Origin of the sequence: Haloprofundus marisrubri, from assembly GCF_001469955.1 — an archaeon.
GTDB lineage: Archaea > Halobacteriota > Halobacteria > Halobacteriales > Haloferacaceae > Haloprofundus > Haloprofundus marisrubri.
In genome coordinates, this window is the sequence record NZ_LOPU01000029.1 from 613151 (window position 1) to 839919 (window position 226769).

Sequence of the window (226769 nt, forward strand, 5' to 3'; positions counted from 1 at the left end):
GCCGTCCCGTTCCGTCAGCGCGGGAGCGAACGACTCGGCGAGGGCGAGTTCGTGGTCGTGCTGTCGCTGGACCGTGGGTGGTTCTCGCCGGACCAAGCGAAGCGACTCGTCGACGTCGCGGTCGGCCGCGGCCTCCTCGACCGCGACGACGACAGCGGTGACCTCGTCCCCACGTTCGACCCCGAAGCCGTCGAGATTCCTCGCGAGTTCGTCCCCGACGAATCCATCCTCCGCGAGCAGTCGACGTTCGAGCGGGTTCTCGACGCGTTGGTCGCCGAGGGCATCGACAAACAGCGTGCGGTGGCGGCGGCCAACGAACGCCAGCACCGTCTCGGCGTGACCTTGGAGACGGCGGCGGTGCTCACCGCCCGCAGCGAAGGCGTCGACGTCGACGACGTCGCCGGTTCCGTCCGTACTGAACTAATCGAAACCGAAGCCGAGTAACCCACGACGCGCCTTCGGTCGGTATGGCCGACGACCATCTCGCCGACGGAAAGCGTATCGCCCAACTCCTCGCATCCGAACTGGAAGGCGGCGGTTCCTCGGACCGCCTCCGCGTCGCTGACGCCGACCCGGACGTCGAGGCGACGGCAGACGGCGCGTTCGCCTACGCGGTCGACGCACTCGCGTCCGATGCCGAGAGTGACGCCGACGGCGGCGACACAGACGGCGACCACGACGACCACGACGACGCAGAAACCGAGACTCGTCTCGCCGAAGTGTTCGTTCAGTCCGACCGTGCGCGCGTGGAGTTTCTCGTCGACCCGGCGGTTGCCGTCGATGCCGCCGAGAACGCGAACCTCCGGGTTCGCCCGAAGGCGGTCCGTCCACCACGGACGCTCGTCTTCGTCGAAGACGGCGCGCAGGTGAAGTGGATTCTCCCCGTGTTCGAGGCGGTGCTCGCCCACGAGAACTGAGTCCGGCCACGACACTCGGTGTCAAATCGAACGCTCACGATTGTATTTACTCGATAATGAGTAAGTCTTTTCAGCAGCAGTCGGCTCTCTCTACTCGATGATTCAGTGTACCTCCAAACCCTCTGCAGGAGTGTTCGTACGATGATGTGGCAGGACTTCATCTTCCTCGCCGGCAGCGTCTTCTCGCTCGTCGTTCTCGTTCCGACGCTGCGCGACTCGATGGCGAACGTCCCCCTCGGAACGACGCTCCCGTCGGCGACTATCGGCATCATCTACGGAACCACCTTCTTCACACTCGGCATGACGCTCTCGGCTGTCGGGTCGCTTCTGACTGGCGTCATGTGGAGTCTCATCGCGCTGCTTCGCTCGCCGCATCGCTTCAGCGACCGGTTCGGTGCGGACCAGAATCAATCGCCGTCGCCGCGTTCGACTCCGCAAAACGCCGACTGAACGTCGGTCCGACCGGTCCACGACGGCGAACTCCGCATCGCCGCCCGCACTACCCGTACCACCCGCACCGAACCCCGCTGACTCCCTTCGTTTCTCGATTCCGTTGGGCAACCCGCCGAGCGACCGTTCCGCGTAGAAATCAGGTTTTTCTCCACCGAAGGCGAATGTGATGGCATGCTGCCCACGATACGGGGCGTCATCGACCGTCGTATCCTCGTCAACTTCCGGGTGGACCCGGAAGCACTGGACGGCGTCCTCCCCGACCCCTTCAGCCCTCAGACCGTCGACGGGTACGGAATCGCCGGCATCTGCCTCATCCGGTTCCGGGACCTTCGCCCGCGAGGATTCCCCGCTCAGTTCGGCGTCGGGTCGGAGAACGCCGCCCACCGAATCGCAGTCGAGTGGACCGAGGAGGGCGAACGTCGAACCGGCGTGTACGTCCCGCGTCGGGACACGAACTCCACGTTCAACACGCTCTTGGGCGGGAGGCTGTTCTCGGGCGTCTACCACCACGCCTCCTTCGAGACACGTGAATCGGACAGTCGCTACGAAGTGGAGATGACCAGCGACGACGGCGAGGCGTACGTTCAGGTCGCTGGCGACAGGGCCGACGCGTTGCCGGCAGACAGCGTGTTCGACTCGCTTTCGGCGTCGTCTCGGTTCTTCGAGCAGGGGTCGCTCGGACACTCACCGACGAAGCGGGGAGAGTCGTACGACGCGATGGAACTCGACGCCTTCGAGTGGGAGGTGACGCCGCTCGACGTCGACTCGGTCGGGTCGAGTTACTTCGAGAACTCTTCGGAGTTCGACGACGACGCCGTCGAGTTCGACCACGCGTTGCTGATGGAGGATATCGACCACGAGTGGCACGAACGCGAATCGGTCTGTTCGGCACCGGCATCGAACTGACCGGCGCTTCGACGAGCGACCGACTGAGTCTCACAGACCGTCGCACGACAATCGAGAACGCAGTCCGAGTGAAACAGGCCCGACGGACTCGTACTCACAAGCTGTGCTTCGAATTCAGCGAATCAGCCGGCAGGCTCTTCGAGTGAGCGTCTCTCGTGGAGTCGAGTCGCTATCCACCCGCCGATACCACCACCGATGGCTCCGACGAGCGCTCCGACGCCGACGATGAACAGCAACATCGTCGGTACGGCAATCAGCACGGTCACGAGTGCCTCCTCCGCAATCCAGACAGCGAACGTACGAGATGCAGCAAAGAGCAAGAACACACCTCCCGGTACTATGCCAACGACTCCCGCAACGATACCTGCCCGAGACGGTTTCGACTCGTTACGTTCGGCGAGATAGCCGGCTAACAACCCGCCGACCACCACGAGGTTCGCCGAGAAACCCCCGGAACCCAGCGGCCAGTTCTGTCCGAGCGTCAGTGCTATTGCGACGACGCCACCGACGAGGCCGAATCTCCAGACGGAGGATGTTTTGTTTTCAATTGTTTCGAGTTCAGACATAATACCTGTCGTTGTGCGTACACCATCACAGACCGGCTGAACATATATAACGATAGCTCCGCTCTCTCGCCACCCGACTCTCGTGTCCAACCCGCTGACCGACCGCGTGGCTTTTTATCGGATGCGACACCCACTGCGGGTATGACCCTCGACCCCGTCCACGTCGACGGTATCGCGGCGTTGGCCCGCGAACTCGCCGAGAACGTCGACGACACCGACCACACGGACCTCGCGCGGACGGTGTGGGACGAGTGGCTCGACCCGCTGCGGTACGACGGCCGGACGGTGGTCGAACCGCTCGGCGAGCAGTCGCTCCGTGCCGCCGACATCGACGACATCGCCCTCGCCGACCGGCCGTTCGAGACGGTCCACGGCCTCGACTCCGGCACCATCAACCCGACCACCTTCGAGAACGGTCTGGTGTTGGACATGGCGCACGCGGCGATGGCGAGCGTTCCCTCCGACCTCGAACTGCATCGGTCGCGCAGCATCGTCCTCACGACGCACACGAACGACCGCTACGCGAAACTCGGCACCGAGTGGCAGAGCCACGACGACGAGTACAGTCGCCTCCGCGTGCTCCAAGCGCCCAACGTGAACCGCTACGCCGAGGGCGTCGTCCACGCGCTGTCTCTGTACCTCGCCGAGAGCGAACACGCGCTTCGACACGCCGACGACGTCTCGGACCTCCTGATTCTCGACGGCCCCATCTACCCGAAAGAACTGTTCAACTGGCGGGACCGCGACGCCGAACTCCGCGAACTCGCCGCGGAGGCGAAACCGAAGCATATCGTCGAGAACTACGTCCGCCTCGTCGAGCGATTCGTCGACCGCGACGTGCCGCTTGTCGGCTTCGTGAAGAATCCGATTTCGAGGCTCGTCACCCGAACCCTCCAGACGAAAGGCGTCGACGCCCCGTGGGCCGACGACACGGCGCTGTTCTCCCGACTTCTCGAACGACGCACGCGGCCGGACGCCGGAGGCGAACCCGAGCGGCTGACCGACGACCTCACTTTTACCTCGTGGTTCGTCTCCCGCGGTGGCTCCGACCGGACGCTCGCCGCCGACGGCGATGCGCTCGGCGTCGACCGGGAACTCGACCCCGAACTGTACGAAGTGACCTTTTTCGTCGTCTACGACCCGCGACACGGCGTCCTCTACAAGGTCGAAGCGCCGTACGCGTTCACTCGTGACGACGACCGCCGCGCGAAACTCACCCGACAGATACTGCACGACGTCGCGGGTGCGCGCGGGCCGCCGCCTGCGGTGACGAAAGCCGACGAACTCGCCCGCATCAGCGCCCACGAGAAAGGCTCGTTGCGACGAAAACTGGCCGAGGACGTCGGCTCCGACTACGTCCGGACGTACAACGGCCTCCGCTGGGGCGACCTCTACTGAGAACGAGCGCTACAGCGACGACGCCTACCGACGCCCGGGTTCGGTCTTCTCCACTGCTATCTCGACGTCGTCTTCGGCGACGCCGACGCGCGCGAACTGCGTCCGAATGTGGGCTTTCGCCGCCGTCAGCGCTTGGTCGCGGGTGTCGAATCCCCGTGGCATCGGCGATTCGAAGGCGACCCGAATCGTCTCGCCGTCGATTTCGGTCGGCGACCCGCCGCTTTCGACCTCGTAGAACTCGTCGCAGACCCAGACGTACGGCGCGTCCTCGTCGGGCGCGCCTTTGAACGACGGCGCGACTTCGCCACGCTCGAAAATCGTCCCGGTGAGCGCCGTCCCGCCGCCAGAGCCGCGAACCAGAAGCATACCCGACGTACGTACGCGAGCCTAAAAAGCGATGGTCCAACGGTCTGCGCTCTCGTCTGCCGTCGTCCGTTCTCGCCCATCGCCGTCCGCCGGAGGGAAAGGTCCATCAAGGGGGCCGTCGTGTGCCGAGATATGTCTAACCTCGGTGACTTCACCGAATTCGACCCCGACGACGACAGCGGTGACTCCGCCGAGTCCGCCGAATCCGCCGAGTCGCGGACCGATGCCGATGCCGCGGACCCTACCTCCGCCACCGCGTCCAACGGCGACGCCGGCGATGCTCAGACGCCCGACACCGACGCCGGCGAGCAGTCCTTCGACCGCCTCGACGTGGAACCGGCTACCTCCGACCGCGGCATCGGCGCGCTCTCGGTGTCGCAGGGACTCTGCGTCGCCGAGGACGAACGCGACACCGCTCTGCGCGCGTTCGTCACGACCGGAAATCGCGACACCGTCCGCCTCGGCAAGTACCTGCTCGTCCCGTATCCGGACGCGGAGACGCTGTTCTGTCGTATCACGGGCCTCGAATACGCCCAGGAGTTCCAAGCCGACGACGCCACCGAGATTCACGCCCGCCGGGCGATGCGCCGGACCGAATTCCCCGAACGCGACTACAAGTTCGTCGCGGCGCTGGACCCTGTCGCCGTGCTCTACGACGACGGAGACGAACTGAAACGGCGGATGACCGACCGCGTCCCCAAACCCGGCGCGACGGTGATGGAGGCGACGGACGCCGACGAAATCAAAACGGGCCTAAAGATTCCCGGCGAGGGCGTCTTCTTGGGTCATCTCTCCGTCGGCGGCGAGAAGGTCCGCACCGCCGCGGACCCGCCGACCATCGACTACCGAGTCAAGGACGACTACACCGAGGGCGACCCGCTCGTCTTCCGGCACACCCTCGTCGCGGGTGGGACGGGGTCGGGGAAGACCCACGCCTCGAAGAACGTGCTGCGGCAGTATCTCGCCGACGAACGCGCCTACGAGATGGGCGACGGCCGAACCACGCAACCGGCGGTCGTCCAGTTCGACCCGCAGGACGAGTACGCGCAGATGCACGACGACAACGACGAACTCGATTCGGAGTTCGCCCGTCGCCTCGAACGTGAGGGTGTCGCCTACGGCGGCCACGACGACACCCTCGCGTTCGTCCCGCAGGTCGGCGATGCCTCCTACCCCGGCGAGGGCCACCGCGCCGAGCGTGTCCGCTTCACCATCCCCTTCTCGATGGTCCGGCGCTGGCCGTGGCTGGTCGCGGGCGCGGCGCTCAACGACAATCAGTACAACGCGCTGACGCTGCTGTTGGACCGCTACTTCCGGCAGAACCCCTCGGGCACCTACAAGGGATTCCAGAACTTCCTCGACGACCCGGCGTTGCGCGAGGAACTCAACGAGTCCGGACACGTCCACGAGGCGACGTTCGACGCGGTCAAACGGAAAACGCGGACCAAAGCGGCCAACGACGTGTTCGACGGCGACGCCGAGCCAATCACCGAGTTGGTCCACCAACTCGTCCGCCCCGGTGGCCTCACCGTCGTGCCGACGTATCACGTCTCGAACAGCCGTGCGGCGGAGATGGTCGTTCTCGCGGTGTCGAGTCTACTCATCGACGAGAAGCTCTCGAACGACCCCGAGTACGACCGTATCGACGACACGCCGGTCGTTCTCGGCATGGACGAGGCGCACAACTTCCTCGCCGACGCCGACAGCGTCCAAGCGAGAAACGTCATCGGGAAGTTCACCGAGGCGGCCAAGCAGGGCCGAAAGGAGCGACTGGGACTGTTCCTCATCACGCAGGACCCCCAGGATATCGCCGAGTCGGTGTTCAAACAGGTAAACACGAAAGTCGTCCTCAACCTCGGCGACGAAGACGCGATAAAGTCGGTGAACATCCCGCCGAACCTCGAAAGCAAGGTGCCGTACATGGAGAAAGGCCAGATGGTCGTCTACTCGCCGGACAACTCCGAACCGGTCGAACTCATCGGCCTGCCGAAGTGTGTGACCCGCCACGGGCGGTAGTCGGCCGCGACCCGCGCTGGGTTCTTGGTAACTTCCAATACATCGCCAGTAACGCCATCCGCCGAAACGCACTTTACTTCTAGCAGAGCGTATGTCATGGTATGACAAAACATATCCTCGTTCCGGTGGACGGGTCGCCGCAGTCGACGGCGGCGCTGTCGTTCGTCGCCGAGGAGTGGCCGGAGGCGACGGTGACGCTCCTGCACGTCATCAACCCCGCCGACGCCGGTGGCAACCCCAGCGCGGGTATCCCGAGCGGTGCGGAGGAGTGGTACGAGAGCGAGAAATCCCGGTCAGCGTCGCTGTTGGCCGACGCGGCGTCGATAGTCGAACCCAACGTGCGGATGCGTACGGAGGTCGGACGCCCGACACGAACGATTCTCGACGTCGTCGACTCCGGCGAGTTCGACCACGTCGTGATGGGAAGTCACGGCCGAAGCGGCGTCTCGCGGATTCTCCTCGGCAGCGTCACCGAAGCAGTCGTCCGCGGGTCGCCGGTGCCGGTGACTATCGTCCGGTAGTTCCCGACGAAGTCGCCGGAGGGTCGCCTTCGCAGAGTCCCGACGAACGTGTCATACAGATACCGGAATAATCGACGGGCACCGCCCGGTTTAGTCCGCTGTCGCTCCAACTCGGGGTCGATGGAGTTCGAAGAAGTCATCGAGACACGGCGCTCCGTGCACGAGTACACCGACGAAGACATCGACGACGAGACGCTCGAAGCCATCTTCGAGCAGGCTCGGTACGCTCCCTCCGGCTACAATCTTCAGCCGTGGGAGTTCCTCGTCCTCCGCGACGAGGAGTCGAAGGCGAAACTGCAGGAGGTCGCCGGCGGACAGGAACACGTCGGCAGCGCGGCGGCGAGCGTCGTCGTTCTCGGGTCGAAAGACCCCGAAGCGCACGCCGACCGAGTGCTCGACGACTGGCTCGACAAGGGGTATCTTCCGAACGAGGACGTCCGCGACGCCATCCGCGAAAACGTCGAAGGGATGGCGGAGATGCCCGAGTCCGAGCGCCGCGTCTGGACGACCCGAAGTACGTCGCTGGTAGCGATGTCTTTGATGTACGCCGCGTGGAACCAAGGCGTCGCTTCCTGTCCGCTCGAAGGGTTCGACGCCGAGGCGCTCACCGAGACGTTCGACATCGACGACGAGTACGAACCGGTGATGCTGGTGACGCTCGGCTACGCACCCGAAGAAACCGACGACATCGAAAACGACCGAAAGCTACGGCGCTCGGTCGACGAAATCGTCCACTACGAGTCGTTCGCACCGTGAGCAGCTAACGAACTGATTTTCGAGCAGAAGAGGGAGGTGCGGCCGAACGGGGTTCGTTTCGAGTGGTCGTCCGTCTCGTTCAAGCGCCGGGGATTCCCAGCGCGCTCAAGCCGACGACGCCCAAGACGCCGAGAACGTACAGCACGGCGACGGCGGCTAACCACGCGACGACGCCGATTGCAGTCGCACTGCCCCACCCGCCGGGATACCGCCAGTTGATGACGCCAATCCACGCCAAGAGCGTCAGTATCGGTCCGATTATCGGAATCCCGCCGACGAAGAAACTGAACAGCCCCCAGACGAGCGCCCCGATAGCGGCCGTCACGACGGCGTAGCCGAAACTCGCCTGCTTGTCGATGAGCAGTCTCACACCGAGGTAGAGTCCGAGACCCCCGACGAGGAGGTTGACGAAGACGATGAGGATACTGTCGACGAGTGCCATCTCACTTCACCTTCCATTCGGCGGTGATTTCGACCGTCTCCTTGTCACCACGAAGCTTCGAAGAGCGCTCTGTCACCGACACTTCCGTGTCGAACGATTCGGGAGGATGGACGGTGACTTCCTTGTTCCCGATACTCAACCGGACGTCGCCACCGGAGTCGAATTCGTCCGCGATTCGGCGTAGATAGCCCGCGAACTCCGGTCCTGTTCGTTCCTGTTTGCTCTGTGTTTTGTCGGCCATACCCGTCGTTTTGTACAACGCAAAAGGAGATAAAGGTCGGCCGACTGTCAGGTTTGCGAGAACGTCACGGGTGTCGACAGTCACTCCACCCGTTCAGAAGATGTTCGCCTGTCGGTAGACGCTGATGCCGCTTTGGGTGATTTCGTACGGTTTCGTCTCCCGGGAGTGGTTGGCGTCGCGTATCTTCTGAATCTCGATGGCGAGTCGGGTCTCACGGAAGTTCGACGGGCGGACGTACTGGAGAACGAACACCGCGTCGGTGAGATACTCGACGATGCCGTGCTTGGAGGTGTAGGGGCTGTCCTCTCTCGCCTCTGAGGTGAGCATCGTCGTCACGCCGACTTCCTTGAGCGAACGAGCGAAGTCGAACACCTCGCTGCGGCGTTTCGAGGGGTGGTCGTACATCATCTCCAGAAGCGACACCGAATCGAGGACGAGTCTGTCCGCGCCGAACTCCTCGATGAGTTCGGGCAGGTCGTTACGGATGCTCGCCAAACTGTTCGCCATCTCGACGGGGTCGAGTTCGACGACTGCCAGTCGGTCTTCCTCGACGTAGCGCCGGAACGGCCAGCCTTTCTCCTCGGCGGTGGACAACACCGCCTCACGGCTCTGTTCGAGCGTGATGAACACCGCTCGGCCGTCGTCTCGAAGCGCCTCGTCGAGAAACTGCAGGCCGAACGTGGTCTTGCCTGTCCCGGCGCTCCCGATAGCGACCATGAGCGACCGTTTCGGGATACCGCCGAGAATCATCTCGTCGAGGCCGTCGATTCCGATTTTGACGCGGTCGATGTCGGAGTCGAGCGACTCCTCGTCGAAGTCGTCGCCGCCCGGACCGAACCCATCGTCGCCCGCGCCAAACCCGTCGCCGCCGCCGAACCCGAACTCGTCGCCTCCGGACCCGGTGTCACCGAAGTCGCCGAATCCGAACTCGTCCTCGTCAGTCTCCGACCCTCCAAAGCCGAAATCCCCCCCGCCAGCCCCCGAGTCACCGAAGCCGAAGTCTCCCCCACCGGAGTCGGACGCTCCGAAGCCGAAATCGTCCCCACCGGAGGCGGAGTCACCGAATCCGAAGTCGTCGCCACCAGCATCTCCGACGTCGTCGTTTCGCGTGTTTTCGACATCCAACTCTCTGTCGGAAGTACCCGACGACGTGGATTGCGTGCTGCTCGGGTCGCTGGGGCCGTCCGGGCGTTCTTCGCCGCCGACATCGGCGGACCACTCTCCTGCTTGCGTTTCTTCGGTTGGCTTGGACTCCTCGGTCGCCGTCTCCTCGGCGTCTTCGGCGTCTCCGACGCTCTCGGCATCCTCGGGGTCGTCCGCCTCGTCGTCTCGCAGTGCTCGCTCGAACCAGTCGTCGTCGCTCATCGGTTCTCCGTCGTGTCCGCGCCGCGGCCGAGTTCGACGGTACTCCCCCCTGCCGGTCGACTACTCATCGTCCGTCTGTCGAATCCCGCCGGTATCAATGTTGCCCGTACGGTGCGCTTTTGACGGCCGCGGGCGAAGCCGTGCCATGAACGTCGGCATCGTCGCTCAGAAGGGAAACTCCAGAGCGACTGCGCTCGCTGAAGAACTCAGAGAGCAACTCTCGACCGTAGACGCCTCCGTGACGCTCGACGAAGCGACGGGCGAGTCGCTCGGCCTCGACGGGCGACCCGTCGAGACGCTCGGCGACTGCGACCTCATCGTCAGCATCGGCGGCGACGGAACGTTTCTCTTCGCGGCCAGCGGCGCGGACGGCACGCCGATTCTCGGCGTCAACCTCGGCGAGGTCGGCTTTCTGAACGCAGTCGGCCCCGACGAGGCCGTCGAGGCGGTGCTCGCGGAAGTCGAAGCCGTCCGCAGCGGCGACCAGCGCGTCCGCGTCGTCCCCCGCCTCGTCGCCGTCGGCGACGGCTGGCGAAGCGACCCGGCGACGAACGAAATCGTCGTTCAGGGCGGCCGTCGCGGCCGCGGCGGCGGTATCGACTTGGAGGTGCGAATCGACGGGTCGCTGTACTCGTCGGGCCACGCCGACGGACTCCTCGTGTCGACGCCGACCGGCAGCACGGCGTACAATCTGAGCGAACGCGGACCGCTCGTCCACCCGAGCGTCGGCGGCCTCGTCGTCAACGAGATGTGTCCCGACGAGGGGATGCCACCGCTTCTGGTCGCCCCCGACGCGACGGTGACCGTGACGGTGAAGACGACACTGAGCGACGAGACCGGTGGACAGTCTTCCGGACCCGCAGAATCGGGCGACGAGGCCGTCGTCGTCAGCGACGGCAAACACTCCTATCCGCTGTCGCCGCCGACGACCGTCGAGGTTCGCCGTGCGGAGACTCCGCTACGAATTGCGGGGCCGTCTTCGGACTTCTTCGAGGCGCTCAACAAACTCGACTGAGACGCGTCGCTCGGGAGATAACAATCAGGAGCGACCGCCGCGGGCACGCGAGTTTCGGTCGGTGACCAGGTCACCAATCCCCGTGCAGCGGTCGCCCCTGTATCGATGTTTAGGACTTCGGAGCGGATAACCACTTTCACACGAACAGCGGACAGTCCACGTTTCGAACGTGGATAGGGCGACGTGCGACCGCCCCAGAACCCGGTCACACGGGCGACAGTTCGGGTGTCCGGTACACCCGTGTGGTCGGCCGACCCTCGGCGATTACTCGCGGCCCCACTCGGCGGTCCGGCGCGGGCGGTCCGAGACGGCCATCACGTCGAGCGGTTCGTCGCTGACATCGAGCGCCGACAGCGCCGCGTTCGTACTCGCTTCCGTCGAGAAGTACGGCACTTCCTCGGTGACACACGTTTCGAGCAGCTCGCGGTTGTCGGAGACGACGAGGTCGACTTCGCCGCGGCGAATCGCGTCGACCATGTCGTCGAACTCGCCGAGGTCGTAGTACGCGGCCAGTTCGCCGCGGAGGTTCTCCGCTGCTGCCGTCTCCGGGGCGGGGAACGAGTCGCCCTCGAAGGCGACGACGAGGGTTCCGCTCTCGGGAATCGCCGACCCGGCCGCCGATTGCGCCTTGCCGTAGGCCTTGGCGAACGTCCGGGCGGTGCCCATCACCTCACCCGTGGACTTCATCTCCGGACCGAGGCGCGGGTCGCTGCCCGGAAGACGGTCGAACGGTAACACGACCTCTTTGACGCTCGCGTGCTCGGGAATCTGTTCTTCCACACTGAGTTCGGCGAGTGACGCGCCCGCCATCGCCTTCGCCGCGAGTTTGGCGATTGGGACACCGGCGGCCTTCGAGACGAACGGCACCGTCCGCGAGGAACGCGGGTTCGCTTCGAGCACGAACACGTCGCCGTCTTTCACGGCCAACTGGACGTTCAACAGACCGACCGTCGAGAGCGCGCGGGCGATGTCTTCGGTGACTTCGCGGACGCGACTCATCGTTTCGGCGTCGAGCGACTGCGGCGGGATAACGCAGGCCGAGTCGCCGGAGTGGACGCCCGCGGATTCGACGTGTTCCATCACGCCGCCGATTATCACGTCTTCGCCGTCGGAGACGGCGTCCACGTCGAGTTCGATTGCGCCGTCGAGGAACTCGTCGACGAGGATGGGTTTGTCGGGGCTGACGCGGACGGCTTCCTCGATGTAGGTCTCCAGTTCGTCGTCGTCGTCGACGACGCGCATCGCGCGGCCACCGAGCACGTAACTCGGGCGGACGAGCACCGGGTAGCCGATATCGTTGGCGAGTTCGAGCGCCTCTCCCTCGGTTGTCGCCGTCCCGCCGCGCGGTTGGGCGACGCCCATCTCGTCCATCAGTGCGTTGAACCGGTCGCGGTCCTCCGCGAGGTCCATCGCTTCGACGGTGGTGCCGAGAATCTCGCAGTCGAGTCCTCTGCGCTCCAACTCGTCTTCCAGCGGTTCGCCCACGTTCACGGAGGTTTGGCCGCCGAACTGCACCATCACGCCGTCGGCACCCGTCGCTTCGATTACGTCGGCGACTTCCTCGGCGGTGACTGGCTCGAAGAACAGTCCATCCGACGTGTCGTAGTCCGTCGACACGGTCTCGGGGTTGTTGTTGACGACGTGGGCGTCGATACCCATCTCGCGGAGCGCACGGACCGCGTGGACCGCGCAGTAGTCGAACTCGACGCCTTGGCCGATGCGGATGGGGCCGCCGCCGACGACGACGACGCTCGTCGCGTCGCGGTCGACCTGCACCTCGTCGAGCGGGTCGCCGTTGAGGTATTCGGGTTGGCGCGCCGAGTAGTAGTACGGCGTCGACGCCTCGAACTCGCCGGCACAGGTGTCGACCTGCTTGAACGAGCGGTCCGGCACGCTCATCTCGACTTCCTCGACCCCGACGCCCGCCGTCGCGGCGACGTCGGCGTTCGTGAGGCCTCTCGACGCTGCGGCGCTGAAGTCGCCCTCCGCGGCGGCGACGGTCGATTCGACGACGCGGCCGTAGCGCTCGACGTACCACGACTCGATTCCCGTGAGTTCTGCGACCTCGGTGGCCGAGTAGCCGCGCTCGAACGCCTCGAACATCGCGTACGGACGGTCCGGCGAGGGTTTTTCGAGGTATTCGGTCTCCAGTTCGTCGTCGCTCACGTCGGCCCAGTCGACGGCCGGGTCGTACTCCGAGGAGCGAAGCGCCTTCAAAAGCGACTCCTCGAACGTCCGACCGATAGCCATCGCCTCGCCTGTCGACTTCATCGCCGTGCTGAGCGTGAAGTCCACGTCCTCGAACTTGTCCTTGGGCCACCGTGGCACCTTCGTCACGATGTAGTCGATTGCTGGCTCGAACGCCGCCGTCGTTTCACCAGTGATTTCGTTTTCTATCTCGTGGAGGCGTTTACCGAGCGCGACTTTCGCCGTCACGCGGGCGATTGGGTAACCGGTCGCCTTCGACGCCAGTGCCGAAGACCGGGAGACGCGCGGGTTCACTTCCACCACGCGGTACTCGCCGCCGGGCGTGCCGTCGTCGCGCCACGCGAACTGAATGTTACAGCCACCCTGAATTCCTAACTCCCTAATGACTTCGAGCGCTGCGTCGCGCATCTCCTGGTGACCCTCGTCGGGAATCACCTGCGATGGGGTCACGACGACGGACTCGCCGGTGTGGATGCCCATCGGGTCGAGGTTCTCCATGTTGCAGATGATGATACAGGAGTTGTCGGCGTCGCGCATCACCTCGTACTCCAGTTCGACCCATCCGGCGATGGACTCGGTGATGAGTACTTCGCTGTTGCGCGAGAGGCGAAGCCCCTTGCGGACGCGTTCGATGAGTTCGTCCATCTCGTCGACGACGCCGGAGCCGGACCCACCGAGCGTGTACGTCGTCCGCGCGATGACGGGCAGGCCGCCGACTTCGTCGACGGCTTCGTCGACGCGTTCTTCCAAGTCGTCCTCGGTGATGTTCGCCACCTTCTCGCCCTCGTCGAGCGAGATTGTCGTCGATTTCGGCATCGGTTGGCCGATTTTCTCCATCCGCTGGCGGAACAGGTCGCGGTCCTCCGTCGCGTAGATGGTGTCCAGCGGCGTCCCCATGATTTCGACGTCGTGTTCTTCGAGGACGCCCTCCTCTGCGAGTTCGGCGGTGACGTTCAGACCCGTCTGCCCGCCCAGTCCGGCGATGACGCCGTCGGGTTTCTCCTTTGCGATTATCTCCGAGATGGCCTCGGTCGTGATGGGTTCGATGTAGACGCGGTCGGCCATCTCCGGGTCCGTCATGATGGTCGCCGGGTTCGAGTTGACGAGGACGACTCGCGCCCCTTCCTCTCGAAGCGCCCGGCACGCTTGCGCACCAGAGTAGTCGAACTCCGCCGCCTGTCCGATTTGGATGGGGCCGCTGCCGATGAGCAGAATGGTCCGGTCGTCGGACGTCGCCTGCTGGTCTGTCGAGAGTGCCTCGTCGGTCATCGTTCCACGAAAGTTCGTACATCGTAATAAGCCCGGCGAATCAATGCGATATCCGCAGACTCTTTTCGAATATCGCAGCCAGTGATTCGTCGACCGTCGCTGACCGACTCGGGCCGAATCACAGGAGTTACCACTGGCAAGTGTTGTCGTCTCGGTGGGAGCCACGACCTCACGCGGCCAAAGCGTACGAGACTGCGACGTGTGGGGGCACGTCGCCGGTGGCTCCCGGTTTTACTACCGATTCGAGCGCGGTCGCTCGTGAGAAGTAGCGACAAAGTGACGACGAAACAGCGACGATACCGACGAGACGACAGCTAAGTTAGAACGTTCTCGGTCAGGCGTACACGTCGTCCGAGTCGAGGTCGCGTTCGGCACGGTACTGCTCGACGAACTCGCTCACGTCGAACTGCAGCATCTCCGTCTCGAACTGCGAGAGGGCGTCGTCGTCCTCGGCGTGGCTCACGGCGTGTTCCATCAGTTCGACGACGAGTTCGACGATTATCTCGTGGAGGCGACGCGAGTCGAAGTCGGTCACCCACAGCATCGCGTAGCCCAGTTGCTGGTCCTCGCTCACGTCCTCGCTGACGACGCGTTTCGGGAACTCTTCGAGGACGATGCCCATCAGATGCGGCGTGCCGAACTCGGGCATCTCCTCGCTCGTCGTCTCGATAGCTTCACGCAGGACTTCGACGAGGAACTCGGGGACGAACCGCTCGGGCGGGTGCGAGTCGGTGACGACGGCGTGCGTCTCACCGCACGCGCAATCGAACTCGCGCATCCCCAAATCGAGGTCTCTGACGCGCTTGGTCTCGCCGCAGGGAAGGTCGAGTTCGTCGCCCCCGCCTCCGGGGACGCGCGGTTGTGCCATACTCCCGTTTGCAGTCTCGAAGGTTTAAAAAACGCGCTTATCGTCGCCGTCGAACCGATTGCTACTCTTCTTCGTCGTCTTCGTCGTCTTCCTTTTCACCCTCTTCTTGCTCTGTCTCCTCGTCGCTCTCGCCGTCCATCTCTTCGTCTTCACTCTCGTCGGACTCCGTCTGCTCCTCTTCGAACTCGCTCAGTTCGGTCTCCTCCTCGTCGGGTTCGAGACCCTCGATTTCGAGTTCGACTTCGATGGAGACGCCGTCGACCTCCAGTTCCGCTTCGGCGCTGCGCGTCTCGCCGACTTCGATTTCGAGTTCCTGCCGGTCGACTTCGACTTCCACTTCGACGTCCACGTCTACGTCTGGTTGGTCTGCCATACCGGTCGTACGTCCGAGAGAACCAAATATCTCAGTGGTCGTAGGGTCGAAGTCGGTCCATCATCGAGTCGGAGTTACTCCGTCATTGGGTCGAAGTCGACCCATCGTTGCGCCGACACCGGACCGTTGTCGGGTGATAATCTCCACCTACCGACTCGAACCAGCCACAAGCGACTTACCTCGATACGCTGCAGTACTGGGTATGATAAGCGTCGTCGGCGGCGGCATCGCCGGACTCGCGTGTGCGTATCGCCTCCAACAGCACGGCCACGACGTGCGCGTGTTCGAGGCGACGGGCGACGTGGGCGGCCTCGCGGCCGTCTACGAGACGAAAGGCGACCCCATCGAGAAGTTCTACCACCACCTCTCGAAATCCGAGGAGACCATCGTCGAACTGGCCGAGGAACTCGGCGTCGGCGACGAACTGGAGTGGCTCATCGGCAAGAACGGCTACTACTTCAACGGCGCGGTGTACCCGATGGACACGCCGTGGGAGATTCTCGCCTTCCCACATCTGAGCGTCTACGACAAGTTCCGTCTCACGATGCTCACCCAGGAGATAGACGTACGCGACGGGAGACCGAAGTTCGACACCTACGAGAACCTCGAAGACTTCGAGCACGTCCCGCTCAAGGAGTTCATCGTCGACCACACGACCCAAGGAGTGTACGACAACTTCTTCGAGCCACTGTTGGACGCGAAGTTCGGCAGTCGAAAGGACGACGTGAGCGCGGCGTGGCTGCTCGGGCGCGTGAAGTTCCGCGGCGAGCGTGACCTGCTGCGCGGCGAGATTCTCGGCTACTTTCAGGGCGGCTTTGCTCCGTTTATCGACGCACTCGTCGACGCCGTCGGCCGCGAGAACATCGTCACGAACGCCCGCGTGACCGAACTGGCGATGGGCGACGACGGCGTCGAGTCGATAACGGTCGAGACGGACGAGGCCGCCGCCGACGGCGGCGTAGCTGGAACCGTCGCACAGTCGACGGACACCGACACCGACGCGGAGACGACGGCGACAGCGACGACGTACGAAACCGACGCCGTCGTCTGCGCGACGATGCCTAATGTGTTAGAAGACCTCACCGGCTACCGGTGCGACATCGACTTTCAGGGGGCGGTCTGTGCCGTCGTGACGATGGAGGAGCAACTGACCGATACCTACTGGCTCAACGTCGCCCACGACGCGCCGTTCGGCGCACTCATCGAACACACGAACTTCGTCCCGCCGGAGCGCTACGGCGGCGACCATCTCCTGTACATCGCCAGCTACATCCAAGACTACGAGGAGGACCTCTGGCAGATGTCCGACGCCGAAGTCGAAGAGACGTGGCTCTCGGAGTTGGAGACGATGTTCCCGAACTTCCACCGGCGTCTCGTCAGTGAGTTCCGTCTCGCGCGCAACCCCCGCGCCGCGCCCGTCTACGAACGCGGCTACCGCGACATGATCGTCCCGTACGACCTTGCAGACGACATCGGCGAGGGAATCTACTACGCGGGGATGGCCAGCGGCGCACAGTACCCCGAACGCAGTCTCAACGGCGGCATCGTCGCGGGCTACGAGTGCGCCGACCGCATCGACGAAAAAGGTCGCGTCGACTGATTCGGCGACGACACGCCACCGAACTCGCTGACTACTCGGTCTTCTTCCTCACTCGTTCGCCGCGTCCCACTCGCTGCGGAGCAACCCGTACTGAACCGTATCGACGTACCCGCCGTCGGCGAAGAAACCCATCCGCGTGCAACCTTCTTCGACGAATCCAAGCGACTCCAGCAGTCCCCGAGAGGCGTCGTTGCTCTCGTACGCGCACGCGCCGACTGCCGGGTGCGCGTAGGTTCGGAAGGTGTAGTCGATAGCCAGCGACACCGCCTCCGTTCCGTAGCCGTCACCGTGGCGCTCGGGAACCAGCCAGTAGGTGAGTTCCGGGCGACGCCAGTCGGCGTCTTCGACGGTGACGACCCCGATGGGCGTGACGTGAGCGTCGTCGGCGTCGCCGGGCGATGCGGCCTCGTCGTCGAGGCAGACGACGAACCGGTCTGTCGCGTCGTCGGTCCAGCTTTCGAGTTCCGCTCGGTTCTTCAGCGGTTTTCCCATCTGGTACCGAATCTCGGGGTTGGCGTGTGCGCGCTGGAGAAACGGGATATCCTCCCGCTCGAACGTTCGCAAGGTGACTCGTTCGTCGCGGGCGACGACTGCGCCGGGCATACGTGACCGACTGCGACTACCAGAATACGTCTTCCGGTCGACAGTTCCGTTCGTACCCAGCCACGAACCGGTGTTCCGCGCCGTTAGCTAGCGACCTTGAACACCATCGTCCCGCGGTTCTCGTAGACGAGTTCGTACCGACCCGAGTCGACGAGTTCCTGTCGCATCTCCGGAGATTGGACGTTCTCCATCCCCCGTACGGAGTACTCACCCTTCGGGACGTACAGATAGTCGGGCGTCGTCCCCGACTCGGTCAGATACTTCGTGAGACACGCTTCGCTCCGACAGGTCGAAAAGCGGTTGAACAGCCCTAGCTGTTGCTCGTACTGGGCGTTGCCGCGCCACTCCACCCCCCACGGCCCGACCAGAATGGTTCGGTCGGTGTACAGCGGGAACCACTCGGCGGCGTCGCCGACGACGACGAACTCGGAGTCGGCTTCGGTGTTGGCGTCGACCCACTCCATCGCCTCGACGTCGGAGCCGTTGATGAACGCCGGTTGTGAGGCGCTCCCGGCGTGTGAGTCGAGGTGCCCGCCCGCGTAGAACACCGAGACGCTCATCCCGAGAATCGCCACGACGAATATCGTCGCCAGCTCCGCCCGTCTGCGACGCTGCGGCGAAATCGAGAGCCGACGATACGTCAACCGGAGTACGTCGAAGATGACGATGGCGGCCATCAACGGCCCGAGCGTGAAGACGAACCGCGGCTTCGAGACGAAGATGATACACAGCGCGAACCACCCCGGGAGGAAGAACTCGCGCCGCCACGCGAGATAGACCCCCGAGAAGATGTACAGCACGAAGAACACGGAGATGACAATCATCCCGAACGATTGGAGGTTGAACAGCCCCGGCCGGATGGAGAACAGCACCGCCGGTGGGTTGAACGACGCAGAGCCAGGAACGAACGTCGGCACCAACTGGAACAGTTGCTTGCCGATGCCGCCGTGGGTTCCCGCCGCACCGGCGAAGATGCTGACTCCGTGGTGAGAGATGACGGTGAGCCACCACGGCGAGGCGAGTGCGAGACCGCCGAGTGCAACGGCCGCCCCTTCGAGCAAGCCGGTGAGACTCCGGTCGAAGTAGACGAACATCCAGAGGTACGAGAGGCCGAAGAAGGCCGTATACACCGGGTGGGTGAGTATCGTCAGCGCAAACAGCAGCAGCGACGGCCACACCCAGCGTCGGTCCCGCGTCGCAAACAGTTTCATCCCGGTGTAGAGACCGCTGTAGAGCCACACCGCGCCGAGCGAGCGGACGAACCCGCCGCCGGAGAGGTGCCACTGGAGAATCGGCGGCCCGACGGCGACGAAGATGGCGGCGAGGCCAGCCTGTCGCTCCGAGCGCAGCAACTCGCGCGCCAAGAGGTAGAACGGCACCAAGTAGACGACGGTCAGAAAGCCGGGGACGTAGCGGCTGATAGCCAGATACGAGAAGCCGAACACGTCGTGAAGCACCGCCGCGAGGTAAAAGCCCAGCGGCGGGTAGGCGAACGGGATACCCTCCGGCGTGTAGTGGGGGATGACCGCCGGCAGCGCGTACCCCTCCCGGACGATGTGCTCGGCCATGTACAGAAAGAGGCCGGCACCGAACGCCGGATACGGATGTGTGACGACGTACGCAGTGTACGTCGCTAACGCGACGATAATCGCGGGTGCGAGCCAGACGAACTCGCTGGCGACGGCTTCGAGGCGACCGAGCGTCGATGCCTGTCGTCGTCGTACGCCGTCGGTGTTCGTCAGTTTGCGTGGGTCCATCATAGTGTATCACTTCCTCCGGAGTCGCGCAGGTGTTCGTAAATCGAGACGGTACGGAGACCACCGCAGTTCGAGAACCGCCCATCCGGTGCCGACGGCGACGAACGCGAGCAGTGCGACCGCTTCGAGCGGCCCCATCCACCCCGGAACGAGGTAGACGATACCGTTGAGAAGCGACCCCGGGACGACGCCTCTGACGACCAGCCACACCCGGGTCAGAATCGTCTCCTCGCCGGCGGCGGCGTCATCGACGGTCTGCGACGGGAGGCCGAGACTCGCGGCGCTCTCGCCACCTTCGGACTCGTCGCCGGTTTCGAGCCGTTCGGCTTCGTAGGGGAACGCCACGTCGATCTGCCAGACGACCTCGCCCGCCCGATTTATCTCGAACACCCGGTTACCGTTCGAGTCGGAGATGAGCGTGTGACCGTTCGGTAGGCGGTCGGCGTCACGCGGCCACTGCATCCGCGAGTCCTGCCACACCCACGTCTGGTTCCACTCGTCGCCCTCGCGCTGGTACTCGACGACACGGTTGTTCTCGGAGTCGCCGACCAACACGGCCGGACCGCCGTGGGATTCGGGGATGTAATCGGGGTTGTGCTGTTCGTACAGCGTCTCGTAGTCGTCCTCCTCGCCGAGCGTCCAGTTGGCTTGTAGCCCAGTCTTCCGGTCCAAGAAGACGACGCGGTCCTGATTGCGGGCGCTGACCATCAGACGACCGTCGTCGAGTACCTCCACGTCGTTGATATGGGTCCAGTCACGGGGGTACTCACCGCCGGAGTCGAGCGAAAACGCCTGTTGGGCGTCCCACTCCCAGGTCGTCAAGCCAGTTTCCGAATCGAAGACGAACACTCGGTCGCGGTAGATGTCGGCGACGGCGTACCGCGTCTCGTTGACGCGGTCCACGTCGTGCCAGCGTGTCGAGTGTTTGTGCGGCGTGATGCGCGAGTAGAGCCGTTCGCTCTCGCCCGTCGAGAGGTTCACCCGTTCGACGACGTTTCGCGTGCAGACGGTCGTCGCCGAGCACTCCTCGCCGCTGAGATGCATCGACGCGGTGTACAGTACCGTGTACTCGCCTTCGGGACTCGGGTCGACGTCCCAGTACCGATTGTAGGTGTCGTTGTAGTACAGCGTCGACCCGTCGGGGTTGAACGCGACCAACTCGGATTTCGTCCGCGGGGTGTCGCCCTCGTCGGCGAGAACCGCGCTCGAATCGGTTGCGATGACGGTCGTCCCGTTCGCCGGCGGAACGTCGGTACTCGCGCCGTCGAGAAACACCGCCGAGGCGTCGCCGCTCGTCGCACCGGCGGTCTGTTGGCCGACGACGAGCGTCAACGCCGAGAGAACGACGACGGCTGCCAACACCAGACGGGAGACCGTTCGAGAAGCCATCTCAGACTCCGGCCCGGCCCGACCGAATGCGTTCGAGACGACAAGGACACCTCGTCCGCGCTCCGTCGAGGCGAGTGGCGAGCCGCTGCGGACGGACGACGATTGGAGGGGTCCGCCGCGACCGGGACACGACGGGAGAGGCTCCCGCCGGTCGAAGACGTGCACTCATTCACTCCCCGTTTCGCGTTTCGGCATAATAATCGACGCTATCGTTGCCGTGAGTTTTCTCAGGTTTTACTGGGCCTTCGACCCGCGGCCGGGACCGGAAACGTCCAATTGAGACCCGCGGCTGCCCGCCCGTGCGCGACGGGTCCACTCCGTCGGTGTCGGGTGTCCCGTAGGGAACACCTACACGCGGGCCACGACGGCGTGAGGTGGTTTCGGTGCCCACCTGTTCAGTGCGGAGAGCGACGTTCAGACCCCAGTGTGTGCTCGCCCTCGGGTTCGTCGATGCACGGTCCCGCTACACTGTCGACGTTCTCATGCTGTGACCTGTTTTCCTCCGACTTCGCCGAGGAAACGACTCGTTGAAATCGCTTACTCGTGTCTGAGTGCATCTATCGGGTCGACAGTCGAGGCGCTCCAGGCAGGATACAGTCCCGCGAACACGCCGACGAGCGGACCCACGACGACGGCGACGACGAACCACAACGGTCGAATCCGAAGCGGGAGGTCGATGAGTACCGTCGCGGCGTAGCCGCCGCTGATGCCGACGAGCGCGCCGAACACCGACCCGAACAACCCGAGCAGTATCGCTTCGAGGAGGAACAACTGCATGATATCGCGGCGCTTCGCGCCGACGGCTTTCATGATGCCTATCTCTCTGGTCCGCTCGGTGACGCTGACGAGCATGATGTTCGCAATCCCGATGGCACCGACGACCAGCGAAATGACCGCGATGCCCGTGATGTAGGCGGTGAAGGTGCTACTGACCTGTCGAATCTGGTCGACGAGTTGGTCGTACGTCGTCACCTCGAACTGGTAGCCCTCGGCTTTGAGCACGCGCGCGTCGGAGCGGTCGGTGAGATACGAGATGATTCGGCCCTGTGTCGGCTCGATTTCTTGGATGCTGACGGCGCTGACGAGTATCTGTGAGTAGACGCGCTGCTGTTCGTCGGTGTTGGGGCTGATGACCGTCCGCTCGTAGAAGGGGTCCGTCGGCGCGTAGATGCTCGGTTGCGCGCCGTTCGTGAGCGCGCCCGCACCGTCCTGGGAAGCTTCCGCGATGCCGACGACGGTGGCGTTTATCGGCTGGCCGTTCGCCGCTTTGACGAGCGTGATGTTCTCGCCGACGGTGACGTTTTCGGCGAACATCCGGGCCGCCGGTCGGTTTAGCACAACCTCCCGCTGGCCGGGTCGGTACGACCGCCCCTCGACGATTCGTTGGCCCTTCAACTGGAAGTACTGCGGCCTGGAGACGGTCACCCACTGCCTGCCCACCGAGTCGTTTCGATACTGCACCTGTGCGGTGGCGATGCCGCCGACGGGAACCGCGGCTTGGACGCCCTGAATCTGGCGAATCTGGGCCGTGTCGTACTGCGTGAACACCGCCTGTCCACCCTGGCCGAGTTGCGGGATGTCGCCTTGGGTCTGCGAGGACGCCGAGACGTACATCACGTCTTGGTTGTTGCCGGCGATGGTGTTGACGATGTCCGCCTGTAGACTGGCTCCGAGCGTGACGAACGCGATGACGGCGGCGACGCCGATGATGACACCGAGCGTCGTCAGCGTCGAGCGGAGTTTGTGGCCGACGATGCTCCGCCAACTCATCCGGAGGCTCTCTAAGATGTCCACGCTTCACCTTCCGGCGCGTCTTCGCCCGCGCTCGCGGCGTCTTCGTCGACGGAGGGAGTCCGACGGCTCTCGCCGAGTTGTTCGATGCGCTCGATTTCGCCGTCGAGCACGTGGACGATTCGCTCGCCGTGTTCGGCGATGTCGCGTTCGTGTGTCACCATCAGTATCGTGTTGCCGCGCTGGTACAGGGCTTCGAGCAGTCGCATTATCTGGCGACTCGTCTCGCTGTCGAGGCTCCCGGTCGGTTCGTCCGCCAGAATAATCGCCGGGTCGTTGACCAGCGCGCGAGCGACGGCGACCCGTTGACGCTGCCCGCCGGAGAGTTCCGTCGGTTTGTGGTCGACGCGGTCGGCCAGTCCGACGTCGGCCAGAAGCGACTTCGCCCGCTTCGTCCGTTCTTCTCGCGGAACGTTACGAAACGACAGCGGCATGGCGACGTTCTCCAGTGCTGTCAGCCGTGGCATCAAGTTGAACGTCTGAAAAACGAAGCCGATTTTCTCGCCTCGAACCATCGCTCGCTCGGCGTCCGAGAGCTTCGTCACGTTCGTTCCGTCGATGTAAATTTCGCCCGCCGTGGGGGTGTCCAGACAGCCGATGAGGTTCAAAAGCGTACTCTTTCCGGAGCCACTCGGCCCCATGATGCTCGTGTACGACCCTCGCGGAACGTCCAACGAAACGTCGTCGAGCACCGGAACTGGCTCGCCGAGTTCGTACACTTTGTACACCCCCGACAGTGACACGACGGCGTCCTCGGTCGAACCCTCGCCGTCGGTGTGCGCGTCCATGTGCGCTAAACGAGCGTCGGACACAAAAGGTGTAGTGGCTGTCGCAGGTCGATATCGGGTGCGTTCGCCGGTTAACGCCTCACTATTGGAGACTGTCAGTATTCGAGAGAGACAGTGGCGACCCGCTGTGACCCTTGGTGACTTTTGGGTATGCCCGTCGCCTCCCGACCGAACCGCGGCGACTATCTCCCTCGACTACGCGCGAGCGTCCTCGTCGTCGACGTCCTGCATCCCCGGCGCGGCGCTGACGTCGACGTCTTCGGGTTCTTCCTGTCCCCCGACGCGGAGTTCGCCGTCCTCGTCTTCGACGTACACGTCGTCGGCGAACCCGCCTTCTGCGTGCGGATGCTCGGGGTTATCGAGTTTCTCCGGCGTCGACGGCGCGGTCGGAATCTCTCGAGTGCGGAACTCGCCCAGCGGGTCGGCGATGGTGATATCGTAGCGTCGGAAGAACTCCTCGTAGCGCTCGTAATGGGCTTCGAGTTCGTCGGCGGGGAACTCCATCATCTCGGTCCAGCCGTGGTTGTAGAAGTCGAAGTTCGCCTGAATGTGGGTGATTTCGCGTGCCTCCGCTTCCGAAAAGCCGGCGTCGAGCGCGGCGACGTACGTGTCGAACGTACAGTCGAAAAAGGCCTCCATGTGCGGTTCGCGCTCCTCACGTCGGCCTTCTTCGGCTTTCTTCCCGAAAACGCTCACGTGCAGGTCGACGAGTTTCTGCGTGGCGATGTCACCGATGACGGGCATCGTCAGCGCCTGTTTGGCAGCGAAGTGTCGAACGTTCTGACGCAGTTTCATAGTCGGTCGTTAGGACCCACCGAACTTCAACTCCACGCGTAGTCGTGAGTGGGACTCAGTGGTGAGTCTGCAACACCGAGACGCACAAACCTGTTTTGATGCAAGCCATCTGTCACCGCGCACGAGCCGCCAACACCTTTCGAACGTGCCGCTCGGCCCTCGTTTCGGGACCTACGGCGCTGAAATCTCCATAAGTGGATAGCAACCCACATTAACCCCCGTTACGAACCTCCCTCACATGACCGAATCGTACGTGATTATCGGCGACGGTATCGCGGGGAGTTCCGCGGCGGAGACCCTCCGCGAAGAGGCACCGGACGCCGAAGTCACCGTTATCACGGACGAGGGTGAAGCCCTCTACAATCGAATTCTCATCAAAGAGTTCGCCAAAGGCAAACTGCCGGAAGCGCCCATCTCGATTCACGACGAGTCGTGGTACGACGAACGCGACATCGACCTGCGTCTCAACACGCACGTCAAGAACATCGACCCCGACGGCCACGAGATTACGACGCACGAAGACGAGACGCTCGAATACGACAAACTGCTCGTCGCCACCGGCGGCACGCCGACGCAGTTGCCGGTCGGGAACTCCGACGCCGAGGGCATCCACCACTTCTGGACGTTCCAGGACGCCCGCCGCATCCGCGAGTCCGCCGACGCGGGCGAGAACGCCGTCATCGTCGGTGCCGGTCTTCTCGGCATCGACCTCGCCGCCATCTGTGGTGCACAGGGCGTCTCCGCCAAATATCTGATGCGCGGCAACGCCTGGTGGCGCTACGCGCTCTCGGAGGAAGGCGCGGAGATTATGCACGAGGCGATGCGCGATGTCGGCGTCGAACCCGTCTTCGGCAGCGGCGTCGACCACTTCGAGGTCGACGACGACGGCCACGTCACGGGCGCAGTCGACCCGAACGGCGAACAGTACGACTGTGACTGGGCGGGCGTCGCTATCGGCCTGAACTTCAACACCGAAATCCTCCAAGGAACGGGCGTCAAACAGGACGACGGCGTCGTCGTCGACCAGTACATGCAGTCGAGCGTCGACGACATCTACGCCGCGGGCGACCTGACGCGCTTCTACGACACCATCCTCGGCGAGTACGCCCAGAACGGGTCGTGGGGCAGCGCACGTGAGCAGGGTTCCATCGCAGGCCACAACATGGTCCACGGCGAAGAAAAGGAGTTCCGCTGGGTCTCGTCGTACTCCATCACCCACTTCGACTTCCCGTTCCTCTCGTTCGGTCACCCGACCATCGGCGACGAGGAAGCAGAACGCAAATACTCCGACACCGAGTGGCGGCGCATCGCGTTCAAAGACGGCAAAGTCGTCGGCGGCGTCCTCATCGGCGACCTCTCCGCGCAGAGCGCACTGAAGAAACTGATGCGCGAAGAGCGCGTCGTCGCCGACCAGGCCGAAGTCCTCCTCGAAAAGCAGATAGACCTCGACGACCTCGCGGCGACCCAAGAGCAGTAACTGACTCCCGTATTCTCCTATCTTTCGCAACCGGTAGCGCTGCCAGAAGATTCATAATGGTCTATGCTAATTGTTGTCGTATGGCACAGTCGACGAACACGACGGTCGCCGCGACACGGACGGACACGGTCCCGGCCGGCGCACGCGTGCGACATTTCGACGAGTTAGACGAGCGTGCACAACAGATGGTCGTCGCGGCAGCGAACGGGCAGCTATCGAACACCGCGTCGGTTCCCGGCCTCCGCAGCGGCGACGTCGTGGTTTTCACCGACTACTACCGAGTTCACTGAACGAGTCACACCGCCCGACGGACCGAAGCCGTTTTCGGCCGACGACGACGACAGGAGGGTATGCAAGGCGGCGGCTCAAACGATATGACTCTCGCGTTCGAGTTGGAGGCCCTCAAGCAGTTGGCCGACCCGAACATGGTGTTCAACGACGCCCGACAGTGGACCAAATACGTCGGTGTCGTCAGCGAGAAACCGACGTACGTGGTGACGAACTTCACGCGCAAAGAGCGCATCCGACAGGATTTCTTCTCCGGTCCGCGCGGCGTCGAGGAGAGCCTCGAAAACGTCAAACGGCAGTTCGACACCGACCGGCACGTCTTCGTCGGCACCACCGACGAGGACCGCGAACTCGCCGAAGCGACCGACTGGGAGTTCCTCCCGCTCGAACAGGCCGCGGAAGCGGCGAACTGGGACCTCGCGGGCGACACGCCCGAGGAAGACCCCTTCGAGGGCGAGACGCGCGACGACTGGCCGTAGCGACCGGTGCCGACCCCGTCGTTCAGGTCGACACTCCCGCATATCGAGGGTGTGACGCTATCGAAAGCACTAATCGCGGACGGTCCTTGGATACGGACGATGAGTCACCAGTTGCCTGACGTTCAGGCAAGCCAACCCGACGTCACCGTCGGACTCAGTCAGGTCGGCGTCACCGGCGTCGAGAAGCTCGTGAAACTCGCCCGAGACGGCAAGCGACCAATCGTGCTGATGGCGGAGTTCGAGGTGTTCGTCGACCTCCCGGCGACCCGCAAAGGAGCGGACATGAGCCGGAACATGGAAGTCATCGACGAGACGCTCGAAGCGGCCGTCGAAGAACCGAGTTACCGTGTCGAAGACGTGTGTGGCGACGCCGCCGAACGCCTCCTCGAAAAACACGACTACACCTCCACCGCCGAGATTCGGATGACCGCCGAACTCGTCACCCGCGAAGAGACGCCCGCCAGCGGCAAGCAGACACAAGGAACTGCAACCATCATCGCCAGCGCCGTCGCCACCGAGGAGGGCACGCGCGAGGAAATCGGTGCCCGCGTCACCGGGATGACGGTCTGCCCCTGCTCGCAGGGAATGTCCGCCTCCCGTGCCCGCGACGAACTCGCCGACCTCGGCGTCGACGACGAGACGGTCGAGGCCTTTCTCGACGCGGTTCCGCAACCGGGTCACTCCCAGCGCGGCCACGCGACGTTCACCGTGACGAGCGAAGGTTCGCCCGACGTGGACCTCGGCGACATCATCGACGTCGCCCGTGACTCGATGAGCGCACGCATCTACAATCTCGCCAAGCGCCCCGACGAGGACCACATGACGTTCCACGCACACGCGAACGCGAAGTTCGTCGAGGACTGCGTCCGCTCGATGGCCGAAGACGCCGTCGAGATGTTCGACCAACTGCCCGAGGACGCCGTTATCCACATGAAGCAGTCGAACGACGAGTCCATCCACCAGCACAACGCCCACGCCGAGCGCGAAGTGACGATGCAGCAGTTGCGAGCAGAACTCGGTCAGTAATCCAAAAAATCGAACCCGGTTAGAACGACAGCGGTTCCGCCGACTCCCAGCGCGGGTCGAACACCGCTCGAACGTCGGCGGCGAACTCGGGGTCTTTCAGGTCTATCATCGCAAGCGCTTCTCCCGGGTCCAACGGGTTCGGCACTTCGATACACACTTCTACGTCGTCGATGAGGTTGAACGTCCCCGTCACGTTCTCGCTCGTTCGAACCTCGAACTTCGGGTGTTCGGACAGTCCCTCTGTGTAGCGTTCGCCCACGCTCGGTGGGAGCGTCGCCACGAGGTCGGGCGTCATCAGAAGCGACACCGAGACGCCGCGTTCCAGTGCGGCGGCCAGTTCGTCGACGACGGCCTCGCTCACCGTGCCGAGGTCGAACTGTGGCGAGGGCGTCGCCGCCACCATCACCACGTGGTTGTCCGCCGTCGCCAACCGCTCGACGAGGAGGTCCATCGTCTCGCCGGGGCCGACGGCGGCGGTCCAAAACTGTCCTTCGACGGGTTCGCCCGCGTCGAGTTCGTCGACCAACTCGTCGACGATGCCTTCGTACTGCTGGGCTTTCTCGTCCAGTTCGCGCCGTTTGTCTTCGAGTAGACGGTCCAAAGCTGCGTCGGGTTCGACGGCGACGTACTTCTTGGGTCGACTCGCCGCCTGACTTCGGACGAGGCTGTACTGTTCGAGGCTGTTGAGCACGTCGTAGATACGTCCCATCGGTACGTCACTAGCCCGTGACAACTCCTTGGCCGTTGTCGGCCCGGTTCGGAGGAGCGCTCGGTACGAACGCGCCTCGTACTCGGACAGTCCCAGGTCTCGAAGACTCGCCATGCGGGTGAATATCACGCCTCGGATATAAACACACCGGACGTTTACACTGAAAAATCCTCGCGCTCAGTTGTTGGTCCCGAGTCGCCGTGTCGCCGCCGACACTTGCGTCATCAGTTCGTCAGGTGTGGCCGCCGACCGCGCCGTCTCACCGACGAGAACCGTCGCCGTGCCGGACTCGAACTCGCGGTCGGTCAACACCGAACCCGCGTTCGGGACGACGACTTTCTCGTGGTCGGCGACGCGCAACGCCGCGCGGTGGAGGTCGCTTCCGGGGTCGTCGGCGACGGCGACGACGAGCGGGTCGCCGCAGAGTCGTGCCGCCACCGCACCGTAGTCGGCCGCCTGCACGCCGATGCGGTCGGCGGCCCCGGCGAACGCCTCGATGGTTTCGCGGGCGACGTCCCGATACCGAGCATCACCCGTGAGCACCGCGAGGTCACAGAGCGCACTCGCCATCTCGACGTTGTCGTCGAGCGGACGGAACGGTCTGTCGAGCAGTCCCGGTCCCTCACGCGGGCCGTCGATGAACGACTCGTCCTCGTAGAGTTCGGCTATCGCTCTGTTCGCGACCGATTCGGCCACGTCGAGACCCCATCCCAGCACTTGCTGGGCGCGCGTGAACGCGGCGACGACCCGCGCGTGGTCACCGAGCAACAGCGACTCGCCGACGTCGTCGCCGGCGCGGAAGTGGGTCACTGCACCGTCCTCGTCGACCAACTCGGCCTCGAGGAAGTCGAGAACGCGTTCGGCGTACCGTTTCGCTTGCTCGTCGTCGGTGTAACCCGCGTAGGTGAGCATCGCCTCGGCGGCGAGTGCGTTCCCGCCCGCGAACGCGGTGAGGTCGACGCGCGGTTGTCTGGTCTCGGCGCGTTCGTCGGCCGAGAGCGCGTAGTACTCTCGCCCGGCCGCCGGACCGACGCTGCCGCCGACGGCGACGCCCGTCCAGAGGTCGTCGGTGAGAAAGTCGATGGTTCGTTTCGCGGGTCGGCGGTACGCGTCGTCGCCGGTGTAGAGGTAGCCGTTGGCGAACGCACGGACCAACGCCGCGTTCGTGTCCAGCAGTTTCTCGTGGTGGACGCCGCTCCAGTCGCGGCCACTCGTGTAGCGGAAGAAGCCACCAGACACGTCGTCGAACAGGTGGTCGCGGACGGCGTCGAGCGTTCGTAGCGCTTGTTCGCGTTCCCGTTTCAGCGCGAATTCGACGGTTCTGGGAAGCGGGAACTTCGCGTCGTCTCCCCACCCGGCGTGAACCTCGTCGTACTTCTCGCCGAGTTGGCCCGCGAGATGCGCCTCGATGGCCGGCGAGAGTTCGCCGACCGGCGTGGGGTCGTCCGCCAGTGCCCGGGGGATGCGTCCGGCGTCGCCCCCGCGTTCGGCCCACGTCTCGCGGACGCTGTCGAGTACCTGTCGCATCCCCTCGGGGCCGAGATAGCCCGCCCCGGAGATGACGCCGCCGCTTGGCGTCACGAACACGGTGGAGGGAAAGCCGCCCATGTTGTATCGTTCGCGGACGCACGGGTGTCGGTCCACGTCGACGCGGACGGGGACGAAGTCGTCGTTGACGTTCGCGGCGATGCGCGGTTCGGCGTACGTCTCGGCGTCCATCTCGTGACAGCCAGCACACCACGTCGCAGAGAGCGACAGCAACAGGGGCTGTTCGGCGTCGGCCGCCTCGGCGAACGCCGCCGGTCCCCACTCACGCCATTCGATGCGTGTCTCGTCGTCCATACACGCCCTCGGAGAGCGTCCCGGGTAAGCGCTTCGAGGTGTGGTCACGCGTGCGGGGACCGCGGCGTCGTCGCCGCGGTTCTACGCGTTCGCGCGCTGTAACTGCGCGGCGGTCCGAACCCGAACGTCGACGGGTTTCTTGACGAACTCGCCGGTCGACCGTGCGATGACGTGTTCGACGCCTCGCTGGGCGGCCACGTCGAGTAGACGCTGGTCGAGTTCGTCGTCGACGACGACGGCGTACGGGACTCTGTCGGCATTGACGACGGCGTCGAACGCGTCGGCCGTCGCCACTTCCGCCAACGGGTCCAAGTCGGCGTCGAGCAGACGGGCGAGACCGCTTCCGTCGTCGATGACCTCGGCGACGTGTTCTCTCAGGCTCTTCGGTTCCGGGGGGAGCGATGCCCGGGCGGCCTCGTCTGCACCCGGCTCCGAATCGATGTTCGCTGCAGTTTCGCTGCCGTCGCTGTTACCGTCACCGTCGACTGAATCTTCGGCGCTTGCGTCGGCGTCGGTCGACTCGATGTCGGTCGATTCTGTGTCCGTCGTCTCCCCTACAGCGGGGGAGGGAGTCGCAGGAGCGTCAGTCGTCTCCAACGACTCCGTTCGAGGGTCCGAGGACGCCTCGGGAGCGGGTGTCGAACTACCGTCGGTCGCGGCGACCGACGAACGTACGTCGCCGTCGTCGTCGGCGACAGCGTCGTACGGAACCTTACCGCGCAGCGCAGACATCACCTCGTGACGCGCGAGGTCCTCGACGGAACGACCCGGCGGCGCGAAGGCGACGTAGTCGACGCTGCCGACCTGTGCGAGTTCGCGCAGGATGAGTTCGCCACCGCGGTCACCGTCGAGAAACGCCGTGACGGTCCGGTCGTCGGTCAGTTCGGCGACGGCGTCGGGCACGTTCGTCCCCTCGACGGCGACGCCGTTCTTGATACCGTAGCGAAGCAGCGTCAGAATGTCGGCGCGGCCCTCGACGACGACGATGGCGTCGGAGTCGGCGACACGCGGTCCCGCGGGCAACCCGTGGTACTCCGTGATATCCTCGACGCGGACGCTCTCGCGCACCTCTTCGAGAATCTCACGGCTGGTCATCACGCTGTCGTCGAACGCCTCCGAGAGCAGTTCCTTCGCGCGGTCGACGACCTCGCGGCGCTTGGCGCTGCGGACATCTTCGATGTCGACGACTTCCGCGTGTGCCTGACACGGTCCGACACGAGAGATACTCTCTAGCGCGGCCGCGAGAATTGCGGTCTCTACCTTGTCGAGGCTACTCGCGATAGTAATCTGACCGAACGACTGGCCGTTCTCGCTGTCGATTTCGACGTCTATGCGTCCGATTTTCGACCCCTGCTGGAGGTCACGGAGGTCTAAATCGTCGCCGAGGAGGCCTTCGGTCTGCCCGAAGACCGCACCGACTACGTCGCTTCGCTCGACCACCCCGTCTGCGGTCACCGAAGCGTGAATAAGATATTTCGCAGTGTCTTCCATGATTGAATCACCGGTGATTGATGTTGATGTGAAATGCGGGCGGCGTGACCGTCCACACCCCCGTATATAAGTTTTGCAGGCGGGATATAGCTGTCGCACTCCTCGCTCCTGCTGACTGTTTAACTCCGGATAGTCCGTACGACAGCAACCGGACATTAAGAAAAATATTCTTCAAAGAGAGATATCGAAGCCACATTAGCAGGACTTATCACCGCGTAGTTATTCACTGCTAGATGTGACACGACAGAAACGCGATTATCTTTGGGTCGTTGCGTTCGCAGTACTCGTGGTCTTCGCCGTGCCGTGGTTCCTTTGGGGAGACAGTCGCATCGTCGCGGGACTGCCGCTGTGGCTCTGGTGGCACATCGGCTGGATGGGCGTCGCAAGCGCCACGTTCTACGCGTTCACCCGCGGTGCGTGGGACCGCGGAATGGGGGTGACCCGTGGTTAGCTCGCTCGCCGTCCAAGTCGGCGTTATCTTCGCATACCTGCTGGTCGCACTCGCCGTCGGGTTGGTCGCCTATCGGTTAACCGACCGCGCGGCGGAAGATTACTACCTCGCTAGTCGTTCGCTCGGGACGGTCGTTCTCCTCTTTACGACGTTTGCGACGCTGCTCTCGGCGTTCACGTTCTTCGGTGGACCCAACCTCGCGTACTCGGCGGGCCCCGAGTGGATTCTCGTGATGGGGTTGATGGACGGCATCCTCTTCGCCATCCTCTGGTACGTGCTGGGCTACAAGCAGTGGCTCGTCGGCCGCGCCCGCGGCTACGTGACGCTCGGCGAGATGCTCGGCGACCGCTTCGGTTCGACCGGCCTCCGGGCGCTCGTCGCCGGCATCAGCCTCTTTTGGCTCTTCCCGTACATCATGCTCCAGCAGATGGGCGCAGGAACGGCTATCGTCGGCCTCACCGAGGGGGCGATACCCTACTGGGCCGGCGCAGCGCTCATCACCGTCTTCATGGTCGTCTACGTCGCCGCTGCGGGGCTTCGAGGCGTCGCGTGGACCGACACGGTGCAGGGACTGTTCATGCTCGGCATCGTCTGGGTCGCCGTTATCTGGGTCGTCTCGGCTATCGGCGGTCCGGCCGCCGCTTACACCGGTTTCGATGCCGACGCGCTCGCGCTCGGCGGCGGGTTGTACACTCCGCAGTACATCATCTCGACGGCGGTCACCATCGCCTTCGGCGTGGCGATGTTCCCGCAGATAAACCAGCGCTTCTTCGTCGCCAAATCCGACCGCGTGCTGAAGCGGTCGTTCGCGCTGTGGCCGGTTCTGGTCGTCCTCCTGTTCGTGCCCGCGTTCATGCTCGGCACGTGGGCGGCGGGCCTCGGCATCGACGTGCCCGAGGGCGCGAACGTCGTTCCCATCCTCCTCAACGAGTACACTCCGGTGTGGTTCGCGGCGCTCGTCATCGCGGGCGCGATGGCGGCGATGATGTCCTCCTCGGATTCGATGCTCCTGTCGGGGTCGTCGTATCTGACGCGTGACCTCTACCGGCCGCTCGTCGACCCCGACGCCAGCGAAGCGAAAGAAGGCTGGGTCGCTCGCGTCGGCGTCGGCGTCTTCGCCGTCGGCACGTTCGTGGCGAGTCTGTTCCAACCCGGGTCGCTCATCGAAATCGGTGACCTCGCGTTCAGCGGGTTCGCCCAACTCACGCTTCCCGTCTTGGTTTCGCTATACTGGACGAAGACGACGCGAAACGGGATGTACGCCGGTATCGTCGGCAGTCAGGCGTTCTACGTGCTTCACTCGCTCGGGCCGCTTTCGGCGACGTACTTCGGGTGGGACGCCGCGCTGTACGGAATGATTCTCGGTCTCGTGCTCACCGTCGGCGTCTCGGCGGTCACCTCGCCCGCGCCCGACGAGAAGCAGGCGACGTTTACCGACGGTCTGAGCGCGGACTGAGCGCCGATTCGACTTCGACACGGCCGAACGCGTCCGAAGCATACAATTTCTGTCGCTCCTAAGCCAAGGTATGAACGACCCCGGGCTACAGTCGCTCGTGGACCAGTCGACGCTCCGGAACCGCGTCCGCCGCGGCGACCTCCCCGACTGGGCCGTCTCGCACTACGAAACGTTCCGTGAGACGATGCTCTCGGAGCGAGACGGCGAACCGTTTCCCTGCTACTTCGGCATCGAAACCGAACGACAGGGTGACGCGCTCTACACGTTCGTCCCGTCGACGACGCACCCCGACGCACTCCTTCGATTTCGCGATACGCTGCTCGAATACATCGACGTGTTCGAGGAGTTCTCGGAGCGCGCCTCGCTCGTCGTGTTCTTCAAACCGCCCGAGGAGGAACTGACGGAGGCCGAGTACCACGAACAGCTCTGGCACATTCTGCAGTTTCTGCACGTCCACGACCCCGAACCGTGGCCCGAGGACATTCCGACGGACCCCGACGACAACCGCTGGGAGTTCTCCTTCGGCGGCGAACCGATGTTCCCGACGACTCGCGCGCCGTTCTACGAGCGGCGGATGAGTCGCTACTGCCCGCTCGGTCTCGAAATCACGTTCCAGCCCAGAAAGATATTCGAGGGCATCACCGCCGACACCGAGGCCGGCCAGCAGGCGCGCGAGGTTATCCAGCGGCGCATCGAGTCGTACGACGGCGTCTGCCCGCACGCCGACATCGGCGACTGGGGCGTCGACGGCGACCGCGAGTGGCACCAGTACATGCTGTCGGCCGATGCCGACCAAGCGCCCGACGACTGCCCGATGACCGTCAGTCGCGTCCACCCGAAAGTCGACCCCGAACTGCTGAAGCCGAGGCTGGAAGCGTGAGTTCAGCGGGCGAACTCCAGTTGCCCGACGATGCCGTCTTACTGCTCGTCGACTTCCAGACCGGATTCGACGACCCGGCGTGGGGCGAACGCAACAACCCCGACGCCGAGTCGCGCGCGGCGGACCTCTTGTCGGCGTGGCGCGAGCGGGGGATGCCCCTCGTCCACGTTCGCCACCGCTCACAGGAAGCCGACTCGCCGCTGCGGCCCGACCGACCGGGGTTCGCCTACCTCGACGAAACCGCACCCCAGGCGGGCGAACGGACGTTCGAGAAGACGGTCAACAGCGCCTTTTTCGGCACCGAACTGGAGAACTGGCTCCGCGAACGCGACTACGAAACTTTGGTCGTCGTCGGCCTCACGACCGACCACTGCGTCTCGACGACGACGCGGATGGCCGAGAACCTCGGCTTTTCTCCTCTCCTCGTCTCCGACGCGACGGCGACGTTCGACCGGGAGGGACCGGACGGCCAACAGTACGACGCCGAGACGATGCACCGAACCGCGCTGACGCATCTGAACGGGGAGTTCGCCCGCGTCGTCGACAGCGAAGCGGTGTTGGCGGCGTTCGACTGAACGGCCGAGAGGTGCGGAGATTTATGACGGATAGGAAACTACTGTGACGATATGCGCCGTCTCTTCGCCCTCCTCGGAATCGGCCTCCTGCTCGCCACCGCAGGTCTCCTCGCCTTCGGTGGAACCCCGCACGAAGCGACGACGTGGTTCTGGCTCGCCTGCCTCGGTCTGTCGGGACTCTCGTTCACGGTTTCGGCGTTCCGCGACGAGGTGACAGTCGGGTCGAACTCGCTTCGCTGGTACGTTTTCGCCGGCGTCGGCGACATCTTTCTCGCCGCCGCGACGTTCGTGCTCTCTATCGGCGACGTGCTCTCGGGCGCGCCGACTGAGGTGCTTATCGGCTCCGTCGCCGGCGCGCTCGGCGCGCTGTTCCTCGCGTTCATCGGCGTCGACTACGTCCGCGGCGGCGTCCACATGGACCTCTCCGCGTTCGCCTGACGCTCTCGGAACCGCATTCGTTTAACCGGCGTCCGTCCAAGAAACAGCCATGCAGACACACATCGTACCGGTCGGTTTCGACTACGACCGGCTCATCGCGCCCCTCATCCGGGACCAGTTAGACGTCGACCGGGTGATTCTCCTCGAGGGTGCGGTCGGCAGTGAGGCCAACGTGGAGTACTCACAACGCCTCTCGGGGAAACTCGAAAAGGACTTTCAGAACCTCCTCGGCGCGACGACGGAACGGCTGGTTCTCGCCGACGTCTACGACTACGACGCCGCCTTCGAGCAGGCGTACGACCTCATCAACGCCGAACTCGACAGAGGGACCGCCGTCGTCGACGACGAGGCCGACGGAGCCACAGGGACCACCGGGGCCAGCAGGACCGCCGCATCCGCCGACGCCGGCGAAGTGTGGGTGAACGTCAGCGCGATGCCGCGGCCCGTCTCCTTTGCGTTCGCTACCGCCGCCCACTCCATCATGGTCGAACGCCAAGACGACAGAGAGCGCATCCACACCTACTACACTGCCCCCGAGAAGTATCTGGAGACCGAGTTGGCCGAGGAACTCCGCGCCGACAGAGAACTGCTTCGGGACCTACTCGGCGACAACGACGTCGACGAGACACGCCTCCGCGAACGCCTCGATGCAGCTACAGAGTTGCTCTCGGAGTTCGACGAACGTGGCACGACTATCGGCGCGAAGCGTATCGGAAACCGACACATCGTCGAACTCCCCGTCGCCTCCTTCTCGAACGTCAAACCGTTCGAAGAACTCATTCTCTTTACGCTGGGCGAACACGGCGTCTTCGAGTCCGTCTCCGAACTCGCCGAGACGCTCGCGGGCGAACTCAACGAGGAGTACACCGACAGCTTCCGCTCGAAAGTCATCTACAACGTCGACCGACTCGGCCCCGGCGGGAAAGGCTACATCGAACGCGACGAACGCGGCAAATCCCACCGGACGCGCCTCTCACGCATCGGCGAACTGTGGGTCCGCTCGCACACCGACGACGCCGACGTCGTCGAATAGCGCCCCCACCGAGCGTCTCTGTTTCCTTCTTTTCCTCACTCCTCGATGGTTCCGAACCCCGCCGCGGGTTCGACGTCGTCGAGCGGACTCGTCGGGGCCGAGGCCGGTACCTCGGGGTCGTTGTAGTCGCCGGGGGCGACGTCGTTCGGCCCGTCCGGATAGAACAGCGAGGCGAGTTGCTGAATCTGCATCCGCCCGACGCCCAACTCGAACTGGCCGCCGCCGTACAGCGAGATGTCGCGCGCTTCGGCGTACTCGATGGTGTCGAGCAACGATTCGAGGGTTCCGAACCGCGAGGGCTTGATGTTGAGCCACTGTGGTTCGAACGGGAGCGCTTCGACGCTTTCGATACCCGTTATCGGCGCGTCCCACGAGAGTCGACTCGTCTCTTTTTCGAGCATCGACTCTGTCTCTTCGGAGACGGCTGGGTCTTCGACGACGGCGTCGGGGAAACCCGAGAAGATGCGTTCGTACAGGTCGGGGTCCGCGCCTTGGTCGACGACGGTCCCGCTGTAGTAGCCTTTCAAGTCGAGGATTCGCACCGCGCCGGTCGCTGCGAGGTCGGATACGAGTTCGTCGTCCCAGTCGCTCGTCGGGTCGAGTTTGAACTCCGAGTCGGGGTACGACGCGAGCAACTCGTCGACGCGCCGAGTCGTCGGCACCTCCTCGCCGTCCAGTCGCGTACTCACGACGAACCTGAGTGGGTCGTACGCTCGCTCTACCGCCTCGCCGAGCGTCTGTCCCGCCTGTTTGAGCGCGAGGTCCAACGCGGCGCTCTCGACGGCCCAACGTCGGTAGTGGTGGCCCGTTTCGCGTTCGGGAGTTTTCGTCGGAAAGAGGTCGATGTCGTCGAGCATCGCCGAGAACTCCGAGAGCGTGTACTCGCCGGTGAAATCGAACGGCGGCGCATCAGAGAGCGCGTCGTGGTCTTCGGTGTCGTACGTAACGTCCTCGCCGCGGCCCGTCTCGCCGTCGCCCAAGAGTGCGAAGACGGTCGTCGCGCGGTTGAACCCGCTGGACGTCGCCCGTTCGCGTCGGGAACGGGACGTGTCGTCGACGACGAGCGAGAGGTCTGCCAGTCGGTCGTAGAGACTCATGGAGGGAGTTGGGCCGCCGGTCTGTTAACTGTACGCGCAGAAACGGGTGGGTTCCGAACAGCGAGACGAATCGCTGGGAAGTCGGTGACGCGGGTCAGCGACCGCCCAACGCACCGACCTCGAACTTCTTGATGCGCGTCGACAGCGCGAGAAACGTCGCCGTCAGCGTCAGCGTCACCGCGCCCGCCGCCGCGAGTTGGAGCGCGGTCACGCCGCCGAAGATGACCTCGAAGTCGGCAAACGGCAGGTTCGTGTGATGGGGGTCGCCGACGATGGGGACGAAGTAGTCGACGATATCGTTGAAGCCGTACCAGACGACTGCGACGGCGACGGCTCCGACCGGGAACGCCGAGTACCGGTGGATGAGAAACGCCTGCACGACCATCGCCAGATGGCTGAAGAACAAGAAGAGGTACATCGGGATGGCCGTGTAGCCGAGAAAGCCGTCGGCGAAGACGACGAGCGTGAACGGCGTCCAGAAGCCGAGTTTCCAACAACCGAAGAAGGCGAGTGCGTTCAGATACTCGTTGTTGCGGCCGAGTTTCCACAGCGCGAGCGACAGCGCGATGAACAGCGTCGCCACCGGACTGTCGGGGACGAACGGCCACATAATCTGTGGGGTCTCCGAGAACTGCGGGAGGTAGTAGTAGAAGCCGAACGCCGTGCCGAGGAGGTTGATAACGACGACGAGCCACGCGAGGTTCAGACCGAAGTTCTCCAACCACCGGGGAAGGGGAGCGAGCCACCGCGGAAGCCCCTCCGCCGACGGGAGTCCGTCGCCGCCGAAGAGGCCGCCAGCGTCGTCACGCGCGAGAGACATACCCGTGGGTTGGATGCAGTTGTCAAAGACGTAGCGGTCTCTGCTCTTCGAGCGGTCGCTCCGCAACCGGCGCGACTCGCCCCAAACTACCTCGTGGTGGACCGCCAACTGGGGAGTAGATTCAGGAATGCGTGAACTCCGCAACGTGAGGGGACTGCATCCTCGCGACCTCACCGGTCGACAGCGACTGCTCGTCGTCTACGTCATCGGGTTGATATCGGTCGTCTTCGTGTTTACACTGCTGTACTCTTGGGGGATGGCCACGTTCGAGAACCGACCGCGGACACTGCTGCACTCGCTCAACAAAGTGGTCGAGACGCTAACGACGACTGGGTACGGCGCGGATTCACCGTGGCAGTCGCCGGAGATGACCGTTCTCGTAATCACGATGCAGATTAGCGGCATCGTCATCGGATTCATCACGCTTCGAGTGCTCGTTATCCCGCTGTACGAGCGGTCGCCGCTGAATCTCGACGACCGCCTCTCGATAAAGAACGACCACGTCGTCGTCGCGGAGTACCGCCGCGACACCGAAGTCCTCCTCGACGAACTCGAAGAACTCGACGTGGATTACGTCCTCGTCGAGTCCGACCGAGAGGAAGCAAAACAGCTCTCCGACGACGGGTATCAGGCGATACACGGTGACCCCGAGGACGGTGACGACCTCGAACGGGCGTCCATCGAGAAGGCGTCGACACTCATCACCGACGCCGGCGACCGGACCGCGAGCGTCGTGCTGACCGCGCTGGAAGCGAACGAGGACCTCCGAGTCATCAGCTTCACTGCATCGGTGCGTCGAAAGGCCGCGTTCGCCGAAATCGGCGTCGACCGCAGCGTCGCACCGCACGCGCTCATCGGCCGTCGCCTCGCCGAGAAAGCGACGACACCCGTCACCGTCGACAGCGACCTCGACGACACATCGGTGGCGATTCGCGAGGTGCTCGTCAGACGGGGGAGTTCGCTTCACGGCGTCCAAATCGCGGACTCGCCGCTCGTCGCGCATCCGAACCTCACGCTCGTCGCGGGGTGGTTCGACGGCGAACTCCGGGTGCCGCCGTCACCGACGGACCGCCTCACGCCCAACACCGTCCTCGTTATCGCGGGTCCGGAACACACGCTCGACGAAGCGGCGAAAGAGGTTTCCGGCGTCCGAAACCCCCGTGATTCGTCACACGACCGAATCGTCGTTGCGGGCCTCGGCGAGGGCGGCACGGCCGCCGTCGAGACATTGCCCGAACACGTCTCCGTGACGACCATCGACCAATCGGGCGGGGCTGACGTCGTCGGCGACGTGACCGAACCGGGGACGCTCGAAGCCGCCGATATCGGGCACGCCTCGGCACTCATCGTTACCGTCGACGACGACGCAACTGCGCTGTTGGCCGTTGCGATGGCCCGTTCGCTCGCTTCGGATATCGAGATACTCACACGGGTGACCGAGACCGAAAAGACCGCCCAGGCGTTCAGGGCGGGGACAGACTACGTGCTCTCGGTTCAGCAACTGTGTGCTCGACTCGTCGCGGCCGAAGTCCACGGCGAACGGGTGATGGACCCCGTCGGACAGATACGTCTCGTTCGGGCCGACGCGTCGGCGTTTTCGGGCGAAACGCTACAGGACGTCCGCCGCGAGACCGACCGAGGGTGGACGGTCGTCGGCGTCGCCCGCGACGGCGGCGTTCGAACCGACGAAGAGACCGTCATCGAGTCGGACGACGAGATGTTCGTCGCCGGCAGCGACGAGGCCATTCAGCAGTTCGAGCAGACGGTCGACACCGCCTGAACTCGGCGACTCGCCACCGTCGGCGCTCGCCTTCCGAAGAGTCGGCAGTCGTACGCGTCGTTCGACGTCAGGACGCTCTCGCGGTGCTTTTCGCCGGAAGGACACCGATAAGTGAACCCACTCCTACGTCCACGTATGGCCGAGGAGACAGACCTCAACGAACTCAAACGGGGCACCGACCTCGTCAAGCGAGGCTTCGCACAGATGCAGAAAGGCGGCGTCATCATGGACGTCGTCACGCGCGAACAGGCCCGCATCGCCGAGGACGCCGGTGCCGTCGCCGTGATGGCACTCGAAGCGGTCCCGGCCGACATCCGCAAACGCGGCGGCGTCGCCCGGATGCCCGACCCGACGAACGTCACCGAAATCATCGACGAAGTCTCCATCCCGGTGATGGGGAAAGCTCGCATCGGCCACCACACCGAAGCCCAGATTCTCGAAGCGCTCGGCGTCGACATGATAGACGAGTCCGAGGTGCTGACGCCCGCCGACGACGAGTACCACATCGACAAGCGCGAGTTCACCTCGCCGTTCGTCTGCGGCGCACGCAACCTCGGTGAAGCGCTTCGCCGCATCGACGAGGGCGCAGCGATGATTCGCACGAAAGGCGAAGCGGGAACGGGCGACGTGAACCAAGCCGTCCAGCACCAGCGTACCATCAAAGGCTCCATCCGCGAACTCGTCGGCAAGAACTTCGAAGAGCGCGAGAAGTGGGCCCGGGAACACGAAGCGCCCGCCGACCTCGTCCACGAGACGGCCGAGATGGGCCGTCTACCCGTCGTCAACTTCGCCGCCGGTGGTATCGCCACGCCCGCCGACGCGGCGCTGATGATGCACCACGGCTGTGACGGTATCTTCGTCGGTTCCGGTATCTTCGGCGCAGAGAACCCCGAGAAGATGGGCGAAGCCATCGTCGAAGCCGTCAACAACTGGGACGACCCCGAACGCCTCGCCGAAATCGCGGCCGACGTGGGCCGCGGCATGAAAGGTCAGTCGAACAGCGACATGGCCGACGAGGAGAAACTGCAAGGCCGCGGCGTCTAAACCCCCGAAAAATCTGTTTTACGACGACCCCGGTCGAGGCCGTTTTCGACGGCGACGAGGTTTGTACGCGAACGCACCGCCGACGAACGCGAGGAGAACGACAGGGTTTCGTCGGACGGGGCTGGGTCTCGGTCGTCGTCAGTCGTCGCCCAAAGAAACGGTCACCGGACCGTCGAACGACAGCAGCACTTCCTGTGTCGCGTCGCCGAACAGCGCTTTACCGGTCGGCGAGCGTCGCCTGCCAGCCAAGAAAATGTGGTCGCAGTCGAGTTCGTTGGCGATGCCGAGCACGCGGTCCGCACGGTGGCCGACCGCACCGACCGTCTCGTACTCGACGTCGATGCCCGCGAGCGCTTCGTTTGCGACGGTTTCGGCGAGGTCTTCGGCGTCGCTTCGCGCGTCGCCCAGCGAGTACGCCGACCCGGGCGCGCCGGCGTCGACGGTGGACTGACGCGTGTCGTCGTACGACGACTGCGCGGTGACGGCCAGCAAGACGAGGTCGCCGCCGACGCCGGCGGCGAGTTCACCCGCTTCGCGGACGAGTCGCTTCGAGCGCTCGGAGTCGGTGACGGCGACGAGTGCACGCTTCATTAATCGTGAATTACGCGAACTGCACAAAAGCGTTCCGGCGGGGTGTCAGGTTGGCGAGTTCACGGGCGAAGCAACGAACCGGCTCAGAGCACCGTCGCGCCACGACCGATTTCGGTCTGGTACGCCCGGGCGTCGACACCGGCGTCGCCGAACGACTCGACCATCGCAGCAGCGACGCGTCTGCGCTCGTTCTCCCGGCAGACGGCGAGAATCGAGGGGCCGGCACCGCTGACGGTGACGCCCGTCGCGCCCGCGTCGAGTGCGGCGTCGCGTACCTCGTCGTAGCCGGTGATGAGCGCCGCGCGGGCGGGGGTGACCACCGGGTCGTCCATCCCGCGGCCGACGAGTTCCGGGTCGCTCCGGCACATCCCGACGGTGAGCGTCGACGCGTTACCGACCGTCGAGACGAGTTCGCCGAGCGTCGTCGACTCCGGGAGGACGCCGCGGGCGTCGCGCGTCGAGACGGCGATGTCGGGGAGGCAAGCGACGAGCGGTACGTCGGCGTCGACGCTCGTCACGCCGTCGTCGGTGGCGACGGTGAACCCGCCGAGCAGCGAGGGCGCGACGTTGTCGGCGTGGGCTTCCCCGGAGACGACGGCCTCGCCTTTCGCGGCGACGGAGACGAGTTCCTCGCGGGTGCGTCCGCGGTCGTACAGTTCGTTGAGCGCCAGCGCCGCCGCGGCGGCGCTCGCGGCCGACGACCCGAGTCCAGAGGACGGCCGAACGCCCTTGTCGATTCGGATGTGCGCCGGAGCGTCGAGCGCCTCGGCGACGGCACCGACGGTGTTTTTCTTCGGGTTCTCCGGGATGTACTGGCTGCCGGTGCCCGTCACGTCGATGGTGGTCTCGTCGGCGCGTTCGACGCGGACGACGTCCGCCGGCCGACCGAGCGCGACGCCGAACACGTCGAAGCCGCTGCCGAGGTTCGCGCTGGTCGCGGGCGCGCGCACGGTAATCATAGCCTGCGGTATCCGGAGTTGAGAGAAAAAGGTGGCGAAGCGAGGAGCGCTGCGTCCGTCTCCGCCGGACGGACGGTGACTGGTCGGACGAGTCGCCGAGGTGGGCGGGCCGCCGGGTGTCGGTCGTCTGTCCGTCGTTCGGTCGTCTGTTCGATTCTCGGCGTTCAGTCGCTCGCGGTGACGTACAGCATCGGGCCGATGACCATCAGCGTGATGCCGAGAAACAGGTAGTGCACCGGTACGAGGTCCGTCGGGGTGAGCGCGAAGATGAGACCGAACACGACGAAGTTGATTCCGAGAATCCGGCGCGACCCCAGCGGTATCGCTCCGAGCGTCAGCACGACGAAGCCGAGCAGAAGCGCCTGCCCCACGTTGTAATTGAGCAGGAAACTGTCGATTATCTGCAGGAGCATCCTTACCCGTAAGTGGCCCGGAACCGGGCATTAAAGTTCCGTTCTACCGCTCAGTCCGCTCGCCGTCCGAACGCTCGCGTTCGGCGGGGCCGGTGATGTCGAGCGGTCGAATCCAGCCGTACCAGAGCGCGAATATCATTCCTCCGTAGCCGATGACGAAGACGACCCGCCCGATACCGTTGTATCCGAGTTCGCCGAGTAGTCGCCGGACGATGCCCGTTCCGGCGATGCCGACGAACAGAATCAGTATCAGGAGGAGGTTATCACGCGTGAGGAGTCTGCCGTCACTGTCGGCCATACTCGCGCTTGGCGCTCGGCATCCCTGAATCACTCGGTTTCGGGGGCGCGGTCGGAGGTCGTATGACTGGCGGTGACACACCACCACGAAGTCTTTGTACGCCGACTTCGACGCCTCGGCATGGATTATCGACCGTTGCCCGAGGCCCACGACGACGCCTTCCGACGGACCCTTCAGTACGCGTTCAGCCCCGAAGACGGGCCGGACCTCGACGACCCATCGGAGCATCCGGACACCTTCTCGTCGCGCGTCGTGTACGCCGACGCCGACGCGGAGACGCCCGACGAGGAACTCGCTGCCGCCGATATCCGTGCGGTCTGTGGGTGGTACGACTTTTCGATGCTGATTCGCGGGGAGACGCGGCGCGTCGGTGGTCTGTCGGCCGTCGCGTCGCCACCGGAGACGCGACGACAAGGACACATCGGCTGGATGCTCGACCGATTTCTCGCCGAACTCAGAGACGAAGATATCGCGTTTTCGGCGCTGTGGCCGTTCGAGTACGCGTTCTACGACCGATTCGGCTGGGCGACGACGAACACCTACGAACGAACGACGCTGCCACCGGGCGAACTCACGTCGGTCGTCGACGACGTCGACGACGCGGACGACGCAGCAGACACGGACGCTCCCGAGGGCCGCTTCCGCCGCATCGACGCCGACGCGTACGAACGTGTCGACGCGGTCCACCGCGAGGCGGCCACGGAGACGCTCGCGCTCAGACGGTCGGAGGGGTGGTGGCGGCACCGCGTTTTCGACCTCTGGGGAACCGAACCGTACGTTTACGGCTGGGAGAACGCCGACGGTGACTTGCGTGGCTATCTAGTCTACACCGTTGAGACGGACGACGCCGAAGAGGAGAAAACGATGGTCGTCCGCGAACTCGTCGGTGTCGACGCCGACGCCGAACGCAACCTGCTTCGCTTCTGCCGCGACCACGACTCGCAGGTCGACCACGTCAGAGTCGACGGACCGCTCGGTGAGAATCTGTTGTTCCGCCTCGCGGACCCGCGTGCGGCGACAGTCGAGCGCCGACCCGGACCGATGGTTCGCGTCGTCGACGTGGAGACGGCAGTCCGCTCGGTTTCGCCGCCCGAGGACGTACCCGGCGCGGGGGCGCTCTCCATCGTCGACGACCGTTGTGCGTGGAACGACGGAACGTTCGAGTTGTACGCCGACGAATCCGGTGTCGCGTGCGAAAAGACGGATGCGGCTCCGTCGTTGCGACTGGGTATCGGCGCGCTCTCACAGGTGCTCGTCGGTGCGCGCTCCGCGCGGCAACTGCGCGAGGACGGCCGACTCGAACGACCCGACGGCGTCACTAGCGGGGCTGTTTCGGAGGCGGTTGCGACGCTCGATGCGCTGTATCCGCCGGAGAACGTCTACCTCCGCGAGTTCTTCTGAGTTCGATTCGTCTTCTCTCTCCCGGTTTTCGGCACCTCCCCTCACTGCATAGGGGCTGGACCCGAACCCTCGCCTTGCCGAGGTGCGTCGTCCCACGTCCCCAGCGATGGCGACTGCGGGTCGACGTCGGCGACGAGACGCATCGTCGCGGCGTTGCACGCGAGACCGACCGGCGCGAGCATCAGCGCGCCGCAGAGAATGCCGACGACGCCGAGTTGTCGAACGACGGTGCTGAGCGCGAACGACAGCGGTAGTGCGGCCACGAACAACGCCAGCACGAAGCGGAAGAACCCGACAGTCGTCGTCACGCGGACGCTCTCGACCAGCGCTTCGACGAGCGAGAGGTCACGGAGGACGACGAGATACGGCGTCGCGGCGAGGAGATACCCGGCGACGAGCGAGGAGAGAAAGACCGGCACGAACAACGCGAACCCGACGGCTCCACCTTCGAGTGCGAACAGTATCGCCGGGAGGAGGGCCACGAGGGGGAGCAGTTCGTAGCCGAGCATCCGCACAGCGTATCGACGGACGTTCCGTTGGAAGTCGTATTTCTCGCTTGTGAACCCCTCGCGGATACTCCCGAAGTAGCCCGCCGCGAGCGTTGCGCGGACGACAGTGGTCACGAAAACGAGTCCGAGCGCCGTCGCCGCCGCCTCGAACGACCCGACGGGAATCCCACCGATGTCGAGGGTCATCTCACCCTGTTGGGGTGACGGAACGCTGACGAACGACCAGAGGTTGACGATTCCCGTCGGGATGAGAAACGCCACTCCACCTCCGGTTCGACTCGCCGAGAGGGTGTTGACGATGTTCTGTAAACTGGTCACCGTAACGACGGCGGGCACGAGTGCGAGCGTCGTCATCCAGCCCGCTTTCTCCCACCCGTCGGCGAGTCGAGTGGTGAACGACGCCATCAGCGATACCTCCGGAGGAACTGTCGGGGGACCATCGTCTCGGACCTCTCAGTGAGTCTGAATAAATGGCTCGGTCAAAATGGGCACTCTCTGCGAGTGGGTCGGTGGTCTGCTGTCGCTCTCGCCGCGCCCTCGGCCACGTCGAGAGCTATCGAAGATTAGGCGTCGACGGTGTATCCCTGTTCGCGCAGAATGTCCGGCACTCTGTTGGCGTGGTTGCCCTGCAACTCGATGACGCCGTCTTCGACGGTGCCGCCGCAGGCGAGTTTTCGCTTCAGCGTCGAGGCGAGTTCTTTGACGTTCGCGTCCCCTTCGAACCCCTCGACGAGCGTGACGGGTTTGCCGTAGCGCCGCGTGTCGACGGAGACGGTGAGCACCTGCTGGGTGCGCGCGAGGTCGTCGTCGATGCCGAGTTCGTCCGGGAGTCCGGAAATCGAACCGAGGTCTTTGTCCTTAGCCACAGAAGCCGTAGGGTCTCAGAGTACTTGGGTTGTCACTCTGGGTGGTTGTGTGATAAATAACGAAAACTGCTAGTTCGGTCGCGGAATTTACGGCGCAGTGGACTCGGCGATGATGGTCGTGGAACCACCGGCTGGGTTGTTCCAGACGAGCGTTACGGTGTCGCCGGGTTCGACGGTCACACCAGTTGCAAGTGCCTCGCCACTGCTAATGTCGGTACCATCTTCGGAGGCTTTCAACTCGCTACTCACGTCATCCCCACCGACTCTGAGCGACAGCGTGCTCGTGTTGACGGTTGCACCGCCTGCGTGAGTGATTGTGACCGAATCATCATTGTAACTGAAGTCAAAGCTCGCCTGCGGCGCGCTGTTTCCGACTTGGTCGCCCAGTCCGAGGACGAACGTCCCGATAACTGCCGCCAGAATGACAGTAATCGCAACCATTAATATAACACCTATGACAGGTGATACAGCTCGATTCTCCCCTTGGTTAAACATGTTCTTGATGTTCATGATTGCCTCGAACACACCATCTGAGTGGAGGCACTGTACCTCGTGTAGCGAGGGACCCGTGTGCCGCGGGCGGTAGCACCTTGCCCGGATACGTTCTGTCTCATTGGTGTGTCTTATTGGCCCGAATGAACCCATCCCATATAAATTTAGGGACTGGATACTGTCGTCATAAACACAGTCTTTAGAAGTGACTTACGGTGTCTCAGCGTTCGATGACCCGGGTTTCTCGACAACCCACCGAGTTTATTTTGTCTGACAGACCGAGGCGCACGTTCACCCAGAACGACGTTTAGGGGTCACCTTCGACGCCGACCGGTCTCCGGACTCAGTGGTCTTCGACCTGCGCGTTCGCTCGTTCGACGCCGCGCTCGACAGCGTATCGCAGTTGCGACGCGGTGAACCCGCCGAGGTAGTCGTGGTCGCGGATGAGGTGGTACTCGTAGTCGGCGGGCGTGACGCCGATGAACGCGGCGTCGCACCCACAGACTTCGCAGTCCGGAATGTGGACGTCGGAGCGAGCGTCGGCCGGGTCGTAAAACGACGGCGAGTCACTCATCGGATTTCTCCCTTTCTCCGTGCTGACGCGCCGGTTCCCCCCGTTTCCGCTCGTGCATTCCGCAGGTGTGTCATGCAGTTTCTGTCGTTCATCAGGAGGTGCCTATAGTAGGTCTTTTGCTCTGCACCGACAGTCGGCCTCGGTTATAGAAGCGTCGCGTCGGGCGGCAGCCACTCGCGTTCGGTGCGCGTGGCGACCGGACTCTCGGAGACGAGCGTCGGCGTCGAGACGGCGTCGTCGAAGCGGTCGGGGTCGACGTCGACGAGTTCCAGTCCGGACGTGAACGCCGACCCGCGGCGGCCGAAGACGCTCACGACGCCGCCGGCGGGTCGGTCGTCCGCGGACGTCTCTCTGGGGTCCGGAAACCGTTCACGAATCGCCTGTGCGCTGTCTGCGAGGTGGCTGGCCGCCTGTTTCTGCGACCAGTGACTCTCGTCGCGGTAGATTTCGGCGTACGAGTCGTCCGGACAGACCGTCGAGTGTTCGGGCGACTCGTAGGTAATGGTGTTCTCGACTACCTGTCCGCGGACGAACCGGGCGTTGATGGTACACGAGTTGGGGTATTTGAGAACGACCGGAAAAAAGGTCAAATCCGAGACGGAGTACAACTGTTGGAGCCGCCACAGCGCTTCCGAGAGGTACGCCGCGAGGGTCGCCCGGCCGTCGGTTCGGTCACCTTCGAGGTACGCGTGTGCGACCGACTCGTAGTCGCTCCCGACGAAGCGTTCGAGCGTCGTCTCGTAGCTGAGTTTGATGCGCTCGAACTGCTGGTCGCACGCGTCGTGAACCGACATCCGCGGGTCGGCGACCATCTCGGCTTTCCGTTCGACCGACTCCGCAACCCGCTGCATGTTCCGATGAAACTCCAGTTCGGCTTCGGCGCTTCGAATCGGGAGACGAATCGCTCGTCTACAAAACTGGTGGGTTCGCTCCGACGGTTCCGAGTCGACACGCCGCATCGTCGTATCTGTTCCTCTCGGCTGGGAGTATCAAGCTATCCCTTATCGAAGGATACAACGGTCACCGACGACGACGGTCACCGCCAGCGACATCCGCTGCGTTCAGCCGTCGCTGCACTCGCTCGAATTACGGCCGCACCAGCGAGTACAGAATCGAACCCAAGCCGGCAACGTAGGCTACCGAGACGCCGAGGAGGATTCGAGCGTCGCTCAACCCGGCCACCGGCGCGGCGACCGAGGAGACGACGAACGGAACCACGGTCAGACAGAACACGCCGACCGCGAGTGCGCGCATCGTTCGACTCTCGTTGCGGCGGTAGCCACGGTACGCCTGTGCAGAAACGAACAGTCCGACGGCGGCGGTGAGCGCAGCCATCGGGGTGACGAGTTCAGCGAGCATCGTAAATCACTCCGAGAACGACGAGGAGACCGGAGAGTTCGCACCCGCTCACGAGCAGCGACCGACTGACCGGCGAGATGCCCGTAAACGTGGGTAACAGGACGCGGAGCAGTATCGGGACCGTCGTCAGCAACAGCAGTCCGACCGCCAACTGGAGCATCTCCGGCGTGCGTGTGCGGCGGTATCCGGTGAGTAACTTGTACGCGACACCTATCCCGAGCAGAAGGGCGACGACGAAGCCGAGAAGCGCCACGACGACGACAGCGGTCTCGCCACCCACCGAATCGACTGCTATCATTTGAACCCCTCGTACAGCCGTGTGAACCGGTCCGCGGCGTCCTCGTTGGAGTCTCCATGCACGACTTCGCAGACGAACCCCTCCTCGCCGAGTTCGAACGTCAACCGTCGCAGCCGCGTCGAGTACACCTTGTAGTGGTGGCCCTCGGGGTCCAAGCGGAGTTCGTCGTCGAGGAGGTTCTCGGCTTGAAGGCGCTCGATACGGCGGTATATCGTCGACGGTGAGGCGTCGCACGTCTCGCTCAGCGCCTCCGCCGAGAGCGGTTCGTCGCGGGCGGCCGTCAGAATCTCGCGGGCGTACTCGTCGTCGAGCAGCGACGCTTTCGCTTCGACGCCCTCGCTCATCGCCCGCTCCCCTGTCGGACGGCGAGGAGGCGTGTTCCGATTCGACGGTCCGCTGACATCGTCCTCGTCGTTTTCGGCCGGGGCATATAAACTGCCGACACCGCTCGTCGGTCGAGCAGTCCACCAGTACGTTTATGAATGCACCTGACAAGCACGTTTCACGTATGTCCTCGAAGCTCTCGTCGCCGTACGCGTTCGGGGACGCGCGGACGCTCGCACGAACCGTCTTCGGCGTCGCGTTTCGCCCACAGACGTACCGTAACCTCTGTTATCTCACACTCGCGTTTCCGCTCGGCTTCTGCTACTTCCTGCTGTTCGCCGTCGGGGTTCCGCTCGGAGTCGTCTCCACCATCTTCGTCGTCGGCGTCCCGATTCTGCTCGGTATGCTGGCGATTGCGAGCGGACTGGCGTCCTTCGAGCGTCGACTGACGACGTGGCTACTCGACGTCGAGATACCGACCGGGGAGCGAGAGACGCCCGCTTCGCTGGTCGGACGCGTTCGTCGTCTCGTCACCGACGTGGGCACGTGGACCGCCGTGGTCTACCTCGGAACGAAACTGGTCGTCGGCGTCGTCGCCTTCGAGGTGACGATGCTGTTTCTCGTCACCGCGGTCAGTCTCTTGGCGATTCCGTTCGTCTACGACCAACCGGGCGTCTACGTCGGCGTCGTCACCGACGCGCCGGTCAGCCTCCACCCGGCGGTGTACTTCGGGTGGGACGAGATGCTCATCGGACTGGAGACGGTGATAACGGTCTCGACGTGGCAAGTCGACACGCTCGGAGAAGCGCTCGCCGTCGCCGGACTCGGCGTCTGCCTGCTCGTCTTCACGCTCCACCTGCTCAACGCGCTGGCGTGGCTCTCGGGTCGCTACACCCGACTGATGCTCCGTGACCGCCACGGCGACGTCGCCAGCGAGGGGAACGCCGTCCAGTGACACCACCGTCCAATCGACACAGTCCACCGGACACCGTCTAACGGACGCTGTCCCGTGAGCGTCGCTGCGTGAGCCTCATTCGAATCGATAGCCGACCGAGCGCTCAGTTCGGATATATAAACCCACCGCCCGATTCGCCGGGTCGGAGACTATGTCAGCCGTTATACGTCTCCCGCCGAGAAAGCTGTAATCGATGACAGAACGCATCAGTCGCCGTGGCCTCCTCCGCACGGGTGCAGTCGGCCTCTCAGTCGGACTCTCCGGATGTACCAGCGCGACGCCGTTCGTCGGCAAACGCGAAGAGTTCTCCCGCGAACTCGGTTTCGATTCGGGAACGCTCACCGTCGCAACCGGCAGCGGCGACGTAACCGTCTCGCGGACCGACGCCGACACCGTCCAACTCAGCGGCGTCAAGAAGGCGTCGTCGGTGTTTGCGGACCTCGAAACCGCGACGGTCGAAACCGACGCAGAGAACGGCCGCCTCGACATCCGAGCGCAGTCCGAAGACGACTCGTGGTTCGGCCTCCGTTCGGTGTCGGTGTCGCTCGACGTCGCCGTTCCCGAGGGCGTCGCCGTCGAGTCGGCGGCGTCCACCAACGGTGCGGTGACCGTCTCGGACGTGAGCGGCGACGCGTCGCTCAACTCGGTCAACGGCGACGTCGAAGCGAGAAACGTCGACGGGTTCGTTCTGTTGTCGACGACGAACGGGTCGGTGCGCGCTCGGAACGTGGCCGGTCTCCGCGGTGCGCGGACGACGAACGGCGACATCCGTGTCGACGTACCTGCCATCGACGGGGCGACGTCGCTGACGTCGACCAACGGTTCGATTGTCGCGTCGCTCGCCTCGACGCTCGACGCGACGGTGAACGCGAGAACGCGCAACGGTGAACTCGACGTGACGGGCCTGTCGTTCGACGACGGGAGCGCGAGCGACCACCAACTTCTGGGAACGCTCGGCGACGGGACGTACGAACTCGTCGTCGAGTCCACGAACGGCGATATCACTCTCCAGAGCGCGAACTGAATCGGTTCTCCGGCGCTGACATCCCTCTTCGGCCCTCCCCCGTTGACGCTCACTTCGGTCCCTCCCCCGTTGACGCTCGTTTCCATCCTGCCTCCCGGTCGACATTCGCATTCGGCCCTCCCCTCGCTGACTCGATTTCCGGTTCACCTCGTCGACTCCCGCTTCCGCACCCCGAAGTCCGCGAACCGGCGACGCGTTCCGGGGAACGCAGGCTTATGCGTGGTTTTGTCCTGTGTGAGCTATGAGCAAGGAGACGGTGTTCGAGTGGGTCGACGAGAACGAATCGCGTCTCGTCGACGTCGCGGAACGAATCTGGGAGACGCCCGAGTTGGGACTGCACGAAGAACAGTCGGCGGCGGCACTCATCGAACTCCTCGAAGGCGAAGGATTCGAGGTCGAAAGCGGCGTCGCGGGAATGCCAACGGCGTTCGTCGCCACGTACGGCGAGGGCGGCCCGAAGGTCGGGATTCTCGGCGAGTACGACGCGCTGCCGGGCCTCTCACAGAAAGTCGAGGCCGAACGCGACCCGGTCGAAGAGGGCGGCCCCGGTCACGGCTGTGGGCACAACCTCTTCGGTACTGCCGGCGCGGGTGCGGCCATCGCGGTGAAAGAAGCACTCGGCGAATCCGGCGACTCGGGAACCGTCGTCTTCTACGGCTGTCCGGCCGAGGAGACGCTCGTCGGCAAGACGTACATGGCTCGCGCGGGCGTCTTCGACGACTTGGACGCGGCGCTGACGTGGCACCCCGGCGACCTCAGCACGCCGCGGATGGGCTCTTCGAACGCGCTCGACTCCATCATGTTCACGTTCCACGGCGAGGCCGCACACGCCGGCGGGTCACCGGACTCCGGGCGGAGCGCGCTCGACGCCGTCGAACTGATGAACACCGGCGTCGAGTACATGCGCGAACACGTCTCCGACGACGCGCGGATGCATTACGTCATCACGAACGGCGGAGAAGCCCCGAACGTCGTCCCCGCGGAGGCGACGGTGTGGCACTACGTCCGCGCGCCCGAACGCGAAGAGGTCGAACGCAACACCGAGTGGCTCCGCGATATCGCCGAGGCGGCGGCGCTAATGACCCAGACGGAGGTCTCGGAGCGCTTCCTTACGGGCTGTTACGACTACCGCGCCAACGACGTGGTCTCCGACGTTATCTGGCAGAACATGCAGGAAGTCGGCCCGATTCCGTACGACGACGCCGACTACGAGTTCGCCGCCGACCTCAAGGCAACCGTCCCCGACGACCGTATCGAGTCGGGCCTCTCGAACGTCCCCGAGGAGTTGTACGACGAAATCAGGGAGAAATCGCTGCATCCCGACCCCGTGGAACCGTTCGACCACGACCACCAGACTCACGGGTCGACGGAAGTCGCCGACGTGAGTTGGATTACGCCGACCGCACAGTTCACCGCCGCGACGTGGCCCGTTGGCGCACCCGGGCACTCCTGGCAGGTCGTCGCCGCCAACGGCGACTTCGGACTGAAGGGCGTCGCGTTCACGGCGAAAGTTCTCGCCGGAGCGACGTACGACCTCCTGACGACCCCCAAGACGGTGGCGGCGGCGCGCGAGGAGTTCGACGAGGAGATCGGAAGCGACGCCTACGAGACGCCGCTCCCGGAAGACGCGGAACCGCCGTTTGACGTGACGACGTAACTCATCGTACGACGTTTCGGCGTAACTCGCCACACGGCGTTTCAGCGTAACTCGCCACACGGCTTTTAACTCGCTCACTCTCGTCGACCCGGTAGACGATTCCATGAAGCGCGCTACACTGACCGACACCCAGACGCTGGAACTCAGAGACGAACAGCGGCCGACTCCCGAATCGGACGAACTGCTCGTCGCGGTCAACGCCTGCGGCGTCTGTGCGACCGACGTTCACATGTACAGCGGGTCGCTCACCGTCGACTTTCCACTGGTACCGGGCCACGAGTGTGCCGGCGAGGTGGTCTCTGTCGGCGACGACGTCGACGAGTTTACCGCCGGCGACCGGGTCGCAATCAACCCCTCCGTGCCGTGTCACGAGTGTCGGATGTGCAAGTCCGGCCGGGAGAACCTCTGTGCGAACCTTACGTCGATTGGCGGCGCGGCGAAACACACCATCTCCGGCGCGTTCGCCGAGTACGTCTGCGCGCCCGCCGGCAATGTCGAAGATATCGGCGACCTCGACTACCGAACCGCGGCGTTCGCCGAGCCGTTGGGTTGTTGTATCAACGGTGTCGACCAAATCGACCTGACCAGCGGTGAGACCGTCGTCGTCGTCGGTGCGGGCGCAATCGGACTGCTGCTCGTTGGACTGCTTCGAGCGAGCGGTGCCGGAAGCATCGTCGTCTCCGAACCGGTTGCCGAGCGTCGGGAGGCGGCGCTCGAAATCGGCGCGGACCACGCTGTCGACCCGACCGAGACGGACCTCGAATCGACCGTCGACGACCTCGTGGGTCCGGTCGACGTCGCCATCGAAGCCGTCGGCATCCCGGAGCTCGTCGAACAGGCGCACGCACTCACGGGGCCGGGCGGGCGAACGCTCGTCTTCGGCGTCCCGCCCGAAGATGCGACTGTCGGACTGCCGGTGTTCGACCTGTTCTTCGAAGAACGGGAGGTCATCGGCACGTACTCGCTCACCCCGGACACGTTCGCCCGAGCGGTGAGACTGCTCCAAAACGGCCGCATCGACGTAGATACGCTCGTCACCGACGAGTTCGGGTTAGACGACCTCGAAACGGCGTTCGGGCAGATGGAAAATCGCGAGGGGCTAAAGAAGATGGTGTATCCACAGCGGTAAGCAGTATAGACATTCGACTGCGGAGGTGGTCCTGTATTGGAGACTCCGAACGAACTCCTGTTTTTCTCGCTCTCTCCGTTTTCACCTCCTCTCCATTTTCTACTGCGTCACTGTTGCGCCAGTCGCTTGTACGCGAACAGACCGGTCACCGTCACGACCTTGCCGACGAGGAACGTGAGAGCGAACCAGATGCCGTAGACGACGGTGTATAGCAGCAACGCGACGTATCCGCCGTACACGATGGCGAGCCACAGTCCCCGGTACCAGAACGTCGACGCGAGGTCGCTCAGACGCTCGTTCGTACTGTGTAACGGCGACGCGGCACCGACACAGAGACCGAAGAAGATGACGATGAGAGAGCCGACAGCCGACGCCTGCCCGGTCTGTACCGGCGGGTCGACGAGTGCGAAAAACAGCACGAACAGCACCGCGTTCAGTACCGTCATACCGAGCGATGTCAGAAACACCTTGACGCTGGAGATGTCGTTCCACTCGTCGGAAAAGCGGTCGAACCATCGGTCCGAGAACCGTCCCATACTACGTACTGTTCGTCGTTCTGAATAGTAGACCTACCGGCCAAGTAGTCGAGCGGGTCGAACCGTAGAGAAACCAGACGTCGTCGAGTACCGGAGACGACTCACACCAACGCATCGCCGCTCGTCGTCACGTTGAGTGATTCGATTGTCGTCGAGTTCACGTTGTTGCTGGAGACGATGGTCGAGTTCTGGTTCAGCGGCAGCGAGAACACGACCGACGTCTCTCCAGGGGCGCGTTCGACAGTGCTGTACTGCGACCCGTCTTCGCTGAGGATAGTGATGGTAGTTACGTTACGAGCCTCGGGTGTCGACTTGAGTTCTGCACTCACGCGGACGCCCGACCCGCTCCACTGCTCCGTCGGCGAGATGCTCTCGAAAACCGCCGAGTCGTTCGTCTCTGCGGTGACTGACGGATTGAAACCGAGACAGCCACCGGAGACGAGTGCGACAGTGACCGAGAGCGCGAGAAGACAGTGTTTCGAGCGAATCTGCATGCGTGTTAATCATCGCGGTCCGGAAAAACCGTTCTCCCTGCAGAACTGACGCCGGCAAGAAGTCGGCCTACACCCTCGTTTAACTGTCTCCTCCCTGTCTGAGGAGTATGGCCGCCGACCGACGACCGACGTGGGAGTACATGTGCATCGAACCGCCGAAGGGGTTAACGAAGCGCGAGGTCGTCGACCCGACGAGCGACCTCAACGAACTCGGTGCAGATGGGTGGGAACTGATATCGACGCTCGACTACGACAAAGGCGGAACGAAGCTGTTGATACTCAAACGTCAGGTGTACGATGAGTGATACGGAGCGTAAGACCGATTTCTCCACGGCGGACAGACTCCGACGCCGTACCGAAATGAACGCGTCTCTGTTCTGGTTACTGCTCAGCGCGAACCGTTGGGTGATAGTTATCGCTCTCGCACTGGTGGTTTTCGGGTCGTTCATGCTGTTCGGCGTTCTCAAACCGGTGTTGCTCCGGTCGGTGATGGAGACCAGCGACATGGTCGAAACCGTCTTCTCCGGTCTCGTAGGGGCGATTATCACCAGCACGACGCTCGTCGTCTCCATCAACCAACTCGTTCTCTCACAGGAAATCGGGTCGTTGGGGACCCAGCGGAGTCGGATGGACACGACGATGGATTTCTACCACAACACCGACGAGATGTTCGGCGAGATTACGCCGGCGAGTCCGGCGGTGTTTCTGCGACGACTCATCGAGACGAGCGAGGAGCGCGCGCACGCTCTGCGGGACGCCGTCGCCGACAGCAGTAACTCCGAACTGAAGTCCGAAGTCGACCTGTACGTCGAGGATTTGGAAGGCAACGCACAGACGGCGTACGACGAACTCGAAGGCTCCGACTTCGGGTCGTTCGACGTGATTTCGCCGGCGCTCGACTTCAACTACGCGCGGAAGATGTACGACATCCGCCGACTCGGAGATAAGTTCGGAGACGAACTCACCAACGCCCAGCGAACCGCAGTCCGTGAGATGCTCGAAGCCGTGACCATGTTCGGCCCGGTCCGCGAGTACATCAAGGTGCTGTACATCCAGTGGTCGCTGGTGAAGCTCTCGCGGGCGATTCTGTACGCCTCGATTCCCGCGCTCATCGTCGCCGGCGGGATGGTCGTCTTCGTCGACCAAGGGACGTTCACCGGTGCGATACTCGGATTCGACACGATGCTGTGGGTCGTGAGCGCCGCGTTCGCGCTGTCGGTGACGCCGTTTCTGGTGTTTACCGCCTACGTGCTCCGACTCGCCACTATCGCCAAACAGACGCTGACCGTCGGCCCGCTCATTCTCAGCTGAAACAGTCGCCTCTGTGTTCGTCGATAGGAGACATCGGACGAGCGCTCGGATACGCGACTCCGACTCCGGAGGTACTGGTTTCTCCGAACTGGTGTCTGCTCGCCGTCTTTGCGGGTGAGAACTGTAGCTACCGAGTGTAGGAAACGGAATTAGTTGGCTGGGGAGTTGCGGCCCTTCGTTGCCAAAGGGATGGGCCAACGCGGATTTGAACCGCGGACCTCCCGGTTATCAGCCGAGCGCTCAACCTAACTGAGCTATTGGCCCAACTTGAGCGCATCCAGTAGTTGCGCGGTGTTTTGTTTAAGGGTTTCCTTTCGCCTCGGCAGCGGTAGAGTGTGCCACTGCCGTCTGTCGATTGTCGCGGAGTATTTTGCCGCCAGTCGCCCGAAAAATCAGTTCGAGCGGTCGGCGTCCGTGTCGTCGTCGTAGCGATAGGAGTTCGAGTCGACGTCGTACACGTCGTCGTCATCGTCGGGGTACGGGAAGCCGCCCGCCCAGACGCCGCCGGAGACGAAGCCGTCGGCGCGTTTGTCGAGATACGGTTTCACGACGTATCGTTTGATGACGGTCCGAATCGGGTAGCGTGTCACCGGCACCGCCAAGAGAAACCCGATGGTGTCGGTGACGAGACCCGGGGTGAGCAGGAACGCACCCGCAGCGATGAGCAGGCCGCCGTCGAGCAGTTGGTTCGCCGGAAGTTCCCCGATTGCCAACCGCTGTTGGATACGTGCGAGCGTCGTCCGACCCTCCGCGCGGACGAGCATCATCCCCACGAGACCGGTGAGTACGACGAGTGCGACGGTAGCGAGGTAGCCAAGCTCGCCGGCAACGGGGACGAGCAACAGCGCGTCGCTCAGGGGGATGAGCAACAGTAGCGCGATTATCCAGCGAGTCCGCATACCTCCCGCTATCCGTCCCGGCCTGATAGCCTTTGTGACGTGACGCTGTCGTACGATTTCGCCTCCCAGCGGCCCACAGACCGCCTCCTACGCCCGCCGAGCGAGTATCAACGCCGCTCCATCCTCGAAATACGTCTCGTCGCGTCGCACCTGTTCGAATCCCACCGACCGGTACAGTTCTCTCGCGGCTTCGTTGTCCGGTTCGACGGCGACGGTGACGCGCGTCTCGTCGTCGAGCGACCGGAGAAGATTCGACAGCAACGCCCTCGCCCGTCCTTCGCGGCGGTGGTCGGGCTGAACCGCGAGTTCGGCGACGTGGACCTCCTCGCCGTACACCGCGAGCAGATAGCCGACGGGCGTGCCGTTCGCCGTCGAGACGAAGACGTTGCCGGCACCGACACCCCATTCGAGCAACTCCGGACTCGGTTCTGTGAGCAGGCTCTGTATCGACGCGAGCGTGCGACGCTCGGCGGGTCGGGCCGGTCGAATCACCATTAGAGAAGCAGCAGTACCGCGAAAGCGACGCTGACCACGGCCCCCGAGAGCGTCGCCAGGAAGTTCACCGCTTGGTTGCCGACGCGCTCGCCTTCGACTGTCGCCCCGAGCAGGCTGTCGACGGTCATCCCGCCGATACCGCCGAGTGCGACGATGAGTGCGCTCACGACCGTCGGGTCCAGCGGCATCGTCAGCGCGGCGACGGCAGCGACGAGCACCGCCCCGAGTACCCCGGCGAGTTCGCCCTGCCACGTCACCGCGCCGTCGGTTCCCGGTTCGACGCGTCGGAGGTTCGTAATCAGCCGCGGCGTGTCGAACAGGCCGCCGACTTCGCTCGACAGCGTGTCGCTCATCGCCGTGGCGAGCGACCCGGCGAACGCGAACAGAAACACCAACTCGACGCTCGCCTGCTCCGTCGCGGCGTAGCCGAGGACAGCCACTATCGCAACCGCGGCGTTGCCGAGAACGTTCCCGCTGCCGCGTGCACCGTCGTTGCCTTCGGCGACGCCGCGTTGGCGCTTGGATTCGTACTTGAACTTCGTCGAGAGCGCGCCGATGCCGAAGAACGTGATGAGTACCGCGAACCAGCCGAATCCACCGAGAACGATGGTGAGAACACCCAGCAGAATACCGGTGAGCATCCCGGTGACAGAAGCCGTACCGAGTGCGTACGAGACGTAGCCGAGGACGATAGTCAACGCGAGCGCCGCGGCGACTTCCAGCGGCGACACGTCGACGGGGAGTTCGTAGAACAGCCACAGGAGAAGCCCCGTCGACACCAACACCAGCGGGTCGTCGTGTTTGAGAAGTACCTCTCGGAGAAGCGCGGCGACGAACGCGCCAACGGCCGCCAGAAACGCGAGTTTCGGAACGGAAAGCGACTCGCTGGTCACCGACACCACGAGCGCCTGTCCGCCCGCCGCCGCGAGAAAGCCGGCGAGCGTAAAGCCGGCGACAGCGTGAAACGCGCCGTCGTTCCAACGGGAGACGAGTTGCTCGCCGAGGTTGCCGTAGGCGACGACGACGACGGCGGCGACGAACGCGCTGATTGGCATCCGCGTCTCGGGCACCGTCGCCAGCACCGCCAGTGCCGCTGCAGCGAGCGCAAAGCCGAGTAGTCCCGTGAGTCTGCCGTCCTGTCTGTCGCCTGGGCGAGCGAACAACTCGAAGAAGCGGCCGTCTTCGCCGACGAACGCGGCGACGGCGGCGACGACGGCGAACGGCACCGCCGCTGCGACACCGAGAACCGGTGTGGCGAACGCGAGAGACCCGACGGCGGCGAACCCCGCCGCGCGCCGGAGAGTCGAAGTCACACCACCCGGTATCCACGATGACCACTTAACCCTCCCGACATAGCGAACTTCACGACGTGTCGACCGGTAGCGACCACGGCGTCACTGCCGTTCGTCGCCACGTCTCACACGCTATGGACACCAGAGAGATGGGCTTTTGACGCCCGACGACGACTCTCCGTCGTGGCCCTGTACGACACGTATCTCGCGCTTCGCCACCGCCGCTCGACGGGAGAGTCTCCTCGACACGTCGCCGTCGTCATCACCGAGCGTGACTTGCTGGAGAAAGGCGCGTACGAGACGCTCGAACAGTTTCTCGACTGGGCGTTCGAGTACGGGGCCGAACGCGTCACCATCTCGGTGAGCGTCCTCGACCCGGCGGTCGTGTCGACGCTCGAACGGGAGTTACGCGACGTGAACGCCCCCCGGCCGCTCGTCGTTCGCGGGCCGGAGGACACCGAACGCGCCGACGCGCCCATCCAAGTGAGCATCGGCCTCGGCGGGAAACACGAGTTCGCCGAGGCGGTCCGTTCGCTCGCCCGCGAAGTCGAAGCGGGAACGCTCGACCCCGAAGACATCGACGAGGAAGATATCGAGGGCCGACTCGTCTTCCCCGACGAACCCGACTTGGTGCTCAAAACCGGCGCGGAGCGGCTCTCGGACTTCATGATTTGGCAGTCGGTGTACTCGGAACTGTACTTCACCGACGTGAACTGGCGGGATTTCCGCAAGCGCGACTACCTCCGCGCGGTGTTGGATTATCAGGACCGCAAGCGGCGGTTTGGACGCTGAGCGCGAGCGAAGCGTCCAACGGTCGTCAGAGAGCGAGCGAAGCGACGCAAATAGACGTTTGTCAGACAATTGGTAAATATGCAACTCCGTTCCTGAAGCCTGAAATTCGGTGATAATGGTACGACAACCGGACTCTCACACAAAGTGTCGGCTAAATTATCTACCTTGCCAACATCAGTTCTCGTATGCGATTGGTACAACTTCTCATTCCGGAGGGTGGACGGGCGGAGGTGCTGTCGGTGCTCGATGGGGAAGGAATCGACTACGCCGTCTGGGAGGAGACTGGACGTGGAAGCTTCGAGGCCGTCGTCTCCTTTCCGGTTCCCGAGACGGGCGTCGAGACGGTCCTCGACGCCCTGTACAATGCAGGCATCCAAGAAGACGCCTATACGATAGTGATGCCGACGGAGACGGTGGTGTCGAAGCACATCGAGGCGCTCCAAGCCCGATACAGCGGCCATCGCATCTCCCGTGACGAACTCGTCGCCCGCGCGGAGGACCTCGCGCCCGCGGCGTCGACGTTCTTCATCTTCCTCGTGGTGAGCACGCTCATCGCAACGACGGGGTTGCTGTTGGACTCGGCGGCGACGATTATCGGCGCGATGGTCATCGCTCCGCTGATGGGGCCGGCGATTTCGGCGAGCGTCGGCGCAGTGCTCGCCGAGCGGGAGATGACCTCCCGCGGCGTGAGTCTGCAGGTCACCGGACTGCTCGCCGCTATCGCCACGGGTGCGGTGTTCGGCTTTCTGCTGAAAGAAAGCGTGCTCCTCCCGCCGGTCGACATCCGGACGATTCCGCAGGTCGCAGAGCGTATCTCACCGAACTTCCTCTCGCTGTTTCTCGCACTGGGGTCCGGTATCGCGGGCGCGGTCAGTATCATGCGCAACGCCGGGTCGGCGCTGGTCGGCGTCGCCATCGCCGTCGCGCTCATCCCGCCGGCGGCCACCGCAGGACTGGGCCTCGCGTGGGGCTACCCGGGCGTGACGCTCGCCGCTGGGGTGTTAGTTCTCGTGAACCTGCTCGCTATCAACCTCTCGGCGCTCATCCTGTTTTGGGTTGCCGGATACCGGCCAGCGCTCGGTGACCGGACCACCGAGGCCAAAGCCGCCGTCAGAGCGCGCGTCGCCGTCATCGTCGTCGGTATCGCCGTGCTGTCGCTCGTACTCGGCGGCGTCACGTGGGCGTCGTTCGAAGCCGGAAACGTCAGTTACCGCGCCGACGCCGAGGTTCCGGTGATGTTCGACTCCGGTGAGTTCGGCGACCTGCAGTACGAGTCGATGTCCGTCGACTACGACATGACTGACGTGCTCCTCGGAAACCCCGCCCAGATTACCGTCGTGGCCGCCTACGAGGGTGACGAGACTATCCCACCGGACGTCGCCTCGCGCATCGACGAGCGTCTGACCGCCGAGACGGGCGAAAACATCGTCGTCGACGTCATCTTCGCGCCCGGACAGCGGTCGGGCTAACCGAGGCCGAGTCGACGACACCCGACGAGGAGAGGTGCCTCCGTCAACCGTCTCCGACTGCCTTCGGCCGCCTTCGACACTGTATGCGCGGACTACTCGCCGAACGCGCTTCTGTAGCCCATCTATTACCATATGCGTTTAGCCGTAGGCAACTGTATGGATATCTCACAGTTCGTGAAGTCCGACGATGCCGTTTCGCCGGCCATCGGAGTCGTACTGATGGCGGGCATCACCGTCCTCTTGGCGGCGACTGTCGCCGGGCCGCTTCTCCAGTTCGGTGACTCGAATCTCACCGCGCCTGTGTACGCGACGGCCGACGCCAGCGTCGACGACGACGAGAATCGCCTGAGCGTCACGTGGCTGTCGAACGAGGCGGCCGACTACCTCGACGTAACCATCGCCGTCGACGGTGAGCGTCACTCGACGGCGCTGTCGGAACCCGGCGACGCGCTCCACCTCGACGGCGACGGCATCGAGAAGACCGGGACGGAGACCTCTCACTCGAACGCGCTCGACGTCCACGACGGCGACAAGATACGAGTGACCGTCACCGCAGTCCGCGACGACAGTCGAACCGTCGTTCTCCAGCGAACCGTCTCGGTCTGAGTCGAAAAGCAGTCAGTATCTTCTGCAGGACAGCCGACAGACTCAGTCTGCCGGTTCGGTTTCGTGGTTCGCCAGCGCCTCGTCGATTTCGGCGGCCCCGGCGCTCGTGAGTTGGTCGCGCAGTCGTCTGGCGACGGTTTTCGCCTCGGCGAGTTCCGCCTCGGCGAGCGAGCGAACCAGCGCGACGGCGCGGTTGGTGCGGTGGCGTTGCCACGACGCCTCCCGTGACTCGTACGTCCGGATACCGCGGAGGAAGTCCACTTTCGAGAACTCCGGCCAGTACGGCGCACAGAAGAAGACGGCGGCTTCGTTGCCGTTTGCGTGCCACGGCAGGAAGTTCGAGGTTCGTTCGTCGCCGCCGGTCCGGATGATGAGGTCGACGTCGCGGACGGGCCGGCGGTACAGTCTGCTTTCGACGGCCCCGACGTCGATATCGTCCGACGAGAGGTCGCCGGTGTCGACGGCGCGGGCGACGTCGCGGGCCGCCTCCAGCAGTTCGGCGCGGCCGCCGTACGCCAGCGCGATGTTGAGCGTGAACCCGTCGTAGTCGCGGGTCCGATTCTCGGCGTAGTCGACGGCCTCTTTGACCCGCTCGGGGAGTCGATGTACCGCACCGATGGCGCGGATGCACACCTCGTTGTCGTGGACGCGGTCGGCGTCGGCGAACTCGTACAGTTTCGACTCGATGAGGTCGAACAGCGACTCGCGTTGCTGGGGTGGTCGGTCAAAGTTCTCCGTCGAGAACGTGTACAGCGTCAGTTCGGCGATGCCGAGTTCCTGACACCAGTCCAGTACTCGTTCGGTAGTCTCCGCGCCCGCGTGGTGACCATCGGATGCATCGTCGCCCTTCCGTCTCGCGTAGCGGCGGTTGCCGTCTTGGATGATGGCGACGTGGGTGGGTCCCGACCCGACTTCGCCGCGTAGCAACCGCTCGTACCCCGATGCGAACTCACGTCGGACCCGCCGAAACATATCCAGACGGTCACACCGGTCCCACATGTGTCTTGTGCCCTCGCTCCTGCGGAGACGGCCTATGACACGTCGACACACAGCATATCGGCCGATTCGTGCCGACGTTAGTCGACCGGGCGTCTCCGGTCGACTCGACGGTCCGCCCCGTGTGGAACCGTGAGGGGTTTATCGGGGCCGCCCGACGGTTCGTGCATGAGCGAGACGCTCGACGACGACCTCTACAAGCGGACGAAAGCGCTGTTGGAACCCGGCGAGATTCAACTCAACGGCCTCATCGTCCACACGGGCCTCTCGGGTCGAGAGGACCTGGAGATGCACGAACTCACCGTCGACCTGAACGACGTCATCGCCGACCACGCCGGGAAAGGCGAGTCGTACATCTACGCCGGCAACGACAACACCGACTTCGCCTCCAACCAGTTTCAGGGGCTGACGCTCGAGGACGACGAGTTCGTCTGGGAGTGCCAGCAACTGCTGCGAAACGGCGAGTTCAACCTCGTGTTCTACTACGAAGCCGACGCCGACCACGAGGCGATACTCGAAGACGTAGAGGAGATGGGTTACCGCGTGACCGGCGTCCGCGGCGACTGAAACGACCGAGCGACTCGGCTACTTTTCGACGTTCGTGACGACGGTGTCTGCGAGTTCGCCGAGCGGCCGCACGATGCGGTACTCGGGCGTCTCGACGACGATGGGCGACGATTCGGTCACGTCGAAGAAGTGCAGGGCGAGTTCGAAGCTGCCGTCGTCGGCGATGGGGCCGGCCTCGCGTTGCCCGGACGCTTCGTGTCGTGCCCACGCGTTCTTACCGGCGAGCGAGGCGTCGGTCTGCCCACGGATGGTGTACGACGGCGGTTTCACGTCGACCTCTGCGCCCTGCAGCGGGTAGCCGCGGTCACGCCACTCGAAAAAGCCCTCGTCGATTGCGACCACGTCGGTGTAGCCGTTGTCGATGAGCGACGCGGCGCGCATCGACGAGAGGTGGTGTGGACAGCCACAGTAGGTGACGATACGCTGGGATTTCTCCCACTCGGCGACGGGGTCGTTGGCGACGCCGTCGGGGGCCGTCGAGAGCACCGCCCCCTCGATGTGGGAGGCGTCGTACTGTCGTTGGCCGCGGGCGTCGGCGAACTTCGCCGAGCCTTCCTGAAACCACTGGTAGACGTCGTCTATCGGCGCGAGCGGGACCTGCGCGTTCGACCCGTCGACGGTCATCGTCTCGTAGTCGTAGGTCTTGTTGTCCGGCGTCCCGGAGGACGAGGAGTTCGAACAGCCCGCGAGGGCGGTGACTCCGGCGGCACCGGCGGCGGCGAGGAACGTGCGACGCTGCATTTTCAATCAGACCTAACTATCGGACGAATAAAACCATATCGACGTATCTGAGCCTGATCGGTGGTTCGAACGTCGAACGCGGCGGGCGAGTGTAGCCGACGAATCGCGGCGGCTTCGAGACGCTTATTCTCCTCCCGTTCGGAGTGTCGTCCATGAGACAGGCGGAGACGGACGTGACGCTCTCGACGCTCGACCGCGCCATCATCAATGCGTTTCAGGGCGGGTTCCCGGTCGTCGAGCGTCCGTTCGAACCGGCGGCTGCCGCGTTACGCGAACGCGGCGTCGACGTGACCGCAGAGGAACTGCTCGAACGCGTCCAGACGCTCGACGAGGAGGGCGTCCTCACACGCTTCGGCGCACTCGTCAACGCCGAGAACATCGGCGGCGCGGCGACGCTCGTCGCGATGCACGCCCCGCCGGAACGCTTCGAGGAGGTCACAGAACAGGTCAACGCCCACCGGGAAGTCGCGCACAACTACGAGCGTGAACACCCGCACCTCAACATGTGGTTCGTCGTCAGCGTCGCCGACGAGGACCGCGTCGAGGAGGTGCTGGCGGAAATCGAAGACGAGACCGGTCAAGAGACGTACAACCTCCCCAAGATAAACGAGTTCCGCGTCGAAGCCAAGTTCATGCTCGACGGGCCGATTCCCGACGGCGACGTGGACCTCTCGCATCTCGGCCCCGACGTCGAACCCTCCGACAGAGAAACACTCACACCCCAAGAGCGAGATTTGGTCGTCGAGATTCAGGGCGGCCTCCCGATTACGGCGACACCGTACGCGGACGTCGCCGACGCGATAGGCGCGGAGACCGAGTGGGTCGTCGAGACCATCAAGCGGTTCAATCAGGAGGGCAAGGTCCGAAGAGTCGGCGTCATCCCGAACCACTACGCGCTGGGCTACACCGAGAACGGGATGACGGTCTGGAACGTTCCAGACGAGGTGGTCGAAACCGTCGGCCCCGCCGTCGCCTCGCTCGACTTCGTCACCCACTGCTACCGCCGACCGCGACACGAGGGTGTCTGGCCGTACAACTTCTTTGCGATGACTCACGGCCGAAACGAGGAGGAGAGCCAGCGCCGCATCGAGGAAGTCCGCGAGACCATGGACGAACACTGGGAGGTCGGCGACGACGACTGGGACTCGCTGTTCTCGACGCGCATCCTCAAGAAGACCGGAATCAGACTGGCCGAACGCGCGGAGGCGAACACGAGTGAGTAACGGGCAGAGAGATGGATTCACTCGGTACGTGGTGTGTCGAGTGAACAGAGGGGAGTCCGACGCCGCGAGATGATTCCACTGTTCCACGATTTTACGGACGAGACAGTGCTGGTGTTCGGCGGCGGGGCCGTCGGCGCACGGAAAGCGCGCCGCTTCGCCGCGGAGGCCACCGTCGTCGTCGTCAGTCCCGAGTTCGGAGACGCCGAGTCCGCAGACCGCGAGTTCGGCGACGCGGAACTGATTCGCGCCGCACCCGCCCCAGACGAGATTCCCGAGTGGATAGCGCGATTCGACCCCGCACTCGTCGTCGCGGCGACGAACGACGAGGCGGTCAACGCCGCGGTGGAAGCGGCCGCACGCGACGCTGGACTCCTCGTCAACCGAACCGACCGTGCCGGAGAGCGTGATGTCGGCAGCGTCGTCGTGCCCGCCACCGTCGACGACGACCCGGTGATGGTGGCTATCTCGACGGGTGGACGGAGTCCGGCGCTCTCGAAGCATCTCCGCGAACGAATCGAGGCAGAACTGGAGGGTGCAGGAGCGATGGCCGAGTTGACCGGAGACCTCCGCGCAGAGATGAAAGCCGAGGGCGTTCCGCCGGCCGAACGACGCGAGGCGATTCGCGCCGTGGTCGCGGCGTCACCTGTTTGGAAGGCTTTACGTACGGGCGAATCCAACGCCCGGAAAGAGGCCCAGCGCGTGATACGGAACAGAGGTGAGTCCCCATGATGGAAGAAACCGGCGTCATCTCCGGTGTGAGCGTCTCGCACGTCAACGCGACCGTCGACGAAGTCGAGGCCGCCTGCCACGACGACGTCCGGACGACCATCTCGGCGTTGCTGGCGCGCGACGGCGTCGAAGAGGCGTACGTCATCCAGACGTGTAACCGCGCGGAGGCGTACGTCGTCACCGAGCGACCCGCTCTCGGTGCGGCGGCGCTCTCTGATTTCGCCCCCGACGTCCGCGACGGCGCGGTGGTCACGCTCGACCACGAGGCGAGTCTCCGTCACCTGATGCGCGTCGCCGCCGGCTTGGAGTCGCTCGTCCTCGGCGAGGACCAGATTCTCGGCCAACTGCGGCGCGCGGAGTCGGAAGCCCGCGCCGTCGACGGCATCGGAACGATGCTCGAAGACGCTCTCCGAAAGGCGATTCACGTCGGCGAGCGCGCACGCACGGAGACGAGGATAAACGAGGGTGCGGTGTCGCTCGGCAGCGCCGCCGTCCGCCTCGCCGACACCGAGACGACCGTCGAAGGCTCGACGGCGCTCGTCGTCGGCGCGGGTGAGATGGGCACACTGGCGGCGCGAGCGCTCGACGGCGCGAACGTCGAGCGTCTGCTCGTCGCCAACCGGACGGTGCCGCACGCCGAACATATCGCCGCCGAAGTCGAGGCCGACGCGTCGGCCGTCGCTCTCGATGCCGCTGCCGCCGCCGCCGACGAGGCCGATGTCGTCATCACGGCGACCAGCAGCACCGGCTACGTACTCGACGCCGAGACGCTCGCCGACGCCGGTGAGACGGTGCTCGTCGACATCGCCCAACCCCGCGACGTCGACCCGGCGGCGGACGACCTGCCGGGCGTCGTCGTCCGTGACATCGACGCACTCGAAACCGTCACCGCCGAGACCCGCGAGCGTCGTCGCTCCGAGACGGACGTCGTCGAGGCGATGATAGACGACGAACTCGCGCGCCTGCTCGACGCCTACAAGCGCAAACGCGCCGACGACGCCATCAGCGCGATGTACGAGAGCGCCGAAGCGGTCAAACACCGCGAGGTACAGACGGCGCTGTCGAAACTCGACGCGCAGGGCGAGATGACCGACGAACAGCGCGAGACGGTCGAAGCGCTCGCCGACGCGCTGGTCGGCCAACTGCTCGCCGCGCCGACGAAGTCGCTGCGCGACGCCGCCGCCGACGACGACTGGACGACCATCCAGACGGCGATGCAACTGTTCGACCCGGAGTTCGGAACCGGCGGTCCGGGCGGCATGCCGCCGTTCGGGACGGGCGAGGCGTCCGACGCGCCCGACGAAGAGGACGTGCCCTCGCACGTCTTCGAGCAGTACTCCGACGACTGACCGTTTTTGACCACGGACTGCGAACGCGGGCAAACGTTAACCAGCCACCGTGCGACTTTCAGCGCATGGCCGAACGACTGGACGACGACGAGATAGCGCGCCAACTACCCGACGGCTGGGAACGCGACGACGACGAAATCGTCCGCGTCTACGAGTTCGACGACTATCTCTCGGGGGTGCAGTTCGCCACGCAGGTCGCGGAAGTCGCCGACGAGGAGTTCCACCACCCGGAGATACGCATCCGCTACGACGAGGTTGAAGTCCGTCTGACCAGCCACGAGGCCGGCGGCATCACCGACCAGGACCTGCGTCTCGCCTCGTTGTTCGACGACGAGTACTGATGGACGCGGCGTACGTGTTCCGCGTCCGCTTCCGTCTCGAGACTGAGGTGGGTACCGCCGCACCCGACGAGTTCGAGACGGTGGTCCGAAAATCGGCAGCGACGCCGGGCGAGAACGGCTGGCTGTTCTTTCTGCACAACCTCTGGCGCGGCGAGGTCAACGACGACAGACACGCCCGTTCGCTCGCGGAGTCGTGGCTCTCGGTGTCCGTTCTCGACGTGCAGTTCAGCGAACTCGAAACTGACGAAGCGTACTTCGAGGCGTTGAAAGCCGAAATCGCGGCGGACCTCGGCCGGTTCAACGCCGACAGTGTGAGCGAAGTCCTGAACAAGTATCTCGGGAGTTCGATTCGGGTTCGGTGAGCGCGTCGTCGGCGTCGCTGAGCGCTTCGGAACGTTATCGGTCAGACGACTGTCGCCGGAACGGTTTTATCCGTCAGTTGGCTAGCTAGTAGTCCGATATGGTCTCCGACGTCTACGATTTCTGGCTGTTCGACCTCGACGGGACGCTCATCGACGCCGAGTGGGAGTACACCCGGCGGACGTTCGACCGGGTCGGCGACCGACTCGGCAGAGCGTTCTCGGACCGCGAGGCGGAGATTCTCTGGCACGGCCTCGGCGGCGCGCGCAACGCCCAACTCCACGAGTGGGGCATCGACCCGGCGGAGTTCTGGCCCGCCTTTCACGCCGTCGAAGACCCGGCCGCCCGCGCGGAGGCGACGTACCTCCATCCCGACGCCGCGTTCGTCGCCGACTTGGACGTTCCCGTCGGACTGGTGACGCACTGCCAGCAGTTTCTCGCCGACCCCGTGTTGGACCACCTCGACATCCGCGACTGGTTCGACACCATCGTCTGCTGTACCGACGATACGGGGTGGAAACCCGACCCCGGACCGGTGTCACACGCGATGTCGGACCTCGGGGTCGACGGCGCGGACGACGGCGTTCTCGCGGGCGACGGCGCGAACGACGTGGGTGCAGCGTGGAACGCCGGCCTCGACGGAATCCACATCGAACGACACGACCCGGAGCGTCGCGGACAGTGCGTGCTCGCCGACTACCGCATCCGCTCGTTCGAGGAGTTACTCGGAACGTAGCGTCGCGTCCGGATTACTGGGGACGGACGAGTACGCGTCCGTCACCGAACAGCGCAAAAACCAGATTCTGGTACGAGAACCGAACCGACACCGACTCGCGGTGGCTGCCGTCGGCCGTGGGGCCGAGCAGACCGGCAAGTGCGTCGGGGTCGATAGCGTGGAACAGCGGCTTGCCCTCCGTCGGGACCACGCCGCTATACCCTTCGAGCGCCGAGGCGATGGTCGTCACCAACTCCTGTGGACCCTCCCAGTCGTGGTGTGCGAGCGGTTCCCATCCGTCGTCGGACAGCAGTATCGACTCGTCGACGACGCGTTCGAGGCGCGCGAAACTCTCCGCGCCGGATTTCTGCACGTAACCGTTCGCGTCTGTTCGTCGCGCCTCGTCGAGAATCGCTCCACTGGATTTCCCCGAGAACAGCACCAGCGGCATCGACGCGTCCTTCTCGCGGACGACCGACGCGAACAGTCGGCCGTCCGAGAGCGTCACCGAGTCGCTGACCACACAGTCGTACTCGTCGTCTTCGAGCAGTTCCAGTCCTTCGTCACCGCTCGACGCGTTCGTCAGTTCGAACCGGTCTCCCTCCGGGTTGAGCAACTGATTCGTGAGTTCTGTGACGCCCGGGTCGTCGTCGACGTGGAGTACCTTCGCCCCGATTGACATAGCCCGCCCTTTCGGGAGTGGGGTAAAATACGTTTCTGCTATTCTCACAGTCTGAATAAATTACCTGTTTTGATATGAGAACGTTTGGCAGAGGAATCTACCCCGCGGAGCGTGTCGGGTTACGCCGCGTCGTAGCCGGTGAGTGTTTCGGCGTACTCCTCTGAATCGTCGAGGATGGCCCGTAACACGTCGACGCTCGGTTTTTCGGTTCGGTCGGGGTTGGCACGGACGCGAACGTCCTGACGCCCCAGCGAGACGAAGCCGAGACCGAGTCGGTCGGCGGTCGCCCGCAACCCGATACCCACGTCGGCGTCGCCGGCGAGAACGCGCCGGGCCGGACTCTCGGAGGCTTTCACCGAGCGGTCGAAGCCGTCGATTTCGGAGACGACGTCGTGACGCGAGACGCCGCGTTCGTCGGCCAACTCGGCGACGGCGTTGCCCAGACTCGTTCTAAGCCCCGAGTTCGAGTCGCGGTTGACGAACCGCAGGTCGTCGTCGACGAGCGACGCGACGCCGGCGACGCCCGCCGGGTTGCCGTCGGGGACGACGAGGCCCCACTCGCGTCGCCACCCACCCAAGTCCACGGCGTCGACGTCGCGTTCGACCGGGCCGGCGACGACGGCCACGTCCGGCACGCCGTTTCGGAGGCGACGAAGCCCTTCTCTGCTCCCGACCGGCAGGTAGCGTGGCGTGCCGAGACGGTCGAGCAAGCGGTTCAACAGCGGGTCGTCCTCGCCGACGCCGAGAAGCGACGGCGCACGCACGTCCGGCGAGAACAGCAGCACGTCCACCTCCTCGCCTTCGGCGAGATACTCGGTGTCCGGGTGGACTTCGACGATACCGTCGGCTTCGACGAGACTCGTCGTCGCACCGCTGCCTTTGTCGACGGGGTAGACGAGCGTCTCTCCGTTCTCGCGTTCTACCAATCCGACGGGCATCAGTCGCATCCGACCCTCGCTGTAGCGTTCCTGAACCGCCATCTTCCCGCTCACCGTCGCCGTCTGCGGTTCCGGAACGCCCGCCGCGCGGCGAACCGCCGGCGCGACGAACGTCCGGTAGATGGTGAGCGCCGACACCGGATAGCCCGGGAGGCCGACGTACGCCGACTCCTCCAACCGACCGACGAGCATCGGCTTTCCGGGTTTGACCGCGACGCCGTGCAGCAGCAGTTCGCCCTGTTCTTCGATGACCCGATAGATGACGTCGACCGCAGACGCGGAGGTCGACCCAGACGAGAGTACGAGGTCACATTCCTCGCTCGCTTGCACCAGCAGGCGCTCCATCTCGTCGTAGTCGTCGCCGGCGTGCGGATAGAGGACGGCTTCGCCGCCGGCCTCCTCGACGCCCGTGGCGATGGTGTAGCTGTTCACGTCGAAAATCTGGCCGCGGGCGCTGTGCAGCGTCTCGCCCGGCCGCACGAGTTCGTCGCCGGTCGAGACGATGCCGACGCGGGGGCGACCACGGACCGGTACCTCGTCGCGGCCGAGCGCCGACAGCAGGCCGATTTCTCTCGGTGTCAGGTGGGTTCCCGGACCGAGCGCTCGCGCGCCGGCGGCGATGTCCGCGCCGGCGAACATCACACTGTCGCCCGGCGCGACGGCGGTCCGGACTTCGATTTCGTTCGCACCGTGTTCATCCGTCCGCTCGACGATGACGACGGCGTCCGCACCCGGCGGCATCACCGCGCCCGTCGAAATTTCGGCGCACGTCCCGGCTTCGACGGTCACCTCCGGTTCCGCGCCCGCGTGGACTTCGCCGACGAGTTCGAGCGTCGCGGGGTCGGCTTCGTCCGCGCCGAAGGTGTCTTTCGCCTGTACGGCGTAACCGTCCATCGACGCCCGGTCGAAGCCGGGAACGTCGAGGTCGGCGTCGACTCGTTCGGCGAGCACGCGGCCGCGCGCTTTCTCCAGCGGCACGACTTCGGTGTCGGGTTCGAGGTCCAGCGACGCGATGGCGGCGTGGGCCGCCTCCGGTTCGGCGAGGTCACGGAATTCCTTTCTCTCGCTCACGCCGACCACTCCCAGTTCTCCACGGCGACGGTTGCACCCGCTTCGAGGCCTTCGCGCTCTTCGGGGACGACGACCCATCCATCCGCCAGCGCGACGCTCGACAGGATACCCGACCCGCTGGCGCGCGTCGGCGTCGCCTCCAGTTCTTCTCCGTTCTCGCTCGCTTCGGTTCGAACGCGGGCGAACGTCCGAATCCCGGGTTCGCTCGGTACCTTCCGAGTCAGCGTCGCCTCTCGCGTCGGGAACGGGTCGTCGGGGAGGTGACCCGCGCGCTTGAGCGCCGGACGCAGGAACTGGACCGCGTTGATGACGCAGGCGACGGGGTAGCCCGGCAGCATCACGACAGCCGTGTCGTCGACTTCACCGAGTGCGACGGGGTGACCCGGTTTCAACGCGACGCCGTGGACGAACACCTCGCCGAGTTCGTCGACGACTTCGTACGTCAGGTCGCGTTCGCCGACCGAGGACCCCCCCGTGGTCACCACCACGTCGTGGTCGAGGTTCGACTCGATGGCCTCTCGGAGTGCTTCCTCGTCGTCGGTCACGACGTCTCTGTAACTCGCGTCGCCGCCCCAGCGCTCGACGAGTTTCGAGACCGTCAGTCCATTAGTCTCGACGACTTCCCCGGGTTCCGGGTCTCGCTGGACGAGTTCCTCACCGGTCGGAATCACGGCGATTCGCGGTCGCTCGTACGTCTCCGCTTCGTGGACGCCGACGGACTTCAGGAGGCCGAGGTCCGACGGCCGAAGGCGGTGACCGGCGTCGTACAGCGACTGGCCATCTGCGACGTCTTCGTCGGCGTCGCCGACGTTCTCACCCTCTGCGAGCGCGTCGAACACTTCGACTTCGTCGCCGATTTCTTCGGTCTGTTCGACCATCACGACGGCGTCCGCGCCGTCGGGGAGCTCGCTTCCGGTGTGGACGCGGACGGCCTCGCCGGGGTTCACCTGGGGGGCGACGTCGCGTTCGTCGGCGCTCTCCGTTTTTTTCGCTTCGGCGAGTCGCAGCACCGACGGGGAGCGTCCGGATGCGCCGAAAGTATCCTTCGCTTGTACGGCGTAACCGTCCATCGCCGCGCGGTCGTAGCCCGGCACGTCGCGGGCGGCGGTAACCGTCTCGGCGAGCGCTCGGCCGTCGGCGGCTTCGAGCGCCACTCGTTCGGTTCGCTCGTGTGGCGTGACCGCCGCGAGAAGTCGCTCGCGGGCGTCGGCGACGCGTGTCCGGTCTTTGAATCCGGCGCGTCGCAGGTCGTCGTGGCTCATACGCCTCGTTGTAACCGCGGGGACAAAAGCGTCCACGTGGCGCCGGTGTCCGCGTTCGGGGCGCGGGTCGCGGGTCAGTCGGGCCGCTCTCGGGTCGTCTGGGTTCCTCGGGTCACCCCGACGCGTTGGCCGAAGCGAACCGGCATCTCGCCCGTCGCGTCGGGGGATTTCGACCGCCGGGTTTTTCGACCCCCAACCCGTAGTCGTGTCTATGTCAGCGCTGCGCGACGCGTTGCGGGAACTGCCCAAAGCGGTGTTCGCCGACCTGTTGGAGAGCGACGATGCGTACCTCCTCGTCGTGGACTTGCCCGGCGTCACCGCCGAGACGGCTGACGTGCGGTTCGAGGACGGCCGCCTCGTCATCGAAGCCCGACGTGAGAAGAGTCTCCCCCAAGAGTTCCGCTACCTCCGCGAGGACCGCTCGCTGTTCCTCGACGCGGAACTACCCCTCCCGCCGGACGCCTCCGGCGACGGTGCCGAGGCGTCGATGGAACGCGGCGTCCTCGAACTTCACCTCCCCAAGCGGACGGCCACTCCCGAGCGGTCGATTCCGATAACGGACGACTCCGCGGAGTAGGTGGTCACACTGGTCAATCTGCGGGCATACTGGCGGTTCCTCGTCGTCTTCCGTCGATTCCTCCCGCTCATCGTCGCCTACACCAGAGACCGGAATCGGTTCTTCCTGTTCGGTCGGTCACGGCAGGTCACAGCCGAGATGCAGGTCGACAGAGCGGAGATACTGCTCGACACGCTGTTGACGCTCGGGCCGACGTTCATCAAACTCGGGCAACTGCTGTCGACGCGCCCGGACATCCTTCCGCCGGCGTACATCGACGTGCTGTCGAGTTTGCAGGACGACGTCCCACCCGCCCCGTGGGACGAGTCGAGAGTCGTCATCGAAGACGAACTCGGCCCCGTCGACGAGAAGTTCGACGCCTTCGACCGCGACTCCATCAGCGGTGCGAGTCTCGGGCAGGTGTACCTCGCCGAGTACGAGGGCGAACGCGTCGCCGTCAAGATTCGTCGTCCCGGCATCGAGGAACTGGTCGAAGCCGACCTCCGCGTCATCAAATGGTCGATTCCGCTCGTCTCGCGGTTCGTCGGCGAAGGCCAAGCGTTCTCGCTGGACAGCCTCGCCGACGAGTTCGCCAAGACGATTCGAGAGGAGATGGACTACGGCCGCGAACGCGACATGCTCGTCCGGATTCGCTCGAACTTCGAGGAGAACCGCGACATCGTCATCCCCCGACCCATCGACGACGTCTCCGGCCCTCGCGTGCTCACGATGGAGTACGAACCGGGCGTGAAGATTAGCGACGTCGAGACGCTCGACGAGATGGACATCGACCGCCACGAACTGGCGGTCAAACTGCAGGAGATTTACCTGCAGATGATAATCGAAGACGGCGTCTTCCACGCCGACCCCCACCCCGGCAATCTAGCCGTCGACGACGACGGGTCGATTATCTTCTACGACTTCGGGATGAGCGGCACCGTCGACCCGTTCATCCAGGACAAAATCGTCGAGTTCTACATCGCCGTCGCCAACCAGAACATCGACGGCATCCTCGACTCGCTGGTCGAGATGGGGACGCTCTCGCCGGAGGCCGACCGCGAGGTGATGGCGAACGTGATGGAACTCGCCATCGCCGACGTTCGCGGCGAGGACATCGAACAGTACCGCGTCCAGCAGGTGATTCAGCAGGTCGAAGACACCATCTACGAGTTCCCCCTTCGACTGCCCCAGAACATGGCGCTCGTCCTCCGCGTCGCCACCGTCGTCGAAGGCGTCTGTGTGACGCTCGACCCGGACTTCGACTTCATCACCGTGGCGACGAACTATCTCTCGGAGACGGGATACCGCGAGGAGACGGCCAAGCAGTTGGTCGAAGACGCCGGCCGACAACTCCAGCAGACGACGGAGTCGCTCATCACCGTCCCGCCGAAACTCGACCGGACGCTCGACCAACTCGAACGCGAGAACGTCACCGTCAACGTCCGCATCGAGGACAAAAACGACGTGTTCGACCGCCTCTCGCGGCGCATCGCGTACAGTCTGCTGTTCTCGGTCGGCCTGCTCTCGGCGTCGATTCTGTACGCCTTCGGCAACGACTGGCGTTTTGCGGCCGCGATGGTCGGAATCACGCTCCCGATGGGCTTTCTGCTCTACCGGTCGCTGCGCAAGAAGCGCAAAGGCATCCGCGCGCGTCCGCAGTTCACGAGACAAAGCATGCGCGAACGACGCGGCGACTGAGCGCACTCGTCGTCTCGGCCCGTGAGGGCACTGTCGACGCACGGTCGTAGCCGCGGACGACTCGTTTCCAAACCGTTTATACCGCCGCCTCGGTAAGTCGCTGTATGGCGAAACAGCAGAAGCAGGTTCGTGAACTGCAGGAAGGCAGCTACGTCATGATGGACAGCGCCCCGTGTAAAATCGACCACTACAGCACCGCCAAACCGGGCAAGCACGGCAGTGCGAAGGCTCGTGTCGAAGGTCGCGGCGTCTTCGACAGCAAGAAGCGCAGTCTCAGCCAGCCAGTCGACGCGAAGGTCTGGGTCCCAATTATCGACCGAAAGCAGGGTCAGGTCGTCTCGGTCACCGGCGACGACGCACAGGTGATGGACCTCGACACCTACGAGACGTTCACGATGCGCATCCCCGAGGGCGAGGACTTCTCCCCGGAGAGCGAAATCGAATACCTCGAGTACGAAGGCAACCGAAAGGTCGTGTAATGTTCCCCGGGGCGACCGCCGAACGCAGTGACGCGAACTTCGTCATCGTCGGTGCGCCCCTGGACATCTCCACGAGTTTTCAGCCAGGGGCCCGTTTCGGTCCCGATAGAATCCGAAAATTCGCCGAAACGTTCGACGACTACGACCGTCGAACCGACCAGTTCTTCTCGGACCTCGCGGTCCACGACGCCGGTGACCTCCACGCGTGGAGCGACGCCGCCGAGTACGTCCGATTCCTCAGCGGCGAACTCGGCGACGCCGTCGCCGACGGTGCGGTTCCAATCACCCTCGGCGGCGAGCACACCGTTACGGCCGCGGGTGTCCGCGCCGTCGACCCGGACGTTTTCGTCTGTCTCGACGCCCACCTCGACCTCAGAAGCGAGTACGACGGCAACGAGTGGAGTCACGCCTGCGTCACTCGCCGCGTGCTCGACACCGCCGACGAGGCGATTATCCTCGGTGCCCGGACCGGTTCACCCGAAGAGTGGGAGCGCGCCGCCGAAGCCGACGTCACCGTCGTCGCGCCCGAGGACGTCTCCGACTGGACCCCCGAGTTCGACGCCGATTCCTCCGTCTACCTGAGCGTCGACATCGACGGTGCGGACCCCGGATTCGCCCCCGGGACGGGGACGATGGAACCGTTCGGGTTGACGCCGCGGGAGATGCGCGACGTGGTACGCGCCGTCGCCCCGGCGACGGACGGTTTCGACGTGGTCGAAGTGAACGACCGAGACGACGGCCAAGCCGCGTCGCTGGGCGGAAAACTGCTGAAGGAGTTCGTCTACGAGCGGGCGACGGACCAGTAGCCGTCGCTTTCTCTGCTACTTTGTAAAACGCGAGCGACGTCGCCTCTCAGCGACGAAGCACACGTCGCATCTTTCGCGTGATACTGCGCTTTGTTCGACGCGGTAGTCGACGCCAGACGCGAAGCGCGCTGCGGAACTTACTCATAGTAAGTCACCTCGTATTTCGCTCGCAACAGACTGTACGCCATCGGCATAGATAATAGCGGTGGCTGCATTCGCAAGCTTCCGTGTCTGTCGACCGAACACGACGTTCAGCAGACCGCTGTAGCAACACGCGACGACACCCCCCTCACGGAGCGCCGCCCAGACGTTCACCTCTGATTATAAGAGCCGTCGCCTGCGACGTATCGTCATGATATCCGTCGCCTTCTTCGGGAGTCACCCCCTCGGCGAAGCGTGTCTCTCGCAGTTGGACGCCCATCCCGACGTGTCGGTCGAACTCGTCGTCACCTACTCACCAGACGCCGATACGTGGTGGGAGGGTTCGGTGTACGACCTCGCCGACTCGCTCGGCTACCCCACACTCTCGCTCGCCGAAGAACGACAGGTGCTGGAACACGATATCGACTATCTCGTCAGCGTCTACTATCCGAACATTCTCGGCGGCGAACTGCTGGAGCACGCCAATGAGCTATCGCTGAACCTCCACCAAGCCGAACTCCCGCGCTACCGCGGCAGCAACGTGTTCAGCCACGCCATCATGAACGCCCGCGACGACGACCACTGGAGACACGGCACGACGCTGCACGTGATGGCTGAGCGAGTCGACGCCGGCGACATCGTCGCTCGCGCGTTCGTCCCCATCGAGGAGACCGACCGCGCCCGCGACGTGTACGACAAAGCCAACGAGGCCTCCGAAGAGCTGTTCGCCGACGTGCTCCCCGAAATCGTCTCCGGAGAGGTCCACGAGATGGCCCGCCCGCAGTCGGAGTTCGACGGGAAGCGCTACTACTACGAGAAGGACAGCTTGGACGGCGAAAAAGAGATTTCACGCGAAGACCTCGAAACCCGAGACGAACTGGCGCTGTACGACACGATTCGGGCGCTCGACTTCCCGCCGTTCGAACCGGCGTACACGACCGTCGGCGGCGAACGCGTCTACCTCACGGCTGACTACAACGACGCACCGTAGCGCCGTTTCCCTCGGTGCGACTGGTGGACAGTCGTCGTCCGGTCGCATCGGCGCGCGTGGCTACCTCCAAGAGTTCGACCGCCGCCGCGCCGACGCGCCCGTCGGCTTTCGGGTGTCGGGCGCTCTTCGTCGCGTCGAGGAAGTCGACCACTTCTGCTTTCAGCGGTTCGACCGGTTCGACGGTTATCGTCTCGGTTCCTTCCTCGGCGCCCGTCTCCGGGTCGAGGCTGAACGTCTCGTAGTGTTCGTTTTCGAGGTAGTCGATGCGGGCGGCGCGCTCGCTGCCGACGACGACGAGTTCCCGCGACTTGCCGAAGACGGGAACCTGCCACGACGCCGAGATGACGCCCGTCGTCTCGCCGTAACCGAGCGAGAGCGACGCCGTCTCGTCGATGTCGTCGCGGACGAAAGAATCGAGGCGACAGCCGATGTTGTCGGGCCACGCGTCGAGCAGGTAGCCGTAGAGGTCCACGTCGTGGACGGCCACCGAGTAGAGGACTCCGGCACCGCGTCGCGGTTCGCGGAGGGCAAAGCGGTTCGTCCACAGGTAGCGAATCTCGCCGAACTCGCCGGCGTCGATGCGGCGTTTGAGGTCGGTGACGAGCGGGTGGTGTCGGAAGATGTGGCCGACGCCGAGCGTCCGACCGTATCGTTCGGCCGTTTCGACGAGGTCCCAGGCGTTCTGGGCGTCGAGCGTCAGCGGCTTCTCGACCATGATGTCGACGCCCGACGACAGTAGGTCGGTGCCGACACCGTGGTGCGTCGGCGAGGGCGTCGCCACCGTCGCGGCGTCGACACGCCCCGGAAGCGCGCCGACGTCGGTGACGTATTCGGCGTCGAACTCGGCGGCCATCTCGGCCGCACGAGCCTCGTCGACGTCACAGACGACGAGTTCGTCTATCTCTCCGGCGTCTCTGAGTTCCGCGCCGACACGGACGTGGTTCGACCCCCAGTAGCCCGTGCCGACGACGGCGTAGTTCACGCAGGCACCCCGACGAACGACTCGATAGCGTCACAGACTCGCTCGATTTCCTCGTCGGTGATGCGCGGATGCATCGGCAGCGAGAGAATTTCCTCGCAGAGTATCTCCGTCTGGGGGAGCGTCGGCGTCTCGTCCATCTGCTCGACGACGGCCGAGTGCAGGTGTGCGGGCGTCTCGTAGTGGATGCCCGTCTGGATGTCGCGCGCCGAGAGGTGCTCGCGGAGCGCCTCGCGGTTCTCGCTTCGGACGACGTAGAGGTGGTAGACGTGAGAGCCGTCGTCGGCGACGGTGGGCGTCTCGATTCCCTGCATCTCGCCGAGTCGCTCGTCGTACTTCGCGGCGGCGGCGGCGCGTGCGGCGTTCCAGTCGTCGAGATGCGACAGTTGTTCGATGCCGACGGCGGCTTTCATCTCGTCGAGTCGGTAGTTGAGCCCGAGTTCGACGTGCGTTCCCGACTCGTCGCGGCCGTGGTTGCGGATGCGTCGCGCCGTCTCCGCGAGTTCGGCGTCGTCGGTGACGAGCATGCCGCCGTCGCCGCCGACGGTCATGTTCTTCGAGGGGTAGAAGCTGAAACAGCCGACGTCGCCGAGGCTGCCGGTTCGTTCGCCGCGGTAGGTCGCGCCGTGGGCCTGACAGGCGTCCTCGACGACGGCCATCCCGTAGCGGTCGGCGATGTCGTTGATTTCGTCCATCGGTGCGGGTTGGCCGTAGAGGTGTACCGGAGCGATAGCCGTGGGGTTCTCCGCGGTGGCAGCCTTCGCCGCGAGGTCTTCGGGGTCCATCGTGTACGTCTCGGGGTCCACGTCGACGAACACGGGGTTCGCGTCCAGCGAGAGCACGGGACTGGCGGTGGCGAAGAACGTGTGGCCCGGAACGAACACGTCGTCGCCCGCTTCGACACCCGCGCTTCGGAACGCGAGCAGTAGCGCCGCGGTTCCGCTGCTGACGCCGACGGCGTGGTCGACGCCGCAGAACTCGGCGAATTTGGCCTCGAACTCCTCGAGTACCGGCCCTTTGACGTACCGGGTACTCCGGAGTACCGACGCTGCCCGGTCGACGATGTCGTCGTCGACGTATACATCAGTAAATCGTACAGTACCGTCCATAAATATGTCTGAGGGCGTGAACACCTTCGTTATGCGGAGACTTCCGTCTCCGAGGAAGAGCGAAAGCGGTCATTTTGTCGGAGAAGAACAGACAGATTGAGCGACTATCGCTCAGAGCGATTCGTACACTGTTCGGAGTGAATCGGCGTCGTGTGCCCATCCGTACCGACCTTCGACCGCGGCGCGACCGTTCTGTCCTCGTTCTCTCGCGGTCTCCTCGTCGGCCAGTTCCAACACCGCGTCGGCGACGGAGTCGGGGTCACCCGCGCCCGACACCGCTCCCGATTCGGTCTCCGAGACGATGCGTGCGAGCGGTTTCACGTCGCTGACGAGGACCGGTCGCTCCATCGCCATGTACTGAAACAGTTTGTGCGGCACCGTCGTCTCGGTGTGCGGCGTCGACGCGTGCGTGACTGTGCAGACGTCGCTCTCGGCCATGTAGTCGGGGACACGCTCGAAGTCGACCCAACCGGTGTACGTCACCCGGTCGAGAACGCCCAACCGCGCGCAGAGTCCGTTGAACTCCTTTCCGTAGGTGGGTGTTCCCGGCGCGCCGACGACGAGCAGGCGGACGTTCGGTATCTCATCGGCGATGGCCGGAAGCGCGCGAACGACCGTGTCCAGTCCTCGGTGTGGTGCGAACTTCCCGACGTACGAGAGCGTGAACGCCTCGTCGTCGGCTTCCGGGACCGTCTCGACTTCTTTGGGGTCGAACTTCTCGACTTCGACGGTGTTGCCGACGACAGTCACCGACTCGGGCGACGCGTCGCAGTTGTCGAGATAGTGCTCTCGTCCCTCTTCGACGGGCGTCAGCACGTGGTCGGCCTCGCGGACGCAGCGCTCCTCGATTCGTTTCCAGCGCCGAACCGGCTGAAACGCGTAGTCGGCGATGCGCGCCGGACTCCTGTACACGTCGCTGGGTTCGTCCATCCGTCGCCACTGCCGAATCGCCTCGGGGTAGTTCTCGTGGAGGTCGGCGACGACGGGGACGCCCGTCTCCTCGCGGACCGACAGCGCCGTCCGAACCAGCGGCAGGTCGTGGATGTGCAGTGCGTCCGCGCCGTCGTCGACGGCCTCGCGCATTGCGTCGGCCCACAGCGGGTGGACTCGCTGGGTCAGGAATCGGAGCGTCTCGGGCCACCGTGCGGTCGACGACCGGCCGTAGACGGTGAGGCGGCGTACCTCGACGCCGTCGATGGTTTCGTGTTCTGGGAGGTGTGACTGGCCGCGACAGAGCAGTTCTACCTCGTGCCCGGCGTCGAGGAGCGCCGACGCTTCCTTTGCGACCCGTACGTCGGTCGGATACTGCTTGCGCAGTACCATACAAATCCGCATCTGATGACACGAGATGTGATTGTCGTAGATTGTTATGCGTCGCGTACCGCATCTCGAACGGGGACACGTATGCGTGCGGACCGCACGGTACGGAGGTCGTAACGAAGGCCCTCCGGCCCCGACTGCAGGCGAATGAACGGGAGTCCACGGGCCGAGAGTCCTCGCGACACGCCTCGACGCCGCTGTCGGGTGAACACGCCGTGGTAGCGCTCGAACGCGACAGCATCGCGGTGTTCGGGTCGCGCGTCTTCACCCGACTGCTGGGCTTTCTGAGCGTCATCTACTTCGCGCGCGCCCTCGGCGCGGAGTCGCTCGGCATCTACTTCACGTTCCAGACGCTCGTGAGTATCCTCACGCTCGCGGCGAGCGTCGGTCTCCCCGGCGCGACGGTCAAACGGATGAGCCAGCAGGAGACCGCCGACGAGAGAGCGCCGTATCTCACCGCCGCGTTGCTCTTGGCCGTCGGCACCTTCGGCATCGTGTCGCTCGCGGTGTTCGTCTTCGGGGCACGCGTCGACTCGTTCGTCGACCTCGAAACCGCGGCCCCGCTTCTCGTGCTCGTCGTCGGTCTCGGCGCGTGCCGGAGCATCCTCGTCAGCGCGCTTCGCGGTGAACAGAAAGTGTCGGTGTCGGGGCTTCTCGACCTGTTCGGTCAAGTCGTTCGCCTCGTCGTCTCCATCGCGCTCATCGCGGAGTTCGGCGTCGTCGGCCTCATCTACGGCTCCGCGGTGTCGCTGGCGCTGTCGGCGCTCGTCTCCTTCTGGCTGCTCGATACCTCGCTGACGCTGCCGACGCGCGGTGCAATCGAACACCTCGTCGAGTTCGCCCGCTACACGGCGGGCATGAACGTCAGCCACCTCGCGTACACGTGGGCGGACACGCTCGTCCTCGCGGCGTTGGCGTCGAAAGCCGCCGTCGGCGTCTACGAGTCGTCGTGGCGACTCACCGGCATCACGCTGCTCGGTGCGCAGGCCATCGGTATCGCACTCGCGCCGACTATCACCCGCTGGCACGAGAACGGCGACATGGACGGTATCGAACAGGCGTTCAGACAGGCGCTCACCTACGCGGTGATGTTCGTCATCCCCGCCATCGTCGGCGTTGCGCTCCTCGGCGACGACCTGCTCTCGACGCTGTATCAGTTCGAGACGGGCGCGACGGTGCTTCTCATCCTCACCGTCGGGCAACTCGCTCAAGCCGTCAAATACGTCACCCAGAACGTCCTGTTCGGCATCGACCGCCCGGACATCGTCTTCTGGACGAACATCGTCTCGCTCGTGGCGAACCTCGCGCTCAACGTCGTCCTCGTCAGCGAGTTCGGCATCTACGGCGCGGCGGTGGCGACGCTCACGACGGCGGCCGTCGCCGCAGTCGCCCAGATTTGGCTGCTCCGTCGGGAACTGACGCTCTCGGCGGACTGGGGAGCTATCGGCTGGCAGGTCGGTGCCGCCCTCGTGATGGGTGCGGCTATCTACGCGCTCGACCGAGTCGTCGCCGGTGACACCATCGTCGGCGTCGTCAGCCTCGTCGGCGCGGGGGCGGTCGTCTACGGCCTCGGCATGCTGGCGCGCGAGGACGTGCGCCTCCGACTGCGCTCGGCGCTGGAGTCGACGTGAACGTGGCGGCCGCTCCCGAAATCCGGCGCGTCGCGTAGGGGCCACATACTAAACCCCGTCTCGGCCGACGAGTCGCGTATCGAATGCCCCGAAACGTCGTCGTCCTCTGTCTCGACACCGTCCGCAAGGACTTCTTCGACCGCTTCGCGCCGCGTCTGCAGGAACGCGCCGACGTAACCTTCGAGCAGTGCCGCGCCGCCAGCGGCTGGTCGGTGCCGAGTCACGCGAGCATGCTCACCGGCGAACTTCCTTCTGAACACGGTGCGACCGCTTTCTCGCCGCGTCTCGACGCGCTCGAAACTGAAGACACGTTCGTGGGCGACCTGTCCGAACATCGCTCGCTCGGCATCAGCACCAACGTCTACGCCGGTTCCGCGTACGGCTTCGACGCGCACTTCGACGACTTCCTCGACGTGACCCGTGACCGCCGCCGACCCGAAGGTCTCGACGTCGCGGAGTTCATCGCCGACCACGACGAACCCGGCATCGACCGGTATCTCGATATCGTTCGCGCGGCGCTCGACCACGACAAACCCGCTGCGAGTCTGTACAACGCCATCGCCCTTCAACTCGACAGCGCGACCCGAAACCGTCTTCCGACGCCGTTCGACGACGGCGCGAAGACGGTTCGACGCGAACTGCGCTCACGTCTCGCCGGCCGCGACGACCCCACCGTCGCCTTCTGCAACCTGATGGAGGGCCACGAACCGCACCGCGACACGCTCGGCTACGACCGAACCATCGCCGGAACACCGCTCGGCTGGTCGACGCAGGGACTGAAACCGTGGCACGTCGTCGGCGACGTAGACGACGAAACCGAGACGAAACTACAGCGCTACCGCGGACTGTACGCCGCGAGCGTCGACTACCTCGACCAGCAGGTGGCGGCGCTCGTCGACGACCTGCTCGCGTTGGACCGCGAGACGACTGTCGTGATTACCGCCGACCACGGCGAGAATCTTGGAACCGCCGCCGACGGTGGTCTCCTCGGTCACGTCGGCAGTCTCTCGGAGGGCGTCCTCCACGTCCCGCTGCTCCTCGTCAACCCGCCCGAAGGCTACGACGACGTGGAGTCCGAACTCGTCTCACATCTCTCGCTTCGCCGCCTGATTCGCGGTCTAGGACGGGATGAGACGCCCGACGTGACGACCGACGTCGCACCCGCGGAACTGCTCGGGTTGACGCCGGGCAACGACCCGCTCGTCGACATCGATTCCGACAGATTCGACCGGTCGATTCGCTGTGCATATCGGGAGAAGGAGAAGTACGAGTGGGACAACAACGGTAGTGTCGTCCACTACGACTTAGTCGCCGAACGACCGGGATGGCAACGGGAGGTGGAGTCGGAGACCGAATCCGAACCGCCCACGTGGGCGACGGACCCGTTCGACGAGTCGGTGTCGACAGCGCGTGAACGGGCGAAAGCGGCCGCGAGTGACGACGGCCCGACCGGAAGCGTCGAGCGTCGGCTCCGGGATTTGGGATACGTCTAAACTCTCTGCGCGGCGAACGGTCGCGCGCTAAAGCCCGTCTTTTCTCCGGAGAATGCGACGCATAACTAACCCCGAATAGTCAGATTTCGTGAGCGTATGCGAGAGAAGATTCTCAACAACTGGGTAAAGCAGGCACCAGCGCCGCCGAACATCCAGTATCTCCGGGACGCCGAGCGCTACTCGGCGTGGGACCAACTGGGCTCGCAAGGCCGCGTGCTCGACATCGCCTCCGAATCCAACGTCACGGCCGGTCTCGACGCCGACCACGTCACGCGTCTCGACTTCGCGCCGGAAGCTATCGAGTACGCCGCCGAACTTCTGGGCGACGACGTCGACGAGTACGAGTCGACCGACCCCGAACACCCCGAACTCCCGTTTCCCGACGACCACTTCGACGCCGCCGTCTCCATCGGCCCGTACGACTGGAAGTTCTTGGACGTCGACGCACTCACTCGTGAAGTCCACCGCGTGCTGAAACCCGACGCTCGGTTCGTCTTTTCGGTGCCGACACCCCGTTCGCCGTACTGGAACCGCGGGCGCAACAAGTACCGCTACTTCGAACCTGACGAAGCGCTGTCGCACATGTCGCCGGACTTCCGCCTCGGCGACGTCGACCTCGTGTTCCAGTACCCGTACTACCCGCACCGCGCCATCAACCTCCTCGACGAGGAGTATCAGGAGTACTTCGTCGACGCCGCGTGGTGGGCCACCGACAAACTCACCGAACACGGCCTGTGGGACCGCGCGGCGTATCTCGTTCTCGGCGCGGAGAAACTCGACTACGACGGCTTCCTCGACGGCGGCCTCGACGCCCTCTTTCGGTCGACCGACGAGAACGGCTTCTGGGACGAAGAGGAGGAGAAGTTCGTCCGTGCGCTCGACTACGAACTCGGCGACGACGGCCCGACGTGGAGCGTCGACGACAGCATCCAGTGGCGCTACGCACCGTTCGCACTTCTGGGGTCGATGCAGTGGCGCTCTTCCTCGCTTGCAAGCGACGAGTACGACGACCAACTTCGCCAAGAACTGGAGTACTTCACCGCCCGCGTCGGCGAAGACGACACGCTCGCGGAGATGCCGAGTTACGGCATCGGTCCACTCACCGCCGCCTTCGCGCTCGCCGCGGAGACGTTCGACGACCCGAACTACGGCCGCACGGCCCGACATCTGTTCGACCACGCCGTCGACCGCTTCGACTTCACCGACGCCGAGGACAGTTTGCTCGCCTACGGCTGGTCGTATCTCTACGAGTACGAGCCGACCGACGACGTGCGCGACGCGCTCGAAGACGCGCTCTGGTCGATGAACGAACGGCTGACGATGCGCCACACGTTCCGCTTCGAGAACGTGACGACGCGTCGCCACCAGAACCAGATGTACACCGTCTGGGGTCTCGCCCGCGCCATCGAGGTGCTGGAGATGCCCGGCTACCTCGACACGCTCGAAGAAGTGCTGGATTTCGCCGTCGACGAACGAATGCGCGAGGACGGCGCGTTCATCTGGGAGGACGTCTCCTGGCGTAGACGCCGCAAAGCCGACGTGCTCGCCAAAGTCGGCTTCCGACCCGCCCACTGGAAGTTCCTCTACGAGTGCCACCAGACGTTCTTCGTCAACGCCGTCTCACACTACTACGACGCCGGCGGGCGCAAGGATTACGACCGTGACGTCGCTCGCGCGATGGCGTGGATATACGGCGAGAACGACCTCGGAACGAACCTCGTCGACGAGAGCGGCCTCGGCGTTCCGATGCGATTCCTGACGACGAGCGGCCGGATGGACGTCGACGACCAGATGTTCAAAGGCGCGTACGAGGTCGGTTCCTACGTGATGGCGCTGACGAACCTGCTCTCGGAACCGTTCCGACCGGAGGGGAGAACTGACCCGCAGACCTCCCGACGCAAGACGATGGTGCAGCGATGAGCGTCTGCGTCGTCGGCCTCGGCTACGTCGGCTTGCCCACGGCGTTGCTGTTCGCCCAGCATCACGAGGTCGTCGGCGTCGACATCGACGAATCTCGCGTCGACGCACTCAATCAGGGCACACTTCCCTTCGAGGAACCAGGCCTCCCGGAGCTGTTCGAAGAGGTGCGAGAAAACTTCAGCGCGGCGGTCGCACCCACTGAAGACGCCGACGTGTACGTCATCGTCACGCCGACGCCGCTGGACCAGACCGTTGACGTGGCCGACCTCACGGCGGTTCGCGCCGCCGCCGAAGCCATCGGCGACGTTCTTTCACCGGATGACCTCGTCGTGCTCGAATCGACCGTGCCGCCGGGAACGACAGAACGTCTCGTGGTGCCGTCGCTCGAACTCGGCGGCCTCTCCCGCGAGCAGTTCGACGTGGCTCACTGTCCGGAGCGAGCGATTCCCGGCCGAACGCTCGACGAAGTCGTCGGCAACGACCGGGTCGTCGGCGGCCTCGACGTTGACGCTGCCCTTCGCGCCCGTGAACTCTACGCCGATGTCGTGGAAGGAACGATTCGAACCACCGACGCGACGACGGCGGAGTTCGTCAAACTGATGGAGAACACCCACCGCGACGTCAACATCGCGCTGGCCAACGAGTTCGCCAAAATCGCCGAGGAGATAGGTGTCAACGTTCACGACGCCATTCCGCTGGCGAACGAACACCCGCGCGTCGACGTGCTCTCGCCGGGACCGGGCGTCGGCGGGCACTGCATCACTATCGACCCACGGTTCCTCGCGCAGCGAACCGACAGCGACCGACTCATCTCGGTCGCCCGCGACGTGAACGACTCGATGGCCGCGCACGTGCTCGGTCTCGTGACGGACCGCCTCCGCGGCGACCACCACGCGACGATTACGGTGCTCGGCGCGGCGTACAAAGCCGACGTGGGCGACACCCGCGAGACGCCCGCGCTTCCGTTCGTCAAGTTGGCCGAGAACGCCGGCTACGAAGTCCGCGTCCACGACCCGCACGTCTCGGAGTTCGCCGTAGAGCCCACAGAACTCGACGCCGCGGTACTCGAAAGCGACTGTCTCGTCGTCCTCACCGGCCACGAGGCGTTCGCCGACGTCGACCCCGAACGGATGGCCGAGTTGATGGACGGCCGCGACGTCGTCGACGCGAGAGCGACGCTCGACCGTGAATCTTGGGAGAGCGCTGGCTTCGACGTTCGAGTGCTCGGCGACGGCCGATAACGCCCGAAAAGCCACGCATCCCGCGGCTTTTAGTGGTACTCACGTGACACTGCGAGCGTGCAGAAAGACCTCCCGCTCGCCGCCCTCTGTGGAGTTGTCGTCGGAGTTGGAACCTACGCACTGCTTGTCACCGACTGGTTCGTTGCAGGAGCAGTGACGGCCGTGTACGCCGGAGCGACGTACTTTTATCTCGCGTTCGACGTCTCACTTCTCGGTCGTGCAGTACGGTTCGACGAGACCGAAGATAGAGTCGGCTACGCGGTCGGTCTGTTCGGACTGAGCGTCAGTCCGCTGGCGCTCGCAAACCAGTACGGCGGAGACGGAACGTCGACGCTCCCGCTCGTGGTGTTGTTCGTCGGGACAATCGCGTTTCTGCTCCTCGCTTCGCAGGCACAGCGACAGGGCGAACACACTTCCTGACGCCTGAGGGGAGCGAATCTTCGGGCGAATTTGACGACGCTACTCGCAGAGCCGTTCGTACATCCGACAGAGTCGTTCTCCATCGCGCTCCCAGTTGTACGTCGTCTCGACGGCCCGCCGCCCGTTTTCGCCGAGTCGGCGACACGCCTCCGGATTCCGAGCCAGTTCCGAAAGCACCACCCCCAACGACGCGCCGTCACCTGCAGCGAACGTCCGGCCCGCGTCCGTTTTCGAGACGATTCGGGCCAAGGGTGCCACGTCGCTCGTGACGACGGGTGTGCCGGTCGCCATGTACTGAAACAGTTTGTGCGGCACCGTCGTCTCGGTGTGCGGCGTCGACGCGTGCGGGACGAGACAGACGTCGCTGGCGGCGACGACACCCGGCACGCGCTCGAAGTCGACCCACCCCGTGAACGTCACTCGGTCGTCGACACCGTATTTTCGAGCCAGCGCCCGCAGGCGCTCCTCGTAGGGACCGCCGCCGGAACCGACCAAGAGGAGATGAACGTTCGTCGATTCGTCCATCGCAGCGACGGCTTCGACCGTCGCGTCCAATCCTCTGTGTGCGCCGAACCCGCCGACGTAGGTGACGACGAACGCGTCGTCCGGCAGGTCGGCGACGATTTTGGAGTCGGCTTCCGCGTCGGCGAACGCGGCGCGTTCGACGGTGTTTCCGACGACGGTGACGTGTTTAGCTATCGCCCCGCAGTCGACGAGATAATGCTCTCTGGCTTCCTCGACGACGGTCACGACGTGGTCGGCGCGGGTGACGCAGCGTTTCTCCAACCGCTTGAGGCGGCGAATCGGCCGGCAGAGTCGACCGACGAGCAACCCCGGACGCTTGAGCGTGTCGACCGTCGAGTACGGTCGTCGCCACTGGCGGACCGCCTCCGGAAAGTTCTCGTGGAGGTCGGCGACGACCCGCACACCGTGTCGGCGTCGGGCGACGAACGCCGTCCGAACCAACGGCAGGTCGTGGACGTGAAGCGCGTCGACGTCCGACTCGTCGAGCAGTTCGTCGAGTGTGCGAACCCAGCGCGGGCGTATCACGGTCAGCAAGTTACAGGCCACGTCGCCGGCACGGACGAGCGTCGACACCGGGCCGCCGTCGCTGCCGACGCGGACGATGTCGATTCCAGCGACGGTTTCGCGCGCAGGTTGGCCGTCCCGACCGCTGCAGAGCAACGTCACTCGGTGGCCGCCCGCTAAGAGCGCCTCGGCCTCCTTTCTGACGCGAATATCGTCCGGGTAGGTGTCGGCGAGAAGCATACAGACGTGGAGGCTGGCGTCTCGCTCGTCGGTTGCGTGGTTTCGTTCGACATCCGATTCCGGGCGCTCTGTCGACGCTGCCGGTCGGCCTTCGGTCTCCACGCTCATCGGTTCGGGACCGCTGGCTCCTCGCTCGGTTCTTTATCTGCCCGTTCGTCGACCCACTCACGGACGTGTGAGACGATTCGTTCTCCCGACCGACCGTCGCCGTAGAGGTCCGGGTGGCCGGTCATCGACTGTCGTTTTTCGTCGTCCGAGAGCAGTGTTTCGAGACGGGCTTGCAACGCCGCGGGCGTCACCAGTTCGTTGACGCCGGCGTCGACCGTCTCGGGTCGCTCGGTGTTCGGGCGAACGGTCAGACACGGCACTTCGAGCACCGACGACTCCTCTTGGACGCCGCCGGAGTCGGTGACGACGACGCGGGCGTTCGACAGCAGGTCGAGGAAGTCGAGGTAGTCGAGCGGTTCGACGACGCGAAGCGACCCGGACGGGTCGTAATCGAGGTCGTCAATCGCCGCCGCAGTCCGCGGATGCGCCGGGAAAACCACGGGGTCGGTCTGGTCGTCGAGGGCACGCAGAATTTCGCGGAGGCGTTCCGGGTCGTCGGCGTTTCGCGGCCGGTGAATAGTCGCCACACCGTACGACTCCTCGCGGAGGTCGAACCGGTCGCGAACGGTCGACTGCTCGGCGGCGATGGTCGAATGTTCGAGACAGGCGTCGACGACGGTGTTGCCGGTGACGAACACGTCGGCGGCGACGGACTCCGAGCGGAGTCGCGCCGCGGCGTCCTCAGTCGGTGCGAACGCGAGGTCCGTGACGTGGTCGGCGACGACGCGGTTCGTCTCCTCGGGCATCGAGCGGTCGAAACTCCGCAGGCCCGCTTCGACGTGCGCGAACGCGGACGGTCGTTTGCTCGCCGCCAGCGCCGCCGAAAGGACGGCGTTCGTATCACCCTGTGCGACGACGACGTCCGGAGCGTGCCGCTCCAGCAGTTCGTCGACGGCGACGAGGGCGCTCGCGGTCTGTTCGGCGTGGCTACCGCTGCCGATTTCGAGGTTCTCGTCGGGCGCGTCCAGCCCCAACACCTCGAAGAAGCGCTCGCTCAACGACGCGTCGTAGTGTTGGTTCGTGTGGACGAGCGTTACGTCGACGGCGTCGTCGGCCGCTGCCGCCCGCAGCACCGGCGCGACTTTCACTAACTCCGGTCGCGTGCCGACGACGACGAGTATCTCCACTGGGAAACGCTGCCCCGAAGAACCGGACATACTCGTCTCTCTCTTCGCCGATACTACACTCTTACGTGACTGTTCAGTTCCTGAGAATTGGCCGAACAGTAATGCGCGTGCCTGTAGAACACTCCGAGCAATGCGAACAGTCAGCGCGCTGATACCGACGTACGAACGGGCCGACTACGTCGGCGGGGCGATAGAGACGGTCCTCGGCCAGACCCACGAGGCGATGGAAGCCGTCGTGGTCAACGACGGGTCGACGGACGACACTCGGGACGTGCTCTCGGCGTACGAAGACGACGACCGGGTGACGGTCCTTCACAACGAGACGAACCGCGGCATCGCGTACAGTTTCAACCGTGCGGCAGCGAACGCCAGCGGCGAGTACCTCTGTATCCTCGGCGACGACGACAGATGGCATCCCGAGAAAATCGAACGCCAACTGGACGTGTTCGACTCGCTCTCCGACGAGTACGGTGTCGTCTACACCGGCGGCGTGATGACCAACGGTGACAGCGTCACCCGACGATACCGACCCGGCCGTCGTGGCCGAATCTACCCCGAGGTTCTCGTCACCTTCGGCCTCCACCCGCATTCGAGCCACATGATTCGCCGCGACTGCTTCGAGGCTATCGACGGGTTCGACGAGTCGTTCCCTCGCGGCGTCGACTGGGAGATGAACGTCCGTCTCGCCAAGCGGTACAAGTTCGAGTACATCGACGAACCGCTGGTCCGCCGGCAGATGCACGAGACGAACGTCTCGAACGAACCCGAGCAGTCGACGGTCACCGAGATGATGTGGGAGAAGTTCGGCGACGAGATGCGCGAGCGACCCGAGATTGCCCGCCGGTTCAAAGCGACGATGAGCGGCAGTCAGGCGTACACCGAACTGAAGTGGGGCAACCACCGCGACGCCGTCAAACACAGTTTCGACGCCCTCCGTCTCGCACCGAGTGCGTCGCGCGGCCTGAAGTTCCTCCTGTCGCTCACCGGCCCACGCGGGTTCGAGGCGGCGGCGACGGCGCGACAGACGGTGGCGAGACGAAACGCCGAGCAAATCGAAGACGAGTGGTGGATTTCGGCGTCGACGTCGGGGTCCACCGAAGACGACAAACCCGACTACGCTCGGGTCGAGAGTCGTCAGTAACGAGACTGTTCACTCCGTGTCGACGACGCCCGTCGCTGACTGTTCGACGATTCGTCGGCACGTCGACGGTGTAGCACGGTTCGACGATTTTCCGCGAATCTTCCACTGGGGGTTTCGAGCGACCGGCCGATAGCCGGTTGTTGCTTCCGTTCTCCGAGTACAGCAATTATCCGAGTAGGCCCCATCTACTCCACCAAATTCTGTCGAATTTGACTGTCTTCTCTACAGATACGTATCGAGGAGTCGTCGGTGTCGGTACGTAGGCCGTAACGAAGGGGGTCCCACGGTATCTCGAACTAATGTCTCCGCGTACCCGCGTACGGGTTAGTCGGTATCGCCTCGGTGGTGGTCGTGGTCTCCGTTGAGCGTGATGGTGCTGCCTTGTTCGCCGGACGGATTACGGTTCGTCTCGTTGGCTTTCTGAGCGTCATCTACTTCGCGCGAGAACTCGGAGCGGCGGCGCTGGGTATCTACTTCACGTTTCGCTCGGTCGTCTCGGTTCTCACACTCCTGTCGTATCTCGGCCTCCCGGATGCGACGGTCAAACGAGTCAGCCAAGAAGACGACGACGACGCCAGAGCGCCGTATCTCACGGCGGCACTGCTCGTCGCTGGCGGCGTGTTCACCCTCGTTACCGGCGTCGTCGTTCTCTTTGGCGACCAACTGGTGAGTTACATCGAACTCCAGGCGGCGGTGCCGCTCATCGTCCTCTTCGTCGCCCTCGGCACGTCCCGGGGCATCCTCTTCGGCGCGCTCCGCGGTGAGGACCAGATTTCGGTTACCGCCGGCTTGGAGACGCTCGGCACGCTCTCGCGCGTCGCGCTCTCGGTCGCGTTTCTTCAGTGGGGATACGGCGTCATCGGCCTCGTCTACGGCGGAGCCGTCTCGATGCTTCTGACGACGGCACTCGCGTTCTACTTCGTCGACGCCGGCTTTGCGATTCCGACGCTGGCGTCGGTCCGACGGCTCGTGGATTTCGCTCGCTACACCATCGGCATGAACATCAGCCACCTGACGTACACGTGGGCAGATACGATGGTGCTCGCGTTCTTCGTCTCGAAAGCCTCCGTCGGCATCTACGAGACGTCGTGGCGACTCACCGGTATCTCGCTCATCGGCGCGCAGGCTATCGGTCTCACGCTGATACCGGCGGTGACGCGGTGGCACGAGAAGGGTGACATCGCCGGCATCGAACGAACGTTCGCCAAAGGCGTCGGCTACGCGATTGCGTTGGTGTTGCCGGCAGTCATCGGCGTCGCCGTTCTCGGCGAGGAACTGCTGTCGGTGTTGTACGGCTTCGAAACCGGCGCGACGGTGCTTCTAGTGCTCATGGTCGGGCAACTGGCACAGGCGATAAAGTACGTCACCGAGAACGTGTTGGTCGGCATCGACCGCCCGAAGGCCGTCTTCCGAACGAACGTACTGTCGGTGCTCGCAAACGTCGGTCTCAATCTGCTACTGGTCCCTGCCATCGGGATGTACGGGGCGGCGGTTGCAACGCTGACGACGGCATCTATCGCCGTCGCAGCGCAACTGTTCTACCTCCGTCAAGACCTCTCTTTGACCGCTGAGTGGCGCTGGGTGTCGTGGCAAGTCGTCGTTGCGCTGACGATGGGTGTCACCGTCTACGCACTCGAACAGTGGCATCACATCCCACAGAACACTGTTAGCGGCGTCGTCGCACTCGTCGCTGCTGGTGCGGTTATCTACGGCTGTGGAATGCTGGCACAACGCGACATCAGGACGAGAGTGCTGGCAGTGCTTCCGTAGCGGGAGTTACAAACGGACGGCCCGCTTCGGTTCGACTATGCGCCTCTCGACGCTGACCGACCGTCTCGACGACACGCTCCGAACCGACGCGTACGCCGACATCGACGCGAGCGCGAACGGCCTCCAAGTCGGCCCCGAGGACGCGGAGATAACTCGGGCGGCCGTCGCCGTCGACGCCGCCGTCGCGACCGTCGACGCCGCCATCGAGGCCGATGCCGACCTCCTGCTGACGCACCACGGCCTCTCGTGGGGCGGCATCGAGCGCGTGACGGGCAAACAGTTCCGACGAATCGCACCGCTCGTCGACAACGACATCGCGCTGTACGTCTCACACCTGCCGCTCGATGGCCATCAGGAACTCGGGAACGCCGCTGGTGTCGCCGACGTACTCGGCCTCGTCGACAGAGAACCGTTCGGCGAACTCGGACCCGAACATATCGGCCAGCGTGGCCGGACGAGCGACCCGCTCGACGCGACCGACGTTTCGACAGCGCTCGACGCTGCGCTGGATACCGGGAGCCGCGGCGTACAGGCTCTCGAATTTGGCCCCGACGACATCGAAGAGATCGCTATCGTCACCGGTAGCGGCGTCGACTGGTTGGACGAAGCCGTCGACGCAGGTGTCGACGCGCTCGTGACGGGCGAAGGCAAGCAGAAAGCGTACCACGAGGCGCGTGAGGCGGGCATCCACGTCTTCTTGGCCGGCCACTACGCGACGGAGACGTTCGGCGTACAAGCGTTGGCGAAGCAACTCGCCGACTGGGGTGTCGAGACGACGTTCGTCGACCACCCGACCGGTCTCTGAGCGCACAGACTACCGATTACCGGCTTCTGTCGAGCCTGTGAGGTAGCGAACAGACGACAGAGTTGCGCACGCGGCCGGGTCGTCGTACACCCGCACTGCCCGGACCGCGACAACGGGTCAGGTCACGCGCCGGGGTGGCCACGTTACCGCCGATAAACGTTCGTGCGCATCGACTCGGCGCTGCGTTAGATAGGGGACTCCACGCTGTGTCAGTCGTACGTCGACGTGAGGTGCGACAGTATCTCGTCGACGAACGGCTCGTCGTAGGTCCAAAAGCCCCGGAACGCGCCGTCTTCGATTTCCTCGGCGACGAGTCCACAGGCGGCTTCCGTGTACGTGCTTCCGTCGAAGACGACGAACCACGTCCGCCCGATTTCGGCCGCGGATTCGACGTGGTACGTGACACCGTCTATTTGCGGTTCCGTATTGTCGGCGAGGTACACGTGGATATCCAACTCCGTCTCGGCGAGTCGACGGTACACCGAGCGTTGCTTTTCGAGCGGCTCGGTCGACTGAAACCCACATCTGAGCGTCCCGTGTCCGGTTCGCCACGCCCGTTCTTCGATTTCTCTGGATACGCCGACCATCTGTCGTCTGTCGAAGGAGGCGAACACCGCGTTGTCGAGAATCTCGAACAGCGGCCGGTAACTCGTCTCGGCGTCGTTCTCCCACGGCCGACGAATCGGCGGCGTCAGAAGGTGTCCGAGTTCGTCTATCCCCAGCGCACCCGAGAACCCTTCGTCGTCGCGGATGACGACGAACCCGGGTGGGCCGTCGTCCGGGAGCGTTCGTCGTTCGATGGAGACGTTTCTCGTCTCGAACTGTTGTAACGGGACCGTCGCGTCCTCGGGCGCGTAGACGATAATCTGTTTGCGCCGGTCGGCCACATCTGCAATAAACTGGTCGAGTGTCATCGATGCCTCCGTTTCGGAACGCGGAGTCGACAGTGTCGGCTGTGGACTCGCTTACGACTCCTCGCCGGCGTTCGTTCCGTCGGGTCCGGACTCGTCGGCCCCTGCACTCTTGTCGGTCTCAGTATCCCCGTCGTTCGTTCCGCTCTGGGCGTCGCTGCCGCGGTCGCCTCCCGTTTTCCCCGAACTCTCGGCGTCTCCAAACCTGTTTTCCCCCTCGTGTCGGCGCGCGTACACCACGAGGTCGTACAACGCCGCCGGAACCGTTTCGAGCGACAGTTCGTCTCGGTCGCGGTCGTACGTCACGTAGCCGGCCGCTTCGAGTTTCGGAACGTGGGTGTGGTGAAGCACGAGCCACACTTTCTCTCGTTCGTCCGCTGTGACAGCGTGCCAGTCAGCCGAATGTGTCCACCCGGCGACGACGTCGGCGAGTTCCTCGAGCGACAACTGCTCGAACTGCAAGAGCGCATAGAGCGTGAACCGCCGGTATCTGTCCGCGAGCACCGCGAACATCTCGTCGTCGACAGCCGTCGCTTCCGAGACGAGTGCGCTGTCGACGCCGACGTGTTCCTCGTTGACTCTTCCCACAGTCGTGGCTAAACGAAGCGTGTGTAAGTGCTTTTCGTACGGACGAACGGAGATTCCGGTCCGGTGACCGACGGCGGCCGGTGTCACCCCGCCTCGGTCAACCGTGGCCAACTGCCAGAGCGGTCGGCGTGGCACTCGGACGGACCGCGTGGTTGAAATCGCCCCCCGACACACCAACTGGTATGAGCGACGACGGTCACGACCACGACGGGACGGACGGCGGCGAGAGCCACGATGAAGCGGGCGACGACCACGAGTACCACCCGCCGCGCCGCGACGAGTTCGACCACGACCCGGTCGGCCACACCGACGTCCGCGGCGGCATGACCGTCTCGGAACTCGTCGACGAGTACGGCAAGGCGGGCATCGGCGCGGCGGCAGTCCACGAGGCCGTCGACGTGTACGCCGAGATGCTTGCGGACGACGACTGCACGGTCTTTCTCTCGCTCGCGGGCGCGATGGTGCCGACGGGAATGCGGAAAGTCGTCTCAGACCTCATCCGCGACGGCCACGTCGACGCGCTGGTGACGACCGGCGCGAACCTCACCCACGACGCCATCGAAGCCATCGGCGGCAAACACCACCACGGGGCCGAACACGCGGAAGGCAAGACGGCGCGCGAACACGACGAGACGCTGCGCGACGAAGAAGTCGACCGCATCTACAACGTCTACCTCCCGCAGGAACATTTCGCGCTGTTCGAGTCGCACCTCCGCGCCGAAGTGTTCCCGCCGCTCGAAGAGGAGGGAAGCGTGGGCATCGAACGCCTCTGCCGGGAACTCGGCCGCGCGAACAGCGAAGTAAACGAACGCGAAGATATCGAGGAGGACGCCGGTGTCGCCGCCGCAGCGTACGAGTCCGACGTACCAATCTACTGTCCCGCAGTGCAGGACTCCGTGTTCGGCCTACAGGCGTGGATGTACTCACAGACCTCGGAGTTCACCCTCGACGCGCTCTCGGACATGACGCCGCTGACGGACCTCGCGTACCACGCCGACAAGGCGGGTTGTCTGCTCGTCGGCGGCGGCGTCCCGAAAAACTTCACGCTGCAGACGATGCTCGTCACGCCCGGCGCGTACGACTACGCGGTCCAGATTACGATGGACCCCGCCTCGACGGGCGGCCTCTCGGGGGCGACGCTCGACGAAGCGCGGTCGTGGGGCAAGTTGACGAAGGAGGCCCGAAACGTCACCGTGCAGGGCGACGCGACGGTGTACCTGCCGCTCTTGGTCGCGGCAGCGAGAGAACGAATCGAGAACTGAACCGGTCGCAGCGGTCACCTCTCGTCACGTTACGGCAGAAACGACGACGAGACGGTCGTACAGTCGTGATACCCTTCTTGGTCGTACAACTTCGTGTGCCCGCCGGTGACGTACAGACGGCCGTCGATGACGCCGTCGACACAGCCGACCCGGGGGGTGTCTCCGTCGGGAAGTGACGTGTCGAACTCGTCGGCGACGGGGTCGTAGCGGTGACAGAACGACCGGAACGAATCGATAGAGAGCGACTCGCCGTTTTCTCGGAATAGCCCGTGTGTGAGGTACAGTTCGTTGTCGATGACCGGGTCGTTCGTCGTCGTGTAGTGGCCCGGAACCGGCGTCGGTGCGGCCTCCTCCCACTCGTCGGAAACGGGGTCGTAGCGGAAGTTCGAGTCGGTCGACCCGGCGGTACTTTTGACGCCGCCGAGGGCGTGAATCTTCGTTCGGCCGTCGACGACGACGCGGGCGACACAGGGCCAGCGCTTCGCTTCCGGTATCTGTGCGAGGCTGTCGTCGACGACTTCCTCGGCTTCCGGGTCGAACGCCCACAGTCGATGCTCGTCGAACGACCAGTGGAGCGTGCCGCCGGTGCCGTGGTTCGTCGCGGTGTCCGACTCCGTGTCGCCGGTGCCGCCGCCGACGCAGTAGATGTATCCGCTCTCGGGGTCGTAGACGCCGCCCATCGCCCACGTCGTGTACGGGCAGCGAACGCCGGACTCGGCGGTGAGGTTGCGCCAGCCGTCGCCGGGGTCGTAAACGAAGATGTCGTCAGTCGGCACGTTGTCGCCCTCCGCAGGCGTGAGGACGCCGCCGAAACTGAACACTCGGTCGCCGGTGCTGACCCCGCAGGGGCCCCACACCGCTTTCGGCATATCCTCGACGCGCGTCCACGTTCCATCGCCGCTGTTCGGGTCGAAGAGGAACGTCCGCTTTCGCGCGTTCAGTTCGACGCCGGAGTCGAATCCACCGAAGTACAGTAGTTCCCCGTCGACGACGCCGCCGCCGGCGTCGCTCTGTTCGACCGGCATCGAACTCTCGGTGCGCCACTGTGGACCCGTCTGGGTGGGAGTCTCTGTCGGTTCGGGAGTCTCTGTCGGTGTTTCAGTGGGTGTTTCGGTTGGTTCCGGCGTCTCTGTCGGTGTTTCAGTAGGTGTTTCGGTTGGTTCCGGCGTCTCGGTCGGCGTCTCTGTGGGTTCTGGCGTCTCTGTCGGAGTCTCAGTAGGCTCTGGTGTCTGCGTGGGCGTCTCGGGTGGTGTCTCAGTGGGGGTAGATGTCGTTGGAGTTTCAGTAGGAGTAGGCGTCTGCGTCGGCGTCTCTACAGGTGTCGACGTCTGCGTCGGTGTTTCGGTAGACGTCTCGGTCGTAACCGGTGTTTGCGCCGGCGTTTCTATCGGCGTCGACGTCGGGTCCGAGCTTTCGGTGGCCGACTCCGTCGTCGGTTCGCTCGTCGTCTCGGGTGGCGATGTCGTTGCAGTCGGTGACTGTTCCGTCTCGGTTACCGAGTCGCCGCCGGAACCGCCCGGAGGAAGTCCTCCGGGCGGTGACCCATCTGAACTTGAGGCACCGCCGTTCGGCGAGTCGTCCGCCTCACCGCCGTTCGTCGCTCCGGTGTTGGACGTGCCGCCGGAACCACCACTGTCGCTCGACGTATCGGACTGACCGGAGGTTTCGGTTTCGTCGCGGTCGTCCGTTCCACCAGTGTTCGTCGACTCTGCGGTCTCGGTCGGCGTCGCCGTCGCTGTCGTCGTCTCGAACAGGCCGGAACTCGTCGCCACCGTCGACGGCGGCGGTTCGGTTCCCGTCGTCCCCGGTTGAGCTCCCGTCTCCGTCGCCAACGTCTCGACGACGGTGTCCGCTTCGACTTCGTCGGTCGTGTCGCTGAGCGCCGCTGTGCCGAGACCGATACCCACGGTACCGGCCGCAAGAAGCGCTAACACACCACGACGGGACCGACTCTCGGCGGAGCGCTCGTCGCTCGCGGGAGACTCCGCTCGCTCGCCACCTCGGTCACCGTTCTCTCTCACACCTGACGGTTCGATTTCAAGAACGATATGAGTTTGTGCGACTCTCAACTGTCGCAACGAGCGAAAAATCGAACGTCGGTGGGATGAACCGGGTTCGCTCTACGGTTCGAACGACGAGGTGACAGTCGTGCAGTCGTGGTATCCGTTCTGGTCGTATCGCTTGACGTGGCCGCCCATCGTGTAGAGGCGGCCGTCGATAACGCCGTCGACGCAACCGACGCGTTCTACCTCGTCGTCCGGCAACGACGTGTCGAACTCGTCGGCGACGGGGTCGTAGCGGTGACAGAACGACCGGAACGAGTCGATAGTCGGCGCTTCGCCGTTCTCGCGGAACAACCCGTGTGAGAGATACATCTCGTTGTCGATGACGGGATTGTCCGTTGTCGCGTAGTGGCCCGGAATCGGTGTCGGCGTTGCTTCCTCCCACTCGTCGGAAACGGGGTCGTAGCGGAAGTTCGAGTCGGTCGACCCCGCAGTGCTCTTGACGCCGCCGAGGGCGTGAATCTTCGTCCGACCGTCGACGACGACGCGAGCGACACACGGCCAGCGTTTGGCCTCCGGTATCGGCGCGAGGTTCGGGTCGACGACTTCCTCGGCTTCGGGGTCGAACGTCCAGAGTCGCCGGTCGTCGAACGACCAGTGGAGCGTACCGCCGGTGCCGTGGTTCGTCGCCCACTTCGAGTCGGTGTCGCCGGTCCCACCCGTCACACAGTAGATGAGGCCACTCTCGGGGTCGTAGACGCCACCCATACCCCAGTTGGAGTACGGACACCGCACGCCCGTCTCGGCGGTGAGGTTGCGCCAGCCGTCGCCGTCCTCGTAGACGAATATCTCGTCGGTCGGCACGTTGTTACCCTGCGAAGGGGTCAGTACACCGCCGAAACTGTACACGCGGTCACCGACGGCGACACCGCAGGGCCCCCATACCGCCTTCGGCATATCCTCGACCCGGTTCCACGTGCCACTGCCGCTGTCCGGCGCGGGTTCGTACGTGAACGTGTGGGCGACTGCGCTCGTGTCAGTCCCCGAGTCGAATCCGCCGAAGTAGACCAACTTCCCGCCGACGACGCCCCCACCGGCATCGCTGTGCGCGCGCGGCAGCGACGTCTCCGCGCGCCACTGTGACTCCGGTTCTGCGGGCGTCGATGTCTCGGTCGGTGTTTCGGTTGGCGTCTCCGTTGGCGTCGGCGTCTCCGCCGGTGTGTCGGTTTCCGTCGGTGCCTCGGTTTCTGTTGCCGTGTCCGTCTCTTCCGACGGCGTCTCGGTTGGAGTTTCAGTCTGTGTTTCGGTTTCCGTGCCGCTACCGTCGGAGGCGTCACCACCTCCCGTTCCGGTGTTGCTCGAAGAGCCCGTGTTGTCCGACGACCCGGTACTGCTGGAGGACCCGGTCCCACCTCCCGACCCGGCGTCGTTCGAAGCACTCCCATCGTTCGACGAACCACTACTGTCACTACCGCCTCCCGACCCGGCGTCTCCCGAAGAACTACCGCCGTCCGACGAGCTACCGCCGTCCGACGAGCTACCGCTACCGCCGTCCGACCCGCCCTCGGAACTCGTCTCGGTCGGAGCGTCGGTCGCGGTTCCCCCTCCCGCGTCCGGCGTCGCTGTCTCGGTGAGACCGGAGGTCGTCGCCGCGGTAGACGACGGTTCGGCCGTGTCGTTGTCGGCGCTTTCCTCTTGTTCACTCCGGTCCGTTCCGGGCAGCGGTACGGGACTCTCTATCCCGCGGTCGGACATCTCGTCGTAAGCAGCCACGCCGAGTCCGCTCGCGGCAGTTCCGGCAGCGATGAGCCCCAGTACTGCTCGACGGGAGCGCCCGTCCGAGGACTGCTCGCTTTCTGACGCTGCAGTCTCCCCAAGCGGATCGGACTGGTCGTCGTTCTCTCTCACAGTGAACAGTTCCACTTCTGAGCCACCATGAGTTTATCCCTCTCGTTATTCTCATTTCTTCGGTAAATTCGTAAAAAACTGAAATTCAAAGCGAACGTAACAGCGTCGTCACGGCCGACCCGCAAGTCCGCGCACGGCCGCACGCTACACGGAACGCCTATACGTTTCTGGCTTCTCGAACGTGTATGAACTACGAGGCATCCCTAGACCGGGCGATGGACGCCACCGACTCACGAGCCACTGAAGACAAACGACTGCGATTCCCCGACCCCGTCGGCGAGACCGACGGCGCGTTCACACGCCTGACGAACCTCGGCGACATCGCCGACGCGCTCTCGCGCGACGCCGAACACCTCCACAGTGCGATTCAGCGCCAGTTCGCAACGAACGGGCAGTTCGACGGTCAGCGCGCCCGCTACAACGGGTCGTTCAGCGTCGCCGACTTCGACTCCGCCATCCGCGAGTACGCCGACGAGTTCGTCATCTGCTCGGAGTGTGGCCTGCCGGACACCGTTCTTCGAACCGAAGACGGCGTCCAGATGCTCCGCTGTGAGGCCTGCGGTGCGTTCCGACCCGTTCAGAAACGAACCTCTTCGCGTTCGCGCAACACCCCGACGCTCGAAGAAGGCAAGACGTACGAGTTCGAGATTACCGGTACCGGCCGCAAAGGCGACGGCGTCGCCGAAGTGGGCAAGTACACGGTCTTCGTCTCCGGCGCACAGGAGGGCCAGACCGTGAACGCCTCCGTCTACAACATCAGCGGGTCGCTCGCGTTCGCTCGTCCCGTCTAAGTCGGTTATTCTTCGTCCTCGTCCCGCGAGACGGCCGATATCGGTTTCCGAAGAGCTATACCACGGAGTCGTAAGCGACGTACATGGACCGAGCTGACGAGGCAGGAGACGACGCCGTCACGGATGCGACGGACACGACGAGCGCGCTCCCGGCAGACGGCCCCGTCCGCGTTCTTCACGTCGACGACGACGCGCCGTTTTCGGACCTCGTCGCGGCGTTTCTCGAACGTGACGCCGGCGGCGACGACGACGCTCCGCTCCGCGTCGAATCCGTCTCCGACCCCGGCGTCGCCGTCGACCGTCTCGAAGGTGACCACGGGTTCGACTGCATCGTCAGCGACTACGATATGCCGGAGATGAGCGGTCTCGAACTACTCGAACGCGTCCGCGAGTTCGACACCGAGATTCCCTTCATCCTCTTTACCGGCCACGGCAGCGAGGAGATTGCCAGTCGAGCGATTTCTGCGGGCGTCACCGACTACCTCCGTAAGGGAACCGGTTCCTCGAAGTTCGCCCTTCTCGGCCGTCGTATCCGTAACGCGACGGCGACGTACCGCGCCGAACGCGAACTCCGCCGGAGCGAACTCCGCCTGCGCCGCGTCATCGACCTCCTCCCACAGTGCGTGTTCGTCAAAGACGAAGATGGCCGGTATCTGCTGGTCAACGAGACGAGTGCGTCGGTGTACGACATGGACCCCGAAGAGGTCGAAGGAACGCTCGAAACCGAACTGGTCGACTCCGAGTTGGCCGCACACTTCCTCGACGAAGACCGCGAAGTCATCGAATCCGGCGAGGCGATGTTCGTCTCCGAACAGCGCGTTCACGCCGACGACGGGTCGCTGAGAGTCGAGCGAGTCCACAAGATTCCGTACAGACTCGCGCGAACGGACAAACCTGCGGTTCTGGGTGTCGTCACCGACCTGACCGACGAGGCACAGCGACACGACGAACTCGACGAACTCACCGAGCGTCTCGTCGACGCCCGCGCCGCACTCGAAGCAGGCGACGTCGAGACGGTCGCACGCGTCCACGAGGACGCCATCGAGAAACTCGAAACGTTGCGCGACGACATCAGCGTCAAAGCCAGCCGTCAGTAACCGATTTCGCGGCGTCTCGGCGCTACAGCGACCGCTCGGGGTCGCCGTGGAGCAGCATATCCGAGAACATCTGCTTGAAGCGGTCCTCGTCGATGGCTTCGACCACCCGCGTCCGCGGTTCGCCGTCGGTGATACCGAGTTCGTCGACGAGGCTGTAGCCACGGGTCATCCCTTCTCGCTCGTCGACGTCGACGAAGTACGTCTCCGCCTCCGTCACGAGTTCCGGTTCGAGCAGACAGGCGACCGCCAGCGAATCCGGTTGCGTCGTCGAGTCGACGCCGAGGCGTTCCTTCGAGAACTCGCGGGCGTGTCGCGTGATAGTCGTAAAGAAGTCCGCGTAGGGGGTGTCGGCCTCTTCGAACGGTTCGAGTTCGTCGGCGTCGAACGCTCCCTGTCGAAGCGTCAGCCCCCAGTCGACGAGGTTCACGTCGAGTTCCTCCATCACGATTTTCGCCGCGTCGGGGTCGACCCAGAAGTTGAACTCCGCGGAGGGCGTGTCGTTGCCGATGGTGTTGACCGCCCCGCCCATCACCCACACCTCGTCGAGTAGGTCGTTCAACTTCGGTTCGCGGCGGACCGCGAGCGCGACGTTCGTCAGCGGGCCGATGCAGGCGAGACTGACTTCGCCGGGCGACTCGCGGACCGTCTCGACGATTTTGTCGACGGCGTGGCCGTCGGCCGAGGGGATGTCGGTGTCGGGGTACAGTTCGCCGCCGAGGCCACCGTCGCCGTGGACGTGGTCGACGTGTTCGAACTCCTTGACCAGCGGACGACGCGACCCCTCGTAGACGGGCACGTCGTCGGCTGCGTCCGCGAGGTCGAGGGTGTACTTCGCGTTCTCGACTTCGTAGTCGAACTCGACGTTTCCGGCGACGATGGTGAGCGCCTCCAGTTCGATGGAGTCGGCTAACGCGGCCAGAAGAATGGCCTGCGTGTCGTCACCTGCGGTGTCCGTGTCGATGAGAACGCGGCGTGACATGCTTGCCACGTCACCCGGTGTGCTCTTAACAGTCCTGCCCCGACTCGCTCCGAGCGAACGCTGGGTCATCGGGGACGCCACGGTTTAACCGACGGCGGCCCCACCTCCGCTCGATGCCCGAGACACCCCCCGACAGCCTCTCCGAACGCGTCGCCACCGCCCTCGACCGCACTCCGGACGCCGTAACCGAACTGACGGAACTCGACGGCGGGATGATTGGCTCCGTGTACCGCGTCGGATTCGACGACCGAACCGTCGTGGCGAAAGTCGGCGACACGCCGCTGGATGTCGAGGCGTTCATGCTCCGGTATCTCACCGACGAGAGCGACCTCCCGGTTCCCGACGTGCTGTACGCGGACCCCGAGCTACTCGTCCTCACACACGTCGACGGCGACTCGACGTTCTCCGTTGCGACCGAACGCGACGCCGCCGACCACCTCTGTCGACTCCACGACGTGCGCGCCGATGCGTTCGGTTTCCCCCGGGACACGCTCACCGGCCCTGTCCGTCAGCCGAACCCGTGGACCGACTCGTGGCCCGAGTTCTTCGAACAGCATCGCCTCCGTCACGTCGCGGACCTCGCTGCCGACGGCGGGTCGCTGTCGCCGTCGCTGCACGCGCGCGTCGAAAGCGTCGCCGACGATGTTGACTCCTTGCTCACCGACCCCGACCGCCCATCACTGATTCACGGCGACGTGTGGACCACGAACCTCTTAGCACAGAACGACGAGATTCGGGCGTTTCTCGACCCGGCGTGTTACTACGCACATCCCGAAGTCGAACTGGCGTACGTCGACTGGACGGACACCTTCGGCGATACGTTTTTCACTCGGTATCGGGAGTCTCGCGGCATCGACTCGGGCTTTTTCGAGCGCCGCCGGTTCGTCTATCGACTGTATCCGCTGTTGGTCCACGTGCATCTGTTCGGCGGGCAGTACCCCGACGAGGTGGCCGAGACGCTGAATCGAATCGGCTACTGAACGGCGCACGCCGCAGAGGAGAACTGACTTCTACCGTGGTCGGGTACTCTCGGGCGGCCGATGACGACAGCACCGTTCCGAGTCGGGGTGGCTCCCGACGGTGACGAACCCTATGAGTGCCGAGGCCGACTCCACACGTCGCCAGCGACGCGTGTTCGATTCCTCCCGGCGACCCGATAGTCCCAGTCTCTGTCTAACGAGTATATCTCCGCGCGAGTAGTATATGATGTGCCATGTCACACGACACGATGTTCGACAGAGGCCCGACCGTAGCGACCGACAACGATGGCCAAGCACTCTGGTCCATCGGCGTTCTCGTCGTGCCGAAAGTCGACGCGACACAGACCGAGGGCGCGTTCTCGCTCATCGAACACACCGCTCCGGCAGGGTGGGAGACACCTTACCACGTCCACCACGGTGAGGACGAACTGTTCTACGTTCTGGAGGGCGCTATCGACTGTTACTACGGCGAGGACGGTGCAGAGATGCTGCACGCCGAAGCGAACGACACGGTGTTTCTTCCGAGAGATATCCCGCACGGGTTCCGAGTCGTGAGCGACGAGCAGTGCCGGATGCTGATTCAACTCACCCCCGCCGGCTTCGAGGGGTTCTTCGAGGAGGCTGGTGTCCCCGCAGAGCGGCGAGAGACCCCACCGCCGGCCGAACCGGACCCCGAAGCGCTCGCCGAAATCGGCCGGAAGTACCAACTCGACATTCTCGGCCCACTTCCCGCGTGAGACGCCGAACGCCACTGCCACAATCGAAACCTCGATTGCCCAACAGTGAGAGACGATCAGTATGGCCGGTGACTTCGCCCCGACGTCGGGGCGTGCTTCTTCAGACAACCACTCCGGACTCCTCTCGGAACTCGACTCTCACGACCTCGCGTTCACGACGACAGTCGGCGAGGCGACGAGTGAGGACCCCTTCGAGTTCGACCCGGACGCCGACCCGAACGAGACGTTTCCGCAGTCGGTCGCAAGCGGCGGTCCGACGCCGAGCGGTGTCATCCTTTGGACGCGCATCGCTCCAGAGGTGTTCGACACGGACTCGCAGTTGGCAGTTCGGGTCGCCACCGACGAAACCCTCGAACACGCCGTTTTCGACGGCGTCGTAACCGACGACGCGTCGATTCGGGCACACGACTACACGGTGAAAATCGACTTCGACGGCCGACTCGACGCCGACACCACCTACTACTACCAGTTTGTCTACGACGGCGTCGCCTCCCGTGTCGGCCGCTGCCGGACGCTTCCGGACCCGGAGACGACACCCGAATCCGTTCGGTTCGCCGTCTTGGCGTGTCAGAACTATCTCAACGGCTACTATCCGGCGTTGCACTACGTCGCCGAGGAGGACGTCGACTTTCTCGTCCACGTCGGCGACTTCATCTACGAGTCCAGCGACGGCCACTTCAAAGGGCTCGGCTCCTACGACTATTCGGACAGAGAACTGTCGTTTCCGAGCGGGAACGGCCGCGTCCACACGCTCGACGACTACCGGTATCTGTACCGAACGTACCGCTCGGACAGATTCATGCAGGAGGCGTTGGAGTCGCACACGCTCATCGCCGGTTGGGACGACCACGAACTCGTCAACGACGTCTACTGGGACCGCCGGACGGACGCGCCGTCGGGCGACCACCCGCGAAGCGACGACCCCGAGTTCATGACCGAACTGGTCGCCGACGCGATGCACGCGTGGTGGGAGTACATGCCCGCCCGCGTGACCTACGACCCGGAGGGTGAGTCGCTGCAGGAACGCTTCCGACTGTGGCGGTCGTTCGAGTTCGGTGACCTGCTCACGTTAGTGCTGACCGACGAGCGACTGTTCCGCGACCCGCCCCGGGAGGCGATACCCACCCCGGACAACGTCGGCCCGCAGTACGAACCGCCGGGGCGGACGATGCTCGGCGAACAGCAGCGTGATTGGCTCGTCGACACCATCACCGGGTCGGAGTCGACGTGGACCGTCTGGGCCGACGAGGTGCTCACGGTGCCGTTCCGTCTCGGGTCGGGGCCGCTGTCTCTCTACCCGGTTCAGGGCGGGTGGGACGGCTACACGCGCGAACGACAGCGAATCACGGAAGCCATCGGCGCGGCCGACGTCGACAACTTCGTCACGCTCACCGGCGACATGCACTGTTACATCGCCGCGTACCAGCAGACCTCGTATCCGGGTCGGGTCTCGGGGGGCGAAGGCGTCGCGCAAGGCGACCGTATCGGCGTCGAGTTCATGACGCCGGCGATAACCTCACTGAACGTCGCCGAGGCGCTTCACCTCACCCGTGGGTGGCGAGGCCGCATCACCGAGCCACTGCTCACGAAGCTTATCACGGCGATGAATCCACACATCGAGTTCTTCGACAGTCACAACTGGGGCTACTCGGTCGTGGAGTTTACACCCGAAAACTGCACGTACGTCGGACACGCCGTCGACAAGCGGACGAACGAGGAGACCGCCGACCACGACGTCGTCACCGCGTACCGCGTCCGCGAAGGCGAGGTGCAGTTAGAGGACGTGACCGACGAGTATCGCTCGCCCTCACCGTGATTGGGGAGTCGTACCGTCGGTGAACACGTTCTCGGACGCAGCTAATCGTCCGTACCGGAGATGAAGGGAGTGAGAACCGAGGATTCCTCGAAACGTTCGGCTCGATGTGTCGAAGCGACACCGTACGAGTACAGAAACGTGTACGTGGTCAAGTGTCTTGACAAATGCATCCTAAACAAAGGTTCGAACATTAATCAGAGCGTTATGAACACAGATGCCAAGTCTTATCCGTGGGCTGTGATTGGATATATTTGCAATGGCAAACGGTAAGGTTGATTTCTTCAACGACACTGGCGGCTACGGTTTCATCTCGACGGACGACTCTGACGACGACGTGTTCTTCCACATGGAAGACGTTGGCGGCGAGGACCTGACGGAAGGTACCGAAATCGAATTCGACATCGAACAGGCCCCGAAAGGCCCGCGCGCGAAGAACGTCGTTCGCACTAACTAAGTTTTCACGCAGTCGCCACACGGCGACACCGCGTAATTGCTTTTTACTACTCTACACCGCCGAGAGCGACTGCGCTTTCGACCGCACGTTCTCGCAAGACAGCCCACTCGTCGGTACGCGTCGATACGGTTCGTTATCGCTCGTCGTTCGTGTGCTCCGGTTCTACCGGTTCACACAGGACGAGGAGTTCTTCTTCTTCCAGGACCGTCTCGGCCGGTCGGATTCGGGCGATGAACTGCTGTTGACGGTACTGGTCGTGTTCTTCGTCTCCGCCGGTCTGTTCTACAGCGTCGAGTTCCAGACGACCCCGGCCGTCGACGACTTCGGGTTACAACGGCTGTGTCTTCTCGACTGCGTCACCCAATGCGTTCAACACGGCTGGGTCGTACTCCTCGTCGACGTGGTTGACGTTCCAGAGACCGGACTCTCGAATCTTCTTGCTTCGACTCGCTGTGCCGAGCCACTCGCCCGACCGCGGGTCGACAGGGTCGTGCTGGTAGTTGCTCAGAAGTGCGATGACGTTCCGTTCGATGTACGCTCGTTGGCTCTCGGCGCTCGGCTCGTCGTCGACAGCGACCCAGAGAAACGGCAGGTCGCGGAGGTAATTGCTCACCCGTCGTTCCATGTCGAGTTCGTCGAGTCGGAGCTCTCGCTTCGCCGTCGAGCCGACACCCCACTGCGGATACGTCTCTCGAAGTCCGTCTCGGTCGACGAGTGCCTCACCGACTCGTTTACGGAACACCGAGCCTCGATGGTTGCCACCGCCTTCGTACGTGCCCCGCTGCGCGCCTCGGTGAGTGCGGAGCCGGTCCCACAGCGAGGTGCTGCTCCCTTCGGAGACGGCGTGTGTGCCGACTCGCGTCGCCCGCGGCTGGTCGGTCGTCTCGCGCGTCTCCTCGGGTGCGAAGAAGAAGTAGACGCCGCGGTCCGGCCAGTCCATGTATCCCGTGCAGTCGGCCAGTGTCTGTCGCCCGCCGACGCGCGCTTCGAGGTCGTCGAACAACCGATAGAGTTCGTCGAGGTCGTCCCGTCTCGTCATTCGCTCGGCCGTTTCGTGTCCCCGTACAAATAACGCCGCCACCCTCTGTGAGTCCCCGAGTCGGCACGGACCGTTTTTGCTATCGGCGACGCTATCTGAACCCGTGACCGACGACACCGACAGTTCGGAGTTCGACCGTGTGAAACAGCGAGCAGCCGACGCCCTCGGCGATACGGACGCCGTTTCGCTCTACGTCGGCCTCGTCGCTGCCGACGGCGACAACGAGTTCTACTTCGCCAACGACGTCGACGAGGAGCGACTGCAGGAGATGGCCAGTCAACAACTCGGGATGCTGACCCGCGTGCTCGCCGAGCAGTCAGACGCGAGCATCGAACAGGTCGCAGAACACGCCGCCGAGACGGCCAAACAGATGAACGTGCGGTGAACGGCGAAGGAAACCCTCGCTCGGATTCGAGTGCTTAACTCGCCCGCGCCGGAGCGGCGAGCGGGGGCGACTGGCCCGATTGCATTCCGATTATGCTCGGCCCAGTCCCGACTGGGCCGACGAGCGAGTCCGCCGTCTCGTTCGACGACCCCGACTCGTTCGACTGCTGAATCACGTACCGCTGGCCGACCATCGGGTCCAAGAGGCTGTCGACGGGTGCGCGGTCGTCGCGCAGCACCGGCACGTCACCCGTCTCGGTCGTCCGCTGGTAGTTGCGTATCTCCGAGTCGAGGTCGATACCGATGTTCTGACGCTCGTTGCGCGCGAGCAACTGCTGTTCGGTGACGACCGACTCGTTCTTCGTGGCGATGACTTCGATGTTCTGCACCACCCCACCGCCGGCGGTCGGGAAGCTGTACACTTGCGGGAACACCTGTGACATCGTCTTGTACTCGGCGCGGTAGAACTTCGACGCCGGGCCGGTCGGCGCGGAGATGACGTTGGCGAAGAGGATGCCGTCTTCGGAGAGACGACTGTCCGCGAGTTGCATGAACTCCTCAGTGGTCAACTCGAACGGCACCTTGTCCTTCTGGTAGGCGTCGAGAACGATGAGGTCGTACGTCCGGTTCGTCTCTTGGAGGAACTGCCGGCCGTCGGTGTTGTAGATGTTCAGATTCTCGGACTCCTCGACCCGGAAGTACTCCTTCGAGACGTCGATGACTTCCGGGTCGATTTCGGCGACGTCGACGGTGACGTTGTAGTCCTCGGCGAAGCGTTTCGGCCCGGTGAACCCGCCGCCGCCAATGAACAAGACCCGGTCGACGTCGTCGGTCATCAGTAAGGGCAGATGGAAGTAGCGCGTGTAGTCGAAGACGTGCCGGTTGGGGTCGCTCTTGTCCATCGCGCTGTGTCGCTGGCCGTCGAGGTACAGCGTCCGCGTGTCGCCGAGGTCGACGACTTGAAGCTCTTGATACGGCGTCTGCGTCTCGTAGACGACGCGGCCTTCGACCGAGATACCGGCGACGCCGCTTCCGACCGCCGCGACGAGCAGTACGAGGACGAATCCGCTCGCCACCGCCTGGTCACGGCCGATACCGGGACGGGTGAGTACGAGCGCCGTCACCACCGAGAGCACGCCGAAGACGAGCGCAATCTGTTCGACACCGAGCGTCGGGATGAGAAAGTACGTCGTCGCGAACGCGCCGACGATACTCCCGATAGTTCCGAGGGCGTAGACGTGCCCCGACGCCTCACCGAGTCCCTCCTTTGCAGAGAGTTCGGCCGCATAGGGGCTGATGTAGCCGAGCAGGTACGTCGGCGGACCGAATAGGAGCGTGATAGCCGGTAGCGAAGCGAACCGACTCGGCAGCGGGAAGCCCGAGGTCGCCCGAAGCAGTAAATCACCGAGGAAGATGAGGCCCGCGACGTACGCCGCCGTCAGGAGGAACACCCGTGCCATCCGGTCGTTCGTCGCCTGCTGGGACGCGAGTTTACCGCCGCGGTGGTAGCCGTAGCTGAGTGCGGCGAGGAAGACGCCGATGATGCCGCCCCACGTGTAGATGCTGCTGCCGAACTGCGGGGCTATCATGCGCCCGGCGAGAATCTCCAACCCCATACTGGCGACGCCGGAGACGAACACCGCCAGTTCCGGTTTCGTCAGTCGGAGGGCGTCGAACGAGCGAGACGTGCTCATGACACAGCGAAAGGGGCCCGGCACAATAACTGTTCGACGCACGCCGGCCCGAAACGGTGGTTATTCGACACAGCTCGGTCCGACACACCGACTGGCCGGAGCGACACTGCTGACCCCCGCGCTTACCTACCGTGGGACTGTACATCTCCCGATGACCGAGAACCCCGACACCGCCGAGCGACTCGCGGCACTGTTCGCCGAGTTGCCCCCCGACAGCGGCCCGCTCGTCGACGAGGCGGTCGCTGTGGCGGAAGACGCTGCGGACCTCCGCGAGCGACTCGCAGCCCTCACCGAGGCACCGACCCCCGAACTCGGCGACGACGAAGTCGCCGCGGTGCCCGTCACGACCGAAGCCACCGACGACGGCGCGGTCGACCGCGTCCGGTCGACGGTCGGCGGCCTCCGCTCCCGCGTCGCCGACGGCATCGAGACCATGGGGTCGAAAACGCGGAATGTCACCGACATCGACTCCCACTCCGACTCCCACTCCGACGACTCGACTGACGAAGTCCCAGACGTCCCCGCCACGACCGAGTCGCCCGAAGCGAACACACCCCGCCCGACACCAGTCACCGCCTCGTCGCGTTCGCTCGCACGAGTCCGTGGTCACGCACGGTCGGGGATAACCGAACTCAAACACACCGCTCGCAACGCCGACCCGAAGCAGGCGGCGCTGTGGGGAGTAGCGACGGGTGTCACACTCGCTAACCCCGCAATCGCCGCGGGGTACTCGACGGCGGTGCTGCTCTCGGGTGCAGTGCTCGGCGGCAGCGTCGTCGGCGCGTACGCGAGCAGTCACGAGAACACCGTCTTCGACGGCGTCGACCCTCTCGAGATGGCTCGCCGCTCGCGTGGTATGTCGGCGGCGAACGCCCATCGAACGAACGTGAACGGGGCCGCTCTCGGGAGTCTCCTCGGCGTGTCGACGTATCTCGCCGAGACGATGACGCCCGAAGAGTACGCTCACTGGCTGACCGGCGTCGACGCCGACCTCGTCGCCCGCGGGGCCGAACTGGGTGCGGGCCGCGCAGTCACCGACGAGGAACTCGGCGTCTCGACTCCCCGAACGGGGGCGCTTCTCGGCGGCGGGTTCGGTCTCCTCTACGGGCTGGCGACCGAAGGTGCAGAGGAGGGCGACGACACGCTTCGAGAACTGCTCGACGACGACCTGTTCGAGGAGTACGAGCACGCACTCGACGACTCCGAGTCACCGTCGGAGACTGACGTTGAGACGGACCCCGAAGAGTAGCGAGTCAGTCTCCGGATTTTCGAGCGTTCACGTCCACGCTCAGAGTCGCTGCGAGTGCGCCGTACAGTTCGATATCTTCGCCGAGCGACGTGAGCGTCACCGCCGGCGGGTCGGCGGCGAGCACGTAGTCGTCGAGCGACGCCCGAACGCCCGAGAGAAACCACTCGGCGTTGTTGCGGGCGACGGACCCGCCGACCGTCACCACGCCCGGGTCGTACGCGTTGACGAGCGTGCCGATTCCCGCGGCGTTGTAGCGCGCGATTCGGTCGAGAAGGTCGCAAGCGACGGCGTCACCGTCGTCGGCCGCTGCGAACACGTCCGGTGCGCGTATCTCGTCGTGTTCGCGCAGCGAGGAGGGTCGGTCATCTTCGGCCACTATCGACCGAGCGAAGTTCGGAATCCCACGGCCCGAACAGTACGCCTCCCACGCGCCGCGGACACCCGTGCTCCACAGGTCGCCGTCGGCGTCGATAGAGAACAGACCGACCTCGGCAGCATACCCACGTTCGCCGCGGAGCGGCCGCCCGTCTTCGACGACGCCTGCGCCGATGCCGGTCCCGAAGGTGACGTGTGCGAGACTGTTGTGATTCTCGCCCGCCCCGAACTGGTACTCACCTAACGCGGCGGCGGTACAGTCGTTCTGGACGAGGGTCGGCAAGCCGAACGCCTCGTCTATGGCGGCGGCGAGCGGAACGTCGTATCGTTTCGTCCCGTCGGCGGCGTCGAACTCGGCGACGACACCGCGTTCGGCGTCGACCAGCCCGGTTGTCGCAACGGAGACGACTTCGATTGGCTCCGAAGACTCGTCGCGGACGGTTGCGACGGCGTCGACGACTTGTTCGGCCAGCGCGTCGGCACGGGTCCGCTCGCTACGCACGTTCACGAATCCACGTTTGGTTCCGCGGGCGTACCGCAGTCGAGTACTGACGACGTCGACGACGACGCTTGTCGGACCGTTCACGTCTCCAAGGGGGTCGCACCCGGTATCAATGTTCTCCACTTGCTGGACCGGTTCTCGATGTCTCCTCGCCCGCAACCTGTCCGACCGACAGTCGCTACCGACTCCCGTCACAATCCAGATTTCATATCGCACATGTTGATTTATTTGCGAACACGGGCGCTCGACCCGCACGCAGTTCGCTCCGGGTCACAGCAGTTCTGGGTTCTCAAATCCCGGTTCTGACTCTCGACACACTAGCTATCCGTGACGTCTCGCTCGGCTGACTGTGCGAGTGAAGCACAGATGTCCTCCCCACCAGTATTGTCCCGCACACGTGACAACACGTTGAACTCTACGTCCAGCGTACCATCGTGCATTCGAGGATGTGAAGATGAACACACAGTACGTTCGGGCGGTCGCTATCGTCGTTGCGTTGTTGCTGGTCGTCGCTCCGACGGTGCCGGTGACCGCCGAAAGCACGCAGCGTAGCGTGCAGACGAGTTTCGAGGAGCGCCAACGGTGTGCGATGGACGCAGTCGTCGGAGACCCATCAGATGACAGAGCGGTGCTCGAAGCAGCACGGGCAGGGACGAACGCAGGCGTGTGTGACGCGAGAGCCGCCGGGGCCAGATACACCGCACAACAGTATCAACGGGTGTTTCTCGGCGCACGTGATGGGGCTATCGAAGCGATGAACGTCGAGAACAACACCGAGCGATACACGCTGGCGGACGTCCAGAACGCCTCGCGCGGGGCTGCACGGGCGGCGCTGTCGAACGCACAAGGAAGCTCTCCGGAACTGCTCTACGACGTCGCCTTCGGTGGCGCGTTCGGCGCACTACGGGCAATCGACGTAGACGACTACTCCGCGTCGTTCGCCGAAGCGGCCGCGGAAGGCGGTGTGACCGGTGCGCTCACGGCCGGGCGGGAGTCCGGAGGGACTGCGACGTCCCGAACGATGACGTACGCGGCGTACGGCGGTGCTTCGGGGGCGATGCTCGGTGTCGGACAGCAGTACAACGAGAGCATCGTTCTGCAGAACGTGTCCGCTCTGTACACCGAAATCAGAGCGCTCACGCCGGAACCGTCGGCTGTCGGCTCCGGGAACGCCGGCAGTTCGTCGCCGACGCAGACGTTCGACGACGTGGTGTCGAGTGCCAGCGGGGCCGCACACGGTGCCGTCGAAGCGACACAGCAGCGGACCGTGCAGGGAGTGAAAACGACCGCCGCCGAGACGATGGCTGCCGCGTTCGGGAGCGCGTGGAGTGCGGCGAATAGTGCCTCCGAGGCGGATACGCGGACCGGTGCAACCGAACGCGCCGCGTCTCTGGGTGCCTCGAAAGCGCTCTCAACGTCTGACGCTGCTCGCAGCAGCGCTTCGACGACCACCGACTCGCTCAACCGTCTCGTCCAACTGGCGTACGAGTACACGACGGAACTGTTCGACGGGCAGTAGGTCAGCGACCGACTGTCGGGTCCGTCAGTTTGTCGGGTCTGCTGGGTCTGGCGGGGCCGTCGAGTCCGTCCGACTCGTGACGTTGCGCGCCGGGTCTTTCTCCGGTATCCGCACTGCACGACGGAGAATCGCGTAGCCGGCGACCAAACTACCGAAACGGAGCGCCGAGACGACGAGCAGTGCCGTCACTTCGAGAATTCCCGACGGCGTCGGTACCACGCCGACCGGAAGCACGTCGAGCACGAACAACTGGAAATCGAACGGAACCTGTACGGAGGCGATTTCGTACGTTACGCTCCCAGCGAGCGCGGGTGAGCGTTTCCACACTAACCAGATTGCTTCGGGGGCGACACCGACGACCCACGCCAGCAGCAACACCGGCCACAGCAACACGTACCGGACCCGAAAAACGGTTCGGGCGACCTGCCAACCGAGCGCAGCGCGTATCGACTGCGTCGCCGCCACGCGAGCAAACGACGCCGGAAACAGGTACAACGAGAGGAGACTCGCGGCCAGAAACGCCACCAACAACCTCGTTTCGAGCGCCGCAATCGCCTCTATCGAAGGCAACTGCCCCGGTTCGCCGAGTATCCACTGGAAGGCGACGCCGCCGAACAGTTGCTCGAACGCCTCGAAGACGATTCTCGCCTCGTACCCGGTCGCGCCAGTGCCCAGTACGGACGCGAGATACGTCGACGTGTCGGCGTATCTCCCTCCGACCCACGTGGTGAACAGATGCGCTTGATACCAGACGACGAGTATCGCAAGCGGAACCGCGCTCCACCCGAACCAGACGACGAATCCACGAACGCCGTCGCCGAGCAGTCGCCGCCAGTCGGTGAAACCCGGCGACTCGTCGCGGAACAACGGGGACACGTAGCCGAGCAGCAGTACGGTCGAAAGTGTCGTCTGCATCGCGGCGAGCAACACCCCGAACAGCACCGTCACCGTCGGGTTCTCCTCGTCGACGACGTCGGCGAATCGTTCCCAGTTCATTCTGAGACACTTCCCCGTGCCGCGCCGGTTGCGTCGGTAACGGTCGGTCGCTCGTCGCCGACGGACTGCTCGGCTTTCTCGGGTTCTTCGGCCTCCTCGACTTCCGTCATCGCTGAAAGGTCACGCCACGCGCGGCCGACGACGGCGTACGCGGAGACGAGGAAATAGAAACTCACCGCGTACGCAGCGAAGACAACGTACTCCGCGAGGTCGAGGGCGACGGCCGGAATCAACACGATGCCGACGAGTCCACGAACCACGTCGACCTCCTGTGCGTACAGAAGCGGAACGTACAGGAGCGTCGTACTCGCTACCCAGCGAACGAAGAAGCCGACCCACGCCCGGGCGTACCCCGGGTGCAGGAAACGCGACCGGAACGTCGAGAACGAGAAGGCCGCCAAGAAGCGCCGTCGTTGGGTCGCGTGCGCGACCATCGCGGGCGCGACGTAGAGAATCGCTACCATGAGCAGATACGTATCGAGCGACTGTGCGAGCGGCCCACCTACCATCGCGGTGAAGTCGACGGTTTTGCCGACCAGCATCGGAACCAGCGCGAACAGCACGCCGCCGCCGAGTACGGTCCCGACGAGCGAGACGACGACGGTTCCGTTCGCCCCACTCTCGGACGTCCACTGCCAGTTGAGAAACAGTACGGCTGCGAAGATGACCCAAATCGCGTAGATTCGAGCCCCGTCGACGAGCAGCGTCCGCCAGTCGTCGAACGCCGGCGTATCGGCGGTGTCGCTTTCGAGTTCCGCGCGAACGACTCGGGCGATGTAGCCGTACGCGAAGACGAGTGGGACGAACAGGAACGCACCGTAGTACCACAGAAACCCGCCGAACAGTACGGTCAACAGCTTTCTTCCCCACCCCTGATTCGTCTCCGAGTCCATCGTCACACCTACACCTACGATAACCGACAGCTACGAGCAAAGCCTTTTTTCAGGCTGCTCGGAGCGTCTCGGCGGAAGATACGTTCTTCGTTCCGTCTCGTGTGCGGACCCCAGAGCGGGCCTCACGGATTCGGCCGGAGGTCACAGTGAGTCACCGACTGTCACGTCACACGAACCGTTATCGCCCCGAGTGAGCTATCAGTCGCATGCGCGTTCACTTCTCGGACCCGACGTTCGACTATCAGACCCTCCGCGCGATGGCGTACACGACGTATCGCGGGGCGGAACCGGGCGAGTGTCTGGCGACCGTCGACCGAATCGACGGCGTCGACTTCGAGGCGTGGTACACCGAGTGGCGACGAACTGCCGACCGAGTCGCAGTCGCCGGCGAGTACGCCGTCGCTGGCGACCACGACGAGACGGCCCGGGACGCGTTCTTTCGCGCTCACAACTACTACCGGACCGCGGAGTTCTTTCTGGACGGCGACGACTCCCGCCGCGTGCCGACGTACGAGCGCAGTCGGAAGGCGTTCCGACGGGCGCTCGACTACCTCGACGCCTCGGTCGAACAGGTCGAGATTCCGTACGAGGAGACGACGCTGCCGGGGTATCTGTTCACGCCCGCGGTCGAATCCGGCGGTGACGACGGCGACGGCGACGGTGACGGCGACGGCGACGGCGACAGCAACGGCGACAGCGCGGCCGGCGACACCGAACGGCCGACGGTCGTCTGTCTCGGCGGGTTCGACTCGCTCGCCGAGGAACTGTACTTTCTCTGTGGCGTCCCAGCGGCACTCGAACGGGGCTACACGTGTTTCATCTTCGACGGACCCGGACAGGGCGCACCGCTCCGATTGGAGGGGATGAAAGCACGAACCGACTGGGAGAACGTCCTCGGACCGGTACTCGACGTGCTGGTCGACGACCCCCGCGTCGACGCCGGCCGAATCGGCGTCGTCGGCGCGAGCATGGGCGGCTACTACGCGCCGCGGGCGGCGGCGTTCGACGACCGTATCGCCGCGGTGGTCGCGTTCGACCACTGTTTCGACCTCTGGGACGCGGCGGCGGAGGGGCAAGAACGAGTCGCCGCGCTCATCGACCATGCACCCGGGTTTCTGGTCAACGCACTGGCCTCGCTCGGCACGCGTTTCGACGCCGGGTCGCGTTGGCGGATGGAGAACTCACGGTGGGTGTTCGGCACCGATGCCGCGAACCTCAGACGGACGCTGCGAGAGTACTCGCTCCGTGACGTCGCCGACCGAATCACTTGTCCGACGCTGGCGCTCGCCGGCGAGGACGACCATCTGATTCCGCTCTCTCTCGTCTACGAGTTCGCCGACGCCGTCGCCGGCCCGACGACGACGCGCGTGTTCACGACCGACGAGGGTGCAGGCGAACACTGCCAAGTTGGCAACCTCTCGCTGGCGCACGGCGAGATATACGACTGGCTGGACGAGACGCTCGCAACCGGCTGAAACTTCCCAAAATCACTCGTACGATTCGTACGTCGCGGTCCCGATATCCACGCGGACGAGCGTGTTCTCGGGCCACGCGTCCGGTTCCGCGCCGTACTTCGGATTGATTCGCCGTGCCGCGGCGGCCGTCTCCTCGTCGTCGTCGACTATCGTCGCCGTCCCGAGCAGCGTGACGCGCCACTTGGCTTTTCCCTCGTCGTCCTCCTGTATCGAGACGGCGACGCGTGGATTCTCACGAACGTTTTCGAGCTTCTTGCCGGTCGTCAGCACCTCCAGCGTGCCGCCGTCGTAGTGATACCAGACGGGGGCGACGTGCGGACGGCCGCCGACACAGGTCCCGAAATGCGCCATCATCGGCTTTGCAGTGATTCGTTCTTCGACTTCCGGTGTGACCGTCTCGCTCATACCGATGGTAGGTGCGCCACCGAGAAAACAGTCCGCCGGGTGCCTCAGTTGCCCGCGACGGTGACGTTCTCGCTCCCGCGCCGAAGCACGATTCCTCGGTCGTTGCCGACGAGCGTGTTGTCGACGATTCGGCCGTCGTCGGACGCGAGAAGGGTGACCGCCCGACTGTTGTTTCGCAGGAGGTTCCGCGTGACGACCACGCCGTCGCTCTCGATGAGGAGGACCCCGTCGCGGTTTCCATCTACTTCGTTGTCCAGTAGTCGGTTGTCGTCGCTGTCGCGGAGGCGAACGCCGACAGCGTTGTCGAGAAGGCGATTTCCTTCCACCCTCGTCTCGGCCGTGCCGTCGGCCAACGCGACACCGTACAGTCGGTTCGAGAGCGTCGTGTTCCGCACGAGTGTTCCACGTGCGCCCGAACTCCAGACGCCGGCGACGCGGTTCGAGACGAGACGACTGTCCCGAACCGTGGTGTTTTGGCTGCCGACGAGTGCCACGCCGTGGTCGTTTCGCGCCGCCAGCAGGCCCACGAGCGTCGTGTTCGTCGTGTCACCGACGAGGTGGACGCCGAACAGCGCGTTGTCGGTGACGGTGACATTGCGGAGGCGAGTCGAGTTAGTTCGGTCCGTCAGCGAGACGCCGTAGACGCTGTTTTTCGTCGCTGTCGTGTTCTCGACGACGCTCTCGGAGACGGCTCTGAGCGCGACGCCGATGCGACTCCCTCCTGCAGTGACCCCCTCGACTGTGAGGGTTCGGACCCGTGTCGCCCGAACGGCGTCGTCCCAGTTCGACACCGAGAGGCTTCGGAGCGTGACGTTTCTCGTCCGTCGCTCCCACGACCCGACGACGACCCCCGCGGTGCCGAAGCGGCCGTCGCCGCGGACGGCGTAACCGTTGCCGTCGACGACGACGTCGTCGGCGCGGACGACGAGACACCGCCCCGTGTCGGCCGTGAGATTTCGCGTCAGTTCGTAGCGACCGGGTTCGGTGAGGTTCGTGCAGTCGTCGACGGGTGTCGTCTCGCCTGCTTGCTCTACCTGCGTCGGGCCGACGCCGAGACACGCCTGTGAGAGGCAGACGACGGCGACGACGAGGACGAGTCGAACGTCGGGCATCTCAATGGCGGCCTCCGGTCATACGGTGGGGTCCACGAGAAGCGAAAAGAGCGTTCGCCCGTCCGGAGTCCGTTCCGAGACGCTCCGGTCAGTGACCCGCACCGGTCGCCTGCAGGCCGACGACGCCGAGAACGATGAGACCGACGAAGCCGATACGGGCGGCCGTGAACGGTTCGTCGAACAGATAGATACCCGCGATTGCCGTGCCCGCCGCGCCGATACCGGTCCAGACGGCGTACGCCGTGCCGATGGGGAGGTCTTCGACGGCCATCGACAGCAAGTAGACGCTCACCGCCATCGCCGCGAGGGTGCCGACACTGGGCCAGAAGTCGGTGAACCCGTCGGTGTGCTTCAATCCGAGCGCCCACACCATCTCGAACACGGCAGCGACGAGGAGGAGTAACCACGACATGCATCTCCATCCGAGGGTGCGGCACAAGACACTGGTGTTCCGTGTCTCACATCCCGTGTTCGGTATCCTGTGTCCCGTGTTCCGCGTTCCGCTGAGCGTCCGCTTCTGCGGTTACTGCTCTCGCCTTGCGCGTCGCTGTAGCCGTAGATGACGCAGAAACGGTGAGCGTCGTAGCTGCCGGCGACGTCGCAGTTCAGGTGTCGAGCGGAGAAGAGACGTGCACGGCCCGCGTGTCGATGACGGTCACCTCGCGGCCGTACGCGCGGAACGAAAACACGCGGTCGGCAGGTAGTTCTTCTCTTGGCAGTCGGAACACGCTGTCGAGCGCGTCGGGGTCTACCCAGTTGTACAACGGTTCGTCGAGGTCGAGCGCGTCGCAGCCTTCAGCCTCGGCGATGGCGAGGACGACTGCTTCGCTCGTCGGTTGGTCGTCGTGTACCTCGTACCGAACCTCGGTCGTAAGCGGTTCCTCGGCGTTCGCAAGCGGAACGGGGTCGGACTCACCGAGGGGGCCGTCGTGGCCGCCGGACGACTGGGAGACATTGGAGTCGTCGTCGTCGGTTGGCGTCATCGTTACCCGATAGTTGGTGACGAGTTCGGTTGGGTTTGGCCATTCACCCGTGAAGACGTTTATACACGCCCCAGCAGAAGCCTTCTACTCCGCTATTTCGCCGGGTCTGTCTGGGTGCTGTCGGCGAGCCCTGTCGCTTCGATGAGTCTGGCCTGACCACGTCGAAGCCGTCCGGCGACGGCGCGCGGAGAGATGTCGAATCTCGCTGCGAGTTCGTCGAGCGTGATTCGACGGGGTTCGTCGAAGTAGCCGGTGCGGTAGGCCACAGCCATCGCCTCACGCTGCTCGGGTGTCATGTCACCCAGCGAGTCGCCCCGCCGGTTCGCAGAACCCGAGACGCGCGTGAGTGAGATGGGTATCTCGTTTTCGCGGCAGAACTGCGTGAACGACGCCGCCCTGTCGCCGTCGGCGAATCGAACCGAGAACTCCCACTCGACGGTGTTCGCCCGCGCATCGAGGAGTGTCCCGTCGTTCTGGACGATACCACGGAAGGTTCCGGCGGCCTCGTGGTTCCACCGTGCGCTGAGTAGCGCCCCGTTCTCCACTCGGTCGACGATGGTAATGTGGTCGATGGCTGGTTCGCGTTCTGCCGACGAGGCGAAGGCGTCGGACTCTCCATTGAGCACCCAAAAGAAGGGCATCACCGTGTCGTCGGTCGGCACGATTCTGTCGATTTCGATACGTGTCTCCGGGTCGTCGCCGATTGAACGACCCAACGCACAGGCCTGCGTCGGAACGGTGAACGTGACGTTGACACTCATACACGTGGGGTGTACCCACGAGTACATACTGCTGTCTGTTCTCTCTGAAATCTGACACTCACTTCGAAAGACTAAACCGAGTGGTCAGGACGACGACTGACTCGCTTGGAGAGAACAGCACCGCGAACGACGTGCCCGTCGCTCAAGTCGTTCGGCGGCCGTCGTCACAATAGGTGTCTTGCCAGCGCCGGGCGGTCCGCAGAGTAGGAGAACTACGCTACTGTCGCGGGACGGTGTTCGGTCAGTTCGGTTACTTCATTCGCTTTCGGAGGCTGTCGAGCGTCAGCAGCCCCTGTATCGCGTACGACAGCTTTCGGCTCTTTCGTGCGATGGTGGCAGCACCCAGAAGCAGTGCCGCGCGCATCTTCTTGCCTTGCTTCCACGCCAGCCCCGCCTGTGCGAGCAGCGACAGCAGGTTGAGTCGGTCGAGCGTACTTCCACCTTTCTTCCCGCCGGTCGGATTGTCGGTAGCCATACGACGGGATACGACGCCCAGCCACGTAAGTGACGGGGCGGAAATGTCGAGAGTGGACGACTCCTCGCGCCGGTCACGCGCTCTTACGCCGCGTTCTCTTCGGTGGCGCAGCGACTCTCGACCGCTCGCTACAGTCCGCGTCCCACCTCGCGGAGTCGGCCGAGTTCGGCCTGTGCGGTTGCCCGGAACTACTCGCCGCTCGCGTCGGGTTTCGACTCCGTCTCCGGACTCGACCCGAGCGCGCTCATCGTCGTCTCCGGCGTTACCGACTCACCGTGAAGCAGTTCGGCGAAGACGATGCGAATCAACTGCAGCGACAACACCAACACGAGCGGACCGAGGAACAGACCGTACCACCCGAACAGCATCGTCCCCATGATGTACGAGAACATCACGAGGCCGGTGTGAATCTTGCGCCCGGAGATGTACGGCCGGAGCACCGTCTGCGGCAGGATATCGAGCAGGAGAAAACAGACCACGAGCAGGCCCAGCGGGTAGACGATGAGACTCCCCGAGGCCTGAAACGCCCGGACGAGAAGCGCGAGTACGAGTGGGACGTAAACGAGTTTCCCGACGACGATAGGAACGAGCGTCGCAAGCCCGGTCAGCAGCGCCAATAGCGCCGCGAGCGGAACCGTCACCGGGTCCGGCGCGACGAGGTTGTACCCGTGATAGACGGCCGTCGCCAGCACCGCGACGACGAAGATGAGCAGGATGTTGCCGAAGTACAGCGTCTCTAAATCCTTGTCGACGGCAGTGACGTAGCCGTACGCCGCGGTGCCGGGGTCGGCGACGTCCGAACGAAACCAGTCGGCGACTTGGTTGCCGTCGCGCAGCAGGAAGTAGCCGATGGTGAACGCCAACGAGAGATGGAGGAGTCCGTTCGCAATCGCGCCGAGCACGCCGACGCCGGCGGTGAGCATTCCCTGTATCTGTCCGTTGCGGACCGCGCTGACGACTTGTCCCGGTTGATTGAGCACCGACTGTAACTGCGAGAGGTTCTGTGTGCCCGGTATCGCCTGTAGCAACGCCTCCATCTGACCGCCGGTGACCGAACTGAGTTCGTTCAGTCCGACGACAGCGATGGCGGCGACGACGAGAAACAGCGGCAGAATCGTCAACAGGAGCGTCGAGATGGCTGCGAGGCCGTCCGACGGCGCGACCGTTCGTACGCGCCGGTACAGCGGCCGGGTCCCGTAGTACGCGAACAGGCCGAGCACGAGCGTCCCGACGAACGAGTACGCGACGAACGCCAGCGTCGCACCGAGTGCGAGCGTGAGTAGCCACCACCCAACTGTCGTCCGTGAGAGAGACGTGTCGATATCGGCGAACATACCCCGACTACGACGCCGAGCGTGAAACCGATGGGGGGTGAGATTTTATCGGTGCGTCCCCAACGGCCCCCCAGAGATGGCATCGTTGACGGGCATCCGTGGCGCTATTTACTTCCCGACACACTCGCACAATCACTACCAGTCGTGGGCCGCCTACGACCCGGCCGTCGCGGCGAACGACCTCGACTACGCGAAGCGACTGAACCTCAACGCCGTTCGCGTGCTTCTCAGCTACCACTGGTGGCGCGAGAACCGCCGAGCGTTCGCCGACGCGTTCGACGACTTCCTGCTCAAAGCCGAGAACCGCGGTATTCGCGTGCTTCCGGTGCTGTTCGAGAGCATCGGCGAACAACCCACGAAACCGCGGCGGCGACCCACTGGCGACGCGCCGCCGCTGAAATCACCTGCAGGGGCGACGATTCGACGGCCGTGGCGGTGGGACGGGCCGCGGAAGTTCACCCGCTGGGTGGCGAACCGCTGTACCGACCCGCAGGTCGTCCTCGCGCTGGAAATCATGAACGAACCCGGCGAGTACGAGCCACGGGTGCAGTTCGTCCAAGAGATGCTCAGCGTCGCCCGCGAGACGACGCCGAACGTCCCCCTCACTGTCGGCTGTAAGGACATTCGGTTGAACACGCAGTTTTCGGACCCCGGACTCGACGTGTTCCAGTTCCACATGAACCTGCCACCGACCGAGAAACAGGCACGTCGGCAGATTCGGGACGCGGTGACGTTCGCCCGGACCCACGGCAAACCGGTGTGGCTCACCGAGTGGCAGCGCCTGCGACGGAGTCCGCGCTCGAAGCTTCGTCCGAACTACGCCTCGCTCGCGCCGATAATCCGCGAGAGCGCACTCGACGGCGACTTCTTCTGGCAGTTGATGCTCAAGCCGGCGTACATGCGGAAACAGCGCAAGAAGGGCCGCATCAACGGCCTGTTCCACGCCGACGGCGCAGTGTTCTCGGCCTCGGACGCGAACGCACTCGCCAAACTGCCGCAGACGGAGTCACGCGGGGACACCGCCGCAGACTCCGTCGACTGGACCGAGCGGCAGAAGCCGCCGAAGGAGTTCGACGCGGGCGGTAACTGACCGAACCTTAGTCGCGCTTTTCGTTTTTCTTAGCTCTGCTCGCTTTCCTCGAAATCGAGCGCGACGGAGTTGATACAGAAGCGCTTTCCAGTTGGTTCGGGGCCGTCGGAGAAGACGTGGCCGAGGTGGCCGTCGCAGTTCGCACACCGAACTTCGATGCGACGCATCCCGTGGCTGTTGTCCTCCAACTTCGTGATTTTCTCCTCGTCGGCGGCGTAGAAACTCGGCCACCCACACGCGGAGTCGTATTTGGTCTCCGAGTCGAACAGCACCTCTCCACAACCAGCACATTTGTAGATGCCCTCGTCGTCGCGGTCGACGTGCTCGCCACTGAATCTCGGCTCAGTGCCGCTCTCTCGGAGAATCTTGTACTCCTCGTCGGTCAGTCGCTCGCGCCACTCGGCGTCGGAGTTCGGGAGGTCTGACTGTTGCTCGCTCATGAGTCGGCGTAGGGGGCGACGCCGGTTAGGGGTTCTGCTCGCGGGCGTCGGCGACGACCCGCTCCAACACGACGCCACCTTCGAACCCACCGCGTGCCTCACGCTTCACCCAGCGCAGACGGTCGAGTTCGTCCGCGTCGATGCCCATCTGCTTTCGAATCGCGGCGACGACTTCGAGCACGTCGGCCAGTTCCTCGGGCTGTCGACTCTCTTCGAATTCTTTTGCTTCTTCGACCAACTTCTCGGCGAGCCGTCGTCGATGCTCGTCGCCCTCGGCGACGTGTGTGACGGGTCGTTCCCCGCTCTCGCGGATTATCGCGGGGATGCCGTCGCGGACGAGTTTGTCGTACTCGTGGCCTGCGTCTTCCTCGCTCATCGACTCACTCCGGAAACAGTTCCTCCTCGCGCTCTATCGACTCAATCTTCCGAACGTCCTCCTCGTCGAGTTCGAGGTCGGCCGCCGCGAGGTTCGCGCGCATGTGGGCTTCGCTGCTCGCTTTCGGGATGGTGACGACGTTCTCTTTGCCTGCCAACCACGCGACGCTGACCGCCGCCTCGTCGGTGTCGTGTTTCTCCGCAATCTCGGTGAGTTCCGGAATCTCGAACACCTTGCCGGCGGCGAGCGGCGAGTACGCGACGAGAGAGTAGTCGTGTTCGCGGGCGTGGGAGACGAGGGCAGGTGAGTAAAACAGCGGATGCATCTCGGTCTGGTGGGCGAACAGCGGCGCGTCGAGCAGGTCGATTGCCTCGTCGAGTTCGGCGAGCGTGAAGTTGCTCACGCCGACGTGTCGGGTCCGACCCGCGTCGACGAGTTCGTCGAACGCCGCGAGCGTTTGCTCGGGGTCGTAGGTGTCGATTGGCCGGTGGACGTACACCAAATCGGCGCAGTCGACCTGAAGTCGTTCGAGGCTCTCGGTCGTACTCGACAGCACGTCGTGATAGCCGAGTTTGTCGGCCCACACCTTCGTGGCGACAAGGACGTCGTTGCGGGGGACGGTGCTCTCGGCGAGTCCCTCACCCACGGTAGCCTCGTTGTCGTAAATCTGGGCCGTGTCGAGGTGGCGATAGCCCATCTCGACTGCGGTCCGAACGCTTTCGACACCCGCGTCGCCGTCGAGTCCCATCGTGCCGAGACCGACCGGCGGCAGCGTCGTGTTCGTCTCGTGGTCGCTCACGCGCCCAACTCCTCGTCGAAACCGGCCGTGGCCGCAGCGTCGCTGACCGCCACGCCGTCGATGTCGAGCAGTCCGGAGAGCGACTCGATTTCGTACGTCGGGTCGACGTCGAGGGGGTAGTCGGCGCGGTGCTCGCGGCGGATGAACACCGAGTCGAGGCCGGCGTTGTGCGCGGCGAGAACGTCGGTGTCGCTGTCGCCGACGAACAGCGCGTGTTCGGCGTCGAGGTCGGTGAGCGCTCTGTCGACGTAGTGGGTGTTCGGCTTCTTTCGCGTCACGCTCTCGGGGATGGGTTCGCGGCCGTACGCCGTCTCGAAGAGATGTTCGACCCCGAAGTGCGAGAGAACGAAATCGACCGTCGCCTGCTGGTTCGACGAGACGATGCCGAGTGGATGGTCGAGCGAGCGAACCGTGTCGAAGTCGTCGTACAGCGCCTTCCGACCGGCGCGAATCTCGTCCTGTTGGGCGCGGGAGGCGATACGGTCGCGGGCGGCGAAGAACGTCTCGGCGTCGAAGCCGTACGTCTCGGCGACGGCGGTGAGACTCTCGGGAGTGACGCCGAGAGACATCGCGTCCACGTGGTCGTCGTGCGGATCGGAGACGCCGCAGTCGACGAACGCCTCGCGGGCCGCACGTTCGAGGACGGCGAACTCGACGAGACTCACCAACACCCCGTCGTTGTCGAAGATGATTGCGTCGTACACTGTCGTGAACTGACGAGCGAGTCGGCAAAAAGCATCCGCCCCTCCGCTGGTATCGACCGCCGCCGAACTCACCGACAAACGAATCTTTTAGCGCCTCGCGGACTACCGTTTTCCCGATGGCGAAGTCCACAACGGTCGGCACCGACTGGGAGGGACGATGACCCGAACCGTCGGCATCGTCGGCGCGGGCGCGGCGGGCGTCGGCGCGGCGTACGCGCTCGACGACACCGATTTCGACGTGACGATTTTCGAGAAGAGTCGTGGCGTCTGCGGCCGCGCGGCGACGCGCCGCAAGCACGACTGCCGGTACGACCACGGCGCGAACTACCTGAAGGACGCCGACGAGCGCACCGTCGAACTCGTCGACGACCTCGGCGACGACGGCCTCGTCGCCTTCGACGACCCGGTGTGGACGTTCGACGGCGACGGCGAGATACGCGAATCCGACCGCGACCCGGAGACGAAGTACACGTGGGAAGAAGGAATCACCCAACTCGCCAAGCGACTGCTCGCACGAACCGACGCGACGGTTCACAATCAGGTACGTGTCGAACGTCTCCAACACGGCGACGGACGCGAACACGTCGACGAGAAGGCCTGCGGTGACCAGTGGTATCTGACCGACACCGACGGCAGCAAACACGGGCCGTTCGACGCGCTCGTGTTGACACCACCGGCCCCTCAAACCGCTGCGCTCTTGGCGGAGACGAAGTGGCACAGCGAGCATCTTCCGGCACTGCGCGAAGTCGTCGGCGCGGTACACTATCGGACGATTCGGTCGGTGATGCTGCACTACCCCTTCGAGGTGGACGTGCCGTACTACGGACTCGTCAACACCGACAGGGAACACGACATCGGCTGGCTCTCCCGAGAGGAGTGCAAGCGGGGCCACGTCCCCGACGGCGAGAGCCTGCTCGTCGTCCAGATGGCTCCGCACTGGTCGGAGGAACACTACGACGACCCGATAGAGGAGACCGCCGAGACGGTGGCCGAGAAAGTCGCCACGCTCGTCGGCGACGACCGACTCACGGAGTTCGACTGGACCGACGACCAAGGCTGGCGCTACGCGCAACCGAACTCCGGAGCGAGCGAGGAAATTCTCCGTCGCGGGGAGTCGGACGGGCTGTTTTTCGCGGGCGACTGGGTCGCCGGCGAGGGCCGGGTCCACTTGGCGCTGTGGAACGGCGTCGAAGTCGGTGAACGGATTCCCGAGACGTTCTGAAGCTGGAATCTCTACGTTCGATTCTCCCGACCTGTCGGAAAGTTATTTGCGCTGCACCTGAGAGCGAGACGTATGTCCTACCCGGTCCCACGGCGCGCCCTCCTACAGACAGGAACGACGGCACTCGTCGCGCTCGCGGGGTGTCTCTCGGGAAACGGCGACGAAACCTACACTGCAGTACCTCGGGAGACCGACCCGGTTCGTACTGAGGGTGAACCACTGAGAATCACGCGCAGCGTCTCTTCGCTAGGCGCGAGGCTGCATGAGAACGGAAGCGTCGACGCCGGCAACGACGCGACGCCAGTAGCGTTCGACGAGTGGGCTACCGACGAGAGCAGCGATATCGCGGCCGAGGAGGTGCGCCGCAAACTGCTGGAGCAGACCGGTTCCTCGGAGACGGGCCTCGATGTTTGGGCCGACGACGCGGCGAACTCCGTTCTCGTGACGACCACGACGACCGTCGAGCGCGAGCACGCCGACGTTGCGTTTCCTTCCAGTCTGTACCGGAAAGCCGTCGAACACTGTCCGCGGACGGTGACTGTCATCCTTACCGCCGACGGTGAGCGTGCGACTACCGAGTTCGCAGTCTCCGCACGGGCCATACTCCAGACCGTTTAGCAGAGACGTGGGTCGTCTGTGCTCGAAAGCAACCGGAAACAGCCGGATGAGACTCTCGAAACGGCCACTCAATAGCCGTACTGAGGCGTATATTCCTCACTTACAGTGGACTTAACAAACTCGACGGACACCCAACAGTCGTGACGCGTCCTGTCCGAGTCGCGCGAGAAGACACCACCCGACCGACAGGACCGCTCGCCACCCCTACCAATGTCTCAAACTGACCGACCGGCGCGGACCGACGAGGCGGAGTCGACGTACGAAGCGTACATCCTGGGCGTTCGCATCGTCGAACGGACGACCGACGACGGCGACACCGTCTATCGATTCGAGGCCCCACACCACGAGGGCGTCGACTTCGAGGACCCGGAGATGGCGACGCTGTACGCGGCCGTCTACTTCGACGTCAACGGATTTCAGGAGGCCGGCACCGGCGAACGCGGTGTGCCGCCCGAAATCATCCAAGCGGGCAGAGACACCCTCGCGGCGTACTTCCTCACGCAACCAGGAACGGATGTCAACTGGGTCGCCTCCTTTTACGGCGTCAAGACGAGCAAAATCGAACGCTACGTCTCGTGGGTCCGCGAACGCGCCGAGAAGATTCGTGAAGGCGCGGCCGAACGAGGCGTCGAGTAACCTGACGCGACGCTGGATACGCCACTCGGCCACGAACGCGTCCACGCCGTCGATAGTCGGCCCGAATTTCCCGATATCGACGCCGACTGGTCCATCGACGTCGACGCCGACAGCGTTCCGTACGCGGTTCCCGACTACGAGAAACTGGTCGCGTCCGAAGAGCTGACCATCCGGAACTCGACGCTCGTGGAGGTCCTTCGCAACCTGAACCAGCCTTCGCGGCTTCGACTGCTGCACAGCGGAAACGTCGCCGCCTCGCTCTCTTCGAGCGACGGCGACGACTACGTCGGTAGTCGACAGGTCGGCTACTGGTACGAGCGAAACGGACGAATTGTGGAGAACCTCCGGCGGGTGACGGAACCGGACGAGGAAACGCTGTTCGTCGTCGGGGCGAGCCCCGTCGTTCCGGTGAAACAACTGTTAGACGCCGAACCGTCGACGTGTTCGCCGAGTTCGCTTCCGCTCCCGTTGTCGTAACGGCGTGAGAGAGCATGTCTCGATTCACACAGGGCTGAATCGACCGGACGACAGCTGCCACGGGTGACGAAAGAATCTTATACCGATACTATAATAATCCAAACACTCAATTTTCTAAACCAATTTGGTGTGAAATACGTATATACCACACAGTATCCGAACAAAGAATATATTTGATACCAGTTCTCTATTATAAAATTACATTACAGAATCGGACAACGATGCACTCGGATGGTCGAATTCACCAGACGGAAACTGATGGCAACGTCGCTGGCGGCGTCGCTGGGCGCAAGCGTCGCAGGCGTCGTTAGTGCGGACGAGGACGCCGACACCCCAAAAGCTCCCTCGGTAGACGGGAAGATAGAGCGTTTTGCGACGACAGCACTCGGTGCGGAGGTCACCGGGCCGGAAGTCACGAAGAGCGGAACGCTGTTTTTCAGCCTCCAGCACCCGAGCAGAAAGAACCCCGAACCGTTCAACAGCGGCGGTATCGGCTACGTGAGCGGCTACAACATCGTCGAGGATTCGGCGTTCGACGAACTCGGCGTTCCTTCGACCGACGAACAGCAGAGTCGGGTCAGAGTCGCAAACGGCGAATACGTACTGCTCGCCCGCGAAGGCGACAACATCGGCGAGAACGCCGACCTCGGCGTCCCGACCACGCCCGACGGCATCGGACTCGACGAGTACCCCGGCCCCCGCTACGGCAACCTCGGTTACAACCCCGACTGCAACCGCTTTATCCCTCTGAACGAGGAGGAGACCGAGGGCTATCTCTTCACGAACTTCGAGCAGAGTCCGGGCGAAATCAGCCGGATTCCGATTAGTCAGGACGACGACGGCGAGTGGGAGGCCGACCTCGACGGTGCGGCGAACCTCGCAAGCACCGAGGCGTTCCGGGACATCGGCGGCACCCGAATCAACTGCTACGGCGACATCAGCCCGTGGAACACCTATCTCTCGGCCGAAGAGGAGTACTCGCATCCACGACTCTCCCTGACTGCGACGACGAGCGACATCGTCGAGGCCGGTAGCGGCGTCGGCCTCCGCGGGGCGGCGCAGTTCTACAACCGACCGAATCCGACCGAAGTCGGCAGCACCGAGTGGGCCGAAGAGTACAACGACGGCGCGTATCTGCAGGGGTCGTTCGCGCTCTCGGGTCTCGAACTGCAGGCGTACTATCTCGGTGCGGACGCGGTCGACCAGAACGACGACCTCAGCAGCGACGTCGATATCGAACTCGGCCAGACGCCCATCGATAGCCCGTACCCGAACCCGTACCGTTACGGCTACATCGTCGACTTCCGTGACTCCGACGGCGAAGAGCCGATGCCGATGAAATACTACGTCGGCGGCCGCGCGGCGTGGGAGTGTCCGGACGTTCAGGCCGACGAGAAGACGATGTACCTCAGTTCCGACGGCGACAACAAGGGCTTCTACAAGTTCGTCGCCGACGACCCGATTCCGAGCTACGACGACCCGATGGACGTGCAGGGGACGCTGTACGCCGTCGAAGTGACGAACGAGGAAGCAGCCAAGAAAAATCCGCCGGGCAACGTCGACCTCGAACTCGACTGGATTCCGCTCGGCCACGCGACGAACGCGGAAGTCGAGTCCTGGGTTGCGGAGTACGACGACGTGAGTCAGGTCGACTACCTCGAATCTCACGCCGACACCGACTGGGAGGAAGACTTCGAGACCGCGATTGCGGAAGCCGACCGGGAAGTCGCCGAGAACGGTAACGCCGACTACATCTCCGACGAGGACATCGTCAGTTGGGCGGAGCAGTACGCCGAAAACGGCCCCGAAGGGGTCGACGAGGACCTCCGCCGGGTGCCGTTCCTCGAAACCCGCGCCGCCGCGAAAGAAGTCGGTGCGACCGTCGAGTTCAGAAAGAGCGAGGGTATCGACAGCAAGGACGACGCCCAACCCGGCGACTACATCTACGTCGGTATCTCGGAGGTCAACGACGGGATGACCGACGACGAGGGCGCACTCCAACTCGACCGCGTTGACGGCGGACTCGTCTACCGCGCCGAAATCGAGGACGACTACAACATCTCGACGCTCGAACCGGTCATCGTCGGTGCCGACGCCACCGACACCGCCGATGTCGCCGACGACGCACTGCTCAACATCGACAACGTGTTCGTGCTCAACGACGGCCGCGTCCTCTGTTGTGAGGACGCCGACCAGTTCAGACGCTCGTACCCCAACGACTGTCTGTACGTGTACACGCCGGAGGGCTGGACGCCCGGCGAGGGCGAGGGCGACGAAGACGACGACCGAGGCCACGGCAACGACGACGGCCACGACGACGACAACCCCGGAAACGGAAAGGCGAAGGGTCGCGGTCGGGGCCGCGGTGACAACGAAGACGACGAAGAGGACGAAGACGACGAGTAGTCCGACCGCCTAAACACCTCGGACGTGCCCTCGGTCGACGGTTCCCTCTCATCTCTGATTTTTGCTTCACCAACGTTTCGGCGGTGACTCGACTACTCGTCTCCGACCGCCTGATGAATCTTCTCGCCCCGCTGTAGCCGCGAGGCGATGGTGAACGTCTGCTCGCGTTCGCGCCGCGTCGGGAAGTGCGCCGCTAGGTAGCGCGCGACGGCGACGGCGAGCGTCCGAACTTCTTCTGCTGCGTCGCGTTCGTCCATCTGCGCGAATCCGGCTTCGAGCGCCTGATACGTGTGGAACCCGGCGTCCTCGCGGAGCAGCGCCTCACCCAACCGCTCCCGGAGCGTCGACAGGTCGCCGCCCGCGTCGAGGTAGTGCGCTGCGGCGCGGCCCGCGTCGTTGACTTCGCCTTCCATCTCGAACGTCATCCGGAGGTCGCCGAGCAGTTCCTCGGGGTCGGCGCTCTCGTCTCCCGGTTCGGGAACCGGCGCGGCCGGCGTGTTGAGAAACCGGTCGAGGTAGACGTTGACCGCCGCGTCGAACACACCTCGATAGAGTTCGGGCGCGTCGGTCCGTTGGCTCGCCTGATGGACCGCGTTCGCGTAGGTGAACGTGTGGTGGACGGTGTTCCAGTCGGAGAACTCGTTGGCCGTCGAAAACTGTGCGACGCGCGTCGCGGCGGCGTACGCGACCGCTCGGGCGAGTTGCTCGACGGTCGCGCCCGCTCGAATCGCGTCTTCGAGCGCAGTGACGACGCGGTCGGGGTCGTCGTCGCGGAGCGTCTCGGTGAAGTCGTCGGGTTCGGTCCACTCCTCTCCTTCGCCCGCCGCGCGCAACTCGTCCAAACGACCGAACGAGTCGTCGAGCATCCCGGCGAGGTCTATCGGCTGTCGCCACGAGGAGCGTTCTTCGCTGCGGGCGGCGGTAGCGAGACCGTCGACGAGACTCGGGAGGACGTGTTCGGCGTGGTCCCAGCCGACGAGGTCCAGCGACTCACAGGCTTTGTTCACGAAGTCCATCGTGTGTCCGGTGTCGAGATAGCGGTGGTCCGTCGCCGCCGAGACGAGCATGTCCGTGAGTTCCGCCTGCGACGCACCCGAGGCGATAGCCGTCCGGAGACAGCGTTCCGCGCCGTCGGCGTCGCGTACCTCGATGCAGTCGCGGAACCACGATTTCAATCGCTCGTGCGAGAGGTCGCGCGCCTCGAACGATTCTTGGTCGAACTTCGGTGGTTGGTTCGCGCAGTCGGACGCCACGTGGACGAGTCCCTGATACAGCGCGCGCTTCTCGTCCTCGTCGCGCAGCGTTGGGAGGACGTTCGCCATCGCCGTCAGAATCGTGAGACCGGAACTCCACCCGCCCTCGCGGTAGCGCGTGCCGAACAGCACCCCCGTCTCGACCTGTTCGCTCGCGTCGACACCCGCGTCGACGAGGCCGATTGCGGATTTGGCGAGCACGAGGCGAAGGTTCTGTTCGAGGCCGTCTTCGAGTCTGTTCGCCCAGTGGTCGGCGGGCGATTCGTCGCGCGTCGGGTGCGGGTCGACGTAGACGGCCCCGTCGCGCAGTTCGACGGGGTAGCTCTCCACGTCGTCGGCCCACGGGTCGAACGTATCGCCGCAGGAGAGTTCGAACCGCGCGTGATGCCAGTGACAGGTGAGGATGCCGTCCTCGACGCTGCCTTCGGTCAGCGGAAAGCCCATGTGCGGGCAGCGGTTGTCGACGGCGCGTACCTCGCCCTCGTGGTGGAACAGTGCGATTGCTCGGCCCTGTACGTTGACGAGCTTTCGTCCCGCCTCCGCCAGTTCGCGCTCGCTTGCGACTTCGACGGGTTCGGACCCGGCGTCCGGGGTCTCGGTGCTCATGAGAGACGCTGACGAGTAGCAGGCACAAAACCGTTCGCTGGAGCCAATTTTTGCAACTAATTTGTCACAATCTGCGACGTGTCGAATCGGACCGAGAGACGGTGTAGCGTGTCGCAAACCGGTTCGGTGACGGAGACAGTTCGGCGACGCGATGATTTATATAGCAGCACACGTAGTTCCTATAACCGTGTCGCTCACCCTCCACATCGACCCCCACGTCCACTCCGAAGCGTCGTACGACGCGGCCGACCCGGTCGAGCTCATCTTGGAGCAGGCGGCCGAAATCGGTCTCGACGCGGTGGTCATCACCGACCACGACACCATCGAGGAGTCGCTTCGCGCGGCCGAACTCGCACCGCTGTACGGCCTCGTCGGCATTCCCGGCGTCGAAGTTTCGACTGCCGAGGGCCACCTCTTGGCAATCGGTGTCGAAGAGATGCCGCCGAAGCGACGGCCGTACGGCGAGACCATCGAGTGGGTTCACGACCACGGCGGCGTCGCCATCGTCCCGCATCCGTTCCAGCGCAGTCGCCACGGCGTCAGAAAACGGGTGCTCGACGCGCTCGTCGTCGACGAGAGCGAGGAACCGGCCGCAGCCGTCGACACACCCAAGCCCGCCGCTGCCACCGCGGTCACCGCTGGTGCGTCCGCCGACACCGACGGCGGAATCGACGAAGACGACGGGAAAAACGCGGACGCCGATGTCCGGAGGGCGGCCCGGACGCCGGACGCCGTCGAAGTGTACAACTCGTGGCTGTTTACGGGCTACAAGAACCGGCGCGCGCGCCGGTTCGCCGACGCGCACGACTATCCCGGTGTCGCCGCCAGCGACGCGCACTCACTGTCGCTCGTCGGCCGGGCGTACACCGCGCTCACGATTCCGGACGCGACGCGTGCGGACCTCGACGCGTCGCTGATTCTCGAGGCCATCCGCGACGGGTCGACGACGGTACAGGGTCGGCGAACGCCGATACCGATTTCCGCGCGTCACTACGCCATCGGCGCGGCCAGAAAGAGCGGTTACTACGCGAAAATCGGCGCGCTCCGGAGCGGAAAGGCGGCGAAAGCGGGTGCGATGCTCAGCGCGAAGGCGGCCAAAACCGGCGCGCTCGTCAGCGGACGCGCGGCGAAGACCAGTGCGGTCCTCGGCAGTCGGTACGCGGCGGTCGGTGCGGTCCGCACCGCACGCCTGCTGTCGAACCTCTCGCCACACTCTCGTTCGCCGTAAACGTTCTCGCGTCGGATTCTCGTCCGTCGTTCGAATATCGAAGTCACGAACGGACTGCAGAGAGCGACGGAACCGTTGCCGTCCGGCCGTCGGCGCCCCTACGACTCTATCTTCTCGACGATTCGTCTCGCTTCGTCGCGCGCATGCTCCTCGCCGGCCTGTTTCTTGATGAGCACGCTTTCGACTTCCCACTCGTCGCTTCCCTCTCGCTTTCCGGTTCGCACCTCGCTGTTCCCCGACACCGACTGCGCGACGTCTGCGGCCCAGTCTGGCGTCCGAATATCGTCGAACCCGTCGGGGTCGCGAAAGCGGACGTGGTAGTAGTCGTCTCCGCTCTCGACGGTCTGGATGTCGGGTACGTCGGGCATCGTCGTCGGTACCACGGGTATCGTCTAAAGCGACGCCCTGAATCGACGCGGTGCCGATGTGGTGCTGAGGTGGTACCTGCGGCGTACTGACACGCTGCACCAGTCGCTCAGAGTTCGGCGGTGAAAAACACAAAAACGTCGACGAGCGCGTTCGGCGCTCAGTCGGCGATGATTCGACGCTTGCCGGCCGTCTCGCCGAGTTCGAGCACGTCGTCGAAGAAGCCGAGCGAGTCGTTCGGACCGGGGTTCGCCTCGGGGTGGTACTGACGCGTGATGACGTTCAGTTCCTCGCTCGCCAGTCCTTCTGCGGTGTCGTCGTTGACGTTGACCTGCGTCACGTCGAGATTTCCGGGGTCGGCGACGGTGTAGCCGTGGTTCTGCGTCGTCATCACGACTTGGCCGCTTTCGAGGTCACGGACGGGTTGGTTGACGCCGCGGTGACCGAACGCCATCTTCTCGGTGTCGCCGCCGACCGCACGAGCGACGATTTGCTGGCCGAGACAGATGCCCGCGACAGCGACGTTGTCGTCCTCGACGAACGCTTCGACGAGCGACTGGGCGTTTCCGAAGTTCGCCGGGTCGCCCGGGCCGTTCGAGATGAACAGCACGTCCGGGTCGATGTCGGCGACAGTCTCCTCGGAAGCGTCGTACGGCAGCACGTGGACGTCCGCGCCGCGTTCGCGCAGCGAGGAGACGATGGAGCCTTTTGCTCCGCAGTCGATGAGCGCGACGGTCGGGCCGTCACCCTCGTAGTGGCGCGCTTCGGGGACGGTGACCTGCGACCCGATGTCGGTGTGGTCGCTCATTCCCTCGCATTTCTCCAGTTCCTCGCGGGCGTCTTCGGGCGTCACGTCGTCGCCAACGGCGATACCGCATTTCATCGCCCCTTCCTCGCGGACCGTCGTGACGAGGTCACGCGTGTCGAGGTGGTCGATGGCGGGTACTCCCTCGGCGGACAGCCACTTTGCGACGTCGTCGGTGAACTCCCGGGCGAGCGCCGCGCGCGGGTGAACGCGAGAGCTCTCGAATCGCTCTCGCCGGACGCCGTAGTTTCCGATGAGGGGGTACGAGAAGGTGAGCACCTGTTCCTCGTAGGAGGGGTCGGTGAGGCTCTCTTCGTATCCTGTGTAGGCGGTCGTGAACACCAGTTCTCCGCGGGCGCGTCCTGGTGCACGTCCACGTCCTTTCACGACGCGTCCGTCAGCCAGCGCGATGTAGGCGTCCGACATTACGAGAAACACATGGATTGCGGGGTAATAAGTGCTTCTTTCGAAGCGAGACTACGAATTTCGTAATCGGTATAAGTCCACCAACACACGTCGGTGTATGGACGACTTGGACCGCCGCATCCTGAACGTCCTCAGACGGGACGCACGGACGCCGTACACGGAAATTGCCGAACGCGTCGGCACCTCCGAGGGGACGATTCGGAACCGCGTCGAGCGGATGACCACCGAAGGAGTCATCGAACGGTTCACCGTCTCCACCCGGACTGGGAACATCAAGGCGATGGTCGAAATCTCGGTTGAGATGAACGTCAACACGAGCGAGGTATCCGAACAACTCGCCGACTGGGAGACGGTAGACTTCGTCTGGCAGGTCTCCGGCGAGGAGGACATCGTCCTCATCGTCGACGCCGCCGACACGCGCGCGGTGAACGAACTCATCACGCGCGCCCGGGAGATGGAGGACATAAAGAGCACGAAGACGCGCCTCATCCTCGACGAACGTCTCGGACAGGGGTGAACACCCCCCAACGTTTTCGCACTCGCTGACGTATTTCAGCGCGAACAGTATGCCGTCCCCAGAGAACCTTCGCTCGGATACGTCGACGACTAGGAACCGAACTGACGGCCGACGCGTCCGTGCGGATGGAGGTCACCCGACCCACAGCGACCGGATGCTCATCCTCCATCCCGAGAGCGGCAACGGCGACCACGACCACGAGGTCCGCCGACTCGCCACCGAACACGGCTTCTCCATCCGCGAGACCGACGACGCGGGCGACGCGATTCGCTTCGCCGCCGACGCCGTTGACGACGGGGCGGAGTTCGTCGCGGCCGCCGGTGGTGACGGCACGCTCAACGAAGTCATCGAAGGAATCCGCCGCGCCGACGGTTTCGAGCAGGTCACGTTCGGCGTCGTCCCCTGCGGGACGGGCAACAACTTCGCCGAGAACGTCGGCATCGAGAGCATCGAACACGCGTTCGAGGTGTTCGAGTCGGGCGGCAGACGCCGCATCGACCTCGGCGTCGTCCACTGGGGGACTGACGAACCATCGTGGGCACGCGACCCGAGCGAGGAAGACCCCAGTGCCGGCGGTACGCGAGCCTTTCTCAACTCCTGTGTAGGCGGGTTCACCGCCGAGGCCAGCGACGAGACGTCCTCGGACCTCAAAGAGCGACTCGGCGTCGCCGCCTACGTACTCAGCACGCTCCGCGTGATGACTGATTTCGACGGGATACGGATGCACATAGACACGCACGGCCGAGAACAACAGTGGTCCGGCGACGCGGTCTCGGTGCTCATCGGCAACGGCCGTCGCTTCCCCGTCGAAGGTCGGACGCAGGCCGACATGGAGGATGGGCGCTTGGACGTGACCATCGTCGAAGAGCGGCCGACTATCGACTTGGTCGGACAGGCGGCCGCCTCCCGGCTGTTCGGCCGCGACACCGAACACATCAACCGATTGAAAACCCCGGCGCTCCAGTTGGATGTGCTCTCGGGCGAGACGCTTCGCTTCAGTCTCGACGGCGAGATGATAGAGACGGCGTCGCTGACGGTCGAAACACTCGAAGGCGTCGTCGAACTGCCCGTCGGCGATGCGTACGAACCCGACCCCGACGACGACTGAAGCAGACGGTCGAAGCGTGAGGCGAACAGTCGACAACGAAGAAAACGGACGACGGGTCCGAGAAACGACCGACGACTGAGCGCTCAGTCGTCGCTTTTCTGACCCTGTGCAGTCGGTTCGGGGTCGAGCCACTGTTTTCGGGCGTGGATACGCGTGTACGCCTCGTCGAGCAACTCGTCGAGCGGACTCAGTTTGACGACGGGTTCGACGCGACCCTCGCGGATTGCGGCGGCGACCGACTCAGCCGAGAGGTCTGGAGCGTCGATTTCGGTGTACGCCCGTCCGATTTCGAACGGGTAGTGTGCGTCGCTACCGCCGACCAGCGGAAGGCCGAGTTCTTCGGCGAGTCGTCGCGTCCGTGCGATGTGTTCGGTGTTCTTCCCGTTGAGTTCGACGGCGTCGAACGCCGCCCCCGAGTTACGCGCGGAACTGTTTCGGAACGGATGGGCGAGAATCGTCGCACAGCCACGCTCGTGGGCGAGGTCGACCAGTTCGCCCGGCGTAAGCGCGTTTGGTTCGGTCCGTCTCGGAGGGTTCGGCCCCACGACGAGGACGTGCCCTTCTGTCGTCGTCACTTCGTTGCCGGGAATCGTCGGAAAGTCGCCCTCCGCGGAGTACGCGTAGTCGTGGTTCGTCACGGCGAACCCGTCGAGTCCTCGGAGTTTGGCGAAGACGCCGTTGAGTTTGAGACCGATTGGGTCGTATCGGGTCGGGCGTCCGCGCCACCCGTGGAAAAACCGACTGTGTGAGTGCAGGTCGACGGAGAACACACTGTATAACGTCGCTACACACTCTTTGTTCTTCCCCCCGCACACGCCAGTCTCCGGTGCCCGCGGGCGTGTGTGGCCGAATGTAGGTGTCGCCGAGTCGACGGTTCGACGGTTCGACAAGTCGATGGGTCGAGGAGTCGACGAGAACGAACTCACCCCCGCCACGACAGGCGTCGTTCCCCAGTTTGCCCGGCGGCCGCATCGAAGAGTCCTTGACCCCCGTCGCAGATGAAACACGTATGAGTACGAATTCGAGCGGTACGGGGTCGGAAGCGACCACCGCCGAAGACGAGGTTCACAAGAACGCCCGTCAGAACGTCGTCGCCGTCGACGAGAACGACGAGAAGCAAGAGGTCGTCAACCGCCTCACCGCCCACACCGGCGACGGCATCCGCCACCGGGCGTTCACCGCACTCGTCTTCGACCACCAAGGCCGAATCCTCCTCGGCCAGCGTTCGCCCACCAAGCGCCTCTGGGACACCCACTGGGACGGCACCGTCGCCTCCCACCCCGAGGACGGTCAGAGTCAGGAGGAAGCGACCCGTCAGCGCCTCGAAGACGAACTCGGCGTCACGCCCGACCAGTACTCGGACCTCCGCGTGACGGACAAGTTCGAGTACAAGCGCTACTACCCGTCTGTCTCCGGTGCCGACGGCGTCGAGTGGGAGGTCTGCTCGGTGCTGAAACTGACGCTCGACGACGTGAGCCTCGACCCCGACGAGGACGAAATCGCCGGCCTGCTCTGGGTCGACTACGAACATCTCCACCAACACCCCGACTGGTACCGCCAACTGCGTCTCTGCCCGTGGTTCGAGATTGCGATGCGCCGCGATTTGGACTGAACCTCGATGCCGTCGTCACACCTCTCTCTGTCGACGGCGGCTGCCGACTCGATTTTCTCGCACGCCCGTGACGGCGCGAGTGGCGACACTCCGAGAGAGGTCTGCGGCGTGTTGGTCGGCGACCGAGGCGACGAGAACACACCCGACACCGTGACCGGCGTCCGCCGAGTGCCGAACGTCGCTGCGGACCCACGAACACGCTACGAACTCGACCCAGAAACGACGCTCGAAGCTATCGAGTCGGCCGAAAACGCGGGGCGCGACGTGGTCGGCTTCTACCACTCCCATCCCGAGAGTCCGGCGCGGCCGAGCGAAACTGATAGAAAAGAAGCGACGTGGAAGGGGTACGTCTACCTCATCGTCTCGCCTCGAAACGACGAGATACGGGCGTGGCGTTGGAGCGGCGAGCGCTTCGAGACGCTCGGCGTAGAGACTGAGTGATGGTCGATAAATCGACCATATTAGTTTCAAAAATATAATAAACAGCGTCCCGAGAGTCACGACCGGTCCGTTCGAGATGCGCTTCACCTCCAGAGAGTTGGCGAAAGCGGTGGCAGCAATCCTCCCGTGTTGGATGATTATCGGTGCATTTGCGAGTGTACTGATGGTGTCTTCGATTGGCTTAGCAGTACTGGCTGTTGCGTATCCAGCAAGTGTACTGGCTACGCCTCTACTGATGCTCTACAAGGACATCTCGTTGCGCAAGTTCACGCTCTTCTCGGTAGTCGTGTTCTGTCTGATGATTTTCGTCCGCGTCCTCGTACTCCAAATTCTCTCGTCGCCGCTGCTCGCCGACCCACTCTGGGGTACCTCAAAGACCCTACTGTCGTTCGTTGTGGTGGTACTCGTCCAGCACTCACTCATCGCCCTGTCCTGTGCGTTGGTGCTCGCCGGTGCGTACGTAGCTACGTTCCGCTTGCTTCCCCGGGTGCAAAGCGCAATCTGACCACTGAATGACGCAGTTGCCGACTGACGAATCCCGCCCGAATCCTCGATTTGTCCGCACGAACGATGTCGCCTTCTGACTCAGCGGCGACATACACCACTGTCACGCCGAAGAAGTCCGACCAGACCCGGCAAGAATTCAAAAACCCCTAACCACCCGCACGACCAACCGCCAGTAGATGACTCCCGACCCCGAGTTGTACGACTCGCTGGACGGACAGGTAGCGCTCGTTACCGGCGCGAACCGCGGTATCGGCCGGGAAATCGCCGCCGAACTGACGAACCTCGGCGCGACGGTGTACGCCGGTGTGCGGAGCGCCAGCCACGAGATTCCAGACGACCAGCGCCGCGTCCTCCTCGACGTGACCCAAGAGGGCGACGTCCACGAGGCGATGGCGACCATCGACGACGACGAAGGCCAACTGGATATCCTCGTCAACAACGCGGGCGTCATCGGCCCGAGCGAGTCGCTCTCGGCGTCGCGGACACCCGAACTCGACCGGACGCTGGCGACGAATCTCCGCGGGCCGATGCTCGTCACGAAGTACGCGCTGCCGGCGCTCACGGCCGAACCGGGTGGCCGTGTCGTCAATCTCTCGTCGGGGATGGGTGCACTCGGTGAAGCGCAGTCCGGCGGGTCGGCGGCCTACCGAATCTCGAAAACGGGCCTCAACGGGTTGACCGCGTATCTCCACGGCGAGTACGGAAACGATGGGTTGCTTGCCAACTCGGTCTGTCCCGGGTGGGTCCGGACGGAGATGGGTGGTGAGGACGCGAGCAGGCCGGTCGAAAAGGGAGCCGAGACGCCCGTGTGGCTCTGTCGGTTCCGACCCGAAAGTCCCGCCGGGAAGTTCTGGCGCGACAAGCAGGTCATCGACTGGTAACGGGCGGTATCGAAAACGGGACCGGCGATTCCAGTTACTCGGCGAGGAACTCTTTCAGCAACTGACTCACGCGGACGGGGTGCTCGTGTTGGACCCAGTGGGTCGCGTCGTCGAGCATCACCAGTCGGCCGTGTTCGCACATATCGACGCTCTCGCGAGCCATCGACTTTTTGAGGAACTGGTCTTTCGCCCCCCAGATGACGAGCGTCGGCGGTTTGACGTGGCCGTTTTCGGGGTTTGGACGCGAGCGGGCGACGGCTCGATACCAGTTCACCATGCCCGTGAACGCGCCGGGTTGCCCCCACGCCTGCCGGTAGCGTTCGAAGTCGGACCGCGAGAACGTCCCCGGTTCGCTCGACTGGCGCATCGTCCGAACGAGCAGTCGGAAGTCGCCGGCCTTCGACAACCGTTCGGGCACCTGCGGTACTTGGAAGAAACCCATATACCAACTGCGAAGCTTCTGGCTGACGCTGCGCTTGAGCGTCCGACGGAACACCGTTGGATGCGGGACGTTGATGATGCCGAGGTGGTCGACTCTGTCGGGGTAGTGAAGTGCGACCCACCACGCGACGGCCGCGCCCCAGTCGTGGCCGACGACGGCGGCAGTGTCGCGTCCGAGTGCGTCGAGGAGACCGACCACGTCGGCGGCGAGTTCGTCGATGTCGTACGCCGAGAGGTCGTCGGGTTTGTCGCTGAGGTTGTAGCCGCGCTGGTCGGGGACGACCACTCGGAACCCCGCGTTTGCGAGCGGCCGAATCTGGTCGTGCCAGCCGTACCAGAACTCCGGAAAGCCGTGGAGCAACACGACGAGTGGGCCGTCTTCGGGGCCGGCCTGAACCGTGTGCAATCGAATCCCGTTCGTCTCGACGTACGTCGACTCGCCGGGAACGTCGGTGACCGGTGCGGTCTCTGTGTCGGTGTCGCTGGCCATCGTCACTCCATCGGGACGATGTCGTCGGTCAGCCAGCAGCCGTCGTGCTCGCCGCCGCGTTGACGCGACAGTCGGAACTCGTAGCGGACTTCTTCGCCGTCGGGTGTGACGACGACGACTTCCTGTCTGGCGGTGTCGCCGCTGACTTCGACAGGCGTCGTCGCCGCCCGGTCGTAGTCCAAAAGCGGTCGGTACACGTCGCTTCGGGCCGCTCGGGTGAAGCGTTCGAGCGACCCGGAGGCACGTCGGCGCTTCGCGGACGCGAACGCGTACGTCGTCTCGATACCGCTGCCGAGATACGGGTTGTCGTTGCGTTCGAGGCTCTCCAGTTGGAGTTCAACGACCTCCGCAGGCGAACGCTCCGGGGTCGGTCGCGGAAGCCCGTGGCGTCGATACTGCTCGTTCATGAACTACGTACGGCGTACGTCTCCAAATAGCTGCTTGCCGCGAGACTACTTCTCACCGCGCGTCGCGGCCGTCATCGACCACACCGCGGTCAAGCCGAGGATGAGCGCCGGAACCAACGGCAGCGCGAGCATCGCGGCGAAAAACGAGAGGCCGAGTTCGCCGGGTGCGCCGGGGACGAGGTAGATGACCCCGGGAACGACGAGAAACGAGAGAACGACGGCGGCGACGAGCGCCCACCCGCGGTCGCCGAATCCCGAGGGTTCGGGTTCCGTGCGGGGTTCGCCGTCGGGGCGATGAACGTACCCACCGTCGGACGCAGTCCGACCTGCTCGTGACTCCTCCGAGCCACGACTTCCCTCGGTTTCTTTCTCCGCGGACGAATCCTCGCTACTCGTACTCACTGTCGGGTATTACGACTACCTTGCCAAAGCCCTCACGGTTTTCTATCATCTCGTGGGCGCGTTCGGCCTCGCTCATGGGCAGCGTCTCGCGGATACGCGGTTCGAAGGTGCCGTCCCAGACGAGTTCGAGCACGTCGTCGACCTGCCCGGGCGTCGCCATCGTCGACCCGATAACCGACAACTGGTTCCAGAAGATGCGGTTCAGCCCTGCGCCGGGGTTGCCGCCGGTGGTCGCTCCGCAGGTGACGACGCGGCCGCCTTTGGCGAGACTCTTCAGCGAGTCGGAGTACGTCGCCTCACCGATGTGGTCGACGACCATATCGACACCGCGCTTGCCGGTCAACTCGCGGATTTCGGCGGCAAAATCGTCCTCCTCGTAGTTGATGACGTGGTCTGCGCCGCACTCTTTCGCATAGTCGAGTTTCTCCTCGGTTGAGGCGGTGGCGTACACTTCCGCGCCCGCGTAGTCGGCGATTTGAACCGCCGCGTGGCCGACACCGCCCGACGCGCCGAGGACGAGCACCTTCTCGCCGGCCTCCAACTCGCCACGGTCGATGAGCATCCGCCACGCCGTCTGGAAGACGAGCGACGCCGACCCGGCGACCTCCCAGTCGACGTGGTCGGGAACCAAAACGAGATTCTCCTCGGGGACGACGGCTTGCTCGGCGTGGACGCCACGGACGTGTTCGCCGATGATGTGGAAGCGAACGCAGCGCGCTCTGTCACCGTCACGGCAGAACTCACACTGACCGCAGGAGACGCCCGCGCTGACGGCGACGTGGTCACCCTCCTCGAACCGAGTGACTTTCTCGCCGACGGCTTCGACGACACCCGCCGCGTCACTCCCCGGAATGTGCGGCATCTCCAAGTCGATGCCGGGCATCCCTTTCCGCGTCCAGATGTCGAGGTGGTTCAACGCGCCCGCCTTGACGTCGACAAGCACCTCGTCGGGTTCCGGGTCGGGGTCCGAGAACTCGCCGTACTCGATTACGTCGCGGTCGCCGTGCTCCGAGAACTGGACGGCCTTCATACTGCGATGCAGAACCCGGCAGGTCAAAACTGTGTGTTTCGTCAAACAACTTGCCTATAGTTCGTCATCTGTCGAACCCATCGACAGCTCCTTCCCCGGCCTTCGCGTCGCCTGCGCGTCGCCCGGAGTTTTGGTGCCCCCGGACGAATCACGGGACATGAGCGAAGACGCACACGGTCACGACGACTCCCACGACTCGGACGACGCCGACGAGGACCGACTTGGCTTCAGGTCCAATGCCGGCGACCATCACGACCACCACCATCACGACGACGACGACCATCACGACCACCACCATCACGACGACGACGACCATCACGACCACCACCATCACGACGTCGAGACGCTCGGATACGCCGTCGTCACCGTCTCCTCGTCTCGGTCGCTCGACGACGACCCCGCGGGCGACGCCATCTCGGCGGCGTTCGAGGCGGAGGGGCACGAACTCGCCACGCGCGAACTCGTCGCCGACGAGTACGACGGCGTGCAGGGGGCGGTCAACCGTCTGGTCTCCCGCGACGACACCGACGTCGTCGTCACCACGGGCGGCACGGGGGTGACGCCCGACGACGTGACCGTAGAGGCCGTCGAACCGATTCTGGAGAAGGAACTACCCGGCTTCGGCGAACTGTTTCGGACGCTCTCGTACGACGAAATCGGGACCCGCGTCGTCGGCACCCGCACTACCGCGGGTGTTACGGACGGCGTTCCCGTGTTCTGCCTGCCCGGCAGCGAGAACGCCGCGCGTCTCGGCGCGGAGGATATCATCGTCCCCGAAGCGGGCCACCTCGCCGGGTTGTCGCGGCGCGACGACAAGAACGGAAACGGCGAAGACGACGAGGAGTGAGCGCCGTTACTCGGTGTTCGACGACGGTTCGGTCGACTCGTCCTCACGCGCCGGGTCGTGCGTTTCGAACCACTCGGTGAGTTCGTGAAGGCGATGGGTCGCGCGCTCGGGGTCACCGATGTTGTGGTGCTCGTCGGGGTAGACGACGAGTTTCGCGTCGACGCCGCGGTGACGGACGCTCACGTACAACTGTTCGGCCTGTGAGGGCGGACAGCGCCAGTCCTCGCCACCGGCGGTGACGAGAAGCGGCGTGTCGATTCGGTCCACGTCGTCGATGCTCGAAATCGCCCGATACTCCTCGGGTTTCTCCCACGGCAGGCCGATGTCGTGGACGTACCACTGGTGTAAGTCGGCGGTGCCGAACAGCGAGTAGAAGTCGTAGATGCCGTGTTCGGGCGCGGCCGCCGCGAACATGTCGGTGCGAGTAACGACGTAGGCGGTGTTGATGCCACCCTGCGAGAATCCGGAGATGAACAGACGGTCGGCGTCGGCCCACCCGCGTTCGACGAGTTCTTGCACGCCCGAGACGATGTCGTCGGCCTCGCGCGGCCCCCACTCGCCGCGGATGGATTCGCTGAACGCGCGGCCGTAGGAGGTCGACCCCCGGTAGTTGACGTTGAAAACGACGTATCCCTTCCCGGTCCAGTAGCTGTAATCGAAGCTGAATCCGGGCGCGTCGTAGGCGGTGGGACCGCCGTGGATGTGCGCGATGACCGGATACGACTCCGCATCGGGGTCGAACTCCTCGGGAAGGTACGCCAGTCCCTCGACCTCGGTTCCGTCGCCGTTCTCGTAGTGAACGCGTTCACAGGTCGGCAGTGCGGCGTCCGACAGCAGGTCGTCGTTCAGCCGGGTCAGACGAACGGGGTCGCTCTCGTCCGGATTCGCGGTGTCGAGCGTGTACAAGTCAGCCCCGTCGCTCGGGTGGCTCAGGCAGACGACGGCACAGTCCCCACCGACGGCGAACTGCGTAATCGTCCGGTCGGTCCCCTGATTTTCGAACACGCGCTCGGGGTCGTCTTGCTCCGCGCTGAGACGGACCAGTCGTGTCAGCGCATCGTCGCCGATGGGCGCGAGCAGTTGGTCGTTGCTCACCCATGCGGGCGCGCCGCCCCGCGAACGGGTGCGGTCCAGCGACGCGGAGACCGACCGTGGCTCAGCGCCCGCCACGTCGTCGACGACGTACACCTCGGTCGGATGGTAGGTGTTCGTCGGGTTCGCGCCGTCGAAGGCGACTCGCTCGCCCGTCGAATCCCAACAGAGGTTCGAGACGCCGAGGTCGCTGTCGGTGAGTTGTCGGAGGTCCCCACCATCTGTCGAGACGGTGTAGAGGTCCTGCTCGAACGTGTGGTCGGGGTTCTCGCCGCGGTACGACCGGAAGGCGATTCGGTCGCCTGCACCCCACGAGGGATGCAGCCCGCCGGTGCTCATCGCACCGCGCGTGTAGGCGTCGTCGAGTCGTTCGGATTCTCTGCTCTCGATGTCGACGACGAACAGGTAGCTGCGGATGTCGTCCAAAAATCCCATGCCGTCGCGCTTGTGTTGGAGGCGCGTGATTTCGACCGGTCCACCGTCGCGACGACTGTCGAGGTACTCCTGCTGTTCCTCTGTGGGGTCGCGCGCGGCGACGACCATCCGCTCGCCGTCGGGCGAGAAGTCGAACTCTCGAACGCCTTCGTCGAACTCGGTCACCTGACGGGCGTCGCCGCCGAGCGAGAGGTCGAACAGCCAGACTTGCGACTTCGGTTCGTCGTCGCTGCCGTCGTTTTGCGACCCATCGTCGTTCTCGCTGCTCTCGTCATCCTCGTCGTCGTTCCGACCGACGTCGAGCGCCACGTCTCGCTTACGACTCGCCAGAAACGCGAGTGTCTCTCCGTTCGGCCCCCACTTCGCCGACCCGGCGTCGGAGGCACGGGTGAGTCGGTGCGGTTTGCGACTCCCGTCGGTCGGCGCGACGAAAATCGAGGTTCGGGTCTCGTCGGCGTCGGGGTCGCTCTCGGCGACGACGAACGCGACGCGCTCGCCGGTCGGCGAGACGGCGACGCCGCGGATTCGTCGGAGGTCGTAGAAATCGTCGAGTTCGAGCGGGTCTGCCATGCCTCCACCTCTCAACCGGACCACATGTCGGTTCTGGTCGCGGAACGGGTCGCCGGGTCAGTCCCTCGATTCGACAGCAAGCATTGTTTCGTCGCGGCGATTTAAGCCGCTCCGCGGCAAGGGCGGTACATGAGCCAACAGCAACCACACCCGGACGAGGGCCAAGAAGGGGCCGACGCCGACCGGTTCGCCGGCGAGAAGGACCCCGACCTCCCGAGTTCGGAGGTCACCTCGGGCGCAGAGCGCGCCCCGCACCGTGCGATGTTCCGCGCGATGGGCTTCGACGACGAGGACCTCTCCGCACCGATGGTCGGCGTCGCCAATCCCGCCGCCGATATCACACCCTGTAACGTCCACTTAGACGACGTCGCCGACGCCGCCATTTCGGGCGTCGAGAAGGCGGAGGGAATGCCTATCGAGTTCGGCACCATCACCATCTCCGACGCCATCTCGATGGGGACCGAGGGGATGAAGGCCTCGCTCATTTCTCGGGAAATCATCGCCGACTCGGTCGAACTCGTCGCCTTCGGCGAGCGAATGGACGCGCTGGTTACCGTCGCCGGTTGTGACAAGAACCTCCCGGGGATGATGATGGCCGCCATCCGCACCGACCTCCCGACCGTCTTTCTCTACGGTGGCTCCATTCTCCCGGGCCAACACGAGGGACGCGACGTAACCGTCCAAAACGTCTTCGAGGGCGTCGGGACATATGCGCAGGGAGAGATGAGCGCCGACGAGTTGGACGACCTCGAACGCCACGCCTGTCCCGGTGCGGGCTCCTGCGGCGGGATGTTCACCGCGAACACGATGGCGTCGATTTCGGAGGCGCTCGGCCTCGCACCCTTGGGCAGCGCCAGCGCGCCCGCCGAGTCCGACGAGCGCTACGACATCGCCGAACGCGCGGGCGAACTCGCACTCGACGCCGTCGCAAACGAGCGCCGCCCCTCCGACATCCTCTCGCGGGAATCGTTCGAGAACGCCATCGCCCTGCAGGTGGCGATGGGTGGCTCCACGAACGCCGTCCTGCACCTGCTCGCGCTGGCCGCCGAGGCGGGTGTCGACCTCGACATCGACGACTTCGACGATATCTCCCGGCGCACGCCCAAGATTGCGAACCTCCAGCCCGGCGGCACGCGCGTGATGAAGGACCTCCACGACATCGGCGGCGTGCCGGTCGTCCTCCGGCGACTGCTCGACGCCGACCTGCTGCACGGCGACGCGATGACGGTCACCGGTCGGACGATGGCCGAGGAACTCGACCACCTCGACCTGCCCGACGACGACACTATCGACGTGGATTTCCTCAAGCCGGTGTCAGACCCGTTCTACGACGAGGGCGCAATCAAGATTCTGAAAGGCAACCTCGCACCCGACGGCGCAGTCATCAAAGCGACGGGCGACGACGCGTTCCATCACACTGGCCCCGCCCGCATCTTCGAGAACGAGGAGGACGCGATGGAGTACGTCCAGACGGGCAAAATCGAGTCGGGCGACGTCATCGCCATCCGCAACGAAGGGCCGCAGGGCGGTCCCGGCATGCGCGAGATGCTCGGCGTCACCGCCGCCGTCGTCGGACAGGGCCACGAGGACGACGTGGCGCTTCTGACCGACGGCCGCTTCTCGGGTGCGACGCGCGGGCCGATGGTCGGCCACGTCGCCCCCGAAGCCGCCGCGGGCGGCGCAATCGCGCTGCTCGAAGACGGCGACGAGGTGACCGTCGACATCCCGAACCGGACGCTCGCGGTCGAATTGAGCGACGAGGAACTCGACGAACGCCGCGAGAACTGGGAGCCGAACCCGCCGAACTACACCGCGGGCGTGCTGGCGAAGTACGGCCAGTCGTTCGGGTCGGCGGCCAACGGCGCGGTGACGAATCCGGCGGTGAAGCGAGACGAATAGCGGGGCGGCTGAGCGGTCTTTTTGGTCCAGATTTTTGCGGAGGAGAAAGCGCTCTGCGCTCCTGACGACGGAAAAAGGTGGGTGTGCGAACCCGGCGGTGAAGCGCGACGACTGAGTAGAGAGTTCGGACACATCCTCAGTGAGCGCATTTCGGTGGCGTACTGCAGAGAAGATGGCTCGGACTCATGGATAGTGTGAACGAGCGTGGACTGCGCAATCGCCCACCGCTCAAGATGGGTCGACGTGCGTGAGGCGGAACGCGAGCACCACAGACAGGCCAACGACCACGGAAATCGCTAGAAGCCACACGCCGATTGGGATGAACAAGTTGGCCGACGTTTCGACCAATCCACCGATTCCAGCAACCAGAATCAGACTCAGTATCGACAGGACGACTGCCAGAGAGAACCGGAACTTGCCTGTCCGATACGAACGATACCCGGCACCGACCACGCCAATACCGACTACGACTGCAAGGCCCTGCACCAGACGAACGATAAACGTAATCGGACCACCACCACCGGGAAACGGAGCAAGCATAAGTGGGGCTAGCGCGACCAAAACCCCGAACACGACGATAGGAAGTGCCCGACGGTCGTTGGCCGGTCCGTTCGACGCTACGCGCTGTTGCACAACCAGTCGGCTCGTGAGGGTTGGATAAATGCCTTCGGGGACGTACTCGGGGGTCAGACGGTCGTACCCGCGTCGGTCAGGGCCGACCCCACTCGTAGAACCAGTACGCGAGGCCGAACAGCATTAGACCGATGCCGAGCGTCGACGTCGCGGGTTCGGGGATGAGAAACAGAATCAGGCCGGCGACGATGAGCAGTCCGGGGCCGATGTCGTCGGTGTACTGTGTGAGGTCCATACGTTCGAGTACGCCAGCGAGACACCTAAACGTACGCCCCGGAGAGAGTCTCTCCTCGATTAGGGACTCTCGACGAACAGGTCGAGGGGACTGTCGCCGCCGACGGTGAGCGTCGCGCCGACGAACGCGCCGTCGTCGTTCGTCCGGTACCGAATCGACTCGATACCGCCGCCGCGACGACCGAACGAGAGTTTCGGGTGGCGAACGTACGGCTTCTGGAACTGCACTCGGACCTCGCCGTCGGTCGGCGTGACCCCGTAGTGTGCGTCGAACGCGGGCGTGTGGTCTCTGACCCGCGCGTCCGAACTGCGGATTCGCCACGGGTTCCCGACGGGGTCGACGTCGGCCTCACCGCCGATAGAGCGATTGTTCGCGTAGAGGTTCGCCGACGCCGCTTCGAGTTCGAGCAACGCCACGTCGCCAGTCTGTCGAATCGTGTTGCCGGCGACGACGGTTTCGGAACTGCCGACCAACACGCCGGGAAGGCCGGGTTCGGCGTCGTCACGCTGGTGGATGTGGTTGCCCGCGAGTTCGTGTCCACCCGCGCCGCCTTCGGCGGTGATGCCGGGGAGCGTCGCCCCGCGGATGCGGTTGTTCCGAACCGACACCGCCTCCGCGTCGTCGAGGAGGATGCCGTCCGCGCCCGGATTCGTGACCGTGTTGCCGTCGACGCGCCCGTTTCGAGCGTCTTTGATGCGGACGCCCGTCTCCGCGGCCTCGGTGAGAATGTTGTTCACCACCTCGAAGTCGGTGGCCGGACTCTGGACGTTGACGCCGTGGCGACTGTAGCCGACGAGTTTGTTTCCCGCGACGGTGATGTTGCGGCCACCCTGTTCTGGGTCGATAGCGACGCCCGCGAACTTCGTCGTGTTTTTTGTTCGAAGGCCCTCTGTCGACTGGACGCTCACGTTGCCCCGAATCGTCACGTTGTGGACCGTGCCGGGACCGCGGACGTGACAGAACGATTTGTGGTAGCCGAAGCCGATGTTGTTCGACACCGTGACGTGCGCACCGTCGGCCGTCGCACCCGGTGGGCCGCTGGCGATACCGGTCAGACTTCCTTGGTGGCTGTTACCGACGATGTTGCCGGTGATGATGACGGTGTTTGCGACCTCGTTTTTCCCCTCGGGCGACCAGAGGTCACAGGCGATGGGGCGGTCGGTCCCCTCGGTGACGATGTTGCCCGAGACGAAGATGTTCTCGCCGCCGAGTTGGATGCCCCGGTCACCGTACTCGCGAATGCGGTTGTCGACGATTCTGACGTTCGCGCTGCCGCGTTCGACGCTGATTGCGCTGCCGCCGTCGCCGTGTTCGCGGAACGGGTGAGTCCGCGTCACCGAATTGCCCGCGAGAACGACGTTCGACGCGTCGCGGACGATTATCCCGTGGAGTTTCTTCGCGGTATCGTCTTGGTTTTTTGCGTTGCCGTGGTAGCCGACGTCTCGAATCGTCACGTCTTGGCAGGGGGCGTTGTGCCCGATACGGATGCCACCGACGTTCGCACCGTCTGCGGGCTTGAGGAGTCTCGGCACGCCCGGCCCAACGACCGTGACGCCGTCGACGTCGATATCCAGCCAGTCGGTCGTCCGATACGGTGCGTTCGTGGGGTCGATACGGATGGTCTCACCGGCCGAGAGGTTCTCGAACGCGCGTTCGAGTTCGCCCTCGCTGCGGACGACGTAGTCGGCGACGCCGCGGATGTGGCCGGTGTTCATCGACGGGGTCGCCAACCCGTGTCGTCGCCAGCCGTCGCGCGTCGAGACGAACGGCAGCAGGTCGCCGGTCTGGGTCGTCCCGAGATAGACGTCCCACTCCGACGCCGACGCCGGCGGGCGGCCGTCGCCGTCAATGCCGCCGCCGGTGATACGGAGTCGTTCACCCGGATGGAGGTGAGACCGTCCCCCGTCGGCGACGGCAGCGAAGCCGCCGGTAGAGGTCCCACCGGCCGCAAGCAGCGCTAACAGTTCTCGTCGTGGTAGTTTTCTCATCGATAGATAGGTAGGGAGTATCGGATTCGTCGCCGGCGCCACCGACGCCGGGAGAGCCAGTCGGCTGGACGTACAGCGTCGACCCGGTAAACGGTAACTCAGCGATTATGAAGAGTATAGGGAGTTGACAACGGACCACCCGCTGGTGTCACTCGCGAAGTGGCGCCGGTCACTCGTGGAGCGCCGCCGCCAGCAGCAGGACGGCGACGACGACGAGCACCAGCGCCGACAGCGACAGCCCTCCGGAGCCGAGCGTCGCTATCTCGCCGCCGAGAAACACCGTGAGGACGCCGACGCCGACGCTGCCGGCGGCGTGCGTCGCTTCGAGGCTCTTCGTCTCGGCGCTTCGGCCGAGTTGCTCGCCGACGTTGATAGCCTGCTCGCCGAGGTCGTAGACGAGCACCGTCGCCACCGTCCCGACGAGCAGCGGTTCGAGTGTCTCCGGGTCGAGAAGGCCGCTGACGAGCACGGTCAGGAACAACAGTGCTGCACCGGCCTTCAACAGGCCGCGAGAGCCGCTGTTTCGTACGGGTGCGAGCGCCAGTCCGACGACGAGCACGCCGAGTAGACTCGGGAGCGTCCGGACGAGCGCCCCGGGACCGGAGGCCTCGCTGGCACCGATGGCGACGCCGACGAGCGAGACGCCGACGCCGGCGGCGACGACGACCCACCGAAGCACCGTCTCGCGACGGCTCTGGAGCGTCGCTCCGACGCCGGTCACGAGAACACCACCGGCGACGAGTGCGACTGCAGCGACCGTTACGTCGGTGACGTGCACCGTCGCCGCCGCGGCGACGAGCAGCGCCAGCGTCGAACTCAACAGTGCGGGCTTGCGAACGAACGTGCCGCTCACGCCATCGCCCTCCGGTTGTTCGCCAGTGCGGACTCCAGCGGCGCGTCCGGCCCCCAGTCGACAGTCGGGATACCGGTTCGCCGGAGCGTCGACACTCGCGCGGCGCGCTCTGTCGCCGCGAGTCGTTCGCCGACGGTCGTTTCGTCCGTCACGTCCGGACTCACCGTCGTCACCGCGTGGCCGTAGGCGTCGAGTCGCCGGGCGGCCGTGACGATTTCGTCGTCACACAAAGGCGAGAACAGGAATATCTGCGTGTTCGAGTCGAGTCGCTGGCGGAGCAGTTCGACCTGTTCGTCGAGCGGCGGTGCGTCCCGCGGCGGCGTCGGTGCGAACGCCGGATGTGTGTCGAACAGTCGGTGGAGTTCGACGCGTTGGTTCGTCCCGCCGCCCGGCGAGTGCCAGCAGAACTCGCGGCCGAAGGCGGCGACACCGACCTGATTGCGACCGGCAAAGAGCGGTTCGAGCAACTGTTTGGCCGCGGCGACGCTGCGAACGACTGCGTTCGGTTCGTCCGCGAGCGCGCGGTACGCCTCCGGTCGGGCGTCCATGACCAACACGACCGACATCGAGCGTTCTTCGCGGTATTCGACGGTCGTCAACTCGCCCGAGCGGGCGAAGCGCTTCCAGTCGACGCGACTCATCGAGTCGCCGCGGCGGTACTCGCGAGTTCGGGTGAACTCCAGTCCCGACCCCTCGTTCGAGGAGAGCACGCGGCCGACCGTATCGAGGGTCACGTCGCGGCCCGCGGGTGCGTCCGAGCGACCGGTGACGGTGAGTTCGGTCTCGTCGCTCACGGTCGTCTCGCGTTCGTGTTCGCCGGTGATGTCGCGGGTGACGACGGTCGCCGGGATGAAACTGTGCTGGCCGGACTGCGCTTCGACGCTGTACTCGAACGTCACCGACGCGCCGGGTCGGAGTGCGGCCCCGCGACGGGGTGTTCCGTCGACGACCGACAGCGCCGCCGGGACACCGTCGACGATACGGAGGTCCGCGAGCGTGTTCTCGCCGGCGTTGCGCAGCGTCACGGTTACGTCGACCACGTCGCCGGGGTTCGGAGAGCGGTCGCTCACGCGTCGGTCGAGTTCGAGCACCGGTGCCGGCGACGAGGTGAGTCGCGGGTACGTCGCAAAGACGATGCCGACGCCCGCGAGGACGATGAGGTTCGGCCGGTCTGCGAGTAGTCCGATTGCGCCTGCGACGAACGAGAGCGCAACGACACCGCGCCAGCGGTGGGTCTGGTGCTGACTCACCGTCGAACCTCGCTGGCGAGTCGCGCGATTTCTTCGGCCGTTTGGCGGGCGGCGTCGCGGGTGCCACGTGCGCCCGGTGAGGACTTCGCGGGTGTTCCACCGTCGCTGCGCTCTGCTTGCGACGAGGCTCGCCTCGGTCCGCTCGGCTCACCACCGTCGGCGCGCAGCGATGACTCGGTTCGGAGGAACGCGGCGGCCGTCTCGTCGTCGGTCCACGTTCCTTCGTCGACACGGCGTTCGGCCTCCGCTCGGTCGTAGCCTTCTGCCGTCCGAAGCGTTTCGATGGCGGCACGGCGGAGGCGGTTTCGGAGCGACGCGCGGCGACGACGCCCGAGAATCGGAATCGACAGCCGCCAGTCCGACAGCGCCTCGTCGAATCCTTCACCGGGCGACGGTGCCGACACTGGACGCTCGGCGTCGGGCATCTCCGCCTGTTCGAGGCGTGCGCTGCGACCGGACGCGAGCACCGAGAAGGCGACGAGCAGTCCGACGCCGGCGAAGAGCGCCATCAAGAGGTAGTCGTTGCCGAGCAGGTCGACGAGGCCTTCGGTCGGGAGGAAGTCGCCGCCGAGGAAGCCGAGCAGCAAGACGACGACACCGGTACCCGCCAACAGGAGACGACGAGCTTTCATCGGTCCCCTCCGGAGTTGCCGCGGAAGCGACGAAGGTAGTTGCGAGCGCATTCGCGGCGTTCTTCCGTTACCTCGTCGCCGCCGTAGCGGACGCTCTCGTACAGCGAGGTGAGTCCCCAGACGGCGTCGCTGTCGCCTTTCTCTCCTTGTTCGACGACTTTCTCACCGCGTTCGCGTGGGGTGAGTTTCGTCTCGCGTTCGAGGCCGACGGCGGCGAGCATCTCGCACCACGCCGCCGATATCTCGTCCTGTGGGTTCGGGTCGCCGACCGGTTCGGCGGCCGTCGCCGTTCCGTCGTCGTCGCCGGGGAGCCACCGGCGCAGGGCGGCACTCAGGCGGTCACGGTAGGTCCACGCCACCAGCAGCAAGCCAGCGATGGCAGCGAACGGTAGGAGCGATTCGAGGAAGGCGAGCAGTTTCTCCCACAGCGACTCTTCGGGTGGTACTTGGTCGCCGGATTCGTCCGGACTGAAGTCGCTGTTGACCAGTTGTTCTTCGCGCTGGTCGACTGACTGCTCTCGCTGCTGTTGTTTCTGTGTCTGGACTTTCTTCTGTTGCTGCTGTTTCGTCTCCCCCTCACCGCCGCCTGCGGAGGGGTCGGTCAGCGTCTGTTTCAGTTCGTCGAGTTGGTCGGCACCGACGGGCAGCATCGACGAGTCGATGTCGATGACGTCGTCGGGGTCCGTCTGGACCGACGAATCGAGCGTGCCGGCGGCCGTCCCGAGCGAGAAGAGACAGCACGCCGCGACGGCGATGGCGAGCACTCCGTCCCTATTCATGGTCGACAGCGGGTGTGGTGGGCAGTTGTGACGTATCGCATGTGTAGATATTCTCCTCGTGCGGGATGGTTAGACGGCGCGAGTTATCCGACTCGAAGGAGTTTCCGATGTCCACTCTCATAGGTATTTTGTTCGGTACGGAAATATAGATAGGAAATAGTGACTGTTCTTCATATTATACAGTCGCTAAAAGCAACATTCTCAAAATCCTACCAGTCGGTGGTGGACGACACGGTGAGTGGTCAGGCCGTCACTCGGTTTAGCCGAGTAATAACGCCGATAGACGGCCTGTGAGTCCAGATTCTGGGGATAGTCGATATCACACGGAACCGGGAGAGCGACGGACACCACGACAAAACCGGCAAATATTGCTGCACCCATACCGGAACGTTCATCTGACAGAATGGAACACAGTGGAATCGACTGTGATTTTCGACGAACTGTTCGACGCCGTCGCAGGGCTGTTCGAGGAGTTGTTGGTCGGCATCGCCGCCGCAATCGTCGGGGCGCTCAACGTCGGGTGGCGGTGGCTCCTTCGCGGCCTGTACGTGTTCGTCGCACTCGGTGGTCTCTACGTGCTCGCCGCACTGGAGCGTTCGGTGGGGGCCGGACTCCTCGGTGTTGGGATACTCTGTTTGGCCATCGACGTCTGGTTCGTCGTACGTGGGTGACTCTAACGACCGTTTCTGCTCGATTCGCTCTCGACTTGCCGCTACCGTCTGTCGAACTCTCGTTGTTAGTTGACGATGGCGTCGTCTACTCGAGTATCGTCGTTCGAGACGTTTGTACGCCTCGCTGTCGCTCGGCGAACAGAAACAGTGGGACCAACGGAGACTCGCTGCGCTCGCCTCCGAGCACCCATTTTACTTCGTAAAAGTGGGACCGCCGAGATTCGAACTCAGGTCCTACCGACCCCATCGGCAGAGGATACCACTACCCTACGGTCCCGCAACTTGGCTAACGGGCGACCCTCGTTTAACACCTTCGTTTCGACGGCAACGAAAATCGCCCGACAGCGACGCGGTAGCGTCTCGCACGCGAGTCGCTCGCGTTCCCGTCTCAGTCGTCTTGCTCGCGCGGCACGACTAACTCGTCATCGTCGCGGACGGCCATGCTCGCCACCGCGTCGCCTTCGTAGACGGCCAACCCCTCGTATCGACCGATGAGATAGCCGTCGTGTTCGGATTCGACGGTGTCGACCGGTTCACCGTGCGGCGTGACGATGTCGGCGACCACGTCCCCCGCGGAGACGGCCTCGCCGGCCTCGACGCGGTGACGAACCAGTCCGGCCGTCTCCGTCCGCGGGTGGACCGCCCGTCGAACCGGGAACTCCACCGGCGCAGGCGGGACGCCGGTTCCGGGTTCGGCGACACCATCTGGAATTTCGTCTATCATCCCGAGTTCGCGGAGGACGCCGTACACGCCCGCGACGCCCGCGGCCCGAACGTCTTCTTCGACGACGCTGTGTCCGCCTAGTTCCGCCGTGAACGACGGAATCCCGGCGGCGTTCAGCGCCGCGCCCGCCGTCGAGCGGTGCAGTCCTTGGTCCAGATACTCCTCGGCGGGGTACTCGGTGAGTATCGGCAGGCCGAACGCCTCGACCAAGCTTGCGAGTTCGTCCGCCAGCGACTCGGCTTCCTCTTTCGTTCGTCGCTCGCCGTACAGTACGCGGTCGCGGATAGAGAACGGAACCGACCCGACTTGGGCGGTGTGCAAGTCGACGAGTGCGTCCGCGGAGTCGACGAGAGCTTCGTACAGTCGTTCGTCGATTCGCTCTTGGGTCTTCGGCGGGCGGGTCGACTCGCCCTCGGGGTCCGGGAAGTACCGGTTCGGGTCGTCGTCGGCGTAGTACGACGTTCGGGCGTTCCGACGGAGGCCCGCCGGATTGACGAGTGGCACACAGACGACGGTTCCGGAGAGCAGCGCCGGGAGTTCCTCGCGCATCGCGTCTTGGGCGACGGCGACACCCGTCGCTTCGTCGCCGTGGACGCCACCGGTGAGCCACAGCGTCGGGCCATCACGCTCGCCACGGGCGACGAGAACGGGGAGTTGTTCGTCGCCACCCGTCGGGAGACCGGTCGCTTTCAGCCATCCACGGGTCAGTTCTCCGCGTCGTGCTTCCGCAGTTCCGACGTTCACAAGCGTCGGTCTCCCGGCACCGTCAAAAGACTGCGTCCGCCGGCAGACGAGTCGAAGTCGGGTCGTTCTCTCGTCGACTATCGTCGAACCAGAATCCAGTTCGACGGCCCAATTTGTTTCACATTCCATATCAGAGACTTATCTGGGGTATTGGCTCGATTACTGAACAACTTCTAGAAATTAACACGATATGTACTGTGGTGAGTAGTTATCGTCGGATGAATCGCCGTAACGAATCGCCGAAACCAAAAATACTAGTACGTTACCCAGTCTCTTTCGGGACGCTGCCGGCGGGAATCCCTCGGTTGGGGCCCGGAGTCACCGGCAGCGTTCTCGTCGATTCCACTCGCCGAGTCGAAACACGGAACCAGAACGGTTCAAGCAGTGGCTAACTATATCCTGAGCCGTCGACGGTCATCCGATGACCTCGGACGACTGGTCCGTTCTCCGCACCGTCTCGGTCGGTAGCGACGACGCCCGCGTCGGCTACGACTACCTCCGCCGCCCCGACGACGAAACCGAAGGTCGAATGTGGGCCGACACCCGCGATTCGGTCTGCGTCGTCGCCGAACAGGATGGAAAAATCGTCCTCGTCGAGGAGTACCGCCCGCGACTCGGCGAGACGGTGCTCTCCTGTCCCGTCGGTGCGGTCGAAGAAGACGAGTCGCTCGTCGAAGCCGCCGCCCGCGAACTCCGCGAGGAGACGGGCTACCGCGCCGACTCGCTCCGCTTACTGGAGACGAGCTATCCGGTCGCGTGGCTCCGAAAACGACGCGGTGTCGTCTTCGCCACGGGACTCACGCCCGGCGAGAAGCAGACCGACGACGACGAGTTCACTTCCGTCCGTCGGCTCTCGGTCGACGACGCACTCGAAGAAGCGCGACACCAACCGGTGACCGACTGGACGTTGCTGCCGCTACTTCTCTCGCGGTACGAAGGACTGGTGTAGTGCGAGAAGCCGAGAGAACGACACAACTGCGCGCTCAAACGAGCACGCGTTCGAGCGAGACGACGATTCCACGCTCGGCCTCGGGGTCGCCGACGAGACGACCCAGACAGACCGCCGCGCCGTCGGGCGTGTAGCAGGCGAGCAGTTCGTCGCGTTCGATGTCGTCGTCCGCGTCCAAAACGCCCGGTGCGTAGACGGGTGCGCCAGTGGCGACCTGTTCGGCCGCGCTCTCGGCGATAGTGAGCGAGGAAAGATGCGTGAGCGCCTGTTCTGCGGGTGCGACGGCTTCTCTGAGAAACGACTCGTCGCCCTCGTCGGCGAACGCCAACGCGTCGGCGAGGTCGTACATCCCCACGAGGTCGGTGTCGTCGAAGGGGTCCGTCGCCGTTCGGCGGAGATGTCCCATGTGCGCACCGGTTCCCAGCGCGAGACCGATGTCGTGGCAGAGTTTTCTGATGTAGGTTCCGCTCTCACAGCGGATTCTGAGGAGCGCCTGTCGCTCTTGGAGTTCGAGCACTTCCAACTCGTAAATCTCACGCGTGCGCAGGCGGCGCGAGACGGCGCTCTTGCGTGGGGGTTTCTGGTACAGGTCGCCCTCGAACTCGGCGACGACGGCTTCGAGGTCACTCGGCGCGTGTTTGTGAAGTTCGAGTACCGAGACGTACTCTTTGGTCCCTTCGAGAAACACTTGGGCGAGACGCGTCGCGTCGCCGGTGAGGACGGGTAGACAGCCGGTGACCTTCGGGTCGAGCGTACCCGCGTGAGCGGCGCGTTCGACGCCCACCAGGTCGCGGACCCACCCCGAGACTTGGTGGGCCGAGGGGCCGGGCGGCTTGTCGAGGTTGACGACGCCGAAGGCGAGCAGTTCGTCGAGTGACCGTTCTTGGGGTGGGCCGCGCATCGTCATCTCAGAAGTCGTAGCGGACGCCGGTCACCGGGTACTTTCCTTCGTCGTCGGCGGCGTCGTAGGCTTCGACGGCCGAGACGAGCGTGTCGAGAACGGGGTCCGGACCCCAACGGGCGGTGTTGAGCGCCACGTCGTAGATAGAGAGGTCGTCGATTGGGATGTCGTAGTACGCCATGTAGCGTTTGGCCTCGCTGGCTTCGCGGCGCTCGGTCTCCTCTCTCGCGGTGTCGACGGGTTTCTCCTCGCGGTCGGCGATGCGGTCGGCGCGGACCGACAGCGGCGCGTCGAGCCAGATACGGAAGTCGGCGTGGTCGGCCGCCAACCAACCGGCGAGTCGGGATTCGAGCACGACGTCGTCGCGTTCGGCGGCGATGTCCGAGAGGCGACGGTCCAAATCGCGGTCTATCTGGTCGTCCTCCTCGGCGAGTTCGTTGAACTCGACGGGCGACATGCCGCGCTCCTCGGCGAGCGTCCGAAAGATATCGCCGCCGGAGATGTGGTCGTAGCCGAACGCCTCGGCGAGTCCGGCCGCCGTGGTACTCTTACCACTGCCCGGCGGGCCGGAGACGGTTAGCAACATACTCCCTCTCGGCAGGAGCAACTGAAAGGTGTTGTCGTTGCCGGCGGGGGCGCGAGCGGGTCACACGGTGGACGTCAGCAGAAACGACACACGTCGCCGTCGCTGGAGCGGTCCGGACGGAAAGAAGAACCGAGATTACGACGTCGACGGCGTCGTGCTGATGTTCAGTCCCTTGCGGATGATCTGGGAGAACGCCATCGAGCAGAGGAAGTACCAGACAATCCACGTCTGGATGGGCCCGACGATGCCCTCCTTCCACGACACTTCGCCGGCCAGCGGGATGACGATGTTCTGCAGCGTCACGTGCTGGGTGCCGCCGCCGATGCCGATTGCCCAGTACATCCAGAGGAACACCGGGATGGTGAGGAACATAATCCACACCATGGGGCGGAACTGCTCTTTGAACATCCCCATCTGCTCGCCCATCGCCTCCATCTGCTCTTCCTGTATCGCTTCGAGTGCGGCGTCGTCGTCGTTCTCTTGGGCCTCCTTGCGGCGGTCCTGCAGGTCTTTCATCCGCGCCTGATACTGGCCCATCTTGTCCATGTCCATCAGGTTCGCCTGCAGAATCGTCGAGTACAGACCCGTGCCCATCGCGAGAATCATCACGACGGCGTAGAACGGAAGCATCTCCGCCAGCGGGCCGAGGAACACGTCGAACGCGCCGCCGACGACGTTGCGTACCGCTGCAACCGAGTAGCCGAGGAACAGGCCGACGGTGACGACGGCCGCTCCTTTGTCCCACTTCGACCACGTCGTCGTCTCGATGTCGTCGCCGCTCGACGAGGATGAAGACGAAGACGACGAGTCGGCGCTTCCGTTGAGACCCGCACGGACGGCGTCGGGGTCCTGAATACGGAAGCCCTCCTCGCCGTCGACGAGGATTCCTTGTTCGATGAGACGGCCCCACTGGCCGCTCGAAAGGTCGTCGCGTACGTCGACCCACCGAACCTCACCGTTCTCGGAGCGGTCTAAGACGACCTCTATCGCTCGCTCCATCTCCGAATTGTTGGAGACGAGCGAACGCACTCTCGATTCGACTCTTGCCATTGCCGGAGATTGGCTACCACCGGTTAAGAAGCTTTTACTATCGACTCAGCGGTGAGCGTCCGTGCTTTCCGCCCGCTTCAGGCGTCTGTGACGACGGATTTGACGTCCTCGAACACCTGGTCGGGCGTCTGTTCGCCGTCGACTTCGACGAGTTCGTCGCTGTCGCGGTAGTACTGGATGACCTCGGCGGTGTTCTCCTCGTAGACGCGGAGACGCTCGCGCACGACGTCTTCGGTGTCGTCGTCACGCTGGACGAGCCGGTCGGCGATTTCGTCGTCGTCGGGCATGTCGAACTCCGTGTGGTAGATGTCGCCCGTCTCTGGGTCGAGACGGCGGCCGGTGAGACGGCGAACGAGTTCGTCGTCGCTCACGTCGAGGTAGATAACCGAGTCGAGGTCGGTGATGTCGTCGAGATACTCCGCCTGCGAGAGGTTTCGCGGGTAGCCGTCGAGGACGAATCCGGAGGCGTTCGAGAGCGCCTCCTCGACGATTTCGTTGACGAGGCCGTCGGGGACGAGTTCACCCGCGTCCATGTACTCGCGCGGAGTGCCGTACTCGGTCTCCATATCCTTGTTCGCTCTGAGCGCGTCACCGGTCGTGACGTGTTCGAGCGAAAACTCCTCGGCGAGTCGTTTGCTCTGGGTTCCTTTGCCTGCGCCGGGCGCACCGAGTAACAGCACCTTCTTGTCGCTCATACCTGCCCATCACCCTCCGGGGATAAAGACCTGAAGATAGCCGCCGATACCACCCCAACGAAAAGCCCGAATCGGTCGGGTTTTCCCGCCCGCCGTCGTCGCTTCCCGTATGACTCGATTCGACGCCGAAACCCCGTCCGAACGCCGAAAACTGTTCGCCGACGCCGTCTCCGCACACCGGACGCGCGCGAGCGACTTCCTCACGATTCAGGTCGACGCCGCCGAGGAACCCGAACTCGAAGAGACCGAAGTCGACGACCCGACACCGCCGTGGCTACAGTTCTTCCAGCAGACGGTCAACGTCGACTGTACGGACGCCGAACTCGACCGACTGAAGCAGTTGGTCGGTGACTACCCCGAGTTCCGCATCGACGAACTGGAGACGCCCGAAGACGCCGAGGGAACCAACGTCCGAATCACCGCCCGCGCCGACCCGAATCGGCTGGCGGACTTCTTCGAGCGGACGTTTCAGGACGTGTACGGCTACGGCGAGGAGTACCGCGTGTGGGTCGTCGCCGTCTGAGCGTCGCTTTCCTTTCTCTCTTCTTTCTCGCTTCGCTCTTCTCTCATCTCTCTCGCGTCTCGCTCCGACACTGAACGCTATACCGTTCGCTCTCGTAGGTGGTGGCATGCCCGATTCTAACTCGGCCGCCGATACGTCGTTGTTTGCTCGTCCGGTCGTCCCTGTCGCCGGCGACGACGACGCCGAGAAGACGGCGCGGGTCGCACTGCCTCGAATCGCCGCCGTCGGCGGCGAGATGCTCGCACTCCACGTCGTCGAGAAAGCCGGCGGCGCGCCGGACAAAGCCTCCGTCGAGCAACGCGAAGAACACGCTTCGGAAGCGTTCGCCGTCATCGAAGAACTGGCCGCAGAAGCGGGTGTCGACGTACGAACTCGCGTCGCCTACGGCACGAACGTCGCCGCCACCATCCTCGACGTCGCCCGCGAGGAAGACGCCTCGGCTATCGTGTTCTCACCCCGCGGCGGTAGCAAGTGGGCGAAACTGCTGACCGGTGACGTTTCTGACTCCCTGGTCGAAGATGCCGACCGGCCCGTCGTCGTTCTCCCCACCTCGAACTAATCGGAGAGCGAGTCGACAGGTCGTCGAGCGCCGTTGAGAGTCGTCGAACGGCACTGAGAGCCGACGGAAGCTGCCGTTCCGCCACCGACCTACAAAAACCAACGCACGTTCCCGAACTGCGTATTCCAAATTACTTAAACGGATAGCGCGGTATCTATCTGCTATGTCGTACCCCCGAACAGCACTGCGTAGCGTCTCATCGTTGTGGTCCTCTCATGGCTGACGAAGAACTCGCCAAAGACCTCGGTCCGCTCGCGGCGTTGACTATCGGCGTCGGGACGATGATTGGCGCAGGTATCTTCGTCCTCCCGGGAACCGCCATCCAGCAGGCCGGTTGGTTCGCCGTCGTCTCGTTTCTGGTCGGCGGCGCTATCGCGCTGCTGACGGCGCTTTCGGCCTCGGAACTCGGGACGGCGATGCCGCGTTCCGGCGGTGCGTACTTCTACGTCAACCGCGCACTGGGACCGCTTTTCGGCTCCGTCGCCGGATGGGCTAACTGGATGGGTCTGGCGTTCGCCTCGGCGTTCTACATGGTCGGCTTCGGCCAGTACGTCCAGAACATCGCCGGTCTCTCCGACACCATCGGCGTCGCCGGATTCGGTATCGACCCCGTCAAACTGATAGCGCTCGCAGGCGCGGCGCTGTTCGTCCTCATCAACTACGTCGGCGCGAAGGAGACCGGCAAACTCCAGAACATCATCGTCGTCATCCTCGTGGCGATTCTCGCGGTGTTCACCGTCGTCGGGTCGCTTCGCGCGGACCCGGCGAACCTCCCCGAGAGTCGCGGCTTCGGCCCGATGATAACGACGACGGGTCTCATCTTCGTCTCCTATCTCGGCTTCGTCCAGATTACGTCGGTCGCAGAAGAAATCAAAGACCCCGACAGGAACCTCCCGCGGGCGGTCATCGGTAGCGTCGTCATCGTGACGCTCATCTACGCGCTGGTGCTCATCGTGATGAGCGCCGCCGTCGAACAGGGGTTCATCGCCGAACAGGAGGCCGCGGGCAACATCGCCGTCGTCGAAGTCGCAGAGCTCATCCTCGGTCCCGCCGGGGCGATTGCGATGCTCATCGGCGGCCTACTCGCAACGGCGTCCAGCGCGAACGCGAGCATTCTCGCCTCCTCGCGCATCAACTTCGCAATGGGTCGTGACGCCATCGTCACACCGGACCTCAACGAGATACACGAGCGCTTCGGCACGCCGTACCGCTCTATCGCCGTCACGGGCGGGTTCATTCTGGTCTTCATCGTCGTCGCGCCAATCGACACGTTGGCGACGATGGGCAGCGTGCTCCACCTCGTCATCTACGGACTGTTGAACATCGCGCTCATCGTGATGCGTGAAGCCGACGTCGAGGAGTACGACCCGTCCTACACCGTGCCGTTCTACCCGGTGACGCCCATCGTCGGTTCGATTCTCTCGTTCGCACTCATCGCCTTTATCGAACCGCGAGTCACTATCGCGTTCAGCGCGGCGTTCGTCGCGTTCGCAGTCCTCTGGTACCTGTTCTACGCACGCTCGCGGACCACGAAACAGGGCGTCCTCAGCGACTACATCCTCAGTCGTGCCGACCGGATGCCCGAACCGGCCGTCTCCGCCGCCACGACGGTCAAACCCGACGGCGGTCAGTACCGCGTGATGGTACCACTCGCAAATCCCGAGAACCAGACGGACCTCATCACGCTCGCAAGCGCCATCGCCAAACAGGAAAGCGGCACCGTCGTCGCCGTCAACATCCAGCAGGTGCCCGACCAGACCTCCTTGGAGGCCGCTCGTCGGCAAGGCGACTACGACGCGGCCCACCGACTGCTCGAACGCGCCCGCGACGACGCCGAGACGTTCGACGTGCCCGTGGAGACGCACACGATTCTCTCGCACCGAACGTTCGAGGAAGTGTTCGACGCCGCGCGGACGTACGACGCCGACCTGACGGTCATGGGCTGGGGGCCGGACGCCCACGGGTCGCCGGGGCGCGCAGAGAGCGCAATCGACGAACTCGCCAGTTCGCTCCCGTGTGACTTCCTCGTGCTCAGAGACCGCGGGTTCGACGCCTCGCGCATTCTCGTTCCCACCGCGGGTGGCCCGGACTCGGACCTCTCGGCGGCCATCGCCAAGTTGCTCCGCGCGGAGTACGGGTCGACGGTGACGCTTCTACACGTCGCCGACGACGAGTCGGAGGGACGTGAGTTCCTCGAAGGCTGGGCCGACAACCACGGACTCGGCGACGCCGAACTGGTCGTCGAATCCGGCGACGTCGAAGCGGCCATCGAAAGCCACGCGAGAGACGCGACGATGCTCGTCGTCGGTGCGACCGAACGCGGCCTGCTCTCGCGGTTGTTCACCGACAGCCTCGTGTTGAACGTCGTCGAAGACGTCGACTGCTCGGTGTTGCTCGCCGAGAAAAAGCGGAAGCGGACGCTGCGCGAGCGGTTGTTCGGTAGCAACTGAGCGCCGTCCGGACGGCGAAAAATCGATTTTCGTTCTCAGTTCTCAGTTCTCAGTTCTCAGTTCCCGCTGACCGACGGGTCCGTCAAATCCGCTTCCATCACGAAGTCCGGTTCGTCGGAGACGCCCGTACGGGCATAGGCGGTGTCGCTCACCCAGCGAACGCCCTCCGGAATCAACACCCGAACCTTGTCGGCGTCGACGCCCGCGGCGTCGCGGGCAATCGCTCGGTACAACGAGTCGGCCGCCTCGTGGTCGGCCCACGCGCCGACGGCGTACTCCGCCCATCTCTCCTCTTTTCCCTCGTCGTTCGCCCGGTCGTACGTCCGGTTTCGGAAAGTGAAGCCACGAGTGCCGTTCTCGCTGGCGACGAACAGACGGCCGTCGTCGGCCGCCGTTCGGAGTTGTTCGCGAGTCAGTTCCGACACCGCCCACGACTCCTCGGCGTCGAGTGCGAGGCCCTTCAAGTCCGCACGGGCGTCGCTTCCGGTCCAAAACGACCACGCGGCGTCCGCCTCCGCGGTGATGGAGAGGTCGGGTTCGGCGTCGGCGTCCGGCGTCGGCATCCCCCAGCGAAACTCCGTACAGGGGCCGAATCCGGTCGCGCGCGACTGCCCCAGACCCGCCACGTTCCACGAAAACACCATGTTGCGGGCGACGGTCGCACCGCGCTCTCTCGCCCACGCGAACAGCGCCTTCGAGAGGTGCATCGACGCCCCTTCTCCGCGGTAGTCGGGGTTGACGCGCATCCCCTGCGCCCACGCCTCGTACTCCGAGAGCAGGACGCCTTGGCAGATACCGGCGAGTTCCTCGGACGGGTTTTTCTCGTCTCCTTCGGCGTCGAGGACGAACGTCCGCTGGTCGTCGCCGTCGCCGGCAATCCACTCGTGGTAGATATGTGGGATGTAGTCCGACCCGCCACGGTCTGCCCACGTCTCGCTCGTAAAGTCGACGACTGCGTCGTGGTCTTCGGGGCGTGCCTGTCGGACCGTCAGGTCCACGGCTTGGACTCCTCCTGCAGTTCGCCGACGAGGTTCCGGCCCATCGCGTCGGCGGGGTCGCCGAGGTTCGAGAGCGCCCACATCAGTTTCACCTTCGCCGTGCCGGGGAGCGTGTCGCCCGCTTCGACGACACCCGCGTCCAACAGGTCGCGGCCGGTGTCGTAGACGCGGTCACAGACGCGCCCGGAGATGCACTGACTGGTCATCACGACGGTCGTTCCGTCGTCGACCAACTCCTCGACTCGTGGAATGAGGTCGGTGTGGACGTGGCCGAGACCGGTTCCCTCGATGACGACGCCGGACTTCCCGTCGAGATAGTCCAGCGCCGCGGGGTCCATGCCCGGCGTGAACTTCACGAGTTCGACTTCGCCGTCGATGTCGGCTGCGAGGTCGAGTTCGACCGCACCACGCTCGGCGTGGTCGCGGCGGAACGTGACTTCCTCGGCGTCGTAGTCGACTTCGCCGAGTGGTTTCGCGCCGACCGTCTCGAACGCGTCGCGCCGCGAGGTGTGGTTCTTGCGGACGCGCGTGCCGCGATGGAGCGCACAGACGTCGTCGCTCTCGGTGCCGTGCATGCAGACCATGACCTCGGCGGCGTCGGATTTGGCCGCTTCGACGGCGCAGACGGCGTTCATCACGTTGTCCGAGGAGGGGCGGTCCGCCGAGCGCTGACTGCCGGTGAAGACGATTGGAACCGGCGTGTCTAGCATGAACGACAGCGCCGACGCCGAGAACTGCATCGTGTCGGTGCCGTGCATGACGACGACGCCGTCCGCGCCCGCATCGATTTCTTCGTAGACTGCCTGTGCGAGGTCTCTCCAGACGTCGGGCGTCATGTTCTCCGAGAGGATGTTGGCGACGACGCGGCCGCGGTAGTTCGCCCGCCCCGCGAGGTCCGGCACCGCGCGAAGCACGTCCTCGGCGTCGAACTGGGCGGTGACCGCGCCAGTTCGGTAGTCGACGGTGGAGGCGATGGTGCCGCCGGTGGAGATGAGCGAAATCGTCGGGAGGTCGTCGTCGAACTCGATTTCGGAGCTCTCGCCCTCGTCTGACTGCGTCTCACCGACGTCGTACACGTCGGTTTCGAGGACGTCTATCTCGGCGTCCTCGCGTTCGATGCCGACGTTGTAGCCGCCATCGAGTTTGACGACGAGATGGTCCGCCGTCGTCGACGGCATCAACACGCCCTCGTTCGTGACGCCTCCGCGTTCGACGCGGATGCGGTCGCCTGCGTTCATGGTCGCGGATACCCTCGCGGCGGACTTGAATCCACTCGTTCGCCGGCGGTTCGTCGACGGCCGCATCCGGACGCATCTGTGCGCGCGTAGCACCATCAAAGCACTATCGACCGAACCGTTTTGTGTCGAGAGTCTGAGTAGCGCGTGTGAACGACAACGAACGTATCGTCGCCGTCGTGGTGGCGCTGAACACACCGATAGCGGCTCAGTATACGGTCGACGCGGCCGGATATTCGCTCGGGGCAACGGCGTGGAGCGCGCTGTTTTTCGCCGGTGCGGCTGTCGCTGCCGGCGTCATGTGGCTCGACGGTCGCAAGTACGGTACGTACGGACTCGCGCTGTTGGCACCGGTTGCGCCGTTGTTTCTCCTAGCCGGGGGCGAAGCGAGTACCTCGGTTTTCCTCGCCTGCATGGGACTGCTCGGGCTCGGACTCTCACTCGTCTGTTACGACTCGTATCGTCTCGTGCAGCGAAAACAGAAGCGTACGGTGACTCCGCCAGCGACACGGTAATCGCCGAACACAGCTCCGCCCCGCTCCGCCCTGCTCGCAACGCGTCAGAACGAGCACAAGAGTGATACCGAAAGCGCACCCATCGTCTGGTATGTCCTCGCACACGAATCCGTCCTCCTCCGATAGCGACGACTCCTCGGGTCGACTCGGCCGACTGTTTGCGCCGAAAGCGTTCCTGCTCGCACTCGCACTCTCGTTCGTCGGCGTGTTCCTCGGCGGTCTCGTCCCGTTCGTCGGCGCGATACCCGGCGTCTCGCTCATTCTTCGGGCGCTCGGACTGTTCGCCGCGGCGTTCGTCGTCGGCCTCGTCGCCGACGAACCGCGCTACGTCGAAGTCGCACTGGCCGGCGCACTCGTCGGCGTGTTCAGCGTTCTCCTCTCGACGCTCGGCGCGTTCCTGCCCGTCGCGGTGAACGTCGTCTCGGAGTACGGCGTCCAACTCGGCGGCGTGGGTGCGGCCGTTGGTGCATCGGTCACACTCGTTGGCCACTACTTCGGCCGCGACCTACGTGACGGCGTCACGCGGGAAATCTGAGGCCAGTTGAAATATCGGCAGAGCAGAGACGAGTCGGGCCGCACGCTCGCCGAACAGTTACCGAGTAGTCACCGAACGGTCCACTGGTCGTCGGTCCGCGTGAGCAGTCCGCGCTCGTACAGACCGTCCAACACCTGTTCGACGACTTCCGGCGGCGCACCGACTTCCTTTGCGACGGCGAGCGTGTTCGTCGCGCCGCCGGCGACGGCCGCGAGCACTTTCGCGTAGAACCGGCTGTCGGCGTCGGTTCCGATGCGGTCGTTCAACCGGTCGAGTACGTCGGTCATCCGCCCGTGAACCCACCGCTGGGCGAGCGAGAGTTCGTTTTCGATGCTTTCGAGGCGGCCGAACTCCCGCGCCAGCGATTCGAGGTCGTCACCGTTCTGTCTGGGTTCGGCGTCGATGCTCAGATGCGAGCACCGACCGGTGAGTTCGAGCGTCGGACTCGCCGGATACGCGCTCTTCGTGCCGAACCCGTACGGCGAGACGTTCACTTCCAGTCTGACGTTCTGGGCGATGTTGAAGTACTTGCGACGCTGGTCGTCGGTTCGGCTCTCGACGAGGCCCGCCTCCTCCAGTTTGCGAAGGTGGTCGATGACGGCCTTCGGACTGACGTTGAGGTACTCGGATATCTCGGTCACGTAGCAGGGCTTGTGCGAGAGCAGACGGAGGATACGCCGCCGGTTCTCGTTGCCGAGAAGGTCCAGAAGTACCGCAGAGTCCATGACATCAGGTAAGCCGTCAGAACTGAAAAGGCTGACTCCCGTCGGAGACGCCCGTGTCGTCTGTCGACTCGTCGAATCGTGAGTGCCGTTTCGCGCCGGGTTACGAGCGGAGTCCTCGGACGTCCTCTTTTCCGGGCGCTTCACCGCTGGAGTGGGTTGTCTCTGTCGTGAGCCCTCTCTCGGGGTGAGATTCGCTGGACGGGTCACTCCCTCCGTCCGTCGAGTCGGCATCGCTCACGCCGCTACTCGTCTCCTCGGTTCCGTCGGCATCGAACGTCTCCGCATCTTCACCCACCGACTCGACGCTAACGTGGACGAACTCCAGACTGTTGGCGGTGTCGTCGGGTTCTGTGGTGCCGTCGCTTCCACCGGTGTTGTTGGCGCGGTTCGCCGCTGTTCCGAGCGGTGGCGTCGTTCCCGCAGGACCGGCGACGTTCGCGTGCGTCTCCCGGGTTTCGGTTCGGAGCGTGGCGAGGCGACTGGTGTTCGCGTCGACCTGTCGGGCGGCGGCCTCCGTCGCGTCGATAGAGAGCGCCAGCGCCGACAGTTCGCCGTCGAGTTGGCCGAGGCGACCGTAGTACTGTGGGCCGGAGATGCTGTCGTTCTCGGCGGCCGCTGCCAGCGCGGCGCGGCGTTGCCGTAGGTCGGCCAGTTCGACTTCGAGACGGTCGATTCGACGTTCGACGGCCGCTTTGTCGCCGTTTCGCTCGAAACTCGCTTCCCACTTTTCGGTAGCGACGACACCGCGGGTCTCGGCGGCAGTCGACTGGACGAACGTCGTCACGTCGTCGCCGAGTCGACGCTCGCTGGTGTCGACCTGCGATTCGGCGTCGGGCGTCGACGCTGGAACCGCCGCAGCGGCGGCAGGGATGGTCGAAACGACGACGAACACCGCGACGAGGAGGGCGGAGACGGTCTTCATCGATTGCTCAGACCCCACGCGTGTGCATAAACAGGAAGCTCTGTTCGTTTCGTTCACCGTCGGGTTCGTTCTGTTCAGTGTGTTTCGAACCAGTACGGCTGAGTCTGAGTCGGCCTGCAACAGTGTAACCGGAGCGTAATTCCCTCTTACTCCCGGACGGTCGGGTCTCCGTACCGGTCCAGCAGAAGCGCCGCCACACCGACCGAGACGACCGAAATCGCCACGCTCGCAACCGTAAGCGTCAGCCCAGGTGTGTATCGGAGCGGCGGATGGTAGCCGAACAGGTAATCGAACACGTCGTTCGCAAACGCCAACACGAGTGCGAACGCCAGCGCACCGCGGGTGGTCGCGCCGATGCGAGCGATGAGTACCGCCTCGACGACGAACCCGAAGTGCGTGATGAGGATGCCCCAGTAGCTCCACAGCGACGAGAGACCGAACCCGAAGTAGAGGTCGGGCCGTAGATTCAACGCGACGGCCGTCCAGAGGCCGAACTTTACGAGCCAAACGACCGACAGCGTGTGGAGATACACCAGCGGGCGGTTCAGCGGCGCGTCGTCGAGCGCCCGGCCGAGATTCGGCAACAGCGTCGCCAAAGAGAGCGTCCCGAGCGCCAGTGCAGTCGGCGAGTCGCCGTATAACGGCCACAGAAACGTCGATATCGCGGGCATCGTCTCGACGTAGTAGCGCACGCCGACGAGAAACGCCGCCGCGTTGACGACGAGCAACCAGACGAGACTCGGACCGTTACCGAGGTAGTACTCGACGTACCGGTCCGGGATGAGACGCGCAGCCGCCATTCGCCGGAGAGACGGGCGGTTCGGGGTAAAAGCTGTCGAGACGACGGACGGCGACGTGACCCGAAGCGCTTGCCCGCCGCTACGTCCGGACCACACTGTCCCATCTCCACAGCTGCCCCCGACTTTCCGCTATCCGGAACTATACCCGACGACCCACAGACCCTCTGGTATGTATCGACGTGACATCCGTGACACCCGCTACGACACGCTGTTGGCCGACCTCGCGTCGGTCGACTCGGTCGTTCAAGCCGTCCCGTCGCCGACTGACGACCGCATCGCGTACGCGAAGAACCGCGAAGGACAGACCGACCTCTGGTTGCTCGACGACGAGGCCACGAGCGACGTACGCCTCACGAGCGAGGGCGTCGTCGCCGTCCGGTACGGCCGCGGCGACCCGCGCTGGTTCGATTTCAGTCCGGACGGAACCGAACTCGCCTACCTCTCCGCGTCGGGGTCGCTCTCCGTGGTCGACCTCCAAACCGGCGAGAAGCGGGCACTCGTCGGCGACGACGCCGCGGACCTCGGTCTCTCGTGGAGCGACGACGGCAGCGAACTCGCCGTCGTCGCCAACCGCCGCTCGCGCGCGACACTCGGCGTCGTCGCTGCCGACGGCAGTCGCCTCGACAGCCTCCGCGACGACGCGTATCTCTACGCGGACCCGCAGTTCGCCGGCGACGACGTGTACGCGATTCGCGCGCCGCACCGGAGTCTGTTCGACGACGAAGCGACACTCGTCCGCGTCGCCCGCGGCGACGTCGGCGGTGACCCCGAGGGCGACGCGATATTCGCCGAATCGGACGTTCGCGCCGCCTCGCCACGTCCGCGGCCCGGAGCGGAGGAGGAAATCGCGTTCGTCCACGACGGGAGCGGATTCGACGCCGTCTATTTGGCGACGAGCGATGGCAACGCCGGCGGCGACGGCGATGACGACGGCGGCAACGGCGACTGGCACATCGAACCCCTCTTCGCCGAAGACGGTGCGGAAGTCGCCGCGCCGTCGTGGCACCCGGACGGTGACCGACTCGCCGTCACGGTGACGAGAGACGCCGAAGCACACGTCTGGACGCTCGAACTCGACGGCTCCGAAGTCGTCGAGAGAGAACAACTCACCGAAGGCAAGGAGACGCACACCGCGCCCGCGTGGGACGGCGACAGCGTGCTTTCGACGGCTGACTCGCCGACGACGCCGGCGGCGATTCGAGACGTTTCGTCAGGCGAGCGGCGCTCACCGACTACGTTCGTCGGCCTCGAAGACCGGCTCTCGACTCCCGAACGACTCTCCTACGAATCGTCGGGCCGCGAGATTCAAGCCGTCGTCTATCCGCCCGCCGACGACGCTGAATCCGATTCTGTTCCGCTTCTCGTGAAGGCTCACGGCGGGCCGACCTCCTACGACAAGTTCGCGTTCGACTACCGCGCGCAGTACTTCGTCGCCCTCGGCTACGCGGTGATTCTACCGAACTACCGCGGCTCCGACGCCTACGGCCGGGCGTTCAGAAACGCCAACGACCACGACTGGGGCGGCGGCGACTTGGACGACGTTATCAACGCCGCGGACGCCGTCGCCGACACCTACGACGCCGTCGACGGCGACAGAGCGGGTATCTTCGGCGGCAGCGGCGGCGGCCTCATGACGGCCAACGCACTCGGGAACTCCGACCGATTTCGGGCGGGTGCGGCCTTTTACGGCGTCTACGACTACGAGTCGTTCGTCGACGACACCGACGACGTCGGCTGGCAACTGATGAAGCGCGAACTCGGCGACCTTGCGACGGACCTCGACAACTACCGCGCGGCGAGTCCGATTCGCCACGTCGCCGACATCGACGCGCCGCTTCTCGTGCTTCACGGCGAAGACGACGCCCGCGTTCCAATCAGCCAGTCCGAGCAACTGGTCGACGAACTCGAAGCCCACGGCAAACGCTACGAGTTCCGGCGCTACGACGGCGAACCGCACGGGTTCGGCCAACGCGAGAACGTCGTGGACGCGTACACGCGCGTGGCGGACTTGTTCGCCAAATACCTCCAGGTCGACCCCGACCGGGGGACGAGTCGGCCGCACCCGCCCGAATAAGCCGCTTCGCTCAGGCCGGAACGTCGATGGCCTGTTCGGTCCGCCGTCGTGCCTGCGTTATCTGACTGCCGAGACGCGCTTCGGTCGACTCCGGGAGCGCCCACGCGAGCGCGTCGAAACTCTCCGCGGAGAACGCCAGCAGGTCCGCGAGCACGCCGAGTTCTTCGCTCGCCTTCGCGGTATTCCCTTCGTCGACTCGGGCGAGAACCCGGTCGAGGAGCCGTCGACCGTGTCGCAGCAGCGCCAACAGCAGTTCCCGAAGCGGGCCGATGTCGTCGACGAGGTCTCGAACGCCTGCCAGAATCTCGTCCAGAAGCGACTGTAGGAACGTGACGAACGAACGCTTGCCGGTCTCGGGCGTGTCGATGGTGAGCGCCTCGTCGCCGGACGCGTCGTCGGTGCCTGGCGTGACGCGGAACACGCCGACCTCACCCTCGTCGTCGGTGATTTCGGCAGTGTAGGTCCCGTGGCGGTTGACGTAGAGGCCGAATCGGTCCTCGCCGTCGGGTTTCCCGTCGTACACCGGTCCGGCGACGTCCTCTTCGAATCGCACGTTGGCGATGCCTGACTCCTCGGACGCGTCTGCACGGACTTTCACCGCCTCCTCGTTCGGGACGACGGTGACGACGCCGTCGACGCCGGCGGTGTACGTGCCGCCGTCGAACTCGAACGTCTCCGCGTACGGCGCCCGGCCAGCCCCGTTGACGGTGAGTCGATGCGACTCGTGGGTGACGCCCGACAGCGAGACGACGCCGTTCCACGTCGGCACGGCCGTCGGGTCCTCGCTTTCGAGCAGCGCGACGCTTTCCACTCCGGACTCTCGCAGTTTCGGCGGCGTTGGCCGTGTTTCACCGTCTGGCGAATCGTCTGCACTCGATGCGTCGCCGTCGCTCGCTTCGTCCTCGGTCGCGTCGCCGGTCTGCGTGTCTTCGCCGTTCGCCGTCGTCTCGTCTCGCTCCTCGGGCGGCCGCGTCGTCAACTCGCGGACGACGCCGACGACGCGGTCCGTGGTGGCTTCGTCTTCGACAGGACCGTAACGCTCGGCGAGCGTCTGTCGGTGCTGCGGGTCGGTGATGTCGACGGTCGGGTCCGAAAATCGCGGTTGCGTCCACGGGGCCGTCGTCGCGGTGAGATGGTGTGCGAACTCGTCTTCGACGAACTGCGGCACGGTGAACTCGTAGCTCAACTGCGGTCCGGTGAAGCCGTCGATGTGGCGGAGTTCCTCGATAGAGACGAGGTCGTAGCCGACGTCGAGGCCGAGGCGATTCTCGGCGTCGAAGCCGAACGAGAGGCCGTTCTCCCGAAGCGGGATGCCGTCCGGCGGGGTCGCCAGTTCGGCGAAACTGTGGACGACCAGCGACCCCGACAGCAGGTCGTTTTCGGAGACGTTCGGGAGCTTCTCGTGGTCGTACAGCGGCGCACCGTCGAGTTCCGGAACGACGTACGGTAGGCGAAGGCCCTCGTCTCGGGGAAGACCGTACGCCGCCGGAATGCCCACCGCCCGGTCGCCGATTTCGACCGCCTCGTTCGTGATATCGGCGATGAAGCCGTCACCGGCGAGTCGTTGAAACGACCGCGGGCGGTCGTTGACTCCGAGCGCGCTGGCGTGAGAGCCGACCTCCGAGAGGACGTTCGGTCGCGGGGCTTCCGGGTCGACGAACTCGTTGTTCGGCACTGCGTCCGAGTGTGCGCTGCCCGTGTACAACACCGGCTCGCCGCTCTCGCGGTCGACGAACACCTGAAACAGTTCCCAGTCGTGCCAGTGGAAGTTCGTCGTGAACTGGTCGAACGCCGAGTAGAGCCAGTACTGGACGACGGAAAGCGGCGAGTCCCGGTACTCGACGACGTTGTAGAACACCGTCGGTGCCGGCGGTGTGTCGGTCTCCCGGTGGTCGGCGGTGTAGCCGTCAAGCACGTCGAAGCCGTCGACGACGACGTCGCCGTCGCGGTCGCTCTCGTAACGCCGTGGGTCGGTCGGATACCACAGTTCGCGCCGGTCGAAGTGGACGTCCGGTGCGAACTGCTCGACGAGCGCCCGCTGTTCGGACGCCGCGGCCGGGTCTGACGAGGTGTCAGGAAGGTCGACAGGGCCGAGTCCCTCCTCGTTCTCGTCCGACGAAAGCACCGCCCCGGCGGCCGTCCCGCCGCTAACCGTGAGCGCGAGGGCGCCGAGTTTCAACAGGTCGCGTCGTTCGACGCCGCCGCTCTCGGCCGATTGAGTATCTCTGTCGTCGCTGGCTTGCGTCTGGTCCACTGCGCGTCCGCCGTCCGGCGGTCGTTCTCCCGGGGTCGCCGTTTCGTCGACAGGGTTCGACTCGTCGCCCGATAACGGCCGCTCACTCCGGTTCTTCGTCGCTCTCTCACCTCGGTCATCTCGTCGGTCGTCGTCGGACATGGAGCTCGATTTGCTCGGCGTTTCAGACCGTTCGTTATGACTTTGTTGGTCACAGTAGCGTTGGCCGGCGACTGCTCGGATGCAAAGGCTAGTTACCGTCGAAAGCGAACCCACGGGTATGCAGGCTGCACTCGTCGTTCTCGACGGCTGGGGACTCGGCGACCACGACCGAAGAGACGCTGTCAAGGCCGCGAAGACGCCGAACTTCGACCGAATCAGCGAACAGGGTGCGTACGGCACGCTCGACGTGAGCGGCCGCCGCGTCGGTCTGCCGGACGGGCAGATGGGCAACAGCGAAGTCGGCCACCTCAACATCGGCAGCGGTCGGGTGGTCAAGCAGGCGTACACCCGAATCAACGACAGTGTCGACGACGGGTCGTTCTACGAGAACAGCGTTCTCGTGGACGCGTTCGACTACGCCGACGAACACGACGGCCGCGTTCACTTCATGGGTCTCGTCAGCGACGGCGGTGTCCACTCCGACCAAGAACACCTCTACGCACTCATCGAGGCGGCGGCGGACTACGGCGTCGAAGCGGTGACGCACGCGTTCACCGACGGCCGCGACACCGACCCGAAAGGCGGGGCCGACTACCTCGCGTCGCTCGAAAGCGTCACCGCCGACCACGGCACCGGCGAGGTAGCGACGGTTTCGGGCCGCTACTACGCGATGGACCGCGACCAGAACTGGGAACGGACGAAGCTCGCCTACGACGCCATCGTGAACCGAGACGCCGAACACGAGGCGCTCTCGGCGGTCGAGGCGGTCGAACAGTCATACGAACGCGACGACACCGACGAGTTCGTCGAACCGACGCTCGTCGAAGGCGGGCCGGCGCTCGCAGACGGCGACGCGGTGTTTTTCTTCAACTTCCGCTCGGACCGCGCGCGCCAACTCGTCCGGATGCTCGGCGACGTGCGACCGGAGTGGTCGGTCGAAACCACACCCCCGGAGATTCATCTGGCGACGATGACCCAGTACGACAAGACGTTCGACTTTCCGGTGGCGTTCCCGCCGAACCAACCGCGGAACACGCTCGGGGAAGTGCTCGCGGACACCGGCCTCACGCAGCTCCGACTCGCCGAATCCGAGAAGTACGCCCACGTGACGTACTTCCTCAACGGCGGCCGCGAAGTCGAGTTCGAAGGCGAGACTCGGCGCATCGTCGAGAGTCCCGACGTGCCGACGTACGACGCGACGCCCGCAATGAGCGCCGAGGAAGTGACCGACACGGCGCTGTCGGTCATCGAATCCGACGACCCGGACGTGCTCGTGCTCAACTACGCGAATCCGGACATGGTCGGTCACACCGGTGACTTCGACGCTGCCGTTGCGGCCGTCGAAGCCGTCGACGAACAACTGGGCCGACTACTCGACGGGGTGACGGCCGCCGGCGGGCACGCGCTCGTCACCGCCGACCACGGCAACGCAGACGACATGGGGACCCCCGAGGCTCCGCACACGGCGCACACGTACAACCCGGTTCCGCTCGTTTATCTCTCCCCGGCGGGCGACGACGGGGGGAAACAGGTTCGAGCGGGCGGCTCGCTTTGTGACCTCGCGCCGACGCTGCTGTCGCTCGTCGGCGTCGAGCAACCCTCGGAGATGACGGGCGAATCGCTTCTGGAGTAGATAGTAGGGCTGGCAGGCGGCGGAATCGACGAACCACCACAGTTCGTGACACTCGTTCGTGACCGGTCCGTCGCACAACCGCCTCGACCGGGTCACGACTGCGTTCAGCGCACGCGAACGACTGGTCGCCTTCTCAGGGATAAAACTGCGGCCGAACGGGAGTGGGTAGTCGGTGAGGGTTCTCGGAGGTCGGTACGCGTTATCGGAGTTTGAGTCGGAGCCTGACGTTCCGCTCGGACGCGTAACGGTACAGCGGCCCCGCGAGGAGCAGAACGCCAACGACGGCGGCGGCCGCGAGGAGTCGAACGTCGAACACGCCGGTCAGCGAGTCCGTGGTGAGCGCACCCAGCGACCCGCCGACCAGCATCCCACCGACCACCCACGGCGTCTCACCGACCGCCGTGCCGACGAGATACGAGCGAAGTCGAACGTCGGCGATGCCCGCGCCGATAGAGACGATGTCCGACGGTGCCGGAAAGAGGCGGCTGGCGGCGACGCTCCGCACGTCACCGGTCGTATCGACGAAGCGTTCACTGGCGGCGGCGAACCGACCGCTGTCGCCGCGGATGTACTGTCCGAAAAAGTACGGCGGCACACTGCTCACGACGACGAGCGCGAGCGCGACGGGCATCCAGACGAGCTCTTGCGTGTAGCCGACGACGACCGCCAGAAGCGTCGTCGGCCACGCCAACACCGGACGGACGAGTGCAACGAGGGTCAGCACGACGACGAACCGAACCGGGTCGGCGGCGACCCACCGGAGGCGCTCGAACAGCGTCTCCGGGGAGACGAGCCACGCGGCGACGGCGGCGACGAGTGCGACGAGCGCCGTCGAGGCGAGAAACGTTCGACGCGACACTCAGAGACACCGCTCCGTGACGTGTTCGGCCACTGGTCTGGCGTCGTAGTCCATACGACCGATTCACCGTCCGTCGTCAAACCGCTTGTGCCATACATCGTCGGGCATCGAAACCGCAACCTCCCGTGAACGGCCGTTCCTCGCGGCGTACAGAGCAATCGTTAACTCCGACGGCGCGGAATCCGCAGAGCGTGCCCGACGGACCGAACGAGTCGGATGGCCTCGCGGCGACCCGCAGCGAGCGCATCGAACTCGCCCTCGAACTACTCGCCCACCTCGAACACGACGAGTTGGAGCTTCCGGCGGTCATCGACCGTATCGAGACGGTGACGACGGACCCGACGACGACCCGTGACATCCTCGACGAAGCCGAGAAACGCGGTATCATCGACCGCGACGGCGCAACGATTCGGACGCGCCGCGGCGGGACGTTCGTCCGCTTCGAGAGTCAAGTCGTCACGCGCGAGGGCGAGTTCGACTGCCGCCGCTGCGGCGCGTCGATATCGACAGGTCACTTCGTCCGCTTCGAGGCGGGCGAGTTGGGGCCGTTCGGCTCGTCGTGTATCAGGAAAGTCACCGGTAGAGAGTGAGCGTTCGGGCCAGAGGCCGAGCGCGAGTGAATCGGGTCGCGTGTTTACCGACCGCGGCTGAGTTCGTCGATGAGTCGCTCGATGAGTTCGGCTTGTCGCTGCAGTTCCTCGTTCTGTTGTTCGACCGTCTCGGTCAGGGTCGTCAGTTGCGCCCGTAGCTCCGCGATATCGTCGTTCGCGGCGGTAGCTGTCGATGCTGACTCGGTCGCCGGTTCAGGAACCGCCGTCTCCGGTGACGCCGACGCCGGCGCGGATGTCTCGGCGGCCGCCGAGTCGTCGCTGGCCGACTCGAATCCCGACCCCTCGAACGTCGACGACTCGGCAGCGCCCATCTGCGTCGTCGACGTCGCGGAGGCGGCCGACTGTGACTCGGCGGCGGTACCGGCGCTGCCGGTGACTTCCTTCGGCGTGTCGGCGGAGTCGTCGCCGAGGTCCACCGGGTCGTCCGGTCGCGTCGCGTTCTTCGGTTTCTCGCTCAACTCGGTCGGGTTGGCTTTCAGCGGTGCGGGGCCGTCGCCGAAGGAGACGTTCTTTCGGTCCTGTGTCGGTTCGGCTTCGGATTCTCTGGCTTTCGCCTTCCGGAAGGCGTCGAGCGACGGCACCTCGTGGTAGGTACAGAGCGCGTCGGTCAGCGTCTCGCGGACCGCCCGGGCCTCGTCGTTCGGCGCTTTGAACCGCTCTTGACGGCTGCCGAGCGTGAGTACGACGGAGGTTGCGACGCTTCCGTCCTCGAACGTGAGGTCGGTCACGTCCGCGTAGTGGTACTCCTCGAAGTCTTCGTCCCAGACGGGTGCGCCGATATGTTTGACGACTCGGTTGCTCGTGACGACCAACGTGAGTTCGCTGAATCGGAACGTCTGCTTGACCGTCTCGCCGGGGTCAGTGATACCGGTGGCGCTGAGGATGCCGGCGAGCACGGGGTGGAGGGCGTCCTGCAGCCGTTTCGACGGAATCGAAAAGGACTGCTCGCCGTCGAGGCCGTAGTCGAGCGTCACCGTCGCTTTCCGGGAAGTGCGCCCGCCTTCGGAGACGGAGATGCGTTCGGCGTCGTGCGGATACTGTTCGACGGATTCGTCCGAGAGCAAGCCCTCGGAGCGATAGATGAGCGTTCGCGTCGGCGTGACGAACAGTCCGTCCTCGCCGCCGAGGCTCACCCGGGCGGCGACTGGTTCGTCGTCCAGTTCGGTCTGGACGAGTTCCGGCAGGCTCATGAGATGGGTGTCCCGGTCCCGGGTGATAAATTCAGGGGGTGCAGCGACGAACGCGAATCGCGATGTGAAACCGCCACACGGTGGACTGATATGGGAAGCTTCAATAGTCTCATCGGACAAGATGGGAGTGAGCCCGGGTGGCTTAGCTGGACATAGCGCCGCACTCATAGGGTTCTGAGATTCGGTGCGGTATCGCCTTGGAAGCCTCCGCCCCATGGGGCCTGCCGAGCCTCTGACCTGGGATATGCGGAGATCGTGGGTTCGGAGCCCACCCCGGGCATTTCTGTTGTCGACCACACACCGAGCCGCTGCTCGGTCTATACGAAGCAGTTCGCTCCGAGCGATAGCTGATACTCCCGAGAGCGATTCCGAAGCGAAAAGCGATAGACGGCGTCCGACGCCGTCTCCCCACTAAAGCACAAAACGCCGGGCGCTGACACACCCCCGGACTCTGACACACCACGGCGACCGGTCACGGTCGCCATCGAGCGCCACCCGGTAGGCGTGGTATACACGTCCGGGCAGCGACTCTAACAGTTCATACCGACGCTACCCCCATAGTATTGAACTCCATACCGCACCCCCGAAAACGCCGAACCACCCGTTAAACCGGGTTTGGCGGCTACTAAATCACGTTTTACGGGACAGCGCTATCTCCGGCGTCGGGCCGGGAACGGTCGAGAATCCACGTAGAAATCTGTCACTTACGCCTGTTCTTCGATGGCCGACCGAACCTGTTCGAGAATCACATCAGGGTCGTCGTCAGTCACGGTGAACTGTGTCTTTCGCTCGTCGGTGTCGGCGAGTTCGCTCAGCAGACCACCGCGGCGGTCGATTTCCGCGTAGACGGTGAGGCCGTCACTGTCGGGCAGACAGACGAGTTCGACTTCGTCGAGCGACTCGGCGAACGGTCCCGACTGGGGTCTGTACTCGAACTCCTGGACGAACCGTCGGCCCGCCGAGTACCGGCCGTACGGGTCCGCCTCGCAGTCGGCGGCGTGCAGCGAGAAGCCGAGTTGCTCCATCGCGTCGAAGAGCGCGGCCATCTGTGGCGTCGGTTGCACGTCGAGGCCGTCTCTGTCGCCGGGGTCGACCGCCCAGTCGATGTCGAGTTCCGTCTCGATCCACACCTCGATGCCGCCGACGGTGACGGGCGTCTCGTACGGGATGTCGAGCGTGACCGGCCGAACCTCGTCTTGGTTCGCGGCGATAGTCAGTTCCTCGGCCAGCGTCAACCGGTCGATAGTCGTCGTCTCGTGTCCGTCCTCGGTCCGATAGCGTGTCTTCACCGCAAACACCATCTGTCCGACGCGCTGTTCGCTCGCGCCACCGTGGATGTGGACTTCCGCGTCCACCGACTGTCCAGGAATCACTGTCGCGGAGGGGAGGACTGTATCGACCGTCGCAGAACCAATTCCGATTCTCGCAAGGACGTTCCTCATTCTGTGTAGGCGAACTCTCAGGGGACCGTATGAACGTTTTCGTTGCCGCGTCGGTCACGTCTACGAACCTCTTCGGACCCTCGCCTGCCGTCGAAACGCTCGTCCGCCCGTCCGTCGATTCGCCGAAGGCGGACGACGAACTCCGACCCCGAGTCGACGTCGTCGGCAATCTCCAGCGTGCCCCGCGAGTACGTCACAATCCAGTTCGAGAGCCACAGTCCCATCCCGTCGCTGTGTCTGAGTCCGTCCTCGCTGCCGCGTTCGAGAACCTCCCGTTCGGAGTCGGGGAGTCCCGGCCCGTTGTCGCAAACGAACAGCGTGACGGTTCGCTCGCTCGCTTCGACGCGGACGTCGACTTGCGGCGTCGCGGCGTCGTTGTGTTCGACGGCGTTCTCTAAGAGGTTCCACAGCGCGGACTCTACGAGCGGGTGTGCGGAGACGACGACGCCGTCGTCGGGAACTGTCGTCGTCAGTTCGAGTTCCGGATACTGGTTTTCGAGCGTCTCGAACAGCGGGTTCAGAAGCGGGTCGATTTCGATGTCATCGAGTCCTTCCTCGTCGTTATCTTGCCAGAGCGTGTCGGCCTTCTGGACGTAGCCCGCGAGCGTGACGATTCGGTCGGTCCGCCGTTGGACGATATCGAGATACGCCTCTCCGTCGGCCGTCGACGGCTCCACGAGGTCGGTGTAACCCAAGATGACGTTGGCGTCGTTGCGGATGTCGTGACGAAACACGCGGTTGAGCACGTTGAGTCGCTCACTCAGTTGGTCCGAGCGACGGCGCGCGGCGTCGAGTTCGCGCTGACGGTGGCGTGTTGCCTCGATTTGGTCGACGAGTTCGACACGTCGCTGTTGCAGTTCGTGTATCGTGTTCAGACTCGTGTCGACGACGAGAAGCACGAACGCCGCGCCCAGTCCGAACACCGCACCGCCGACGACCTGAAACAGCGGTAGCATGCCCAGATACAGTAAGACCAGCGTGCAGACGTACCCGAGGAGGAAGACGCCCATCATCGCCCACAACAGGTTCCAGCGTGTGAGCGACGCCTCCTCGGTCACCATCTGTCGAATCTGACAGCCGCGGGCGATAGCCAGCGCCATCGCTGCGCCGCCCATCGAGACGACGGTACCGATGACGGACGTTCGAAGCGGCGTTCCCCCCGTTACGAACGCGCTGCCGCCGAGCACTCCAGCCACGAGCACGATGCCCGTGAGGAGCAGTTTCGTCTCCGTGTCGGCGCGTTCTCCGACTGGCGGAAAGAGCCGTTCTGCAAGGAAGCATCTCTTTGGTCCCGTCATATCGTCTGCCGCACGACGCCGTCCCTCTGAGACGGCGTTCCGGTGCTATCTCACCGTACGTTTTCGTAGATATAACTGTTCGCCCAAAGATACTGTAAGAGAGTCTGAAATAACGGGTGGCGCACCCTCTCGCGAGCATGAGTTTCGGACACGACGTGAGAGTATTAGCCAGTTCGTAAGACACTCAGTCGAACGAGATTTTGATAGTAGGAGACACCTAAGCAGGATACTCCAGACGAGACTCGTTCGTGCGGCGGCCGCTGCGACAATGAGTGCGGCGGGAGTCGCGCTTCTCGTAGCGACGGCCGGTCGCCATTTCTCGGTGGACGAGTTTTCGGGCGAAGTTACAAGCCCCGGTACGGGCTATCTGTACCCGATGGGTTCGAACACCGCGACGGACGCCGAACGAACACCTGTGGGTCGGCCGGCGGCCGGGCAGACGTGGTTCGACGTCATAGAGGACGTTATCGACACCGAAATCGACCGACAGGAGACCATTCAGTGTCGATTCGAGGAGTTGGAAGTCGACGTCCCCCTGCGGATGGAGTCGGACGCCGAAATCGCTCGGTGGCGATTCGACGGGACGGTCCGCGTCCACATCGAAGGAACACGCGGTCCGCTCTCGGAGTGGCTCCGCTTCTGGTACAGTCGACTCTCCTGACGCGACGAACTCGCCGCAACTCGGGTTCGTCGTCGCTTCTCGAAGGGCCGACCGTCGGCGGGAGACCGTCGACGTGGCGTCGTCAACGCAAAATCGTCGACGCGAGAATGATATACCATCCCTCCGTATCCGCGCTGTGGCCTCGATTCGCCGACGAGTAGTCGTCTTCGCTGTCTGTGTTCTCTTTCTCACCACCGGGTGTCTCGGCGTTCCGTCACCGCCCTCGGCAGGTGACGACTCGCCCGCCGCCGGCGACGTCCCGCTACCCGGAGAAGGTCCGGAACGAACGGCGACTGTCGTCGACGTCGTCGACGGCGACACGATTCGAATCGTCTACGCCAACGGCACCCGCGACACCGCTCGTCTCCTCGGCGTCGACACGCCCGAAACCTACGGCGAGAGCGACCCGGCCGACTTCGAGGGCGTCCCCGACACCGAGGCGGGTCGCGCCTGTCTGAACGACTACGGCGAACGGGCCAGCGAGTACACGACGGAGACGCTGCTCGACGAAGAGGTGACGCTCCGGTTCGACGCGAACGAACCGCGACGGGGATACTACGACCGTCTACTCGTCTACGTCGTCGTCGGTGGCGAGGACTTCAACTACGGTCTCGTCGCCGACGGCTACGCCCGGGTCTACGACAGCCAGTTTACCGCCCGCGAGCGCTACTACGACGCCGAAGCGAGCGTACAGCAGGAGAGGCGAGGACTCTGGGAGTGTGCGACCGATGCCGGAGCGTCTTCGACCGGTGCGACCGGCGGGGCCGACGACTCAGATACTGTGGAATCCGACGTCGACGGCGGCGACTCGTCGCTCGTCGTCGCGTCCGTCCACGCCGACGCTGCGGGCGACGACCGGCAGAATCTCGGCGACGAGTACGTCGTCTTCGAGAACACCGGCGACGAGACGCTCGACCTGACGGGGTGGACAGTGACCGACGAGGCAGGCAAGCAGTATCGCTTCCCCGATGGGTTTACCCTCGACCCCGCCGCGACGGTGACGCTACGAACCGGTGACGGTGAGAACACCCGAGAAACCGTCTACTGGGGTGCCAGCGGGCCAGTCTGGAACAACGGCGGCGACGAAGTCGTCGTCCGTGACGAGGCGGGACGAGTCGTCGCTCGCCGGTCGTACTGACGGGGTAGACTGGCGTGCTGGACTGCTGGGTTGGACTGACGAGTCGGACGAACCAGCCGCTCTCGGAGGGTTGTCGGCGAAAAATCGAACCCGTGGTCTCAGACCGAGCGGCCGGTGACGTCGGTGCCGACGAGGTACGTGCCGGCGGTGAGCAGTGCTGCGGCGACGACGAGGATGATGCCACCGACGACGCCGGCGAACGTCGACGATGGCAGTGCGGTCGGCACGAAGCCGAGCGTTCCGACGACCATCATTCCGAGGCCGAGAGTTCCGTTCCGTGTAACGTCCATACTCCGGCTATATCGTCCCCGGCATAATGGATTTCGTTTTCGTCTCGTGAGTGTGATGCGGTGCGAACCGCTAGCAGACGTCGATTTCCGGACTCCAAGGCGCTATCGGGGGAACGATTATGTCGTCGCTTGCCCACGATTGCGACAGAAGATGAGCATCGACATCGAGTCCGACCTCCGGTACCCGACGACGGCCGACGACTGGGTGACGACGCAACTCGTCGGTGCGCTCGTTACGTTCGTCGGTTTTCTGCTGTTGTTTCCGTTGTTTCTGATTTTGGGCTACTACCTCCGCGTCGCTCGCCGGACCATGGAGGGTGACGAGACGCCCCCGTCGTTCACCGACTGGGGGACGCTGTTCGTCGACGGGGCGAAAGCCGCCGCCGTTCTCTTAGCCTACCAACTCGTCCCGATACTGGTGTTCGCGCTCACGGCCGTTTTCGTTCTCGTCCCGGTGTTGACGAACGGGGACGTGGCGTTCGGCGTGAGCGTGCTCGGGGTCGTCGCCGGACTACTCGTTTCGATGCTTCTCTCGCTCGTCTTCGGCTACTTCGGCATCGCTGCCGCTCTCAACGTCGCCTACGAAGGTTCGGTCCGCTCGGGGTTCGAGTTCGGCCGCATCGCACGTGTCGCGTTCAGCCGTGAGTACGCGGTACAGTGGCTCTACGCGTTCGTTCTCTCGGTGGGTATCAACGCCGTCCTCGGCGTCGTCGCGGCGGTTCCGCTCGTTCAGTTCGCGTTGGTGCTTTTGACCCCGCTCGTCAGTTTCTACGTCGGTGTCGTCACCGTGCGAATCTACGGCCGTGGATACGCGGCGGCGCTGGACGCGGCCGCTTCCCGAGCGGACCGAACGCGGGCGGAGACGACGCCGTAGCGGCGTCCGAGAGAATCACCCCTCGAAGCGCTCGCCGGCCGGAATCACCACGTCCAGCCAGTTTTCTTCGGGCGGAAGCGGACAGGCGAACGTCTCGCTGTAGGCGCAGAACGGGCTGTACGCGAGATTGAAATCCAGTACCACCTCGTCGCCGTCTTCGAGTTCCCGACTCGGCTCGAACTCCATGTATCGGCCACCGTGGTACGTCTGCTGTCCGGTCGTCTTGTCGCGGAACGGGACGAAAAGCGACTGTGAGTCGTCGGACTCCTGTCGGTACCCCGCGAGCGTCTGCGTCTCACCGCTGGCTTCGAACTCGAACGTCACCACGCGGAGATAGCGGACGTTCGGCCCGTTCGTCGTCTCCATCTCGACGGGCTCGGGTTGGTCGTGCGTCGTCACCGTCGCCTCGACGCGGTAGTCGGGGTCCGGGTCGAAGTACTCCAAGCCGTCGAACTCCTCTCGTTTCTCCGGCGGAATCGGTGACTGCGGGTGGTCGGCGAAGAAGTCGTTCTTCTGTTCTCGCTGTTTTTCGACCTGCGTGCGCCACTCCTCGACACCGACTTCGGATTCCGATTCGCTGTCGCTCATGAGATTCCGTTGCCGACGCCGACACAAATCGGTTGGGACCGCGGCGCGTGTCTCGGGTGCGAGGCCGGGTGGTTCGCTCTCTCGACGTATCCGATTTCTCAGTTCGATTTCGCGTCCGCGAGTCGGTGGAACTGCGCGTCGGTGAGCGAGATATCGCTTGCGACGAGGTTCTCTTCCAGTTGCTCGGGGGTTCGCGCGCCGACGATGGGCGCGGTCACCTGGTCGTGGTGCATCAACCACGCGAGACTCACCTGTGCGGGCGTCGCGCCGACTTCCTCGGCGACGGCTTCGACGGCTTCGAGCGCGTCGAAGTTCTCGGAGGTCAGATACGAGTCCGCGAACTGCTGGTCGTTGGCCGCCCGCGAGTCCTTCGGTGGACTCTCGTTTCGGCTGTACTTGCCCGTCAGGAAGCCGCCGGCCAGCGGCGACCACGGGACGACGCCGACGTCGTAGTGTTCGCACATGTCGAGGTAGTTGCCTTCTATCTCGCGATTTGCCACGTTGTACCGCGGTTGCGACAGCGAGAACGGTTCGTAGCCGCGCTTGTCGGCGAGTTCGTTCGCCATCGCCACTTTCCAAGCGTTCGGTTCGAGCGTCGACGCGCCGAGGTAGTTCACTTTCCCGTCGCGGACGAACTCGTCGAGCGTCCGCATGAACTCGCGGGCGGGGGTGTCGTCGTCCCATCGGTGGACGTACAACACGTCGACGTAGTCGGTTCCGAGTCGTTCGAGAATCTCGTCGACGTTGTTGCGGAGGTGTTTGCGGTTCAGCCCGCGGCCGTTCGCGTGGTCGCTCGTCGGCCAGTAGATTTTGGAGGCGACGACGAACTCCTCGCGGTCCCGCTCGGCTAACCAGTCGCCGATATACTCCTCGCTTCGTCCCTCGCCGTACATGTCGGCGGTGTCGATGAACGTCCCGCCGGCGTCGGCGTAGGCGTCGAGCAACTCGTGGGCTCGCTCGCGGCCGACTTCGAGGTCACCGTCGTCGTTTCGCCGCCCGAAACGCCACGTCCCGAACGCGAGTTTGCTCACCTTCGTCCCGGTGCGACCGAGCGGAACCGTATCGAGAGACATGCCCGAACGTGCGTGGAGTGGGCGCTAAAGTACCCCGCATTCGACGACGTGAGAGTGGACAGAAAGGACGTGCACAGGAGGAGAGAACCGGACGAGAGGAACTCACAGATGTGGAGTGGCGAAGAGAGCGAAAGGAGATGAGAGACAGAGAGACGTCGTAGCAGCGGGGGAACCACAGGGCGGCAGGTCCCACGGAAGTCGGGGGAGGGGGAACCGTGGCCGTGGTGGGAGCGTTACTGCTTGTGGCCGTGACCGACCACGAGGGCGACGATGTTTGCGACGAACAGCACGGGCAGCAGTTCCATACCCGCGCCGAACACCGTCTCGCCGGCGATGAGCGGGATGTAGAAGAACGGCAGCGCGATTGCGGCCCAGAAGGCCGTAAACTGCACCGGCCGCGTGAGGATGCGGGCACCGAGACTGTTGGAGAACTCGTCGACGGCGCTGTTCGATTGGCGGGGGCGTTCGTTCTTGAGTGGGGAGGAGTTGGACATGGGACCTCTCACTTTCTCGTATAACTCAAGGGGTCATATAGGGGGGAGAGCGTTGAGCCGAGTTCGGTCAGTTTTAGCGTTGACCAGTTTCCTAACTGACCTTTCACGAAGTCCTGAGAAAAGAGTTAAAAGTTTATCGAGCTCTCTCATCCTTTTTCTCCACTCTCGAAAGACTGTCTTGCTGGGTAGAGTATTCTCTCGAATTGAACGAATTGGAGCGCGTAATCTGTCGAATCTGACCTATCATCGTGCGTGAGGACTCGTGGGCGCGGTGACGGCTCGTGCGAACTCCTCTCTCGGAACGGCATCGACCCCCCAACGGCGACCACAAAAACCTCCGCCTGCACAACAGTCAACCGGCGGGCGCGTGAGAGTCGGCTATGCCAGACGTACGCGTGCTCAGTTGCGGCGGGACGATTGCCAGCGAACCGAGCGAGACGGGGGCGGCCCCGGCGAAACGCGGCGCAGACCTGCTCGAAGCGGTGCCGGAACTCGACGACTACGCGACGGTTACCGCCGAGGAAATATCCTCACATCCGGGGTTCGACATGCGATTCGCCGACATCGCCGCCGTCGCTGAAGCCGTCGAAACCACCGACGCCGACGGGTTCGTCGTCACGCAGGGAACCGACACGCTCGCGGATACGGCGTACGCGCTCTCGTTGCTTCTCAACGCCGACGTTCCGGTGGTCGTCACCGGGTCACAGCGCCGGTTCGACGAGGTCGGAAGCGACGCGCCCGCAAACCTCCTGACGGCGGTCAGAGCGGCCACTTCGCACCGGTTTTCCGGTGCGTTCGTCGCCTTCGACGACGAACTCCACCTCGCTCACGACGTCGAGAAGACACACACGAACGCGCTCTCGACGTTCAAATCCCCCGGGAAAGGCCCGGTCGCCTCGTTCACACGGTCGGAGACGCACGTCCACCGTGCCGCCGAGAGCGAGTCCTCGGAGGCCGCGTCGCTTCCGGTCTCGGCCGCTGCCGACGCCTCTGCCACGGTCCCAGTCGTCCACTCGGGCATCGGTGTCACCGGCGACGAACTCGATAGAGCGGTCGACGCCGGTGCCGACGGTGTCGTCGTCGAGGGAACGGGTCTCGGTAACGTCGCCAGCAGTCTCGGCGACGCCGTTGCACGCGCCGTCGAGACGGTCCCTGTCGTCGTCAGTTCGCGATGTCACGCTGGGCCGACCGACCAAGTGTACGGCACCGGTGGCGGCGGCGTAACGCTCCGCGAACACGGTGCGCTGTTCTCGGGTGACCTGCCGACCTCGAAGGCACGAATCAAACTCCTCTTGGCGCTCTCGGCGGGTATCGACGACGACGACCTCGCCGCACTGTTCGACTGAGTTCTACTCGCCTCCGACCGATTCTTTACCCGCGACGCCGACTGTTCGGCCGATATGGCCGACCTCAACCCCATCGCAAAGCGCATCCACAACGTTTCGCCGAAACCCGTTCGACTCACGCTCTCGGACGACTCCACCGCCGTCTACCAGTTCTCGGGAACGCAGTTCTTCCAGCAGGAGTTCCAAGGCGAGGGAACGTGTGAGGACGACGACGCCGAGTACCGACTCATCACGAGCGAGGACAACGAATCGGTGCTACTCGGTCGAAAAGGCCTGGAAGACGACGGCTGGTCGATGGTCGGCGAAGTGGTCGAAGCCGAGCGAGCGGAGTAGCGCGAAAGAGTCGAAGGACGCCGACGCTTACGACATCTCGGCCGGTCGCCCGACCAACTGTTCGCGTATCGCATCGCGTTTCAACAGCACGAACCCGCCGAAGATGAGCAGAAAGCCGAACGCCGTCTCCGGATTCAGCGACTCCTGCAGGACGAGATACCCCGAAATCGCCGCGAAAATCGGAGCGACGTAGGAGACGAGGTTGATTTCGATAGCGCCCAGTCGGTCCAACAGGTCGAAGTAGACGAGAAAGCCGATTGCGCTCGCCGCCAGTGAGAGGTACAGAAGCGCCGCGACGCCGCGCGTCGTCCACGTGATTTCGGCGACCGACTCGCCCATCCCGAGCGAGACGACGTGCATCAGCGCCGCGCCGCCGAGCATCGCCCACGCCTCCATCGTCTCTATCGGGAGGCCGTCGTCGATGCGCTGGGTCAGGACGCTCCCGAACGCGAACGCCGTCGCGGCCCCGAAGACGAGCAGTTTCGACACCGTCGCGCCGCCGAGCAGGTTGTTCGGGTCGAGTTCCGAGAGCACGGCGACGCCCACCAGTCCCAGCAACAAGCCGACGACGCCGACGGCGGTGAGACGTTCGCTCGGGAGCAACGCCCGAGCGAACACCGTCGTCAGCACGGGGCTGAGACTTACGAGAACCGCCGCGGTGGCGCTCGTCACCGGACCGTTCTGACCGACGAACAGGAGGACGTGGTACGCCGCGATGAGAAACACCGCCGCGATGGCGACGACGGTCCACTGCTTGCGGGTTCGCGGAACGGGGTCGTCGACGACGTACGCCGCGTAGCCGAGCATCAGTACGCCTGCGATGTCGTATCGCAGCGCCGCGAAGAGAACCGGCGGAAACGACGCCAACCCGGCGTTGATTGCCATGAACGCCGACCCCCAGACGGCCGCCAAGAAGAGAAACAGGAGTGCGTTCCGTGTCTGAGTCACGCCGAATCTGGTCGGGCAGGGGGCCTGTAGCTTTCGTTTGCGGCGTGGCAAACCGGTTTTAGCCTCGTCGGTGCAGGCCCCGCCGCAGGACGCTACGGTTCAGTCCGCCTCTGCGCCCGTCTCGTCGTTTCCGACGACGCCGGACTCCGGATGCGCTCGGACCGGTTCGCGGTCGACGGGCGCGTCGGCCGGTTGCTCGTAGAGGTGACACGCCGCCGGATGCGTGCGTTCTTGCAGTAGCGGCCGCGTCGTCTCGCAGACGCTCTCGAAGCGTTCGCGGAGAATAGCGATTGCCTCCTCCGTGTCGCCGTTCGACAGCGCCTCCAGCGCCTGCTCGACGGCCGCTTCGTCGTCGCCGGTCAGTTCGTGGCTGAAGAACTCCTCGCGGAGGTGGCTTTTGAACCCCGGTTTGTCGGCCTCCTCGTCCGCGTGACTCCACGCCGCCTCGGCGTCGAACTCGTCGCGTTCGAGGCGGTCTCTGAGGTCCATCACCTCCCGATACGCCTCCTGTGAGAGCGTCACGTCGCCCGGTGGAATGACCTGCGGACAGCGCGTCCGGAAGCGACAGCCACTCGGCGGGTTCCGCGGACTCGGCACGTCGCCGGCCAGCGGTTCGACGTGTCGGCCGCTCTCGGACACCGCCGCCCGCGGCACGCTCTCCAACAGCGCTCGGGTGTACGGATGCTGTGGGTCGTCGAACAGTTCGTCGGTCGGGCCGAGTTCGACGATGTTGCCGAGATACATCACCGCCACCCGGTCGCAGATGTGGCGAACCACCGAGAGGTCGTGGGCGATGAACAGGTAGGTGAGGCCGAACTCCTCCTGCAAGTCGTCCAGCAGATTGAGGACCTGCGCCTGCACGCTCACGTCGAGCGCCGACACGGGTTCGTCGAGGACGATGAACTCCGGTTCGAGTGCGAGCGCACGAGCGATGCCGACACGCTGGCGTTGCCCGCCGGAGAACTCGTGCGGGTAGCGTTCGACGTGGTTCGCCGAGAGACCGACCCGTTCGAGCAGTTCGGCGGCTTGGTCGATACGCCACTCGCGCTTCGAGCGGCCGTCGTCGGGCGACTCCTCGGGCAACCCGTGGATGCGGTACGGCTCTGAGATGATTTCGCCGATGGTCATCCGTGGGTCGAGACTGGAGAACGGGTCCTGAAAGACGATTTGGGCGCGCCGGCGGAACTCGGTCCGCTCGTCGCCATCCATCTCGTAGACGTCTTCGCCGTCGAACTCGACGCGGCCGTCGGTCGCATCTCGCAGTCGCAGCAACGTCTCGCCGGTGGTCGACTTCCCACACCCGGATTCGCCGACCAGTCCGACGGTCTCACCCTTGTGGACGTCGAAACTAATCCCATCGACGGCTTTGACGCTCTCGGACTCGCGGCCCAACAGTGTCTCGAACAGCGAACTGCCCTCGCCGTAGTACTTTTTCAGGTCGCGGACGCGAAGTAGCGGTTCGCCGTCGGTCGTGGCGGGCCGTCCGCCGTCGGTCGTGACAGTTCGCTCGCCGTCGGTCGTCGACTGGTGGCGTTCAGGCATCGCTGACCACCTCCTGTTCGGCGGCGTCGTCCGGCGTTTCGGGGTCCGACGCCTCCGCTCGGTCGCCGAAGTAGTCGTCGCCGAGTGCCTCCGCGGCGTCGAACTCGCGGGTGGCGAGCACACAGCGGGCGGTGTGGACCGCCTCCGCGTTCGCGCCGTCGCCGACGACCTCGCCGCTGTCGGTGTCGTACTCGGGGATGCTGTTGAGACACGCCTCCATCGCGTTCGGACAGCGGTCCGCGAAGTAACAGCGGCCGCCCATCTCCGAGTCGAGCAGACTCGGGACGTTACCCTCGATGGGCGACAGTCGCGGTGACGGGTCTTCGAGGTCCGGAATCGAACCCAGCAGCCCTTCGGTGTACGGATGTACCGGGTTCTCGAAGATATCTCCGAGCGTCCCGCGTTCGACGATTTGGCCGGCGTACATGACGCCGACGCGGTCGCACATCCGTGCGATGACGCCGAGGTCGTGGGTAATCATGATGATGCTCATATCCTGTTCGCGCTGGAGGTCGCGGAGCAGATTCAGAATCTGCGCCTGAATCGTCACGTCGAGCGCCGTCGTCGGTTCGTCGGCGACGAGGATGTCGGGTTCGCCCGCCAACGCCTGCGCAATCATCGCTCGCTGGAGCATCCCGCCGGAGAACTGGTGGGGGTACTCCTCGGCGCGCGCCTCCGGGTCGGGGATGCCGACCTGTTCGAGCAGTTCGATGGCTCGCTCTTTGCTCTCGGTGCTGGTGTACTCGCGGCCGGGGACGATGCTGTCGACGAGATACTTCCCGAGACCGTAGCCTTGGGTCCGTGAGCGGGTGCTGCGCGGGTTCGCCCGGGCGCGGCGTTGGACCTCGACGGCTTCTGCAATCTGTTCACCCACCGTGATGGAGGGGTTGAGACTGCTCATCGGGTCCTGAAACACCATGCTGAACGACGGTCCGCGGAGCGACCGGCGGACGCCTTTCGGCAACCGTCTGAGGTCGACGAAGTCGCCGTCGACGGCCTCCGAGCGTTTCTCGCGGAACTCGTCTGCGAGGTCGGCGTTTCGGTACCACACTTCCCCACCCGTCACCCTCCCGGGCGACTCGATGAGGTCGATGACCGACAGCGCCGTCACGGACTTTCCACTTCCCGATTCGCCGACGATACCGAATATCTCGCCGTCGCGGACGTCGAAACTGACGCTTTCGACGGCGTTGACCTGTCCCTCTTCGGTGAAGAACCGCGTCTTCAAATCTCTGACTCTGAGTATCTCGTCCATCTAAACGCCTCCTTCCCCTTCGATGCCGGGGTCTAACGCGTCGCGTAGCCAGTCGCCGACGAGGTTGACCCCGATGACGGCGAAGACGATAGCGACGCCGGGAATCGACGCAATCCACCACGCCGACGCCAAGTAGTCACGGCCCTGTGCGATGTCGAGTCCCCACGAGAGGTTCGCCCCCGAGAAGCCGAGGTACGACAGCGAACTCTCCAGCAAGATGATGGCGGCGACCTGAATCGTCGCCAGCACCAAGATGGGGGTGATGCTGTTCGGGAGGATGTGTCGCGCAACGATGGAGCCGTCGCTCGCACCGAGAGCGCGGGCGGCCTTGACGTACTCCTCGTTGCGGAGGCTGAGCGCCTCCCCACGGGCGACGCGGGCGAACCACACCCAGTTCACCAGCGCGACGACGAGAACGACGGTTCCCGGTAAGACGATGTTCGGCGGCATCTCGGGTGCGAGTCCGAGGACGACGAACGGGTCGGGTATCCGTATTGTCACCCCGCCGAACAGCCCGATGAGCGCGATAGCCAACACCAGCGACGGGAACGCCAACATGATGTCGGACATCCGCATCAGGCCGTCGTCGACGCGGCCACCGTAGTAGCCGGCGGTCAACCCGACGGTGACGCCGATGAGCACCGCCAACATCGTTCCGAAGACGCCGACGAGCAGCGACGTGCGCGCGCCGTATATCGTCCGCGAGAGCATATCACGCCCCAGCGCGTCCGTTCCGAGCGGATGCGCGAGCGTCGCGTTGACGGTCACTTCCTCTTCGACGACTTCGATGCTCCCGTTGACCATCTCCGAGCGCGTCTCGTTCTCTGTCGTGCTGAACCCTAACGGTGGCACTTGTGAGTTGCCGAGGTCCTGTTGATACGGGTCGTACGGCGCGAGGAACGGTGCGAACACCGCGACGAGGATAATCGCCAGCACCAGCACGATGCCGATTTTGGCGAGCGCACTGCCTCGGAGTTCACGACGGAGGTTCCGCCAGGTACGTGGCGAGACCATCAGTCGTACACCACCTGTGGGTTGACGTACGCGTACAGCGCGTCGACGGCGATGTTCACGAAGACGAAACTCGAGCCGATGACGATGAGACAGCCTTGGATGAGCGGCCAGTCACGGGTGTTGATGCTGTTGATGACCAAGGTTCCTAAACCGGGCCACGCGAACACCGCCTCGGTGATAACCGCCCCGCCGATGAGCGTCCCCAACTGCAGGCCGAGAACGGTGATAACTGGTATCAGCGTGTTCCGAAGCGCGTGTTTGTAGCGAACGAGCGTCTCCGGGAGACCTTTCGCACGAGCGGCGTCGACGTAGCTTTTGCCGAGTTCGTCGAGCATCCCGCTTCTGGTCAACCGGGTCACGAGCGCGGTGAAGTACGTCCCGAGCGTGATTGCCGGGAGTGTGATATGCTGTAACCAGAGAACGATGCCGGCGTAGTTGCCCGACAACACGAGCACCTCGACGGCTTGAACGATGCCGACTGGGCGCCGACTCGTGGGCAGGAAGTTCAACTGGACGGCGAAGACGAGCACGAGCATGATGCCGAGCCAGAAGTTCGGCGTGCTGATGCCCGCGAGCGAGAACGTCGTCGCGGCGTAGTCTGCCGGCTCGTGTCGCCGAGTGGCGCTGATGACGCCGAGCGGTATCGAGATGACGATAGCGACGACGGTGGCGGCGACGGCGAGTTCGACAGTGGCGGGCACACGCGCGAAGATGCGTGTCGCCGCCTCCGTCCCGGAGATGTACGAGTAGCCCATGTCGCCGGTGAGCAGTCCCGTGAGATAGTCGAAGTACTGGACGTACAGCGGTTGGTTCAAGCCCAGTTCCTCGGCGATGCGCTGCCGAAGTTCCGGACTGGCGTCTAAGGGGGCGATAAACGTGATGGGGTCGCCCGGTGTGGAGAACCGTAGGAGAAACACCACCGTCACGACACCCCAGACGACGAAGATTCCCTGCAGGCTCCGCTTAATTATGAATCGTGCAAATGACATGATTGGTCGAAAGAGCTTCGGAGCCGTTCGTTACGGCTGCATGATTTCGTACGCCTTGATGGACTCGTCACGGCGTGCTTGCCACTCGATACGCGAACTCGCACCGTAGACGCTGTACTGCCGGTTGAGGAAAATCCACGGCGCCTGGTCGTGGGCGAGTTGGTTGGCTTCTTGGAACAGGCTCTCGCGCTCGTCGGCGTTTGCGGTCTGGCCGGCCTGCGAGACGAGTTGGTCGAACTGGTCGTTGCTCCAACTCGACAGCGCACCGTCGGTCGTCAGCAGCGGGATGAGCGTCTGACTCGCGTCGAACGTCTCGTTACCCCAGCCGATGAGGTACCAGTGCGGCATGTCTTCGATGTTACCGGTCGTGAGTTCGCCCGCGAGCGCACCGAAGTCACGCTGGTTCACCGACGCCTCGACGTTCGACAGTTCGTTGATGTAGCCGACGACTGCCTGTGCGATTTCGAGGTCTTTCAGGTAGCGACCCACCGGCGTGTGCAGTTCGATGGTCGCGCCTGCGAACCCGCTTTCTTCGACCAGTTGCTCTGCCTGCTCGACGTCGTACGGGTACGGGTCGATGTTCGGGTTGTAGCCGGTGAACCCTTCGAGCGTCGGCTGTCCGGTCGCGTCCGCGAAGTCCGACAGCACTTCCGAGACGATGGTGTTGATGTCGACTGCGTAGTTCATCGCCCGGCGGAACTGCAGGTTCGAGAACGGTTCGACGTCGTAGCGCATCCCGTTGTAGATGATACGCGTACTCGGCACCGCTTCGACGCGGGTGCTCTCGTTGCTGTTGATACGGCTGACCTCCTGCGGCGGAACGTTGACGATGATGTCCGTCTCGCCGCTGACGAGTTGGTTGACGCGGGTGCTCGACTCCGACGCCGAGGTGATGGTCAGCGCGTCGACGGCCGCCGGTTCACGCCAGTACTCTTCGTACTTCGTGTACTCGACACGCTCGTCCTGAACGTAGTTCGAGAGCTGGAACGGTCCGGTACCGTTGGCGTTGCTGTTGATGTAGCTGTTGTCGTTGGATTCGACCCACGACTGCTGCATCACGTCGCCGTAGCTGGCGAGGAGTCCGATAGCCATCGGGTTGACGCCGTCGGAGATGACGTCGACTGCGCGTTCGCCGTCGACGACCTGCGCTTCGGTGATGCCCGCCAACTGGTCGCTCTGCGGGCTTGCGAGGTTCCCGACGTCGGGGTTGACGATGCGGTTGATACTGAAGGCGACGTCCTGGGGGGTGAGTTCGTCGCCGTTGTGGAACGTCACGCCCTCGCGGATTGTGAGACGGACGCGGTTCGGTTCCGCCTGTTCGTAGTTTTCGGCGAGGCCTTCGATGACCTGCCCCTCGCGGTCGCGGTCGAGCGCCCCCTCGTACATCTGCATGACGATGATGTCGGTGGTCGTCTCACGATGGTCGTGGGGGTCGAGACCGGAGTCCATCTGTCCCTGCGTGATGGTGACGGCGAACTCGCCGCTCTCCTGATTGTTCTGGTCGTCGCTGCTGTCCGTGTCGTTGCCACCGCCACCACCGCCGGCGCTGTCGTTTGCACCTTCGGCGGGGGTTTCGGTGTTCAACTCTCCAGAGTCGTTCGAACAGCCGGCGAGCGCTGCTGTCGCAGCGGCTCCACCTGCAAGCTGGAGGTAACGGCGTCTGCTAACACGTGACTGCCTGTCATCAGTCATGGAACCACATGGGCGTTACCCCGATATATATGCTATGGTATCACCAATCGCAACACGGAAGCGAGTTCCAATAGACGTGACATTTCGTCAATACAGTTAAGTACGAGAATTACCAAGCGTGCGACATGGCCGCACACCGTCGGTCATCGCTCAGAAATCTGTTCGACCAGTCGCCGACCCCGCATATCGCACATCCTCCACGAACCCACCACCGCCAGTTCTACGTGGCGACCGACGGGTCGTACCGTCCCGACGGCGGTGGACTGGGGGCCGTCATCGAGACGCGCGACGGCGTGCGGGTCGCTCGCATCTCACTTCCCGACGTCGTACCGGACAACAACGTCGCCGAGTATCGCGCACTCCACCTCGGGTTGGACGTGTTAGCCACGCGGGCGCCGAAAACCGCGAGCGTCGGCGTTCTCATCGACCACGACGACCTCGCAGCGAACGTCAACGCCGCGACGCTCTCGGCGGCGGACCCCTCGTGGAACCCCGCCGGGACGCCGCCGATTCCCAGTGGAAGCGAGAACCACTGGCGCGGCATCCTCGCGCGAATCTCGGGGTTCGCCGACCTCCGTGCTGCGAGAATCGACAGCCGTGAGAACCCCGCACACGTGCTGGCGAATACGCCCGGCGAGTACGCGCACGTCAACCGCGAACCGGCGCGGTGTGTGCTCCCCGAACCGCTCGACTCCGCCGCTGGCGGCGACGGCGTTCTCCCGCCCTCGCGGACCGAACGGCCTGCAGGCGACTGAAAGAGCCGACCACGCCGTCCCCACTGTCCCCACCGACCACCCAGACGAAACGCACACAGCTATCCGTACGCGCCGACGACGCTTCGAGCGATGCCGTCACCGTGGACGCGACTCCGAGAAGACCTACGCGCCGCACTGGAGAACGACCCCGCTGCGTTGAGTCGCACCGAAGTCCTACTCACGTATCCGGGCGTCCACGCGCTCTGGATACACCGTATCGCACACACGCTGTGGAACGGGGGAATGCACCTCCCGGCACGCCTGCTCTCGCACCTCGCCCGGTTTCTCACGGGTGTCGAGATTCACCCCGCGGCGACGGTCGGTCGACGCGTCTTCATCGACCACGGGATGGGCGTCGTCGTCGGCGAGACGGCCGAAATCGGCGACGACGTCGTCCTGTACCACGGTGTCACCCTCGGCGGCAAGTCGATGCAGCGAACCAAACGACATCCGACCGTCGAAGGCGGCGCAGTCGTCGGCGCGAACGCGACGCTCATCGGTCCGCTCACCGTCGGTGAGAACGCCCGGGTCGGCGCTGGCTCCGTCGTCGTCGACGACGTTCCCGCCGACGCCGTCGTCGTCGGCAACCCTGCCCGACCGCCGGGCGAGACCTCAAAGGCCGAGAGCGGTGATGGTTCCGACACCAGCGACGACGACGCTTCTGACCCCGGAGAGACGGACGAGTCGGTCGACGCTGGCGACGCCGACGGCGCGGTCGGTCGGTAGTCGCAGGGTCGGTGTCCGCTCGACTTCTGAGGGAGAAAGTTGATAAGACGGTTGGGCATACCCGTCGCATGGTCCTCGAAACAGATAGCGTGCGAGAACTGGGACCGAGAGGGAGTGGCATCCTTCTACGGATTGCTCGCACGCAGGCACGCGAACTCGCCCTCCTGTTTTCTGTCGTCGTCGCGCTGACGCTCGCCGCGTTTCGAGCGACCGGTGTCGACCTGCAGCAGGCCGCGCTTGGCATTTATGCCCCCGCCGGGACGGCCCTGCCGACGGACCCGCTCGTCTCTCTGGGCGTCGAACTCCAGATGGCTGCGCTCGCGGCCGTCGGCGTCACCGGTGCCGCAGTTCTGTGGCGCGCACACGCGGAAACCCGCTCGCACCGCGCGCGGACGGGTCGGCTGTACCTCCTCTCGGCGGTTCTCTGTCTGTTGGGCGTCGTTCTGGGCGCAGTACTCGTCGTCCCTGCACTCTTGGAACTGCTCAAGTTCGGCATCCTCAGAAGCGGCTTCGTCCCGGCGTATCGCCCTTACTGGCTGGCGGAGGTGGCGCTGTTTCTGCCCATCGCCGTCGGCATCGCCGTCTCGTTGCCGGCGCTGATGGTCGCACTCGTCAGCGACGGTATCGTCTCCTCGAACGTGCTCCACCGCGACTGGGGCGTCGTCCTCCTCGGCGTGCTCACGTACGCCTCGCTGTACTCGCCGCCGGACTCGGTCACGTTCGTCGTCTACGGCGGCGTGTTGCTTTCGGGATACCTCGCCGGGTTGGCCGTGTTGACGTTCGGGTAGCCACTCGGTTCTGCAGAGCGTGTCGAAGGCGACACCAACGGGCTTAACACCGGATAATTCTTCGCCGCAAGCGTGACTCGTCGAACGTCCAGACGGAAGGCGCTCGCGGTCTGTGGGGCGACCTCACTCGCCTCGCTTGCAGGCTGTGGCAGCGTTTCGTTCGGGTCGTCTGAGCCGCCGCAACTCGAACTGTCGATGACGAACTTCAGTTCCGAACCACAACTACTGAACCTCGAACTGCTTCGAACTGACGCCGATACGCGTAACGAGGCGCGCGTGTTGGACCGCTCGTTCGAGTTGGCGGCGAGCGAGGGACGAGGCGAGGCGTACTCCGTTCCGGAGTCGCCGACGGTCGAAGACCGCAGGTATCTCCTCCGAGCAAGTCTCAGTGGACGCCCTCGGCGCTCGCAGACACACTACCACTACTATCCCGACTGCCGAGACGCGGACATCGAAACGAGCGTTCTCGCAGTCGACGTGTTCGAGGACTCCGAGCGACCGGAACCGTACGTTTTCGTCGAAAACTACGGCTGTCAGAGAGACGAAACAGAGGGTGAGTAAGGCCGACTCTCGGCTCGAATGCCAACTCACCGACACTGTATCGGCCGAGAAAGAAACAACACCGGAGTCGGGTGCGGTCGGTTATCGGTCCGCTCGTCTACTCTTCTTGGGCGTCCACGACCGCCACACCAGCCAGATTCACGATGTCTTTGACTTCGTCGCCGCGCTGAAGCACGTGAACCGGTTTGTCCATGCCGACGAGCATCGGGCCGATAGCCTCCGCACCGCCGAGGCGCTGGAGCAGTTTGTAGCCGATGTTGCCTGCTTCGAGGTTCGGGAAGATGAGCACGTTCGCCGGTTCCTCCAACTCGGTGAAGTCGTACGTGCCGTCGAGAATCTCCTCGACGACGGCGGTGTCGGCCTGCATCTCACCGTCGACGGGGAAGTCGACTTCGGGGTCGTCGTGCAGGATGTCGACGGCCTGCCGCGGTTTTCTGGTCCCTTCGTTCTCGACACTGCCGAAGTTCGAGTACGACAGCATCGCCGCGCGTGGTTCGACGTTGAACCGGCGTGCGAGGCTCGCGGTGTGTTTCGTGACCTCCGCGAGCACGTCCGCCGTCGGGTCGAGATTCACCGTCGTGTCCGCGGCGAAGATGACGCGGTTCTTGAACGTCAGCATGTACACACCCGCGGCGTAGTCGGCGTCCTCTGCGGTGCCGATAACCTGCAGCGGCGGTCGCAGTGCGCTCGGGTAGTGGTGGGTGAGACCGGTCAGGAGCGCGTCGGCGTCGCCCTGTTCGACCATCACGCTGCCGAAGTAGTTGCTGTCGCGGCTGATGAGTTCGCCCGCTTCGCTCCGGGTGATGCCCTTGCGCTGGCGGAGTTCGTGTAGCCGGTCGCCGTATTCTTCGTGGTTATCGACCGCCGGGTCGACGATTTCGGGGTCGAACTCCAATCCGAGCATCTCCGCGGTGGTTCGGATGGTCTCGGCGTCGCCCAACAGGATGGGTTCGGCGATACCCTGTTCTTGAATCTGGTAGGCCGCGCGAATCATCTTCTCGTCGGTGCCCTCCGCGAGTGCGACGCGTTTCGGGTTCGACTTCGCCTTGTTGAGCACGACGCGCATCATCTCACGCGACTTGCCGAGGCGGGCTTCGAGGCGTTCCTCGTAGTCGGGAACGTCGATGTCTTTCCGTGCTGCGCCGCTTGTCATCGCGGCCTGCGCGACGGCGGGTGCAACCTCGAACAGCACGCGTGGGTCGAGCGGCTTCGGGATGATGTACTCCGACCCGAACTGGAGCGGTTGGTCGCCGTACGCTTTCACGACGGCGTCTGGCACGTCTTGGCGGGCGAGTTCGGCGAGCGCCTCCGCAGCGGCGACTTTCATCGCTTCGTTGATTTCGGTCGCACGCACGTCGAGCGCACCACGGAAGATGAACGGGAACCCGAGCACGTTGTTCACCTGATTCGGGTAGTCCGAGCGGCCCGTCGCCATGATGACGGTGTCGTCGCGGGCGTCTTTGGCCGCTTCGTAGGTGATTTCGGGGTCCGGGTTCGCCATGGCGAAGATGATGGGGTCGTCGGCCATCGACTGCACCATCTCTTGGGAGACGATGTCGGCGACCGAGAGGCCGACGAACACGTCCGCGCCCTCCATCGCGTCGGCGAGGTCGCCGCCCTCGCGGTCGGCGGCGAACTCGCGTTTGAACTCGTTGACCTCGTCGGAGCGGTCGACGGAGATGATACCCGAGGAGTCACACATCGTGATGTTCTCGCGTTTCGCGCCGAGAGAGACGTAGAACCGGGCGGTGGCGATGGCGCTCGCACCCGCACCGGAGAAGACGATTTCGAGGTCTTCGAGTTCCTTGTCGACGATTTCGGACGCGTTGAGAAGCGCCGCCCCGGAGATGATTGCGGTTCCGTGCTGGTCGTCGTGGAAGACGGGTATCGACATCTCCTCGCGGAGACGCGACTCGATTTCGAAGCACTCGGGCGCTTTGATGTCTTCGAGGTTGACGCCCCCGAACGTCGGTTCCATCGCGGAGACGCACTCGATTATCTCGTCGGGGTCGGCGCGGTCCAACTCGATGTCGAACACGTCGATGTCGGCGAAGCGCTTGAACAGCACCCCCTTCCCTTCCATGACGGGTTTCGACGCCTGCGCGCCGATGTTGCCGAGACCGAGCACCGCAGAGCCGTTCGACACCACGCCGACGAGGTTGCCTTTCGCCGTGTAGTTGTACGCCTCGTCGGCGTCGTCGGCGATGTCTAGACACGGTGCGGCGACGCCCGGCGAATACGCCAAAGAGAGGTCGCGTTGGGTGTTCGTCGGTTTCGTCGTCGAAATTTCGATTTTGCCGGGAGGTGATTGCCGGTGGTACTCCCGTGCGTCGTCATCCAGCCCCATGGCTCCGGCGACTCCCTCCGGTGGCAAAAAGCTATGCATAGCGTCGATATCGTGGTTCGACGAACGACGAATATCAGCGTTTATCGGGACCGAATCTGAACCCCGACTCGTCGTCGTCGCGGCCGGTTCCGTCGTCGTCGACGCGGCTGTCGCCCGTAGACGACGTGTCGTCGGTCGTCGATTGCCACGACCCGGCGTCGGACCGACTGTCGAACCGGTCGTCGCTGTCAGTTCCATCGTCGTCGCGGACCCTGTCAGTAGTGCCGAATTCGTCGGTGTCGGTGTCGGTGCCGAATCGGTTGTCGTCGCCGAGTTCGTCGCTGGTGCCGAATCCGCCGTCCGGACCGTCGTTACCATCGTCGCCGTCGGTACCAGCGTCACCGTTTTCATCGTCGTCGTCTTCGTCGTCGGGAATCGAAATGAGCGCGAACCGCGGGTTCGAGCGACCGAGTACCATCAGTTCGTACATCCGGAAGTACGTCTGTGCGACGATACCGACTGGAAGCGCGACGAGTAGGAACGCCAAGAACGCCACCAAGAACGTCAATCCTCCCAAGATGACGGTAGCGGGTGAGAGCATCGCGCCGAATACGCTCCCGATAGCGATAACGATGACAACGGTGATTAGGCCGATGACGAGTGCGGGGATGGCGACGACGATGCCGGTGACGATACCGACACCGATGCCGAGGATAGCTCGCATGATGAGGTAGACGAGATACTGCTTCCACTCGCCGCGCAGCGTCGGCCAGAAGCGTCGCCAGCCCTCGACGACACCCGTGTCGTCGACGAGCATCACCGCGGTGACGAAGGTGTTCGTCAGACCCACGATGAGACCGAGAACGATGCTCACGATTGCGAGAACCGCGATTGCTGCGAAGAGACCGATGGCGCCGAGTCCGGTTACGAGTCCGGGGTCGATACCGAATCCGGATAGCGCATCGGGAGCGGCGAACGCGAGAATGAACAGCGCAATGCCGGCGAAAATCGGGATATTCACCGCGAGCGTGAGGATGAACTTGAACAGGAACAGCCGAGCGCCCTTGCCGAAGCGACGGCGGAACGGAGTACGGATGCGCACGTCGTCGGTGCGGAGGGCGTCGAGGAAGACGAAGCGCATCACGTCGCCGATGAGACCGAACAGGAGAGACAGTGCGATGATGAACACGACTAAGCCAGCAATCAACAGAAAGAGTTGACCGGCTGTTCCGGGGTCGATATCGGGTGCTGGCGACGGCGACGGCGTCGGCTGTGGCTGCGTCGGCACGTCGCCGCCGCCGCCGAAAGTGGGCGGAGAGCCTCCGGTGCTCAGCGCACCGAGGAAGAACACGATTACTGCGAGTCGGAGCCACCGACCGAGGCTAAACGGGAACAGGAACCGACGAGTCGAATCTATCGCATCGTCGATTGCGTCGATTGCATACCAGGGCACGGTCGCATGATTTCACTCACACGACAAATACGTTGCCCTAAAAAGGACCGTTTCGGGCGACGCTGCAGTCGCCGTGTTTTATTTTTCAACTACAGGGTCAGCACGTCGTGACGTTCGACCGCGTCGTCGTAGTCGATGGCGACGACGTTTCGCGTCGGCCACTCGCCGGTGGAGGTGAGCACCTCGAAGCCGTCCTCGGTGACGAGAACGGTATCTTCGCTTTTCGCACCCTGAATCGTCGGATTCCACGCGTACGCCATCGGCGTATGAACCTTCTCGTCTGCCGTCGGCGTGGCGAACCACTCGCGTCCCGCGTAGCCTGCTGCGCCGCCTTGGTGGTGGTGTTTCCACTCGTCGGGGTAGTCGACGTGTTCGTACGCCATCTGGATACCGTCGAAGACGCTCGACGCCGACCCGCCGAGGCGAGACACCGCGCGCGTCGCCCCCAGCGCCGTCGCCTCCACCTGCATCGCCTTGGTGTGGCGCTCCGCCAGCCACTCCGGTGGGTCGAACGCGACGGTTCGGGTCATACTCGCGTGCAGACCGTCTCGCTCCGCCGTCACCGAGACGAGCGCGTAGTCGCCGAGCGGTTCGAGTTTTGGCGTGTAGTGGCGATACGACTGCGCGCGCTCGGACCCGCCGACGAGAACGACGGGCGCGTTGATGCCCCGAGCGGAGAGCGTCACGCGTAGTGCCGACGCGACTTCGTGTTCGGTATCTTCCGACTCCAGTTGCCGACAGACCTGCTCGACGGCCGCGGCGGTGTCGCGGCCGAGGCTCCGGTACGCTTCGATGTCGCCCTCGGAGAGCGGTTGTCGCAGCGCGGAGGCGTCGACCGACTCGAAGCCCGGTACGTCGAAATCCGCCGCCGCGTTCGCCGGTGAGTTGTCGGCGACCGACTCCGCGAGCGACGACTCGTACCACTGGCCCGTCTCGACAGTGAACTCACCGGGGAGTTCCTCGTCGACGAGACGCGGCGCTTCGATGTTGTCGGTGACGACGCGGAACTCGCCGTCCTCTGCGTCTTCGTTTTCGGGAGCGACGTACCCCGCCGCGGCGACGCCGAGGTCGGCTGTCGCGCTGACGACGTTGTCGCCGCCGGTCAGCCACGCAAAGGAGTTCGGGCGGGCGAACCAGACGGCGTCGAGACCGGCGGTATCGAGATACTCGCCGAGTCGTTGCCGGCGGTCGGCGAGGCGGTCCGAGTCGGCCGTGTCTGCGCTTCCTCCGTCGGTGGCCCCGTTGTCGTCGGTGTGCTCGGTCACGTTTGGGGGGATTGGCGGCAGACACTTCAACCGGTCGAAGGCCGACAACGCACCAAGGACAAAAACGGTCGAGTGACGAGATACGGAGTCGACGCTCGCGTTCGAGAACCGGACCAGATGGGCGTTCGGACAGGTCTAAGTACGCCCGCACCCGAGGCTGCGCTAGGGAACATGCTGAGAACACGCACCCGCCCCGACTGGTTCTCGTTTCGGCGCTTTGCGGCCTTCACCACCGCGTCGACGGCGCTGCTCATGATGTTGGGCATCTACACCGCCGCGACCGGGTCCGGACTCGCCTGTTCGGCACAGTGGCCGCTCTGTGACAACGGGCTGCTGCCGCAGACCGTCCCGAGTTTCATCGAGTGGTTCCACCGCCTCGTCGCGATGGTCATCGGCTTCCAAATCCTCGGAACCGCCGCGTGGGCGTGGAAACGCAACTCGAAGCGAAGTGTGAAGCTCTCGACGACGCTTGCGCTCGTCGTCCTCCCCCTTCAAGTGAGCATCGGCGCAGTGACGGTGACGCTGTCGGGACTCGTCCCGAACGGCTACTCCGTGCCGACGCAAGCGGCACATTTCGTCGTCGCGCTGACCATCTTCGGGGCGCTGACGTACGGAACGCTCCGGGCGTACGACGGTCATTTCCGGCGTTCAGCGCTCGAACGGGTGAACCTCGCGCTCCCCGCCGCGCTGGCGCTCGTCGGAGTCGCAGCGCTGTTGAGTCGCGTCTGGGGCGTCTTCTCGTACGGGTCGACCGTCCAGCCGTTGTTCGTCGGGTCGATGCTGGTGACCATCGCAACACTCGTGGCGGCGCTGGTGTGGACGACACAGGCGTCGGCGACACAGGCGTCGCTGTCGCGGCTCCGCCCGCTTCTCGTCACCGCACTCGGACTGCTCGTCCTCATCGCCTTGCTCGGTCGTGACCTCGTCGCGTACACGCCGCTCGTCCGCGACATCAACGCGCTGTTGTTCGGTCTCACCGCGCTCGTCGTCGCCGCAGCGACGTGGCTTGCCCGGCGCGTCAACACCGCAGAGCAGGCGACGACCCACGGCGTCAGCGGCGACTGAGCCGTCCGTTCGGATTTGTCGCGTTTTTCGTACGCTCGACTACTGATTGACGAATAAACACGTCAAGTTCTGTGGTGATTTTCAGTTGGGAAGAAAAGTTGAAGCGTCTGCTTAGCCTCGTCTATCGATATGAAGTCCAATCGTCAGTCCGGCGTCAGTCGTCGGGCGTATCTGAAGTTGGCCGGAGCAGGAAGCGTCGCAGGACTCACCGCTACCGCGGGATGTACCGTCGATACCGGCGGAGACGGTGGAGATGGCGGGGACGGCGGAGACGGCGGTGGCAACGACACGGGTAACGACACCGGAAGCGACGGCGGCGACGGCGGGGAGAGCATGGAAATCGTCCCGGGCACTGCCCCCGGGTTTCCGCCATTCGAGTTCAACGACGATTCGGGCGAACTGGTCGGCTTCGACATCGACCTGCTTTCGGCGGTCGTCGAGGAGACCGACTACACGCTCGCCGACTGGGAGGAGTTCGAGTTCGACTCGCTCATCCCAGCGCTGCAGAACGACCGCATCGACGTCATCGCGGCGGCGATGACCATCACCGAGGACCGCCAAGAGACCATCGCCTTCTCGAACCCGTACTACAACGCCGACCAAGCCATCTTGGTCCCCGCCGGCGGCGAGTTCCAACCCTCGTCACTCGACGACCTCGCGGGACAGACGGTCGGCGCACAGGAGGGGACGACCGGCGCGGGCGTCATCGAGAGCGAACTCGTCGAACCCGGCGACGTCCAGCAGTCGAACTTCCGCACCTACGGCAACTACGTCCTCGCGGTGCAGGACCTCGAAAACGGCAACGTCGACGCGCTGGTCATCGACCAACCGGTCGCACAGACGTTCGCAGACCAGCGTGACGTCGAAATCGCGTTCGTCTACGAGACGGGCGAACGCTACGGCTTCGGCCTCCGACAGGGCGAAAGCGACGTGCAGTCGGCGCTCAACGAGGGCCTGCAGGCGGTCCGCGAGAGCGGCCAGTACGAGGAGATTCGCAACGAGTGGTTCGGCGGCTCCGGCGAGTCCGGCGGGTCGGGCAACGAATCGACCGGCAACGCCTCCGGAAACAGTTCGAACTCGTCCGCAGTCGGGGAGTAACGGATGGACCCGACAGTGGTCGCACAGGCTACGGGCGACTGGGCGTTCGTCCTCGACAACGCCCCGTATCTCCTCGTCGGCGCGGTGCTGACGGTCGTTCTCACCGTCGTCAGCATGCTGCTCGGCTTTCTCGTCGGCTTCCCGGCGGGCATCGTCGAGGTGTACGGCGGCCGGGTGAGCACGTTCCTCGTCGAGACGGTCGGTATCGTGCTCAGAGGGACACCCATCGTGGTCATCCTCATCTTCATGTACTTCGTGTTCTCGACGCCGAGTCTCACCCTCGGGCTGTTCGACGTGACGGTGACGCTCTCGGACGCGTTCATCGCCAGCGTGCTGGGTCTCGGACTCCGAAGCGCGGCGTACCAGTCCCAGATTTTCCGCGGGGCGCTCCAGAGCGTCGACGAAGGACAACTGGAAGCGGCGCGCTCAGTCGGGATGAGTAAACTCGAAGCGATTCGCCACGTGGTCGTCCCGCAGGCGCTTCGGCGGTCGATTCCCGGCTTCCAGAACGAGGTCACTATCGTTCTCAAGGACACGAGCGTCGTCTTCGCCATCGGCCTCGCCGAGTTGCTGACGCGGAGCTACGACCTGTTCGTCCGCCAGACGACGGCGGTGCTGGAAGTGGTGTTGTTCGTCAGCGCGATTTACTTCGTGCTCACGTTCATCACCAATCGGGGACTGGACCTCATCGGGTCGTACTACGAGATACCGGGCGGTGAACAGGCGTGACGGTGAGTAGCGGTCGAAGCGGTTTCGCAGGAGGTCGACGGACATGAGCGACAACGAACACACGTATCTACTCGAGGTGGACCGCGTCTCCCAGAGCTACGGGACCGAGAAAGTGCTGCGCGACATCAGTTTCGAGATGGACCGCGGCGACGTGACGGTGCTCGTCGGCCCGAGCGGGTCGGGCAAGTCGACGATGCTCCGTTGCGTCAACCGACTCACCGAGATAGACAGCGGGAACATCTACCTCGACGGCGAGCGCATCACCGGCCCCGACGTCGACGTGAACGAACTCCGAAAGGAGGTCGGCATGGTGTTTCAGGACTTCAACCTCTTTGCGCATCTCACGGCCCGCCAGAACATCATGCTCGGACCGCGTCGCGTCCTCGGACTGGACAAAGAAGAGGCCGGCAAACGCGCCGACGAACATCTGGAGATGGTCGGGCTGACGCCGCAGGCGGACTCCTATCCCGGCGAACTCTCCGGCGGTCAGCAGCAGCGCGTCGGCATCGCCCGCGCGCTGGCGATGGAACCGAAACTGATGCTGTTCGACGAACCGACGAGCGCACTCGACCCCGAACTCATCGGCGAAGTGCTCGAAGTGATGCGTGACCTCGCAGACCGTGGGATGACGATGCTCGTCGTCACCCACGAGATGAGTTTCGCGCGGGAAGTCGCCTCCGAGATGCTGTTTCTCGACGGCGGGAAAATCGTCGAACGCGGCCCGCCCGAGCAGTTGTTCGACCGCCCCGAAGAGGACCGCACGGCGTCGTTCCTCCGGCGTATCACCGAGATGCACTCATGAGCGAACCCGTCGTCGACACCACGCACGAAGAAGGCGAGACGCGCCTCTCGACCGGCGGTCTGGGCAGAACGCTGCTCGTCGCCGCCGGTGTGGTTTTCTGGGGCTGGCTGTTGCTTCGGTGGGCCAACGACTGGCTCGGCGGCCTGTTCGTCCCGGTCGGACAGCCGTTCGTCGCGCCCGCGACCATCGAGTCCCTTGGAGCCAGTATTCCGGGTCTCGCTGGCGCGTTCGACGCGCTCGCGTTCGCCGTCGAGTACCTTCCCGCGTTGTCGGAAGGGTTGTGGCTCACGCTCGTGCTCACGGTTCTGGGCATCTTCTTCGGCTTCTTCATCGCCGTGCCGCTGAGCGTCGCCCGGGTGTACGGTAACCTCTCGAAATACGTCTCGCTGCTCTACACCGAACTCCTTCGAGGGACGCCGCTTCTGGCGCAGTTGTTCGTGCTCTACTTCGGACTGAACATCTCGGGGTACGTCCCCGGCTTTCTCGACGGCGTGTTCGCCAACAACGCGGCGTGGGCCGCGCTCGTCGGATTCATCCTCAATAGCGCCGCCTACCAGTCGGAGTACATCCGCTCGGCGCTGCAGAGCGTCGACACCGGCCAACTCACTGCGGGCCGCGCTATCGGCCTCTCGAAAGTCGACGCGATTCGCTACGTCGTGCTGCCGCAGGGACTCAGATTCGCCATCCCGGGGTGGACGAACGAACTCATCTACCTCATCAAGTACTCCTCGCTGGCGGCCTTTATCACCGTTCCTGAGCTGTTCAAGCGCGCCAACGACATCGCCTCCTCGAACTTCCGTTACACGGCGATGTTCACCATCACCGCGGTGCTGTACTTGGCGCTCGTCATCACGGCGTCGCGGATGATGAACTACGTCGAAGACCGGACAGCGATTCCGGGTCTCGGGACGGGCAGCGGGCGGTAGAGAGCGTTTAGAACTCGGTCACGACTTCGATACCCTCGGTTCCGTAGTCGGTCATCGCCGCCAGTCGCTCCGGCACGTCCGACAGCGACACTTCTCGGCTCACGAGCGCGCCGGGGTTTACATCCCCCGTCGCCATCAGTCCCAGAAGTTCCTCGTAGCGCGTCGGCGGCATCCCCCGAGAGCCGAGGAAGGAAATCTCCTGCATCGTCATCCTGTCGGTCGGTATCGACACCTCGCCGCGTTCTTTCTCCGTCGTCAACCCGAGTTGGACGTGTGTGCCGCGTTTGCGGAGCGAGAAGATGGAGTTGCGGCAGGTCTCTTCGAGTCCCAGCGCGTCGACGGAGACGTGTGCGCCGCCGTCGGTTTCGGCGCGAATCGCGCCCGTGACGCCGCGGCCGTCGAGGTCACTCGAATCGACGACGGCGTCCGCACCTACCTCACGCGCGAGGTCTAACTTCCCCGAGTCGATGTCGACGGCGACGACTCGCGCGCCGACGGCGTTTGCGACCTGCACCGCCGAGAGACCGACGCCGCCACAGCCGTGGACGGCGACCCAGTCGCCCGCCCGCACGTCGGCGCGGTGGGTGAGGCCGTGAAAGGCGGTCATGAATCGACAGCCGAGTGCGGCCACGTCGCGGGCGTCGACGTTTTCGGGCAGCGGCATCGCGTTGTAGTCGGCGTAGGGAACGTGGACCTGCTCGGCGAACGCACCCGGTGCCTCGGCCTGAAAACCGAGCGAAAGCCCGTCGGCGCAGACGTTGCCGTGGCCGTTGCGACAGTACGGACAGGTGCCGTCGCCGAGGTTGAACGGAACGGCGATTCGGTCGCCCTCGCGGAGGTGGTCGACGCCGTCGCCGACGGCGACGACGTGGCCCGCCGGTTCGTGGCCGAGAATCTGGCCTCGCGGCACCTTGTCGCCGGCCCACTCGCCGTGGCCCTGCCACGCGTGCCAGTCGCTGCGGCAGATACCGCACGCCTCCAGTTCGACGACGACCCCATGTGGCTGTGGCTCCGGGGCGTCTACGTCTTCGACGACGAGCGGTTCTCCGTACTCGTGCAGAACTGCGGCGCGCATCAGCCCACGGTATGTGAAGCCATCACAAAAACCCGCGCGTACACGTTCCGGAGTGCCGGCATCCTTCGCCTGTGACGATTAGTCGCCACGACCGACACTCCGGCGCTAGATACGTTATACCCCAGGGCGAAAAACGTTTAGCACCGTCACTCTCCTTGGTGAATCATCTGCCCACAAGACGGTCCCCCGAAGACGACCCGACGACAGTATCTGGCGACAGTCGGACTGGCGGCGGTTTCGGCATCACACGCCGTCGGGTCGGCTGTCGGAACGACTTCATCGCGGCCCGCGGGCCTCTCTGACCCCCGCGCGTCGCTCACCAACGAGCGCTTGGCGAAGGAACTCCGAACGGTCGCCGAGCGGTCTCCGGACGCCACGCTCCGACGAATCGGCCGCTCTGCCGGCCGAAACGACCCAATCTGGGAACTCCGTGTCGGCAGCGGCGAAACGAACGTCCACCTCGTAACGCAGTTACACGGCGACGAACCCGCCGGCACCGAGGCCATTCTCCGTGTCGTCCGCGAGTTGGTCCGAAATCCGGAAGCCAACCGGGATATCCTGCGTGGTCTCACGCTCACCGTCGTTCCCCGCGCGAACCCCGACGGCGCGATGTTCGTCAGCGACGACGACGGCGACGGGAACCGAGAGCGCGTCACGCGCCGCGAGAACGTCCAACCGTGGCGACGCCGTGACTCCCGACACGAACCGGACTACCACACCGGGGAGGGTCCGCCCGGATACGACCTGAACCGGGATTTCGACCCGACGGCGAACTCGCCGGGCGCGGCGGAGCCATCGGGCGCAGCGGCGTCGACTCGGCCTCGTGCTCGTGGGTCCACGGAGTGGACGCAGTACGAGGAAGACGGCGAGACCCTGTGGCGACACGACCGGACGTACCGCGGCTACACACTCTCGGGATGTGGCCTCGAACTCACGCCGGAAGTCGCCGCAGTCGCCGACTCGTATCGACGTGCGCGCCCCGACGTGGCGATAACGCACCACCACAAGAGCGTCGGGACACGGGGGCGAGGCAGCGAGACGCCGTCGCTTTTGAGCGTCATGGCCGCGTTCGGCCCGTCGTTTCTCCGTCAGGCGCCGTCGTACGGCTCCGAGGAGTCTCCCGAAAGCGTCGTCAACCCGTTTATCGACGCCGAGACGAGCCGGCGATCGCTCCGTCTCAACGCGTTCGTCGCGCGGCAACTCGCTTCCTCGGGGGAGTTCGGACCCGTGACGCGCTACGGTTACGAACCGCTCTGGGGGTCGTATCTCGACTCGCTCTCACCGAAGACGAACGCCGCAGGGATGCTGTACGAAGTCGCCGGCCAGTCCGACGAACGCGACAGCATCGACTACGCCCGAAAAGTCGCCGTCTCGCGGGCGGCGTTCCGGCGGACGCTCGAAGCGGTGGCGTCGGACCCGGACCTCGCCACGATGAACGCGAACGCGTACTTCGACCTGCCGCTGGAATCCGGCGGGCCGACAACGCGATAAGAAATCGAGTCCGGTTCAGAAGAAGTCCGTGAGGCCGGACTGCCCGTCGTCGCTGTCGGCTTCGTCCGCGTCACCGCCGTCGGCGGCCGATTCGGATGCGCTGTCGTCGACTTCGGCCGCCTCGGCCGCCGAGTCGGTTCCGTCAGGGTCGTCGGTGCTCTCCACCCCGTCGGCCGAGTCGCTTCCACCCGCCGCCTCGGCGTCGCCATCGCTTCCGCCGCTCGGTGTTCCGGCGAACGCGCCGCCGGAGTGCGCCTCCATCGCCTCACCGCGGAGTTCTCCCGCGTCTTCGACGATGGACTGGACTTTGTTCGTCGACTCGCCGCTGCCGGTGACGTGGGCGACGTGTTTCTCCTCGAACTCGTAGTACGCCGCCATCGCCACGGTGAGGTCTCTCGGCTTGCAGTGGTGGGTCATCACCGAGAGGTACGGGACGATTCGGCGACGGGCGATGCTCATGCTCACGCCGCTGGACTCGGCGACGCGACGCGCCACCTCGTCGCCTGTCTTGTCCTTCGAGCGCCAGAACTGCGGGCGGCCGTAGCGCGTCCACCCGCCTTTCGTGCCGTCGCGGGCGGCGGCGACGCCCGCGGCGAGGTTGTCGCCGGCGTAGCGCCAGTAGCTGTAATCCTGACTCGCGCGCACGCGACCCAGCCACCGGTCGGCGTTGGCGAGGAACTCGTAGGCGCGGGCGATCTCTTCGCCCTCGTACACGTCGAGCATGTTGTCCTCGACCCACTTCGTCAGGTCGTCGGGCGTCTCGTCGACGTCGTAGGAGGTGTACAGCGCCTGCTGCGCCGATTCCTCTTTGAGGACTTGGTCTAAGAACTCGAAAATCCCCACAGAACGGTCACGGTCGCTCGTCGCCACCGACTCCTCGGTGATTTCGTCGCGGCCCTCCGCTGCCGCTTGGAGGTCGTTGACCGCGCCGCGGAGGTCGCCGCTGTTGGCGTCGGCGATTCGCTGTAGCGCCTCCGATTGGTACTCGATTCCCTCCTGTCGGCAGATGTCGCGGAGAACGGGGACGATGGAACGAGCGCTCACGTCGCGGAACTCGATGGACTCGCAGGCGTTTCGGAGGCCGCGACTCATCTCGTAGAACTCGTTTGCGATGAGCACCATCGGCTGTCCGGCCTCCTTGACGAGTTTCGTGATGGCGCGTGCGCCGCCGCGGTCGTAGTTGCCGTGGATGTTGTCCGCCTCGTCGAGAACGATGAGTTGACGGCCCGACTCTCCCTTGCTCGACCCGCCGAGCGTCGCGTTCATCGCCGCGCGTCCGGCGAAGCGTTCGATGACCGAGGCGGTTCGCTGGTCGGAGGCGTTCAACTCGACGGTCTCCCAGCCCATATCGTTGGCCAGTGCGTGCGCCGCCGAGGTCTTGCCGACGCCGGGACTCCCGTAGACGATAATCGCATCACCGTGGTCGTCCCACGACTCGGCCCACTCGCGGAACTGGTCGCGGGCTTTGTTGTTGCCGCGTATCGCCGACAGCGACCGAGGGCGATACTTCTCCGTCCAGTCGCTCATATCATACACATCCTGTGTGTAAAGATTGATGCTACGTTGGTTTGACTATGTTGTATGCCTCGAATCCAACTGGTCGTAAGAGACGGCCAGAAGGACCGCTGGGAGGACCACGTTGCAGACTCCCCCGGTATAGACTCCGTGTCCGATTTGATACGGACTGCCGTCGAAGAGTTCATTTCTACCGATGACTCGTCGTCCTCCGAACTTAACGATGAGGTTGTAGACGTGTTGATGGAATCACTCGATGAAATTGAGGGTGACCTCGGAACTATTGAAACAAGCCTCGACAAACTCCATCGGCGAAATGTAGAAGAAGACGAGATGGAGTTAATCGTTGAACAGGTCGTCAGGAGTTCGTTGCAGGAGATGTTCGAGGGACGAGTAGTCAGGGTCTACGAGGGGGATAAAAAGGAGATGGTGCCGGATGAACTCAAAGATGAGTTCTGAGGACCTTACCCTCACAGAATGGGTAAGTGAGGACATCGATACCGACCTATCAACGTACGAAATAGAAGTGTTAGTTGAGTATTTGGGTCAGGTAGAGGCGTGGCAGTCAATCCACACTCTCCGCAATCGCAAGGTTGTCACTCGGCAATTTTGTGAATGGCTAGATGGGAGAAAGACACTCTTTGAAGTCGATAAGCGGACGGTTAAGAGGTGGATGACGTATCTACTGAACGACGGCTATGCGCCGCGCTCAGTCCGACAGAAAACATACGCACTGTCTGCGATGTATCGGGAACTGGAAGACTGGAATGAGGTTCCAGAGAACCCTATCGAACAGATAGACGAAATCGAAAAGTTGAGTCAGACACGTCTAGATGAACACACCGATAGGCAGTACCTCACGATTGAGGAATATGAAACGTTGGTTGATGCCTGTGATACCCTTCGTGATACTCTGGTCATCCAATTACTCTGGAACACAGGAGTGCGAGTGCAGGAAGCAGTATCGATAACTGAGGACGCTATCGACCGCGAAAATCGGTCGATTGAGGTTGAGACTATCAAAGGTAACAAGTTCGAGAGTTCCAAGACTCGAACAGTCTACTACAAACGCTCATTCGGGCGTACTCTGCGGAGGTGGTTGGATGAGGGCGGTCGTAATCGCTACCTTGGTGCGAACAACGGGGACGATGAAGGCCACTTGCTCGTCACCCGGGAAGCACCGACTATGTTCGTCAACCGTGTCACCGAAATTGTCCGTAAAGTCGCAGATGAAGCTGGCATCCAGACTGAGTTATACGTTGACCAGTCTGGTAGACCTCGAAATCGTATCGTGGGACATCTGTTCCGCAAGTCGTACGGCGTCCACAGAACAAAGAATGGGATGCCGATAGCCTATCTAACCGAGCTTATGGGGCACTCAGATATGGAAATCACTCGTGAGCATTACCTAAAGTTCCGTGAAGACGACATCCAAGAGGCTGAACGAACATACGCTCCCGGAGTCTAACGGAACTCGCATCGCGCCTCGTGCCGGGCAAGGTCAACGAGTCTCTCACCGCGCCCGATGAACACCTTCGTGCCGCAGTAGTCGCACCGGTGCCATCCCGGGTCGTTCTCGCACGCGCTGTACCCCTTTGGTTCGAGTCGAGTATCCATACCGGGGAGACGCCGACCGAGCCCAACCGTCCCGATTCCGTGCAAAGGTCTTCGGGGAGAAAGAAGATGCGCGCTTGATGGCACGCCGGGGCGTCGAACCAAACGATGACCGAAGAACGCTATGTCGTCGGTGCGATGACCGTGACGCTGACCATCGAGGAAGGCGTGCCTGTCGAGGCCGAGTGCGAGTGTGAGGAGTTCGCGAGGAACCAGACGAACGTCCTGATGCAGACGTTAGACGAGCAGAAGTGTCGGCACGTGCGGGAGGCCGAGATGTTCGCCCACTTCGAGCGGAGAGTGACACCGGTCGAAAACGAGTAGTCGGTCAGCGGAGCAGGCTCGCGAACGCCCAGAACTCCCTATCGATGATGACCTCCACGTCGCACTTGCCGCAGTAGCTGACTAGCCCGGACACGTCCTCCACGCGGACGAGGGCCGCCCTTTGTGAGTCCGACGGGAGGACGAACTCGTCGAACGAACGGCGCATCCACTTCGCATCGCGACCGAACTGGACGACGCCCACACGGTCGCCGTCAACCTCGACGTGCGGTTCGAGACGGACGACGATACGGCGCGGGGCAACCCGGGCGATGCCGCACCCGTGCGGGTCGTCTCGTTCGTGGTGGAACGCAACGAACGGGGACTCGAAGGCGCTCATCTGCTACCACCTGAAACACGGTAGTAGTCGTCATCGTCGGGCCTGTACACGAGTCCCGACTCTCGCATCCGATTGAGTCGCGACCAGATACGTTCGTTCTCGTACTCGACTTCGAGGGCGTCCACCACATCGTGAACGTATGCGCCGCGCCCCCGGTGGTCGTCATCCTCGCGCTCTTCGATGGCCTGCTTCAGGTCCATCTTCAGCGAGGTCTCCGACTCCGGCAAGCCGTCGTTCTTGATGGAAAGGTCATACTCACCGTCAGCGAACGCATAGGTGTCGAGCGATTCCTTCCACACCTCGATTGCTCGCTCGGCGTCGATGGCCTCGACAGTCTCGCTGAGACGCATCCGAGCCATACCTCGGGAGAGCCGGAACAGAGCCTCATACTCACGAGCGGCCACGTCACCGTTCTCGTCGATGGTCTCCATCCACCCTCGCTTGATAGTCTCTGTTGCCTCACGGGAGAAAATCGGAGTAATCTGCCAAGCAAGGTGGATGAACTTGGTGAACCACTCCTTATCGAAGAGGTCGCTGTCGAGTTCCACGTCCTCGCCCGACCCATCGGCTTCCGTCTGAGCGTCTATGATGCCGTCAGCCAAGTTGTCCGCGAGGTCTTCACCCACATCCGCCATCGATTTGGACTCGAATGCGTAGATGAGGTCGAACCGGGAGAGGATGCTCCCCGGGAAGTCGAACTGGTCGGCAATCGTATCCCAGTCGTTGAACTCGTTGTCCACGGGATTGGCGGCGGCAACGATACGGCACTTCGCGGCCATCGAACGCTTCTGCCCACCGACCGCGCGCCGGACGACGCCATCTTCCATCGGCGTGTGAAGTTCGTTGAGGTCGCCGTTGTCGTTCTTATCGAGTTCGTCGATGAGGGCGACGCCGCCGTTGCACCGGACGATGTGGCCCGCGCGGAGGGTATATTCCTGCGGGATGCGCTCGTCCTTCACAGCAGTCGCCGTCAAGCCCTTCGTAGACGAGTTGTCCGCACTGGCGAGGTCTCCACGCGGGATAACCTTGTTCAGCCACTTAATCGCGGCAGACTTTCCGTTGCCCGGGTCTCCGACGAACAGGGTGTGCGAATCGCCTCGAATCGAGTCATCACGAACAGGGATGTCCCCGCCGGTCAGCGTAGTCGCGATGAGGCCACGTTTCTGGGCATCAAGGTCGATGAGATTCGGAGCGAAACTCGCGACCAGCTTCTCGTAGAAGCCGTCCTGCTCCACCTCCTTTCGAATCTCGTCGGCTTCCTCGTCGTCCACGTCGAGGTCGAGGTCTCCAGCAACACGCTCGAACCCGAGGGCGTAGAATCGCGCCTTCGAGTGGATGTCGTCGTGGTTCTCGTACTCGTCGTAAACGAGGCCCGTAATCTCCACGTGTTCGCCGGACTCAACCATCCCTACGAGGCCGCCGTGAACCCGCACGAGGATGTCGCTCAGTTCGACGGAATCGGTGTTCTCCGACTCTTCGACGAGGAGCGTCTGCGTGGCGATAGTGTCGCCACGACCGTAGTGGAACCAGTCGGTGCTCTCACACCCTTCGCATCGCCCCGGCTCGGTGAGCTTGTCACGCAGGATGTCTTGATGGACGGACTCCCGTTCGAACCCGCACTGCTTGCACCGAAAGTGGCCGTCCACGTCGGCCTTGCTGTTATCCGAGGCGCTGATGACCTCGCCTTTGACCGTCACGAGGTCGCCCGAGCGGACCTCGTTCGCACGGATTGCTCCAATAGTTGTCTGCTTCGAGACCGGGGCGTTCACGAGGTTCACGTCGGCGAAAGAGTATGGGCTCGTCGTAAGGATATGATATAGCCAGAACATGGCTTTTACCCTACTCCAACCGCCGTACACGACCTTCTTACCGAAGTCCTCATCAACGTGCATCACAGCGTCGATGTCCACGGTAGCGACCCCGCCGTGCTCGTCGCGGTCGGTGTCGGACAGTCGAGAGGCGACTCGCTTTGCCTTATCCTTCAACTCGGACGATTCGTATGGAGCATCGATGGGGTCGGGAACGTCGTGCGCCCCGAACTTCTCGCTCCGAGCGATGTTCTGCATCTTATTCATCGCCATCACCTGCTTTCGCGGTGTCGTTGACGGCTCGAATCACCTCTTCCAGCGAGTCGTGCGAGCCAAGCGCCCGGAGGCGGTCGAGCTTACCCGTCTTGTCGTTCACGACGCGGAGGTTCGCACCACTCCGGGCAAGGCCGACGACCGCCTCGAATAGCTCGTCGTAGTCTCCCTCCGACCGCAGGTCATCGAGGCGCGCTTCGAGGTCTCCGATGCGCTCTTCCTTCAAGCGCTCCTCCCGGGCCGCACGCTTCCGTTCCTCTGCGTGTTCACGCTTCTCCTCACGGAGTTCTTCGATGCGACGCTCAAGCGAGTCGGTTGTGTCGCCTTCCGTGTCTTCGGCGTACTCAACGATTTTTGACCTGAGAACCTCCGACTTCGTGTCACCGTTTTCGTCCAGTGCGCGGCAGAACCGGCGACCGAGAGACTCGTCAGTGACGACCGAGTGGTTGGTGAATCGGCTCACAGTCCATCACCATCACCTCCGAGAGAGGCGATAGGAGACGGGAGCCACGATACTGTCTGGGTAGGACTTTGGGCTACCATCGTAACAGTATCTTGAGGGAAGGAGTGCTTATATGTTCCCTCGATTTGACAAGTTTTTATGTACCCTTGTCCGATTCCCTCAGAATACGAAGATACCCTACCCTGTTAGTAAATAGTAAGTCAGTTAGTATTTAGTAAAGGGGTAGGTAGGGTTTGTATCTCTGAGAACAGCGCCTCTCGCCCCATCCGTGGGAACGCTTATAGTGTCGGGAAGTTTATATAAACTTGTCCAGAGCAACTCGTCTTTAGGTAGGACTTTGGGCGACTCTGGGCCTCGTCTTATTGAGAATCGGAGGGCGGCAATCGTCGCCCGTCGTTCTCGTTCAACAGTTCTGAGCGGCGGCCACGTCGTCACCCGAGGAACTCGTCTGCCTCATCCCCCGGGTGGATGCTCCCATCGTCTCGATGTTCAACCCACCCCATCTCGCCCATCTCCCGGAGCGTCTCGGCCACGTTGGTGATGCCTGCACCGAGTGCGTTCGCGACCTCCTCGTCGGTCGAGTGCCCATCTCGGCGGATGTCTGCGATAACGATGCTCCAGATGTCGGACTTGGTGTTCGCCATGTTCGGACTAACGAAATGTCACTGATATATGCGCTCGCATCTTGCTACCAGCGACCGCGCCAAACGTCACGATGTGGATAACGGTGACCGCCCGGGAGACTTATCACCGCGTCAGAGTGATGGCCTCCTATGACCCTCCACGTGCTGGACCTCTTCTGCGGCGCGGGCGGTTTCTCACTCGGATTCAGACGGGCTGGATTCCGCACGGTAGCAGGCATCGACATCGACGAAGACGCCCTCGCGACGTTCCGACGCAATCTCCACGACCCTGCTTATTGCCTCAACCTCGGAGAATACGAGGCCTCCGACATCCTCGACCTCCTCGACATCGAGCCAGACGACGTGGATGTCATCATCGGTGGTCCCCCTTGCAAGAGGTTCTCACCGCTGGCTCCAGAGGACGACCCTGATGCCCTCCGGTCGTTGTTGCAGACATATCTCAACTACGTTGAGGAAATTCAGCCGCGCGCATTTGTGATGGAGAACGTCAAGGGTCTCTCGACCCGTCATCGCGAGTATCTCGATGCGGTTCTCGACCGCGCAGACGGCCTCAGCTATGATGTCGATTATCGGGTGCTGACTTCATCCGATTTCGGCGTCCCACAGGGCCGTGACCGGATATTCGTCGTCGGCATCCACGAATCAGAAGGTGTCGAATTTGAATGGCCTGAGCCGACAACGGCGGATGACCCGCCGACCGCGCGCTCAGTTTTGTGGGGAGGTGCTCTCCCTCGCGATGGATGGCCAAACTCCGAGGAATCGTCCCATCAACCCCATATCGTCGAAAACTGGCGTGAAGGTGGTTACAAAAACGACCCTTACGTCGAGAAGCAATATCAGATTCGACTTCATCCCGACGAGCCGTCGTGGACAATAACGGCTGGGAATCAGCACTTCCACCCGGGGAAACCGCGTGCACTAACCCCTCGTGAAGAAGCCTCGCTCCAGTCGTTCCCTCGGTGGTTCGAGTTCGCTGGGTCGAAGGGAAGCGCCTCTCGGCAGGTCGGGAACGCAGTCCCGCCGAAGTTGGCCAAGCACGTCGGGCGCACACTGCTGGAGTCGCTGGGGGAGCCGGGACGACCTCCCACAGATACTGTAGGAATGTCGATGAAGCAGATTGCTGACCTCTCCGGGCGGCTCACCGAACGGGAAGTCGAAGCCGTTCTCCTCCGGTCGGCGGGCCTCTCGTGGCGCGAGGTCGGGGACGAAATGGGGGTCACTCTCAAGACCGCCTCGAACCTCCAATATCGGGCAGAACAGAAGGTCGAGGAAGCTCGGGAGACTATCGAGGCGTTCGAGCGCCTCACTCGCGGAGAATATTGACTAGTAGGTCGGCGGGGTGTTCGAGCCGACTTCTTGGTTCTCCCACGTGCCCACGTAGTTGTCCTCACCAGCGTCCTCGCGTCCGTCGGTCGCGACCTCGGGTTCGTCGTCTTCGTCTTCCTCGGCCTGCTCGGCGAGCACTTCGCTGTAGCGGTCTGCCGCCGCGATTGCCTTAGCAGGTTCGCGCCCGGCAGTCGATTCTAAGACCAGACTGATGGATTCGAGGTTATCGATGAACGAGAGCGTCTCTGCCATCTCTCGATAGGCGGAGCACTCGCGACCCAGAGTCTCCCAGTTGTCACCTCCGTTAGTGGTCGATGCGTCGTCAGCCGAAGTCTTGTCGGACTCCATACACCTACTTAGTATGTCAGGTATATATATTTTCCTCCAAAACGGACAATATATTGTGTGTTTGGCTGAAACTGCACATTATAATAGAGATTTAGGAGCTATGCGAGGCCCGCAGACGCCATCAGTTCGGCGGAGAGACCGTCCGGCACACGCCCGAGGTAGTTATTCCTGAACGTGTCTTCGTCGTCCCATCCACCCCACCGCATCACGATTTCCCGCACGTCGTTCGTTCCTCCACTCGAAATCAAGCGGTAGTAGGCGTGAGTCCCCCACGTGCGACGGAGGTCATGCGCGCTGACCTTGAGCCAATCATCGTCGCCCGTCTGCTCAGCCAGCGCGGGCGCGGCGTCCTCGGCCACCCATCGCTGGACGGTGCGCGGGGACACGTCGATGAGCGGGTCGTCTTGACCGAAACCGGGCATACTCGCGAGCATAAAGATGCGTTCCTTCGTCTGGGTCGAGACCGGACACTCGCGGTAGCCCGTCTTGCCCTCCCAGACCCGCAGGCAGTAGGCTTCTCCCTCGGCGTCGAGGCGGCGAACGTCGTTCTTGCTGACTCGGGTCGTCTCCTCGGAACGGAGGCCGTCGAGCATCAGTTCGACCGCGAGCGTGCGGCGCGGGTCGTCTTCGTCCGGGCGCGGGTCAGCGTGCTCGACAAGGAGTTCCTGCTCGCGTTCGGAGAGCCAGCACCGCCAGCCGTCCTCGGAGGGCATCGGTTCAATCTGCATCAGATACCACCAGTGATGTTCATGTTGAATGACACTACGCCTCGTTCTATAGGTGTTTCGTACTTCCCGACATATACAGAAAGCTCGAAACTGAATCGTTCACAGAGACGGTTCCCCTACCCCTTCGAGCGGCATAGTGGGAGAAACGGGGCTGTGTGAGTACCCGGGCGTCGGAGAATACCTCAAAATGCGACACCGAGTTACTCAGACAGGAACACTTCCCGAACCTCATCCTTCGTGGCAAACTCGCCGTTCAGAATTTCCTCAACCCCCGTCATCGGGTCAGGTTCTACGTCGCCCTCGATGACGGTCTCCTCGACCACCTTGGCCCAGTCGCACCCGACGAAATATCGCTTCGCACGCTCTTCGAGAACCCGCTTCTCGGCGTCTTCGTACGAAGCATACACTCCGAGGATGTGGCCGCCTTCGTAGTTCTCGCCGCGCATCGCGACGTAGACTGTAATCTCACCCCCGTTCGAGTCGGATGTCGGCATACACGAGATAACGAGAACGGCGTGCAAAGGAGTATCGTCAGTTCGACGGCCCGAACCGCCGGAGAAGAATCGCGACCACGAGTGCGACGCCGGAGACGACCGCGCCGAGGATGGGATGCCCGGGGTCAGTCATCGTGTCCACGGGCGGCATCACCCATCATCGCGGCGTGGTCGATGAGCAGAACGTTCGACCCTTCTCGTCGGAGCTTCTCCCTCATCTCCGAGTAGAACTCGTGTCGTTCGAGTTCAGCTACGATTTCATCTGCGTCCACGTCCGAATCATCGAGAACATCCTTCAGGTCACCAGCACTCCAGTCAGTCGTGGATTCGTAGCACGAGGCGCACTGCCAATCGCACTCGGGATAGAGCATCACGTCTCTCCGACACTCGGAACACCGCCCGAAGCGTCCTCGGTCAGTCATCGTCCCACCGGGCGTCGTCGCCCTCGGTGTCGCGGTCGTCGGCCACCCCCCACGTTGAGATGTGGACGATGGACTCCGGACTCACGCCGTCAAGCCGGACGTTCGACGAGGCAGTCATCGCGCATCACCAGCGGGACGCCGCAGGTCATTTTTGTACACTCGGAACGGGCACTCGGGACAGTCGAGCTTCTCCGCGTGTTCGAGCATCAAGCAATAGCAATCGGGACACGGTTCTGTCGATACAGACGCCATACCTCGATTTATTGTCAATTCTCCTATAGGGGTTCCGTCGCCACGAGCGACTGCCCGTCAGCCGTAGTCAGAGGAGGAGTCGCAGGAAGATGAGCTCCGGCCACGTCAGCACGCCGAGAATCATCCCGACGACGTAGGGCACAATCAGGATGACGGCCCAAACGAGGACAGCCAGCACGCCGATGAGTCCTGCCTCCGCACCCATCGAGTCCGAGGCCAATCCGACTGCTCTCGGAAAGACAAAAAACAGGTCCGCGATGCGCGGGATGAGCGCATTGAGAACCATCGCCGGGTCCGCGCCCGGAACGAGATGAAAGCACAACCAAGCGATGATAGTCGTAATCGACCCCCAGATGGCGGCCTTCGGCGTCATATAGCCGATGAAGAAGCAACCTACGACGCCTACGACGAGCAAATGAATGATTTCCCACATCATCTGATAGGATGTCGTCCGAGGTGATTGGAGCACTATCTTCTCACTGACAGTTACCGGTCGAGATATAGCGGGCCCAAGAGCCAGTGACCAAATGACTGACTTGCTTTCAGCTCAGAGGGAATAAGGAAATGTTGGATGGGTACGAAGTACCCCTACCCCATACCCGTCCAACGTCCACAAACCGAGTTCCCGATAGTTTGGCATAAGTTTTCCCGTGCACACTCGGGACTCACTCTGCTTGTTGCCTGTAGGGTTACTCTACTCGACGGATACCCTACGAACTAAGGTCAAAGGAGGATAGTCCGCAATTGAATGGTTGAGGTCGTTAATTTGGTGGGAGGGGGCGAGGTTGGGGCGGAAATCGACCTCTCACAACTACACGCTGACGTAGATGAGATAGTGACGGAGTATGACCCGGGCAGACATTGGCAACTTGTTCTACGCTTCCCAGAACAGGATGCGCTGGTAATTGCATACCGGACGGGGAAATACATCGTCCGAAGCGGCTCGTCGTTGGATGCCCTCTACGATGCAAAATCAGAATTCGCTCACCTACTGGCGCGTCGCAAAATCATTGCTGACGCAGAATGCGTCACTTTCGCTCTCCAGAACATGGTATGTACTGGCGACCTCGGCACTCCTCTCGACCTCAACGCAGTCTGCCTCCAGTTAGGGCTCGAACACACAGAATACGAACCCGAGCAGTTCCCCGGGTTGGTTTACCGACCGCCAGACAAAGGAGTGGTGATGCTGATATTCGGTACTGGCAAGGTGGTGGTGACGAGCGTCACCGACCAATCCGAAGCAGAGGCGGCCCTCGAAACACTTCGAGAAGCACTCGAATTATAGATATTCCCATTTAGACGAAAGGTTCATGCACTGTGGGTAACAGGTCCGAGTTATGCAACCCGACATCGAGAAATATCCTGTCGAATTCTACGGCGAGTTCTACGCTAATCGTGAAGAGGCCAAGAAGGGAATGGAGGACGACCACTGCCCCTTCGTTGACGGTACGTGCAAGAAGCGACGCAAAAGCGAGGGAGAAAGCATCGGGACGTGTGCAGTCGGATACCGGGGGCAGGGTCAGGCAGAGTACAAGCCCCACTGTATCTGTCCCCATCGTTTCGAGACACCCGAAGTCCTCAACGAAATCGAGTCGCTGTTCGTGAACGAAGGCGAGTACTTTGCAACACCCGAGGTCCCTCTACAGGGTACATCAATCGACTACGTAGCAGGTAAGCGGGCTGACGATGGGACAGTCATTGACTTCGCGGGCGTCGAAATACAGGCGCTCGATACCACCGGCTCGGTTTGGAACCATCGAGAGGCTTACTTCGACGATGACGCCGATATGGAGGATGTCAGTAAAAACTACGGTATTAATTGGGCGATGTCACTGACGAAGACGATGATGCAACAGGCGTACAAGAAGGGGCAGACGTTCGGAGAGTGGGGGGAGAATCTCATATTCCTCGTTCAGGACGTGTCTATCGATTACATTCGCGACAACTACGACGCCTCCGGCCTTCGAAGCGCGCGGAAGGACGACCCCGTTCACTTCTACTCGTACCGTATGGACTACAACCACGAGACTGACAACTACGAATGGGCGATTGACGAGAAACTGTCTGCGGACATCGATGGTGTAACTGATATGATGGTTCCCCCAGACGACGACGCACCACCCACTCGAAAGGAGTTCTGTGATACGATAGAGAAGCGGTTCTAAATCGTATCGAACGTCATCTGAACGCCGCTATCGAGGCGCGACTCAGCAGTTTCCAGATATTCCTTACTGGCGTCAATTCCGATACCGCGCCGCTGGTGTTTGTTGGCCGCAACGACTGTCGTCCCTGTTCCAGCAAACGGGTCGAGAACGATGCCATCCTCTGGGCACGTGGCCTTGATGGGCAATTCGCAGAGGTCCACAGGATACACCGCACAGTGAGTATCGTCGCGATGCTCGTCCTCAGGCACGATGTCCCAGATGTTCTCCGGCATCGGTCCGTTGGCGTTGTATCGAAGGAAATAGAAGCCGTTCTCGGCCAACTCACGGGCGCGCCCGGAGAGGTCCTCAGAGTCCCCGTGTGTCGTCCGCTGTTCATCGCGGATGACCATTCGAAAGTCCTTAATTTCGCGGTTCTCCATTCGCCCCAGATGGTCTTCGAGTGCATCAAGAGCGTTCTGCTTCTCATTCTCTGTCAGGGCGTCGTTGCCCTCAATCTGGCGACGATAGCGCGCGCCAGAGACACCAGTCGGTGATACGACATCCCCGTTCTCTTTCCACGTGAGTTTGAAGTCCTCTTGCTCCCGAATTGCATCGTCGTCGTAAAAGTAGCTCTTCTGCTGAACGAAGTGGAACACGTACTCGTGCATCACCCGGAGGCGGTCACTGGCCGCGCTCGGGTTGCCCTTCACCTTGTTCCATACTACGTCGTTTCGCAGAATCCAGTCTTGCCGGTCTTTCATCGCGAGTGCCGTCCGCCACGGAACGCCAGTCAAATCCTTGTCTTGATAGGTGTCTCCGATGTTCAGCCAGAACGAGCCTCCGGGCTTCAAAACTCGCTGGAGTTCACCGAAGATGCTGAGGAGGTTATCGACGAACTCCTGCACGGTCTTTTCGTTACCGAGCGTACTCTCGCCCGCGTACTCTCGAACACCCCAGTACGGCGGGGAAGTCATAATGCAATCGACCGATGAGTCGGGGAACTCCTGCAAAACATCGCGGTTATCACCGTGCACCAGAGCGTTTGCAGAGTTAGATTCCATCCAATCAGACACTTCTCCCGGCTCAATCATTACCGTGAAATGGCCCGCTCTCGCTAATAAACCTCCTCATAGAATGCGGGCTGAACACGGTCGAACGCATCTCACAGAGGCCAAACGTAGAGTCGATGACGACGGCGGTAGGTCACTCCCCCCTACGGGGGGAGTGGGAGTTATCTCGGTCGATTTCGTTCAGCGACTAAATACCGCCACATATGCCCTGTACCTTGTGAAGAAGAGGTCCTCGCTCTGAAGAAAGTCGATATTCGGTCGAATCAGTCGTTCACCTCCTGAACGTCGAGGATAGAATTAACCGTAGTCTTGCTCACGTCCGCGAATTCGGCAATCTCGGCTTGGGAGTATCCGAGGTCTGCACACGCCCGGATGCGGTCGGCCCGGTCGTCCTTCAGGTCCTCAGCCTGCTCGATGCGCTCGGCCAGTTCGCGGAGGTCCTTCACGACCCCTTTCTCCTCCCACAACTGCCGGAACTCCTGCGGGTTCTCCATCAGGTCAACGATGTCGTCTAGCCCCTCCCACTTCCAGCTAATGAACAGGTCTTCGCTCTTGTAATCGAACCGCTCGTCGGTCGTGTAGCCCGAAATCTCCATTATCTTGTCCTTGAGCTTCCCGTCCTTCTCGTCCTCGTAGAAGACCGCCTTGTCTTGGTCGGGCTTGTGGATGAACACGACGCTCTCCAGCTTGCGGATGTCCGTTCCGATGTCCATAGCACGGTGGGAGACGACGATGACGAGGATACGCATCTTACGGAGCCGCCGGAGGAACGGGACGAACTTCGCGAGGTCAGCGGCGTGACCCGCGCCCTTCGAATCGAAGAACGATGAGGCCTCGTCAAGGACGAACACGATTTGCCCCGGGTTCTCCAGCCGGTAGTCGAGAAGTTGCTTGGGCGACCCGACGAACTCCAGTTCCTCGTTCATCTCGACCGCCGAGAGCGAGTTCGTGACGGCCCGTACGGGGATGCCATCGCGCTCACAGAGGCGCACCTTGTACTTCGCGAGGACGTAGGCGAAGTAGCTTTTTCCGCCCCCCTGACCGCCTGTGAAGACGAATATCTTGAAGTCGTCGCCGTGGACTTGCTCCTCTAGCGTGAGCGCCTCTTGGAACGGCACGTCGCGGTCATCGCTATCGGCTCCAGCGGCATACTCCAGCAGACGCATATTCCCTTGCCGCAGGGCCTTCCCGATTTCCTTCGAGACGACGGGGCGAACGATGTCTCGCCACTCCTCGGTATTCTCGGGAAACACGGCGGGCTCGCCTGTCTTCCAGTGCTCACGCGACCCCGGTTCATACGCTCGCTCGAACGAGATGAGGTCGTCGATGGTCTCGTCGTCTACGAGGCCGCTCTCTTGGAGGGCGTTGATGTCGGCGCTCAGAAGGCGTTCCT

General features: G+C 64.0%; 233 protein-coding genes, 3 tRNA genes and 1 pseudogene (2 of these 237 running past the window's edge). 111 read left to right on the plus strand and 126 right to left on the minus strand.

All coding sequences use genetic code 11. The annotated features are described in order from the left end of the window. The 4 genes from AUR64_RS13560 to AUR64_RS13575 all read left to right on the plus strand — a co-directional run. Positions 1-444, plus strand: the 3' portion of a protein-coding gene (locus AUR64_RS13560) for a DUF2240 family protein (protein ID WP_058582470.1). The gene continues 21 nt to the left of window position 1, outside the view; only the last 444 of its 465 coding nucleotides appear in the window; the start codon falls outside the window, past its left edge; its stop codon occupies positions 442-444. 23 nt (positions 445-467) lie between these two features. Further along, positions 468-917, plus strand: a complete 450-nt coding sequence (locus AUR64_RS13565) for a hypothetical protein (protein WP_058582471.1) — start codon at positions 468-470, stop codon at positions 915-917. Positions 918-1058: 141 nt separating this feature from the next. Next, on the plus strand, positions 1059-1367 hold the full coding sequence (locus tag AUR64_RS13570) for a hypothetical protein (RefSeq protein ID WP_058582472.1): 309 nt from the start codon (positions 1059-1061) through the stop codon (positions 1365-1367). 174 nt (positions 1368-1541) lie between these two features. Then, positions 1542-2276, plus strand: coding sequence for a DUF2071 domain-containing protein (locus AUR64_RS13575; protein ID WP_058582473.1), 735 nt, complete (start codon positions 1542-1544; stop codon positions 2274-2276). A 122-nt stretch (positions 2277-2398) separates the two neighbouring features. Here AUR64_RS13575 and AUR64_RS13580 read toward each other — a convergent pair whose 3' ends face one another. Then, entirely contained in the window at positions 2399-2842 is a 444-nt protein-coding gene (locus tag AUR64_RS13580) for a DUF5518 domain-containing protein (RefSeq protein ID WP_058582474.1), read from the minus strand. A gap of 141 nt (positions 2843-2983) precedes the next feature. Between AUR64_RS13580 and AUR64_RS13585 the strand changes: the two genes are divergently transcribed. Then, positions 2984-4240 carry a DNA double-strand break repair nuclease NurA gene (locus tag AUR64_RS13585; protein ID WP_058582475.1) on the plus strand — a complete coding sequence of 419 codons (1257 nt, stop codon included), beginning with the start codon at positions 2984-2986 and terminating at the stop codon, positions 4238-4240. Between the two features lie 24 nt (positions 4241-4264). Here AUR64_RS13585 and AUR64_RS13590 read toward each other — a convergent pair whose 3' ends face one another. Continuing rightward, entirely contained in the window at positions 4265-4606 is a 342-nt protein-coding gene (locus AUR64_RS13590) for a DUF7113 family protein (protein WP_058582476.1), read from the minus strand. 132 nt (positions 4607-4738) lie between these two features. Between AUR64_RS13590 and AUR64_RS13595 the strand changes: the two genes are divergently transcribed. From AUR64_RS13595 to AUR64_RS13605, 3 genes are all read left to right on the plus strand, one after another. After that, positions 4739-6622, plus strand: coding sequence for an ATP-binding protein (locus tag AUR64_RS13595; protein ID WP_058582477.1), 1884 nt, complete (start codon positions 4739-4741; stop codon positions 6620-6622). A gap of 101 nt (positions 6623-6723) precedes the next feature. Continuing rightward, positions 6724-7143 (plus strand): universal stress protein, encoded by a 420-nt coding sequence (locus AUR64_RS13600; RefSeq protein ID WP_058582478.1) that lies wholly within the window; start codon positions 6724-6726, stop codon positions 7141-7143. Positions 7144-7263: 120 nt separating this feature from the next. Continuing rightward, positions 7264-7899: a nitroreductase family protein gene (locus AUR64_RS13605; protein ID WP_058582479.1), complete on the plus strand. Its 636-nt coding sequence runs from the start codon at positions 7264-7266 to the stop codon at positions 7897-7899. A gap of 79 nt (positions 7900-7978) precedes the next feature. On the opposite strand, the gene AUR64_RS13610 is transcribed toward AUR64_RS13605, so the two are convergent. The 3 genes from AUR64_RS13610 to AUR64_RS13620 form a co-directional block, all read right to left on the minus strand. Continuing rightward, positions 7979-8341: a hypothetical protein gene (locus AUR64_RS13610; RefSeq protein ID WP_058582480.1), complete on the minus strand. Its 363-nt coding sequence runs from the start codon at positions 8339-8341 to the stop codon at positions 7979-7981. A 1-nt stretch (position 8342) separates the two neighbouring features. Continuing rightward, positions 8343-8582, minus strand: a complete 240-nt coding sequence (locus AUR64_RS13615; protein ID WP_058582481.1) for an amphi-Trp domain-containing protein — start codon at positions 8580-8582, stop codon at positions 8343-8345. A 93-nt stretch (positions 8583-8675) separates the two neighbouring features. Next, positions 8676-9947: a KaiC domain-containing protein gene (locus tag AUR64_RS13620; protein ID WP_058582482.1), complete on the minus strand. Its 1272-nt coding sequence runs from the start codon at positions 9945-9947 to the stop codon at positions 8676-8678. Positions 9948-10092: 145 nt separating this feature from the next. On the opposite strand from AUR64_RS13620, the gene AUR64_RS13625 reads away from it, so the two are divergent. Further along, positions 10093-10962, plus strand: a complete 870-nt coding sequence (locus tag AUR64_RS13625) for an NAD(+)/NADH kinase (protein WP_058582483.1) — start codon at positions 10093-10095, stop codon at positions 10960-10962. A gap of 264 nt (positions 10963-11226) precedes the next feature. Here the strand turns inward: AUR64_RS13625 and carB are convergent, their stop codons facing one another. The 3 genes from carB to AUR64_RS13640 all read right to left on the minus strand — a co-directional run bounded on the left by carB (position 11227) and on the right by AUR64_RS13640 (position 15680). Beyond that, positions 11227-14439, minus strand: a complete 3213-nt coding sequence (gene carB, locus AUR64_RS13630; protein WP_058582484.1) for a carbamoyl-phosphate synthase large subunit — start codon at positions 14437-14439, stop codon at positions 11227-11229. Positions 14440-14773: 334 nt separating this feature from the next. Beyond that, positions 14774-15307: a DUF5815 family protein gene (locus tag AUR64_RS13635; RefSeq protein ID WP_058582485.1), complete on the minus strand. Its 534-nt coding sequence runs from the start codon at positions 15305-15307 to the stop codon at positions 14774-14776. Positions 15308-15368: 61 nt separating this feature from the next. Continuing rightward, positions 15369-15680, minus strand: coding sequence for a hypothetical protein (locus AUR64_RS13640; protein WP_058582486.1), 312 nt, complete (start codon positions 15678-15680; stop codon positions 15369-15371). A 202-nt stretch (positions 15681-15882) separates the two neighbouring features. On the opposite strand from AUR64_RS13640, the gene AUR64_RS13645 reads away from it, so the two are divergent. Next, positions 15883-17280 carry an NAD(P)/FAD-dependent oxidoreductase gene (locus AUR64_RS13645; RefSeq protein ID WP_058582487.1) on the plus strand — a complete coding sequence of 466 codons (1398 nt, stop codon included), beginning with the start codon at positions 15883-15885 and terminating at the stop codon, positions 17278-17280. Between the two features lie 48 nt (positions 17281-17328). Here AUR64_RS13645 and AUR64_RS13650 read toward each other — a convergent pair whose 3' ends face one another. The 6 genes from AUR64_RS13650 to AUR64_RS13675 form a co-directional block, all read right to left on the minus strand. Further along, positions 17329-17883 (minus strand): GNAT family N-acetyltransferase, encoded by a 555-nt coding sequence (locus AUR64_RS13650; protein ID WP_058582488.1) that lies wholly within the window; start codon positions 17881-17883, stop codon positions 17329-17331. Between the two features lie 83 nt (positions 17884-17966). Continuing rightward, on the minus strand, positions 17967-19643 hold the full coding sequence (locus AUR64_RS13655; protein ID WP_155120615.1) for a hypothetical protein: 1677 nt from the start codon (positions 19641-19643) through the stop codon (positions 17967-17969). A 6-nt stretch (positions 19644-19649) separates the two neighbouring features. Continuing rightward, entirely contained in the window at positions 19650-21029 is a 1380-nt protein-coding gene (locus tag AUR64_RS13660) for an aryl-sulfate sulfotransferase (RefSeq protein WP_058582723.1), read from the minus strand. A gap of 537 nt (positions 21030-21566) precedes the next feature. Beyond that, complete coding sequence (locus AUR64_RS13665; RefSeq protein WP_058582490.1) at positions 21567-22823, minus strand: ABC transporter permease; 1257 nt, start codon at positions 22821-22823, stop codon at positions 21567-21569. Next, positions 22811-23608: an ABC transporter ATP-binding protein gene (locus AUR64_RS13670; protein ID WP_071391278.1), complete on the minus strand. Its 798-nt coding sequence runs from the start codon at positions 23606-23608 to the stop codon at positions 22811-22813. Before AUR64_RS13670 ends, AUR64_RS13665 begins: the two co-directional genes overlap by 13 nt. 195 nt (positions 23609-23803) lie before the next feature. Continuing rightward, entirely contained in the window at positions 23804-24403 is a 600-nt protein-coding gene (locus AUR64_RS13675; protein ID WP_058582491.1) for a DUF6149 family protein, read from the minus strand. 238 nt (positions 24404-24641) lie between these two features. Here AUR64_RS13675 and AUR64_RS13680 point away from each other — a divergent pair, with 238 nt between their 5' ends. The 4 genes from AUR64_RS13680 (at position 24642) to mptA (ending at position 27673) form a co-directional block, all read left to right on the plus strand. Next, entirely contained in the window at positions 24642-25880 is a 1239-nt protein-coding gene (locus AUR64_RS13680; RefSeq protein ID WP_058582492.1) for an NAD(P)/FAD-dependent oxidoreductase, read from the plus strand. Between the two features lie 80 nt (positions 25881-25960). Beyond that, complete coding sequence (locus tag AUR64_RS13685) at positions 25961-26170, plus strand: hypothetical protein (protein ID WP_058582493.1); 210 nt, start codon at positions 25961-25963, stop codon at positions 26168-26170. Positions 26171-26230: 60 nt separating this feature from the next. Continuing rightward, on the plus strand, positions 26231-26647 hold the full coding sequence (locus AUR64_RS13690; protein ID WP_058582494.1) for a DUF7124 domain-containing protein: 417 nt from the start codon (positions 26231-26233) through the stop codon (positions 26645-26647). A gap of 99 nt (positions 26648-26746) precedes the next feature. Beyond that, positions 26747-27673, plus strand: a complete 927-nt coding sequence (gene mptA, locus AUR64_RS13695; protein ID WP_058582495.1) for a GTP cyclohydrolase MptA — start codon at positions 26747-26749, stop codon at positions 27671-27673. Between the two features lie 19 nt (positions 27674-27692). Here the strand turns inward: mptA and AUR64_RS13700 are convergent, their stop codons facing one another. From AUR64_RS13700 to dnaG, 3 genes are all read right to left on the minus strand, one after another. Further along, positions 27693-28496 carry a TrmB family transcriptional regulator gene (locus tag AUR64_RS13700; protein ID WP_058582496.1) on the minus strand — a complete coding sequence of 268 codons (804 nt, stop codon included), beginning with the start codon at positions 28494-28496 and terminating at the stop codon, positions 27693-27695. A gap of 63 nt (positions 28497-28559) precedes the next feature. After that, complete coding sequence (locus AUR64_RS13705) at positions 28560-30224, minus strand: DUF255 domain-containing protein (protein ID WP_058582497.1); 1665 nt, start codon at positions 30222-30224, stop codon at positions 28560-28562. A gap of 81 nt (positions 30225-30305) precedes the next feature. Next, positions 30306-31715, minus strand: a complete 1410-nt coding sequence (dnaG, locus tag AUR64_RS13710) for a DNA primase DnaG (protein ID WP_058582498.1) — start codon at positions 31713-31715, stop codon at positions 30306-30308. Between the two features lie 235 nt (positions 31716-31950). On the opposite strand from dnaG, the gene AUR64_RS13715 reads away from it, so the two are divergent. The 6 genes from AUR64_RS13715 (at position 31951) to AUR64_RS13740 (ending at position 36548) form a co-directional block, all read left to right on the plus strand. After that, the gene (locus AUR64_RS13715) at positions 31951-32166 is read left to right on the plus strand and encodes a DUF3311 domain-containing protein (RefSeq protein ID WP_058582499.1); all 216 of its coding nucleotides are present in this window, start codon (positions 31951-31953) and stop codon (positions 32164-32166) included. Beyond that, positions 32159-33622: a sodium:solute symporter family protein gene (locus AUR64_RS13720; RefSeq protein WP_058582500.1), complete on the plus strand. Its 1464-nt coding sequence runs from the start codon at positions 32159-32161 to the stop codon at positions 33620-33622. The genes AUR64_RS13715 and AUR64_RS13720 overlap by 8 nt, the downstream gene beginning before the upstream one ends. A 70-nt stretch (positions 33623-33692) precedes the next feature. Then, a complete protein-coding gene (locus AUR64_RS13725) occupies positions 33693-34502 on the plus strand; it encodes a YqcI/YcgG family protein (protein WP_058582501.1) in 810 nt (269 codons plus the stop codon). Then, a complete protein-coding gene (locus AUR64_RS13730; RefSeq protein ID WP_058582502.1) occupies positions 34499-35077 on the plus strand; it encodes a cysteine hydrolase family protein in 579 nt (192 codons plus the stop codon). Before AUR64_RS13725 ends, AUR64_RS13730 begins: the two co-directional genes overlap by 4 nt. A 51-nt stretch (positions 35078-35128) precedes the next feature. Continuing rightward, complete coding sequence (locus AUR64_RS13735; protein WP_058582503.1) at positions 35129-35515, plus strand: hypothetical protein; 387 nt, start codon at positions 35129-35131, stop codon at positions 35513-35515. Between the two features lie 49 nt (positions 35516-35564). Next, entirely contained in the window at positions 35565-36548 is a 984-nt protein-coding gene (locus tag AUR64_RS13740; RefSeq protein WP_058582504.1) for an HFX_2341 family transcriptional regulator, read from the plus strand. Between the two features lie 35 nt (positions 36549-36583). Here the strand turns inward: AUR64_RS13740 and AUR64_RS13745 are convergent, their stop codons facing one another. Both AUR64_RS13745 and AUR64_RS13750 read right to left on the minus strand, forming a co-directional pair. Beyond that, positions 36584-37645, minus strand: coding sequence for a hypothetical protein (locus AUR64_RS13745; RefSeq protein WP_058582505.1), 1062 nt, complete (start codon positions 37643-37645; stop codon positions 36584-36586). A 94-nt stretch (positions 37646-37739) separates the two neighbouring features. Then, on the minus strand, positions 37740-38465 hold the full coding sequence (locus AUR64_RS13750; protein ID WP_058582506.1) for a DUF1405 domain-containing protein: 726 nt from the start codon (positions 38463-38465) through the stop codon (positions 37740-37742). A 127-nt stretch (positions 38466-38592) separates the two neighbouring features. On the opposite strand from AUR64_RS13750, the gene AUR64_RS13755 reads away from it, so the two are divergent. After that, positions 38593-40245: a potassium channel family protein gene (locus AUR64_RS13755; protein ID WP_058582507.1), complete on the plus strand. Its 1653-nt coding sequence runs from the start codon at positions 38593-38595 to the stop codon at positions 40243-40245. Positions 40246-40380: 135 nt separating this feature from the next. Next, entirely contained in the window at positions 40381-41289 is a 909-nt protein-coding gene (pdxS, locus tag AUR64_RS13760) for a pyridoxal 5'-phosphate synthase lyase subunit PdxS (protein ID WP_058582508.1), read from the plus strand. 138 nt (positions 41290-41427) lie between these two features. Here the strand turns inward: pdxS and AUR64_RS13765 are convergent, their stop codons facing one another. The 4 genes from AUR64_RS13765 to AUR64_RS13780 form a co-directional block, all read right to left on the minus strand. Then, positions 41428-41880 (minus strand): universal stress protein, encoded by a 453-nt coding sequence (locus AUR64_RS13765; protein ID WP_058582509.1) that lies wholly within the window; start codon positions 41878-41880, stop codon positions 41428-41430. Between the two features lie 83 nt (positions 41881-41963). Further along, positions 41964-42839 (minus strand): homoserine kinase, encoded by an 876-nt coding sequence (locus AUR64_RS13770; RefSeq protein WP_058582510.1) that lies wholly within the window; start codon positions 42837-42839, stop codon positions 41964-41966. Between the two features lie 164 nt (positions 42840-43003). Beyond that, on the minus strand, positions 43004-43252 hold the full coding sequence (locus AUR64_RS13775) for a hypothetical protein (RefSeq protein WP_058582511.1): 249 nt from the start codon (positions 43250-43252) through the stop codon (positions 43004-43006). Positions 43253-43295: 43 nt separating this feature from the next. Beyond that, the gene (locus AUR64_RS13780; RefSeq protein ID WP_058582512.1) at positions 43296-43550 is read right to left on the minus strand and encodes a hypothetical protein; all 255 of its coding nucleotides are present in this window, start codon (positions 43548-43550) and stop codon (positions 43296-43298) included. Between the two features lie 120 nt (positions 43551-43670). Here AUR64_RS13780 and AUR64_RS13785 point away from each other — a divergent pair, with 120 nt between their 5' ends. Next, the gene (locus AUR64_RS13785) at positions 43671-44951 is read left to right on the plus strand and encodes a GNAT family N-acetyltransferase (RefSeq protein WP_058582513.1); all 1281 of its coding nucleotides are present in this window, start codon (positions 43671-43673) and stop codon (positions 44949-44951) included. Positions 44952-44992: 41 nt separating this feature from the next. Here the strand turns inward: AUR64_RS13785 and AUR64_RS13790 are convergent, their stop codons facing one another. From AUR64_RS13790 to AUR64_RS13825, 8 genes are all read right to left on the minus strand, one after another. Then, positions 44993-45865: a hypothetical protein gene (locus tag AUR64_RS13790; RefSeq protein WP_058582514.1), complete on the minus strand. Its 873-nt coding sequence runs from the start codon at positions 45863-45865 to the stop codon at positions 44993-44995. A gap of 158 nt (positions 45866-46023) precedes the next feature. Beyond that, a complete protein-coding gene (gene yciH / locus AUR64_RS13795) occupies positions 46024-46326 on the minus strand; it encodes a stress response translation initiation inhibitor YciH (protein ID WP_058582515.1) in 303 nt (100 codons plus the stop codon). Between the two features lie 87 nt (positions 46327-46413). Then, complete coding sequence (locus AUR64_RS13800; protein ID WP_058582724.1) at positions 46414-46836, minus strand: type IV pilin; 423 nt, start codon at positions 46834-46836, stop codon at positions 46414-46416. A gap of 325 nt (positions 46837-47161) precedes the next feature. Beyond that, complete coding sequence (locus AUR64_RS13805; RefSeq protein WP_058582516.1) at positions 47162-47392, minus strand: hypothetical protein; 231 nt, start codon at positions 47390-47392, stop codon at positions 47162-47164. Between the two features lie 143 nt (positions 47393-47535). Then, positions 47536-48351, minus strand: coding sequence for a hypothetical protein (locus AUR64_RS13810; protein WP_058582517.1), 816 nt, complete (start codon positions 48349-48351; stop codon positions 47536-47538). Between the two features lie 127 nt (positions 48352-48478). After that, on the minus strand, positions 48479-48751 hold the full coding sequence (locus AUR64_RS13815; protein ID WP_058582518.1) for a DUF7521 family protein: 273 nt from the start codon (positions 48749-48751) through the stop codon (positions 48479-48481). Next, the gene (locus AUR64_RS13820) at positions 48741-49049 is read right to left on the minus strand and encodes a hypothetical protein (RefSeq protein ID WP_058582519.1); all 309 of its coding nucleotides are present in this window, start codon (positions 49047-49049) and stop codon (positions 48741-48743) included. The genes AUR64_RS13815 and AUR64_RS13820 overlap by 11 nt, the downstream gene beginning before the upstream one ends. Then, a complete protein-coding gene (locus AUR64_RS13825) occupies positions 49046-49393 on the minus strand; it encodes a winged helix-turn-helix domain-containing protein (protein ID WP_058582520.1) in 348 nt (115 codons plus the stop codon). Before AUR64_RS13825 ends, AUR64_RS13820 begins: the two co-directional genes overlap by 4 nt. A gap of 164 nt (positions 49394-49557) precedes the next feature. On the opposite strand from AUR64_RS13825, the gene AUR64_RS13830 reads away from it, so the two are divergent. The 4 genes from AUR64_RS13830 (at position 49558) to AUR64_RS13845 (ending at position 54138) form a co-directional block, all read left to right on the plus strand. Continuing rightward, a complete protein-coding gene (locus AUR64_RS13830; RefSeq protein WP_058582521.1) occupies positions 49558-50328 on the plus strand; it encodes a sensor domain-containing protein in 771 nt (256 codons plus the stop codon). A 193-nt stretch (positions 50329-50521) separates the two neighbouring features. Further along, positions 50522-51352 carry a DUF4097 family beta strand repeat-containing protein gene (locus tag AUR64_RS13835; RefSeq protein WP_058582522.1) on the plus strand — a complete coding sequence of 277 codons (831 nt, stop codon included), beginning with the start codon at positions 50522-50524 and terminating at the stop codon, positions 51350-51352. A 241-nt stretch (positions 51353-51593) separates the two neighbouring features. Then, positions 51594-53009, plus strand: coding sequence for an amidohydrolase (locus tag AUR64_RS13840; RefSeq protein WP_058582523.1), 1416 nt, complete (start codon positions 51594-51596; stop codon positions 53007-53009). A 103-nt stretch (positions 53010-53112) separates the two neighbouring features. Beyond that, positions 53113-54138: a zinc-dependent alcohol dehydrogenase family protein gene (locus AUR64_RS13845; protein WP_058582524.1), complete on the plus strand. Its 1026-nt coding sequence runs from the start codon at positions 53113-53115 to the stop codon at positions 54136-54138. 107 nt (positions 54139-54245) lie between these two features. Here AUR64_RS13845 and AUR64_RS13850 read toward each other — a convergent pair whose 3' ends face one another. Together AUR64_RS13850 and AUR64_RS13855 are read right to left on the minus strand one after the other, a co-directional pair. Further along, positions 54246-54674 (minus strand): hypothetical protein, encoded by a 429-nt coding sequence (locus tag AUR64_RS13850; RefSeq protein ID WP_058582525.1) that lies wholly within the window; start codon positions 54672-54674, stop codon positions 54246-54248. Between the two features lie 101 nt (positions 54675-54775). Continuing rightward, positions 54776-55168: a hypothetical protein gene (locus tag AUR64_RS13855; RefSeq protein WP_058582526.1), complete on the minus strand. Its 393-nt coding sequence runs from the start codon at positions 55166-55168 to the stop codon at positions 54776-54778. Between the two features lie 107 nt (positions 55169-55275). On the opposite strand from AUR64_RS13855, the gene AUR64_RS13860 reads away from it, so the two are divergent. Both AUR64_RS13860 and AUR64_RS13865 read left to right on the plus strand, forming a co-directional pair. Next, positions 55276-55473 (plus strand): DUF4177 domain-containing protein, encoded by a 198-nt coding sequence (locus tag AUR64_RS13860; RefSeq protein ID WP_058582527.1) that lies wholly within the window; start codon positions 55276-55278, stop codon positions 55471-55473. Positions 55474-55528: 55 nt separating this feature from the next. Further along, on the plus strand, positions 55529-56479 hold the full coding sequence (locus AUR64_RS13865; protein ID WP_240479612.1) for a hypothetical protein: 951 nt from the start codon (positions 55529-55531) through the stop codon (positions 56477-56479). A 190-nt stretch (positions 56480-56669) separates the two neighbouring features. Here the strand turns inward: AUR64_RS13865 and AUR64_RS13870 are convergent. The 4 genes from AUR64_RS13870 to AUR64_RS13885 form a co-directional block, all read right to left on the minus strand. Beyond that, positions 56670-56743 (minus strand) — tRNA-Ile (locus AUR64_RS13870). A gap of 128 nt (positions 56744-56871) precedes the next feature. Beyond that, positions 56872-57378 carry an FxsA family protein gene (locus AUR64_RS13875; RefSeq protein WP_058582529.1) on the minus strand — a complete coding sequence of 169 codons (507 nt, stop codon included), beginning with the start codon at positions 57376-57378 and terminating at the stop codon, positions 56872-56874. An 87-nt stretch (positions 57379-57465) separates the two neighbouring features. Further along, positions 57466-57873, minus strand: a complete 408-nt coding sequence (locus AUR64_RS13880) for a GNAT family N-acetyltransferase (protein ID WP_058582530.1) — start codon at positions 57871-57873, stop codon at positions 57466-57468. Continuing rightward, a complete protein-coding gene (locus AUR64_RS13885; protein ID WP_058582531.1) occupies positions 57873-59186 on the minus strand; it encodes a DUF92 domain-containing protein in 1314 nt (437 codons plus the stop codon). Before AUR64_RS13885 ends, AUR64_RS13880 begins: the two co-directional genes overlap by 1 nt. 162 nt (positions 59187-59348) lie before the next feature. On the opposite strand from AUR64_RS13885, the gene AUR64_RS13890 reads away from it, so the two are divergent. The 3 genes from AUR64_RS13890 (at position 59349) to AUR64_RS13900 (ending at position 62032) form a co-directional block, all read left to right on the plus strand. Continuing rightward, positions 59349-59957, plus strand: coding sequence for an undecaprenyl diphosphate synthase family protein (locus AUR64_RS13890; RefSeq protein ID WP_058582532.1), 609 nt, complete (start codon positions 59349-59351; stop codon positions 59955-59957). 185 nt (positions 59958-60142) lie between these two features. Further along, complete coding sequence (locus AUR64_RS13895) at positions 60143-61426, plus strand: TIGR00341 family protein (RefSeq protein ID WP_058582533.1); 1284 nt, start codon at positions 60143-60145, stop codon at positions 61424-61426. Between the two features lie 156 nt (positions 61427-61582). Next, on the plus strand, positions 61583-62032 hold the full coding sequence (locus AUR64_RS13900; protein ID WP_058582534.1) for a type IV pilin: 450 nt from the start codon (positions 61583-61585) through the stop codon (positions 62030-62032). A 42-nt stretch (positions 62033-62074) separates the two neighbouring features. Here AUR64_RS13900 and uppS read toward each other — a convergent pair whose 3' ends face one another. After that, the gene (gene uppS, locus AUR64_RS13905; protein WP_058582725.1) at positions 62075-63004 is read right to left on the minus strand and encodes a polyprenyl diphosphate synthase; all 930 of its coding nucleotides are present in this window, start codon (positions 63002-63004) and stop codon (positions 62075-62077) included. 192 nt (positions 63005-63196) lie between these two features. Here uppS and AUR64_RS13910 point away from each other — a divergent pair, with 192 nt between their 5' ends. After that, positions 63197-63595, plus strand: coding sequence for a DUF5778 family protein (locus tag AUR64_RS13910; RefSeq protein WP_058582535.1), 399 nt, complete (start codon positions 63197-63199; stop codon positions 63593-63595). 18 nt (positions 63596-63613) lie between these two features. Here AUR64_RS13910 and AUR64_RS13915 read toward each other — a convergent pair whose 3' ends face one another. Further along, the gene (locus tag AUR64_RS13915) at positions 63614-64336 is read right to left on the minus strand and encodes a rhodanese-like domain-containing protein (protein WP_058582536.1); all 723 of its coding nucleotides are present in this window, start codon (positions 64334-64336) and stop codon (positions 63614-63616) included. Between the two features lie 152 nt (positions 64337-64488). On the opposite strand from AUR64_RS13915, the gene ahbB reads away from it, so the two are divergent. The 6 genes from ahbB to AUR64_RS13945 all read left to right on the plus strand — a co-directional run bounded on the left by ahbB (position 64489) and on the right by AUR64_RS13945 (position 69074). Next, the gene (gene ahbB / locus AUR64_RS13920; RefSeq protein ID WP_058582537.1) at positions 64489-65559 is read left to right on the plus strand and encodes a siroheme decarboxylase subunit beta; all 1071 of its coding nucleotides are present in this window, start codon (positions 64489-64491) and stop codon (positions 65557-65559) included. 69 nt (positions 65560-65628) lie between these two features. Further along, on the plus strand, positions 65629-66288 hold the full coding sequence (locus tag AUR64_RS13925) for a precorrin-2 dehydrogenase/sirohydrochlorin ferrochelatase family protein (protein ID WP_058582538.1): 660 nt from the start codon (positions 65629-65631) through the stop codon (positions 66286-66288). Further along, complete coding sequence (gene hemA, locus AUR64_RS13930) at positions 66288-67637, plus strand: glutamyl-tRNA reductase (RefSeq protein WP_058582539.1); 1350 nt, start codon at positions 66288-66290, stop codon at positions 67635-67637. The genes AUR64_RS13925 and hemA overlap by 1 nt, the downstream gene beginning before the upstream one ends. Before the next feature lie 65 nt (positions 67638-67702). Continuing rightward, positions 67703-67978 (plus strand): 4a-hydroxytetrahydrobiopterin dehydratase, encoded by a 276-nt coding sequence (locus AUR64_RS13935; RefSeq protein ID WP_058582540.1) that lies wholly within the window; start codon positions 67703-67705, stop codon positions 67976-67978. Further along, positions 67978-68340 carry an LWR-salt protein gene (lwrS, locus tag AUR64_RS13940; protein ID WP_058582541.1) on the plus strand — a complete coding sequence of 121 codons (363 nt, stop codon included), beginning with the start codon at positions 67978-67980 and terminating at the stop codon, positions 68338-68340. The genes AUR64_RS13935 and lwrS overlap by 1 nt, the downstream gene beginning before the upstream one ends. Before the next feature lie 98 nt (positions 68341-68438). After that, positions 68439-69074 carry an HAD family hydrolase gene (locus AUR64_RS13945; protein ID WP_058582542.1) on the plus strand — a complete coding sequence of 212 codons (636 nt, stop codon included), beginning with the start codon at positions 68439-68441 and terminating at the stop codon, positions 69072-69074. Between the two features lie 13 nt (positions 69075-69087). Here AUR64_RS13945 and AUR64_RS13950 read toward each other — a convergent pair whose 3' ends face one another. The 3 genes from AUR64_RS13950 to AUR64_RS13960 all read right to left on the minus strand — a co-directional run bounded on the left by AUR64_RS13950 (position 69088) and on the right by AUR64_RS13960 (position 73006). Beyond that, the gene (locus AUR64_RS13950; RefSeq protein ID WP_058582543.1) at positions 69088-69735 is read right to left on the minus strand and encodes a HalOD1 output domain-containing protein; all 648 of its coding nucleotides are present in this window, start codon (positions 69733-69735) and stop codon (positions 69088-69090) included. 119 nt (positions 69736-69854) lie between these two features. Next, on the minus strand, positions 69855-71744 hold the full coding sequence (locus tag AUR64_RS13955) for a molybdopterin biosynthesis protein (RefSeq protein ID WP_240479613.1): 1890 nt from the start codon (positions 71742-71744) through the stop codon (positions 69855-69857). Further along, positions 71741-73006 (minus strand): molybdopterin molybdotransferase MoeA, encoded by a 1266-nt coding sequence (locus AUR64_RS13960; protein WP_058582545.1) that lies wholly within the window; start codon positions 73004-73006, stop codon positions 71741-71743. Before AUR64_RS13960 ends, AUR64_RS13955 begins: the two co-directional genes overlap by 4 nt. A 211-nt stretch (positions 73007-73217) precedes the next feature. Here AUR64_RS13960 and AUR64_RS13965 point away from each other — a divergent pair, with 211 nt between their 5' ends. From AUR64_RS13965 to AUR64_RS13985, 5 genes are all read left to right on the plus strand, one after another. Next, a complete protein-coding gene (locus tag AUR64_RS13965) occupies positions 73218-73583 on the plus strand; it encodes an Hsp20/alpha crystallin family protein (RefSeq protein ID WP_058582546.1) in 366 nt (121 codons plus the stop codon). Continuing rightward, positions 73584-75260, plus strand: a complete 1677-nt coding sequence (locus tag AUR64_RS13970) for an ABC1 kinase family protein (protein WP_058582547.1) — start codon at positions 73584-73586, stop codon at positions 75258-75260. Between the two features lie 104 nt (positions 75261-75364). Then, positions 75365-75739, plus strand: a complete 375-nt coding sequence (locus tag AUR64_RS13975) for a translation initiation factor IF-5A (protein WP_058582548.1) — start codon at positions 75365-75367, stop codon at positions 75737-75739. Then, a complete protein-coding gene (gene speB / locus AUR64_RS13980) occupies positions 75739-76545 on the plus strand; it encodes an agmatinase (protein ID WP_058582549.1) in 807 nt (268 codons plus the stop codon). Before AUR64_RS13975 ends, speB begins: the two co-directional genes overlap by 1 nt. Before the next feature lie 352 nt (positions 76546-76897). Continuing rightward, entirely contained in the window at positions 76898-77677 is a 780-nt protein-coding gene (locus tag AUR64_RS13985; protein ID WP_058582550.1) for a formyltransferase family protein, read from the plus strand. Here the strand turns inward: AUR64_RS13985 and AUR64_RS13990 are convergent. The 3 genes from AUR64_RS13990 to AUR64_RS20560 form a co-directional block, all read right to left on the minus strand. Further along, positions 77649-78659, minus strand: coding sequence for a Gfo/Idh/MocA family protein (locus tag AUR64_RS13990; protein ID WP_058582551.1), 1011 nt, complete (start codon positions 78657-78659; stop codon positions 77649-77651). The genes AUR64_RS13985 and AUR64_RS13990 overlap by 29 nt on opposite strands. After that, positions 78656-79765 carry a DegT/DnrJ/EryC1/StrS family aminotransferase gene (locus tag AUR64_RS13995; protein ID WP_058582552.1) on the minus strand — a complete coding sequence of 370 codons (1110 nt, stop codon included), beginning with the start codon at positions 79763-79765 and terminating at the stop codon, positions 78656-78658. Before AUR64_RS13995 ends, AUR64_RS13990 begins: the two co-directional genes overlap by 4 nt. A 111-nt stretch (positions 79766-79876) precedes the next feature. After that, complete coding sequence (locus AUR64_RS20560) at positions 79877-81088, minus strand: glycosyltransferase family 4 protein (RefSeq protein WP_162265543.1); 1212 nt, start codon at positions 81086-81088, stop codon at positions 79877-79879. 212 nt (positions 81089-81300) lie between these two features. Here AUR64_RS20560 and AUR64_RS14005 point away from each other — a divergent pair, with 212 nt between their 5' ends. The 5 genes from AUR64_RS14005 (at position 81301) to AUR64_RS14025 (ending at position 87790) form a co-directional block, all read left to right on the plus strand. Continuing rightward, on the plus strand, positions 81301-82716 hold the full coding sequence (locus AUR64_RS14005) for an oligosaccharide flippase family protein (RefSeq protein ID WP_058582554.1): 1416 nt from the start codon (positions 81301-81303) through the stop codon (positions 82714-82716). Between the two features lie 83 nt (positions 82717-82799). Further along, positions 82800-84209 carry a sulfatase-like hydrolase/transferase gene (locus AUR64_RS14010; protein WP_058582555.1) on the plus strand — a complete coding sequence of 470 codons (1410 nt, stop codon included), beginning with the start codon at positions 82800-82802 and terminating at the stop codon, positions 84207-84209. A 96-nt stretch (positions 84210-84305) separates the two neighbouring features. After that, positions 84306-86129 carry a class I SAM-dependent methyltransferase gene (locus AUR64_RS14015; protein ID WP_058582556.1) on the plus strand — a complete coding sequence of 608 codons (1824 nt, stop codon included), beginning with the start codon at positions 84306-84308 and terminating at the stop codon, positions 86127-86129. Further along, complete coding sequence (locus AUR64_RS14020; protein WP_058582557.1) at positions 86126-87370, plus strand: nucleotide sugar dehydrogenase; 1245 nt, start codon at positions 86126-86128, stop codon at positions 87368-87370. Before AUR64_RS14015 ends, AUR64_RS14020 begins: the two co-directional genes overlap by 4 nt. A 57-nt stretch (positions 87371-87427) precedes the next feature. Beyond that, positions 87428-87790, plus strand: coding sequence for a hypothetical protein (locus tag AUR64_RS14025; RefSeq protein ID WP_058582558.1), 363 nt, complete (start codon positions 87428-87430; stop codon positions 87788-87790). Between the two features lie 39 nt (positions 87791-87829). Here AUR64_RS14025 and AUR64_RS14030 read toward each other — a convergent pair whose 3' ends face one another. Together AUR64_RS14030 and wecB are read right to left on the minus strand one after the other, a co-directional pair. After that, positions 87830-89167: a glycosyltransferase family 4 protein gene (locus AUR64_RS14030; RefSeq protein WP_082230791.1), complete on the minus strand. Its 1338-nt coding sequence runs from the start codon at positions 89165-89167 to the stop codon at positions 87830-87832. Then, positions 89164-90324, minus strand: a complete 1161-nt coding sequence (gene wecB / locus AUR64_RS14035) for a non-hydrolyzing UDP-N-acetylglucosamine 2-epimerase (RefSeq protein ID WP_082230792.1) — start codon at positions 90322-90324, stop codon at positions 89164-89166. The genes AUR64_RS14030 and wecB overlap by 4 nt, the downstream gene beginning before the upstream one ends. Before the next feature lie 100 nt (positions 90325-90424). Between wecB and AUR64_RS14040 the strand changes: the two genes are divergently transcribed. The 3 genes from AUR64_RS14040 (at position 90425) to AUR64_RS14050 (ending at position 94010) form a co-directional block, all read left to right on the plus strand. Continuing rightward, positions 90425-91435: a glycosyltransferase family 2 protein gene (locus tag AUR64_RS14040; RefSeq protein ID WP_058582560.1), complete on the plus strand. Its 1011-nt coding sequence runs from the start codon at positions 90425-90427 to the stop codon at positions 91433-91435. Positions 91436-91786: 351 nt separating this feature from the next. Further along, a complete protein-coding gene (locus AUR64_RS14045; RefSeq protein WP_162265544.1) occupies positions 91787-93205 on the plus strand; it encodes a flippase in 1419 nt (472 codons plus the stop codon). 37 nt (positions 93206-93242) lie between these two features. Continuing rightward, entirely contained in the window at positions 93243-94010 is a 768-nt protein-coding gene (locus AUR64_RS14050) for a Nif3-like dinuclear metal center hexameric protein (protein ID WP_058582562.1), read from the plus strand. Positions 94011-94219: 209 nt separating this feature from the next. Here the strand turns inward: AUR64_RS14050 and AUR64_RS14055 are convergent, their stop codons facing one another. Together AUR64_RS14055 and AUR64_RS14060 are read right to left on the minus strand one after the other, a co-directional pair. Beyond that, the gene (locus AUR64_RS14055; protein ID WP_058582563.1) at positions 94220-94924 is read right to left on the minus strand and encodes a DICT sensory domain-containing protein; all 705 of its coding nucleotides are present in this window, start codon (positions 94922-94924) and stop codon (positions 94220-94222) included. A gap of 51 nt (positions 94925-94975) precedes the next feature. Next, entirely contained in the window at positions 94976-95509 is a 534-nt protein-coding gene (locus AUR64_RS14060) for a DUF7344 domain-containing protein (RefSeq protein WP_058582564.1), read from the minus strand. Between the two features lie 182 nt (positions 95510-95691). Between AUR64_RS14060 and AUR64_RS14065 the strand changes: the two genes are divergently transcribed. Then, positions 95692-96771, plus strand: a complete 1080-nt coding sequence (locus AUR64_RS14065; protein ID WP_058582565.1) for a deoxyhypusine synthase — start codon at positions 95692-95694, stop codon at positions 96769-96771. A 29-nt stretch (positions 96772-96800) separates the two neighbouring features. Here AUR64_RS14065 and AUR64_RS21055 read toward each other — a convergent pair whose 3' ends face one another. Both AUR64_RS21055 and AUR64_RS14075 read right to left on the minus strand, forming a co-directional pair. Further along, positions 96801-98792: a hypothetical protein gene (locus tag AUR64_RS21055; RefSeq protein WP_205628406.1), complete on the minus strand. Its 1992-nt coding sequence runs from the start codon at positions 98790-98792 to the stop codon at positions 96801-96803. 99 nt (positions 98793-98891) lie between these two features. Next, positions 98892-100697, minus strand: coding sequence for a kelch repeat-containing protein (locus AUR64_RS14075; protein WP_058582567.1), 1806 nt, complete (start codon positions 100695-100697; stop codon positions 98892-98894). A 170-nt stretch (positions 100698-100867) separates the two neighbouring features. On the opposite strand from AUR64_RS14075, the gene AUR64_RS14080 reads away from it, so the two are divergent. Beyond that, positions 100868-101473 carry a translation initiation factor IF-2 subunit beta gene (locus AUR64_RS14080; protein ID WP_058582568.1) on the plus strand — a complete coding sequence of 202 codons (606 nt, stop codon included), beginning with the start codon at positions 100868-100870 and terminating at the stop codon, positions 101471-101473. An 83-nt stretch (positions 101474-101556) separates the two neighbouring features. Next, positions 101557-102570 (plus strand): response regulator, encoded by a 1014-nt coding sequence (locus tag AUR64_RS14085; RefSeq protein ID WP_058582569.1) that lies wholly within the window; start codon positions 101557-101559, stop codon positions 102568-102570. 22 nt (positions 102571-102592) lie between these two features. On the opposite strand, the gene AUR64_RS14090 is transcribed toward AUR64_RS14085, so the two are convergent. After that, a complete protein-coding gene (locus AUR64_RS14090; RefSeq protein WP_058582570.1) occupies positions 102593-103549 on the minus strand; it encodes a nucleoside hydrolase in 957 nt (318 codons plus the stop codon). A 113-nt stretch (positions 103550-103662) separates the two neighbouring features. Between AUR64_RS14090 and AUR64_RS14095 the strand changes: the two genes are divergently transcribed. The 5 genes and pseudogenes from AUR64_RS14095 to AUR64_RS21315 all read left to right on the plus strand — a co-directional run. Further along, positions 103663-104529: a fructosamine kinase family protein gene (locus AUR64_RS14095; protein WP_058582571.1), complete on the plus strand. Its 867-nt coding sequence runs from the start codon at positions 103663-103665 to the stop codon at positions 104527-104529. A 233-nt stretch (positions 104530-104762) separates the two neighbouring features. Beyond that, a complete protein-coding gene (locus AUR64_RS14100) occupies positions 104763-105266 on the plus strand; it encodes a cupin domain-containing protein (RefSeq protein WP_058582572.1) in 504 nt (167 codons plus the stop codon). Between the two features lie 61 nt (positions 105267-105327). Further along, entirely contained in the window at positions 105328-107082 is a 1755-nt protein-coding gene (locus tag AUR64_RS14105) for an alkaline phosphatase D family protein (protein WP_058582573.1), read from the plus strand. Between the two features lie 256 nt (positions 107083-107338). After that, positions 107339-107536 carry a cold-shock protein gene (locus tag AUR64_RS14110; RefSeq protein WP_058582574.1) on the plus strand — a complete coding sequence of 66 codons (198 nt, stop codon included), beginning with the start codon at positions 107339-107341 and terminating at the stop codon, positions 107534-107536. A 142-nt stretch (positions 107537-107678) separates the two neighbouring features. Further along, positions 107679-107864 (plus strand): annotated as a pseudogene (locus tag AUR64_RS21315) (ion transporter); the annotation flags it as partial. On the opposite strand, the gene AUR64_RS14115 reads toward AUR64_RS21315, so the two are convergent. Next, a complete protein-coding gene (locus tag AUR64_RS14115) occupies positions 107865-108575 on the minus strand; it encodes a hypothetical protein (protein ID WP_058582575.1) in 711 nt (236 codons plus the stop codon). It abuts the pseudogene before it with no gap. Between the two features lie 103 nt (positions 108576-108678). Here AUR64_RS14115 and AUR64_RS14120 point away from each other — a divergent pair, with 103 nt between their 5' ends. Continuing rightward, entirely contained in the window at positions 108679-108960 is a 282-nt protein-coding gene (locus tag AUR64_RS14120; RefSeq protein WP_058582576.1) for a hypothetical protein, read from the plus strand. Positions 108961-108994: 34 nt separating this feature from the next. Here the strand turns inward: AUR64_RS14120 and AUR64_RS14125 are convergent, their stop codons facing one another. Further along, positions 108995-110653, minus strand: a complete 1659-nt coding sequence (locus tag AUR64_RS14125; protein ID WP_058582577.1) for a spermidine synthase — start codon at positions 110651-110653, stop codon at positions 108995-108997. A 151-nt stretch (positions 110654-110804) separates the two neighbouring features. Here AUR64_RS14125 and AUR64_RS14130 point away from each other — a divergent pair, with 151 nt between their 5' ends. Continuing rightward, a complete protein-coding gene (locus AUR64_RS14130) occupies positions 110805-111902 on the plus strand; it encodes a hypothetical protein (protein WP_058582578.1) in 1098 nt (365 codons plus the stop codon). 4 nt (positions 111903-111906) lie between these two features. On the opposite strand, the gene AUR64_RS14135 is transcribed toward AUR64_RS14130, so the two are convergent. After that, positions 111907-112863 (minus strand): ROK family protein, encoded by a 957-nt coding sequence (locus AUR64_RS14135; RefSeq protein WP_058582579.1) that lies wholly within the window; start codon positions 112861-112863, stop codon positions 111907-111909. Between the two features lie 370 nt (positions 112864-113233). Here AUR64_RS14135 and AUR64_RS14140 point away from each other — a divergent pair, with 370 nt between their 5' ends. Then, positions 113234-114298, plus strand: coding sequence for a hypothetical protein (locus tag AUR64_RS14140; RefSeq protein WP_155120616.1), 1065 nt, complete (start codon positions 113234-113236; stop codon positions 114296-114298). Positions 114299-114322: 24 nt separating this feature from the next. Here the strand turns inward: AUR64_RS14140 and AUR64_RS14145 are convergent, their stop codons facing one another. Both AUR64_RS14145 and AUR64_RS14150 read right to left on the minus strand, forming a co-directional pair. Further along, positions 114323-115294 (minus strand): DUF4013 domain-containing protein, encoded by a 972-nt coding sequence (locus tag AUR64_RS14145; RefSeq protein WP_058582581.1) that lies wholly within the window; start codon positions 115292-115294, stop codon positions 114323-114325. Continuing rightward, a complete protein-coding gene (locus AUR64_RS14150) occupies positions 115291-116187 on the minus strand; it encodes a DUF4013 domain-containing protein (protein WP_058582582.1) in 897 nt (298 codons plus the stop codon). The genes AUR64_RS14145 and AUR64_RS14150 overlap by 4 nt, the downstream gene beginning before the upstream one ends. Before the next feature lie 206 nt (positions 116188-116393). Between AUR64_RS14150 and AUR64_RS14155 the strand changes: the two genes are divergently transcribed. Further along, positions 116394-117662 carry an alpha/beta hydrolase family protein gene (locus AUR64_RS14155; RefSeq protein ID WP_058582583.1) on the plus strand — a complete coding sequence of 423 codons (1269 nt, stop codon included), beginning with the start codon at positions 116394-116396 and terminating at the stop codon, positions 117660-117662. Positions 117663-117674: 12 nt separating this feature from the next. Here the strand turns inward: AUR64_RS14155 and AUR64_RS14160 are convergent, their stop codons facing one another. The 7 genes from AUR64_RS14160 to AUR64_RS14190 form a co-directional block, all read right to left on the minus strand. Continuing rightward, positions 117675-118067, minus strand: coding sequence for a pyridoxamine 5'-phosphate oxidase family protein (locus AUR64_RS14160; protein WP_058582584.1), 393 nt, complete (start codon positions 118065-118067; stop codon positions 117675-117677). A gap of 44 nt (positions 118068-118111) precedes the next feature. Continuing rightward, positions 118112-119179, minus strand: coding sequence for a right-handed parallel beta-helix repeat-containing protein (locus tag AUR64_RS14165; RefSeq protein WP_058582585.1), 1068 nt, complete (start codon positions 119177-119179; stop codon positions 118112-118114). 88 nt (positions 119180-119267) lie between these two features. After that, positions 119268-119591, minus strand: a complete 324-nt coding sequence (locus AUR64_RS14170) for a DMT family transporter (protein WP_058582586.1) — start codon at positions 119589-119591, stop codon at positions 119268-119270. Positions 119592-119784: 193 nt separating this feature from the next. Then, positions 119785-120162, minus strand: coding sequence for a HalOD1 output domain-containing protein (locus tag AUR64_RS14175; RefSeq protein WP_058582587.1), 378 nt, complete (start codon positions 120160-120162; stop codon positions 119785-119787). A gap of 92 nt (positions 120163-120254) precedes the next feature. Then, a complete protein-coding gene (locus AUR64_RS14180; RefSeq protein WP_058582588.1) occupies positions 120255-120923 on the minus strand; it encodes a helix-turn-helix domain-containing protein in 669 nt (222 codons plus the stop codon). Between the two features lie 250 nt (positions 120924-121173). After that, positions 121174-121398 carry a hypothetical protein gene (locus AUR64_RS14185; protein WP_058582589.1) on the minus strand — a complete coding sequence of 75 codons (225 nt, stop codon included), beginning with the start codon at positions 121396-121398 and terminating at the stop codon, positions 121174-121176. Between the two features lie 188 nt (positions 121399-121586). After that, the gene (locus tag AUR64_RS14190) at positions 121587-122732 is read right to left on the minus strand and encodes an AI-2E family transporter (protein ID WP_058582590.1); all 1146 of its coding nucleotides are present in this window, start codon (positions 122730-122732) and stop codon (positions 121587-121589) included. A 76-nt stretch (positions 122733-122808) separates the two neighbouring features. Here AUR64_RS14190 and AUR64_RS14195 point away from each other — a divergent pair, with 76 nt between their 5' ends. Further along, positions 122809-123822: a cellulase family glycosylhydrolase gene (locus AUR64_RS14195; RefSeq protein ID WP_058582591.1), complete on the plus strand. Its 1014-nt coding sequence runs from the start codon at positions 122809-122811 to the stop codon at positions 123820-123822. Positions 123823-123851: 29 nt separating this feature from the next. Here AUR64_RS14195 and msrB read toward each other — a convergent pair whose 3' ends face one another. The 4 genes from msrB to AUR64_RS14215 are packed head-to-tail and all read right to left on the minus strand — an operon-like array spanning position 123852 to position 126141. Next, positions 123852-124262 carry a peptide-methionine (R)-S-oxide reductase MsrB gene (gene msrB / locus AUR64_RS14200; RefSeq protein ID WP_058582592.1) on the minus strand — a complete coding sequence of 137 codons (411 nt, stop codon included), beginning with the start codon at positions 124260-124262 and terminating at the stop codon, positions 123852-123854. Between the two features lie 25 nt (positions 124263-124287). After that, positions 124288-124638: a nucleoside triphosphate pyrophosphohydrolase gene (locus AUR64_RS14205; protein WP_058582593.1), complete on the minus strand. Its 351-nt coding sequence runs from the start codon at positions 124636-124638 to the stop codon at positions 124288-124290. Between the two features lie 4 nt (positions 124639-124642). Next, positions 124643-125437, minus strand: coding sequence for an aldo/keto reductase (locus AUR64_RS14210; RefSeq protein WP_276203539.1), 795 nt, complete (start codon positions 125435-125437; stop codon positions 124643-124645). Further along, entirely contained in the window at positions 125434-126141 is a 708-nt protein-coding gene (locus AUR64_RS14215) for an HAD family hydrolase (RefSeq protein WP_058582594.1), read from the minus strand. The genes AUR64_RS14210 and AUR64_RS14215 overlap by 4 nt, the downstream gene beginning before the upstream one ends. 157 nt (positions 126142-126298) lie before the next feature. Here AUR64_RS14215 and AUR64_RS14220 point away from each other — a divergent pair, with 157 nt between their 5' ends. From AUR64_RS14220 to AUR64_RS14240, 5 genes are all read left to right on the plus strand, one after another. Beyond that, positions 126299-127363, plus strand: a complete 1065-nt coding sequence (locus AUR64_RS14220; protein WP_058582595.1) for an NAD(P)/FAD-dependent oxidoreductase — start codon at positions 126299-126301, stop codon at positions 127361-127363. A 72-nt stretch (positions 127364-127435) separates the two neighbouring features. Continuing rightward, positions 127436-127981, plus strand: coding sequence for a hypothetical protein (locus tag AUR64_RS14225; RefSeq protein WP_058582596.1), 546 nt, complete (start codon positions 127436-127438; stop codon positions 127979-127981). 210 nt (positions 127982-128191) lie between these two features. Then, positions 128192-128617, plus strand: coding sequence for a hypothetical protein (locus AUR64_RS14230; protein WP_058582597.1), 426 nt, complete (start codon positions 128192-128194; stop codon positions 128615-128617). A 12-nt stretch (positions 128618-128629) separates the two neighbouring features. After that, entirely contained in the window at positions 128630-129094 is a 465-nt protein-coding gene (locus tag AUR64_RS14235) for a DUF5694 domain-containing protein (protein ID WP_276203541.1), read from the plus strand. A gap of 231 nt (positions 129095-129325) precedes the next feature. Then, complete coding sequence (locus AUR64_RS14240) at positions 129326-131500, plus strand: alkaline phosphatase PhoX (RefSeq protein ID WP_058582599.1); 2175 nt, start codon at positions 129326-129328, stop codon at positions 131498-131500. Between the two features lie 92 nt (positions 131501-131592). On the opposite strand, the gene AUR64_RS14245 is transcribed toward AUR64_RS14240, so the two are convergent. Then, positions 131593-133359, minus strand: a complete 1767-nt coding sequence (locus AUR64_RS14245; RefSeq protein ID WP_058582600.1) for a Rieske (2Fe-2S) protein — start codon at positions 133357-133359, stop codon at positions 131593-131595. Between the two features lie 151 nt (positions 133360-133510). Between AUR64_RS14245 and AUR64_RS20140 the strand changes: the two genes are divergently transcribed. After that, entirely contained in the window at positions 133511-134587 is a 1077-nt protein-coding gene (locus AUR64_RS20140) for a PHP-associated domain-containing protein (RefSeq protein WP_058582601.1), read from the plus strand. A gap of 98 nt (positions 134588-134685) precedes the next feature. Here AUR64_RS20140 and AUR64_RS14255 read toward each other — a convergent pair whose 3' ends face one another. Continuing rightward, positions 134686-134955 carry a hypothetical protein gene (locus AUR64_RS14255; RefSeq protein WP_058582728.1) on the minus strand — a complete coding sequence of 90 codons (270 nt, stop codon included), beginning with the start codon at positions 134953-134955 and terminating at the stop codon, positions 134686-134688. Positions 134956-135113: 158 nt separating this feature from the next. Beyond that, entirely contained in the window at positions 135114-136184 is a 1071-nt protein-coding gene (gene carA, locus AUR64_RS14260) for a glutamine-hydrolyzing carbamoyl-phosphate synthase small subunit (RefSeq protein ID WP_058582602.1), read from the minus strand. Positions 136185-136281: 97 nt separating this feature from the next. Here carA and AUR64_RS14265 point away from each other — a divergent pair, with 97 nt between their 5' ends. After that, positions 136282-136701 (plus strand): Lrp/AsnC family transcriptional regulator, encoded by a 420-nt coding sequence (locus AUR64_RS14265; RefSeq protein WP_058582603.1) that lies wholly within the window; start codon positions 136282-136284, stop codon positions 136699-136701. A 49-nt stretch (positions 136702-136750) separates the two neighbouring features. Continuing rightward, entirely contained in the window at positions 136751-137809 is a 1059-nt protein-coding gene (locus tag AUR64_RS14270; protein WP_058582604.1) for a diacylglycerol/lipid kinase family protein, read from the plus strand. An 83-nt stretch (positions 137810-137892) separates the two neighbouring features. On the opposite strand, the gene AUR64_RS14275 is transcribed toward AUR64_RS14270, so the two are convergent. Further along, positions 137893-138579 (minus strand): PHP domain-containing protein, encoded by a 687-nt coding sequence (locus AUR64_RS14275; RefSeq protein WP_058582605.1) that lies wholly within the window; start codon positions 138577-138579, stop codon positions 137893-137895. A gap of 239 nt (positions 138580-138818) precedes the next feature. On the opposite strand from AUR64_RS14275, the gene AUR64_RS14280 reads away from it, so the two are divergent. From AUR64_RS14280 to AUR64_RS14295, 4 genes are all read left to right on the plus strand, one after another. Further along, positions 138819-139421, plus strand: coding sequence for an NUDIX hydrolase (locus tag AUR64_RS14280; protein WP_058582729.1), 603 nt, complete (start codon positions 138819-138821; stop codon positions 139419-139421). Between the two features lie 6 nt (positions 139422-139427). Then, positions 139428-139862 (plus strand): desampylase, encoded by a 435-nt coding sequence (locus AUR64_RS14285; RefSeq protein ID WP_058582606.1) that lies wholly within the window; start codon positions 139428-139430, stop codon positions 139860-139862. 76 nt (positions 139863-139938) lie between these two features. Then, entirely contained in the window at positions 139939-140367 is a 429-nt protein-coding gene (locus AUR64_RS20575; RefSeq protein WP_155120617.1) for a hypothetical protein, read from the plus strand. Between the two features lie 178 nt (positions 140368-140545). After that, positions 140546-141250, plus strand: coding sequence for an SDR family NAD(P)-dependent oxidoreductase (locus AUR64_RS14295; RefSeq protein ID WP_058582608.1), 705 nt, complete (start codon positions 140546-140548; stop codon positions 141248-141250). Positions 141251-141284: 34 nt separating this feature from the next. Here AUR64_RS14295 and AUR64_RS14300 read toward each other — a convergent pair whose 3' ends face one another. Genes AUR64_RS14300 through AUR64_RS14315 form a run of 4 tightly spaced genes read right to left on the minus strand, consistent with a single transcriptional unit; the run spans position 141285 to position 144020 of the window. After that, the gene (locus AUR64_RS14300) at positions 141285-142181 is read right to left on the minus strand and encodes an alpha/beta fold hydrolase (RefSeq protein ID WP_058582609.1); all 897 of its coding nucleotides are present in this window, start codon (positions 142179-142181) and stop codon (positions 141285-141287) included. 2 nt (positions 142182-142183) lie between these two features. Beyond that, positions 142184-142588, minus strand: a complete 405-nt coding sequence (locus tag AUR64_RS14305) for a DUF4864 domain-containing protein (protein ID WP_058582610.1) — start codon at positions 142586-142588, stop codon at positions 142184-142186. 45 nt (positions 142589-142633) lie between these two features. Next, entirely contained in the window at positions 142634-142990 is a 357-nt protein-coding gene (locus AUR64_RS14310) for a hypothetical protein (RefSeq protein WP_058582611.1), read from the minus strand. Further along, positions 142977-144020 (minus strand): zinc-binding dehydrogenase, encoded by a 1044-nt coding sequence (locus AUR64_RS14315; protein WP_058582612.1) that lies wholly within the window; start codon positions 144018-144020, stop codon positions 142977-142979. Before AUR64_RS14315 ends, AUR64_RS14310 begins: the two co-directional genes overlap by 14 nt. A gap of 157 nt (positions 144021-144177) precedes the next feature. Between AUR64_RS14315 and AUR64_RS14320 the strand changes: the two genes are divergently transcribed. Continuing rightward, positions 144178-144867: a MogA/MoaB family molybdenum cofactor biosynthesis protein gene (locus AUR64_RS14320; RefSeq protein ID WP_082230795.1), complete on the plus strand. Its 690-nt coding sequence runs from the start codon at positions 144178-144180 to the stop codon at positions 144865-144867. A gap of 6 nt (positions 144868-144873) precedes the next feature. Here AUR64_RS14320 and AUR64_RS14325 read toward each other — a convergent pair whose 3' ends face one another. Continuing rightward, positions 144874-146964, minus strand: a complete 2091-nt coding sequence (locus AUR64_RS14325) for a S9 family peptidase (protein ID WP_058582614.1) — start codon at positions 146962-146964, stop codon at positions 144874-144876. A gap of 129 nt (positions 146965-147093) precedes the next feature. On the opposite strand from AUR64_RS14325, the gene ilvD reads away from it, so the two are divergent. Continuing rightward, positions 147094-148863 carry a dihydroxy-acid dehydratase gene (gene ilvD / locus AUR64_RS14330; RefSeq protein WP_058582615.1) on the plus strand — a complete coding sequence of 590 codons (1770 nt, stop codon included), beginning with the start codon at positions 147094-147096 and terminating at the stop codon, positions 148861-148863. Positions 148864-149572: 709 nt separating this feature from the next. Here ilvD and AUR64_RS20955 read toward each other — a convergent pair. From AUR64_RS20955 to AUR64_RS14360, 6 genes are all read right to left on the minus strand, one after another. Continuing rightward, the gene (locus tag AUR64_RS20955; RefSeq protein WP_169794669.1) at positions 149573-149731 is read right to left on the minus strand and encodes a hypothetical protein; all 159 of its coding nucleotides are present in this window, start codon (positions 149729-149731) and stop codon (positions 149573-149575) included. A 59-nt stretch (positions 149732-149790) separates the two neighbouring features. Continuing rightward, positions 149791-151719, minus strand: a complete 1929-nt coding sequence (locus AUR64_RS14340; protein WP_058582617.1) for a right-handed parallel beta-helix repeat-containing protein — start codon at positions 151717-151719, stop codon at positions 149791-149793. 169 nt (positions 151720-151888) lie between these two features. Then, positions 151889-152572 (minus strand): DUF7519 family protein, encoded by a 684-nt coding sequence (locus tag AUR64_RS14345; RefSeq protein WP_058582618.1) that lies wholly within the window; start codon positions 152570-152572, stop codon positions 151889-151891. Continuing rightward, positions 152569-153822 (minus strand): DUF58 domain-containing protein, encoded by a 1254-nt coding sequence (locus AUR64_RS14350; RefSeq protein WP_058582619.1) that lies wholly within the window; start codon positions 153820-153822, stop codon positions 152569-152571. The genes AUR64_RS14345 and AUR64_RS14350 overlap by 4 nt, the downstream gene beginning before the upstream one ends. After that, entirely contained in the window at positions 153819-154454 is a 636-nt protein-coding gene (locus AUR64_RS14355) for a DUF7269 family protein (RefSeq protein ID WP_058582620.1), read from the minus strand. Before AUR64_RS14355 ends, AUR64_RS14350 begins: the two co-directional genes overlap by 4 nt. Then, a complete protein-coding gene (locus AUR64_RS14360) occupies positions 154451-155233 on the minus strand; it encodes a DUF4129 domain-containing protein (protein ID WP_082230796.1) in 783 nt (260 codons plus the stop codon). The genes AUR64_RS14355 and AUR64_RS14360 overlap by 4 nt, the downstream gene beginning before the upstream one ends. 425 nt (positions 155234-155658) lie before the next feature. Between AUR64_RS14360 and AUR64_RS14365 the strand changes: the two genes are divergently transcribed. Next, entirely contained in the window at positions 155659-155904 is a 246-nt protein-coding gene (locus AUR64_RS14365) for a hypothetical protein (protein WP_058582622.1), read from the plus strand. A 206-nt stretch (positions 155905-156110) separates the two neighbouring features. On the opposite strand, the gene AUR64_RS14370 is transcribed toward AUR64_RS14365, so the two are convergent. Both AUR64_RS14370 and AUR64_RS14375 read right to left on the minus strand, forming a co-directional pair. Next, positions 156111-156181 (minus strand) — tRNA-Pro (locus tag AUR64_RS14370). Between the two features lie 111 nt (positions 156182-156292). Further along, positions 156293-157372 (minus strand): succinylglutamate desuccinylase/aspartoacylase family protein, encoded by a 1080-nt coding sequence (locus AUR64_RS14375; RefSeq protein WP_058582730.1) that lies wholly within the window; start codon positions 157370-157372, stop codon positions 156293-156295. A 421-nt stretch (positions 157373-157793) separates the two neighbouring features. Between AUR64_RS14375 and AUR64_RS14380 the strand changes: the two genes are divergently transcribed. Beyond that, positions 157794-158321, plus strand: a complete 528-nt coding sequence (locus tag AUR64_RS14380; protein WP_058582623.1) for an NUDIX hydrolase — start codon at positions 157794-157796, stop codon at positions 158319-158321. A 34-nt stretch (positions 158322-158355) separates the two neighbouring features. On the opposite strand, the gene AUR64_RS14385 is transcribed toward AUR64_RS14380, so the two are convergent. The 4 genes from AUR64_RS14385 to AUR64_RS14400 all read right to left on the minus strand — a co-directional run bounded on the left by AUR64_RS14385 (position 158356) and on the right by AUR64_RS14400 (position 161553). Further along, on the minus strand, positions 158356-159228 hold the full coding sequence (locus tag AUR64_RS14385; protein ID WP_058582624.1) for an RNA-guided pseudouridylation complex pseudouridine synthase subunit Cbf5: 873 nt from the start codon (positions 159226-159228) through the stop codon (positions 158356-158358). 1 nt (position 159229) lies between these two features. Continuing rightward, a complete protein-coding gene (cmk, locus tag AUR64_RS14390) occupies positions 159230-159808 on the minus strand; it encodes a (d)CMP kinase (protein ID WP_058582625.1) in 579 nt (192 codons plus the stop codon). A gap of 135 nt (positions 159809-159943) precedes the next feature. After that, complete coding sequence (locus AUR64_RS14395; RefSeq protein WP_058582626.1) at positions 159944-160858, minus strand: DUF106 domain-containing protein; 915 nt, start codon at positions 160856-160858, stop codon at positions 159944-159946. A gap of 77 nt (positions 160859-160935) precedes the next feature. Continuing rightward, positions 160936-161553, minus strand: coding sequence for an adenylate kinase (locus tag AUR64_RS14400; RefSeq protein ID WP_058582627.1), 618 nt, complete (start codon positions 161551-161553; stop codon positions 160936-160938). Between the two features lie 109 nt (positions 161554-161662). Here AUR64_RS14400 and AUR64_RS14405 point away from each other — a divergent pair, with 109 nt between their 5' ends. The 3 genes from AUR64_RS14405 to AUR64_RS14415 all read left to right on the plus strand — a co-directional run bounded on the left by AUR64_RS14405 (position 161663) and on the right by AUR64_RS14415 (position 165085). Continuing rightward, positions 161663-162076: a hypothetical protein gene (locus AUR64_RS14405; protein ID WP_058582628.1), complete on the plus strand. Its 414-nt coding sequence runs from the start codon at positions 161663-161665 to the stop codon at positions 162074-162076. 106 nt (positions 162077-162182) lie between these two features. Further along, entirely contained in the window at positions 162183-162635 is a 453-nt protein-coding gene (locus AUR64_RS14410) for a universal stress protein (RefSeq protein WP_058582629.1), read from the plus strand. A 215-nt stretch (positions 162636-162850) separates the two neighbouring features. Next, positions 162851-165085 (plus strand): amino acid permease, encoded by a 2235-nt coding sequence (locus AUR64_RS14415; protein ID WP_058582630.1) that lies wholly within the window; start codon positions 162851-162853, stop codon positions 165083-165085. A gap of 56 nt (positions 165086-165141) precedes the next feature. Here AUR64_RS14415 and AUR64_RS14420 read toward each other — a convergent pair whose 3' ends face one another. Further along, positions 165142-166077 carry a GNAT family N-acetyltransferase gene (locus AUR64_RS14420; RefSeq protein WP_058582731.1) on the minus strand — a complete coding sequence of 312 codons (936 nt, stop codon included), beginning with the start codon at positions 166075-166077 and terminating at the stop codon, positions 165142-165144. Continuing rightward, positions 166074-167321, minus strand: a complete 1248-nt coding sequence (gene gatD, locus AUR64_RS14425; protein ID WP_058582631.1) for a Glu-tRNA(Gln) amidotransferase subunit GatD — start codon at positions 167319-167321, stop codon at positions 166074-166076. Before gatD ends, AUR64_RS14420 begins: the two co-directional genes overlap by 4 nt. Positions 167322-167467: 146 nt before the next feature. Here gatD and AUR64_RS14430 point away from each other — a divergent pair, with 146 nt between their 5' ends. Then, positions 167468-167833: a hypothetical protein gene (locus tag AUR64_RS14430; RefSeq protein WP_058582632.1), complete on the plus strand. Its 366-nt coding sequence runs from the start codon at positions 167468-167470 to the stop codon at positions 167831-167833. Positions 167834-167924: 91 nt separating this feature from the next. Continuing rightward, positions 167925-168368 carry a hypothetical protein gene (locus tag AUR64_RS14435; protein WP_058582633.1) on the plus strand — a complete coding sequence of 148 codons (444 nt, stop codon included), beginning with the start codon at positions 167925-167927 and terminating at the stop codon, positions 168366-168368. Positions 168369-168436: 68 nt separating this feature from the next. Here the strand turns inward: AUR64_RS14435 and AUR64_RS14440 are convergent, their stop codons facing one another. The 3 genes from AUR64_RS14440 to AUR64_RS14450 form a co-directional block, all read right to left on the minus strand. After that, the gene (locus AUR64_RS14440) at positions 168437-169093 is read right to left on the minus strand and encodes an ArsR/SmtB family transcription factor (protein ID WP_058582634.1); all 657 of its coding nucleotides are present in this window, start codon (positions 169091-169093) and stop codon (positions 168437-168439) included. Positions 169094-169193: 100 nt separating this feature from the next. Further along, the gene (locus AUR64_RS14445) at positions 169194-170015 is read right to left on the minus strand and encodes a hypothetical protein (RefSeq protein WP_058582635.1); all 822 of its coding nucleotides are present in this window, start codon (positions 170013-170015) and stop codon (positions 169194-169196) included. A gap of 146 nt (positions 170016-170161) precedes the next feature. Beyond that, complete coding sequence (locus AUR64_RS14450; RefSeq protein ID WP_058582636.1) at positions 170162-170815, minus strand: DUF1405 domain-containing protein; 654 nt, start codon at positions 170813-170815, stop codon at positions 170162-170164. 169 nt (positions 170816-170984) lie between these two features. On the opposite strand from AUR64_RS14450, the gene AUR64_RS14455 reads away from it, so the two are divergent. Beyond that, a complete protein-coding gene (locus AUR64_RS14455) occupies positions 170985-172889 on the plus strand; it encodes a S9 family peptidase (RefSeq protein ID WP_058582637.1) in 1905 nt (634 codons plus the stop codon). 10 nt (positions 172890-172899) lie between these two features. Here AUR64_RS14455 and AUR64_RS14460 read toward each other — a convergent pair whose 3' ends face one another. Then, on the minus strand, positions 172900-175143 hold the full coding sequence (locus AUR64_RS14460) for a hypothetical protein (RefSeq protein WP_155120618.1): 2244 nt from the start codon (positions 175141-175143) through the stop codon (positions 172900-172902). Between the two features lie 259 nt (positions 175144-175402). Between AUR64_RS14460 and gpmI the strand changes: the two genes are divergently transcribed. Continuing rightward, positions 175403-176917: a 2,3-bisphosphoglycerate-independent phosphoglycerate mutase gene (gene gpmI, locus AUR64_RS14465; RefSeq protein ID WP_058582638.1), complete on the plus strand. Its 1515-nt coding sequence runs from the start codon at positions 175403-175405 to the stop codon at positions 176915-176917. 199 nt (positions 176918-177116) lie between these two features. On the opposite strand, the gene AUR64_RS14470 is transcribed toward gpmI, so the two are convergent. Then, on the minus strand, positions 177117-177776 hold the full coding sequence (locus tag AUR64_RS14470) for a TVP38/TMEM64 family protein (protein ID WP_058582639.1): 660 nt from the start codon (positions 177774-177776) through the stop codon (positions 177117-177119). A gap of 191 nt (positions 177777-177967) precedes the next feature. Between AUR64_RS14470 and AUR64_RS14475 the strand changes: the two genes are divergently transcribed. Beyond that, positions 177968-178366: a DUF5830 family protein gene (locus tag AUR64_RS14475; protein WP_058582640.1), complete on the plus strand. Its 399-nt coding sequence runs from the start codon at positions 177968-177970 to the stop codon at positions 178364-178366. Positions 178367-178410: 44 nt separating this feature from the next. Here the strand turns inward: AUR64_RS14475 and AUR64_RS14480 are convergent, their stop codons facing one another. Then, the gene (locus AUR64_RS14480; protein ID WP_058582641.1) at positions 178411-179577 is read right to left on the minus strand and encodes a DUF7115 domain-containing protein; all 1167 of its coding nucleotides are present in this window, start codon (positions 179575-179577) and stop codon (positions 178411-178413) included. Between the two features lie 131 nt (positions 179578-179708). Here AUR64_RS14480 and AUR64_RS20580 point away from each other — a divergent pair. Then, a tRNA-Met gene (locus tag AUR64_RS20580) sits at positions 179709-179857 on the plus strand. Positions 179858-180281: 424 nt separating this feature from the next. On the opposite strand, the gene AUR64_RS14485 is transcribed toward AUR64_RS20580, so the two are convergent. Both AUR64_RS14485 and AUR64_RS14490 read right to left on the minus strand, forming a co-directional pair. Further along, on the minus strand, positions 180282-181019 hold the full coding sequence (locus tag AUR64_RS14485) for a sporulation protein (protein ID WP_058582642.1): 738 nt from the start codon (positions 181017-181019) through the stop codon (positions 180282-180284). Between the two features lie 17 nt (positions 181020-181036). After that, positions 181037-182317: a sensor histidine kinase gene (locus AUR64_RS14490; RefSeq protein WP_058582643.1), complete on the minus strand. Its 1281-nt coding sequence runs from the start codon at positions 182315-182317 to the stop codon at positions 181037-181039. Positions 182318-182693: 376 nt separating this feature from the next. Between AUR64_RS14490 and AUR64_RS19660 the strand changes: the two genes are divergently transcribed. Together AUR64_RS19660 and AUR64_RS14500 are read left to right on the plus strand one after the other, a co-directional pair. Next, positions 182694-182978: a hypothetical protein gene (locus AUR64_RS19660; RefSeq protein WP_240479614.1), complete on the plus strand. Its 285-nt coding sequence runs from the start codon at positions 182694-182696 to the stop codon at positions 182976-182978. A gap of 136 nt (positions 182979-183114) precedes the next feature. After that, positions 183115-184116 (plus strand): lamin tail domain-containing protein, encoded by a 1002-nt coding sequence (locus AUR64_RS14500; protein WP_240479615.1) that lies wholly within the window; start codon positions 183115-183117, stop codon positions 184114-184116. A 98-nt stretch (positions 184117-184214) separates the two neighbouring features. Here AUR64_RS14500 and AUR64_RS14505 read toward each other — a convergent pair whose 3' ends face one another. Then, complete coding sequence (locus AUR64_RS14505) at positions 184215-184406, minus strand: hypothetical protein (RefSeq protein ID WP_058582645.1); 192 nt, start codon at positions 184404-184406, stop codon at positions 184215-184217. 151 nt (positions 184407-184557) lie between these two features. Here AUR64_RS14505 and AUR64_RS14510 point away from each other — a divergent pair, with 151 nt between their 5' ends. Further along, a complete protein-coding gene (locus AUR64_RS14510; protein ID WP_058582646.1) occupies positions 184558-185280 on the plus strand; it encodes a DUF4013 domain-containing protein in 723 nt (240 codons plus the stop codon). 15 nt (positions 185281-185295) lie between these two features. On the opposite strand, the gene AUR64_RS14515 is transcribed toward AUR64_RS14510, so the two are convergent. The 3 genes from AUR64_RS14515 to AUR64_RS14525 all read right to left on the minus strand — a co-directional run bounded on the left by AUR64_RS14515 (position 185296) and on the right by AUR64_RS14525 (position 187435). After that, complete coding sequence (locus AUR64_RS14515) at positions 185296-185868, minus strand: DUF1684 domain-containing protein (RefSeq protein WP_058582647.1); 573 nt, start codon at positions 185866-185868, stop codon at positions 185296-185298. Between the two features lie 98 nt (positions 185869-185966). Next, a complete protein-coding gene (locus tag AUR64_RS14520) occupies positions 185967-186941 on the minus strand; it encodes an aldo/keto reductase (protein ID WP_058582648.1) in 975 nt (324 codons plus the stop codon). 233 nt (positions 186942-187174) lie between these two features. Then, on the minus strand, positions 187175-187435 hold the full coding sequence (locus AUR64_RS14525; RefSeq protein WP_058582649.1) for a hypothetical protein: 261 nt from the start codon (positions 187433-187435) through the stop codon (positions 187175-187177). 380 nt (positions 187436-187815) lie between these two features. On the opposite strand from AUR64_RS14525, the gene AUR64_RS14530 reads away from it, so the two are divergent. Both AUR64_RS14530 and AUR64_RS14535 read left to right on the plus strand, forming a co-directional pair. Beyond that, the gene (locus AUR64_RS14530; RefSeq protein WP_058582650.1) at positions 187816-188781 is read left to right on the plus strand and encodes an asparaginase; all 966 of its coding nucleotides are present in this window, start codon (positions 187816-187818) and stop codon (positions 188779-188781) included. A 54-nt stretch (positions 188782-188835) separates the two neighbouring features. Further along, on the plus strand, positions 188836-189114 hold the full coding sequence (locus AUR64_RS14535) for a hypothetical protein (RefSeq protein ID WP_058582651.1): 279 nt from the start codon (positions 188836-188838) through the stop codon (positions 189112-189114). Between the two features lie 27 nt (positions 189115-189141). Here the strand turns inward: AUR64_RS14535 and AUR64_RS14540 are convergent, their stop codons facing one another. From AUR64_RS14540 to AUR64_RS14565, 6 genes are all read right to left on the minus strand, one after another. After that, entirely contained in the window at positions 189142-190062 is a 921-nt protein-coding gene (locus tag AUR64_RS14540) for a DMT family transporter (RefSeq protein WP_058582652.1), read from the minus strand. Positions 190063-190161: 99 nt separating this feature from the next. Continuing rightward, positions 190162-191604: an ABC transporter ATP-binding protein gene (locus AUR64_RS14545; RefSeq protein ID WP_082230800.1), complete on the minus strand. Its 1443-nt coding sequence runs from the start codon at positions 191602-191604 to the stop codon at positions 190162-190164. Then, entirely contained in the window at positions 191597-192859 is a 1263-nt protein-coding gene (locus tag AUR64_RS14550) for an ABC transporter ATP-binding protein (protein ID WP_058582653.1), read from the minus strand. Before AUR64_RS14550 ends, AUR64_RS14545 begins: the two co-directional genes overlap by 8 nt. Then, positions 192860-193873, minus strand: coding sequence for an ABC transporter permease (locus tag AUR64_RS14555; RefSeq protein ID WP_058582654.1), 1014 nt, complete (start codon positions 193871-193873; stop codon positions 192860-192862). Next, on the minus strand, positions 193873-194862 hold the full coding sequence (locus AUR64_RS14560; protein WP_058582655.1) for an ABC transporter permease: 990 nt from the start codon (positions 194860-194862) through the stop codon (positions 193873-193875). Before AUR64_RS14560 ends, AUR64_RS14555 begins: the two co-directional genes overlap by 1 nt. Before the next feature lie 30 nt (positions 194863-194892). Continuing rightward, positions 194893-196554, minus strand: a complete 1662-nt coding sequence (locus AUR64_RS14565) for an ABC transporter substrate-binding protein (RefSeq protein ID WP_082230801.1) — start codon at positions 196552-196554, stop codon at positions 194893-194895. Between the two features lie 125 nt (positions 196555-196679). Between AUR64_RS14565 and AUR64_RS14570 the strand changes: the two genes are divergently transcribed. From AUR64_RS14570 to AUR64_RS14585, 4 genes are all read left to right on the plus strand, one after another. Continuing rightward, a complete protein-coding gene (locus AUR64_RS14570; protein WP_058582656.1) occupies positions 196680-197309 on the plus strand; it encodes a hypothetical protein in 630 nt (209 codons plus the stop codon). Between the two features lie 90 nt (positions 197310-197399). Further along, positions 197400-198035, plus strand: coding sequence for a serine O-acetyltransferase (cysE, locus tag AUR64_RS14575; RefSeq protein WP_082230802.1), 636 nt, complete (start codon positions 197400-197402; stop codon positions 198033-198035). A gap of 68 nt (positions 198036-198103) precedes the next feature. Beyond that, entirely contained in the window at positions 198104-198823 is a 720-nt protein-coding gene (locus AUR64_RS14580; protein ID WP_058582657.1) for a twin-arginine translocase subunit TatC, read from the plus strand. A 72-nt stretch (positions 198824-198895) separates the two neighbouring features. After that, positions 198896-199384 (plus strand): hypothetical protein, encoded by a 489-nt coding sequence (locus AUR64_RS14585; protein WP_058582658.1) that lies wholly within the window; start codon positions 198896-198898, stop codon positions 199382-199384. A gap of 97 nt (positions 199385-199481) precedes the next feature. Here the strand turns inward: AUR64_RS14585 and AUR64_RS14590 are convergent, their stop codons facing one another. The 3 genes from AUR64_RS14590 to AUR64_RS14600 form a co-directional block, all read right to left on the minus strand. Continuing rightward, positions 199482-201731 (minus strand): NADP-dependent malic enzyme, encoded by a 2250-nt coding sequence (locus AUR64_RS14590; RefSeq protein WP_058582659.1) that lies wholly within the window; start codon positions 201729-201731, stop codon positions 199482-199484. Between the two features lie 73 nt (positions 201732-201804). Beyond that, positions 201805-203163, minus strand: coding sequence for a DUF7544 domain-containing protein (locus AUR64_RS14595; protein WP_058582660.1), 1359 nt, complete (start codon positions 203161-203163; stop codon positions 201805-201807). Between the two features lie 89 nt (positions 203164-203252). Next, complete coding sequence (locus AUR64_RS14600) at positions 203253-204428, minus strand: M24 family metallopeptidase (RefSeq protein WP_058582661.1); 1176 nt, start codon at positions 204426-204428, stop codon at positions 203253-203255. 171 nt (positions 204429-204599) lie between these two features. On the opposite strand from AUR64_RS14600, the gene AUR64_RS14605 reads away from it, so the two are divergent. From AUR64_RS14605 to AUR64_RS14625, 5 genes are all read left to right on the plus strand, one after another. Further along, complete coding sequence (locus AUR64_RS14605) at positions 204600-205493, plus strand: COX15/CtaA family protein (RefSeq protein ID WP_058582662.1); 894 nt, start codon at positions 204600-204602, stop codon at positions 205491-205493. Between the two features lie 129 nt (positions 205494-205622). Beyond that, a complete protein-coding gene (locus tag AUR64_RS20145; RefSeq protein ID WP_058582663.1) occupies positions 205623-206591 on the plus strand; it encodes a basic amino acid ABC transporter substrate-binding protein in 969 nt (322 codons plus the stop codon). A 3-nt stretch (positions 206592-206594) separates the two neighbouring features. Further along, a complete protein-coding gene (locus tag AUR64_RS14615; RefSeq protein ID WP_058582664.1) occupies positions 206595-207320 on the plus strand; it encodes an amino acid ABC transporter permease in 726 nt (241 codons plus the stop codon). Positions 207321-207363: 43 nt separating this feature from the next. After that, complete coding sequence (locus AUR64_RS14620; RefSeq protein ID WP_058582665.1) at positions 207364-208122, plus strand: amino acid ABC transporter ATP-binding protein; 759 nt, start codon at positions 207364-207366, stop codon at positions 208120-208122. Then, positions 208119-209048 (plus strand): amino acid ABC transporter permease, encoded by a 930-nt coding sequence (locus AUR64_RS14625; RefSeq protein WP_082230803.1) that lies wholly within the window; start codon positions 208119-208121, stop codon positions 209046-209048. The genes AUR64_RS14620 and AUR64_RS14625 overlap by 4 nt, the downstream gene beginning before the upstream one ends. Before the next feature lie 7 nt (positions 209049-209055). Here AUR64_RS14625 and AUR64_RS14630 read toward each other — a convergent pair whose 3' ends face one another. Further along, the gene (locus tag AUR64_RS14630; RefSeq protein ID WP_058582666.1) at positions 209056-210123 is read right to left on the minus strand and encodes a zinc-dependent alcohol dehydrogenase family protein; all 1068 of its coding nucleotides are present in this window, start codon (positions 210121-210123) and stop codon (positions 209056-209058) included. Positions 210124-210453: 330 nt separating this feature from the next. Between AUR64_RS14630 and AUR64_RS14635 the strand changes: the two genes are divergently transcribed. Beyond that, complete coding sequence (locus AUR64_RS14635; RefSeq protein WP_058582667.1) at positions 210454-211614, plus strand: M14 family zinc carboxypeptidase; 1161 nt, start codon at positions 210454-210456, stop codon at positions 211612-211614. Between the two features lie 15 nt (positions 211615-211629). Here AUR64_RS14635 and AUR64_RS14640 read toward each other — a convergent pair whose 3' ends face one another. Then, on the minus strand, positions 211630-213141 hold the full coding sequence (locus AUR64_RS14640) for a replication factor C large subunit (RefSeq protein WP_058582668.1): 1512 nt from the start codon (positions 213139-213141) through the stop codon (positions 211630-211632). 54 nt (positions 213142-213195) lie between these two features. On the opposite strand from AUR64_RS14640, the gene AUR64_RS14645 reads away from it, so the two are divergent. The 3 genes from AUR64_RS14645 (at position 213196) to AUR64_RS14655 (ending at position 215067) form a co-directional block, all read left to right on the plus strand. Further along, positions 213196-213588, plus strand: a complete 393-nt coding sequence (locus tag AUR64_RS14645; RefSeq protein WP_058582669.1) for a hypothetical protein — start codon at positions 213196-213198, stop codon at positions 213586-213588. Then, positions 213578-214597 carry a tyrosine-type recombinase/integrase gene (locus tag AUR64_RS14650; protein WP_082230805.1) on the plus strand — a complete coding sequence of 340 codons (1020 nt, stop codon included), beginning with the start codon at positions 213578-213580 and terminating at the stop codon, positions 214595-214597. The genes AUR64_RS14645 and AUR64_RS14650 overlap by 11 nt, the downstream gene beginning before the upstream one ends. A 254-nt stretch (positions 214598-214851) precedes the next feature. Continuing rightward, positions 214852-215067: a hypothetical protein gene (locus AUR64_RS14655; protein ID WP_058582670.1), complete on the plus strand. Its 216-nt coding sequence runs from the start codon at positions 214852-214854 to the stop codon at positions 215065-215067. Between the two features lie 4 nt (positions 215068-215071). Here the strand turns inward: AUR64_RS14655 and AUR64_RS14660 are convergent, their stop codons facing one another. The 4 genes from AUR64_RS14660 to AUR64_RS14675 all read right to left on the minus strand — a co-directional run bounded on the left by AUR64_RS14660 (position 215072) and on the right by AUR64_RS14675 (position 218592). After that, positions 215072-215404, minus strand: a complete 333-nt coding sequence (locus AUR64_RS14660) for a hypothetical protein (RefSeq protein ID WP_058582671.1) — start codon at positions 215402-215404, stop codon at positions 215072-215074. After that, entirely contained in the window at positions 215401-217485 is a 2085-nt protein-coding gene (locus AUR64_RS14665; protein ID WP_082230806.1) for an ATP-binding protein, read from the minus strand. Before AUR64_RS14665 ends, AUR64_RS14660 begins: the two co-directional genes overlap by 4 nt. Next, positions 217472-217948: a hypothetical protein gene (locus tag AUR64_RS14670; RefSeq protein WP_058582673.1), complete on the minus strand. Its 477-nt coding sequence runs from the start codon at positions 217946-217948 to the stop codon at positions 217472-217474. Before AUR64_RS14670 ends, AUR64_RS14665 begins: the two co-directional genes overlap by 14 nt. Positions 217949-218379: 431 nt before the next feature. After that, on the minus strand, positions 218380-218592 hold the full coding sequence (locus AUR64_RS14675; RefSeq protein ID WP_058582674.1) for a hypothetical protein: 213 nt from the start codon (positions 218590-218592) through the stop codon (positions 218380-218382). A 129-nt stretch (positions 218593-218721) separates the two neighbouring features. Between AUR64_RS14675 and dcm the strand changes: the two genes are divergently transcribed. Then, on the plus strand, positions 218722-219915 hold the full coding sequence (gene dcm / locus AUR64_RS14680; RefSeq protein ID WP_058582675.1) for a DNA (cytosine-5-)-methyltransferase: 1194 nt from the start codon (positions 218722-218724) through the stop codon (positions 219913-219915). Here the strand turns inward: dcm and AUR64_RS14685 are convergent, their stop codons facing one another. From AUR64_RS14685 to AUR64_RS14705, 6 genes are all read right to left on the minus strand, one after another. Continuing rightward, positions 219916-220266: a hypothetical protein gene (locus AUR64_RS14685; protein ID WP_058582676.1), complete on the minus strand. Its 351-nt coding sequence runs from the start codon at positions 220264-220266 to the stop codon at positions 219916-219918. It lies immediately after the preceding gene. Positions 220267-220364: 98 nt separating this feature from the next. After that, on the minus strand, positions 220365-220994 hold the full coding sequence (locus AUR64_RS14690) for a site-specific integrase (RefSeq protein ID WP_058582677.1): 630 nt from the start codon (positions 220992-220994) through the stop codon (positions 220365-220367). A 200-nt stretch (positions 220995-221194) separates the two neighbouring features. Next, positions 221195-221488, minus strand: coding sequence for a hypothetical protein (locus AUR64_RS14695; RefSeq protein ID WP_058582678.1), 294 nt, complete (start codon positions 221486-221488; stop codon positions 221195-221197). Between the two features lie 125 nt (positions 221489-221613). Then, a complete protein-coding gene (locus AUR64_RS14700; protein ID WP_058582679.1) occupies positions 221614-221859 on the minus strand; it encodes a hypothetical protein in 246 nt (81 codons plus the stop codon). Positions 221860-221902: 43 nt separating this feature from the next. Next, positions 221903-222028, minus strand: a complete 126-nt coding sequence (locus AUR64_RS21265; protein WP_276203540.1) for a hypothetical protein — start codon at positions 222026-222028, stop codon at positions 221903-221905. A gap of 201 nt (positions 222029-222229) precedes the next feature. Further along, positions 222230-222598: a hypothetical protein gene (locus AUR64_RS14705; protein WP_058582680.1), complete on the minus strand. Its 369-nt coding sequence runs from the start codon at positions 222596-222598 to the stop codon at positions 222230-222232. A gap of 312 nt (positions 222599-222910) precedes the next feature. On the opposite strand from AUR64_RS14705, the gene AUR64_RS14710 reads away from it, so the two are divergent. Together AUR64_RS14710 and AUR64_RS14715 are read left to right on the plus strand one after the other, a co-directional pair. Further along, positions 222911-223447, plus strand: a complete 537-nt coding sequence (locus AUR64_RS14710; protein WP_058582681.1) for a TATA-box-binding protein — start codon at positions 222911-222913, stop codon at positions 223445-223447. A gap of 52 nt (positions 223448-223499) precedes the next feature. After that, complete coding sequence (locus AUR64_RS14715; protein ID WP_058582682.1) at positions 223500-224327, plus strand: NotI family restriction endonuclease; 828 nt, start codon at positions 223500-223502, stop codon at positions 224325-224327. Here AUR64_RS14715 and AUR64_RS14720 read toward each other — a convergent pair. Together AUR64_RS14720 and AUR64_RS14725 are read right to left on the minus strand one after the other, a co-directional pair. Further along, positions 224324-225397 (minus strand): DNA-methyltransferase, encoded by a 1074-nt coding sequence (locus tag AUR64_RS14720; protein ID WP_058582683.1) that lies wholly within the window; start codon positions 225395-225397, stop codon positions 224324-224326. The two genes, AUR64_RS14715 and AUR64_RS14720, sit on opposite strands and share 4 nt — an antisense overlap. A gap of 242 nt (positions 225398-225639) precedes the next feature. Beyond that, on the minus strand, positions 225640-226769 hold the 3' portion of the coding sequence (locus AUR64_RS14725) for an ATP-binding protein (RefSeq protein WP_058582684.1). 40 nt of this gene lie beyond the right edge of the window; the window shows 1130 of its 1170 coding nt (coding positions 41-1170); the start codon falls outside the window, past its right edge — the gene reads right to left on this strand; the stop codon is at positions 225640-225642.

Coding starts and splice junctions, on each gene's coding strand:
- AUR64_RS13950 (WP_058582543.1), bottom strand. CDS start 69,735: ATGTCAATCGGGGCGAAGGTACTCCACGTCGACGACGACCCGGGCGTC.
- AUR64_RS14400 (WP_058582627.1), bottom strand. CDS start 161,553: ATGAGCGACAAGAAGGTGCTGTTACTCGGTGCGCCCGGCGCAGGCAAA.
- AUR64_RS14695 (WP_058582678.1), bottom strand. CDS start 221,488: ATGCCGACATCCGACTCGAACGGGGGTGAGATTACAGTCTACGTCGCG.
- AUR64_RS14660 (WP_058582671.1), bottom strand. CDS start 215,404: ATGAGCGCCTTCGAGTCCCCGTTCGTTGCGTTCCACCACGAACGAGAC.
- gatD (WP_058582631.1), bottom strand. CDS start 167,321: ATGAACGCAGGCGACCGCATCCGCGTCGAACGCGGAGGCGTCACGAAC.
- AUR64_RS14550 (WP_058582653.1), bottom strand. CDS start 192,859: ATGGACGAGATACTCAGAGTCAGAGATTTGAAGACGCGGTTCTTCACC.
- AUR64_RS14720 (WP_058582683.1), bottom strand. CDS start 225,397: ATGATTGAGCCGGGAGAAGTGTCTGATTGGATGGAATCTAACTCTGCA.
- AUR64_RS13880 (WP_058582530.1), bottom strand. CDS start 57,873: ATGGTGATTCGACCGGCCCGACCCGCCGAGCGTCGCACGCTCGCGTCG.
- AUR64_RS13945 (WP_058582542.1), top strand. CDS start 68,439: ATGGTCTCCGACGTCTACGATTTCTGGCTGTTCGACCTCGACGGGACG.
- AUR64_RS14170 (WP_058582586.1), bottom strand. CDS start 119,591: ATGTCGTGGTTACTCCTCCTCGTCGCTGCCGTGTTCGAGATGGTGTGG.
- AUR64_RS20140 (WP_058582601.1), top strand. CDS start 133,511: ATGATTTATATAGCAGCACACGTAGTTCCTATAACCGTGTCGCTCACC.
- AUR64_RS14080 (WP_058582568.1), top strand. CDS start 100,868: ATGAACTACGAGGCATCCCTAGACCGGGCGATGGACGCCACCGACTCA.
- AUR64_RS14525 (WP_058582649.1), bottom strand. CDS start 187,435: ATGTCCAACTCCTCCCCACTCAAGAACGAACGCCCCCGCCAATCGAAC.
- AUR64_RS13740 (WP_058582504.1), top strand. CDS start 35,565: ATGCAGACACACATCGTACCGGTCGGTTTCGACTACGACCGGCTCATC.
- AUR64_RS13910 (WP_058582535.1), top strand. CDS start 63,197: ATGAGCGAGACGCTCGACGACGACCTCTACAAGCGGACGAAAGCGCTG.
- cmk (WP_058582625.1), bottom strand. CDS start 159,808: ATGTTGCTAACCGTCTCCGGCCCGCCGGGCAGTGGTAAGAGTACCACG.
- AUR64_RS13835 (WP_058582522.1), top strand. CDS start 50,522: ATGACAGAACGCATCAGTCGCCGTGGCCTCCTCCGCACGGGTGCAGTC.
- AUR64_RS14220 (WP_058582595.1), top strand. CDS start 126,299: ATGACCCGAACCGTCGGCATCGTCGGCGCGGGCGCGGCGGGCGTCGGC.
- cysE (WP_082230802.1), top strand. CDS start 197,400: ATGCCGTCACCGTGGACGCGACTCCGAGAAGACCTACGCGCCGCACTG.
- AUR64_RS13645 (WP_058582487.1), top strand. CDS start 15,883: ATGATAAGCGTCGTCGGCGGCGGCATCGCCGGACTCGCGTGTGCGTAT.
- AUR64_RS13565 (WP_058582471.1), top strand. CDS start 468: ATGGCCGACGACCATCTCGCCGACGGAAAGCGTATCGCCCAACTCCTC.
- AUR64_RS14195 (WP_058582591.1), top strand. CDS start 122,809: ATGGCATCGTTGACGGGCATCCGTGGCGCTATTTACTTCCCGACACAC.
- AUR64_RS14645 (WP_058582669.1), top strand. CDS start 213,196: ATGCCTCGAATCCAACTGGTCGTAAGAGACGGCCAGAAGGACCGCTGG.
- AUR64_RS14530 (WP_058582650.1), top strand. CDS start 187,816: ATGCCAGACGTACGCGTGCTCAGTTGCGGCGGGACGATTGCCAGCGAA.
- AUR64_RS14100 (WP_058582572.1), top strand. CDS start 104,763: ATGTCACACGACACGATGTTCGACAGAGGCCCGACCGTAGCGACCGAC.
- AUR64_RS14315 (WP_058582612.1), bottom strand. CDS start 144,020: ATGAAGGCCGTCCAGTTCTCGGAGCACGGCGACCGCGACGTAATCGAG.
- AUR64_RS14325 (WP_058582614.1), bottom strand. CDS start 146,964: ATGGCAGACCCGCTCGAACTCGACGATTTCTACGACCTCCGACGAATC.
- AUR64_RS14685 (WP_058582676.1), bottom strand. CDS start 220,266: ATGGAGTCCGACAAGACTTCGGCTGACGACGCATCGACCACTAACGGA.
- AUR64_RS13810 (WP_058582517.1), bottom strand. CDS start 48,351: ATGCGGCGTGTCGACTCGGAACCGTCGGAGCGAACCCACCAGTTTTGT.
- AUR64_RS13610 (WP_058582480.1), bottom strand. CDS start 8,341: ATGGCACTCGTCGACAGTATCCTCATCGTCTTCGTCAACCTCCTCGTC.
- AUR64_RS14230 (WP_058582597.1), top strand. CDS start 128,192: ATGTCTCAAACTGACCGACCGGCGCGGACCGACGAGGCGGAGTCGACG.
- AUR64_RS14605 (WP_058582662.1), top strand. CDS start 204,600: ATGCTGAGAACACGCACCCGCCCCGACTGGTTCTCGTTTCGGCGCTTT.
- AUR64_RS14110 (WP_058582574.1), top strand. CDS start 107,339: ATGGCAAACGGTAAGGTTGATTTCTTCAACGACACTGGCGGCTACGGT.
- AUR64_RS14360 (WP_082230796.1), bottom strand. CDS start 155,233: ATGAATAGGGACGGAGTGCTCGCCATCGCCGTCGCGGCGTGCTGTCTC.
- AUR64_RS19660 (WP_240479614.1), top strand. CDS start 182,694: ATGGGTTCGAACACCGCGACGGACGCCGAACGAACACCTGTGGGTCGG.
- AUR64_RS14030 (WP_082230791.1), bottom strand. CDS start 89,167: ATGAGCGTGGAGACCGAAGGCCGACCGGCAGCGTCGACAGAGCGCCCG.
- AUR64_RS13965 (WP_058582546.1), top strand. CDS start 73,218: ATGTCAGCGCTGCGCGACGCGTTGCGGGAACTGCCCAAAGCGGTGTTC.
- AUR64_RS13685 (WP_058582493.1), top strand. CDS start 25,961: ATGGCACAGTCGACGAACACGACGGTCGCCGCGACACGGACGGACACG.
- AUR64_RS13820 (WP_058582519.1), bottom strand. CDS start 49,049: ATGATAGCAGTCGATTCGGTGGGTGGCGAGACCGCTGTCGTCGTCGTG.
- AUR64_RS13960 (WP_058582545.1), bottom strand. CDS start 73,006: ATGAGCCACGACGACCTGCGACGCGCCGGATTCAAAGACCGGACACGC.
- AUR64_RS13650 (WP_058582488.1), bottom strand. CDS start 17,883: ATGCCCGGCGCAGTCGTCGCCCGCGACGAACGAGTCACCTTGCGAACG.
- AUR64_RS14280 (WP_058582729.1), top strand. CDS start 138,819: ATGAGTACGAATTCGAGCGGTACGGGGTCGGAAGCGACCACCGCCGAA.
- AUR64_RS14485 (WP_058582642.1), bottom strand. CDS start 181,019: ATGAGGAACGTCCTTGCGAGAATCGGAATTGGTTCTGCGACGGTCGAT.
- AUR64_RS14675 (WP_058582674.1), bottom strand. CDS start 218,592: ATGGCGAACACCAAGTCCGACATCTGGAGCATCGTTATCGCAGACATC.
- AUR64_RS14320 (WP_082230795.1), top strand. CDS start 144,178: ATGAGCGAAGACGCACACGGTCACGACGACTCCCACGACTCGGACGAC.
- AUR64_RS14090 (WP_058582570.1), bottom strand. CDS start 103,549: ATGTCACGCCGCGTTCTCATCGACACGGACACCGCAGGTGACGACACG.
- hemA (WP_058582539.1), top strand. CDS start 66,288: ATGGAAGAAACCGGCGTCATCTCCGGTGTGAGCGTCTCGCACGTCAAC.
- AUR64_RS14285 (WP_058582606.1), top strand. CDS start 139,428: ATGCCGTCGTCACACCTCTCTCTGTCGACGGCGGCTGCCGACTCGATT.
- AUR64_RS14270 (WP_058582604.1), top strand. CDS start 136,751: ATGCCGTCCCCAGAGAACCTTCGCTCGGATACGTCGACGACTAGGAAC.
- AUR64_RS13575 (WP_058582473.1), top strand. CDS start 1,542: ATGCTGCCCACGATACGGGGCGTCATCGACCGTCGTATCCTCGTCAAC.
- AUR64_RS14630 (WP_058582666.1), bottom strand. CDS start 210,123: ATGCGCGCCGCAGTTCTGCACGAGTACGGAGAACCGCTCGTCGTCGAA.
- AUR64_RS13865 (WP_240479612.1), top strand. CDS start 55,529: ATGAACGCGTCTCTGTTCTGGTTACTGCTCAGCGCGAACCGTTGGGTG.
- AUR64_RS14570 (WP_058582656.1), top strand. CDS start 196,680: ATGGCCGCACACCGTCGGTCATCGCTCAGAAATCTGTTCGACCAGTCG.
- AUR64_RS14490 (WP_058582643.1), bottom strand. CDS start 182,317: ATGACGGGACCAAAGAGATGCTTCCTTGCAGAACGGCTCTTTCCGCCA.
- AUR64_RS14180 (WP_058582588.1), bottom strand. CDS start 120,923: ATGAGTGTCAACGTCACGTTCACCGTTCCGACGCAGGCCTGTGCGTTG.
- AUR64_RS13755 (WP_058582507.1), top strand. CDS start 38,593: ATGCGTGAACTCCGCAACGTGAGGGGACTGCATCCTCGCGACCTCACC.
- AUR64_RS14385 (WP_058582624.1), bottom strand. CDS start 159,228: ATGACGATGCGCGGCCCACCCCAAGAACGGTCACTCGACGAACTGCTC.
- AUR64_RS14160 (WP_058582584.1), bottom strand. CDS start 118,067: ATGAGCGAGACGGTCACACCGGAAGTCGAAGAACGAATCACTGCAAAG.
- AUR64_RS13680 (WP_058582492.1), top strand. CDS start 24,642: ATGACCGAATCGTACGTGATTATCGGCGACGGTATCGCGGGGAGTTCC.
- AUR64_RS14125 (WP_058582577.1), bottom strand. CDS start 110,653: ATGAGCACGTCTCGCTCGTTCGACGCCCTCCGACTGACGAAACCGGAA.
- AUR64_RS14130 (WP_058582578.1), top strand. CDS start 110,805: ATGACCGAGAACCCCGACACCGCCGAGCGACTCGCGGCACTGTTCGCC.
- AUR64_RS13775 (WP_058582511.1), bottom strand. CDS start 43,252: ATGCTCCTGCAGATAATCGACAGTTTCCTGCTCAATTACAACGTGGGG.
- AUR64_RS14305 (WP_058582610.1), bottom strand. CDS start 142,588: ATGAACGAGCAGTATCGACGCCACGGGCTTCCGCGACCGACCCCGGAG.
- AUR64_RS14650 (WP_082230805.1), top strand. CDS start 213,578: ATGAGTTCTGAGGACCTTACCCTCACAGAATGGGTAAGTGAGGACATC.
- AUR64_RS20575 (WP_155120617.1), top strand. CDS start 139,939: ATGCGCTTCACCTCCAGAGAGTTGGCGAAAGCGGTGGCAGCAATCCTC.
- AUR64_RS14710 (WP_058582681.1), top strand. CDS start 222,911: ATGGTTGAGGTCGTTAATTTGGTGGGAGGGGGCGAGGTTGGGGCGGAA.
- AUR64_RS14510 (WP_058582646.1), top strand. CDS start 184,558: ATGAGCATCGACATCGAGTCCGACCTCCGGTACCCGACGACGGCCGAC.
- AUR64_RS14165 (WP_058582585.1), bottom strand. CDS start 119,179: ATGCCCGACGTTCGACTCGTCCTCGTCGTCGCCGTCGTCTGCCTCTCA.
- AUR64_RS14185 (WP_058582589.1), bottom strand. CDS start 121,398: ATGGCTACCGACAATCCGACCGGCGGGAAGAAAGGTGGAAGTACGCTC.
- AUR64_RS21265 (WP_276203540.1), bottom strand. CDS start 222,028: ATGACTGCCTCGTCGAACGTCCGGCTTGACGGCGTGAGTCCGGAGTCC.
- AUR64_RS14505 (WP_058582645.1), bottom strand. CDS start 184,406: ATGGACGTTACACGGAACGGAACTCTCGGCCTCGGAATGATGGTCGTC.
- AUR64_RS14105 (WP_058582573.1), top strand. CDS start 105,328: ATGGCCGGTGACTTCGCCCCGACGTCGGGGCGTGCTTCTTCAGACAAC.
- AUR64_RS13975 (WP_058582548.1), top strand. CDS start 75,365: ATGGCGAAACAGCAGAAGCAGGTTCGTGAACTGCAGGAAGGCAGCTAC.
- AUR64_RS14705 (WP_058582680.1), bottom strand. CDS start 222,598: ATGATGTGGGAAATCATTCATTTGCTCGTCGTAGGCGTCGTAGGTTGC.
- AUR64_RS13690 (WP_058582494.1), top strand. CDS start 26,231: ATGCAAGGCGGCGGCTCAAACGATATGACTCTCGCGTTCGAGTTGGAG.
- AUR64_RS14355 (WP_058582620.1), bottom strand. CDS start 154,454: ATGAAAGCTCGTCGTCTCCTGTTGGCGGGTACCGGTGTCGTCGTCTTG.
- lwrS (WP_058582541.1), top strand. CDS start 67,978: ATGGACGCGGCGTACGTGTTCCGCGTCCGCTTCCGTCTCGAGACTGAG.
- uppS (WP_058582725.1), bottom strand. CDS start 63,004: ATGTTTCGGCGGGTCCGACGTGAGTTCGCATCGGGGTACGAGCGGTTG.
- AUR64_RS14515 (WP_058582647.1), bottom strand. CDS start 185,868: ATGAGCGACAGCGAATCGGAATCCGAAGTCGGTGTCGAGGAGTGGCGC.
- AUR64_RS20145 (WP_058582663.1), top strand. CDS start 205,623: ATGAAGTCCAATCGTCAGTCCGGCGTCAGTCGTCGGGCGTATCTGAAG.
- AUR64_RS13805 (WP_058582516.1), bottom strand. CDS start 47,392: ATGAGTGACTCGCCGTCGTTTTACGACCCGGCCGACGCTCGCTCCGAC.
- AUR64_RS14395 (WP_058582626.1), bottom strand. CDS start 160,858: ATGGCAAGAGTCGAATCGAGAGTGCGTTCGCTCGTCTCCAACAATTCG.
- AUR64_RS14150 (WP_058582582.1), bottom strand. CDS start 116,187: ATGGACTCGGAGACGAATCAGGGGTGGGGAAGAAAGCTGTTGACCGTA.
- AUR64_RS14380 (WP_058582623.1), top strand. CDS start 157,794: ATGACCTCGGACGACTGGTCCGTTCTCCGCACCGTCTCGGTCGGTAGC.
- AUR64_RS13770 (WP_058582510.1), bottom strand. CDS start 42,839: ATGATTACCGTGCGCGCGCCCGCGACCAGCGCGAACCTCGGCAGCGGC.
- AUR64_RS13850 (WP_058582525.1), bottom strand. CDS start 54,674: ATGGGACGGTTCTCGGACCGATGGTTCGACCGCTTTTCCGACGAGTGG.
- AUR64_RS14715 (WP_058582682.1), top strand. CDS start 223,500: ATGCAACCCGACATCGAGAAATATCCTGTCGAATTCTACGGCGAGTTC.
- AUR64_RS14225 (WP_058582596.1), top strand. CDS start 127,436: ATGTCCTACCCGGTCCCACGGCGCGCCCTCCTACAGACAGGAACGACG.
- AUR64_RS14245 (WP_058582600.1), bottom strand. CDS start 133,359: ATGAGCACCGAGACCCCGGACGCCGGGTCCGAACCCGTCGAAGTCGCA.
- AUR64_RS14415 (WP_058582630.1), top strand. CDS start 162,851: ATGGCTGACGAAGAACTCGCCAAAGACCTCGGTCCGCTCGCGGCGTTG.
- AUR64_RS14410 (WP_058582629.1), top strand. CDS start 162,183: ATGCCCGATTCTAACTCGGCCGCCGATACGTCGTTGTTTGCTCGTCCG.
- AUR64_RS14155 (WP_058582583.1), top strand. CDS start 116,394: ATGCGCGTTCACTTCTCGGACCCGACGTTCGACTATCAGACCCTCCGC.
- pdxS (WP_058582508.1), top strand. CDS start 40,381: ATGGCCGAGGAGACAGACCTCAACGAACTCAAACGGGGCACCGACCTC.
- AUR64_RS14535 (WP_058582651.1), top strand. CDS start 188,836: ATGGCCGACCTCAACCCCATCGCAAAGCGCATCCACAACGTTTCGCCG.
- AUR64_RS13800 (WP_058582724.1), bottom strand. CDS start 46,836: ATGAACATCAAGAACATGTTTAACCAAGGGGAGAATCGAGCTGTATCA.
- AUR64_RS13600 (WP_058582478.1), top strand. CDS start 6,724: ATGACAAAACATATCCTCGTTCCGGTGGACGGGTCGCCGCAGTCGACG.
- AUR64_RS14620 (WP_058582665.1), top strand. CDS start 207,364: ATGAGCGACAACGAACACACGTATCTACTCGAGGTGGACCGCGTCTCC.
- AUR64_RS13915 (WP_058582536.1), bottom strand. CDS start 64,336: ATGCAGCGTCGCACGTTCCTCGCCGCCGCCGGTGCCGCCGGAGTCACC.
- AUR64_RS13860 (WP_058582527.1), top strand. CDS start 55,276: ATGGCCGCCGACCGACGACCGACGTGGGAGTACATGTGCATCGAACCG.
- AUR64_RS13855 (WP_058582526.1), bottom strand. CDS start 55,168: ATGCAGATTCGCTCGAAACACTGTCTTCTCGCGCTCTCGGTCACTGTC.
- AUR64_RS13635 (WP_058582485.1), bottom strand. CDS start 15,307: ATGGCACAACCGCGCGTCCCCGGAGGCGGGGGCGACGAACTCGACCTT.
- AUR64_RS20560 (WP_162265543.1), bottom strand. CDS start 81,088: ATGGTACTGCGCAAGCAGTATCCGACCGACGTACGGGTCGCAAAGGAA.
- AUR64_RS14665 (WP_082230806.1), bottom strand. CDS start 217,485: ATGGCGATGAATAAGATGCAGAACATCGCTCGGAGCGAGAAGTTCGGG.
- carB (WP_058582484.1), bottom strand. CDS start 14,439: ATGACCGACGAGGCACTCTCGACAGACCAGCAGGCGACGTCCGACGAC.
- AUR64_RS13985 (WP_058582550.1), top strand. CDS start 76,898: ATGATATCCGTCGCCTTCTTCGGGAGTCACCCCCTCGGCGAAGCGTGT.
- AUR64_RS14450 (WP_058582636.1), bottom strand. CDS start 170,815: ATGGCGGCTGCGCGTCTCATCCCGGACCGGTACGTCGAGTACTACCTC.
- mptA (WP_058582495.1), top strand. CDS start 26,747: ATGAGTCACCAGTTGCCTGACGTTCAGGCAAGCCAACCCGACGTCACC.
- AUR64_RS14520 (WP_058582648.1), bottom strand. CDS start 186,941: ATGTCTCTCGATACGGTTCCGCTCGGTCGCACCGGGACGAAGGTGAGC.
- AUR64_RS14440 (WP_058582634.1), bottom strand. CDS start 169,093: ATGGACTCTGCGGTACTTCTGGACCTTCTCGGCAACGAGAACCGGCGG.
- gpmI (WP_058582638.1), top strand. CDS start 175,403: ATGCAGGCTGCACTCGTCGTTCTCGACGGCTGGGGACTCGGCGACCAC.
- AUR64_RS14140 (WP_155120616.1), top strand. CDS start 113,234: ATGAACACACAGTACGTTCGGGCGGTCGCTATCGTCGTTGCGTTGTTG.
- AUR64_RS13845 (WP_058582524.1), top strand. CDS start 53,113: ATGAAGCGCGCTACACTGACCGACACCCAGACGCTGGAACTCAGAGAC.
- AUR64_RS14690 (WP_058582677.1), bottom strand. CDS start 220,994: ATGCAGATTGAACCGATGCCCTCCGAGGACGGCTGGCGGTGCTGGCTC.
- AUR64_RS14560 (WP_058582655.1), bottom strand. CDS start 194,862: ATGTCATTTGCACGATTCATAATTAAGCGGAGCCTGCAGGGAATCTTC.
- AUR64_RS13840 (WP_058582523.1), top strand. CDS start 51,594: ATGAGCAAGGAGACGGTGTTCGAGTGGGTCGACGAGAACGAATCGCGT.
- AUR64_RS13780 (WP_058582512.1), bottom strand. CDS start 43,550: ATGGCCGACAGTGACGGCAGACTCCTCACGCGTGATAACCTCCTCCTG.
- ilvD (WP_058582615.1), top strand. CDS start 147,094: ATGAGCCAACAGCAACCACACCCGGACGAGGGCCAAGAAGGGGCCGAC.
- AUR64_RS13590 (WP_058582476.1), bottom strand. CDS start 4,606: ATGCTTCTGGTTCGCGGCTCTGGCGGCGGGACGGCGCTCACCGGGACG.
- AUR64_RS13750 (WP_058582506.1), bottom strand. CDS start 38,465: ATGTCTCTCGCGCGTGACGACGCTGGCGGCCTCTTCGGCGGCGACGGA.
- AUR64_RS14205 (WP_058582593.1), bottom strand. CDS start 124,638: ATGAGCGAGGAAGACGCAGGCCACGAGTACGACAAACTCGTCCGCGAC.
- AUR64_RS20955 (WP_169794669.1), bottom strand. CDS start 149,731: ATGGACCTCACACAGTACACCGACGACATCGGCCCCGGACTGCTCATC.
- AUR64_RS13830 (WP_058582521.1), top strand. CDS start 49,558: ATGTCCTCGAAGCTCTCGTCGCCGTACGCGTTCGGGGACGCGCGGACG.
- speB (WP_058582549.1), top strand. CDS start 75,739: ATGTTCCCCGGGGCGACCGCCGAACGCAGTGACGCGAACTTCGTCATC.
- AUR64_RS13900 (WP_058582534.1), top strand. CDS start 61,583: ATGGATATCTCACAGTTCGTGAAGTCCGACGATGCCGTTTCGCCGGCC.
- AUR64_RS14615 (WP_058582664.1), top strand. CDS start 206,595: ATGGACCCGACAGTGGTCGCACAGGCTACGGGCGACTGGGCGTTCGTC.
- AUR64_RS13675 (WP_058582491.1), bottom strand. CDS start 24,403: ATGAAACTGCGTCAGAACGTTCGACACTTCGCTGCCAAACAGGCGCTG.
- AUR64_RS13660 (WP_058582723.1), bottom strand. CDS start 21,029: ATGGCTTCTCGAACGGTCTCCCGTCTGGTGTTGGCAGCCGTCGTCGTT.
- AUR64_RS14175 (WP_058582587.1), bottom strand. CDS start 120,162: ATGACGCCAACCGACGACGACGACTCCAATGTCTCCCAGTCGTCCGGC.
- carA (WP_058582602.1), bottom strand. CDS start 136,184: ATGTCGGACGCCTACATCGCGCTGGCTGACGGACGCGTCGTGAAAGGA.
- AUR64_RS13570 (WP_058582472.1), top strand. CDS start 1,059: ATGATGTGGCAGGACTTCATCTTCCTCGCCGGCAGCGTCTTCTCGCTC.
- AUR64_RS14405 (WP_058582628.1), top strand. CDS start 161,663: ATGACTCGATTCGACGCCGAAACCCCGTCCGAACGCCGAAAACTGTTC.
- wecB (WP_082230792.1), bottom strand. CDS start 90,324: ATGTCCGGTTCTTCGGGGCAGCGTTTCCCAGTGGAGATACTCGTCGTC.
- AUR64_RS14480 (WP_058582641.1), bottom strand. CDS start 179,577: ATGAGCCTGCCGGAACTCGTCCAGACCGAACTGGACGACGAACCAGTC.
- AUR64_RS14240 (WP_058582599.1), top strand. CDS start 129,326: ATGGTCGAATTCACCAGACGGAAACTGATGGCAACGTCGCTGGCGGCG.
- dcm (WP_058582675.1), top strand. CDS start 218,722: ATGACCCTCCACGTGCTGGACCTCTTCTGCGGCGCGGGCGGTTTCTCA.
- AUR64_RS13735 (WP_058582503.1), top strand. CDS start 35,129: ATGCGCCGTCTCTTCGCCCTCCTCGGAATCGGCCTCCTGCTCGCCACC.
- AUR64_RS14010 (WP_058582555.1), top strand. CDS start 82,800: ATGCCCCGAAACGTCGTCGTCCTCTGTCTCGACACCGTCCGCAAGGAC.
- AUR64_RS13745 (WP_058582505.1), bottom strand. CDS start 37,645: ATGAGTCTCTACGACCGACTGGCAGACCTCTCGCTCGTCGTCGACGAC.
- AUR64_RS14015 (WP_058582556.1), top strand. CDS start 84,306: ATGCGAGAGAAGATTCTCAACAACTGGGTAAAGCAGGCACCAGCGCCG.
- AUR64_RS14055 (WP_058582563.1), bottom strand. CDS start 94,924: ATGACACTCGACCAGTTTATTGCAGATGTGGCCGACCGGCGCAAACAG.
- AUR64_RS13605 (WP_058582479.1), top strand. CDS start 7,264: ATGGAGTTCGAAGAAGTCATCGAGACACGGCGCTCCGTGCACGAGTAC.
- AUR64_RS14190 (WP_058582590.1), bottom strand. CDS start 122,732: ATGTTCGCCGATATCGACACGTCTCTCTCACGGACGACAGTTGGGTGG.
- AUR64_RS14255 (WP_058582728.1), bottom strand. CDS start 134,955: ATGCCCGACGTACCCGACATCCAGACCGTCGAGAGCGGAGACGACTAC.
- AUR64_RS14065 (WP_058582565.1), top strand. CDS start 95,692: ATGAGCGACGACGGTCACGACCACGACGGGACGGACGGCGGCGAGAGC.
- AUR64_RS13700 (WP_058582496.1), bottom strand. CDS start 28,496: ATGGCGAGTCTTCGAGACCTGGGACTGTCCGAGTACGAGGCGCGTTCG.
- AUR64_RS13580 (WP_058582474.1), bottom strand. CDS start 2,842: ATGTCTGAACTCGAAACAATTGAAAACAAAACATCCTCCGTCTGGAGA.
- AUR64_RS13625 (WP_058582483.1), top strand. CDS start 10,093: ATGAACGTCGGCATCGTCGCTCAGAAGGGAAACTCCAGAGCGACTGCG.
- AUR64_RS14115 (WP_058582575.1), bottom strand. CDS start 108,575: ATGACGAGACGGGACGACCTCGACGAACTCTATCGGTTGTTCGACGAC.
- AUR64_RS13705 (WP_058582497.1), bottom strand. CDS start 30,224: ATGGACGACGAGACACGCATCGAATGGCGTGAGTGGGGACCGGCGGCG.
- AUR64_RS14040 (WP_058582560.1), top strand. CDS start 90,425: ATGCGAACAGTCAGCGCGCTGATACCGACGTACGAACGGGCCGACTAC.
- AUR64_RS13785 (WP_058582513.1), top strand. CDS start 43,671: ATGGATTATCGACCGTTGCCCGAGGCCCACGACGACGCCTTCCGACGG.
- AUR64_RS14435 (WP_058582633.1), top strand. CDS start 167,925: ATGTCCTCGCACACGAATCCGTCCTCCTCCGATAGCGACGACTCCTCG.
- AUR64_RS14700 (WP_058582679.1), bottom strand. CDS start 221,859: ATGCTCTATCCCGAGTGCGATTGGCAGTGCGCCTCGTGCTACGAATCC.
- AUR64_RS13825 (WP_058582520.1), bottom strand. CDS start 49,393: ATGAGCGAGGGCGTCGAAGCGAAAGCGTCGCTGCTCGACGACGAGTAC.
- AUR64_RS13925 (WP_058582538.1), top strand. CDS start 65,629: ATGATTCCACTGTTCCACGATTTTACGGACGAGACAGTGCTGGTGTTC.
- AUR64_RS13640 (WP_058582486.1), bottom strand. CDS start 15,680: ATGGCAGACCAACCAGACGTAGACGTGGACGTCGAAGTGGAAGTCGAA.
- AUR64_RS14545 (WP_082230800.1), bottom strand. CDS start 191,604: ATGCCTGAACGCCACCAGTCGACGACCGACGGCGAGCGAACTGTCACG.
- AUR64_RS14655 (WP_058582670.1), top strand. CDS start 214,852: ATGACCGAAGAACGCTATGTCGTCGGTGCGATGACCGTGACGCTGACC.
- AUR64_RS14095 (WP_058582571.1), top strand. CDS start 103,663: ATGCCCGAGACACCCCCCGACAGCCTCTCCGAACGCGTCGCCACCGCC.
- AUR64_RS13815 (WP_058582518.1), bottom strand. CDS start 48,751: ATGCTCGCTGAACTCGTCACCCCGATGGCTGCGCTCACCGCCGCCGTC.
- AUR64_RS13935 (WP_058582540.1), top strand. CDS start 67,703: ATGGCCGAACGACTGGACGACGACGAGATAGCGCGCCAACTACCCGAC.
- AUR64_RS14445 (WP_058582635.1), bottom strand. CDS start 170,015: ATGAAGACCGTCTCCGCCCTCCTCGTCGCGGTGTTCGTCGTCGTTTCG.
- AUR64_RS14555 (WP_058582654.1), bottom strand. CDS start 193,873: ATGGTCTCGCCACGTACCTGGCGGAACCTCCGTCGTGAACTCCGAGGC.
- AUR64_RS14565 (WP_082230801.1), bottom strand. CDS start 196,554: ATGACTGATGACAGGCAGTCACGTGTTAGCAGACGCCGTTACCTCCAG.
- AUR64_RS14085 (WP_058582569.1), top strand. CDS start 101,557: ATGGACCGAGCTGACGAGGCAGGAGACGACGCCGTCACGGATGCGACG.
- AUR64_RS13620 (WP_058582482.1), bottom strand. CDS start 9,947: ATGAGCGACGACGACTGGTTCGAGCGAGCACTGCGAGACGACGAGGCG.
- AUR64_RS14295 (WP_058582608.1), top strand. CDS start 140,546: ATGACTCCCGACCCCGAGTTGTACGACTCGCTGGACGGACAGGTAGCG.
- AUR64_RS13655 (WP_155120615.1), bottom strand. CDS start 19,643: ATGATGGACCCACGCAAACTGACGAACACCGACGGCGTACGACGACGA.
- AUR64_RS14625 (WP_082230803.1), top strand. CDS start 208,119: ATGAGCGAACCCGTCGTCGACACCACGCACGAAGAAGGCGAGACGCGC.
- dnaG (WP_058582498.1), bottom strand. CDS start 31,715: ATGGAAGACACTGCGAAATATCTTATTCACGCTTCGGTGACCGCAGAC.
- AUR64_RS14300 (WP_058582609.1), bottom strand. CDS start 142,181: ATGGCCAGCGACACCGACACAGAGACCGCACCGGTCACCGACGTTCCC.
- AUR64_RS14580 (WP_058582657.1), top strand. CDS start 198,104: ATGGTCCTCGAAACAGATAGCGTGCGAGAACTGGGACCGAGAGGGAGT.
- AUR64_RS13615 (WP_058582481.1), bottom strand. CDS start 8,582: ATGGCCGACAAAACACAGAGCAAACAGGAACGAACAGGACCGGAGTTC.
- AUR64_RS14265 (WP_058582603.1), top strand. CDS start 136,282: ATGGACGACTTGGACCGCCGCATCCTGAACGTCCTCAGACGGGACGCA.
- AUR64_RS13585 (WP_058582475.1), top strand. CDS start 2,984: ATGACCCTCGACCCCGTCCACGTCGACGGTATCGCGGCGTTGGCCCGC.
- AUR64_RS14050 (WP_058582562.1), top strand. CDS start 93,243: ATGCGCCTCTCGACGCTGACCGACCGTCTCGACGACACGCTCCGAACC.
- AUR64_RS14590 (WP_058582659.1), bottom strand. CDS start 201,731: ATGGGGCTGGATGACGACGCACGGGAGTACCACCGGCAATCACCTCCC.
- AUR64_RS14340 (WP_058582617.1), bottom strand. CDS start 151,719: ATGAGAAAACTACCACGACGAGAACTGTTAGCGCTGCTTGCGGCCGGT.
- AUR64_RS13895 (WP_058582533.1), top strand. CDS start 60,143: ATGCGATTGGTACAACTTCTCATTCCGGAGGGTGGACGGGCGGAGGTG.
- AUR64_RS13995 (WP_058582552.1), bottom strand. CDS start 79,765: ATGGACGGTACTGTACGATTTACTGATGTATACGTCGACGACGACATC.
- AUR64_RS13670 (WP_071391278.1), bottom strand. CDS start 23,608: ATGGACGCGCACACCGACGGCGAGGGTTCGACCGAGGACGCCGTCGTG.
- AUR64_RS13595 (WP_058582477.1), top strand. CDS start 4,739: ATGTCTAACCTCGGTGACTTCACCGAATTCGACCCCGACGACGACAGC.
- AUR64_RS14640 (WP_058582668.1), bottom strand. CDS start 213,141: ATGAGCGACTGGACGGAGAAGTATCGCCCTCGGTCGCTGTCGGCGATA.
- msrB (WP_058582592.1), bottom strand. CDS start 124,262: ATGAGCGAGCAACAGTCAGACCTCCCGAACTCCGACGCCGAGTGGCGC.
- AUR64_RS14020 (WP_058582557.1), top strand. CDS start 86,126: ATGAGCGTCTGCGTCGTCGGCCTCGGCTACGTCGGCTTGCCCACGGCG.
- AUR64_RS13790 (WP_058582514.1), bottom strand. CDS start 45,865: ATGGCGTCGTTCACCACTCGACTCGCCGACGGGTGGGAGAAAGCGGGC.
- AUR64_RS13725 (WP_058582501.1), top strand. CDS start 33,693: ATGAACGACCCCGGGCTACAGTCGCTCGTGGACCAGTCGACGCTCCGG.
- AUR64_RS14455 (WP_058582637.1), top strand. CDS start 170,985: ATGTATCGACGTGACATCCGTGACACCCGCTACGACACGCTGTTGGCC.
- AUR64_RS14145 (WP_058582581.1), bottom strand. CDS start 115,294: ATGAACTGGGAACGATTCGCCGACGTCGTCGACGAGGAGAACCCGACG.
- AUR64_RS13765 (WP_058582509.1), bottom strand. CDS start 41,880: ATGAAGCGTGCACTCGTCGCCGTCACCGACTCCGAGCGCTCGAAGCGA.
- AUR64_RS13875 (WP_058582529.1), bottom strand. CDS start 57,378: ATGCGGACTCGCTGGATAATCGCGCTACTGTTGCTCATCCCCCTGAGC.
- ahbB (WP_058582537.1), top strand. CDS start 64,489: ATGAGACAGGCGGAGACGGACGTGACGCTCTCGACGCTCGACCGCGCC.